The organism is Cellulomonas taurus, assembly GCF_012931845.1.
In the GTDB taxonomy this organism is placed as follows: Bacteria; Actinomycetota; Actinomycetes; order Actinomycetales; family Cellulomonadaceae; genus Cellulomonas; species Cellulomonas taurus.
Window position 1 is genome coordinate 2,971,119 of record NZ_CP051884.1, and the last position, 228,284, is coordinate 3,199,402.

General features: G+C 72.5%; 209 protein-coding genes, 6 tRNA genes and 2 riboswitches (2 of these 217 cut by a window edge). Of the genes, 101 read left to right on the plus strand and 114 right to left on the minus strand.

Annotated features, from left to right (window positions below; translation table 11 throughout):
* Positions 1 to 1,023 carry the 5' portion of an ROK family protein gene (locus HGK68_RS13775; RefSeq protein WP_169166479.1) on the minus strand. The gene continues 195 nt to the left of window position 1, outside the view, so 1,023 of the gene's 1,218 nt are visible here — the first part of the coding sequence; its start codon is at positions 1,021 to 1,023; its stop codon lies off the left edge, out of view.
* A 76-nt stretch (positions 1,024 to 1,099) separates the two neighbouring features.
* Here HGK68_RS13775 and xylA point away from each other — a divergent pair, with 76 nt between their 5' ends.
* Both xylA and xylB read left to right on the plus strand, forming a co-directional pair.
* Complete coding sequence (gene xylA / locus HGK68_RS13780; RefSeq protein WP_169166480.1) at positions 1,100 to 2,287, plus strand: xylose isomerase; 1,188 nt, start codon at positions 1,100 to 1,102, stop codon at positions 2,285 to 2,287.
* 71 nt (positions 2,288 to 2,358) lie between these two features.
* Positions 2,359 to 3,759, plus strand: coding sequence for a xylulokinase (gene xylB / locus HGK68_RS13785; protein ID WP_169166481.1), 1,401 nt, complete (start codon positions 2,359 to 2,361; stop codon positions 3,757 to 3,759).
* A 61-nt stretch (positions 3,760 to 3,820) separates the two neighbouring features.
* Here xylB and HGK68_RS13790 read toward each other — a convergent pair whose 3' ends face one another.
* The 5 genes from HGK68_RS13790 to HGK68_RS13810 form a co-directional block, all read right to left on the minus strand.
* Positions 3,821 to 4,156, minus strand: coding sequence for a histone-like nucleoid-structuring protein Lsr2 (locus tag HGK68_RS13790; RefSeq protein ID WP_169166482.1), 336 nt, complete (start codon positions 4,154 to 4,156; stop codon positions 3,821 to 3,823).
* Positions 4,157 to 4,302: 146 nt separating this feature from the next.
* On the minus strand, positions 4,303 to 4,485 hold the full coding sequence (locus HGK68_RS13795) for a hypothetical protein (RefSeq protein WP_169166483.1): 183 nt from the start codon (positions 4,483 to 4,485) through the stop codon (positions 4,303 to 4,305).
* 1 nt (position 4,486) lies between these two features.
* On the minus strand, positions 4,487 to 5,965 hold the full coding sequence (gene lysS, locus HGK68_RS13800) for a lysine--tRNA ligase (protein ID WP_246260766.1): 1,479 nt from the start codon (positions 5,963 to 5,965) through the stop codon (positions 4,487 to 4,489).
* Between the two features lie 135 nt (positions 5,966 to 6,100).
* Complete coding sequence (locus HGK68_RS13805) at positions 6,101 to 6,388, minus strand: iron-sulfur cluster biosynthesis family protein (RefSeq protein ID WP_169166485.1); 288 nt, start codon at positions 6,386 to 6,388, stop codon at positions 6,101 to 6,103.
* A gap of 167 nt (positions 6,389 to 6,555) precedes the next feature.
* Entirely contained in the window at positions 6,556 to 8,211 is a 1,656-nt protein-coding gene (locus HGK68_RS13810; RefSeq protein ID WP_246260387.1) for a mechanosensitive ion channel family protein, read from the minus strand.
* Positions 8,212 to 8,367: 156 nt separating this feature from the next.
* Here HGK68_RS13810 and HGK68_RS13815 point away from each other — a divergent pair, with 156 nt between their 5' ends.
* Together HGK68_RS13815 and surE are read left to right on the plus strand one after the other, a co-directional pair.
* Positions 8,368 to 9,312 (plus strand): 1-phosphofructokinase family hexose kinase, encoded by a 945-nt coding sequence (locus tag HGK68_RS13815; protein WP_343036914.1) that lies wholly within the window; start codon positions 8,368 to 8,370, stop codon positions 9,310 to 9,312.
* Positions 9,290 to 10,054 carry a 5'/3'-nucleotidase SurE gene (gene surE, locus HGK68_RS13820; RefSeq protein WP_169166487.1) on the plus strand — a complete coding sequence of 255 codons (765 nt, stop codon included), beginning with the start codon at positions 9,290 to 9,292 and terminating at the stop codon, positions 10,052 to 10,054. Before HGK68_RS13815 ends, surE begins: the two co-directional genes overlap by 23 nt.
* A gap of 288 nt (positions 10,055 to 10,342) precedes the next feature.
* Here surE and HGK68_RS13825 read toward each other — a convergent pair whose 3' ends face one another.
* From HGK68_RS13825 to HGK68_RS13850, 6 genes are read right to left on the minus strand one after another with little or no spacing between them, the layout of a single operon-like run.
* Complete coding sequence (locus tag HGK68_RS13825) at positions 10,343 to 11,200, minus strand: prenyltransferase (RefSeq protein WP_169166488.1); 858 nt, start codon at positions 11,198 to 11,200, stop codon at positions 10,343 to 10,345.
* On the minus strand, positions 11,197 to 11,505 hold the full coding sequence (locus HGK68_RS13830; protein ID WP_169166489.1) for a lycopene cyclase domain-containing protein: 309 nt from the start codon (positions 11,503 to 11,505) through the stop codon (positions 11,197 to 11,199). The genes HGK68_RS13825 and HGK68_RS13830 overlap by 4 nt, the downstream gene beginning before the upstream one ends.
* A complete protein-coding gene (locus HGK68_RS13835; RefSeq protein ID WP_246260391.1) occupies positions 11,502 to 11,828 on the minus strand; it encodes a lycopene cyclase domain-containing protein in 327 nt (108 codons plus the stop codon). The genes HGK68_RS13830 and HGK68_RS13835 overlap by 4 nt, the downstream gene beginning before the upstream one ends.
* Positions 11,819 to 13,408 carry a phytoene desaturase family protein gene (gene crtI / locus HGK68_RS13840; protein WP_169166490.1) on the minus strand — a complete coding sequence of 530 codons (1,590 nt, stop codon included), beginning with the start codon at positions 13,406 to 13,408 and terminating at the stop codon, positions 11,819 to 11,821. Before crtI ends, HGK68_RS13835 begins: the two co-directional genes overlap by 10 nt.
* Positions 13,405 to 14,295 (minus strand): phytoene/squalene synthase family protein, encoded by an 891-nt coding sequence (locus tag HGK68_RS13845; protein ID WP_169166491.1) that lies wholly within the window; start codon positions 14,293 to 14,295, stop codon positions 13,405 to 13,407. Before HGK68_RS13845 ends, crtI begins: the two co-directional genes overlap by 4 nt.
* Complete coding sequence (locus HGK68_RS13850; RefSeq protein ID WP_169166492.1) at positions 14,292 to 15,392, minus strand: polyprenyl synthetase family protein; 1,101 nt, start codon at positions 15,390 to 15,392, stop codon at positions 14,292 to 14,294. The genes HGK68_RS13845 and HGK68_RS13850 overlap by 4 nt, the downstream gene beginning before the upstream one ends.
* A gap of 178 nt (positions 15,393 to 15,570) precedes the next feature.
* On the opposite strand from HGK68_RS13850, the gene galE reads away from it, so the two are divergent.
* The gene (gene galE, locus HGK68_RS13855) at positions 15,571 to 16,539 is read left to right on the plus strand and encodes a UDP-glucose 4-epimerase GalE (protein ID WP_169166493.1); all 969 of its coding nucleotides are present in this window, start codon (positions 15,571 to 15,573) and stop codon (positions 16,537 to 16,539) included.
* Positions 16,540 to 16,593: 54 nt separating this feature from the next.
* On the opposite strand, the gene HGK68_RS13860 is transcribed toward galE, so the two are convergent.
* The 3 genes from HGK68_RS13860 to HGK68_RS13870 all read right to left on the minus strand — a co-directional run bounded on the left by HGK68_RS13860 (position 16,594) and on the right by HGK68_RS13870 (position 19,875).
* A complete protein-coding gene (locus HGK68_RS13860; RefSeq protein WP_169166494.1) occupies positions 16,594 to 18,372 on the minus strand; it encodes a hypothetical protein in 1,779 nt (592 codons plus the stop codon).
* Positions 18,373 to 18,641: 269 nt separating this feature from the next.
* On the minus strand, positions 18,642 to 19,520 hold the full coding sequence (locus HGK68_RS13865; protein ID WP_169166495.1) for an LLM class flavin-dependent oxidoreductase: 879 nt from the start codon (positions 19,518 to 19,520) through the stop codon (positions 18,642 to 18,644).
* A gap of 10 nt (positions 19,521 to 19,530) precedes the next feature.
* On the minus strand, positions 19,531 to 19,875 hold the full coding sequence (locus HGK68_RS13870) for a metallopeptidase family protein (protein ID WP_169167139.1): 345 nt from the start codon (positions 19,873 to 19,875) through the stop codon (positions 19,531 to 19,533).
* Positions 19,876 to 19,975: 100 nt separating this feature from the next.
* Here HGK68_RS13870 and HGK68_RS13875 point away from each other — a divergent pair.
* The 4 genes from HGK68_RS13875 (at position 19,976) to HGK68_RS13890 (ending at position 20,839) form a co-directional block, all read left to right on the plus strand.
* Positions 19,976 to 20,048 (plus strand) — tRNA-Glu (locus tag HGK68_RS13875).
* A gap of 50 nt (positions 20,049 to 20,098) precedes the next feature.
* Positions 20,099 to 20,172: transfer RNA gene (locus HGK68_RS13880), tRNA-Asp, on the plus strand.
* Positions 20,173 to 20,219: 47 nt separating this feature from the next.
* Positions 20,220 to 20,295: transfer RNA gene (locus HGK68_RS13885), tRNA-Phe, on the plus strand.
* Positions 20,296 to 20,473: 178 nt separating this feature from the next.
* Complete coding sequence (locus HGK68_RS13890; RefSeq protein WP_169166496.1) at positions 20,474 to 20,839, plus strand: hypothetical protein; 366 nt, start codon at positions 20,474 to 20,476, stop codon at positions 20,837 to 20,839.
* Between the two features lie 47 nt (positions 20,840 to 20,886).
* Here HGK68_RS13890 and HGK68_RS13895 read toward each other — a convergent pair whose 3' ends face one another.
* Positions 20,887 to 21,381 carry a MarR family winged helix-turn-helix transcriptional regulator gene (locus HGK68_RS13895; protein ID WP_169166497.1) on the minus strand — a complete coding sequence of 165 codons (495 nt, stop codon included), beginning with the start codon at positions 21,379 to 21,381 and terminating at the stop codon, positions 20,887 to 20,889.
* A gap of 83 nt (positions 21,382 to 21,464) precedes the next feature.
* Between HGK68_RS13895 and HGK68_RS13900 the strand changes: the two genes are divergently transcribed.
* From HGK68_RS13900 to HGK68_RS13915, 4 genes are all read left to right on the plus strand, one after another.
* Entirely contained in the window at positions 21,465 to 22,358 is an 894-nt protein-coding gene (locus tag HGK68_RS13900; RefSeq protein ID WP_169166498.1) for an LLM class flavin-dependent oxidoreductase, read from the plus strand.
* Positions 22,355 to 24,694, plus strand: a complete 2,340-nt coding sequence (locus HGK68_RS13905; protein WP_246260393.1) for an LLM class flavin-dependent oxidoreductase — start codon at positions 22,355 to 22,357, stop codon at positions 24,692 to 24,694. Before HGK68_RS13900 ends, HGK68_RS13905 begins: the two co-directional genes overlap by 4 nt.
* 51 nt (positions 24,695 to 24,745) lie before the next feature.
* The gene (locus HGK68_RS13910; RefSeq protein WP_169166499.1) at positions 24,746 to 25,144 is read left to right on the plus strand and encodes an ATP-binding protein; all 399 of its coding nucleotides are present in this window, start codon (positions 24,746 to 24,748) and stop codon (positions 25,142 to 25,144) included.
* 79 nt (positions 25,145 to 25,223) lie between these two features.
* Complete coding sequence (locus HGK68_RS13915; RefSeq protein ID WP_246260395.1) at positions 25,224 to 27,545, plus strand: transglycosylase domain-containing protein; 2,322 nt, start codon at positions 25,224 to 25,226, stop codon at positions 27,543 to 27,545.
* A 97-nt stretch (positions 27,546 to 27,642) separates the two neighbouring features.
* Here the strand turns inward: HGK68_RS13915 and HGK68_RS13920 are convergent, their stop codons facing one another.
* Positions 27,643 to 27,798, minus strand: a complete 156-nt coding sequence (locus HGK68_RS13920; RefSeq protein ID WP_169166501.1) for a hypothetical protein — start codon at positions 27,796 to 27,798, stop codon at positions 27,643 to 27,645.
* Positions 27,799 to 27,920: 122 nt separating this feature from the next.
* Between HGK68_RS13920 and HGK68_RS13925 the strand changes: the two genes are divergently transcribed.
* A complete protein-coding gene (locus HGK68_RS13925; protein WP_169166502.1) occupies positions 27,921 to 28,361 on the plus strand; it encodes an ArsR/SmtB family transcription factor in 441 nt (146 codons plus the stop codon).
* A 43-nt stretch (positions 28,362 to 28,404) separates the two neighbouring features.
* Here HGK68_RS13925 and HGK68_RS13930 read toward each other — a convergent pair whose 3' ends face one another.
* The 3 genes from HGK68_RS13930 to HGK68_RS13940 form a co-directional block, all read right to left on the minus strand.
* Positions 28,405 to 29,019, minus strand: coding sequence for a M15 family metallopeptidase (locus tag HGK68_RS13930; protein WP_169166503.1), 615 nt, complete (start codon positions 29,017 to 29,019; stop codon positions 28,405 to 28,407).
* Positions 29,020 to 29,171: 152 nt separating this feature from the next.
* Positions 29,172 to 37,775 (minus strand): beta strand repeat-containing protein, encoded by an 8,604-nt coding sequence (locus HGK68_RS13935; RefSeq protein ID WP_169166504.1) that lies wholly within the window; start codon positions 37,773 to 37,775, stop codon positions 29,172 to 29,174.
* Positions 37,776 to 38,100: 325 nt separating this feature from the next.
* The gene (locus tag HGK68_RS13940) at positions 38,101 to 39,882 is read right to left on the minus strand and encodes a glycosyl hydrolase (RefSeq protein ID WP_169166505.1); all 1,782 of its coding nucleotides are present in this window, start codon (positions 39,880 to 39,882) and stop codon (positions 38,101 to 38,103) included.
* A gap of 176 nt (positions 39,883 to 40,058) precedes the next feature.
* Between HGK68_RS13940 and HGK68_RS13945 the strand changes: the two genes are divergently transcribed.
* From HGK68_RS13945 to HGK68_RS13955, 3 genes are all read left to right on the plus strand, one after another.
* Positions 40,059 to 41,360 (plus strand): APC family permease, encoded by a 1,302-nt coding sequence (locus HGK68_RS13945; RefSeq protein ID WP_206155756.1) that lies wholly within the window; start codon positions 40,059 to 40,061, stop codon positions 41,358 to 41,360.
* A 69-nt stretch (positions 41,361 to 41,429) separates the two neighbouring features.
* On the plus strand, positions 41,430 to 42,605 hold the full coding sequence (locus tag HGK68_RS13950) for an LLM class flavin-dependent oxidoreductase (protein ID WP_169166507.1): 1,176 nt from the start codon (positions 41,430 to 41,432) through the stop codon (positions 42,603 to 42,605).
* 14 nt (positions 42,606 to 42,619) lie between these two features.
* Positions 42,620 to 43,246, plus strand: a complete 627-nt coding sequence (locus HGK68_RS13955) for an FMN reductase (protein WP_169166508.1) — start codon at positions 42,620 to 42,622, stop codon at positions 43,244 to 43,246.
* A gap of 310 nt (positions 43,247 to 43,556) precedes the next feature.
* On the opposite strand, the gene HGK68_RS13960 is transcribed toward HGK68_RS13955, so the two are convergent.
* The 3 genes from HGK68_RS13960 to HGK68_RS13970 form a co-directional block, all read right to left on the minus strand.
* Positions 43,557 to 45,839: a SpoIIE family protein phosphatase gene (locus HGK68_RS13960; protein WP_169166509.1), complete on the minus strand. Its 2,283-nt coding sequence runs from the start codon at positions 45,837 to 45,839 to the stop codon at positions 43,557 to 43,559.
* Positions 45,840 to 46,044: 205 nt separating this feature from the next.
* Positions 46,045 to 46,425 carry a fluoride efflux transporter CrcB gene (crcB, locus tag HGK68_RS13965; RefSeq protein ID WP_169166510.1) on the minus strand — a complete coding sequence of 127 codons (381 nt, stop codon included), beginning with the start codon at positions 46,423 to 46,425 and terminating at the stop codon, positions 46,045 to 46,047.
* A complete protein-coding gene (locus HGK68_RS13970; RefSeq protein WP_169166511.1) occupies positions 46,422 to 46,841 on the minus strand; it encodes a fluoride efflux transporter FluC in 420 nt (139 codons plus the stop codon). Before HGK68_RS13970 ends, crcB begins: the two co-directional genes overlap by 4 nt.
* 104 nt (positions 46,842 to 46,945) lie before the next feature.
* Between HGK68_RS13970 and HGK68_RS13975 the strand changes: the two genes are divergently transcribed.
* Both HGK68_RS13975 and HGK68_RS13980 read left to right on the plus strand, forming a co-directional pair.
* Positions 46,946 to 47,395, plus strand: coding sequence for a phage holin family protein (locus HGK68_RS13975; RefSeq protein WP_169166512.1), 450 nt, complete (start codon positions 46,946 to 46,948; stop codon positions 47,393 to 47,395).
* On the plus strand, positions 47,392 to 47,670 hold the full coding sequence (locus HGK68_RS13980) for a DUF3618 domain-containing protein (protein ID WP_169166513.1): 279 nt from the start codon (positions 47,392 to 47,394) through the stop codon (positions 47,668 to 47,670). Before HGK68_RS13975 ends, HGK68_RS13980 begins: the two co-directional genes overlap by 4 nt.
* Here HGK68_RS13980 and HGK68_RS13985 read toward each other — a convergent pair.
* Together HGK68_RS13985 and HGK68_RS13990 are read right to left on the minus strand one after the other, a co-directional pair.
* On the minus strand, positions 47,657 to 48,178 hold the full coding sequence (locus HGK68_RS13985; protein ID WP_169166514.1) for a methylated-DNA--[protein]-cysteine S-methyltransferase: 522 nt from the start codon (positions 48,176 to 48,178) through the stop codon (positions 47,657 to 47,659). The two genes, HGK68_RS13980 and HGK68_RS13985, sit on opposite strands and share 14 nt — an antisense overlap.
* Before the next feature lie 102 nt (positions 48,179 to 48,280).
* Complete coding sequence (locus HGK68_RS13990; RefSeq protein WP_169166515.1) at positions 48,281 to 48,487, minus strand: BldC family transcriptional regulator; 207 nt, start codon at positions 48,485 to 48,487, stop codon at positions 48,281 to 48,283.
* 506 nt (positions 48,488 to 48,993) lie between these two features.
* Here HGK68_RS13990 and HGK68_RS13995 point away from each other — a divergent pair.
* Entirely contained in the window at positions 48,994 to 49,179 is a 186-nt protein-coding gene (locus HGK68_RS13995; protein WP_169166516.1) for a DUF3073 domain-containing protein, read from the plus strand.
* Between the two features lie 140 nt (positions 49,180 to 49,319).
* On the opposite strand, the gene purM is transcribed toward HGK68_RS13995, so the two are convergent.
* From purM to HGK68_RS14010, 3 genes are read right to left on the minus strand one after another with little or no spacing between them, the layout of a single operon-like run.
* On the minus strand, positions 49,320 to 50,441 hold the full coding sequence (gene purM / locus HGK68_RS14000) for a phosphoribosylformylglycinamidine cyclo-ligase (protein WP_246260397.1): 1,122 nt from the start codon (positions 50,439 to 50,441) through the stop codon (positions 49,320 to 49,322).
* Positions 50,438 to 51,982, minus strand: coding sequence for an amidophosphoribosyltransferase (gene purF / locus HGK68_RS14005; protein ID WP_169166517.1), 1,545 nt, complete (start codon positions 51,980 to 51,982; stop codon positions 50,438 to 50,440). The genes purM and purF overlap by 4 nt, the downstream gene beginning before the upstream one ends.
* 57 nt (positions 51,983 to 52,039) lie before the next feature.
* Positions 52,040 to 52,552 (minus strand): ATP synthase subunit I, encoded by a 513-nt coding sequence (locus HGK68_RS14010; protein WP_169164114.1) that lies wholly within the window; start codon positions 52,550 to 52,552, stop codon positions 52,040 to 52,042.
* Between the two features lie 57 nt (positions 52,553 to 52,609).
* Between HGK68_RS14010 and HGK68_RS14015 the strand changes: the two genes are divergently transcribed.
* Entirely contained in the window at positions 52,610 to 53,254 is a 645-nt protein-coding gene (locus HGK68_RS14015) for an IMPACT family protein (protein WP_169166518.1), read from the plus strand.
* 66 nt (positions 53,255 to 53,320) lie between these two features.
* On the opposite strand, the gene HGK68_RS14020 is transcribed toward HGK68_RS14015, so the two are convergent.
* The 5 genes from HGK68_RS14020 to purL form a co-directional block, all read right to left on the minus strand.
* Entirely contained in the window at positions 53,321 to 53,695 is a 375-nt protein-coding gene (locus tag HGK68_RS14020; protein WP_169166519.1) for a sterol carrier family protein, read from the minus strand.
* Between the two features lie 4 nt (positions 53,696 to 53,699).
* Entirely contained in the window at positions 53,700 to 55,070 is a 1,371-nt protein-coding gene (locus HGK68_RS14025) for a glycoside hydrolase family 6 protein (RefSeq protein WP_169166520.1), read from the minus strand.
* Positions 55,071 to 55,130: 60 nt separating this feature from the next.
* Complete coding sequence (gdhA, locus tag HGK68_RS14030) at positions 55,131 to 56,468, minus strand: NADP-specific glutamate dehydrogenase (protein ID WP_169166521.1); 1,338 nt, start codon at positions 56,466 to 56,468, stop codon at positions 55,131 to 55,133.
* 69 nt (positions 56,469 to 56,537) lie between these two features.
* A complete protein-coding gene (locus HGK68_RS14035) occupies positions 56,538 to 57,404 on the minus strand; it encodes a UbiA prenyltransferase family protein (RefSeq protein ID WP_169166522.1) in 867 nt (288 codons plus the stop codon).
* Positions 57,405 to 57,495: 91 nt separating this feature from the next.
* The gene (purL, locus tag HGK68_RS14040) at positions 57,496 to 59,889 is read right to left on the minus strand and encodes a phosphoribosylformylglycinamidine synthase subunit PurL (RefSeq protein WP_169166523.1); all 2,394 of its coding nucleotides are present in this window, start codon (positions 59,887 to 59,889) and stop codon (positions 57,496 to 57,498) included.
* Between the two features lie 77 nt (positions 59,890 to 59,966).
* Here purL and HGK68_RS14045 point away from each other — a divergent pair, with 77 nt between their 5' ends.
* The 6 genes from HGK68_RS14045 to HGK68_RS14070 all read left to right on the plus strand — a co-directional run bounded on the left by HGK68_RS14045 (position 59,967) and on the right by HGK68_RS14070 (position 65,852).
* Positions 59,967 to 60,644 carry a DUF2599 domain-containing protein gene (locus HGK68_RS14045; RefSeq protein ID WP_169166524.1) on the plus strand — a complete coding sequence of 226 codons (678 nt, stop codon included), beginning with the start codon at positions 59,967 to 59,969 and terminating at the stop codon, positions 60,642 to 60,644.
* A gap of 329 nt (positions 60,645 to 60,973) precedes the next feature.
* The gene (locus HGK68_RS14050) at positions 60,974 to 62,476 is read left to right on the plus strand and encodes an ABC transporter substrate-binding protein (RefSeq protein WP_246260398.1); all 1,503 of its coding nucleotides are present in this window, start codon (positions 60,974 to 60,976) and stop codon (positions 62,474 to 62,476) included.
* 4 nt (positions 62,477 to 62,480) lie between these two features.
* Positions 62,481 to 63,437, plus strand: a complete 957-nt coding sequence (locus HGK68_RS14055; protein WP_169166525.1) for an ABC transporter permease — start codon at positions 62,481 to 62,483, stop codon at positions 63,435 to 63,437.
* Positions 63,434 to 64,309: an ABC transporter permease gene (locus HGK68_RS14060; protein WP_169166526.1), complete on the plus strand. Its 876-nt coding sequence runs from the start codon at positions 63,434 to 63,436 to the stop codon at positions 64,307 to 64,309. The genes HGK68_RS14055 and HGK68_RS14060 overlap by 4 nt, the downstream gene beginning before the upstream one ends.
* Positions 64,309 to 65,103, plus strand: a complete 795-nt coding sequence (locus HGK68_RS14065) for an ATP-binding cassette domain-containing protein (RefSeq protein ID WP_169166527.1) — start codon at positions 64,309 to 64,311, stop codon at positions 65,101 to 65,103. Before HGK68_RS14060 ends, HGK68_RS14065 begins: the two co-directional genes overlap by 1 nt.
* On the plus strand, positions 65,100 to 65,852 hold the full coding sequence (locus HGK68_RS14070) for an ABC transporter ATP-binding protein (protein WP_169166528.1): 753 nt from the start codon (positions 65,100 to 65,102) through the stop codon (positions 65,850 to 65,852). Before HGK68_RS14065 ends, HGK68_RS14070 begins: the two co-directional genes overlap by 4 nt.
* Here the strand turns inward: HGK68_RS14070 and HGK68_RS14075 are convergent, their stop codons facing one another.
* The 3 genes from HGK68_RS14075 to HGK68_RS14085 form a co-directional block, all read right to left on the minus strand.
* Positions 65,853 to 66,665, minus strand: coding sequence for an SDR family NAD(P)-dependent oxidoreductase (locus tag HGK68_RS14075; protein ID WP_169166529.1), 813 nt, complete (start codon positions 66,663 to 66,665; stop codon positions 65,853 to 65,855).
* A gap of 102 nt (positions 66,666 to 66,767) precedes the next feature.
* A complete protein-coding gene (locus HGK68_RS14080) occupies positions 66,768 to 68,855 on the minus strand; it encodes an acyl-CoA dehydrogenase family protein (RefSeq protein WP_169166530.1) in 2,088 nt (695 codons plus the stop codon).
* A gap of 42 nt (positions 68,856 to 68,897) precedes the next feature.
* Positions 68,898 to 69,500 carry a TetR/AcrR family transcriptional regulator gene (locus HGK68_RS14085; RefSeq protein WP_343036918.1) on the minus strand — a complete coding sequence of 201 codons (603 nt, stop codon included), beginning with the start codon at positions 69,498 to 69,500 and terminating at the stop codon, positions 68,898 to 68,900.
* A gap of 96 nt (positions 69,501 to 69,596) precedes the next feature.
* Between HGK68_RS14085 and HGK68_RS14090 the strand changes: the two genes are divergently transcribed.
* The 7 genes from HGK68_RS14090 to HGK68_RS14120 all read left to right on the plus strand — a co-directional run bounded on the left by HGK68_RS14090 (position 69,597) and on the right by HGK68_RS14120 (position 76,954).
* A complete protein-coding gene (locus tag HGK68_RS14090; RefSeq protein ID WP_343036919.1) occupies positions 69,597 to 70,907 on the plus strand; it encodes an acetyl-CoA C-acetyltransferase in 1,311 nt (436 codons plus the stop codon).
* Positions 70,904 to 72,268 carry a 3-oxoacyl-ACP reductase gene (locus HGK68_RS14095; RefSeq protein ID WP_169166532.1) on the plus strand — a complete coding sequence of 455 codons (1,365 nt, stop codon included), beginning with the start codon at positions 70,904 to 70,906 and terminating at the stop codon, positions 72,266 to 72,268. The genes HGK68_RS14090 and HGK68_RS14095 overlap by 4 nt, the downstream gene beginning before the upstream one ends.
* Positions 72,265 to 73,140, plus strand: a complete 876-nt coding sequence (locus HGK68_RS14100; RefSeq protein WP_169166533.1) for a MaoC/PaaZ C-terminal domain-containing protein — start codon at positions 72,265 to 72,267, stop codon at positions 73,138 to 73,140. Before HGK68_RS14095 ends, HGK68_RS14100 begins: the two co-directional genes overlap by 4 nt.
* A gap of 65 nt (positions 73,141 to 73,205) precedes the next feature.
* Positions 73,206 to 73,763, plus strand: coding sequence for a hypothetical protein (locus HGK68_RS15975; protein WP_206155757.1), 558 nt, complete (start codon positions 73,206 to 73,208; stop codon positions 73,761 to 73,763).
* Between the two features lie 34 nt (positions 73,764 to 73,797).
* On the plus strand, positions 73,798 to 74,490 hold the full coding sequence (locus HGK68_RS14110) for a hypothetical protein (RefSeq protein ID WP_169164115.1): 693 nt from the start codon (positions 73,798 to 73,800) through the stop codon (positions 74,488 to 74,490).
* Positions 74,491 to 74,565: 75 nt separating this feature from the next.
* A complete protein-coding gene (locus HGK68_RS15980; RefSeq protein WP_206155758.1) occupies positions 74,566 to 76,185 on the plus strand; it encodes a hypothetical protein in 1,620 nt (539 codons plus the stop codon).
* Positions 76,186 to 76,330: 145 nt separating this feature from the next.
* The gene (locus HGK68_RS14120; RefSeq protein WP_169166534.1) at positions 76,331 to 76,954 is read left to right on the plus strand and encodes a pentapeptide repeat-containing protein; all 624 of its coding nucleotides are present in this window, start codon (positions 76,331 to 76,333) and stop codon (positions 76,952 to 76,954) included.
* A 45-nt stretch (positions 76,955 to 76,999) separates the two neighbouring features.
* Here the strand turns inward: HGK68_RS14120 and HGK68_RS14125 are convergent, their stop codons facing one another.
* The gene (locus tag HGK68_RS14125) at positions 77,000 to 78,361 is read right to left on the minus strand and encodes an aminotransferase class V-fold PLP-dependent enzyme (RefSeq protein WP_169166535.1); all 1,362 of its coding nucleotides are present in this window, start codon (positions 78,359 to 78,361) and stop codon (positions 77,000 to 77,002) included.
* A gap of 44 nt (positions 78,362 to 78,405) precedes the next feature.
* Positions 78,406 to 78,521: riboswitch (SAM riboswitch) on the minus strand.
* 97 nt (positions 78,522 to 78,618) lie between these two features.
* Positions 78,619 to 78,712, plus strand: a riboswitch (SAM riboswitch).
* Positions 78,713 to 78,716: 4 nt separating this feature from the next.
* On the opposite strand from HGK68_RS14125, the gene HGK68_RS14130 reads away from it, so the two are divergent.
* The 3 genes from HGK68_RS14130 to HGK68_RS14140 are packed head-to-tail and all read left to right on the plus strand — an operon-like array spanning position 78,717 to position 80,535.
* Positions 78,717 to 78,914, plus strand: coding sequence for a DUF1737 domain-containing protein (locus HGK68_RS14130; RefSeq protein ID WP_169166536.1), 198 nt, complete (start codon positions 78,717 to 78,719; stop codon positions 78,912 to 78,914).
* Positions 78,911 to 79,318, plus strand: a complete 408-nt coding sequence (locus HGK68_RS14135) for a rhodanese-like domain-containing protein (RefSeq protein ID WP_169166537.1) — start codon at positions 78,911 to 78,913, stop codon at positions 79,316 to 79,318. Before HGK68_RS14130 ends, HGK68_RS14135 begins: the two co-directional genes overlap by 4 nt.
* Complete coding sequence (locus tag HGK68_RS14140; protein WP_246260399.1) at positions 79,315 to 80,535, plus strand: O-succinylhomoserine sulfhydrylase; 1,221 nt, start codon at positions 79,315 to 79,317, stop codon at positions 80,533 to 80,535. The genes HGK68_RS14135 and HGK68_RS14140 overlap by 4 nt, the downstream gene beginning before the upstream one ends.
* A gap of 135 nt (positions 80,536 to 80,670) precedes the next feature.
* Here the strand turns inward: HGK68_RS14140 and HGK68_RS14145 are convergent, their stop codons facing one another.
* From HGK68_RS14145 to HGK68_RS14160, 4 genes are all read right to left on the minus strand, one after another.
* A complete protein-coding gene (locus HGK68_RS14145; protein ID WP_169166538.1) occupies positions 80,671 to 81,207 on the minus strand; it encodes a hypothetical protein in 537 nt (178 codons plus the stop codon).
* A 274-nt stretch (positions 81,208 to 81,481) separates the two neighbouring features.
* Positions 81,482 to 82,153 (minus strand): phosphoribosylformylglycinamidine synthase subunit PurQ, encoded by a 672-nt coding sequence (gene purQ, locus HGK68_RS14150; RefSeq protein WP_169166539.1) that lies wholly within the window; start codon positions 82,151 to 82,153, stop codon positions 81,482 to 81,484.
* Positions 82,153 to 82,440: a phosphoribosylformylglycinamidine synthase subunit PurS gene (gene purS, locus HGK68_RS14155; protein ID WP_169166540.1), complete on the minus strand. Its 288-nt coding sequence runs from the start codon at positions 82,438 to 82,440 to the stop codon at positions 82,153 to 82,155. The genes purQ and purS overlap by 1 nt, the downstream gene beginning before the upstream one ends.
* A gap of 62 nt (positions 82,441 to 82,502) precedes the next feature.
* Positions 82,503 to 82,937: a hypothetical protein gene (locus tag HGK68_RS14160; RefSeq protein WP_169166541.1), complete on the minus strand. Its 435-nt coding sequence runs from the start codon at positions 82,935 to 82,937 to the stop codon at positions 82,503 to 82,505.
* A 439-nt stretch (positions 82,938 to 83,376) separates the two neighbouring features.
* On the opposite strand from HGK68_RS14160, the gene HGK68_RS14165 reads away from it, so the two are divergent.
* The 3 genes from HGK68_RS14165 to HGK68_RS14175 all read left to right on the plus strand — a co-directional run bounded on the left by HGK68_RS14165 (position 83,377) and on the right by HGK68_RS14175 (position 86,162).
* On the plus strand, positions 83,377 to 84,681 hold the full coding sequence (locus HGK68_RS14165) for a hypothetical protein (RefSeq protein WP_169166542.1): 1,305 nt from the start codon (positions 83,377 to 83,379) through the stop codon (positions 84,679 to 84,681).
* A gap of 84 nt (positions 84,682 to 84,765) precedes the next feature.
* Entirely contained in the window at positions 84,766 to 85,329 is a 564-nt protein-coding gene (gene sigK, locus HGK68_RS14170) for an ECF RNA polymerase sigma factor SigK (protein ID WP_169166543.1), read from the plus strand.
* Positions 85,326 to 86,162, plus strand: a complete 837-nt coding sequence (locus HGK68_RS14175) for an anti-sigma factor (protein ID WP_169166544.1) — start codon at positions 85,326 to 85,328, stop codon at positions 86,160 to 86,162. The genes sigK and HGK68_RS14175 overlap by 4 nt, the downstream gene beginning before the upstream one ends.
* A gap of 7 nt (positions 86,163 to 86,169) precedes the next feature.
* On the opposite strand, the gene HGK68_RS14180 is transcribed toward HGK68_RS14175, so the two are convergent.
* Entirely contained in the window at positions 86,170 to 87,093 is a 924-nt protein-coding gene (locus tag HGK68_RS14180) for a phosphoribosylaminoimidazolesuccinocarboxamide synthase (RefSeq protein WP_169166545.1), read from the minus strand.
* Between the two features lie 46 nt (positions 87,094 to 87,139).
* Here HGK68_RS14180 and HGK68_RS14185 point away from each other — a divergent pair, with 46 nt between their 5' ends.
* Positions 87,140 to 87,358, plus strand: a complete 219-nt coding sequence (locus HGK68_RS14185; RefSeq protein ID WP_169166546.1) for an SCO4848 family membrane protein — start codon at positions 87,140 to 87,142, stop codon at positions 87,356 to 87,358.
* Positions 87,359 to 87,389: 31 nt separating this feature from the next.
* On the opposite strand, the gene purD is transcribed toward HGK68_RS14185, so the two are convergent.
* Positions 87,390 to 88,640 carry a phosphoribosylamine--glycine ligase gene (gene purD / locus HGK68_RS14190; protein WP_169166547.1) on the minus strand — a complete coding sequence of 417 codons (1,251 nt, stop codon included), beginning with the start codon at positions 88,638 to 88,640 and terminating at the stop codon, positions 87,390 to 87,392.
* A 127-nt stretch (positions 88,641 to 88,767) separates the two neighbouring features.
* Between purD and HGK68_RS14195 the strand changes: the two genes are divergently transcribed.
* Positions 88,768 to 89,661 (plus strand): glucose 1-dehydrogenase, encoded by an 894-nt coding sequence (locus HGK68_RS14195; RefSeq protein WP_169166548.1) that lies wholly within the window; start codon positions 88,768 to 88,770, stop codon positions 89,659 to 89,661.
* Positions 89,662 to 89,682: 21 nt separating this feature from the next.
* On the opposite strand, the gene HGK68_RS15985 is transcribed toward HGK68_RS14195, so the two are convergent.
* Positions 89,683 to 90,270, minus strand: a complete 588-nt coding sequence (locus HGK68_RS15985; RefSeq protein ID WP_206155759.1) for an ArsR/SmtB family transcription factor — start codon at positions 90,268 to 90,270, stop codon at positions 89,683 to 89,685.
* A gap of 63 nt (positions 90,271 to 90,333) precedes the next feature.
* Between HGK68_RS15985 and HGK68_RS14205 the strand changes: the two genes are divergently transcribed.
* Positions 90,334 to 91,662: an MFS transporter gene (locus tag HGK68_RS14205; protein WP_169166549.1), complete on the plus strand. Its 1,329-nt coding sequence runs from the start codon at positions 90,334 to 90,336 to the stop codon at positions 91,660 to 91,662.
* A 132-nt stretch (positions 91,663 to 91,794) separates the two neighbouring features.
* On the opposite strand, the gene HGK68_RS14210 is transcribed toward HGK68_RS14205, so the two are convergent.
* A complete protein-coding gene (locus tag HGK68_RS14210) occupies positions 91,795 to 93,081 on the minus strand; it encodes an adenylosuccinate synthase (protein ID WP_169166550.1) in 1,287 nt (428 codons plus the stop codon).
* A gap of 119 nt (positions 93,082 to 93,200) precedes the next feature.
* Positions 93,201 to 93,623, minus strand: a complete 423-nt coding sequence (locus HGK68_RS14215) for a DUF3151 domain-containing protein (RefSeq protein WP_169166551.1) — start codon at positions 93,621 to 93,623, stop codon at positions 93,201 to 93,203.
* A 104-nt stretch (positions 93,624 to 93,727) separates the two neighbouring features.
* On the opposite strand from HGK68_RS14215, the gene HGK68_RS14220 reads away from it, so the two are divergent.
* On the plus strand, positions 93,728 to 94,093 hold the full coding sequence (locus HGK68_RS14220; protein WP_169166552.1) for an STAS domain-containing protein: 366 nt from the start codon (positions 93,728 to 93,730) through the stop codon (positions 94,091 to 94,093).
* Positions 94,094 to 94,115: 22 nt separating this feature from the next.
* Here the strand turns inward: HGK68_RS14220 and HGK68_RS14225 are convergent, their stop codons facing one another.
* Positions 94,116 to 96,218, minus strand: a complete 2,103-nt coding sequence (locus tag HGK68_RS14225; RefSeq protein ID WP_246260401.1) for a SpoIIE family protein phosphatase — start codon at positions 96,216 to 96,218, stop codon at positions 94,116 to 94,118.
* Between the two features lie 180 nt (positions 96,219 to 96,398).
* On the opposite strand from HGK68_RS14225, the gene HGK68_RS14230 reads away from it, so the two are divergent.
* Positions 96,399 to 96,806 (plus strand): STAS domain-containing protein, encoded by a 408-nt coding sequence (locus tag HGK68_RS14230; RefSeq protein ID WP_425483652.1) that lies wholly within the window; start codon positions 96,399 to 96,401, stop codon positions 96,804 to 96,806.
* A 185-nt stretch (positions 96,807 to 96,991) separates the two neighbouring features.
* On the opposite strand, the gene fbaA is transcribed toward HGK68_RS14230, so the two are convergent.
* The 5 genes from fbaA to HGK68_RS14255 all read right to left on the minus strand — a co-directional run bounded on the left by fbaA (position 96,992) and on the right by HGK68_RS14255 (position 102,057).
* Complete coding sequence (gene fbaA, locus HGK68_RS14235) at positions 96,992 to 98,014, minus strand: class II fructose-bisphosphate aldolase (RefSeq protein ID WP_169166554.1); 1,023 nt, start codon at positions 98,012 to 98,014, stop codon at positions 96,992 to 96,994.
* Positions 98,015 to 98,104: 90 nt separating this feature from the next.
* Positions 98,105 to 98,302: a hypothetical protein gene (locus tag HGK68_RS14240; RefSeq protein WP_169166555.1), complete on the minus strand. Its 198-nt coding sequence runs from the start codon at positions 98,300 to 98,302 to the stop codon at positions 98,105 to 98,107.
* Between the two features lie 37 nt (positions 98,303 to 98,339).
* A complete protein-coding gene (locus tag HGK68_RS14245) occupies positions 98,340 to 98,849 on the minus strand; it encodes a GNAT family N-acetyltransferase (protein ID WP_169166556.1) in 510 nt (169 codons plus the stop codon).
* A 146-nt stretch (positions 98,850 to 98,995) separates the two neighbouring features.
* Positions 98,996 to 99,790: an IclR family transcriptional regulator gene (locus HGK68_RS14250; protein ID WP_169166557.1), complete on the minus strand. Its 795-nt coding sequence runs from the start codon at positions 99,788 to 99,790 to the stop codon at positions 98,996 to 98,998.
* A gap of 17 nt (positions 99,791 to 99,807) precedes the next feature.
* The gene (locus HGK68_RS14255) at positions 99,808 to 102,057 is read right to left on the minus strand and encodes an FAD-dependent oxidoreductase (RefSeq protein ID WP_169166558.1); all 2,250 of its coding nucleotides are present in this window, start codon (positions 102,055 to 102,057) and stop codon (positions 99,808 to 99,810) included.
* Between the two features lie 115 nt (positions 102,058 to 102,172).
* Between HGK68_RS14255 and HGK68_RS14260 the strand changes: the two genes are divergently transcribed.
* On the plus strand, positions 102,173 to 103,489 hold the full coding sequence (locus HGK68_RS14260) for an MFS transporter (protein ID WP_169166559.1): 1,317 nt from the start codon (positions 102,173 to 102,175) through the stop codon (positions 103,487 to 103,489).
* Between the two features lie 41 nt (positions 103,490 to 103,530).
* Here the strand turns inward: HGK68_RS14260 and HGK68_RS14265 are convergent, their stop codons facing one another.
* Positions 103,531 to 104,151: a TrmH family RNA methyltransferase gene (locus HGK68_RS14265; RefSeq protein WP_246260403.1), complete on the minus strand. Its 621-nt coding sequence runs from the start codon at positions 104,149 to 104,151 to the stop codon at positions 103,531 to 103,533.
* A gap of 62 nt (positions 104,152 to 104,213) precedes the next feature.
* Between HGK68_RS14265 and HGK68_RS14270 the strand changes: the two genes are divergently transcribed.
* Positions 104,214 to 104,900 (plus strand): VTT domain-containing protein, encoded by a 687-nt coding sequence (locus tag HGK68_RS14270; RefSeq protein ID WP_169166561.1) that lies wholly within the window; start codon positions 104,214 to 104,216, stop codon positions 104,898 to 104,900.
* Positions 104,897 to 105,697 carry an HAD-IIA family hydrolase gene (locus HGK68_RS14275; protein ID WP_169166562.1) on the plus strand — a complete coding sequence of 267 codons (801 nt, stop codon included), beginning with the start codon at positions 104,897 to 104,899 and terminating at the stop codon, positions 105,695 to 105,697. The genes HGK68_RS14270 and HGK68_RS14275 overlap by 4 nt, the downstream gene beginning before the upstream one ends.
* 4 nt (positions 105,698 to 105,701) lie before the next feature.
* Here the strand turns inward: HGK68_RS14275 and HGK68_RS14280 are convergent, their stop codons facing one another.
* From HGK68_RS14280 to HGK68_RS14290, 3 genes are read right to left on the minus strand one after another with little or no spacing between them, the layout of a single operon-like run.
* Positions 105,702 to 106,424: a hypothetical protein gene (locus HGK68_RS14280; protein ID WP_169166563.1), complete on the minus strand. Its 723-nt coding sequence runs from the start codon at positions 106,422 to 106,424 to the stop codon at positions 105,702 to 105,704.
* Positions 106,421 to 106,984, minus strand: a complete 564-nt coding sequence (gene pyrE / locus HGK68_RS14285; protein ID WP_169167145.1) for an orotate phosphoribosyltransferase — start codon at positions 106,982 to 106,984, stop codon at positions 106,421 to 106,423. The genes HGK68_RS14280 and pyrE overlap by 4 nt, the downstream gene beginning before the upstream one ends.
* Positions 106,985 to 107,010: 26 nt before the next feature.
* Entirely contained in the window at positions 107,011 to 107,781 is a 771-nt protein-coding gene (locus HGK68_RS14290; RefSeq protein WP_169166564.1) for an SDR family NAD(P)-dependent oxidoreductase, read from the minus strand.
* Between the two features lie 59 nt (positions 107,782 to 107,840).
* Here HGK68_RS14290 and HGK68_RS14295 point away from each other — a divergent pair, with 59 nt between their 5' ends.
* Positions 107,841 to 108,638: an exodeoxyribonuclease III gene (locus tag HGK68_RS14295; protein WP_169166565.1), complete on the plus strand. Its 798-nt coding sequence runs from the start codon at positions 107,841 to 107,843 to the stop codon at positions 108,636 to 108,638.
* Positions 108,638 to 109,321: a DUF4190 domain-containing protein gene (locus HGK68_RS14300; protein WP_169166566.1), complete on the plus strand. Its 684-nt coding sequence runs from the start codon at positions 108,638 to 108,640 to the stop codon at positions 109,319 to 109,321. The genes HGK68_RS14295 and HGK68_RS14300 overlap by 1 nt, the downstream gene beginning before the upstream one ends.
* Positions 109,322 to 109,342: 21 nt before the next feature.
* Here HGK68_RS14300 and HGK68_RS14305 read toward each other — a convergent pair whose 3' ends face one another.
* Positions 109,343 to 109,942: a TetR/AcrR family transcriptional regulator gene (locus HGK68_RS14305; RefSeq protein ID WP_216859260.1), complete on the minus strand. Its 600-nt coding sequence runs from the start codon at positions 109,940 to 109,942 to the stop codon at positions 109,343 to 109,345.
* A gap of 141 nt (positions 109,943 to 110,083) precedes the next feature.
* Between HGK68_RS14305 and HGK68_RS14310 the strand changes: the two genes are divergently transcribed.
* Together HGK68_RS14310 and HGK68_RS14315 are read left to right on the plus strand one after the other, a co-directional pair.
* Positions 110,084 to 112,327 (plus strand): glycoside hydrolase family 3 C-terminal domain-containing protein, encoded by a 2,244-nt coding sequence (locus HGK68_RS14310; RefSeq protein WP_169166568.1) that lies wholly within the window; start codon positions 110,084 to 110,086, stop codon positions 112,325 to 112,327.
* A 325-nt stretch (positions 112,328 to 112,652) separates the two neighbouring features.
* On the plus strand, positions 112,653 to 113,741 hold the full coding sequence (locus HGK68_RS14315) for an FAD-dependent oxidoreductase (protein WP_169166569.1): 1,089 nt from the start codon (positions 112,653 to 112,655) through the stop codon (positions 113,739 to 113,741).
* Positions 113,742 to 113,752: 11 nt separating this feature from the next.
* Here the strand turns inward: HGK68_RS14315 and HGK68_RS14320 are convergent, their stop codons facing one another.
* Positions 113,753 to 114,433: a DedA family protein gene (locus HGK68_RS14320; RefSeq protein ID WP_246260405.1), complete on the minus strand. Its 681-nt coding sequence runs from the start codon at positions 114,431 to 114,433 to the stop codon at positions 113,753 to 113,755.
* A gap of 34 nt (positions 114,434 to 114,467) precedes the next feature.
* Positions 114,468 to 117,080, minus strand: coding sequence for an ATP-dependent chaperone ClpB (clpB, locus tag HGK68_RS14325; RefSeq protein WP_169166571.1), 2,613 nt, complete (start codon positions 117,078 to 117,080; stop codon positions 114,468 to 114,470).
* Positions 117,081 to 117,643: 563 nt separating this feature from the next.
* On the opposite strand from clpB, the gene HGK68_RS14330 reads away from it, so the two are divergent.
* The 8 genes from HGK68_RS14330 (at position 117,644) to HGK68_RS14365 (ending at position 131,442) form a co-directional block, all read left to right on the plus strand.
* Positions 117,644 to 119,218: a glycosyltransferase family 2 protein gene (locus HGK68_RS14330; protein WP_169166572.1), complete on the plus strand. Its 1,575-nt coding sequence runs from the start codon at positions 117,644 to 117,646 to the stop codon at positions 119,216 to 119,218.
* Positions 119,211 to 120,977, plus strand: coding sequence for a glycoside hydrolase family 26 protein (locus tag HGK68_RS14335; RefSeq protein ID WP_246260406.1), 1,767 nt, complete (start codon positions 119,211 to 119,213; stop codon positions 120,975 to 120,977). Before HGK68_RS14330 ends, HGK68_RS14335 begins: the two co-directional genes overlap by 8 nt.
* A gap of 44 nt (positions 120,978 to 121,021) precedes the next feature.
* Entirely contained in the window at positions 121,022 to 122,428 is a 1,407-nt protein-coding gene (locus tag HGK68_RS14340) for a UDP-glucose dehydrogenase family protein (protein WP_169166573.1), read from the plus strand.
* A 98-nt stretch (positions 122,429 to 122,526) separates the two neighbouring features.
* Positions 122,527 to 123,291, plus strand: coding sequence for a VOC family protein (locus HGK68_RS14345; protein ID WP_169166574.1), 765 nt, complete (start codon positions 122,527 to 122,529; stop codon positions 123,289 to 123,291).
* A gap of 23 nt (positions 123,292 to 123,314) precedes the next feature.
* Complete coding sequence (gene trmB / locus HGK68_RS14350; RefSeq protein ID WP_246260407.1) at positions 123,315 to 124,064, plus strand: tRNA (guanosine(46)-N7)-methyltransferase TrmB; 750 nt, start codon at positions 123,315 to 123,317, stop codon at positions 124,062 to 124,064.
* A 192-nt stretch (positions 124,065 to 124,256) separates the two neighbouring features.
* Entirely contained in the window at positions 124,257 to 127,460 is a 3,204-nt protein-coding gene (locus HGK68_RS14355) for an Ig-like domain-containing protein (protein WP_169166575.1), read from the plus strand.
* 149 nt (positions 127,461 to 127,609) lie between these two features.
* Entirely contained in the window at positions 127,610 to 128,872 is a 1,263-nt protein-coding gene (locus HGK68_RS14360) for an MFS transporter (protein ID WP_169166576.1), read from the plus strand.
* Positions 128,869 to 131,442, plus strand: coding sequence for a LuxR C-terminal-related transcriptional regulator (locus HGK68_RS14365; protein ID WP_169166577.1), 2,574 nt, complete (start codon positions 128,869 to 128,871; stop codon positions 131,440 to 131,442). The genes HGK68_RS14360 and HGK68_RS14365 overlap by 4 nt, the downstream gene beginning before the upstream one ends.
* Positions 131,443 to 131,450: 8 nt before the next feature.
* Here HGK68_RS14365 and cydC read toward each other — a convergent pair whose 3' ends face one another.
* The 12 genes from cydC to HGK68_RS14425 all read right to left on the minus strand — a co-directional run bounded on the left by cydC (position 131,451) and on the right by HGK68_RS14425 (position 147,175).
* The gene (cydC, locus tag HGK68_RS14370) at positions 131,451 to 133,160 is read right to left on the minus strand and encodes a thiol reductant ABC exporter subunit CydC (RefSeq protein ID WP_169166578.1); all 1,710 of its coding nucleotides are present in this window, start codon (positions 133,158 to 133,160) and stop codon (positions 131,451 to 131,453) included.
* Positions 133,157 to 134,875, minus strand: coding sequence for an ABC transporter ATP-binding protein/permease (locus HGK68_RS14375; RefSeq protein ID WP_169166579.1), 1,719 nt, complete (start codon positions 134,873 to 134,875; stop codon positions 133,157 to 133,159). The genes cydC and HGK68_RS14375 overlap by 4 nt, the downstream gene beginning before the upstream one ends.
* Positions 134,876 to 135,068: 193 nt before the next feature.
* Positions 135,069 to 136,076 (minus strand): DUF916 domain-containing protein, encoded by a 1,008-nt coding sequence (locus HGK68_RS14380; RefSeq protein WP_169166580.1) that lies wholly within the window; start codon positions 136,074 to 136,076, stop codon positions 135,069 to 135,071.
* A 46-nt stretch (positions 136,077 to 136,122) separates the two neighbouring features.
* A complete protein-coding gene (locus tag HGK68_RS14385; protein WP_169166581.1) occupies positions 136,123 to 137,526 on the minus strand; it encodes a WxL domain-containing protein in 1,404 nt (467 codons plus the stop codon).
* Positions 137,527 to 137,623: 97 nt separating this feature from the next.
* Positions 137,624 to 138,859 (minus strand): hypothetical protein, encoded by a 1,236-nt coding sequence (locus tag HGK68_RS14390; protein ID WP_169166582.1) that lies wholly within the window; start codon positions 138,857 to 138,859, stop codon positions 137,624 to 137,626.
* Positions 138,856 to 139,944, minus strand: coding sequence for a hypothetical protein (locus tag HGK68_RS14395; protein WP_169166583.1), 1,089 nt, complete (start codon positions 139,942 to 139,944; stop codon positions 138,856 to 138,858). The genes HGK68_RS14390 and HGK68_RS14395 overlap by 4 nt, the downstream gene beginning before the upstream one ends.
* Entirely contained in the window at positions 139,941 to 140,738 is a 798-nt protein-coding gene (locus tag HGK68_RS14400; protein WP_169166584.1) for a heme ABC transporter ATP-binding protein, read from the minus strand. Before HGK68_RS14400 ends, HGK68_RS14395 begins: the two co-directional genes overlap by 4 nt.
* Entirely contained in the window at positions 140,735 to 141,778 is a 1,044-nt protein-coding gene (locus tag HGK68_RS14405) for a FecCD family ABC transporter permease (protein ID WP_169166585.1), read from the minus strand. The genes HGK68_RS14400 and HGK68_RS14405 overlap by 4 nt, the downstream gene beginning before the upstream one ends.
* Positions 141,775 to 142,866 carry a heme/hemin ABC transporter substrate-binding protein gene (locus HGK68_RS14410; protein WP_169166586.1) on the minus strand — a complete coding sequence of 364 codons (1,092 nt, stop codon included), beginning with the start codon at positions 142,864 to 142,866 and terminating at the stop codon, positions 141,775 to 141,777. Before HGK68_RS14410 ends, HGK68_RS14405 begins: the two co-directional genes overlap by 4 nt.
* A 132-nt stretch (positions 142,867 to 142,998) precedes the next feature.
* Positions 142,999 to 143,337 carry a DUF5997 family protein gene (locus HGK68_RS14415; RefSeq protein ID WP_169167147.1) on the minus strand — a complete coding sequence of 113 codons (339 nt, stop codon included), beginning with the start codon at positions 143,335 to 143,337 and terminating at the stop codon, positions 142,999 to 143,001.
* A gap of 56 nt (positions 143,338 to 143,393) precedes the next feature.
* Positions 143,394 to 144,659: an NAD(P)-binding domain-containing protein gene (locus HGK68_RS14420; protein WP_246260409.1), complete on the minus strand. Its 1,266-nt coding sequence runs from the start codon at positions 144,657 to 144,659 to the stop codon at positions 143,394 to 143,396.
* A 38-nt stretch (positions 144,660 to 144,697) separates the two neighbouring features.
* Positions 144,698 to 147,175 (minus strand): helix-turn-helix domain-containing protein, encoded by a 2,478-nt coding sequence (locus HGK68_RS14425; RefSeq protein WP_169166587.1) that lies wholly within the window; start codon positions 147,173 to 147,175, stop codon positions 144,698 to 144,700.
* A gap of 206 nt (positions 147,176 to 147,381) precedes the next feature.
* Here HGK68_RS14425 and mshD point away from each other — a divergent pair, with 206 nt between their 5' ends.
* The 4 genes from mshD to HGK68_RS14445 all read left to right on the plus strand — a co-directional run bounded on the left by mshD (position 147,382) and on the right by HGK68_RS14445 (position 152,317).
* A complete protein-coding gene (gene mshD / locus HGK68_RS14430) occupies positions 147,382 to 148,272 on the plus strand; it encodes a mycothiol synthase (RefSeq protein WP_169166588.1) in 891 nt (296 codons plus the stop codon).
* A gap of 93 nt (positions 148,273 to 148,365) precedes the next feature.
* Positions 148,366 to 150,924, plus strand: coding sequence for an RNA degradosome polyphosphate kinase (locus HGK68_RS14435; protein ID WP_246260411.1), 2,559 nt, complete (start codon positions 148,366 to 148,368; stop codon positions 150,922 to 150,924).
* Entirely contained in the window at positions 150,921 to 151,955 is a 1,035-nt protein-coding gene (locus HGK68_RS14440; protein WP_169166589.1) for an NUDIX hydrolase, read from the plus strand. Before HGK68_RS14435 ends, HGK68_RS14440 begins: the two co-directional genes overlap by 4 nt.
* A gap of 122 nt (positions 151,956 to 152,077) precedes the next feature.
* Positions 152,078 to 152,317, plus strand: coding sequence for a hypothetical protein (locus HGK68_RS14445; RefSeq protein WP_169166590.1), 240 nt, complete (start codon positions 152,078 to 152,080; stop codon positions 152,315 to 152,317).
* Positions 152,318 to 152,378: 61 nt separating this feature from the next.
* Here HGK68_RS14445 and HGK68_RS14450 read toward each other — a convergent pair whose 3' ends face one another.
* The 4 genes from HGK68_RS14450 to HGK68_RS14465 form a co-directional block, all read right to left on the minus strand.
* On the minus strand, positions 152,379 to 152,870 hold the full coding sequence (locus tag HGK68_RS14450) for a septum formation family protein (RefSeq protein WP_169166591.1): 492 nt from the start codon (positions 152,868 to 152,870) through the stop codon (positions 152,379 to 152,381).
* A gap of 77 nt (positions 152,871 to 152,947) precedes the next feature.
* Positions 152,948 to 153,949 (minus strand): inorganic phosphate transporter, encoded by a 1,002-nt coding sequence (locus HGK68_RS14455; protein ID WP_169166592.1) that lies wholly within the window; start codon positions 153,947 to 153,949, stop codon positions 152,948 to 152,950.
* A 6-nt stretch (positions 153,950 to 153,955) separates the two neighbouring features.
* Complete coding sequence (locus HGK68_RS14460; protein ID WP_169166593.1) at positions 153,956 to 154,576, minus strand: DUF47 domain-containing protein; 621 nt, start codon at positions 154,574 to 154,576, stop codon at positions 153,956 to 153,958.
* Between the two features lie 392 nt (positions 154,577 to 154,968).
* Complete coding sequence (locus HGK68_RS14465) at positions 154,969 to 155,574, minus strand: hypothetical protein (protein ID WP_169167150.1); 606 nt, start codon at positions 155,572 to 155,574, stop codon at positions 154,969 to 154,971.
* Between the two features lie 239 nt (positions 155,575 to 155,813).
* On the opposite strand from HGK68_RS14465, the gene HGK68_RS14470 reads away from it, so the two are divergent.
* Together HGK68_RS14470 and HGK68_RS14475 are read left to right on the plus strand one after the other, a co-directional pair.
* Positions 155,814 to 157,253, plus strand: a complete 1,440-nt coding sequence (locus tag HGK68_RS14470) for a sugar porter family MFS transporter (RefSeq protein ID WP_169166594.1) — start codon at positions 155,814 to 155,816, stop codon at positions 157,251 to 157,253.
* 156 nt (positions 157,254 to 157,409) lie between these two features.
* Positions 157,410 to 158,174: an ABC transporter ATP-binding protein gene (locus HGK68_RS14475; protein ID WP_425483653.1), complete on the plus strand. Its 765-nt coding sequence runs from the start codon at positions 157,410 to 157,412 to the stop codon at positions 158,172 to 158,174.
* Positions 158,175 to 158,214: 40 nt separating this feature from the next.
* On the opposite strand, the gene HGK68_RS14480 is transcribed toward HGK68_RS14475, so the two are convergent.
* The 3 genes from HGK68_RS14480 to HGK68_RS14490 form a co-directional block, all read right to left on the minus strand.
* Complete coding sequence (locus HGK68_RS14480) at positions 158,215 to 159,249, minus strand: LacI family DNA-binding transcriptional regulator (protein WP_169166596.1); 1,035 nt, start codon at positions 159,247 to 159,249, stop codon at positions 158,215 to 158,217.
* A gap of 159 nt (positions 159,250 to 159,408) precedes the next feature.
* Positions 159,409 to 161,991 carry an ATP-dependent Clp protease ATP-binding subunit gene (locus tag HGK68_RS14485; RefSeq protein WP_169166597.1) on the minus strand — a complete coding sequence of 861 codons (2,583 nt, stop codon included), beginning with the start codon at positions 161,989 to 161,991 and terminating at the stop codon, positions 159,409 to 159,411.
* Positions 161,992 to 162,126: 135 nt separating this feature from the next.
* Positions 162,127 to 162,396: an HPr family phosphocarrier protein gene (locus HGK68_RS14490; protein WP_169166598.1), complete on the minus strand. Its 270-nt coding sequence runs from the start codon at positions 162,394 to 162,396 to the stop codon at positions 162,127 to 162,129.
* A gap of 181 nt (positions 162,397 to 162,577) precedes the next feature.
* Between HGK68_RS14490 and nrdD the strand changes: the two genes are divergently transcribed.
* From nrdD to HGK68_RS14505, 3 genes are all read left to right on the plus strand, one after another.
* Positions 162,578 to 164,770 (plus strand): anaerobic ribonucleoside-triphosphate reductase, encoded by a 2,193-nt coding sequence (gene nrdD, locus HGK68_RS14495; protein WP_169166599.1) that lies wholly within the window; start codon positions 162,578 to 162,580, stop codon positions 164,768 to 164,770.
* Entirely contained in the window at positions 164,767 to 165,369 is a 603-nt protein-coding gene (gene nrdG, locus HGK68_RS14500) for an anaerobic ribonucleoside-triphosphate reductase activating protein (RefSeq protein ID WP_169166600.1), read from the plus strand. The genes nrdD and nrdG overlap by 4 nt, the downstream gene beginning before the upstream one ends.
* Positions 165,370 to 165,461: 92 nt before the next feature.
* Entirely contained in the window at positions 165,462 to 165,824 is a 363-nt protein-coding gene (locus HGK68_RS14505; RefSeq protein ID WP_246260413.1) for a PGPGW domain-containing protein, read from the plus strand.
* On the opposite strand, the gene HGK68_RS14510 is transcribed toward HGK68_RS14505, so the two are convergent.
* The 6 genes from HGK68_RS14510 to HGK68_RS14535 form a co-directional block, all read right to left on the minus strand.
* Positions 165,804 to 166,814: a hypothetical protein gene (locus tag HGK68_RS14510; protein ID WP_169166601.1), complete on the minus strand. Its 1,011-nt coding sequence runs from the start codon at positions 166,812 to 166,814 to the stop codon at positions 165,804 to 165,806. The genes HGK68_RS14505 and HGK68_RS14510 overlap by 21 nt on opposite strands.
* A 172-nt stretch (positions 166,815 to 166,986) precedes the next feature.
* Positions 166,987 to 168,486: a PTS fructose transporter subunit IIC gene (locus tag HGK68_RS14515; RefSeq protein WP_169166602.1), complete on the minus strand. Its 1,500-nt coding sequence runs from the start codon at positions 168,484 to 168,486 to the stop codon at positions 166,987 to 166,989.
* Positions 168,483 to 168,938, minus strand: a complete 456-nt coding sequence (locus HGK68_RS14520) for a PTS sugar transporter subunit IIA (RefSeq protein ID WP_169166603.1) — start codon at positions 168,936 to 168,938, stop codon at positions 168,483 to 168,485. Before HGK68_RS14520 ends, HGK68_RS14515 begins: the two co-directional genes overlap by 4 nt.
* 1 nt (position 168,939) lies before the next feature.
* Complete coding sequence (locus HGK68_RS14525; RefSeq protein ID WP_169166604.1) at positions 168,940 to 169,890, minus strand: 1-phosphofructokinase family hexose kinase; 951 nt, start codon at positions 169,888 to 169,890, stop codon at positions 168,940 to 168,942.
* Complete coding sequence (locus HGK68_RS14530) at positions 169,887 to 170,648, minus strand: DeoR/GlpR family DNA-binding transcription regulator (RefSeq protein WP_169166605.1); 762 nt, start codon at positions 170,646 to 170,648, stop codon at positions 169,887 to 169,889. Before HGK68_RS14530 ends, HGK68_RS14525 begins: the two co-directional genes overlap by 4 nt.
* A gap of 113 nt (positions 170,649 to 170,761) precedes the next feature.
* Positions 170,762 to 171,004, minus strand: a complete 243-nt coding sequence (locus tag HGK68_RS14535) for a helix-turn-helix domain-containing protein (RefSeq protein ID WP_169166606.1) — start codon at positions 171,002 to 171,004, stop codon at positions 170,762 to 170,764.
* 171 nt (positions 171,005 to 171,175) lie between these two features.
* On the opposite strand from HGK68_RS14535, the gene HGK68_RS14540 reads away from it, so the two are divergent.
* Positions 171,176 to 172,222: an NAD(P)-dependent alcohol dehydrogenase gene (locus tag HGK68_RS14540; protein ID WP_169166607.1), complete on the plus strand. Its 1,047-nt coding sequence runs from the start codon at positions 171,176 to 171,178 to the stop codon at positions 172,220 to 172,222.
* Positions 172,223 to 172,276: 54 nt separating this feature from the next.
* Here the strand turns inward: HGK68_RS14540 and HGK68_RS14545 are convergent, their stop codons facing one another.
* A complete protein-coding gene (locus HGK68_RS14545) occupies positions 172,277 to 172,831 on the minus strand; it encodes a hypothetical protein (protein WP_169166608.1) in 555 nt (184 codons plus the stop codon).
* 75 nt (positions 172,832 to 172,906) lie between these two features.
* Between HGK68_RS14545 and HGK68_RS14550 the strand changes: the two genes are divergently transcribed.
* The 11 genes from HGK68_RS14550 (at position 172,907) to HGK68_RS14600 (ending at position 182,862) form a co-directional block, all read left to right on the plus strand.
* The gene (locus HGK68_RS14550) at positions 172,907 to 173,077 is read left to right on the plus strand and encodes a hypothetical protein (RefSeq protein WP_169166609.1); all 171 of its coding nucleotides are present in this window, start codon (positions 172,907 to 172,909) and stop codon (positions 173,075 to 173,077) included.
* 154 nt (positions 173,078 to 173,231) lie between these two features.
* The gene (locus HGK68_RS14555; RefSeq protein ID WP_169166610.1) at positions 173,232 to 173,504 is read left to right on the plus strand and encodes a hypothetical protein; all 273 of its coding nucleotides are present in this window, start codon (positions 173,232 to 173,234) and stop codon (positions 173,502 to 173,504) included.
* Positions 173,501 to 174,604, plus strand: a complete 1,104-nt coding sequence (locus HGK68_RS14560) for a putative T7SS-secreted protein (protein ID WP_169166611.1) — start codon at positions 173,501 to 173,503, stop codon at positions 174,602 to 174,604. The genes HGK68_RS14555 and HGK68_RS14560 overlap by 4 nt, the downstream gene beginning before the upstream one ends.
* 12 nt (positions 174,605 to 174,616) lie before the next feature.
* Positions 174,617 to 175,054 (plus strand): hypothetical protein, encoded by a 438-nt coding sequence (locus HGK68_RS14565; RefSeq protein WP_169166612.1) that lies wholly within the window; start codon positions 174,617 to 174,619, stop codon positions 175,052 to 175,054.
* Positions 175,055 to 175,138: 84 nt separating this feature from the next.
* Positions 175,139 to 176,314, plus strand: coding sequence for an ROK family transcriptional regulator (locus tag HGK68_RS14570; RefSeq protein WP_169166613.1), 1,176 nt, complete (start codon positions 175,139 to 175,141; stop codon positions 176,312 to 176,314).
* Positions 176,315 to 176,342: 28 nt separating this feature from the next.
* A complete protein-coding gene (locus HGK68_RS14575; protein WP_169167152.1) occupies positions 176,343 to 177,125 on the plus strand; it encodes an ATP-binding cassette domain-containing protein in 783 nt (260 codons plus the stop codon).
* A gap of 157 nt (positions 177,126 to 177,282) precedes the next feature.
* Complete coding sequence (gene mmsA, locus HGK68_RS14580; RefSeq protein WP_169166614.1) at positions 177,283 to 178,830, plus strand: multiple monosaccharide ABC transporter ATP-binding protein; 1,548 nt, start codon at positions 177,283 to 177,285, stop codon at positions 178,828 to 178,830.
* A 10-nt stretch (positions 178,831 to 178,840) separates the two neighbouring features.
* Entirely contained in the window at positions 178,841 to 180,133 is a 1,293-nt protein-coding gene (gene mmsB, locus HGK68_RS14585) for a multiple monosaccharide ABC transporter permease (protein WP_169166615.1), read from the plus strand.
* An 80-nt stretch (positions 180,134 to 180,213) separates the two neighbouring features.
* On the plus strand, positions 180,214 to 181,320 hold the full coding sequence (locus HGK68_RS14590; protein WP_169166616.1) for a substrate-binding domain-containing protein: 1,107 nt from the start codon (positions 180,214 to 180,216) through the stop codon (positions 181,318 to 181,320).
* A gap of 73 nt (positions 181,321 to 181,393) precedes the next feature.
* The gene (locus tag HGK68_RS14595; RefSeq protein ID WP_169166617.1) at positions 181,394 to 182,317 is read left to right on the plus strand and encodes an LLM class flavin-dependent oxidoreductase; all 924 of its coding nucleotides are present in this window, start codon (positions 181,394 to 181,396) and stop codon (positions 182,315 to 182,317) included.
* Complete coding sequence (locus tag HGK68_RS14600) at positions 182,314 to 182,862, plus strand: TetR/AcrR family transcriptional regulator (protein ID WP_169166618.1); 549 nt, start codon at positions 182,314 to 182,316, stop codon at positions 182,860 to 182,862. Before HGK68_RS14595 ends, HGK68_RS14600 begins: the two co-directional genes overlap by 4 nt.
* A gap of 22 nt (positions 182,863 to 182,884) precedes the next feature.
* On the opposite strand, the gene HGK68_RS14605 is transcribed toward HGK68_RS14600, so the two are convergent.
* The gene (locus tag HGK68_RS14605) at positions 182,885 to 183,586 is read right to left on the minus strand and encodes a GntR family transcriptional regulator (protein WP_206155760.1); all 702 of its coding nucleotides are present in this window, start codon (positions 183,584 to 183,586) and stop codon (positions 182,885 to 182,887) included.
* A gap of 155 nt (positions 183,587 to 183,741) precedes the next feature.
* Here HGK68_RS14605 and HGK68_RS14610 point away from each other — a divergent pair, with 155 nt between their 5' ends.
* Both HGK68_RS14610 and HGK68_RS14615 read left to right on the plus strand, forming a co-directional pair.
* Positions 183,742 to 185,121 carry an MFS transporter gene (locus HGK68_RS14610; RefSeq protein WP_169166619.1) on the plus strand — a complete coding sequence of 460 codons (1,380 nt, stop codon included), beginning with the start codon at positions 183,742 to 183,744 and terminating at the stop codon, positions 185,119 to 185,121.
* The gene (locus tag HGK68_RS14615; protein ID WP_169166620.1) at positions 185,118 to 186,143 is read left to right on the plus strand and encodes an L-idonate 5-dehydrogenase; all 1,026 of its coding nucleotides are present in this window, start codon (positions 185,118 to 185,120) and stop codon (positions 186,141 to 186,143) included. Before HGK68_RS14610 ends, HGK68_RS14615 begins: the two co-directional genes overlap by 4 nt.
* A 42-nt stretch (positions 186,144 to 186,185) precedes the next feature.
* Here HGK68_RS14615 and HGK68_RS14620 read toward each other — a convergent pair whose 3' ends face one another.
* From HGK68_RS14620 to HGK68_RS14630, 3 genes are all read right to left on the minus strand, one after another.
* Entirely contained in the window at positions 186,186 to 187,256 is a 1,071-nt protein-coding gene (locus HGK68_RS14620) for a YihY/virulence factor BrkB family protein (protein WP_169166621.1), read from the minus strand.
* Positions 187,257 to 187,307: 51 nt separating this feature from the next.
* Positions 187,308 to 189,473, minus strand: coding sequence for a S1 family peptidase (locus HGK68_RS14625; protein WP_169166622.1), 2,166 nt, complete (start codon positions 189,471 to 189,473; stop codon positions 187,308 to 187,310).
* 166 nt (positions 189,474 to 189,639) lie between these two features.
* Positions 189,640 to 190,647 (minus strand): alpha/beta fold hydrolase, encoded by a 1,008-nt coding sequence (locus HGK68_RS14630; protein WP_169166623.1) that lies wholly within the window; start codon positions 190,645 to 190,647, stop codon positions 189,640 to 189,642.
* 35 nt (positions 190,648 to 190,682) lie between these two features.
* On the opposite strand from HGK68_RS14630, the gene HGK68_RS14635 reads away from it, so the two are divergent.
* Genes HGK68_RS14635 through HGK68_RS14645 form a run of 3 tightly spaced genes read left to right on the plus strand, consistent with a single transcriptional unit; the run spans position 190,683 to position 192,659 of the window.
* On the plus strand, positions 190,683 to 191,252 hold the full coding sequence (locus HGK68_RS14635; protein WP_169166624.1) for a TetR/AcrR family transcriptional regulator: 570 nt from the start codon (positions 190,683 to 190,685) through the stop codon (positions 191,250 to 191,252).
* Positions 191,253 to 191,310: 58 nt separating this feature from the next.
* Positions 191,311 to 192,261 (plus strand): aldo/keto reductase, encoded by a 951-nt coding sequence (locus HGK68_RS14640; protein ID WP_169166625.1) that lies wholly within the window; start codon positions 191,311 to 191,313, stop codon positions 192,259 to 192,261.
* The gene (locus tag HGK68_RS14645; RefSeq protein ID WP_169166626.1) at positions 192,258 to 192,659 is read left to right on the plus strand and encodes a MerR family transcriptional regulator; all 402 of its coding nucleotides are present in this window, start codon (positions 192,258 to 192,260) and stop codon (positions 192,657 to 192,659) included. Before HGK68_RS14640 ends, HGK68_RS14645 begins: the two co-directional genes overlap by 4 nt.
* A 63-nt stretch (positions 192,660 to 192,722) precedes the next feature.
* On the opposite strand, the gene HGK68_RS14650 is transcribed toward HGK68_RS14645, so the two are convergent.
* The 6 genes from HGK68_RS14650 to HGK68_RS14675 all read right to left on the minus strand — a co-directional run bounded on the left by HGK68_RS14650 (position 192,723) and on the right by HGK68_RS14675 (position 196,373).
* Positions 192,723 to 192,795: transfer RNA gene (locus HGK68_RS14650), tRNA-Arg, on the minus strand.
* An 83-nt stretch (positions 192,796 to 192,878) separates the two neighbouring features.
* Positions 192,879 to 193,286 (minus strand): hypothetical protein, encoded by a 408-nt coding sequence (locus tag HGK68_RS14655; protein WP_169166627.1) that lies wholly within the window; start codon positions 193,284 to 193,286, stop codon positions 192,879 to 192,881.
* A gap of 182 nt (positions 193,287 to 193,468) precedes the next feature.
* Positions 193,469 to 193,777 carry a hypothetical protein gene (locus HGK68_RS14660; RefSeq protein ID WP_169166628.1) on the minus strand — a complete coding sequence of 103 codons (309 nt, stop codon included), beginning with the start codon at positions 193,775 to 193,777 and terminating at the stop codon, positions 193,469 to 193,471.
* Positions 193,778 to 193,971: 194 nt separating this feature from the next.
* A complete protein-coding gene (locus tag HGK68_RS14665) occupies positions 193,972 to 194,886 on the minus strand; it encodes a hypothetical protein (protein WP_169166629.1) in 915 nt (304 codons plus the stop codon).
* A gap of 78 nt (positions 194,887 to 194,964) precedes the next feature.
* Positions 194,965 to 195,053: transfer RNA gene (locus tag HGK68_RS14670), tRNA-Ser, on the minus strand.
* A 51-nt stretch (positions 195,054 to 195,104) separates the two neighbouring features.
* Complete coding sequence (locus HGK68_RS14675) at positions 195,105 to 196,373, minus strand: threonine/serine exporter family protein (RefSeq protein ID WP_169166630.1); 1,269 nt, start codon at positions 196,371 to 196,373, stop codon at positions 195,105 to 195,107.
* Between the two features lie 76 nt (positions 196,374 to 196,449).
* Here HGK68_RS14675 and HGK68_RS14680 point away from each other — a divergent pair, with 76 nt between their 5' ends.
* Positions 196,450 to 196,833 (plus strand): YchJ family protein, encoded by a 384-nt coding sequence (locus HGK68_RS14680; protein ID WP_169166631.1) that lies wholly within the window; start codon positions 196,450 to 196,452, stop codon positions 196,831 to 196,833.
* Here the strand turns inward: HGK68_RS14680 and dtd are convergent, their stop codons facing one another.
* From dtd to HGK68_RS14715, 7 genes are all read right to left on the minus strand, one after another.
* Complete coding sequence (gene dtd, locus HGK68_RS14685) at positions 196,834 to 197,268, minus strand: D-aminoacyl-tRNA deacylase (protein WP_169166632.1); 435 nt, start codon at positions 197,266 to 197,268, stop codon at positions 196,834 to 196,836.
* A complete protein-coding gene (locus tag HGK68_RS14690) occupies positions 197,268 to 198,362 on the minus strand; it encodes an asparaginase (RefSeq protein WP_169166633.1) in 1,095 nt (364 codons plus the stop codon). Before HGK68_RS14690 ends, dtd begins: the two co-directional genes overlap by 1 nt.
* A 2-nt stretch (positions 198,363 to 198,364) precedes the next feature.
* Positions 198,365 to 198,682: a DUF2516 family protein gene (locus HGK68_RS14695; protein WP_246260415.1), complete on the minus strand. Its 318-nt coding sequence runs from the start codon at positions 198,680 to 198,682 to the stop codon at positions 198,365 to 198,367.
* A 16-nt stretch (positions 198,683 to 198,698) separates the two neighbouring features.
* Positions 198,699 to 199,802, minus strand: coding sequence for an FUSC family protein (locus HGK68_RS14700; RefSeq protein WP_246260416.1), 1,104 nt, complete (start codon positions 199,800 to 199,802; stop codon positions 198,699 to 198,701).
* Positions 199,799 to 200,932: a CAF17-like 4Fe-4S cluster assembly/insertion protein YgfZ gene (gene ygfZ / locus HGK68_RS14705; RefSeq protein WP_169166634.1), complete on the minus strand. Its 1,134-nt coding sequence runs from the start codon at positions 200,930 to 200,932 to the stop codon at positions 199,799 to 199,801. The genes HGK68_RS14700 and ygfZ overlap by 4 nt, the downstream gene beginning before the upstream one ends.
* Entirely contained in the window at positions 200,929 to 201,480 is a 552-nt protein-coding gene (locus HGK68_RS14710) for a heme-binding beta-barrel domain-containing protein (RefSeq protein ID WP_169166635.1), read from the minus strand. The genes ygfZ and HGK68_RS14710 overlap by 4 nt, the downstream gene beginning before the upstream one ends.
* A 136-nt stretch (positions 201,481 to 201,616) precedes the next feature.
* Positions 201,617 to 202,363 (minus strand): hypothetical protein, encoded by a 747-nt coding sequence (locus HGK68_RS14715; RefSeq protein WP_246260418.1) that lies wholly within the window; start codon positions 202,361 to 202,363, stop codon positions 201,617 to 201,619.
* 167 nt (positions 202,364 to 202,530) lie between these two features.
* Here HGK68_RS14715 and HGK68_RS14720 point away from each other — a divergent pair, with 167 nt between their 5' ends.
* From HGK68_RS14720 to HGK68_RS14730, 3 genes are all read left to right on the plus strand, one after another.
* A complete protein-coding gene (locus HGK68_RS14720; RefSeq protein WP_169166637.1) occupies positions 202,531 to 203,250 on the plus strand; it encodes a winged helix-turn-helix transcriptional regulator in 720 nt (239 codons plus the stop codon).
* A gap of 66 nt (positions 203,251 to 203,316) precedes the next feature.
* Positions 203,317 to 204,615, plus strand: a complete 1,299-nt coding sequence (locus HGK68_RS14725; protein ID WP_206155761.1) for a Na+/H+ antiporter NhaA — start codon at positions 203,317 to 203,319, stop codon at positions 204,613 to 204,615.
* A 12-nt stretch (positions 204,616 to 204,627) separates the two neighbouring features.
* Positions 204,628 to 205,551, plus strand: a complete 924-nt coding sequence (locus HGK68_RS14730; protein ID WP_169166638.1) for an alpha/beta fold hydrolase — start codon at positions 204,628 to 204,630, stop codon at positions 205,549 to 205,551.
* 60 nt (positions 205,552 to 205,611) lie between these two features.
* Here the strand turns inward: HGK68_RS14730 and nth are convergent, their stop codons facing one another.
* Positions 205,612 to 206,271, minus strand: coding sequence for an endonuclease III (gene nth / locus HGK68_RS14735; RefSeq protein WP_169166639.1), 660 nt, complete (start codon positions 206,269 to 206,271; stop codon positions 205,612 to 205,614).
* Positions 206,272 to 206,384: 113 nt separating this feature from the next.
* On the opposite strand from nth, the gene HGK68_RS14740 reads away from it, so the two are divergent.
* The 5 genes from HGK68_RS14740 (at position 206,385) to HGK68_RS14760 (ending at position 209,532) form a co-directional block, all read left to right on the plus strand.
* Positions 206,385 to 206,753, plus strand: a complete 369-nt coding sequence (locus tag HGK68_RS14740; RefSeq protein ID WP_169166640.1) for a hypothetical protein — start codon at positions 206,385 to 206,387, stop codon at positions 206,751 to 206,753.
* Between the two features lie 67 nt (positions 206,754 to 206,820).
* Positions 206,821 to 207,180: a GntR family transcriptional regulator gene (locus tag HGK68_RS14745; RefSeq protein ID WP_169167157.1), complete on the plus strand. Its 360-nt coding sequence runs from the start codon at positions 206,821 to 206,823 to the stop codon at positions 207,178 to 207,180.
* Positions 207,177 to 208,061: an ABC transporter ATP-binding protein gene (locus HGK68_RS14750; RefSeq protein ID WP_169166641.1), complete on the plus strand. Its 885-nt coding sequence runs from the start codon at positions 207,177 to 207,179 to the stop codon at positions 208,059 to 208,061. The genes HGK68_RS14745 and HGK68_RS14750 overlap by 4 nt, the downstream gene beginning before the upstream one ends.
* Positions 208,058 to 208,768 (plus strand): hypothetical protein, encoded by a 711-nt coding sequence (locus HGK68_RS14755; RefSeq protein WP_169166642.1) that lies wholly within the window; start codon positions 208,058 to 208,060, stop codon positions 208,766 to 208,768. The genes HGK68_RS14750 and HGK68_RS14755 overlap by 4 nt, the downstream gene beginning before the upstream one ends.
* Positions 208,769 to 208,854: 86 nt before the next feature.
* Complete coding sequence (locus tag HGK68_RS14760) at positions 208,855 to 209,532, plus strand: Crp/Fnr family transcriptional regulator (RefSeq protein WP_169166643.1); 678 nt, start codon at positions 208,855 to 208,857, stop codon at positions 209,530 to 209,532.
* Positions 209,533 to 209,595: 63 nt separating this feature from the next.
* Here HGK68_RS14760 and HGK68_RS14765 read toward each other — a convergent pair whose 3' ends face one another.
* The 3 genes from HGK68_RS14765 to HGK68_RS14775 are packed head-to-tail and all read right to left on the minus strand — an operon-like array spanning position 209,596 to position 210,538.
* Positions 209,596 to 210,066: a RidA family protein gene (locus tag HGK68_RS14765; RefSeq protein ID WP_169166644.1), complete on the minus strand. Its 471-nt coding sequence runs from the start codon at positions 210,064 to 210,066 to the stop codon at positions 209,596 to 209,598.
* Positions 210,063 to 210,224 (minus strand): Sp36 family protein, encoded by a 162-nt coding sequence (sp36, locus tag HGK68_RS14770; RefSeq protein ID WP_169166645.1) that lies wholly within the window; start codon positions 210,222 to 210,224, stop codon positions 210,063 to 210,065. The genes HGK68_RS14765 and sp36 overlap by 4 nt, the downstream gene beginning before the upstream one ends.
* A 5-nt stretch (positions 210,225 to 210,229) precedes the next feature.
* Positions 210,230 to 210,538, minus strand: a complete 309-nt coding sequence (locus HGK68_RS14775) for a WhiB family transcriptional regulator (RefSeq protein ID WP_169166646.1) — start codon at positions 210,536 to 210,538, stop codon at positions 210,230 to 210,232.
* A gap of 228 nt (positions 210,539 to 210,766) precedes the next feature.
* Here HGK68_RS14775 and HGK68_RS14780 point away from each other — a divergent pair, with 228 nt between their 5' ends.
* From HGK68_RS14780 to HGK68_RS14790, 3 genes are all read left to right on the plus strand, one after another.
* A complete protein-coding gene (locus HGK68_RS14780) occupies positions 210,767 to 213,163 on the plus strand; it encodes a penicillin-binding protein (RefSeq protein ID WP_169166647.1) in 2,397 nt (798 codons plus the stop codon).
* Positions 213,163 to 214,137, plus strand: a complete 975-nt coding sequence (locus HGK68_RS14785) for a metallophosphoesterase (RefSeq protein ID WP_169166648.1) — start codon at positions 213,163 to 213,165, stop codon at positions 214,135 to 214,137. The genes HGK68_RS14780 and HGK68_RS14785 overlap by 1 nt, the downstream gene beginning before the upstream one ends.
* 67 nt (positions 214,138 to 214,204) lie before the next feature.
* Positions 214,205 to 214,278, plus strand: a tRNA-Pro gene (locus HGK68_RS14790).
* A 190-nt stretch (positions 214,279 to 214,468) separates the two neighbouring features.
* On the opposite strand, the gene HGK68_RS14795 is transcribed toward HGK68_RS14790, so the two are convergent.
* The 4 genes from HGK68_RS14795 to HGK68_RS14810 all read right to left on the minus strand — a co-directional run bounded on the left by HGK68_RS14795 (position 214,469) and on the right by HGK68_RS14810 (position 218,887).
* Positions 214,469 to 215,470 carry a GGDEF domain-containing protein gene (locus HGK68_RS14795; protein ID WP_169166649.1) on the minus strand — a complete coding sequence of 334 codons (1,002 nt, stop codon included), beginning with the start codon at positions 215,468 to 215,470 and terminating at the stop codon, positions 214,469 to 214,471.
* Between the two features lie 216 nt (positions 215,471 to 215,686).
* Entirely contained in the window at positions 215,687 to 216,736 is a 1,050-nt protein-coding gene (locus HGK68_RS14800) for an aspartate-semialdehyde dehydrogenase (protein ID WP_169166650.1), read from the minus strand.
* A complete protein-coding gene (locus HGK68_RS14805; RefSeq protein ID WP_169166651.1) occupies positions 216,733 to 218,010 on the minus strand; it encodes an aspartate kinase in 1,278 nt (425 codons plus the stop codon). Before HGK68_RS14805 ends, HGK68_RS14800 begins: the two co-directional genes overlap by 4 nt.
* A 97-nt stretch (positions 218,011 to 218,107) precedes the next feature.
* Positions 218,108 to 218,887, minus strand: a complete 780-nt coding sequence (locus tag HGK68_RS14810) for a sulfite exporter TauE/SafE family protein (RefSeq protein WP_169166652.1) — start codon at positions 218,885 to 218,887, stop codon at positions 218,108 to 218,110.
* 71 nt (positions 218,888 to 218,958) lie between these two features.
* On the opposite strand from HGK68_RS14810, the gene HGK68_RS14815 reads away from it, so the two are divergent.
* Positions 218,959 to 222,198 carry a hypothetical protein gene (locus tag HGK68_RS14815; protein ID WP_169166653.1) on the plus strand — a complete coding sequence of 1,080 codons (3,240 nt, stop codon included), beginning with the start codon at positions 218,959 to 218,961 and terminating at the stop codon, positions 222,196 to 222,198.
* A gap of 62 nt (positions 222,199 to 222,260) precedes the next feature.
* Here the strand turns inward: HGK68_RS14815 and HGK68_RS14820 are convergent, their stop codons facing one another.
* Positions 222,261 to 222,953: a TetR/AcrR family transcriptional regulator gene (locus HGK68_RS14820; protein WP_169166654.1), complete on the minus strand. Its 693-nt coding sequence runs from the start codon at positions 222,951 to 222,953 to the stop codon at positions 222,261 to 222,263.
* Between the two features lie 107 nt (positions 222,954 to 223,060).
* Between HGK68_RS14820 and HGK68_RS14825 the strand changes: the two genes are divergently transcribed.
* Together HGK68_RS14825 and HGK68_RS14830 are read left to right on the plus strand one after the other, a co-directional pair.
* A complete protein-coding gene (locus HGK68_RS14825; RefSeq protein WP_169166655.1) occupies positions 223,061 to 223,486 on the plus strand; it encodes an organic hydroperoxide resistance protein in 426 nt (141 codons plus the stop codon).
* A 64-nt stretch (positions 223,487 to 223,550) separates the two neighbouring features.
* Positions 223,551 to 224,873: an SWIM zinc finger family protein gene (locus HGK68_RS14830; RefSeq protein ID WP_169166656.1), complete on the plus strand. Its 1,323-nt coding sequence runs from the start codon at positions 223,551 to 223,553 to the stop codon at positions 224,871 to 224,873.
* A 61-nt stretch (positions 224,874 to 224,934) separates the two neighbouring features.
* Here HGK68_RS14830 and HGK68_RS14835 read toward each other — a convergent pair whose 3' ends face one another.
* From HGK68_RS14835 to HGK68_RS14845, 3 genes are all read right to left on the minus strand, one after another.
* Entirely contained in the window at positions 224,935 to 225,540 is a 606-nt protein-coding gene (locus HGK68_RS14835; protein ID WP_169166657.1) for a DUF5063 domain-containing protein, read from the minus strand.
* A 172-nt stretch (positions 225,541 to 225,712) separates the two neighbouring features.
* Positions 225,713 to 226,312 (minus strand): recombination mediator RecR, encoded by a 600-nt coding sequence (recR, locus tag HGK68_RS14840; protein ID WP_169166658.1) that lies wholly within the window; start codon positions 226,310 to 226,312, stop codon positions 225,713 to 225,715.
* A 44-nt stretch (positions 226,313 to 226,356) separates the two neighbouring features.
* Positions 226,357 to 228,284, minus strand: the 3' portion of a protein-coding gene (locus tag HGK68_RS14845) for a DNA polymerase III subunit gamma and tau (protein WP_169166659.1). It continues 1,471 nt past the right edge of the window; the window shows 1,928 of its 3,399 coding nt (coding positions 1,472-3,399); its start codon lies off the right edge, out of view; its stop codon occupies positions 226,357 to 226,359.

Below are 228,284 nucleotides of genomic sequence, written 5' to 3' on the forward strand. Positions count from 1 at the left end.
GGCGTAGATCCCGCCGAGCACCACCCGCTCGACGTCCACCAGGTTCACGAAGTTCGCCAGGGCCACGCCCAGGGCATCACCACCCCGACGCAGCGCGGTCGCGGCAGCCGCATCCCCCGCGGTCGCAGCGGCGACCAGGTCCTCGGCGCTGTCGGTCAACGGTCGTCCGGCCGCCCGCAGCAGGGCGTCCTTCCCGGCGTACTGCTCGAGACAGCCCCGGGCGCCACAGGTGCACGGCGGCCCCTCGGGTTCGACGGCGGTGTGCCCGATCTCGCCCGCCCACCCGTGCCGACCCGCGAACACCTCCCCGCCCAGCACCACGGCGGCACCGATGCCGACCTCACCAGAGACGTAGAGGAAGGAGTCCCCCGCCTGCCCGGCCCACGATTCGGCGCGCGCGGCGAGGTTCGCCTCGTTGGCGAGCCGGATCGGCAACCCGTCGAGCACCGGGTGGGTGGCCAGCAGGGCAGCGACGTCGACGTCCCGCCACCCGAGGTTCGGCGCCTGGCGGAGCGGTCCGGTGATCCGATCGACCAGACCCGGCAGCGCCAGGCAGATCCCGGCCGGGCGCAGGTCGGTCGGCAGCTCGGCCAGCAGCTCCCCCACCAGCTCGGCGAGTCGCGCGAGGACGGCGGCGGGGTCGGAATCGCGGAAGTCGCCGGTCACCACCCGGTGCCCGACCACCCGTCCGGCCAGGTCGAGGGCGCGCACGCCCAGGTAGTCGACGTTCACCTCGGCGCCGATCCCGGCGACGGTCCCGGCGGCCGGGACCAGGGGGACGGCCGGACGCCCGGCCCGGGCGGTGGACACCGGCGCCAGCTCGGCGACCAGGCGGGCGGAGATCAGCAGGTCGACCAGCGCGGAGACCGATCCGCGGGTGAGGCCGGTGGCCGTGGCGACATCGGCACGGGACGGCGGGGTCGGGTCGGCACCGGCCGCGGCGTCCAGGATGTGGCCGAGCACCAGGCGCAGGTTGTGCTCGCGCAGGGTGCCCTGCCGCGCCGGGGCACTGGTGGCTCTCATGCGCTTGACCCTACAGCCCGAAGCCTATTAAGTTCGGCGGCACAACAAATCGTGTGTTCTCAATGAGGAGGAAGCCATGGCGGCCACGCCGACCCCCGCAGACAAGTTCTCCTTCGGTCTCTGGACCGTGGGCTGGAACGCACAGGACCAGTTCGGCAGCGCGAGCCGCCCGTGGCTCGACCCGGTGGAGTCGGTGTACAAGCTCGCCGAGCTGGGCGCCGCGCACGTGACCTTCCACGACGACGACGTGGTGCCCTTCGGCTCCGACGACGCCGAGCGCACCCGGATCCTGGACCGCTTCAAGAAGGCGCTCAGCGACACCGGCATCACGGTCGAGATGGTCACGACCAACACCTTCAGCCACCCGATCTTCAAGGACGGCGCGTTCACCTCGAACGACCGGCGGGTGCGCCGCTACGGCCTGCGCAAGGTCATCCGCAACGTCGACCTGGCCGCCGAACTGGGCGCAGACACCTTCGTGATGTGGGGTGGCCGCGAGGGCGCCGAGTACGACTCGGCCAAGGACCTCAACGCCGCCCACGACCGCTACGCCGAGGGCATCGACACGGTCGCGGCGTACATCAAGGAGAAGGGCTACGGCCTGCGCATCGCGATCGAGCCGAAGCCGAACGAGCCGCGCGGCGACATCCTGCTGCCGACCATCGGTCACGCCCTCGCCCTGATCGCCAAGCTGGAGCACGGCGACATCGTCGGCCTGAACCCGGAGACCGGCCACGAGCAGATGGCGGGCCTGAACTACACCCAGGGCATCGCCGAGGCGCTGTGGGCCGGCAAGCTGTTCCACATCGACCTGAACGGTCAGCGCTCGATCAAGTACGACCAGGACCTGGTCTTCGGCCACGGCGACCTGTTCAGCGCCTTCGCCACCGTCGACCTGATCGAGAATGGCTTCCCCTCCGGCGGCCCGCGCTACGACGGTCCCCGGCACTTCGACTACAAGCCCTCCCGCACCGAGGACTTCGACGGCGTGTGGGAGTCGGCCAAGGCCAACATGGCGACCTACCTGCTGCTCAAGGAGCGCGCGCAGGCGTTCCGCGCCGACCCGGAGGTGCAGGAGGCGCTGGAGGCCTCCGGCGTGCTCGAGCTGTCGCAGCCGACCATCGGCGAGGGCGAGACCCTGGCCGACCTGCTGGCCGACCGCTCCGCGTACGAGGACTTCGACGTGGACGGCGTCGCCGCCCGCGGCTTCGGCTTCGTGCGGCTGAACCAGCTCGCGCTGGAGCACGCGCTCGGCGCTCGCTGAGCCACCCCCTCGACGCCGACCCGACAACCTCCGCGCTGTCGGGTCGGCGTTCCGTCCTCGAAGGAGAGTTGATGGCACTGGTCGCCGGGGTGGACTCCTCCACCCAGTCCTGCAAGATCGTGATCCGGGACGCCGACACCGGCGCCCTGGTCCGCACCGGCCGGGCAGCCCACCCGGACGGCACCGAGGTCGACCCGGAGCGCTGGTGGGAGGCGCTGCGGGCAGCGATCGACGACGCCGGTGGGCTGGACGACGTCGAGGCCATCGCGGTCGGCGGCCAACAGCACGGCATGGTCGCGCTGGACGCCGACGGCCGGGTCGTCCGGGACGCCCTGCTGTGGAACGACACCCGCTCCGCCACCAGCGCCCTGGACCTGATTGACGAGCTCGGCGGCGGACAGGCCTGGGCGGACGCGATCGGCTCGGTGCCGGTCGCCTCGCTCACCGTGACCAAGCTGCGCTGGCTGCGCGACCACGAGCCGGCCAACGCCGCGCGGGTCGCCGCCGTCGCCCTGCCGCACGACTGGTTGACCTGGAGGCTCAGCGGATCCACCGACCTCGCGACACTGACCACCGACCGCTCGGACGCCTCCGGCACCGGCTACTGGTCGCCGTTCGCCGACGACTACCGCCGCGACCTGCTCGAGCTGGCCCTCGGGCACGACGCGGTGCTGCCCACGGTGGTCGCCCCGCACGCGGTCGCCGCCCGCACCCCGTCCGGCGCATTGCTGGGCGCCGGGGCCGGGGACAACGCCGCGGCCGCGCTCGGCCTGGGGCTGACCACCGGGGACGTCGCGATCTCGATCGGCACCTCGGGTGTGGTCAGCGCGATCTCCGCGCAGCCCACCGCCGACGGCAGCGGGATGGTGACCGGCTTCGCGGACGCGTCCGGCGCGTTCCTGCCGCTGGCCTGCACCCTGAACGCCTCGCGGGTGCTGGACGCCGCGGCCCGGATGCTCGGTGTGGATCACGCGGGGCTGTCGGCGCTCGCCCTGTCGGTCCCCGCCGGTGCCGACGGCCTGGTGCACATCCCCTACCTGGAGGGCGAGCGGACCCCGAACCGGCCGGACGCCACCGGTGCGCTGCACGGGATGCGCCTGGCGAACACCACCCCGGCACACCTGGCCCGCGCCGCGGTGGAGGGCATGCTCTGCGCCCTGGCCGACGGTCTGGACGCGCTGCGCGATCTCGGGGTGCCGGTGGAACGGGTGTTCCTGATCGGCGGCGGCGCGCAGTCCGAGGCGGTGCGCCGGATCGCGCCGGCGGTGCTCGGCCTGGACGTCACCGTGCCCACCCCCGGCGAGTACGTGGCCGACGGTGCCGCACGCCAGGCAGCGTGGGTGCTCAGCGGCCGCGACACTCCCCCGGCCTGGTCGGCCGCGGGCGAGTCGGAGGTCTACACCGCCGAGTCGACGCCGCAGGTCCGGGCGCAGTACGCGGCGGTGCGCGAACTCACCGCTGCTCGACCCTGACCTCAGCCGAACGACGAACGGCCCGGCCCCCGACGGGGACCGGGCCGTTCGTGTGTCGCGATCAGTGCGCGGCGGCGTAGGCCTCGCGGATCTCGGCGGAGATACGACCCCGCTCGGAGACCTCGTAGCCCTGCTCCTTCGCCCAGGCGCGGACGTCACCGGCGTCGCTGCTGCGACGCGGGCGGGAGGTGCCACCGGTCGAGGCGGCACGGGTGCCGCGGCTGCTCACCTTGCGGGCGTGCCCGACCCAGCTGCCGAAGGCGTCGCGCAGTTCCTTGGCGTGCGCGTCGGACAGGTCGATCTCGTAGGAGACCCCGTCCAGACCGAAAGTCACCGTCTCGTCAGCGGTGCCGCCGTCGATGTCGTCAACGAGCAGAACCTGAACCTTCTGTGCCATGTCGCCCTCCGAGGGTCGTTCGCTACGGCCGCTGAACCCCTGCCCTAGAGCGGCGTGTAATCAAGCTGTCCCGGAAAGGATGCATCCGATATCGCGGCGCGTCAAAGCGAACCGCCATAACCGTGTCCGATTGCGGTGGTTTACAGTCAATCAGCGGGTCGTGACTCGTCGTCAGTCGGCTGGTTGACAGAACGCTCCTCGGCATCCATCCGCGCCAATGCGGCGCGCTCGGAACGGTCCGCGTTCATCAACGCGCGGATCGCGACCCAGAAGATGATCCCCACTCCGACGGAGGGGATGATCGCGGCGAGGGCGGGCAGGAGATTCATGTCACACCTGCGGCTTGACCAGCGGGAACAAGATGGTCTCGCGAATACCGGCGCCGGTGATCGCCATCAGTAGGCGGTCCAGGCCCATTCCCATGCCACCGGTCGGCGGGAGCGCGTACTCCATCGCCGCCAGGAAGTCCTCGTCCAGGTGCATGGCCTCCTCGTCACCGGCGGCCGCCAGCAGGGCCTGCGCCTCGAAGCGCTGCCGCTGGATCACCGGGTCGACCAGCTCGGAGTAGGCGGTGGCCAGCTCGAACCCGCGCACGTACAGATCCCACTTCTCCACCACGCCGGGAATGCTGCGGTGGTCGCGGGTGAGCGGACTGGTCTCCACCGGGAAGTCCCGCACGAAGGTCGGCGCGTGCAGGTGGTCGCCGACCAGGTGCTCGAACAGGCTCTCGACCAGCTTGCCGTGGTTGGTCTTCTTCGGGTCCAGGGCGATCTCGAACCGGTCGGCGAAGCTCTGCAGCCGCTCGACGGAGGTCTCCGGCGTGATCTCCTCGCCGAGCGCCTCGGAGACGGCCGGGTACATGCTCACCTGCGCCCAGTCGCCGCCGAGGTCGTACTCGGTGCCGTCCGTCAGGGTGACCAGCGTGGTGCCCAGCGCGTCCTGCGCGGCAGTCTGCACCAGGTTCTGGGTCAGCGCGGCCATCGTGTCGTAGGTGCCGTAGGCCTCGTACGCCTCCAGCATCGCGAACTCGGGTGAATGCGAGGAATCGGCACCCTCGTTGCGGAAGTTGCGGTTGATCTCGAACACCCGCTCCAGACCGCCGACCGCCGCCTCCTTGAGGAACAGCTCCGGCGCGATCCGCAGGTACAGCTCGATGTCGAAGGCGTTCATGTGCGTGATGAACGGCCGCGCACTCGCGCCACCGGCCTGGGTCTGCAACATCGGGGTCTCGACCTCGATGAAGTCCCGGCGGTGGAAGTTCTCCCGCAGCGACCGCACGACATTCGCGCGCAACCGCACCATGTCCCTGGCGGCGGGCCGCACGATGAGGTCGACATAACGCTGGCGGACCCGCACCTCCTCGGAGAGCTCAGGCCCTTCCTCACCCTTGGTGTAGAGGTTCGGCAGCGGGCGCAGCGACTTCGCGGCCAGCTGCCACGAGTCGGCCATCACCGACAATTCCCCGCGCCGGGAGGAGATCACCGTGCCGTGCACGAACAGGTGGTCGCCCAGGTCGATGTCGGTCTTGAACGCCGCCAGCCGCTCCTCACCCACGTTGGCGAGGCTGAGCATGGCCTGCAACCGGTTGCCCTCGCCGTCCTGCAACGTGGCGAAGCACAGCTTGCCGGTGTTGCGCAGGAACACCACCCGCCCGGCGACCCCCACCACGTCCTCGGTCTCCTGACCGGCCTCCAGGTCGGGGTGCTCGGCGCGGACCTGGGCGATGGTGTGCGTGCGCGGCACACCCACCGGGTAGGGCTCCTGCCCCTCGGCCAGCAGGCGGTCGCGCTTGGACCGCCGGACCAGCATCTGCTCGGGAACGTCGGTGGCAGCGGGGGCGGGAGTCTCGGTCACGCGGTCGATTCTATTCATCCGCACACGGCGGAACGGACGAGCGGCCCGGCACCTGAGGGACAGGTGCCGGGCCGCTCGGAGTGCGGAGGTTCAGACCGCCTGCGGGGTGAGCGTGAAGCCCGGACCGCCGGAGACGCTGGGGTCGGCGTCCAACTGCAGGTCGGACAGCGCGGGTGAGGTCGCGGACGACACGAACACGGTCGCCCCGTTCTGGTCGATCACGTCGTCGCCCGGTGCCGCCTCCGGCACCAGTGCCAGCTCGAAGCTGCCCGCCTGCTGCTCGGACTCGGCGATCCGCAGACCCCCGGAGTCGGGGAGACCAGCACGCTCGGTGAGGTCACGGACGGCGGTGCTGGCGTTCTCGGTCAAGGTGAGCACGGGTGCTCCTTCCGTTGCCGGTTCGGGCCGATCCCCGAGGGGTCGACCTTCGGACCACTCCACCGTCCGGGGACGGTGGAGCGGGTGCAAGCCGGTGTCCGCTGGGCAAGACGATCGACGTCCGCCCAGCGTCGTCCGGTCGACACGCGGTGCCCGATCGGGGACCCTCAGAGCGGGTCGATCGGCGTGGACCGGATCGACCGACGCCGCGGCGGGGTCGCCGACGGGTCTTCGCGCTGGTCAGTCGGGATGGCGGCGGTGTCGTCGGTGATCGGCGACAGGATCGCGGTGCCCGCGTCCCGGGTGTCCGGGGTGGCCGAATCGTCCGATGACTTCTTTTCCTGTGCATCGACGTCCGAGCGGCGCAGCGTCGGCCCCGTGCCGGTCGGCGCGTCACCGCGGGCGGCGTCCGAGGCCGGGACCGGATCGGTGCGCGGCGCGTCGGAGGCCCGGCGCGTCGAGATCTGATCGGTGCGCGGCACATCGGAGCCTCCGGGCACCGGTTCCTGATCGGGGGCCGCCGCGTCGCCGCCGCGCTCCGGACCCGTCGCGACGTCCTCCCGGCCGTCGTCGGGACGCTCCGCCTCCTGGACCTCGGCAGCGTGCTCCTCGCGCTCGTCGATCACGTCCTGCCCCGGGCCCGCGAAGGACCGCGAACGCTGCTCCGCGGCGATGCTGCCGGTGAAGAACCGGGCGTCCTGGGCCATCCCCGCGGTGATCGGGGCCGGCTCGGCCACCGGCTCCGGGACGGCCGGGCGGGCTGCCCTCGCCATCGTCTCCAGCCGGGTGCGCGGCAGACCCTCCGGTGCGTGGGACTGCAGCCACGCGACCAGCCCCTCGCGCAGGTAGCAACGCAGGTCGAACAGGGTCGGGGCGTCCACCGCGGAGGCCAGGGCGCGCAGCCGCACCACCCCGCCCACCGCATCGGTCACCTGCAGGATGCCGACCCGCTGGTCCCACAGGTCGGTGTCGGCCAGCAACCGGTTCAGTTCGGCGCGCATCCCGTCCACCGGCACCTGCCAGTCGACGTCCAGCTCCACGGTCCCCAGCAGCTCGGCGGCGCGGCGGGTCCAGTTCTCGAACGGGGTCTGGGTGAAGTAGGTCGACGGCAGGATCAGGCGCCGGTCGTCCCACACGTGCACCACCACATAGGTCAGGGTGATCTCCTCGATCCGACCCCACTGGGTCTCGACGATCACCACGTCGTCCACCCGGATCGCGTCGGTGAAGGCCAACTGCAACCCGGCGAAGACGTTCGCCAGCGAGCTCTGCGCCGCGAGACCGGCCACGATGGACAGCACACCGGCCGACGCCAGCAGGCTGGCACCGAAGGCGCTCACCCCGGGGAAGGTCAACAGCACGGCGGACAGCGCGACCACGACCAGCAGGGCCACCGTGATTCGGCGCAGCAGCTGGATCTGGGTCCGCACCCGCCGCGCATGCCGGTTGTCCCGCACATCGACCCGGTAACGGCTCAGCGCCGCGTCCTCGATCACGAAGGCGAGCGAGCCGATCAGCCAGGTCCCGGTGCCGATCAGCGCGATCAGCAACAGGTGTTGCACGGTGCCCAGCCAGTCCGACTCGCGCCAGGTCGATGCCGGGACGGCCAGGCGCAGGGCGATCCACACCGCGATCACCACCAGCACCGCGCGCAACGGGTGCCGGGCGCGGCGGGCCAGGTCACCGGCGATCACGGACTTCTTGGCGAGGGTCCGCACCAGCAGCTTGACCAGCCAGGCGGCGAGCAGGGCGAGGACGATGGCACCGGCCACCGCGAGCAGCGGCATGAGCACCTGTCCGACGTCGTTGGTCTCTTCAGTCACGCGGGCCATCGTGAGCATGCTCCGGCCGCCGGTTCCACCGCTGGCGCGGACCTTCGCCGCATCCCCACATGCGCTGTGCCGCAGGTCACGCCACGATGGCAGCTCCCACGACCACGGAGGTGCCGGTTGGCCGTCAGTCGTTCCCCGCGCGTGTGTGTGTTGGCTCCCACCCCGATCCTCACCCTGACCATCGAGTCCGGCTCCCAGGACCACGACACCGAACTGCACGTCCATCCCGGCGGTCAGGGGCTGTGGGTGGCGCGGATGGCCTACTCCCTCGGCGCGGACGTGGTGCTCTGCGGCCCGTTCGGCGGCGAGACCGGCACCGTGCTGGCCCACCTGGCGGAGAAGGAGAACCTCCGGGTGCGCGCGGTGGGCACCGCCGGGTCCAACGGTGCCTACCTGCACGACCGGCGGGGCGGGCAGCGGGAGGAGCTGGCGTTCATGGCGCCCTCCCGGCTGGACCGGCACGAGGTGGACGACCTGTACGGCACCGTCCTGGTCGAGGCCTTGGACGCCGACGTGTGCGTCATCACCGGGACGTATCCGGCCAGCGTGCTGCCCGGGTCGTTCTTCGGTCGGCTGGTCGGCGATCTGCGCGCCGCCGGGATCAAGACGGTCGCCGACCTGTCGGGCGACGCGGCCAGACAGGCGGCGCGGTCCGGCGTCGACGTGCTCAAGATGTCCCACACCGAGTTGGTCGAGGCCGAACTCGCCACCGATGACAGCCTGCCCGAGCTGGAACTGGGTGCCCGGAAGCTGATCGACGCCGGAGTGCGGGTGGTCATGGTCTCCCGTGCCGCCGACCCCGCCCTGCTGGTCACCGCCGCCCATGTCCGCGAGGTGGTTGCCCCGTCGGTCACCACCGTCGACCACCGGGGCGCGGGCGATTCGATGACGGCGGGGATCGCGGTCGCGGTCGGCCGGGGCCTCGGCATCGCGGAGGCGGCGCGCCTCGGTGCCGCCGCCGGGGCACTGAACGTGACCCGGCGCGGACTGGGCACCGGGCACCGCGAGCAGATCGAGCGCTTCGCGGAGCAGATCAGTGTCCATGACGTCGACGACAGGGAGGATCCCGGTGCGCATCCTGGTGACGAATGACGACGGCATCGAGGCCGAGGGGCTGGCGGTGCTGGCCCGGGTCGGTCTGGCGGTCGGCGCGGAGGTGATGGTGGCGGCCCCGGCGCGGGACTCCTCCGGTGCCGCGGCAGCGCTGCTCGGCGCCGAGCTGGACGGCCGGTTGGTGGTGGACCGCAGGGACGCACCGGGGCTGCCGGAGGGGGTGCCGTCCTTCGCCGTCCGAGCCGCCCCGGCGATGATCGCCTTCGTGGCCGCACACGGTGGGTTCGGACCCAAGCCGGACTTCGTGCTCTCCGGGGTGAACCGGGGCGCGAACACCGGTCACGCCGTGCTGCACTCCGGCACGGTCGGCGCGGCCCTGTCCGCCAACACCCACGGCATCCGCGGACTGGCGGTGTCGATCGCCGACGCGCGTCCCCAGCACTGGGCCACCGCCGAGCTCTACACCGAGCACGTGCTGCGCTGGCTGCTGAGCCGGGAGCGCAAGCCGGACCACGTGGTGAACCTCAACGTCCCCGACCTGCCCGCGGACCGGGTGCGCGGACTGCGCAAGGCACCGCTGGCGTCCTTCGGCGCTGTCCAGGCGCGGATCCGCGAGGTCGAACACGGGAATCTGATGCTGACCTACCAGGAGAACTCCGCCACCCAGGAGCCGGACACCGACGCCGGGCTGCTCGCCCGGGGCTGGGCGACCGTGACCCTGCTGCACGCACCCGCCTTCGACCCGGCCGCCGACCTGCCCGAGCTGGACGACCCGCTCTGACCCGGCCCCGCACCCTCGCCCGCGCTCGCCCGCTCGCCCGCTCTCGCCCTCGCGCACCCTCGCCCGCACGCGCACGCCCGCTCGGGTCGTCGAGACTACGGAAATCGACGCAAAACCGGCCGCGCAGCGACGATTTCCGTCATCTCGACGCCGGGGTGGCCGGGCGCGGGCGAGGCGCGGGCCGGGCTCAGGCGCGGGTCGGGCGCGGGCCGGGGTCAGGCGCGGGTCAGGCGCAGGTCAGGCTCAGGCGCGGGCCGGGGTCAGGCGCGGGCCAGGCTCAGGCGAGGGTCAGGTCAGGGCGAGGGCGATCAGGAGCATGGTGACCAGGAAGCCGGTGACCAGGTTGAGCCAGAGGAAGGTCTTCCAGCCCGCGTTCGCCCGTTCGCAGTCGTCGTCGGTGACCCGCCAGAACCGGGCGGTGCTGAGCGCATAGGGCAGCGGCAGCAGGGCGGCGAGCCAGCCGGGCCATGGCAGCACGGCCAGCGTCGCGGCGGACAGGACGTACCCGACGGTGGCGGCGACCACGGTCGGGTGCGCGCCGAGCACGGTGGCGACGGAACCGATGCCTCCGGCCCGGTCGGCGCGCACGTCCTGCACCGCACCGAAGGCGTGCGAGCTCATCCCCCACAGCACGAAGGCCACCAGCACCGGCCAGGTGGTCCGGGCGGTCAGCGGGGCGTCGACCAGGACCAGGGCGTAGAGCAGCGGTCCGACGAAGTGCATCGCGGAGGTCGCCGAGTCCAGGATCGGCCGCTCCTTGAACCGGAGCACCGGGGCGGAGTAGGCGACCACCAGGAAGACCACCAGTGCGAGCACCAGCCCGGCGGCGACCGAGCCGAGCAGCAGCAGCGCGATCACGAAGGGCAGGGTGCTCACCCCCGCGGCCCGGAGGATCCGGGGGTGCGATCGCTGGTCGGCCAGCGCCCCCTCGATGCCGCCCTTGCGCGGGTTCGCCAGGTCGGAGGCGTAGTCGAAGACGTCGTTCACGCCGTACATCAGCAGGTTGTACGGGATCAGGAAGAACAGGGTGCCCACGATCAGGGCGGCGTCGATCCGGCCCCCGGTGGCCATCAGGTACCCGGCGGCGAAGGGGTAGGCGGTGTTGATCCAGGAGAACGGTCGCGACGCGGCGAGCACATCCCTCATCGTGTGCTCTCCTTCCGGCGGTCGCGGGATTCCAGCAGAGTCCACAGGGTCGGCATCGCCAGGCAGGCGGCGACGGCGTAGGCGAAGTCCTCCAGCGGGGCGCCCCAGAGGTACACGCCCAGGATCTTGTCGGGATCGAAGACGTACAGGTCGGCGGCGATCATCAGGGTGTCGAAGACCATGGTCAGCACGCACAGGATCGCCGTGGTGCTGACCAGCGGGCCGGGCCGCAGCCGGCGCAGCACCCGCCAGCACACCGCCGCCAGCACGGCCAGCACGATCAGGTTCAGCACGATATTGGTCATCGACGTGCCGCCTGCCACCGGTCCAGGCCACGCCAGGCGAGCAGCGCGACGTAGCAGAGCAGGGTCAAGAAGACGGCTTCCTCGACCGGGAGGTCGGGGGCGAGCAGCAGCCCGGTCATGTGCGGGCTCTCCCCCCGGGTGAAGATGCCGAGCAGCAGACCGGCCACGTCCCAGAGCAGGAAGCCGACCACGCCGATCACCAGGCACAGCGCGGCCCGCTTCGGGGCGGCCCAGAACGCCAGCCGCCACCGCCGGTCGATGATCGCCAGCCCGGTCAGGGACAGCGCGAGCGCGCCGAGGTACGCCAGTCCGGTCAGGTCCACGACCACGCACCCCGCGGGCGGGCGGCGTCCAGGTATCCGGGGCGCAGCGGCGTCGGCAGCGGGGAGGCGGAGGTCTCGCCGAGCATCCGCTTGGCGATGAGTTCGGCGCTGATCAGGCACATGGGCAGCCCGACACCGGGGATGGTGCCGGCGCCGGTGTAGAGCAGGTTCGGCACCGTGGCCGACAGGTTGCCGGGCCGGAACATCGCGCTCTGCGCCAGGGTGTGCTCCATGCCGAGCGCGGTGCCCCGCCAGGCGGAGAAGTCCCGGGCGAAGTCGGCCGGTCCGACCACGCGCCGGGTGACCACCCGCGAGCGCAGGCCGTCGATCCCGGCCCAGTCGCCGATCTGGTCGAGGAACCGGTCGGCGTACCCGTCCAGGTCGGTGAGGGTGGGGTCGGCCGGGAAGGGCACCAGGACGAACAGGTTCTCGTGACCGGCCGGGGCGGCGGTCGGGTCGGTGGCGGTGACCCGGGAGACGTACAGCGAGGCAGGTTCCGGCACCTGCAGCTGGTCGCCGAGGATCGCGTCGAAGTTGCCCGGCCAGTCCTGGGTGAAGAACAGCGAGTGGTGGGCGAGTTCAGGCAGTGGTCCGCGCACCCCGGCCATGATCAGCAGGGCGGAGATGCCCGGTCCTCGGTCCTCCCACCACGGTTCGGGGCGGCTGCGGTGCTCGGCGGGGAGCAGCTCGGTCTCGGTGTGGAAGACGTCGGCGCCGGAGACCACCAGGTCGGCGGACAGCACCTCGCCCGATGCCAGCCGCACCCCGGTGGCGACCCCGCTGCGGCGGGGGTGGCGCAGCGAGCGGGACGCAGGGTCGACGTCGATCCCGACCACGTCGGCGCCGGTGCGGATCTCCACCCCCTGGGACCGGGCGATCCGCTCGATCGCCTCGATGAGGCGGTACATCCCGCCGCGCGGGTAAAGCACGCCGTCGGTGAGGTCCAGGTGGCTCATCAGCGAGTACAACGCGGGCACCCGGTACGGCGAGCTGCCCAGGAAGACCGCGTGGTACCCGAGCATCTGCCGGATCACCGGGTGGTCGGTGGTGTGCGCGATCTTCTGCGCCAGGCTCTGGGTGAGCAGGGTCGCCAGAGTGCCGGAGCGGCGGAGCACGTCGGCGGACAGCGCACGGTCCGGGCGGGCGAAGGTGGTGTAGAGGAAGTGGTCCAGCGCCGTCCGGTAGGCGTCCGACGACTCGGCGGCGTACGCGCGCACCTTCGCCCCGGCACCCGGCTCCAAGGACTCGAAGACCGCCCAGACCTCCTCCGGGTCGGCGGGCAGCTCCACCGGCGGTCGTCCCTCGGGGAACAGCCGGTAGGCGGGGTCCAGGCGCACCAGATCGAGGTGATCGGCGGTCGACTCACCGAAGAGCGCGAAGAAGTGGTCGAAGACCTCCGGCATGAAGTACCAGGACGGCCCGGTGTCGAAGCGGAAGCCGTGCAGCTCCAGCGTCCCGGCGCGACCTCCGACCCGGTCGTGCCGCTCCAGCAACGTCACCTCGGCACCACCGCGGGCCAGCAGAGCGGCCGTGGCCAGTCCACCGATCCCGCCGCCGACCACGATCACCCGCCCGCTCACCGGACACCTCCCCGCAGTTCGTCGGCCAGAGTGCGGCCGAGCACGATCAGTTTGCGCGGGGTGCTCACACGCACCCGGCGTTCCAGCACCCGTTCCGGCGGCAGCTGCGCCAGTTGGGTCAACAGTTGGTCGTACAGGCCCAGGGTCACCGCCACCGCTGCCCGGGCGCGGGCGGGCAACGCGGGCAGCGACTGACGCGCCCGGTCCACGTCGGCACCGATCTCGGCCAGGATCGCCGCGTACTGCCGGTCGTCCGGCCCGCGCTCCCCCACCCCGGGGAAGTAGCGGCGGCCCAGCTCACCGGTGTCGGCGGCCAGGTCGCGCAGGAAGTTCACCTTCTGGAACGCGGCCCCCAGCGCCTGGGCACCCTCGACCGTGGCGGGGTCCGCCTGCCGGATCGGGTCGCCGGGTCGTCGGTCGGCATTGAGGAAGACCGCCAGGCACATCAGCCCGACCACCTCGGCCGAGCCGTAGATGTAGCGCCGGTAGGACTCCTCGTCGTGCACGGTCACCGTCAGGTCGGCGCGCATCGAGGCGAAGAACGGGTCGATCTCCGCCGCTCCGATCCCGACCCTGCGCGCGGTGCGGACGAAGGCGTGCACCACCAGGTTCGTCGACCATCCGGTGACCAACGCACGGGCGACCTGGGCTTCCAGCTCGTCCAGCGCCTCGGCGGCGTCGGTGCCCCCACGGGTGTCGACCACCTCGTCGGCGATCCGGACCAGGGCGTACACCGCCTCGATGTCGCGCCGCTGCCGGATCGGGAGCACCCGGGTGCCGAGCCCGAAGGAGGTGGAGTACCCGGCGAGGACGTCGTGGCAGGTCCGGGCGGCCGTGCGGTGGTAGAGCGCCAGCGCGTGCGCTCGGGCCGAGTCGTCAGCGCTCACGCGGCCAGCATCCGGGTCAGACCGGTCAGATAGTCGGCCAGCTCGCCGGGCAGACCGTCCCGGACCGCGGCCCGGGCACGCTCGACGGCGGCGATCCGCACGTCGCGTGCCTGGTCCAGCGCACCGCTGTCCCGGATCACCGTGCGCAGCTCGGCGGCACCCGCCTCGTCCAGGTCCGCCCGGCCCAGGTGCCGGTCCAGCACCCGACGACCGGCGGCGTCGGCCCGGAGGCAGGTGAGGCGCATCAGCTCGGTCCGCTTGCCCTCGCGCAGGTCGCTCAGCGCCGACTTGCCGGTCAGCGCCGGGTCACCGAAGACACCGAGCTCGTCGTCCAGCAGCTGGAAGGCCACTCCGAAGGCGGTGCCGTAGAGGTCGAGCACCCCGAGCACACCGTCGTCGGCCCCGGCGAGCTGGGCACCGACGGTGAGCGGAGCGCAGCAGGAGTAGACGGCGGTCTTCAGCTCCGCCACCCGCAGCGCGTCGACCTCGGCCGGACCGGACAGCGCGCCGGTGACGTCCAGCAGCTCGCCGGCGACGGTGGTGTCCACCGACTCGGTCATGGTGCGCAGCACCCGCAGGGCGATCTCCGGCGCGACCGGCGCGGCGGCGACCAGCCCGAAGGCGGCGGCGAGCGCGACATCCCCGCCGAGCACCCCGGCGGCGAGCACCTGGTCGTCGGCGGCGCGGCCGGTGATCCCGGCACTGGTCAGGCGGTGCCGGGCGGTGCCGGTGACATTCGGTCGGCCGCGGCGGGTCTCATCGTGGTCCAGCAGGTCGTCGTGCACCAGCATCGCGGTGTGCAGCAGCTCCTGGGCGGCGGCGACCGGGGCGACGGCCGCGTCCTGGGTGCCGCCGAGGCCGAGGTAGGCGGCGACGGTCAGCCGGGGCCGCATCAGTCGGCCACCGATCTGGTCACCGACGGCACGCCACAGGGCCGCGTGCACCGGGGCGAGCTCACGCGCGCGGGCGCGCCGGTCGTCGATCTCTGCGTCGAGGGCGATCCGGACCTGGTCCAGTCCTGCCTCGACCCGGTCGTCGAAGCCGACCGCCGGGGCCGCGACGCGCAGACCCACCGGCGGCGTCTCGGTGCGGTGCATGGTGGCCCTCCTGCGATTCGCGGCTGATGGTCAGCGTACTGAGCACCAGCCGTCCCGCCAGTTCAACCGGGTGCAGGCACTGTCCCTCACCGGCGGGCATTTCCGAAGCCGAATCGCCATCGAACAAAAAGTCACACATCCACACACAATCGACCATGCGGCGCGCTAGGCTGCCGCTATGACGTGGATGGTGACAGGCGGAGCCGGGTACATCGGATCACATGTGGTGCGGGCCTTCCAGGAGGTGGGGATCCCGGTCGTGGTGCTGGACGACCTGTCATCCGGCCACGCCGAGTTCGTGCCGCAGGGCGTGCCCTTCGTCCGCGGCTCGATCCTGGACACGGCGCTGGTCACCGACGCCCTGCGCGAGCACCGGGTCACCGGGGTCGTCCACCTGGCCGGGTTCAAGTACGCCGGGGTCAGCGTGCAGCGGCCGCTGCACACCTACGAACAGAACGTCACCGGCACCGCCCACCTGCTGGCGGCGATGGCGGAGGCCGAGGTCTCCCGGATCGTCTTCTCCTCTTCCGCGGCGGTGTACGGCACCCCCGACGTCGATCTGGTCACCGAGGACACCGCCACCGCCCCCGAGTCGCCCTACGGTGAGTCCAAGCTGATCGGCGAATGGCTGCTGCGCGACCAGGCCAAGGCCACCGAGCCGACAGCGCTGCACCACACCTCGCTGCGGTACTTCAACGTGGTCGGCTCCGGCAGCCCCGACCTCGCCGACACCAGCCCGCACAACCTGTTCCCGCTGGTGCTGGACGCGTTGGCCGAGGGTCGCACCCCGCGGATCAACGGCGACGACTACGCCACCCCGGACGGCACCTGCGTCCGGGACTACGTGCACGTGGCCGATCTCGCGACCTCGCACGTGGCCGCCGCCCAGGCCCTCACCGAGGGCCGTGAGCTGCTGCCGGTCTACAACCTGGGCTCCGGGGACGGGGTGTCGGTGCGGGAGATCATGACCGCGATGGCCGAGGGCACCGGGATCGACTTCACCCCGGAGGTCGCCCCTCGTCGGCCGGGCGACCCGGCACGGATCGTGGCCTCTGGCGAGGCGGCCGCCCGCGACCTGGACTGGCGGATGCGGCACAGCCTGACCGAGATGGTCACCAGCGCCTGGCGGGCACGCCAGGCGCGCTGAGACACCGCGAAGGCCCGCCCCGGCCGTGCCGGGACGGGCCTTCGCGCTGCTCGGTCAGTGCTCGGTCGACCGCCGACGCCGCAGCGCGGTCAGGATCGCGCCGCCCCCGATCAGGGCCGCCGCGAGCGCCGCCACGCTGCCGACGACCACACCGGTGCGAGCGAGGATGCCGGTGTAAGACGGGGCAGGGAGGGTACCGCTGATCGCCACCGGGTCGGTCACCGTCGGGATGGTGCCGTCACTCGGTGCGGCCGGAGCAGCAGGGGCGGCAGGAGTGGTCGGGTCGCTCGGCGCCACCGGCTCCCGTGCCACATACGGGGTCACCGAGGCCACCTGGCTCTCCACCGTGCCGAGGCAGTTGCTGAACGCCGCCCGGAAGTCGGTGTCGGCCGCGACCGTGGTGGTCAGCGTCCCGGAGGTGGCCCCGTCGATGTCGGCCCACTCGCCACCGCCGGCCCGCTGCTGCCACTGCACGGTCGGTGCCTCGTCACCGGAGGCGGCAGCCGTCAGGGTCACCGTGCTCTCCCCCTCGGCCAGCGCGACGGAGGTGGGCTGCTGGGTGACCGCCGGTGCCGACCCGAAGGTGAAGCCGTCGGTCGTCACGTCGGTGCTGGTCCGACCGAGCTGGGTGTACACCACGCTCACATCCACCGCCCCGCAGGCGTGCGCCGGAGTGATCGCGTTCCACTCGTCCCCGGTGACCGCCAGATCGGTGCCCGTCGCCGCACCGAAGGAAACCGAGTCCACGGTCAGATCGGCGATCGTGACCCGGGTCGGGACGGTCTGGAACATCTCCGTGCCGCCCACCCCCAACTGGTGCCAGGCATCCATGCCCCAGGCGTAGGTGGCACCGTCCGAACCGACGGCCATGAAGTGGTAGTTCGCCGGGGTGATCGAGGTGAAGCTCACCCCGGCGGGCTGCGTCACCCGAACCGGCGACAGCACCCGGTTCTCCTCCGAACCGTTGCCCGCCTGCCCGTACATCGAGGTGCCCCAGGCGTAGGTGGCACCGTCGGAGCCAGTCGCCACCACCGACATCCCGCTGGCATGCACCGCGGTGTAGCGCACCCCGGCTGGGGGCGTGACGACCTGAGGGTCGAACGCGGAGGAGGTGAGTCCGTCACCGAGCTGACCGTAGTTGCCGTGGCCCCCCGCGTAGGTCACCCCGTCCGAGCCGATGGCGATCACGAAGTCGGCGCCGACCGAGTAGTCCGCGACCGTGACCCCGGCGGGCAGCGGCACCTCGACCGGCACCAGGGAGAACATGATCGGGTCCTCGAAGTTCTCACCGATGCCGAGCTGTCCGTCGTCGCCGTTGCCCCAGGGGTAGAGCCGACCGTCCGAGCCGAGGCCCGCACCGGAGTACTCCCCGAGCTGGACCTGGCTGAACGTGATGCCGTCCGGAGCCTGGAGCAGGACCGGCAGCGCGGACGACGCGGTGTCGCCGTTGCCGAGCATCCCGTCGTCCCCGCGTCCGGTCAGGTAGACCGATCCGTCCGCGGTACGCACACCGAAGTTCGCCGACCCGGCCACCAGGTCGGTGACGGTCACCCCGGCGGGGAGTTGCATCCGGACCGGGGCGGCGGCAGGGCTCGTGGTCCCGTCGCCCAGCTGGCCGTAGTCGTTGTTGCCCCAGGCGTAGACGTTGCCGTCCGAGCCCATCGCCACGCTGAACGCGGCACCGCCGGAGACGTTCGACAGCGTGACACCGGCCGGGATGGTATCGGTGACGGTGGTGCCGCCGGCGGTCGGACCGGAGCTCGGGGTGGGCACGGCCCAGGCGGGCAGTGTCATCCCGACCACCATCGCACCGCCGACCACCGCGGCGGTCACGGTACAGAAGGTGGAACGAGGGTTGAGGTGAGTGCGCACGGGGTGCCTACCTATCGTCGGAGGGACGACGACGCTGCGGCGCGCCATCGCAGGCGACGCTAGGGAGCGACCCTGCGGCCGGGCGCCGGGCAGCGGCAGAAGCCCCGAGCGGCCACCGTGCTTCCACGCAGGGACGAGTGCCGGCGGGCAGAGCACGGCCGACCTGTGGCGCGACTCGGCGAGCGCGGGACCACCGAGTCCCGGAGGCGGTCCTCGGGCTGCCCGGACACCTAAGCCAGGCGGCTCAACGCCTCCGCCATCACGTCCTCCGACCCGGCGTAGATGCCGGACTCCCGCGGCCAGTGGATCACCACGTCGCTGAAACCGAGGCCCGCCGCCCGTTCGACCCCCTCCACCAGCAGGTCGGCCGACTCCAGGGAGTAGCGCGGGGCGCCATCCATGTTCAGGTACATCGGGGGCACCGGACCGATCGGCTCGGCGACCTCGCGCATCCGCTCGACCAACGCCGCCAGGCCGGTCCACCACGCCTCCTGGTCACCCGGCTCCCCCGGCGCGAAGGACGGACCGTAGGTGGCCCACCCCTGGCCGTGGCGCGCTGCCACCGCCATCGCCCGCGGGCCGTTGGCGGCCACGATGAACGGGGTCCGGGGATCGGCCAGGGTGCCGGGGATCATCCGGGCCTGGTGCGCGGTGTAGAACTCGCCCTCGTGGTCGGTGACCGGCTGGGTGAGCAGCGCGTCGAGCAGCGGCACGAACTCCTCGAACCGGCGGGTGCGCTCACCCCGGGTCGGCGCCGGGCCCAGGACGGAGGCGTCGTAGCCCTCACCCCCGGCCCCCAGCCCGAGCAGGAACCGCCCGCCGGAGATGTCGTCCAGGCCCATCACGTCCTTGGCGAACGGCACCGGGTGCCGGAAGTTCGGCGAGGCGACCCAGGTACCGAGCTGGATCCGCTCGGTCACCGCGGCGGCCGCGGCCAGCAGGGGCACCGTGGCGAACCAGGGCTGGTCGGCCAGTGACCGCCAGGCCAGGTGGTCGTAGGTCCAGGCGTGGTCGAAGCCGTACTCCTCGGCGCGCAGCCACTGGGCGCGGGACTCCGACCAGCGTTGCTGGGGCAGGATGACGACGCCGAGGCGGGTGCGAGCTGTCATGGCACCGAGGCTACGACCAGCCGAGCTCGTGCAGGCGCTGGTCGTCGATCCCGAAGTGGTGCGCGATCTCGTGCACGACGGTGATGGCGACTTCCGCCACCACCTCCTCGCGGGTGTCGCAGATCGCCAGGGTCGGGTTGCGGAAGATCGTGATCCGGTCGGGCAGCGAGCCGGCGGCCCAGAACCCGTCGCGCTCGGTCAGCGGGGTGCCCTCGTACAGCCCGAGCAGCTCCGGCTCGTCGGCGGGCGCGTCGTCCTCGACCAGGACCACCACGTTGTCCATCTGGGCAGCGAGCTGCTCTGGAACCAGGTCCAGGCCGTCGCCGACCGCCTGTTCGAACTCCTCGCGCGACATGTCCACCACCCGCCCAGTGTGGCCGATTTTGGAGTTCGGGCTCCGACCCCGTAAGGTTCATCTCGGTCTGAAGACGCCTCGACGTCAGGGGCGGACTCCCGCCCCCATCGTCTAGCGGCCTAGGACCCCGCCCTTTCACGGCGGTAGCACGGGTTCGAATCCCGTTGGGGGTACGGCGTGTGCATGTGGAATACTGTTGGTCAGCAAGAAGGTCTCACCACGAGGCCCCGTAGCGCAGTTGGTTAGCGCGCCGCCCTGTCACGGCGGAGGTCGCGGGTTCAAGTCCCGTCGGGGTCGCTCGGCACTCGCCGGTCGTTCTAGTAACGACCGGCGTCGTCGTTCAAGGCTCTGTAGCTCAGTTGGTAGAGCGTTCGACTGAAAATCGAAAGGTCACCGGATCGACGCCGGTCGGAGCCACCATCGAAGCCCCGGATCACTCAGTGGTCCGGGGCTTCGTCGTTCTCCACCACTCAGTTCCGGACCCGCCGCCACTCAACTCGACCTGGGAATACCCCGGGATGTCACTCCCCGGGCATAGCCTCGTGCCACCGCCGCGCGCCGCGTGGATCGGACCCGGCGATCTCGATCAGGGGAAGAGATGTCGCAGCAGTCGTCCCGTCCGCAGCACCACGTGCCCGCCCAGCACACGCCCGACCGTCGACGCGCCGTCGGCGGGCTGCGGGCGACCGACACTCCGACCGGGCCGATCCCGATCGTGTTTCCGGTGACCGCCAAGCAGGCGGCCGCGGTGCGCGACTCGCTGACCGAACGGCACCGGGTCGCCCGCGCGGCGGCGGAGGCGGGGCAGTCCGAGGCGGCGCTGCTCGCCGGGCAGACCGAGGAGGCGCTGCGCGAGGTGGAGCGCTACGTGGATCACGGCGGCGGGCTCTCCGACGGCCTGGTGGAGCTGCTGGCCGACCTGGACATCGTGCTGGTGCCGCTGCGCGCGACCCGTACCGCGTAACACGCACCGGACCGGCTCGCGGCCGCCGGACGCCTCCGCCCCTCGCGTCAGCCGAGGCTCGCGATCGCCTCGTCCACGACCCGGCACGCATCCCGGTCGGTCCCCAGGTCACGGGCACCCTGAGCAGCCCGACGCAGCAGGCCGCACAGCTGGGCGCGCTCCTGCGGGTCCAGTCCGGCCAGCGCGTGGTCCTCGGCGCCGCCGACCACCGCCTCGCACTCGGCCAGGCGTCGCGCACCCGCGTCGGTGAGCACCACCAGCCGCTGCCGACGGTCCTGCGGGTTGAAGCGCCGTTCCACCAGGCCGTGCTCGACCAGATCGTCGATCAGGTAGGTCATCACGGTGCGGTCGATGCCGAGGTCGGCGGCCAGCGCCAGCTGACTCGGGTGCTGTCCGGTGGAGACGGCGTGCAACACCTGGAAGCCACGGAACCCGTGCGGGAGGCTGTCCAGGGCCGAACCCAGTGCCACCTGGTACCCGCGCAGCAGCACCCCGAGGGACCAGCCGAGATCGGTGCGCCGGTCGGAGGTCTGCGGGTCCATCCCGGAATCGTAGGCAGTATGCCGCGGTTGAGCCAATCATCTGTACTGCATATGATCTGCCGAACCGCCTACCTGGGGAGACCATGACCGACTACGGACACGACCTGCTGTTCGGCACCTTCCTGACGCCGACCGCTTCCGCACCCGAGCGGGTGGTCGCCCTGGCGCAGCAGGCCGAACAGGCGGGACTGGACCTGGTCACCTTCCAGGACCACCCGTACCAGCCCACGTTCCTGGACACCTGGACCCTGCTCAGCTGGGTCGGCGCGGTGACCTCCCGGATCCGGATCGCACCGAATGTCGCGAACCTGCCGCTGCGCCCGCCCGCCGTGCTGGCCCGGTCGGCGGCGAGCCTGGACCGGCTCACCGGTGGCCGGGTGGATCTCGGCATCGGAGCCGGAGGCTTCTGGGACGCCATCGCGGCGATGGGCGGCCCGCGTCGCACCCCGGGACAGGGCGTGGACGCCCTGGCCGAGGCGATCACCGTGATCCGGGCGCTGTGGGACGTCGAGGCGACCGGTCGACTCGATCTGCCCGGCGAGCACTACCCGATCAGCGGCGCGAAGCGCGGCCCGGCGCCCGCGCACCCGATCCCGCTCTGGATCGGCGCCTACAAGCCACGCATGCTGCGACTCACCGGCACGATGGGTGACGGGTGGCTGCCCTCGATGGGTTACCTCACCAGCCTGGCCGATCTCACCGAGGGCAACCGACGGATCGACGACGCCGCGCAGGCCGCCGGTCGCCCGGTGACCGCGGTGCGCCGATTGCTGAACCTGAGCGGGCAGCTCACCGGGCAGGTGAGCGACCGGCTGTTGGTCGGACCGCCGGAGCAGTGGGTGGAGCAGCTCGCCGTGCTGGCGCTGCAGTACGGGATCAGCGGATTCGTGGTCGCGACCGATGATCCGACGCTGATCGACGTCGTCGGGCAGGACATCGCCCCCGCCGTGCGCGAGCTGGTCGAGGCGGAGCGGTGAGCGACCTCGGGCTGCCGCTGCGGCTGGGCGTGCTGCTGTCGGCCGATGTGGCGACCGACCCGGGTGCGCGGGCACTCGCCGCCGAACGGGACCGACTCGACCTGGTCGCCATCCGCGCCGAGGTCGCCACCCCGCACGAACCCCGCCCGTGCGAACCCGGTGCGGCGGCCGACCGAGGTCGGCACTCCGCGCCCGAGGTCGGCACTCCGCCGGGCTCCCCGCGGCGGGAACTGCCGACTTCGGCGGCGGCCGGGGCTGCCGGGGCGGCCGGGGCGGGTGAGGACGCTGCGGCGGGGGGCGACGACCCGTGGACCGTGGGGGCCTGGGTGGCGGCGGTGACGTCGGACATCCGGCTGATGGTGGCGGTGGACGGGATCGATCGACCGGCGACCGTGACCGCCCGTGCGGTGGCGAGCCTGGATCACCTGGCCGGTGGTCGGGTGGACCTGGTGCTGACCGGGGACGACCCGACGGTGCTGGGCGAGGCGGTGGCAGCGGTGCGCGGGATGTGGGCCACCGCTGACCGGACCCCGCTGTACCTGGACGGGACGCGGCACCGGGCCGAGGGGGCACAGCGCGGACCGGCACCGGCGCACACCCCGGTGCTGGGCATCCTGGCCACGGGACCCACGACCGGGACCGGGACCCGGTCGGCGACGGTGGCCGAGACTGCCGCCGGGTCCGGGGCCGCCACGCTGGCCCTGGCGGCGCGTGAAGCCGACCTGTGGTGGGCGCTGGGCGACGACGACGCCGACGCCCTGGCGGCAGCTGCCACGGAGGCCGGGCGCTCCCCCGCCGAGATCGGGATCCTGCGCACGGTGTCGCCGGAGCAGTCGGCCGAGGACTTGGCAGCGCTCGTGCTCACCGGCCGGGCGTCGACCCTCCTGCTGGACGGCGACGACCCGGACTGGGCGACCACCGTGGCGCCCCGGGTGCGCGAGCTGGTCGCGGCGGGCCGGGAGCGCGCCGGGACCCGGGTCCACCACCCGCGCAGCGCCGCGGTCCGGGCCGCCCGGCGGCCGGGGATCGACTACGACGGTCTGCCCGCCGACCTGGCGGCCGATGCCGTCGAGCCGGGCGACGCCGCGTATGCGACCGTCCGCTCCGGATACATGCGGGGCGGTAGCCCGGGGCTGGTGCTGCGGCCCGCCGACACCGCCGGAGTCGTCGCCGCGCTGGCCTGGGCCCGGACGCAGGACGTGCCGTTGGCGATCCGTTCCGGCGGGCACGGGATCAGCGGCCGGTCGACCAACGACGGCGGCATCGTGCTGGACCTGGGGCGGCTGAACCGGATCGAGGTGCTGGACACCGACCAGCGACTGGTACGGGTCGGGCCGGGCGCCCGCTGGGGCGAGGTCGCCCGGGCGCTGGCACCGCACGGCTGGGCGATTACCTCCGGGGACTCGGGCGGGGTCGGGGTCGGCGGCCTGGCGACCGCGGGCGGGATCGGCTTCCTGGTGCGCGAGCACGGGCTGACGCTGGACCACCTGCGCGCGGCGGAGGTCGTGCTGGCCGACGGCACGGTGCTGCGGGCCTCGGCGGAGGAGAACCCCGACCTGTTCTGGGGCGTCCGGGGCGCGGGAGCGAACCTCGGCATCGTGACCTCCTTCGAGTTCGTCGCCGACCCGGTGACCGACGTGGGCTTCGCCCAGCTGGTCTTCGACGCCACCGACCTGGAGACCTTCCTGGTGGACTACGGCGCCCTGGTCGAGGCGTCGCCCCGGGACGTCACCCCGTTCGTGCTGATGGGCCGGCCGCAGGGTGGCCGGATCTACGCGCAGGTGATGGCGATGGTCGACAGCACCGACCCGGACGTGGTGATCGACCGTCTGCAACCCTTCGCCCAGCTGGCACCACTCGTGCAGCAGCAGGTCCAGCTCCTGCCGTACAGCGCGGTGGTGGTCGCTCCGGACGAACTGCACCAGGGCGAGGGCGAGCCGGTCACCCGGTCCGGGATGGTCGACCACCTCACCCCCGACTTCGCGCGGGACGCGGCGGCGCTGGTGCGCAGCGGCCACACCTACTTCTTCCAGATCCGAGCGGCCGGCGGAGCGGTGGCGGATGTGCCGGAGGACGCGACCGCCTACGCCCACCGGTCGGCGAACTTCTCGGTCGTCGCCTTCGGCCCGAGTCGGCACCGACTGGACGCGATCTGGGACGCGATGGCCGGACACTTCTCCGGGATCTACTCCAGCTTCGAGACCGACCGGCGACCGGAACGGCTGGTCGAGGTGTTCCCGGAGCCGACCCTGACCCGGTTGCGCGCGCTGAAGCGCCGTTACGACCCGAGCGACGTGTTCCGGCACAACTTCTCCGTGGCTGCGACCTCCGACTGACCCGGCTAGCCTGTCCGGGCGCATCCGGGCGGAGGGGACGACGGAGGGGTCATGGAGCACACCGGGGCCGAGCGGTGGACGGTGCCGTCCCGCCTGTCGGCGGTGCCCACCGCGCGCCGGTGGGCCGCCCGGTTCCTGGTCGACCGGGGAGCACCCGACGATCTGGTCGCCACGGTGGAGCTACTGGTCAGCGAGCTGGTCACCAATGCTGTGCGCCATGCCGAGACCGGTGCGGTGAGCATCGCGATCAGGATCGAGGCGGACCGGGTCGTGGTCGAGGTGCAGGACGACGATCCCCTGCCGCCGAGTCTGGTCGTCGCGGGCCCCGGGGACGTCGGCGGGCGCGGGATCGGCATGCTCGACCGCTTCGGCGCCGACTGGGGAGTCACTGACCGCGGACCCAGCGGCAAGGTGGTCTGGTTCGCGCTGGGGATGTCCACGGAATCGTGATCTGAGCGTCCGGCTGCCGGGTGAGGTCCTCGCCTACGGTGGTCCCATGGTCAGACCGCCGCGACAGTCCCGACGACGGATGTCCGTCTTCACCGCGTTCGGGCTCGTGATCGCCCTGCTGGTCACGTCGGCGGTGGGCGGGGTGCTGGCGGCCGGGCTGGTGGCTCCGGCGGTCGCGATGGCCGACGGCACCACCGACATGGCGGTCCAGGCGTTCGAGGACCTGCCGACCGAGCTGGAGCGCCAACCGCTGTCGGAGAAGTCGGTGATGCTCGCCTCGGACGGCACCACCGAGCTGGCCGAGTTCTGGGCGGAGAACCGGATCGTCGTCCCGCTAGCGGCGGTGAGCGAGCCGATGCAGAACGCGGTGATCGCCACCGAGGACAAGCGGTTCTACCAGCACGGCGGCATCGACCCGACCGGCATGCTGCGCGCCGCCGTGCGGAACCTGACCAACCCGGGCCGCACCGAGGGCGCCTCGACCCTGACCCAGCAGTACATCAAGAACGTGCTGATCGAGGCGGCGGTGCGGGACGGCGACCTGGCGGCGGTGGACCAGGCACGCGAGGCCGACGGCCCGGAGGGCTACCTGCGCAAACTCCGGGAGGCGAAGCTCGCCATCGCCCTGGAGAAGGAGATGACCAAGGACGAGATCCTGGAGTCGTACCTGAACATCGCGCAGTTCGGCCTGAACACCTACGGCGTGGAGGCGGCCGCCCAGCGGTACTTCAGCATCTCCGCCGCCGAGCTGAACTACGTGCAGGCCGCCACGATCGCCGGGATCACCCAGAGCCCCAGCGCCTTCGACCCCACGCGGAACCCGGAGGCCGGCCAGGAGCGCCGTAACCGGGTGCTGCGCCTGATGTACGCCCAGGGCTACATCACCCGGCAGGAGCTGCACATGGGCCTGGCGGCTCCGCTGCCGGAGACCCTGGTGCTCAGCGAACCGCGGGTCGGCTGCATGGCCGCCGAGCAGACGGTGCGCGGATCGGGCTACTTCTGCGACTACGTGACCAAGGTGATCCGCAACGACCAGACCTTCGGTGCGACGCCGGAGGAGCGGATCGACCGGCTGTACCGCGGTGGTCTGACCATCACCACCACCCTGGACGTGCGTGAGCAGACCATCGCCGACGAGGAGGTGAAGAACGGGGTCCCGGTCGACGACGCGTCCGGGGTCGCCTCCGCCCTGGTCACCGTGGAACCCGGCACCGGGAAGATCACCTCGATGGCCCAGAACCGGGTCTACAACAACACCGAGGAACACGGCGACCGCGAGACCGCGGTCAACTACAACACCGACTTCGCCTACGGCGGTGGGAGCGGGTTCCCGCCCGGATCGACCTTCAAGCCCTTCACCCTGACCCAGTGGCTGAAGGAGGGGCACAACCTGAGCCAGACCGTGGACGGCACGCGGTTCTCCTACCGGTTCAGCGAGTTCACCGCGCCCTGCACCGGGTTGAACGGGTCGACCGAGTACCGGTTCTCCAACGCCGAGGGCCCCCGGTCGGGCGGGGTGATGACCGTTCAGCAGGCCACCTCCGGTTCGGTGAACTCCGGGTACCTGGCGATGGCCTCGCAGATCAACCTGTGCGGGATCATCGACACCGCCACCTCCCTCGGCATCCACCGGGCGGGCGGCTCCTCCGGCGACGGGCCGTTCCAGGTGCTGCCGGCCAACGTCCTCGGCTCCGACTCGGTGGCGCCGTTGACCATGGCCGCTGCCTTTGCCGCCTTCGCCTCGGGTGGCACGTACTGCACCCCGGTGGCGATCCTCGCGGTCTCCGACGCGAACGGTCAGCCGCTGCCGGTCCCGGACGCCGGTTGCCACCCGGCCCTGGACCCGGCGATCGCCAATGCCGTCGCCTTCGCGCTCAGCGGGGTGTGGAACGGCACCGCGAGCACCACGGCGCCCCCGTTCACCGCGGCGGGCAAGACCGGCACCACCTCGCGGAACGAGCACACCTGGTTCGTCGGGTTCACCCCGGTGCGGTCCACCGCGGTCTGGGTGGGGCACGCGGAGGGCATGGTGCCGATGCAGCGGGTCACCATCAACGGAGCGACCTACCGGAACGTCTTCGGATCGTCGGTGGCGGTGCCGACCTGGAAGCGGTTCATGGAACGCACCCTCACCGGGGTGGGCGTGCCGCCGTTCGGTGCGCCGAACCCGGATCAGGTGGTCGGACAGCAGGTCGGGGTGCCGTCGGTGGTGGGGCAGAACCAGACCGCCGCGATCACCGCACTCGCCGGGGCCGGGTTCCCGGCGCGGATCGCCGGGGCGTCCCCCGATGCGGCGCCCGCCGGCACCGTGATCCAGCAGTCCCCCTCCGGGGCGGCTCCGCCGGGGACCACGATCAGCCTGGTGCTGTCGACCGGGACCCCGGCACCGCCCGCGGGGTAGCACCGCGCCCGGTCACCGTCCTGCGCGCGACGCGGCCTGCTGGGTCGGCGGCGCGGGGCCGCTCAACCGCAAGGCCCCCGCGCCGAGGACGTGCGGGTCAGGCGGACTTGCTCAGCGCCGGGGCGTCCTCGTCCAGGACCACCAGCTCGGTCTCGCCGTCGGTCATCCGGATCAGCACGGCGCGGGTGCCACAGACGCAGACCAGCTCGATGCCGTCCCCGTCGTCGAAGTAGGTGCAGACGTGTGCGCTCATGCCCTCGACGGTAGAACCGACCACCGACACGGTGGCCCACACCGGCCCGCGTGTCGCCGATCCGACCGGTTGCTCAACCCTCCGGTTGCCCAACTGTCACCGCGAATGATCTGATCGGGGCCGTGGACGCCCTGACACCCGTGTTCTCAGCCCTCGCCGACCCCACCCGGCGGGACATCGTCGCGCGCCTGGCCCACGGCGATGCCACGGCGGGCGAGCTGGCGGCACCCTATGGGATCAGCCCGCAGGCGGTGTCCAAGCATCTGCGCGTGCTGGAGGACGCGGGGCTGGTCAGCCGTCGCCGGGAGGCGCAGCGGCGGCCGGTGCACCTGGAGGTGGACCAGCTGGACCTGCTGACCATGTGGATCGAGCGGCAGCGACGCACCGCACTGCTGCACGCGGCGGAGCTGGCGGCGGCGGAGGCAGCCGAACGGGAGGCAGCCGAACGGGCTGCCGCTGGGGCCGGGGAACGCCCAGCGGAACCGGCTGGACCGGCGTTGCACGGCGGCACGGACCGGGTGTTCCAGCCGTGGGACCTGGGCTCGCGCCGGATCGACGGCTGAGCGCCGGGCAGCACCGCCCCGGGTCGTCGGGGGAACCCGTGGGTCAGTTCGTGAACGCCCAGTGCCAGGGCTCGCGCGGCGTGTCCTCGACGAAGCCGTAGCGTCCGCCGTTCTCCCGCATCCAGGCCTGGGCGGTCGCGTCGAGCTTGAGGTCGGCGGCCATGCCCCAGCCGTGGTGGCTGGTGCCGGGCACCGCTGCCAGACCGCCCTCCGAGTACAGCCCCTTGCGGGCGGCGACGTCGACCTGGGCCTCGTAGGACCGGTAGGAGTCGGTGATCCCGATGGTGACGCCCTGCGCCTTCGCGTCGGCGATCAGGCTGGTGAGGGCCGTGGCGGCGGGGGCCCACAGCCGGTGGCCGGTGTCGCCGACCTGTTGCAGGGCCGAGGCCGGGATCTTGCCGTTGCCGTAGGCGGCCAGGGCGGCGGGGACGCCGTCGGCGTTCCGGGTGGTGTCGACAGCCCCCAGTCCCGCGCTCGGGGCGGCCACCGCGGCGGCATCCGTGCTGGTGGCCAGGGACCCGGTCTGGGCCGCGAGCGCCTGGGCGAAGGACACCCCGCTGCTGCTGGTCGCGGTGGACCCGAATCGGGTGCCCAAGGACGACAGATCGGCCTGGATGGCGGCGATCCTGGACGTGATGGCGGTGATGCCCTCGGTCATGCGGTGTGGTCCTCCCCGGTCACCCCACCCATCGGCGGAGGAGCGCGGGGACTGAGGGCAAGCCGCCGCCCCGTTCCCGGGTGCGGTCGGAAACGGGGCGGCGGCGGTCGAGGAGGGCCCCACCGGGTGGTGGCGGGGTGGGGCCCGGTGGGTCAGCGGCGCGGCACCACCGACCGACGGCGGCGCACCAGCGCCTGGCGGGTCACCAGGAGTCCGGCACCGACCATCACCAGGAGCAGCGCGGCCCAGGGTGCCTGGCCGGAGTCGGCGCCGGTGATCGCCAGTCGCCACGGGTTGAGCCCGTTCATGGTCTGCGCCGCGGTGTAGACGGCGTCGGCGACGTAGAACAGGGTCACCGCCGTGGTGCCGCCCGGCGTGATCACGATGGCGGTCTGGGCACCGGGTGCACAGGCCGGGGCGACGAAGGTCAGCGAGCTGCCGTCGGGCGCCACGGTCACCTGGTCGGCCGGGATCAGCTGACCGCAGATCTGCACCGAGGTCTGGCCCGGCACGAATCCGGAGCCACCGATCGTCACCGGGACGCCGCCGCCGGCCGGGACGGTGCCCGGGTCGACCCCCGACGCGACCGGCGGACCCGGCAGGGTGACATCGGCGCGGTACTCGTAGGTCAGCGCGGGCGACTGCTGCGCACCCACGGTGACCACCAGCGGGACCACCCCGACCGGGTGCGGCGGGGTCACGGCCAGCAGGGTGTCCGCGTCCAGCACCGTCACGGCCGCGCCGATCCCGTCGAAGGTGACCACGGTCTGGCCCTCGACGAACCCGGTGCCGGTGATCGTGACCGTCTGACCGCCGGAGGTCGGACCGACCCGCGGCGTGTAACCGGTCACCGTCAGCGGGTCCTCACCACCACCGGGGCTGGTCTCCTCGAGGTAGGTGAACGCCCCCGGCAGCGCCGTGGTGCCGTCGGTGTTGGTGAAGGCGACGTCCACCGGGCCGGGGTCGTGGGCCGGGGTGGAGACCACCGCGGTCGCCGGGGCCGCGGACAGGATCGTCGCCGCCAGCCCGTCGAAGGTGACCGAGGTGAGCGAGTCCAGACCGGTTCCGGTCAGGGTGACCTCGGTGCCACCGATCGCCGGGCCGACGGCCGGGGTGATCGAGTCGATGGTCGGCCCGTCGTCCGCCAGGTAGCCGTACCCGTCGGCGAGGGTCGCGTCCTGGCCGGGCAGCACCACGGTCACGTCGACCAGCCCGGGGTCCTGCTCCGGTGCGGTCACGGCGAGGGTGGAGGCCACGGCGAACAGGACCGGACCCTCCGGCTCGACGACCTGGAGATCCGTGCCCGGGACCCCATCGAAGAGCACCTCGGTGGCCCGGGCCAGGTTCCCGCCGACGATGGTCACCCGGGTACCTCCCTCGTCCGGTCCCTGGGGCGGGGTGAGGGACGTGATCGACGGCGGCTCGTAGGCGAGCTGACCGGCGGTCATCGTCCCGGCCGGGAAGACCAGCTCCACCGGCACGGGGCCATCGAGTTCGGAGGGCGGCACGGTCGCGGTGACCCAGCTGCCGTCCTGCGCCACGACCAGGTCGTCGGCGTCGATGCCGTTGATCCGCACACCGGTCACGTTCTGCAGACCGGTGCCGGTGATCAGCAGCTCGTCGCCGCCGTGGGTGGGCACGATCGCCGGGGAGATCGCCCCGGCGCTCGCCTCGGTGCCGTCGTCCTCGTAGGTGAGATCACCGGCCGGCACCTCACCGGCCGGGAAGACGATCACCACGGGTGCCGCGCCCGGCGTGCTGCCCGCCGGGACGGTGAAGGTGATCGTGGCGCCGTCGGGTGCGACGACCACGTCCTGGGCGGCGACCCCGCCGACCGTGACGCCGGTGGCGTTCTGCAGCCCGGTGCCACTGATGGTGACCGTGGTCCCGCCGGACAGCGGGGCGGTCTCCGGGTCGATGCCGGTGACCGTGGCCCCGGCCCCGTCGTCGGCGTAGGTCAGGTCACCGGCCGGGAGCTCGCCCGCCGGGAACTGGACCACGACCGGCTGGTCGCCGGGCACCGTGCCCGGGGGCGCGGTGAAGGTGATCGTGCTGCCGTCCGGTGCGACCACCACGTCCGCTGCGGGGACCCCGCCGACCGTGACGCCGGTCGCGTTGCCCAGTCCGGTGCCGGTGATCGTGACCGTGGTGCCGCCGTCCAGCGGGACCGTCGGCGGTTGCAGATCGCCGACGGTGGCCTGCGAGCCGTCGTCGGCGTAGGTCAGGTCACCGGCGGGCAGCTCACCCGCGGGGAAGACGACCTCGACCGTGGCGGTGCTCGGCGTGCTGCCGGGCGGGGCGGTGAAGGTGATCGTGCTGCCGTCCGGTGCGACCACCACGTCCGCCGCGGGGACACCGTCCACCGTGACGCCGGTCGCCGCGCCGAGGCCGGTGCCGGTCAGGGTGACCGTGGTGCCGCCCGCGAGCGGGACGGTATCCGGGCTCAGACCGGTGACGGCGGCGCCCGACCCGTCGTCCAGGTAGGTGAAGGCGTCGGTCAGGGTCAGGTCCAGCCCCGGCTGGATCAGCACCACGGTGGCGGTGCCGACCGGGTGCGCCGGGGTGGTGAAGGTGACCGTGGTGGCGGCGGCGACCACTCCGGTGGCCGGAAGACCGTCCACCTCGACCGCGGTCACGGCGCCCAGATCGGTGCCGGTGACGGTGACGTCGGTGCCGCCGGAGATCGGCCCCTGGGTCGGGGTCAGATCGGTGGCGGTGGACCCGATGTAGGTCAGCCCACCGGCGAGCACGTCACCGGCCGGGGTGGTCAGCACCACCGGCAGCTGACCGACGACCTCGCTGGCCGGGATGGTCAGCGTCAGCTCGGTGCCGTCACCGTTCACGGTGATCCCGTCGACGGCCACGTCGCCGATGGTCACGCCGGTCACGGCGTCCAGTCCGGTGCCGGTGATCGTCAGGGTGCCGCCACCGGCGACCGGGGAGTCGCCCGGGGTGATGCCCGCGACCACGACCCCGGTGCCGTCGGCCAGGTACTCGTACCCGTCGGGCAGGGTCGCATCCGCGCCGGGGAACGCGATCACCACGTCCACCACCCCCGCCGCGTGCGCCGGAGCGCGCACGGTGAGCTCGGTGTCGGAGACCACCGTGAGGTCGAGACCGGCCGAGCCGCCGAAGCTGACCCCGGTGGCGCCGGTGAGCCCGGTGCCGGTCAGCGTGACCAGGGTGTCACCGCCGGTCGGCCCCTGGGCCGGATCGATGCCGGTCACCTCGGGGGCGACGTACGTCAGCGTGCCCGCGTCCACCTGCCCGGCCGGGAAGGTGATCAGCACGGCTACCGGGTCGGCGACCTCGGTGGCCGGGATGGTGACCGTGATGCTGGTGCCGTCGCCGTTCACCGTGAAGTCGTCGGCGTCGATGCCACCGATCGTGACGCCGGTGGCGCCGCCGAGCCCGGTGCCGGTGATGGTCAGGGTGCCGCCGCCGACCGTGCTGCTGGTGGTCGGGGTGATCCCGGTGATGTCGGCGATCGAACCGTCGTCGATGTAGGTCAGGGTGCCGGCGGGGAGCGTCCCCGCCGGGAAGACCAGCGTGATCGGGACGTCACCGGCGGTGGCACCGGCCGGGATGGTGAGCGTGACCGTGGTGCCACTCACCGTGACGTCGGTGACGGTGGTCCCGCCCACGGTGACGGCGGTGACGCCTTCCAGGTTGGTGCCGGTGATGGTCAGCGTGCCGCCCCCGGCGATCGGGCTGGTGCCCGGATCGGTGCCGGTGACCGTCGACAGCGTCCCGTCGTCGGCGTAGGTGAGGTCACCGGCGGGTAGCTCACCACCCGGATAGCCGATCACGACCGGGACGGTGCCCGGTGCGGTGCCCGGCGGGGCGGTGAAGGTGATCGAGCTGCCGTCGTCGGCGACCACCACGTCCGCCGCCGCCACGCCACCCACGGTGACCCCGGTGGCGCCGGTCAGCCCGGTGCCGGCGATCGTCACGGTGTCACCGCCGCCCAGCGGCACGGTGTCCGGGGTGATCCCGGTGACCACGGCCTCGGAGCCGTCGGTGAGGTAGGTGAAGGCGTCGGTCAGGGTGAGGTCGAGTCCGGGCTGGATCAGCACGATGCTCACCGGTCCGGCCGGGTGCGCCGGGGTGGTGAAGCCGACCGTCGTGTCCGTGGCGACCAGGTCGGTGGCGGCGACGCCGTCGACCTGCACCTCGGTCACCGCGCCCAGTCCGGTGCCGGTGACGGTCACCGGGGTGCCTCCGGCCACCGGGCCCTGGTCCGGGGTGACGGTGGTGGCGGTCGGCGCGAGGTAGGTCAGCGTGCCTGCCGCCTCGGTGCCCGCCGGGAGGACGAGCACGATCGGCGCACCGCCCGCGGTCTCGCTGGCGGGGATGGTGACGGTGAGGACGGTGCCCGCCCCGTTGATCTCCAGACCGTCCGCCGCGACACCGCCGATGGTGACGCCGGTGACGGCACCGAGTCCGGTGCCGGTGACGGTCAGCGTGCCGCCGCCCACGGTGGAGCTGGTGGTCGGGGTGACGTCGGTGACCTCGACCCCGGAGCCGTCCTCCAGGTAGGTGAAGCCCTCGACGGCCGTCGCGTCGGCGCCGGGCAGCACCACGGTCACGTCCACCGTCCCCGCGATGTGCGCCGGGGTGGTGAGGGTGATCGTGGTGTCGGTGCTGTCCAGGATCGTCGCGGCGGTGCCGCCGATCAGGACGTCGGTGAGCCCGGTGAGACCGGAACCGGTGATCGTGACCTCGGTGCCGCCGGAGGTGGGGCCCTCGGCCGGGGTGACCGCGGTGACGGCCGGGGCGACGTAGGCGATCTGACCGGCGACCTGCGCCCCCGCCGGGAACCAGACGCTCACGGTGGCAGGTCCGGCGACCTCGGTGGCGGGGACCACGAAGGTCACCGACGTCCCGTCCGGAGCGACCACCGGGTTCTCGGCCAGCACACCGGCCACGGTGACCCCGAAGGCGTTCTGCAGCCCGGTGCCGGTCACGGTGACGGTGACGCCACCGGCGGTGGGCACCTCGGTCGGGGCGATGGCGGTGAAGGTGGCCCCGGTGCCGTCGTCCAGGTAGGTGTACGACAGCGGCAGCGTGGCGTCGGCACCGGGGAACTCGACCACGATGTCCACCACGCCGGGCGCGTGCGCCGGGGCGGTGACGGTGAGCTCGGTGTCGGTGGCGGTCAGGATCGCGGCCGGTTCGCCGCCGACCAGGACCGTCTCGGCGCCGGACAGACCGGTGCCGGACAGGGTGAGCGTGTTGCCGCCGGAGCTGACCCCGAAGGTCGGCGCGACGGTGGTGAGCTCCGGGGCGACGAGCGTGATCGTCCCCGCGTCCACGGTGCCCGCCGGGAAGGCGATGACCACCGGCTGCGCACCGGCCGTCTCGCTCGCCGGGAGGGTGCCGCTGACGGCGGTGTCCGAGACCGTCAGGCCGGTGAGCGCGATGCCGCCGACCGTGACCTCGGTGGCCCCGGTCAGGCCGGTGCCGGTGATCGTCACCGTGCCACCGGCGGTGGGCAGGGTGTCCGGGTCGACGTCCGCGACGTCCGCGTCCGACCCGTCGACCAGGTAGGTGAAGCCGTCGGTGAGGGTGGCGTCCGCGCCGGGCAGCTCGACCACCACGTCCACCGCGCCCGCTGCACCCGCAGGGGTGGTCACGCTGATCACGCCCGGGCCGACGACTGTCAGGTCGGTGGCGGCCGCCCCGGCGAAGGTGACCCCGGTGGCCCGCTCCAGTCCGGTGCCGGTGAGGGTGACCGTGGTGCCACCGGAGACGGGGCCCTCGGCGGGGTCGATCGTGTCCACGCTCGGCGCGACGTAGGTGAGCTCGCCTGCCGGTGCGTCGCCGAGCGGGAACTGGATCACCACGGGCGCCGCGCCGGCCGTCTCGGTGGCCGGGACGGTGAAGGTGATGCTGGTGCCGTCGGCCGCGACCACCACGTCGGTGGCGGGCTGGCCGCCGACCGTGATGCCGGTGGCGCCGGTGAAGCCGGTGCCGTCCAGCGTGACGGTGACGTTCCCGGCGGTCGGGACCTCGGCCGGGGTCAGCGAGCCGACGGTCACGCCGGTGCCGTCGGCCAGGTAGGTGAAGCCGCCGGGAAGCAGCGAGTCACCGCTCTCGTTGGTGATCGTCAGGGTGACTGGGCCGGGGGCCGGGTGGGCCGGGCTGGTCACGGTGACGCTGCCGGCGGTGGGAGTGCCGACGATGGTCGCCGGGATGCCGTCGAAGGCGACGGCGGTCACCGACTCCAGCGCGGTGCCGGTGATCGTGACAGTGGTGCCGCCGGAGGTGGGGCCCTCGTCCGGGGTCACCGCGTCCACCGTCGCCACCCCGTCCAGCAGGAAGGCGAAGCTGTCGGGAGCGGTGGCGTCCAGGCCGGGCAGGGTGACGCTGATGTCCACCAGGCCGGCCGGGTGCGCCGGGGTGGTGAAGGTGATCTCGGTGTCGGAGACCACGGTGAACGGGAGCGAGTCGCCGCCCAGCACCAGGTCGGTGGCGCCGGTGAAGCCGGTGCCGGTCAGGGTGACGGCGGTGCCGCCCTCGTTGGGCCCCTGGGACGGCGAGACGGCGGTGATGGCGGGGGCGACGTAGATCAGCGCACCGGCGTCCACCGTCCCGGCCGGGAAGGTGAGCTCGACCGCGGCGCTGCCCGCGGTGTCGGAGGCCGGGATGGTGCCGGTGACGGTGGTGCCGTCCGGCGCGACGTCCAGGTCGGCGACCGCGACGCCGCCGATGGTCAGGTCGGTCACCGCGCCCAGCCCGGAGCCGCTGATGGTCAGCGTGCCGCCACCGGAGGTCGGGCTGGTCGCCGGAACGACGGCGGTGACGACCGCGCCGGTGCCGTCGTCCAGGTAGGTGAAGGCGTCGGTCGCGGTGGCGTCGGCCCCGGGGAGCACGGCGACCACGTCGACGGCACCGGGCGCGTGGGCCGGTGCGGTGACGGTGATCGCTGTGTCGGACGGGGTGCCGACGATGGTGGCCGGGGTGCCGCCCACGGTGACCTCGGTGACCGTGGCCAGGCCGGTTCCGGTCAGGGTGAGAGTGGTGCCGCCGGAAGACGGGCCGGTGCCGGGGCTGACGGCGGTCAGGGCGGGTGCGACGTAGTCGACCGTCCCGGCGGCACGCTCACCGGCCGGGAACTGGACCCGCACCTCGGCGGGCCCGGCGGTCTCGGACACCGGGGCGGTGGCGACCACGCCGTCCGCGGCGACCGACACGACGGTGGCGGGGACGCCGTTCACGGTGACCCCGGTCGCCCCGGTGAGCCCGGTGCCGGTGATCGTGAGGTTCGTCCCGCCCGCGGTCGGCACGGTGGCCGGGGTGATCCCGGTCAGGGTGGCCTGCGATCCGTCGTCCAGGTAGGTGTACTGGCCCGGCGCGGTGGTGGTGCCGCCGGTGCCGGAGAGCACGACGTCCACCGGGCCGACTGCGTGCGCCGGGGTGGTCACCGTCAGCGACGTGGCGGTGGGCGTGCCGACGATGGTGCCCGGGGTGCCGCCGAAGGTCACGGCGTTCACCGCAGCCAGGTTGCTGCCGGTGACGGTGACGGTGGTGCCACCGGCCGCCACCCCCTGGGTCGGGGTGAAACCGGTGATGATCGGGGCGGTGGGCACCACGTAGGTGAAGCCGTCCGCGAGGGTGCCGTCCAGACCGGGCAGGACGGCGGTGACGGCGACCGGTCCGGCGGCGTGCGCCGGGGTGGCCACCGTGATCGAGGTGTCGGTCGGGGTGCCGACCAGGGTCCCGGCGGTGCCGCCGAAGGTGACACCGGTGGCACCGAGCAGTCCGGTGCCGGTGACGGTGACCTGGGTGCCGCCGGCGGTCGAGCCCTGCGGTGGCGAGACGGCGGTGACGGTCGGGGCCACGTAGGTGAAGTTCCCGGGGGTCAGGTTGCCGGTCGGGCGGACCAGGGTGACCGGCACGGCGCCGGCGGTCTCGGAGGCCGGGGCGACGGCGGTGACGGTGGTGCCGTCCGCGGCGACGGTGAAGGACGCCGCCGGGGTGCCGCCGAAGGTGACGCCGGTGGTGTTCTGCAGTCCGGCGCCGGTCACGGTCACCGAGGTGCCGCCACGGGTCGGGCCGCTGGTCGGGGCGAGGCTGCTCGCCGCCGCGGCGGGCGAGGTGCAGGTGGCGCTGGCGAGCTGGATGGTGCCCAGGTTGATGGTGCTCGGGACGCCGATGGTGTTGGTCTGCAGGGTGAGGCTGACCAGGACGGCGGTGGCGGTGGCACCGGTCGCGCTGGTGGTGGTGACCTGCTGTGCGGTCGCGGCGAGGCGGGCACCGACCAGTCCGGCGACATTGACGGCGGCGGTGGTGCTGACGGTCGGCGTGGTGGCGTTCAGGGTGACCGCCTGGCCGAGCAGCACCAGGTTCGCCACCGAGGCGGTGGCGGTCGGCGTGCCACCGGCGGTGCAGACCGCCTGGGCCTGGACCGCGCCGGTCTGCACGGCGTTGATGCCCAGGACGCCGATGTTCACCCCGGCGATCTGGGCGGTGGCCGACGACTGGCTCGCCGACCGGGTCGCGGAGATGGTGGTGACGGTGCCACCCGCTGTCACCCCGAGGCCCGCACCCAGCCCGGCGCCGACGTCCAGGACGCCCGTGTTGCTGGTGCCGCCGCCGGGCGGGGCGACGGCGCTGCCCACCGTTCCGGAGAGGTTGACCAGCGGGACACCGAGCAGGTTGGCGTTCAACCCGATCGTCACGCCGCTCGCGCTGGCGTCACCCGGCGCGGCCTGCGCGGACTGGGGTGCGATCACCACCACCGCGAAGGCCACCACCATTGCTACCGCCGCGGAAAGCGCCTTCCAGGCGCGCGACGACGTCACACCCACCATGTCCGTACCCCCTGCGAAGCGACATCGATCGCTACGGATTGATCAGTGCCCGCATTTGATCCATGGCGGCGGGGTGTACGCCAGCCTTGTCAGCCCGGTGCCTGGCTCGGCAAACCCCTCAATTCCGACAAGTTGGACTTGTACGATTCTCCAATTCGGACCTGTCCCTCCTGGTCATGTGCACGAGTCGCCGCGAGGTCACAATTCCGTCACGGATCGCCTGACATGTCCGGTGTGGGCGGTTTCACCTAGCCCAGACGGGTGATCAGGGCAGCGTTTTCAGGCTCTGCGGCGGCCCGACGGCAGTGCCCGCAGCATTGGCGGCGACCACCCGGAACGGGTACTCGGTGCCCGCCGCGAGGCCGACCAGCTGCTCGGTCCCCGCCCGCTCCCAACTCGCCGCGGGGAAGCTCTGCGCGGCGGTCCGCCGACCGAAGCCCGGCCCCCATTCGACCCAGACCTGGGTGTCCAGACCGTGCGGATGCACCCGCAACGGCACCGTCGCCGCCGTCCGCCCCACCCCGGTCGCCGGGAGCGCCCGCACCACCGGCGGGCCGGGGGTGTCCAGCACCCGGGTCACCGTGCTGCTGCCCGCCGAGGTGGTGGCGGTGGCGGTCCAGACGTACCGGGTGCCGGGCAGCAGACCGGTCAGGTTCTGCGCGAACGCCTGGGCATAGCCGGTGGCCGCGAGCGCGTACTGCACCCGGCCGATCGGGGCGGAACCCTCCGGCCCCCACGCCAGGGTGATCGTGCCGGCCAGGCCGTGCGGATCGGCCCAGGCGCGCAGGGTCGCGGTGGTACCGGCCACGGTCTCCGATCCGGTGACCGTCGCCGCCTGGCTGGACACCACCCGCTGCCGGTCGACCGCCGTCAGCCCGGTGGTGTCGGTCACGGTGAGGGTGAGGGTCCAGTCCCCCGCCGGGTAGCTGTGCCGCAGGCCGGTCGGCTGCCCGGTCCCGACACTGGGCGCCGAGCCGTCGCCCCAGTCCACCTGCCAGGCGGCGATCCCGGTCCCCGCCGCCGACCCGTCGCCGGTGCTGCGGGTGGGATCGAGACCCACCGACAGGGGTGCCGGGCCGATCGTGCTGGTCAGTCGGGCCCAGGCGCTGGGCGCAGCCCGCACGCCGGGCTGCCGGACCGCCTCGGCGAAGGCGGCACGGGCGGGCGCGTCAGCACCGATCCGCCAGTCGCAGGTGCCGACTCCCTCGAAGAGCGACGCCGCCTCCAGTTCCGGCCACGCGGCCAGCCAGTCCACCGCATCGCGCAGCCAGGTGGGCCGACGACTCGGGTCGGCGGGATCCGGCACCGACCCGAACTCCGCCAGCAGCGGCGTCTTCCCCCGGGCGGTGGCCCAGCTGCGGAACGGACCGACCACCGCCGCCAACGACCGCCAGGTCGGCGGCTTCGCCGGTGCGCAGCCGTACCAGTTGTAGGCGTCCAGGCCGACCCGGTCCACCACGTCGTCACCCGGATAGAACGCGTCCGCCCCGGCGGTGGTCTGCGCACTGCCGAAGCTGCCCGGTGTCATGATCCAGGTCCAGCGCACCTCCCCCACCCCGGCCGCCCGGAACACCTCGACGTAATGCCGCCAGGCGGTACGGAACTCGGCCGGCGACCCCCAGCCCCGGGCGATGTCGGCCTCGTGGTGCAGGGCCAGATGGACCGGGACGCCGAGGCTCGCCACCCCCGCGGCCTGCGCCCGGATCTGGTCGTCGACGGCGCCGGAGGCGATGGTCGCCCAGGACACCCGGCTGCCGTCCCGGCGCATCGGCCAGATCGACAGCAGCGGGGTACGACCCCGGGCGACGGAGGCGCTGACCGGGCCGGGCGGCTGCGGGTCGTCCCAGCGGGAGTACCACCGCACCAGGTCCAGGCGACGGTCGAGGGTGTCCTCGAAGGCGTCCACCGCCGCGGCGGCGCCGTTCGCGCCGCCCTGGTCGACATGTGCCCCCAGGAGGAAGCCGGAGCTCGGCGGCGGCGCGGCCGGGGCGGGGGCTGGGGTCAGCGCCAGGGCGCAGGCGAGGAGCAGGGTGGTCCAGCGGAGCATGCGGGGCACTCCCGGGGTGCGGGGTGGCCGCACCCACCCCTCAGCTGTGCGACGCGCCGGTGCCGGACGCGTGATCGGCCGCCGCGGCGGTCGGGTTCTCAGGTGCCGACACCAGGATGACCCGATCCCGCCGCCCTCGCCGTGCGAGGGACCGGTGCGACTCGAATACTGCCGGGATGACCACGGAGACCTCCACCGGGCTGCGCCGCGCCGTCACGGGCCCCCTGTTGTTCCTGTTCATCCTCGGCGACGTGCTCGGGGCCGGGGTGTACGCCCTGGTCGGCGAGCTGTCAGCCGAGGCCGGCGGGGCGGTGTGGCTGCCGCTGATCGTGGCGCTGCTGATGGCGCTGCTCACCGCGGCGTCCTATGCCGAGCTGGTGACCAAGTACCCGAAGGCCGGTGGCTCGGCGGTGTTCGCGCAGCGGGCCTTCGGCAGTCCGCTGGTGTCGTTCCTGGTCGGCTTCTGCATGCTCGCGGCCGGGGTCACCTCCGCCGCCGGACTGTCCCTGGCCTTCGCCGGCGACTACCTCGGCACATTCTGGGACGTTCCGCCGGTGCCCGCCGCACTGGTGTTCCTGGCGCTGATCGCCGCCCTGAACGCACGCGGGATCAAGGAGTCGCTGCGGGCCAACGTGGTGATGACCGTCGTCGAGGTGAGCGGGCTGGTGCTGGTGGTGGTGCTGGGTGCGATCGTGCTGGGCCGCGGTGAGGGCGACCTGTCCCGGCTGACCGACCTGCCCGCCGACACCTCCTGGGGGATGGCAGCCCTGGGCGGGGCACTGATCGCGTTCTACTCCTTCGTCGGCTTCGAGACCTCGGCGAATCTGGCAGAGGAGGTCACCGACGTGCGTCGGCTGTATCCCCGCGCGCTGTTCGGCGCGCTGATCGCCGCCGGGGTGGTCTACCTGGCGGTGGGGGTGGTGGCACCGGCCGTGGTGGCCCCGGAGACGCTGTCCGGCTCCAGCGGTCCGCTGCTGGAGGTGGTGAAGGCCGCCGGTGGGGTGCCGCTCGGGCTGTTCTCCGTCGTGGCGCTGATCGCGGTAGCCAACGGCGCGCTGCTGACCATGATCATGGCCAGTCGCCTCGCCTACGGGATGGCGCAGGAAGGGTTGCTGCCCCGTGCGCTGGGCCGGGTGCTGCCCGGTCGGCAGACCCCGTGGGTGGCGATCGTGGTGACCACCGGGGTGGCGATGGTCCTGGCGGCGACCGGGTCGCTGGTGGACCTGGCGTCCACCGTGGTGCTGCTGCTGCTGTTCGTCTTCCTGAGCACGAACGTCGCGGTGCTGGTGCTGCGCCGGGATCGGGTGGAGCGCGGTCACTTCCGGGTGTGGACGCCGATCCCGGTGCTGGCGGCCGCGACCTGTGTCGGACTTCTCACGCAGCAGGAAGCTCGACACTGGGCGCTGGCCGGGGTTCTCATGGCGGTGGGGCTAGTGCTGTACCTCGTGACGCGACGGTTCTCCACTCGCTCGGAATAGATCCCCGGACCGCACGGTTGGGGCGCAAGTACATGCAAACGCATCGACTTTGATCCCCAGGAGCACGCCATGCAGTTCGGAGTCTTCACGGTCAGCGACATCACGCCTGACCCCCACACCGGCCGGGTGCCCGACGACACCGAGCGGGTCCGCAACATCCTGGCGATCGCCGAGCACGCCGACGAGGTGGGGCTGGACGTCTTCGCCACCGGTGAGCACCACAACCCGCCGTTCGTCGCCTCCTCCCCGACCACGATGCTCGGGTACCTCGCGGCCCGGACCAAGCAGATCCAGCTGTCGACCGCCACCACCCTGATCACCACCAACGACCCGGTCCGCCTGGCCGAGGAGTACGCGATGCTCCAGGTGATCAGCGACGGCCGGATGGACCTGATGATGGGCCGCGGCAACACCGGCCCGGTCTACCCCTGGTTCGGCCAGGACATCCGCCAGGGCATCCCGCTCGCGATCGAGAACTACGCGCTGCTGCGGCGGCTGTGGACCGAGGACGTCGTGAACTGGGAGGGCAAGTTCCGCACCCCGCTGCAGGGCTTCACCAGCACCCCGCGCCCGCTCGACGGCGTCCCGCCGTTCGTCTGGCACGGCTCGATCCGCTCCCCCGAGATCGCCGAGCAGGCGGCCTTCTACGGGGACGGCTTCTTCCACAACAACATCTTCTGGCCGATCAGCCACACCAAGCAGATGGTCAACTTCTACCGCCAGCGCTTCGAGCACTACGGCCACGGCCAGGCGGACCAGGCGATCGTCGGCCTCGGCGGCCAGGTGTTCATGCGGAAGAACTCCCAGGACGCGGTGAACGAGTTCCGCCCCTACTTCGACGTCGCGCCGGTCTACGGTCACGGGCCCTCCCTGGAGGAGTTCGCCGACCAGACCCCGCTGACCGTCGGATCGCCGCAGCAGGTGATCGACCGCTACGCCGCCCTGCGGCACGAGGTCGGCCACTACCAGCGCCAGCTGTTCCTGATCGACCACGCCGGACTGCCGCTCAAGACGGTCTTCGAGCAGATGGACATCCTGGCCGGCGAGGTCGTTCCCGTGCTCCGCAAGGAGATGGAGTCCGACCGTCCTGCCCACGTCCCCTCCGACCCGCCGAGCCACGCGCAGCGCGTCGCCGCCGCCCGTGCCGCCGGACAGGTGCACGAGCAGCAGCAGGCCGCCGCCGACCACTGGACCGGCAAGACCGCCGAAGACGACCTGGCCGCCGCTGACGCGGTGACCCGCTGAGGAGCATCACCACCATGACCACCCGTCGCATCGTCGCCATCTCGGCCGGTCTGTCCCAGCCGTCCTCCACCCGACTGCTGGCCGACCGACTGGCCGAGGCCACCCGCACCGAGCTGGGCGCCCAGGGCGTCCCGGCCGAGGTGCAGGTGATCGAACTGCGGGACGTGGCGCACGACATCATCAACGCCATGCTCACCGGCGGTGTCGCCAGCCAGGCGCTCACCGAGGTGATCGAGGCGGTGACCGGCGCCGACGGCCTGATCGCCGTCACCCCGCTGTTCACCACGACCTATTCCGGGCTGTTCAAGAGCTTCATCGACATCCTGGACAAGGACTCGATCACCGGACTGCCGGTGTTGATCGGCGCGACGGGTGGCACCCCGCGGCACTCGCTCGCCCTCGAGTACTCGATCCGCCCGCTGTTCACGTATCTGCGGGCGGATGTGGCGACCACCACCGTGTTCGCCGCCACCGACGACTGGGCGGCGGGCAGCACCGCCGGTGAGCCCAGCCCGCTGCCGACCCGGATCGCCCGGGCCGGGACGGAGTTCGCCCGGACCATCGCGGCCCGCGACCCGCGCACGGCACCCGAGGACCCGTTCGCGGGCACCCCGGACTTCGCCAGCCTGCTGGGCGGCTGATCCGACCGCCGATCGCCCCGGGACTCCCGCGCGTCCCGGGGCGACCGTCGTCTGCGCCGCACACCAGCCGCCCCCGGGTGCAGCGCCAACGCCCCGCGCAGCCGCCGACGCGCCGTACGCCTGCGGGCGTTGAGCCCCCGCGGGCGAGGTCGGCAGTCGACGCCACAACCGGCCTGGCGAAGTGCCGACCTCGGGGGCCAACTGCCGACCTCAGGCGCGAAGTGCCGACCTCGGGGGCCAACTGCCGACCTCGGCACGGCCGGGAGACGGCCGACCTCGGGGTGGCGGGCTGGGAGCGGGCGGGGAGCGGTCAGTCCCGGGCGATCAGCACCAGGGTCGCGTCGTCGTCCGAGTCGGGGTCGCGCAGCCCGTGCACGAGGGCGTCCAGGTGCCCCGGGCGCGCCTGCGGGATGCCCGCCACCGCCCGGTCCATCGCCACCCGCAGCGACTCCCCCCGGCGTTCGATCACCCCGTCCGACAGCAGCACCAGCCGCTCACCCGGTTCCAGGGTGCCGGACTCCTCGGCGGGCGGACCGTCCAGCAGACCGATCAGCGGCGACCCGAGCACCCGCAGCCAGGATGCCGCGGAGTCCGTGACCAGCAGCGGCGGCAGATGTCCGGCGGAGGAGTACTCGTAGCGCCCGGTCGCCGGGTCGATCACCACCAGCACCAGGGTCGCCATCTGTCCCGGCAGGGTCCAGCGTGCCAGCGTCGCCAGCCGGTGCAGCACGCGCGCCGGCGAGGCCGAGTCGACCATGTAGGCCCGGACGGCGTTTCGCAGCTGACCCATCGCGCCGACCGCCGCCAGTCCGTGACCGGTCACGTCGCCGACCGCGACCGCGATCCGGCCGTCCTGCAATCGCAGCACGTCGAACCAGTCGCCGCCCACCCGGCCACCGTCCGCCGGACGGTAGTGCGCGTCCACCTGCCAGCCGTCGACCGCGGGCATCCGGGCCGGGAGCAGGGCGCGCTGCACCGCCTGCGCGGCACGGATCTCGCGTTGTCCGCGTCGGAACAGCGCCTCGACCAGATGCCCGCGCAGGTCGTCGGCGGCGGTCACCTGGACCTCCTCCCAGGGTGCCGAACGGCCACGGACCAGCTCGCGCCACAGGTCGAAGGACCGCCGCGGGCTGAGCCGGAATCGGTCGCCGTCCTGGACGACCTCCTTGCCGGTCGGGTCGCCGCCCCAGTCGACGGTCCGGATCACCTCGTCCCGGAGCCAGATCACGGTTCCGCCGTCCGGCAGCGCGAGGGCCAGGATCCCGGCCACCCCCGGGACGGTGGGCGCGTCCTCCGGCAGCCCGTCCAGGACCAGCACCCCGGCGCGGTCACCGGTCGCGGCGACCGGACCACCGGGCACCAGGCTGCCGCCACCCGTCGACAGCTCGCCGGAGGTCACCCAGTCGAGCAATGGCTGCGGGTCGTCCGGCACCCGGCCCCGCGAGGCGAGGTCGCCGTCGGCGCAGACCAGCACCCCGTCGGCGGGTACCAGTTCCAGCAGCGCGTCGTCACCGGTCAGGGCCTGGGCCAACGACCGCTCCTCGTCGCGGGAGGCGGCCACCAGGCGGGCGAGGATCGCCGAGGACGCCCGGGTCGCGTCCAGCACGTCCTGGTCGACCTGGGCGATCAGCCGCAGCGACAGGGCCACGGCCAGGAACTCCGCCGCCGCCCGCACCCCGTAGGAGGGCGCGTGGGGCCCGGCGTAGTGGTGGCAGGCGATCATCCCCCAGAGCTTCCCGTCCCGGAGCAGGGAGATCGACATCGAGGCGCGGACGCCCATGTTGCGCAGGTACTCGCAGTGGATCGGCGACACCGACCGCAGGCTGGCGTAGGTCAGGTCCAGCGGGGTGGGCAGTGCGGGCACCACCGGCACCGGGACGTAGTCCACGTCGGAGATCAACCGGATCCAGGACTTCTCGTACAGCGCGCGTGCCTGCGGCGGGATGTCGGAGGCCGGGTAGTGCAGCCCGAGGAAGGGTTCCAGCTCGTCCCGCTTGGCCTCGGCGACGACCTCGCCGTTGTAGTCGGCGTCGAAGCGGTAGATCATCACGCGGTCGAAGCCGGTCAGCCGTCGCACGTGCCGCGCTGCCAGGTCGTACAGCTCGGGCAGCGTGGTGCCGCGGTTCAGCTCGGCGATCGCGTCCCGGACACCCTCGTAGGTGGTGCCGTAGGTGAGCGGCCGGATGCCGTCGGCCGGTTCGAGCTCGAGCACGAACACCGAGGCGTCGCTCGGCGGACGGTGCACGACCACGTCCAGGTCGACCACGGCACCGCCGACCACGACCTGCACCAGCCCGGGATTGCGCACCCGGGTGTCCGGCACGTCGTCCAGCTGATCGCGGACGGTGCCGTCGGCGACCGCGCCGAGCACCTCGACCAGCGTCCGACCCACCACCTCGTCCACCGGCTTCCCGAGGAGCTCGTGGACGTTCTCCGATGCCTGGCGGATGATCCCGTCCGCCAGCTGCACCACCATCAGCAGCCCGCGCGGCTGCACGGACCCGGGGATGTGGATCGGCTCGCGCGCGCAGTTGTCGAGGTCGATGGTGACCTCGGGCGACACGAACCAGGTGTGGTCGAGAGCGTCGGTCATGTGGCGGTGACACCGCCTTCCGTCCTGAGGGTCGTCGGGACCTGGGGGAGCTCCCGCCGGTGGGCGGACGCACCGGGCGGCCACGGTCACGAGCAACCCGGCCCGCAGCTTCTCAGGCGTTCAGTCCTGCGTCCAGCGGTGGCGTGGGTGACCCGAGCGGCGGTTCCCCGCCACCGCCGGCCCCGTGCCCGTCACACCGTGCCCGTCACACCGTCCAGGCGATCAGCGCGATCCCGAGCGCCGCGGCGGCCACGGTCAGCAGCACGGTGCCGAGGGCGTTGGCCACTGCCCGCGGCAGCTCGTCGTCCTGCACCAACCGCACCGTCTCGACCGCCGCAGTGGAGAAGGTGGTGTAGCCGCCGCAGAAGCCGGTGGCCAGCACCGTCTGCCACCCCGTCGGCAGCCCGGCGTACAGGTGTGCCCCGGCGATCAGCCCGATCAGCAGCGACCCGGTCACGTTGATCGCGATGGTCGCCACCGGCAGCACCGTGCGCCATCGCAGCCGGATCTCCCCGTCCAGCCAGAACCGGCACGCGGCGCCGATCCCGCCCGCCAGCGCCAGCAGGACCGCCAGTCCCCCGGTCATCGGTCCGCCCCGAGCGGCAGCAGCCTGCCCAGTCGGATCCCGACCCAGCCCAGCAGCACCCCGCCGACCATGGTGCCCAGCACGTAGCCGATCGCCTGCGCCGCGGCACCGTCGGCCAGCAGCCGCTCGGTCTCCAGGGCCAGGGCACTGAAGGTGGTGTACCCGCCCAGGAATCCGGTGCCGATCGCCAGCCGTGCCCGCAGCGCCCCGGGGTGCTGCGGCCCGAAGCGCGCGCACACCTCAAGCACGACCCCCAGCGCCAGCGCGCCGGTGAGGTTGGCCGTCAGTGTCCCGACCGGCCAGCCGTGCACCGGCGGCCACCCGGCACCGATCAGCGCCCGGCTCAGGGCACCGGCCGCACCGGTCACGGCGACCAGCAGCACGAGCAGCGGTCGCCGGTGCGCGGGTGGGGTCACCGGCTCATCGTCGCACTCTCGCTAGGCTGATCAGTGCCCTGACCTGCGCCGAGCGCCGGTTCGGGACAGACTGGGATCCGGCACACGGACGAAGGAGCACAGGCATGACGTTCGCATCGGGCCCGTCCGGACCCTCCCCCGTCACCGATCCGCCCAAGGCACAGCCGTCACTCGGCCATCTGATCAGCCAGATGTCGGAGCAGACCGCCCGACTGGTGCGCGCCGAGATCGACCTGGCCAAGGCGGAGCTGACCGAGAAGGCGAAGGCCGCCGGCATCGGCATCGGCCTGTTGGCAGCGGCCGGGTTCCTCGGCTTCTTCGCCTTCGCGGTCCTGCTCACCGTGGTGATCCTGGCGCTGGCCGAGGCGTTCCCGGCCTGGCTCGCGGCGCTGATCGTGCTGGTGGTGCTGCTGGTCGTCGTCGGGGTGCTCGCGATGGTCGGGATCAAGAAGCTCAAGCAGGGCGTCCCGCCCACCCCGGAGAAGGCGATCGACGGCGTGAAGCAGGACGCCGACGCCGTCACCACCGCCGTGAAGGAAGGTCTGCAGCGATGAGCGACGACACCCCGAAGCTGACCGTCTCCGACTACGAGGCCGAGGTACTCCGCTCGCGTGCCGACCTGGCGGCGACCGCGGACGCCCTCGCGGCGAAGCTGGACCCGCGTACCCAGGTCGCCGAGGCGAAGGAGTCGGCGTCCCGGCTGGTCCGGGACGCGGTGGGCAGCGACCCCGCCGCCGACCCGAGCAACCGCACCCGGGCGCGGACGATCCTCGCGGGCGGCGTCGCGGCCGTGGCCGGACTCGTCGTGCTGGCGATCAAGCGACGCTGAGCAGCCCCGCCTCGTGGGCCAACAGCGCCCGCTTCACGTCGAGGCCGTAGTAGTACCCACCCATCGCCCCTCCGGTGCGCAGCACCCGGTGACAGGGGACGAAGGGTGCGATCAGATTGCGTGCGCAGGCGGACCCGGCAGCCCGGACGGCGGCCGGGTTCCCTGCTGCCTGGGCGAGTTCGGCGTAGGTGAGCGTGCTGCCGGGCGCGATCGTTCGCATGACCTGCCACGCCCGCTGGGTGAACGGGCCGCCCGGTTGCTCCACCGCTACCGCGTCCAGCGCGTCCAGGTCACCGTCGGCGTACCGCCGCACCGCGTCGGCCACCGGACCGTTGCCCGGTTCGCTGCGGATGCCCCGTGCCCGCAGCACGGCACCCAGTCGGGCGGCCAGGACGTCCACCGGGGTGAATCCGGCGGCGCGGACCACGTCGTCCTCGGGGGACGAGATCACGGTGAGCGGGCCGGCCGGGGTCGCCAGCACCTGCACGGACAGCGGGGTGGTCGTCATGCCCCCATCCTGCGCCGCGCGCGGGCCGGGTGCTGGCGGAATTCGGACACCGCGGGTGTCGTCGTCGTCGCCCGCGGTGCCGATCGGGTGGATCAGGGTGGATCAGGAGTCGTCGCGCTGGTCCGGGATGCCGACCAGCAGCTCGCGGACCTCGGTCTCGCGGTACCGCCGGTGACCGCCGAGGGTCCGGATCGAGGAGAGCTTCCCCGCCTTGGCCCAACGCGTCACGGTCTTCGGGTCGACCCGGAACAGCGAGGCGACCTCCGAGGGCGTCAGGAGCACCTCGTTCTCGGTGTGGGGAGCGGACATGGGTACCTCCGAGGCCGGAGAGGGCACCACCGTCGCGGTGACGCCCCCGTTGTCTGGTCGCTTCACGGCCCCTGCTGGACCGATCGTCATGGCATGCGTGTTCCTCATGCGTTGCCCCCCGGAACACAGGTCACCCTGCCACGCGGAGAGCCACCCAAGAGGGACCAACATCCCATCCCGGACAACCATCACTAATCAGGACAGGATAGGTCGTAACGCCCACGCTGGCGCGTCAAGTCCCCGACCAGGGCGAAAACGCCGCGAACCCGGGTGATCCGGACACCCGTTCGGCGGCCGCCCCTCACCCGTACGTGAGCAAGCTCACAAGGCCGGAACACCCCTCACCTGCCGAATGAGGGCCGTCCGAGTGGATCCGGCGGTCCCCGCGAGTGGCCGGATCGCGGACCAGGCATGTACCGTTGCCAATCGAACAGATATTCCAGCATCCCGGGGCCGCACGTCTTTGCACGGAGCCGCCCCGCTTCCACGTTGAGGGGGTCGGTGCCATGGGGCGCGGCCGTCAGAAGGCTAAGCAGACCAAGGTGGCTCGGGAGCTGAAGTACTTCAGCCCCGAACCGGATTACCGGGTCCTCGAGCGAGAGCTCACGGAACCCAGGAGCAACCTGGTCACGGACAGCCGACAGGACTCCGACGACGAGGACGACTACTCCCGCTGGGCGGACGAGCGCTGACCTCGTCGGACTGACAGACATCGCCCGCGGTGCGGTCATTCCCACCGCGGGCGATGCATGTCCGAACCGTCAGCGCTCGGATCGCAGCGTGCGCCGTCCGAGCGCCGCCGTGCGGCTCCGACCCGCCGCTGGGATCGCGCTCAGGCGACCCGGTAGCTGTTCACCAGCCGCACGGCACCGCCCTGCACACCCTTGGTCCCCGCGACCAGGTCCGGACCCGGGGTGTCCAGCTCGCCGTCCAGCGCGCGCACCTCGCCCAGCGTCCAGGCGGGCAGGCCGAGTCGTCCGGCCTCCCGGGTCAGCGCCTCGGCGCGGTCCGCCGCGACGATCGCCACCATGCCCACCCCGAGGTTCAGGGTGCGCTCCAGGTCGTGCCACGGCACCTGGCCGAGGTGCTGGGCGACCTGGAACACGGCCGGCAGCTCCCAGGACGCGCGATCGATGTCGGCGACCAGCCCGGCCGGCAGCACCCGAGCGACGTTCGCCGCCAGCCCGCCGCCGGTCACGTGGCTGAAGGCGTGCACCCCGCCCGTCGCGGCCAGCGCCAGGCAGTCGGCGGCGTACACCCGGGTCGGCTCCAACAGCTCGGCCCCCAGCGTGCGGCCGAACTCGGGCACCTCCCGATCCAGCGACCAACCGGCCACGTCGATCACGCGGCGCACCAGCGAGTACCCGTTCGAGTGCAGCCCGGAGGACCCGAGGGCGAGCAGCACGTCACCGGTCCGCACCCGCTCCGGGCCGAGCAGGTCGTCCGCCTCGACCACGCCGGTGGCGGCCCCGGCCACGTCGTACTCGTCCGGTGCGAGCAGACCCGGGTGCTCGGCGGTCTCGCCGCCGACCAACGCGGTCCCGGCGACCTCGCAGGCGGCGGCGATCCCGCGCACCACGGCGGCGATCCGCTCCGGCACCACCTTCCCGCAGGCGATGTAGTCGGTCATGAACAGCGGCCGGGCGCCCACCACGACGATGTCGTCCACCACCATGCCGACCAGGTCGAAGCCGATGGTGTCGTGCACGTCCATCGCCTGGGCGATGGCGACCTTGGTGCCCACCCCGTCGGTGGAGCTCGCCAGCAGTGGGCGGCGGTATCCGGTCAGGGCAGAGGCGTCGAACAAACCGGCGAAGCCCCCGACGCCGCCGAGCACCTCGGGCCCGTGGGTGGCCCGCACGGCGTCCTTCATCAGCTCGACCGCGCGGTCACCGGCCTCGGTGTCGACACCGGCGGCGGCGTAGGTCACGGGCTGGGACACACTGCTGGTCACGGTTGCTCCAGGGCGGAGGATCCGCCGGTCGAGGGGACGATGGTCGTCAGGCCGTCCGGGCCCAACGGCAGTTCGTTCTGCTCCAGCAGGTGCTTGCCCAGCCGGTCGGCCGGCGGCAGCTCGATCGGGTACTGGCCGGAGAAGCACGCGGTGCACAGCTGGTTCGCCGGCTGCTCGGTGGCGGCGATCATGCTGTCCATCGAGATGTAGCCCAGCGAGTCGGCACCGAGCGAGGCCCCGATGTCGTCCACCGACAGGCCGTTGGCGATCAGCTCCGCACGCGAGGCGAAGTCGATGCCGTAGAAGCACGGCCACTTCACCGGCGGCGAGCTGATCCGGACGTGGACCTCGGCGGCGCCCGCCTCGCGGAGCATCCGGATCAGGGCGCGCTGGGTGTTGCCGCGCACGATCGAGTCGTCGACCACCACCAGCCGCTTGCCACGGATCACCTCGCGCAGCGGGTTCAGCTTCAGTCGGATGCCGAGCTGGCGCAGCGTCTGGGACGGTTGGATGAAGGTGCGGCCGACGTAGGCGTTCTTGGTCAGGCCCTGGCCGAACGGGATGCCGGACGCCTGGGCGTACCCGACCGCCGCGGGGGTGCCGGACTCGGGCACCGGGATGACCAGATCGGCCTCCACCGGGTGCTCCTGGGCGAGGCGGCGACCCATCTCGACCCGGGCGGCGTGCACCGAGCGTCCGCTGATCGTGGTGTCCGGTCGGGCGAGGTACACGTACTCGAAGACGCACCCGGCGGGCTGCTGGCGCTCGGTGAAGCGGCGGGTGCGCAGGCCGTCGGCGTCGATCGCGATCAACTCGCCCGGCTCGACCTCGCGGACGAACGAGGCGCCCACGATGTCCAGCGCCGGGGTCTCGGAGGCGACCACCCAGCCGCGCTCCAGGCGACCCAGCACCAGCGGCCGGACCCCCTGCGGGTCGCGGGCCGCGTACAGCGTGTGCTCGTCCATCCAGACCAGGCTGAACGCGCCGCACAGCCGGGGCAGCACCTCCATCGCGGTGGCTTCCAGCGTCCGGTCCGGGTCCCCGGCGAACAGCGCCGTCACCAGGGCGGTGTCGGTGGTGTTCCCGCGGGCGAGCTCGCCACGCCGCTGACTGCCGTAGCGCTCGGCGACCAGCTCCACCAGCTCCGCGGTGTTGGTCAGGTTGCCGTTGTGCGCCAGCGCGACGGTGCCGCCCGCGGTGGGGCCGAGGGTCGGCTGGGCGTTCTCCCAGGTGGAGCCGCCGGTGGTCGAGTACCGGGCGTGCCCGACGGCGATGTGCCCGTGCAGTGCGTTCAGCGCTGTCTCGTCGAAGACCTGCGAAACCAGGCCCATGTCCTTGTAGACCAGCAGCTGCTCACCGTTGGAGGTGGCGATGCCCGCGGACTCCTGTCCGCGGTGCTGGAGGGCGTAGAGCCCGAAGTAGGCGAGTTTGGCGACCTCTTCACCGGGTGCCCAGACCCCGAAGACGCCACAAGCGTCCTGAGGTCCCTTCTCACCCGGCATCAGGTCGTGGTTGAGGAGTCCGTCTCCGCGGGGGGCCACAGGTCCTATGGTGACACACCCCACTGTGCCGGTCGGACGATCTGCGGCTTTTGTCGGTCAGCCTCGACGACTGCGCCGGTCAGCCCACACGGCGGCACCGGCCCCGACCAGCGCACCCAGGCAGCCACCGGCCACGGCGCTGATGAACCGGATCGCGCCCTCCCCCTCGAAGGCGCTGATGAACGCCTGGCCCTGCTCCGCGGCCAGCGCACCCGGGTCGGCGTTCGCGAAGATCAGGGCCAGCACGAAGCCCAGCACGATGCCGAGCAACGCACCGGCGGTGATGAACGCACCGATCTTGGGGGCGCGGCGCACCGTGGCGTCCTCGGCGATCTGCGCCAGGTGCTGCTCGGTGGGCAGGTCCGGCGCGTCCGACGGCTCGGTCCCCGTCGCGTCGGTGGGCTGCGTCGCGTCGGTGGGCTGCGTCGCGTCGGTGGGCTGCGTCGCGTCGGTGGGCTGCGTCGCGTCGGTGGGCTGCGTCGCGTCGGTGGGCTGCGTCGCGTCGGTGGGCTGCGCCGCCGCATCGGGTCCGGGGGCGTCCGGGCGGGGTCGCTGCTGTCCATCGGCCATGCGGCGATCCTAGGTGCCGCACCCGGGTGACACGTCCCGCCACCTAGGCTCGTCCCTGTGATCTCCGCCTATCCGTCGACCATCGCCGCACCGGTGGAGCACGAGCTGGTGGAGAAGAAGTCCCGGTTCCTCACCCTGGTCGCCCCGGTGCGCACAGTCGCGGAGGCGGACGCGCTGATCGCCGCCCGCCGCAAGCAGTTCTGGGACGCCCGGCACCACTGCGTCGCCCTGATCGTCGGCACTGGGGCCGACCAGCAGCGGTCGAACGACGACGGCGAACCCTCCGGCACCGCGGGCATCCCGATGCTGGAGGTGCTCCGCCGCCGGGAGCTGACCGACCTGGTCGCGGTCGTCACCCGGTACTTCGGTGGGGTGAAGCTCGGTGCCGGTGGCCTGGTGCGCGCCTACTCCACGGCGGTGTCCGAGACGCTGGACCGGGCGGTGCTGCTGCGCCGGCTCGCCGCCACCGTGGTCACGCTCCGGGTGGGACACCAGGACGCGGGGCGGCTGCACGGGGTGCTGGCCGCCTGGTGCGAGGCTCACGACGCCGAGGTGCGCGGGGTGGACTACGGCGAACGGGCGGTGATCACGCTGGTGGTCGCCCCTGCCGGGCTGGACGACCTGGACGCGGTGGTCGCGGCGGCCACCAGCGGTGCGGTGTCGGTCGAGCGCGGGGAGACGGTAATCCTGGACCGTCGCTGACCCCCGGCCCCTCCGGGTCGGGCGGCATCAAGCCGAGGTGGTCCTGCGACGGCCGGATGCGGCCGGTCAGTCCCGGCGCCGCACCGCCTGCAACGGCAGCAGCATCGAGATGTCCGCCCGCTCCCCCGAGGCCGACACCCGGCCGTCGGCGACGGCGTCGTCCCAGTGCACCGCGCCGGTGACCAGCTGCATCCAGGTCTCCGGGTCGGTCTCCACCACGTTCGGCGGGGTGCCACGGGTGTGCCGCGGACCGTCGATCGCCTGCACCGCGCCGTCCGGCGGGACCCGGACCTCGACGGTGTGACCGGGGGCGACGTCCGCCAGTTCCTCCAAGGTGAAGCGGACGGCGGTGCGTCGCGCCCTCAGATCGTCGGGGTGGTCGCGCCACGTGGTGACGGCGGCGCGGCCGACGGCGGGGTCGGTGCGGCGACGGGGAGGCATGGCGTCATTCTGCCCCGGCGCCGCCGACCAGCTCGCGGGCGATCTCCGGCCACCACTGCCCGGCCTCGGGTCCACCGTTGCAGGTGCCGTCCGACTCACCCGGGTGCTTGATCCACAGCACGGCGTCCAGCGCCGTGTCGTCGTCGATCAGCCGGGGGTCCTCGCCCAGCGAGCGGCCGCGCACGTTGCACCACTCGTCGCTGTCACTGCCACTGCCGTTGCGGGAGGTGTCGACGACGTACCCGAGGTCGCCGGTCGCCTGGGACACCGCCTCGCCGTAGCGCACCGTCTCCTCGGTGCCGACGTAGTTCGAGACGTTGAGCGCGAAGCCGGTCAGGTGCTCCGTGCCGACCTCGGTGATCCGGGCGGCCGCCTCCTCGGCGGACAGCCACCGCGCGTGCCCGGCGTCGAGGTAGACCCGGGCACCGGCGGCGTCCAGCTGCGCGGCGGCGTCCCGGAGCATCCCCACCCGGTCGCCCTGCCCGTCGCAGTCGCCGACCTGGGCGAGGGCATCCGGTTCCAGCACCACCCAGGGGGCACCGGTGATCGCGTCGGCGACCGCGGCGATCCAGCTCCGGTAGCCGTCCTCGGTGCTGCCACCGGCCGAGTGCGCGCCGCAATCCCGGCCGGGGATCGCGTAGATCACCAGCACGCCGGTCTTCCCGGCAGCCACGGCGGCACCGGTGTAGGCGGCGACATCCTGCGCGGCGGCCGTCGGGTCGGGGTCCAGCACCCAGTGCGCCTGCGGGGTGTCGGCGATCCGCTCGAACACAGCACGGTCAGCACCGCTGGCCGCCTGCGCCGCCTGTCCGGCCACCGTGTCAGGGTCGACGTAGAAGCCGGTGGCGCTCGACGGGGTCGTCGTCGGGTCAGCCGTGCGGAGCTGTCCGCCGCAGGCGGCGCCGTTCAGCGTGGCACCGACCAGGGTCGGGGTCGCGTCACCGGTCCGCTCACCGTTGAAGCCCACGGTGGCGGACTGCCCGGCCGACAGGTCCGTGGCCCAGTCGGGCGCGGTCACCTGCACCGGCACGCCGTCCACGCCGCCGGAGACCAGGGTGGCGCCCCAGGCCTCGGTCACCGTCGACCCGTCGGAGAGCGTCCAGCTCAGCCGCCAGTCCGGGGCAGCCGTCGCGGTGGTCACCACCAGCTCGGCGCCGAACCCGCCCGGCCAGGTGCCGGTCACGGTGAGCCGCGCCGCGCAGCTGTCGTCGGTGGCGACCGGGCTGGGCGCGGGGGCGGACGTGGTGCTGGCGGCGACCGGACGCACCGGATCGCCGTCCCCCGTGCCCCGACCGAGCAGGGCGATCACCAGGACCACCACCAGCACCGCGCCGACCAACGTCCCGCCCAGCAGCACCGTCGCTCGCCGCGTCATCGCCTGTCCCCTCCGCCGGACGATCCGGACCCGCGAGCACAGGCTAGGGCCGGTCGGTGTTCAGATCACCCCGAGGGCGAGCATGGCGTCGGCCACCCGGGTGAACCCGGCGATGTTCGCGCCCACCACGTAGTCACCGGGTGCGCCGAACTCCTCGGCGGTGGCGGCGCACCGGTCGTGGATGCCGCGCATGATGTCGGCCAGCCGCTCCTCGGTGTACTCGAAGCTCCAGGCGTCCCGGCTGGCGTTCTGCTGCATCTCCAGCGCGGAGGTGGCCACCCCACCGGCGTTGGCGGCCTTGCCCGGCGCGAACAGCACCCCCTCCCGCTGGAAGACCTCCATCGCCTCCGGGGTGGTCGGCATGTTCGCGCCCTCCGCGACCGCCAGAACGCCGTTCGCGACCAGCCGGGTGGCGTCGGCACCGTCCAGCTCGTTCTGGGTGGCGCACGGCAGGGCGACCTCGGCAGGCACGTCCCAGACCCGGGCACCGGCGGCGTAGCGGGCGTTCGGCCGCCGCTCGGCGTAGGCCCCCACCGGCAGGCGTTCGGCCAACCGGACCTGCTTCAACAGCGCCAGGTCCAACCCGCCCTCGTCGACCACCACCCCCTGCGAGTCCGAGCAGGCGACCACGACGGCACCGAGCTGCTGGGCCTTCTCCACCGCGTGCAGCGCCACATTGCCGGAGCCGGAGACCACCACCCGCAGCCCGGCCATCGACCGGCCCCGGGTGCGCAGCATCTCCTGGGCGAACATGACCGTGCCGTAGCCGGTCGCCTCGGTGCGGACCAGCGATCCGCCCCACTCGACGCCCTTGCCGGTCAGGGCGCCGGACTCGTAGCGGTTGGTGATCCGCTTGTACTGCCCGAACAGGTAGCCGATCTCCCGGGTGCCGACCCCGATGTCACCGGCCGGGACGTCGGTGTACTCCCCGATGTGCCGGGCCAGCTCGGTCATGAACGACTGACAGAACCGCATCACCTCCGCGTCCGAGCGGCCACGCGGGTCGAAGTCGGACCCACCCTTGCCGCCACCCAGCGGCATGCCGGTCAGCGCGTTCTTGAACACCTGCTCGAAGCCGAGGAACTTCACGATCCCCAGGTACACCGACGGGTGGAACCGCAGCCCGCCCTTGAACGGCCCGAGCACCGACGAGTACTCGACCCGGAAACCCCGGTTGACCCGGATCTGCCCGGCGTCGTCCACCCACGGCACCCGGAAGATGATCTGCCGCTCCGGCTCGCACAGCCGCTCCAGCACCGCGGCGTCGGCGTACTCCGGCCGGGCGTCGATCACCGGGCCGAGGCTGCCGCACACCTCCCTGACCGCCTGGTGGAACTCCGTCTCGCCGGGATTGCGGCGCAGGACTTCCTCGAACACGGGGGTGAGGCGGGGGTGCATGGAATGGCTCCTGACGTGCGGCTGAACCGCCATGGTCCCCCCGAACCGGGGGAAACCGGCACACCCGTCTCAGTTCGCGAACAGCGCGAGGCACCAGAGCACGGTGATCGCCTGCAGTCCGCGGTTCCGGATCAGGAACCGGGACGGGTCGGCGATCCCGCCGTGCACCGCCGCCAGTTGCAGGCAGCGCAGCACGCCGATGCTGGCGATCACCACCAGCACGGGTCCCGCCGGCCCGGGGTCCCGGGGGAACGACTGGGCGTAGGCCATGACCGCGAGCGCGGCGGCCAGGACCGCCGCCTGGTCCAGGAAGGTCACCGGGTAGCCGGTCAGCACCGGCCGATGGTCGAGCCGGTCGCCCGCCACAGTGCGCTCGTGCCGTCGTTTGCCGAGCACCAGCATCAGACACAGCGCGAAGGCCGAGCAGTACACCCACGGGCTCGGCGAGACACCGGCGGCGAGCGCCCCGGCCCAGGCGCGCAGCACGAACCCGGCCGCCACCAGGCTCAGGTCCAGCAGCGCCACCCGCTTCAGCCCGAGGCTGTAGAGCAGGTTGATCCCGAGGAAGCCGAGCACCGGGACGACGACCTGCGGCAGCTCGACCAGGACCGCCACCAGCACCGCGAGCAGGGCCGCCGCCAGCCAGCCCGCCGTCGGCACCGGCACGTCCCCGCAGGCGATCGGCCGGTGGCACTTCTGCGGGTGCAGGCGGTCCCGGTGCCGGTCGGCGACGTCGTTCAGCAGATAGACCAGGCAGGACATCACGATCAGCGCGAGCACGGCGGCGGCCACTCGCGCCCACCCCGCTAGCGACATCGTGCCCTGCGACACCAGCGCCGGACCGACAGCGATCAGGTTCTTGTGCCACTGGTACGGCCGGAGCAGGTCCAGGCACCGCCCAGCCCTGGCCCGTCCCGCCACTGTCTGCACAGCCATGCGACCCCCTCAGTCGGGATCAGCCGAACACGGCTGAGGGGGTCGAACGCTGCGTTTTGAGTGGTCGGGCGGTGAAGTTGAGTGGCGCTACTCAGCCGAAGTACCGGGGCAGCGTCCCCTCAAACGCCTCCCGCGCCTCGGCCAGCGGGAGGGTGAACAGGCCCTGCACCTCGACCGCGGCCGCGTGCACGTGATCGGCGGGCAGTTCGTCCACCGGAGCCCCGGCACCCGGGGTGCAGGCCTCGGCGGTCTCACCGATCTTCAGCACCGGCACCCCCTGCGCGGTGCACAGGTCCTCCAGCCGGACGCCCTCGCTCCGGGGCACGGCGACCAGGGCGCGGGCCGTGGACTCGGAGAACAGCAGCTCGAACGGGGTCAGGCCGCTGCGCTCAGCCAGCGGCGCCAGGTCGACCTGCACGCCGACGCCGTAGCGCAGGCTGGACTCGACCAGTGCCTGGGCCAGACCACCCTCGGACAGGTCGTGGGCGGCGTCGGCCACCCCGTCCCGTGCAGCGCGGATCAGCACCTCGGCCAGGCGGCGCTCGGCCTCCAGGTCGACCTGCGGCGGCAGACCACCCAGGTGGGAGTGCGCCACCTCGGCCCAGGCCGAGCCGTCCAGCTCGGAGCGGGTGGTGCCCAGCAGGTACACCGACTGGCCCGGCTCGGACCACCCGGAGCGGACGGCCTTGGCGACGTCGTCCAGGACACCCAGGACGCCGACCACCGGGGTCGGGTGGATCGCGGAATCGATCTTCCCGGGCTCGCCGGTGCCGTTGTAGAGCGAGACGTTGCCGCCGGTGACCGGCACCGACAGCGTCTGGCACGCCTCGGCCAGCCCCTCGATCGCCTGCACCAGCTGCCACATCGACGCCGGGTCCTCCGGGCTGCCGAAGTTCAGGCAGTCGGTGACCGCCAGCGGCCGCGCACCGGAGGCGGCGACATTGCGGTACGCCTCCGCGAGCGCCAGCTGCGCACCGGTGAACGGGTCGAGCTTGGCGTAGCGGCCGTTGGCATCGGTGGCCAGCGCGACCCCGAGACCGGTGGACTCGTCGACCCGGATCACCCCGGCGTCATCCGGCTGCGCGGCGGCGGTGTTGCCCTGCACGAACCGGTCGTACTGGTCGGTGACCCAGGCCTTGGACGCCAGGTTCGGCGAGGCCAGCAGGTCCAGCACGCATCGCCGGAGCTCGGCGCCGGTCTCCGGCCGCGGCAGCACCGCCACGGTGTCGGCGTTGAGCTCGGCCTGCCAGGTCGGCATCGAGTACGGCCGGTCGTACACCGGTCCCTCGTGCGCGACGGTCTTGGGGTCCACGTCCACGATCCGGCGGCCGTGATGGTCGATGGTCAGGCGACCGGTGCCGGTCACCTCGCCGATCACGGCGGTCTCGACGTCCCACTTGGCGGTGATCGCCAGGAACGCGTCCAGCTGCTCCGGCCGGACCACGGCCATCATCCGTTCCTGCGACTCGGACATCAGGATCTCGCCCGCGGTCAGGGTCGGGTCGCGCAGCAGCACGTTCTCCAGGTCGACGTGCATGCCGCCGTCACCGTTGGACGCCAGCTCGCTGGTCGCGCAGGAGATGCCCGCCGCGCCCAGGTCCTGGATGCCCTCCACCACGTGGGCGGCGAACAGCTCCAGGCAGCACTCGATCAGCACCTTCTCCATGAAGGGGTCGCCGACCTGGACGCTCGGCCGCTTGGACGGCTTCGCGTCGTCGAAGGTCTCCGAGGCCAGGATCGAGGCGCCGCCGATGCCGTCGCCACCGGTGCGCGCCCCGAAGAGCACCACCTTGTTGCCGACCCCGGAGGCGTTCGCCAGGTGGATGTCCTCGTGCCGCAGCACGCCGAGGCAGAGCGCGTTCACCAGCGGGTTGCCCTGGTAGGAGGCGTCGAACACCAGCTCACCGCCGATGTTCGGCAGGCCGAGGCTGTTCCCGTAGCCACCGACGCCGGAGACCACCCCGTGCACCACGCGTGCGGTGTCCGGGTGGTCGATCGCCCCGAACCGCAGCTGGTCCATCACCGCCACCGGGCGGGCACCCATCGAGATGATGTCCCGCACGATGCCGCCGACCCCGGTCGCCGCACCCTGGTACGGCTCGACGTAGGACGGGTGGTTGTGCGACTCGACCTTGAAGGTCACCGCCCACCCGTCGCCGATGTCGACCACGCCGGCGTTCTCCCCGATCCCGACCAGCAGGTGCTCGCGCATCGCGTCGGTGGTCTTCTTGCCGAAGGTGCTCAGGTGCTTCTTGCTCGACTTGTACGAGCAGTGCTCCGACCACATCACCGAGTACATCGCCAGCTCGGCGGCGGTGGGGCGGCGACCCAGGATGTCCCGGATCTGCTGGTACTCCTCCGGCTTGAGACCCAGCTCCGCGAAGGGCTGCTCCTGATCCGGGGTGGCGACGGCGTTCTCGACTGTGTCGGTGGCGTCGGTGGCGTCCGTGATGGCCGCGCTCTGATTGCGGGTGGACGTGCTCATCGGATCCCTTGCGACTGGGGTGCCCGGGAGACCCGGGGCGCTGACGGCGTCGGGGCACAGGCTACCGTCGCCTCACCATGAGTCGTCTCCTGATCGTCGTGCTGGTGCTGCTGGCCGGATGCACCGCGGGGCCCGAGCGCCCGGAACCGACGCCGACGCCTCCCCCGGTCACCAGCGCATCGGTCGGCACCCCGCTCACCGTCGGTGACGTCACCGTCTCGCTCGACCCTGCCCCCACCGACCCCACCGTCGATCAGGACGGCGCGACCACGGTCAGCACGTCGGGCACCCTGCAGATCACCCTGCCCGCCGACACCGCCGCCGAGCCCCTCGCCGACGGCAGCGTCCTGCTGCGCGACACCGCCGGCACAGCCGTCGCCGCCCTGGACGTCGACGGCGCCACCAGCACCCTGGACGGCGACACCCTGACCCTCACCCCGCTCACCGGGTCGGCCACCGTCACCCTGGCCACGGTCGCCGTCCGCTCGGCCACCTGGGCCGACCGGGACGACGAGGGCGGTCGGTCGCTGGCCGTGGTGCCGAGCGACTGGGCCCGGGGCGGTGGCCTGGCGGTGGACGCCCTGCTCTGGGCCCAGGTGATCGCGGCCGCACCCGACGCCGACAGCCAGGGCATGCACGACCAGCTGACCTGCCACCAGATCGGGGCACCGGACAAGGAGAGCTGGAACCTGGAGCCGTGGCGGCCCGAGGTGGGGCTGGTGCAGACCATGCTGGAGCGGTGCAATCCGGAGTGATCCGAGTCTCACCGGGGAACAATCCGCCCGCTGCTACTGTCTGGACCACCATGCGCCACCTCACCGACACCCCTCGCACCCGCAGCTGTCGACCCCTGTCGACCGCCGCGTGCTGTTGTCGCTGACCTGACGCACCGCGTGCCCCCGGCGCCGAACACTGAGCACTGAGCACTGAGGCGCCAAGGCACTGAGCACGCCCGACCGGTCGACGGTCCCCGCGGGTTACCCCGCCCCCTCCCCTGCGCGCCGATTCCGGCCCACCCGTACGCTCGAACGCGGCGCACCCCTCCTGCCCAGCCGTCCTGGGCTCTCCGCAAAGGAACCACCTCGTGCGAATTCCTCGCGCCGGTCTCGGCGTCTCCCTCACTCTGGTCGCGGCCCTCGCCCTGGCCGCCTGCGGTTCCGGCGGTTCCGGCGGTGACGCCACCGCGGCCGACGACGCCGAGATCGTGATCGGCTCCACCAACGAGCCCACCGGCCTGGTGCGGAACGTCGGCGGGTCCTCGGGCGTGTCCCAGACCATGACCAGGAACGTCTTCGAGGGGCTGACCAGCGTCGACGTGGACGGCACGGTCATCCCGACCCTGGCCGAGTCCTGGGACGTGTCCGACGACGGCCTGACCTACACCTTCCACCTGCAGACCGAGGCCGCCTTCCACGACGGCACCGACCTGACCGCCGACGACGTGGTGTGGTCGATCACCGAGGCGATCGGCCCGGACTCCAAGGCCGCCCGCAAGAGCGACCTGGAGACGATCCAGAACGTCGCCGCGGTGGACGACGACACGGTGGAGCTGGACCTGTCCCGCCCGTCGCAGGGCCTGACCTTCTACCTCGCGTCGATCACCATCGTGAAGAACGGTGACACCGAGCTGGACTCGGACAACGGCACCGGCCCCTACCGGTTCGTCGAGTGGGTGCAGGGCGACCACCTCACCATCGAGCGCAATGACGACTACTGGGGTGAGCCGGCCAAGAACTCCGGTGTCACGTTCCGGTTCTTCCAGGACACCACCGCGCTGAACAACGCGCTGCTGACCGGCGACCTCGATCTGGTGATCGCGGAGGACTCCCCGGACCAGCTGGTCCAGTTCCAGGACAACCCGGACTTCACCATCACCGAGGGCACCAGCACCACCAAGCAGATCTGGGCCTTCAACGACCGGCAGGCGCCCTTCGACGACGTCCGGGTCCGGCAGGCGCTGTACCGCGCGATCGACCGCGAGGCCATCCTGGCGGCGGTGTGGGACGGCTACGGCCAGGTGATCGGGTCGATGGTGCCGCCCACCGACCCCTGGTACGTCGACCTGTCCGAGCAGAACGCCTACGACCCGGCGGGCGCGCAGGCACTCCTGGCCGAGGCAGGCGTCACGGATCTGTCCATCTCGGTGGACTACATCCCGGACGACACCACCGAGGCGATCCTGGCGCTGCTGACCAAGAACCTCGCGGCGGTGGGCGTCACCCTCACCCCGAACCCGATCGACGACGCGACCTGGTACCAGAAGGTCTACACCGACCACGACTTCGACACCACGCTGATGGGCCACGTGAACCCGCGCGACGTGCTCTGGTACGCCAACCCCGACTTCTACTGGGGCTACGACAACCCGCAGGTCCAGGAGTGGGTCGACCAGGCCGACGAGGCACCCAGCGAGGACGAGCAGGTCGCACTCCTGACCCAGGTGAACGAGACCATCGGTGCGGAGGCGGCCTCCGCCTGGCTGTACCTGGAGCCGCAGATCCGGGTCGCCCGGTCCGAGATCACCGGCTTCCCGACCGACCAGGTGACCGAGTCGTTCTACGTCGCCGACATCGTCCGGGAGTCATGAGTCGATGAAGGCGGTGCTGCTCCGGATCGGCGCTCTGCTGATCTCCCTGGTGCTGGCCAGCGTGGTGGTGTTCGCGGTGCTCCGGCTGCTGCCGGGCGACGCTGCGGGCGCCTCCCTCGGCGTCGGTTCCACCACGGATCAGCTGGAGTCGTTGCGCAGCGAGCTGGGCACCGACCAGCCGGTGCCGGTGCAGTACGCCCACTGGGTGGGCGACCTGGTCCGCGGCGATCTGGGGGACTCCTTCACCTCCCGCCAGCCCGTCGCGGACCTGATCGCCGCCAAGCTCCCGATCACGGTGCCGCTCAGCCTGTCCGCCTTCGTGCTGGCGGTGCTGATCTCGGTCCCGCTCGGGGTGATCGCCGCGGTGTACCGCCGCGGGCCGGTGGGGGTGATCGTGTCCGCGATCAGCCAGCTCGGGGTGGCGGTGCCGGTGTTCTGGGTCGGAGTGCTGCTGGCCCTGGTCTTCGCGCTGAAGCTCGGCTGGCTGCCCTCCGGTGGCTTCCCGCGCCAGGGCTGGGACGACCCGGCCGGGGCGATCCGGTCGCTGACCCTGCCGGTGATCACGGTGGCGATCGCGATGTCGGCGGTGATGGTGCGCTACGTCCGGTCGGCGACCCTCGATGTCCTGGACCAGGACTACCTGCGGACCGCCCGGTCGTTGGGCTTCTCCCGGTGGCAGGCGCTGCGTCGACACGGGCTGCGGAACGCCGCGGTGCCGGTGGTGTCGATCCTCGGCATCGAACTGGCGACCTCGCTGCTGGGGGCGGTGGTGATCGAGAACGTCTTTGCGCTGCCCGGCCTGGGCACCCTGCTGCTCACCTCGGTCACCGGTCGGGACCTGCCGGTGGTGCAGGCCCTGGTCCTGGCGTTGACCGCCGTGGTGCTGCTGATGAACACCCTGGTGGACGTGGTGCAGCGGATGATCGATCCCCGGCTGCGACGGGCGGGGGTGTCGGCATGAGCGTGGACGTCACCGCCCCGGTGGGTGCCGTCGCGGCGGCTCCGGTCGCGCGTCCGCGTCGGTGGTCACCGTCGTTGATCGCCGGGATCGTGCTGGTCGGTCTGGTCGCCGTGGTCGGCCTGGTCTCCCGGTTCTGGACCCCGTACGCGCTGGACGACACCAGCAGCGGCACCCGGCTCGGCGGACCGACGGCGAGTCACTGGGCCGGCACCGACCGGCTCGGCCGCGACCTGTTCAGCCAGATCATGGTCGGCGCCGGGAACGCTCTGGTGGTGGCGGTCGCCTCGATGCTGATCGCCGGAGTGCTCGGGGTGCTGGTCGGCGTGCTGGCCGGTGCCACCCGCAGGTGGGTGGACGTCGCGCTGCTGTCCGTCGTCGACCTGCTGATCGCCTTCCCGACCCTGCTGTTGGCCATGCTGATCGTCACGGTGCGCGGCGCCTCGCTGTCGTCGGCGATCTGGGCCATCGGCATCGCGGGCTCGGCGGTGATCGCGCGGGTGACCCGGGTGAATGTCGCCCGGGTGTTGCGCGAGGACTACATCACCGCCGCACACGCCGCCGGCACCGGTTGGTGGGGCACGGTCACCCGGCACGTGGTGCCGAACATCGCCCCGACCTTGCTGGTGCAGCTGATGCTGCTCGGCGGTTCCGCGGTGCTGGCCGAGGCGTCGCTGTCCTACCTCGGCCTCGGTGCGCCGCCGCCGAACGCCTCTTGGGGCCGCCTGCTGCACGAGGCCCAGTCCACGATGACGGTCCAGCCGTGGGGGGCGATCCTGCCCGGCCTGGCGATCGTGATCGCGGTGCTCGGCCTGAACCTGCTCGGTGACGGCATCCGGGAACGCACCGACCCGAGCCTGCGAGGTGATCGGTGATGGACCTGCTGGACCTGCACGACCTGACGGTGACCACCTCCACCGGACGCACCCTGCTGGACCGGGTGTCCTGGTCGCTGCCCACCGGTGGCCGCCTGGGCGTGGTCGGCGAGTCCGGCTCCGGGAAGTCGCTCACCGCCGCCGCGATCCTGGGCCTGTTGCCCGACGGGATGACCGCCACCGGACAGGTGCTGCTCGACGGCACCGACCTGCTCGCCCTGCCCGAACGTCGGCTGCGCCCGATCCGGGGCGGGCAGATCGCGATGGTCTTCCAGGAGCCGCTGACCGCACTCGACCCGCTGATGACCGTGGGCCGACAGATCGCCGGACCGCTGCGACTGCACCGCGGCCTGCGCGGGTCGGCCGCCGCCGCCGAGACCGTGCGGCTCGCCCGGTTGGTGCGCCTGGACGACACCGACCGGATCCTCGACTCCTACCCGTGGCAGCTCTCCGGCGGGCAACGACAGCGGGTCGCCCTCGCGATGGCCCTGGCCTGCGAGCCCCGGATCCTGATCGCCGACGAGCCGACCACGGCGCTGGACGTGACCGCGCAGGCCGAGGTGCTGGACCTGCTGGACGACCTGGTGGACCGCACCGGGGTCAGCCTGGTGTTCGTCTCGCACGACCTGCCGGTGGTGGCCCGGGTGGCCCGCGATCTGGTGGTGATGCGCGACGGCCGGGTGGTCGAGCACGCCCCGGTCGCCACCGCGCTGACCCACGCCGACCACCCGTACACCCGGGAACTGGTCGCCGCCGCGCGCGCCGGACAGCTGCCCCGTCAGGAGACCCGATGACCACCCCCGTGCTCGCGACCGACCAGGTCACCCGCAGCTTCGGTGCCACCCGAGCCCTGGACGGGGTCACCCTGCGCGTCGAGTCGGGCCGTTCGGTCGGGATCGTCGGCGAGTCCGGCTCCGGCAAGTCGACCCTGCTGCGGCTGCTCCTCGGCCTGGACTCCCCGACCTCCGGCACCGTCACCTTCCGCGGCGAGCAGCTCGACCGCCGCGACCGCGGGCTGCTGCGGCGGCTGCGCCGGGACGTGCAGGTGGTCTTCCAGGACCCGCGCTCGTCGCTGGACCCGCGGATGTCGGTCGGCGCCGCGGTGGCCGAGCCGCTGCGGTCGCTGAAGATCCCCGGCGATCACCGCGCCCGGGTGGTCGAGGTGCTGGCGGCGGTCGGCCTGGACCCGGAGGTCGCCGGCCGGTACCCGGCACAGTTCTCCGGCGGCCAGCGCCAACGGATCGCCATCGCCCGGGCACTGGCCCCCTCCCCCAGCGTGCTGATCGCCGACGAACCCGTCAGCGCCCTGGACTTGTCGGTGCGGGCCCAGGTGGTGAGCCTGCTCGACCGGCTGCGAGCCGAGCAGGGACTCACCCTGGTGCTGGTCAGCCACGACATCGGCATCGTCGGGCGACTGTGCGAGGAGACGGTGGTGCTGCACCACGGCCGGGTCGTCGAGCAGGGTCCGACCGCCCAGGTGCTGGCCGACCCCGCCGAGGCGTACACCCGGCGGCTGCTGGACGCGGTGCCCCGGCTGGACTGACTACTCGTCGGACCCGGTCGGCTTGGTGAACGCGGCATGCATCGCCGCCTTCGCCTTGTCCGGCAGCACCGCCGCGGCCGCCGACTGCATCCGGGTCTTCAGCGACCGGGTGGTGACCTCCGCGTCCCCGGCCATCAACCCGTCGAACGCCTGGTCCGCCACCGACCGGGGGTCGTCCTTCGGCCCCTGGCCCACCGGGGTGTCGGTCATGTCCGCCCGCTGGAAGAACTCGGTGTCGGTCGGCCCGGGCAACAGCGAGGTGACCGTGACGCCGGTGTCCTTCAGCTCGTGCCGCAGCGCCTGGGCGAAGGACTGCACGAAGGACTTCGACGCCGCATAGGTGGCGTAGTACGGGCCGGGCATCAGCGCCGCGGTGGAGGCGGTGAACAACACGCGACCCGCACCCCGGTCCGCCATCGCGGGCAGCAGTGCCTTCGCGAGCCGCACGGTGCCGGTCACGTCCAGGTCGATCACCGCCAGGTCGCCGTCCAGCGGTGTCTCGATGAACGGACCGCCCTGACCGGTGCCCGCGTTCAGCGCCAGGGCGTCGACCGGCCGTCCCGTTCCGGCGATCTCCTGCACCAGTCCGTCGACACCCTCGGCGGTGGCCAGGTCCGCGCGGACCGCCCGCACCGCGGTGCCCTCGGCCGACAGGGCGTCCCCTGCCACGGCGATATCGGCGCCGTCGGCGCAGATCAGCAGATCGAAGCCCTCCCTGGCGAAGCGGTGCGCCAGCTCCAGCCCGATGCCGGAGGACGCGCCGGTGACGACGGCGAGCGGGCGCAGGGCGGTCTGGTCGGACGGTGCGGACATCGCGGTGGCCTCTCGGTGCAGCGGCGGGCGCGGGTCTCGACCCAGTTCGACGCTAGGCGCGGGGTGGCGGGCCTGCCACTGGGGCAGTGCCACCCCGTCGCGTCATCCCCGCTTCGGCTTCGGCTCCGGGATCGGCGCCTCCCCCGATGCCCGCTGGGCCCGCTGCCACGCCCGCGCCTCGTCCTGGCGGGCCGCCTCCGCGCCGGAGGCGATCTCTGCGCGGACGTGCTCGGGTCGGTACCCGAAGGCGTCCACCAGGTCCTGGGCGTGCGGCCGGAGCCGGAGCAGCAGCCGCTCGATGTAGGAGGTGACGGTCCGGGCACGACCGGCGGAGAGTCGGCCGTTCAGCAGGTACCAGGCCAGGTGCCGTTCGATCACGGTGAGGCCGTAGAGGTCGCGCAGCCAGGTCAGCACCTGCCGGGTGTCGGCGTCGGTGACCTGGTCCAGACCGCGGGTGAACGCCTCCCAGTAGAGGAGTTCGGCGTGCGCCCGGGCCGCTTCGATCATCTCGTGCTGGTGGGCGTCGAACAGGGCGGCGGCGACCTCGGGGGCGGCGCGGCGGGCCGGGCGGAGCGCCTGGGCGAGTTCGGCGATCATGGTGTGCGCCCGGTCGGCCAGCAGGGCGCGCTGGGTGTGCGGGTCGCGGAGCTGACCGGCGGAGCGGCGCGCGTCCCCGGCGTCGACCAGGGTCTGCACGGCCCGGGCCAGGGGCATCCGGTGCAGGGCGGCGTCGGTGACCTTCTCGGCCATCAGGCGGGCGATCACCGCGGGGTCACCGCCGACCGTGCGCGCGTAGTTGGTCAGCAGCCGCTTGCCCACCAGCTGGTAGAGCACGGTGTTGTCGCCCTCGAAGGTGACGTACACGTCCAGGTCGGCGCGCAGCGAGGTGAGCCGGTTCTGGGTCAGGAACCCGGAGCCACCACAGGCCTCGCGGCATGCCTGCAGGGTGTCCAGGGCGAACCAGGTCGAGGTCGGCTTGAGCGCGGCGGCCAGCGTCTCCAGCTCCTCCCGGCCGTCGTCGGTGTCGTTGCGCCCGGAGAACACGTCGTCGAAGGCCGCCAACAGGTGCTCGTGCGCGAACCCGGCGGCGTAGGTCTCGGCGATCAGCGGCAGCAGTCGACGGCGGTGCTGGCCGTAGTCGAGCAGCACCACCTCGTCGGTGGCCTTCGCCCCGGGGAACTGACGGCGCTGGTTGCCGTAGGTGACGGCGATCTGCAGGCCGATCCGGGCCGCGTTCACCGCCGCACCGTCCAGCGACACCCGGCCCTGGACCAGGGTGCCGAGCATGGTGAAGAACCGGCGGCCGGGGCTGGCGATCGGCGAGGTGTAGGTCCCATCGGCGGCGACCTGGCCGTAACGGTCGAGCAGGTCACGGCGCGGCACCCGCACGTGGTCGAACCAGAGGCGGCCGTTGTCGATGCCGTTCAGGCCGCCCTTGAGGCCGTCGTCCTCGCCGCCGATCCCGGGCAGGAACTCACCGGTCGCGGCGTCCCGGATCGGCAGGTGGAAGGCGTGCACCCCGTGGTTGATCCCGTCCGTGATCAACTGCGCGAAGACCACCGCCGCGGTGCCGTGCTGGCCGGCGTTGCCCAGGTAGTCCTTCCACGCGGCCCGGAACGGGGTGTGGATGACGAATTCCTCGGTGGCCGGGTCGTAGGTCGCGGTGGTGGCGACGCTGGCGACATCCGACCCGTGGCCGGTCTCGGTCATCGCGAACGCGCCGGGCACGTCGACGCTGAGCGCGTCCGGCAGCAGGCGGTCGTGGTGCTCGGTGGTGCCCAGGTGCAGGATCGCCGAGGCGTACAGGCCCCACTGCACCCCGGCCTTGATCTGCAACGACGGGTCGGCGGTGACCAGTTCCTCGAACCGGGCCAGCGACCCGCCGTGGTCCTCCGCACCCCCGAAGCGCTCCGGGAACGCCCGGTGCACATTGCCCTCCCGGGCCAGCGTCCGCAGCTGGTCCAGCACCCGGGCGCGGTGCTCGGGGACCGACTGGCCCTCGATCCGCCAGAACCGCTCCTGGGTGAGCAGGTCGCGGGCGTCCCGGCGCAGGTCCGCGTACCGGCCGAGCAGCACGTCGGTCAGTGCGGCGACGTCGATGCGCGGCTCTGCGGCCTCGGTGTGCTGGCCGGTGCCGGTGGGACGCAGTGTGCGGGTCGGGTCGGTCGACACCGGTGCGGTGGTGGTCATGCGTGCTCCCCTGGGTGGGCGTCGTCGTTGACGCGTGGTGGGTTACTGCGGGGTAGTGGGCTGAGGATGGCTCTCCCGACCGAGCTGCGCGACCGGGCCGGTCCACAGCCAGCGGGTGATCTGGTCGGCGAGCTGGTCCGGGTCCTCGCGGGGCTCGGTGCGCAGCCAGAGTTCGGCGGTCCCGCGCACGAATCCGACCGCTCCGGCCGCCCACAGCCGGTTGCCGCCCCCGGCCGCGGTGATCAGGTCGGTGATCGAGTCGACCACATGCTCCGACGACCCGTCCCGGGTGACGAAGGTGTAGACGCTCGGCGAGGACTCGATCATCGCCAGGTAGGTGCCAACCATCGCCCGGAGCGCGGCGCGCGGACCGTCGGCGGTCTGCGCGGCGTCGACCAGCGCGGCCCGGATGTCGGCGACGACCTCCTCGGCCACGGCCAGCTGCACACCGGTCTTGTCGACGAAGTAGCGGTAGACGATCGACTTGGAGGTCCCGGCGGCGGCGGCGATGTCGTCCATCGAGACGTCCGGACCGTGGTGGTGCACCACCTTGCGGGCGGCGCGGGCCAGCTCGGTGCGGCGCGCCTCGCGGTGGTCGTCCCACCGGGTGGAGCGACCGTCGGCGGTCTGGCTGATCGAACTCACGGAACGCACGGTATCAGGTACTCTGAGTTTCGGACATCGGTTCAAGGGGCTAACGTCCCGGTTCCAGGCACATCGACGACGATGCGGAGCAGTTCCATGCCAGAGAAGTCGCAGACCACCCGGGCAGTGATCCTGGGCGGCAACCGGATTCCGTTCGCCCGGGCCGGTGGCGCCTACGCCCGGTCCAGCAATCAGGACATGTTCACCGCAGCCCTCAATGGCCTGGTCGCCCGCTTCGGGTTGCAGGGCGAGCGCCTCGGCGAGGTGGTCGGCGGCGCGGTGATCAAGCACAGCCGCGACTTCAACCTGATCCGGGAGTCGGTGCTCGGCTCACCGCTGTCCGCCCAGACCCCGGCCTACGACCTGCAACAGGCCTGCGCCACCGGGTTGGAGGCCGTGATCGCGGTGTCCAACAAGATCCGGCTCGGCCAGATCGAGTCGGCCGTCGCCGGTGGGGTCGATTCCTCCTCCGACGTGCCGGTCACCGTCAGCGAAGGACTACGGCACACCCTGCTCGCGCTGAACCGGGCCAAGACCCTCCAACAACGACTCAAGGCCGCGAGCGCCTTCCGGCCCGGCGACCTCACCCCGTCCTTCCCCGGCGTCGCCGAACCGCGCACCGGCCTGTCCATGGGCGAGCACCAGGCGTTGACCACCGCGCAGTGGGGCATCACCCGTGAGCAGCAGGACGAGATCGCCCTGGCCAGCCACCAGCGACTCGCCGCCGCCTGGGAGGCCGGGTTCTTCGACGACCTGGTCACCGGCTACCGAGGACTGACCCGGGACCAGAACCTGCGCCCCGACACGTCGATGGAGAAGCTCGGCAAGCTCAAGCCGGTGTTCGGCACCCGGCTCGACACCCCCGCCACGATGACCGCCGGGAACTCCACGCCGTTGACCGACGGCGCCTCCACCGTCCTGCTCGGCAGCGACGACTGGGCGGCGCGGCACGGACTCACGCCGCTGGCGGTGGTGGTCGACGCCGAGACCGCCGCGGTCGACTTCGTGCACGGCGAGGACGGGCTGCTGATGGCCCCCGCCTATGCGGTGCCACGCCTGCTCGCGCGGCAGGGACTCACCCTGGACGACCTGGACCTGATCGAGATCCACGAGGCCTTCGCCGCCACCGTCGCCAGCACCCTGGCCGCCTGGTCGGACAAGGAGTTCTGCGTGAACCGGCTCGGTCTGGACGACGTGCTCGGCACCGTCGACCGGTCGAAGCTCAACGTGCACGGGTCGTCCCTCGCCGCCGGGCACCCGTTCGCCGCCACCGGTGGCCGGATCGTCGCCACCGTCGCCAAGGAGCTGGCCCGCCGCAAGGCCGAGACCGGCCGCACGGCGCGGGCGCTCATCTCGGTCTGCGCAGCCGGCGGACTGGGCGTCGCAGCGATCCTGGAGTCGGCATGAGCACTGACACGTACCTGAGCCTGGTGAACGAGGGCATCACCGGCACGCTCGCCACGAAGCTCGGGCTGCCCCGGCCCACCCCGCTGCGCCGGTTCCGACCGGGGGACGCACTGCTCGACGGACCGGTGCTGGTGCTCGGCGCGGGCGAGGACGCCGACGAACTGGCGCGCTACCTCTCCGGCACCTCCACCGAGCGCGCGGGCTGGGACCTGGACGTGCGCCGCCACCCGGACGACGGCACCCGGTTCGCCGCAGCCGTCCTGGTACTCACCGAGGTCGAGCACCCCCAGGACCTGGCGGGCCCGCTGCTCACCCTGGCGCCGGTGCTGAGGACCCTGGCCCGACACGGCCGGGTCGTCACCGTCTCTCGACCCGCCACGGACGACCAGGCACCCGCCCTCGCCGCCGCCCGCCAGGGCATCGACGGCGTGCTGCGCTCGCTCGCCAAGGAACTGCGCGGCGGTGCCACCGGCAACGGCCTCGTGGTTGCCGACGGGGTGCCGGTCACCGCACCCGCGGTGCTCGGCGGGCTGCGCTTCCTGCTGTCCAGCCGCTCGGCCTACGTCGACGGCCAGCTGCTCGCCATCGACTCCGAGGCCGGATCGCTGCCCGACGACTGGGACCGCCCGCTCGCCGGACGGGTCGCCGTGGTGACCGGTGCCGCCCGCGGGATCGGCGAGTCGATCACCCGGACCCTGGCCCGGGACGGCGCCACCGTCATCGCGGTCGACGTCCCGGCCGCGGGCGAGGCGCTGACCACGGTGGCGAACCGGGTGCGGGGCACCGCCCTGCAGCTGGACGTCACCGCCGACGACGCGGGTGACCGCATCCTTCGGCACGCCCTGGAACGGCACGGCCGCCTCGACATCGTGGTGCACAACGCCGGGATCACCCGGGACAAGCTGCTCGCCAACATGACCCCCGACCGCTGGGAGTCGGTGCTGGCGGTGAACATCGCCGCGCAGCTGCGGATCAACGAGGCCCTGCTGACCAGCGGCGACCTCACCGACGCGCCCCGGATCGTCTCCCTGGCCTCCACCTCCGGCATCGCCGGTAACCGGGGCCAGACCAACTACGCGGCCTCCAAGGGCGGGGTGATCGGCATGGTGCGGGCCACCGCTCCGTTGCTCGCCCCGTTCGGTGGCACGGCAAATGCCGTCGCCCCCGGGTTCATCGAGACCGAGATGACCGCGAAGATGCCGCCGCTGACCCGGCAGATCGCCCGGCGCCTGTCGTCGTTGCAGCAGGGCGGGCAGCCGGTGGATGTCGCCGAGGCGGTCGCGTTCCTCGCCTCCCCGGCCGCCGGTGGTGTGGTCGGCCAGGTGCTGCGGGTCTGCGGTCAGGCGATGGTCGGCCGATGACCGTCGTCACCCTGCCTGCCGTGCCGGGCCTGGCCGGGCTCTATGCCCGGGGTGCCACCCGGCGTGCTGGTGGCACGGCGCTGCCCGACGTCGAGTACCGGGTCACCGGGGTCCTGGCCGACCCGGACCGACTCACCGCCTACCAGCACCTGCTCGGCGAGCCGGCCGCCGACCAGCTGCCCGCCGGGTTCGTGCACGTGCTGGCCTTTCCGGTCGCCACCGCCCTGATGGCCCGGCCGGACTTCCCGCTGCGACTGCTCGGCATGGTGCACCTCGCCAACCGGGTGACCCAGCGGCGGGCGGTGCAGCTCGGCGAGACGCTGGAGGTGCGGGCGCGGGCGGTGGACCTGCGCGCGCACCACCGGGGGACCCAGGTCGACCTGGTGACGACGGTGCACAGCGTGACCGACCCGGGCGCCGCGGACCCGGCCTGGCGAGGGGTGTCGACCTACCTGGCACCGGGCGTCCACCTACCGGATGCCGACGTGCCCCCGCGCCCCGATCGCGCCGACTTCCATCCCCCGACCCCGACAGCCCGCTGGCGGTACCCGGCCGACCGTGGCCGCCGGTACGCCGCCGTCTCCGGTGACGCCAACCCGATCCACCTCTCCGCACTGAGCGCCAAGGCCTTCGGCTTCCCCCGCGCCATCGCCCACGGGATGGACACCGCCGCCCGCGCCCTCGCCACCGTCGGGTCGGCCCGGGGTGAGGCGTTCAGCTGGACCGTCGAGTTCGCCGCACCCGTCCTGCTGCCGAGCAACCCCACGGTGGCGATCCACCGGGACCAGACCGGTTACGGCTACACCGTGTGGGACGCCAACCGGGGGAAGCTGCACCTGCACGGACGGGTGGACGCTCTGCCATCCGAGTGAGTCGAGTTGCGAGCCTGTGAGGTGCGGCACACCGTGAGGTAGCTGACTTCATGCAGGGGGCATCGATGAGAGCGACACGAGCGACCGGGTACCACCCGTGGTTGCGCCGTGCGCTGCTCACCCTGATCGGCGCGGCCGGGATCATGATCGGCGCGCTGGTGTTCGGCCCCGGCTCCGCCCGGGCCGACGAGCCGGAACCGCCCGCCGGCGGCGTGCTGTCCACGGTGCTGACGCCGGTCGGCGACGCGCTGGGCTCGGTGGTGGGGACGGTGACCGGGGCGCAAGCGCCGGCGGCACCGGCTCCCGCCCCGCCCGCTCCCGTGTCCCCCGCCCCGGCAGCCCCGGCTCCCGCCCCGGGCAGCCCCCGCAGCTCCGGTCCCGGCCAGCCCGGCTCCGGCCACCCCGGCTCCCATTCCGGCCCCGGCCACTCCGGCTCCGGCCAGCCCGGCTCCCGCACCAGCGGCACCAGTTCCTCCCGCGGCACCCAGCCCGGCGGCACCCCCGGTCGGCGGTACGGCCGCGATGCCCGCCGCGGACACCGCTGCCCCGCAGCAGGGAGCGGTGCCGGAGACGACTCCCGGGGCGCCGGACCCGACCTCCCCGCTCGACCCGATCGCGGATGACCTCCTGCACCCGGTCGCCGACGCTCTCGCTCCGGTGACCACACCGATCCTCACCCCGGTGGCGGACGCGCTGGCCCCGCTCACCGAGTCGCTCGCCCCGCCGCTGACCACGATCCTCGGCCCGGTGCTCGACCCGCTGACGCCCGTCCTGCGCCCGGTGACCGCCACCCTGGACCCGGTGCTGGGCGCCCTCGATCCGGTGCTGGGCGCTCTGGATCCGGTGGTGACTCCGCTCGATCCGGTGCTCACCCCGCTGGAACCGGTGCTCCCGCCCCTCGACCCGGTGCTCCCCCCGCGTGAGCACCCCGTGGCCCCATCCCCGGCCCCGCCGACCACGACGCCTGACCCGCACAGCACCGGTCCCGCCGCACAGCCCACCGTCGCGTCGATGCTGCCGCCGAGTGAGCCCGCAACCTTCGCCGACCACGCCCCCGCACGCACCGCGCCCGCGGTCGGTCCGCGCACGGCGGTGACGCCCGTGGTCGAGCCCCGGACCGCGCCGCCCGCCGCCGTCAGCACCGACGACTCCGGTGCCCCGACCGTCCCGGCCGCCCCGGAGGGCACCGCGTCCACCGGCTCCGGCTCCACCAGCACCCAGCGTGGCACCGACTCCGCCGAGCTCACCTCGGCGTCGAGCAGCATCCCGCTGGGCCGTCCCGTCCTCACCGAGGCGCACCGCAGCCTGGCTGCCGCGCCGTTCCTCGACATCCCGAACTCCCCCGCCTGAGTCCGGCGGCCGCCGCAGCGCGGCATCCGCCACCCGCCCGTCCTCGGGCATCCGACTCAGACGAAGGGCACGACCATGCACACCATCATCCGGCGAGCGCTGCACACGGCGCTCCTGACCGGCGGCCTGATCGCCGTCGGCACGGCAGTCGCTCAGGCAGACCCCGGCGACACCGACCCGACCACCGGCATCTCCGTCGACCTCGCCGTCGGCATCGGCGACACCCCGATCCTGGACGTCCCGGTCGACGTGCCGATCACCGTCACCGACGTCGCGGTCGGCATCGGCGGGGACGGCGCCACCACGGCTCCGGCAGCCCCCGCCACTCCGGCTCCGGCACCGGCAGCACCGGCTCCCGCACCCGCGGCCGAGCCCGCACCCCTGGTGCAGGTCCCGGTGAGCGTCCCGGTCACCGTCTCCGATGTCGCGGTCGGGGTCCTCGGCGACAGCACGGTCACCGCGCCCGCCGACCCAGCACCAGCAGCACCGGCAGCACCGGCAGCACCGGCAGCACCGGCCGAGCCGACCGGCAGCGACGAGACCCTGGTCTCCGCACCGGTCACGGTGCCGGTGAACGTCTCGGGCATCGCCGCGGGGGTGCTCGGCGAGGGCACCATCACCGCGACCGAAGGCTCCACGCCGGAGGTCGCCACCGATCCCGCCGGCGACACCAACGCGGACGGCACCCTGGTCGCCGCACCGATCACCGCGCCGGTGACCGTCTCCGGCGTGGCCGCGGGAGTCCTGGGCGACGGCACGATCACCTCGACTGACGCCGGACAGGGCGCACCCGCGACGCCCACCGGTGAGGGAGTGGTGTCGGCACCCGTGACTGCCCCGGTGCAGGTCTCCGGGATCGCCGCCGGAGTCCTCGGCAGCGGGACCATCACCGGCCCGGAGGCATCCGCACCGACCACTCCTGCGGCCAGCCCCACCGACAACTCCGACAACCCCGCGGTCGCCGCGCCGATCACCGCTCCGGTGAACCTCAGCACGGTGGCGGTCGGCATCCTCGGTGACGGCACCATCACCTCCACCGGGACCTCCCAGCCCGCCACCAGCACCCCCGCGCCGTCCTCGGACGACGCGGCGGTGAGCGCCCCGATCACCGCACCGGTCACCGTCGGCACCCTCGCCGTCGGTGTCCTCGGCGACGGGACGATCACCTCGACCGGCGGGCAGCAGCAGGGCGCCCCGGCGCCCACCACCGGCACCGGTGTGATCGACCTGCCGGTGACCGTGCCGGTGGAGCTGGGCACGATCGCGGTCGGCGTCCTCGGGGACGGCACGATCACCGAGGTCGGTTCGTCGCCGACCCCCGGTGGTGGCACCCCGACGACCCCCGGTGACGGCGGCACCCCGGGCGAGGACGACCCGACCGCCCCCGGCGGCGAGCCGGGCACCGACCCGACCACTCCGGGCACCGACCCCACCGTCGTCACCGGCGGCGGCGTCGACGGTGCGGTCGACCCCACCGTCAGCACCGTCAGCACTGTCAGCACCGTCAGCACTGGCGGGCTGACCTCGACCCTGGGTGCCGACGCGATCAGCTCGGCGCTGCTGGCTTCGGAGGCGATGCGACCCGCCGCCCTCGCCACCACCGGCGGGCACGACGTGCCGATGGCGCTGCTCGCCCTGGCACTGCTGGCGTCCGGCGTGCTGCTGCGTCGGACGGGCAGCGCCTCCCTCCGGTGACCGTGGTCGGCCGACCGACACCCTCGGTCGGCCGACCACCCACGACTCCCGTGGCCAGGACCGCGGGACGCATGCCCCACCCGGTGGCGCTCGTCAGGGGGTCGAGCACCACCGGGTGTGGGCGCGCCGTGCCACAGTGAGCGGCATGGCCACTCCGACGGATGCACTCGACCCCTGGTTCGGCTCCCTGGAGCCGGAGGCCGACCTGGATCGGATGCTGCTGGACGGTGCTGACCTGGTCGGCGCCGACGGCGAAGGCGCCCGGCTGGTCGAGTGTCTGCTGCGGGGCTGCGACCTCGACGGGGCGATCCTGGACCACGCCCACCTGATCGACACCACCCTGACCGAGTGCCGGGCCGGGACGGTCCGTGCACGCTCGGCCACCTGGCGGGACGTGACGGTCGAGGGGTGCCGGTTCGGCGCGCTGGAGGTCTTCGGATCGGCGTGGGACCGGGTGACGATCCGCGGCGGCAAGATCGACTACCTCAATCTCCGGGACGCCACGGTGCGCGAGCTGCGGTTGGTCGACTGCACGATCGGCGACCTCGACCTGGCCGGGGCGACCGTGCGCGCGCTGCGCACCGAGGGATGTCAGGTCCGTCGGCTGGACGTCACCCGGGCACAGCTGCGGGACGCCGACCTGCGCGGCGCGGAGCTGCAGGCGCTCGACGGCACCGCCGGACTGCGGGGGGCGACGATCAGCCCCGAGCAGTTGTACGACCTGGCCGGAGCGCTGGCCGACCACCTCGGAGTCGTGGTGGATCGCTAGGCCCACCCGAGCCCGCCGGTCCGACCACCAGCAGCGCGTCGTGCGCTAGTCCTCCACCACCGGCCCGCACCCCGCGGCGGCGGTGGCCGCGAGCGCGTCGATCCCGTGCACCCCGGGTCGCGGGTCGTCCTCCACCGCCCAGCAGCCGTCCACCACGGCGTACCTGGCCCGCGGTCCCTCGGTGGTCCAGGCGTGCAGGGCGTCGATCAGCCGGTCCACCGCCTCCACCGGGGTGCCGACCCCGACGGATGCCCGCAGCGCACCGCCGGTGACGCCGAGCCGAGCCAGCAGGGGGTGTGCGCAGAACCGGCCGTCCCGCACGCCGATTCCCCACTCGGCGGACAGGTAGGCCGCCACCAGTCCCGGATCGTCCTCCCCGACAGTGAAGGAGACGACCCCCACCGGGTCAACGGAGTCGGGCCACAGCCGCAGCACCCGGACCCCCGCGATCCCCGACAGCCCGTCGGTCAGCCGCTCGCGCAGCGCGTGCTCGTGGGCGACCAGCGCCCCGGCCGGCAGCGCGGCCAGTTCCTCGCAGGCGGCGGCCAGCGCCACCGCACCGAGCACATTCGGCGACCCCGCCTCGTGCCGCGCCGGGGCGGGCTGCCACAGTGTGCGGTCGGTGCGCACGTCCCGGACGGCGCCGCCCCCGGCCAGGTACGGCCTGCCCTGGTCCAGCCAGTCCCGGCGACCGACCAGCGCACCGGCGCCGAAGGGGGCGTAGGTCTTGTGACCGGAGAACGCCACGTAGTCGACGCCGGAGTCGACGAGGGAGAACGGACGGTGCGGGACGAGCTGCGCGCCGTCGATCAGCAGACGCGCCCCGGCCTCATGGGTGAGCGCGACCAGCTCGGCCAGCGGCAGGCTCTCCCCGGTGACGTTCGACGCACCCGTGACGGTGACCAGCGCGTAGGGGGTGCGGGCCAGTTCCTCCCGCAGCAGCTCGAGCGTGGCGGCGGCGGTCGGGCCGCTGGTCAGCACCGTCGCGCGCCGGTCGTCGCCGCCGGTCGTCTGCACCCAGGGCAGCAGGTTGGCGTGGTGCTCGCAGTCCAGGACCAGCACCGCGCCCGGCACGCACCCGGCCAGCAGGTTGAGCGCGTCGGTGGTGTTCCGCACGATCACCGCCACGTCCTCGTCCCGGGCGCCGACGAACCGGGCGATCGTCTGCCGCGACGTCTCGTACAGCGCGGTGGACACCTGGGACAGGTACCCGGCACCGCGGTGCACCGAGGCGTACAGCGGCAGCACCTCGGTCACCCGGGCGGCCACCGACTCCAGAGCGGGGGCGGACGCCGCGTAGTCGAGGTTGGCGTACGGCACGGTGCGGCCGTCGACCAGCGGGACCGGGGTGTCACCCCCGACCACCGGCAGCAGGACGTCGACCCGGTTCAGGGTGGGTGTGGACATGGTGGACCTCCGACAGGTGGAGGGTCGCCGACATGACCCGGCGGACCCCGCGCTTGCTCAGCACCGGACGGTGCTGGGCCAGGTCGTCACCCGGGGCACCCCGCCGCGGAGGGAGGGTTGCCGGCCAGCAAGCCGGGGCTACGCGCTGGCACTCATGACCTGCGCCCACGATGAACCGGCGGTTCGGGATCCGTCAAGAGCTGCTCACAGTGCGGTCGGTCCTGGCATCGACGGCCCCGGCTGACTATGGTCGCCGCACACCATCCAGAGCGGCCGAGAGATCTGGCTCGACGACGCCGCAGCAACCCAGGCCACACCGGCCCAGGGTGCTACCGCCAGGACCGATGGAGGAGCGATGACCGAAGCACCCCTGCCCTACCGCCTGCTCACCGGACCGGACGACCGGTCGTTCTGCGAGCGGGTCAGCGCCGCGCTGGCCGAGGGCTATCAGCTGTACGGCAGCCCGACCGCGACCTACGACGGCGACCGGGTGATCGTCGCGCAGGCAGTGATCCTGCCGACCGCCCCCGAGCCGACGGTGCGTCCGCTGTGAGCGCCGGATACGCGGGTGATCTGACCCCCCAGCAGACCTGGGAGCTGCTCGCCGACGACCCGACAGCCCTGCTGGTCGACGTCCGCACCGAGGGCGAGTGGCGCAGCATCGGCGTGCCCGACCTGGACGGTCGGGTGGGCTTCGTGGAGTGGGTCGACGGACAGGGTCGACCGAACCCCGACTTCCTGGCGCAGCTGGCGGAGCTGGGTGTCACCGACGGCCGTCCGGTGGTCTTCCTCTGCCGATCCGGCGTGCGCTCCGTCGCCGCGGCGACCACCGCCACCGCCGCCGGGATCGGTCCGTCGTACAACGTGCTGACCGGCTTCGAGGGCGATGTCGGGCCGGACGGGGCCCGCGGACACTGGGGCTGGCGGGCCGAAGGCCTGCCCTGGCGGTCGCTGTGACGGCGGCGGGGCCCGGCGACTGGCAGGACGGCACCCTCCCCCGGGACACCCTGCGGCCGGACACCCTGGCGGTGCGGGGCGGCACGGTGCGGAGCGGCTTCCACGAGACCTCCGAGGCGCTGTTCCTGACCCAGGGCTACGTCTACGACCGCGCCGCCGATGCCGAGGCGGCCTTCGCCGGGGAGTCGGATCGCTTCCTGTACTCCCGCTACGGCAACCCGACGGTGAGCACCTTCGAGGAACGTCTGCGCCTGATCGAGGGTGCCGAGGCCTGCTACGCCACCGCCTCCGGGATGAGCGCGGTGTTCACGGCGCTCGCGGCCCTGGTCGGCAGCGGTTCCCGGATCGTGGCCGCCCGGGCGCTGTTCGGGTCGTCGGTGGTGATCTTCGACGAGATCCTCGCGAAGTGGGGCGTGCGCACCGACTACGTCGACGGCCACGTGCCGGAGCAGTGGGAACAGGCGCTCGCCACCCCGGCTGACGTGGTGTTCTTCGAGACGCCGTCCAATCCGATGCAGGACCTGGTGGACATCGCCCGGGTCAGTGCGCTGGCCCACGCCGCCGGTGCGGTCGTGGTGGTCGACAACGTGTTCGCCACCCCGGTGCTGTCCCGGCCGCTGCTGTTCGGCGCGGATGTGGTCGTCTACTCGGCGACCAAGCACATCGACGGGCAAGGCCGGGTGCTCGGCGGCGCGATCCTGGGCAGCGACGACTTCGTGCACGGGCCGGTGCAGACCCTGATCCGCAACACCGGGCCGTCGCTCAGCCCGTTCAACGCCTGGGTGCTGCTCAAGGGCCTGGAGACGCTGTCCCTGCGGGTGCGGCACCAGACCGCCTCCGCGCTGACCGTCGCCACCTGGCTGGAACAGCACCCGGCGGTGGCCCAGGTCCGCTACCCCTATCTGCCCTCGCACCCGCAGCACGCCCTGGCGCTGACCCAGCAGGACGGCGGCGGCACCGTGGCGACCTTCACCCTGCACCAGGAATCGAAGGAGTCGACGTTCCGGGTGCTGGACCGGCTCCGGGTGATCGACATCTCGAACAACCTCGGTGACGCGAAGTCGATGGTCACGCATCCGGCGACCACCACCCATCGCAAGCTCGGCGCCGCCGGACGAGCGGCGGTCGGGATCGGGGAGTCCACCATCCGACTGTCGGTCGGGTTGGAGGACCCGCAGGACCTGATCGACGACCTGGCCCAGGCGCTCGACGACTGACCGGCCGGGGACCTGGGTGCGCAGGGCACCTACCGACCGGCCGGGGACCTGGGTGCGCCCTCGACCCGCGGCCCGGAAGCCGCATGCCCCTGCGTCGGCCTGGTCGACCCCGGCTCGACTCTGCGACCGCGCAGATCACGCGACCAGTCGGCGCAGCTCCGTCTCCACCCAGGCACCCTCGGTCAGCGGGTGCAGCACCAGGCCGTCCACCCCCGTCCGCTCCGCCAGCTCGCGCAGCTCGGCCAGCAGCAGATCGGCGGTGGTGACGACGCGGGTCGCGGCCGGTGACCAGGTCAGGCCGGTGAGCGCGTCCAGGTACTCCAGGTCGGCACGCTTGCGCCGGGCTGCCCGCTCGTCCACGGCCAGCACCACGTCCAGGTCGAGCAGCAGGGTCACCTGGTGCCGCTGCCGACCGGCCGCGGCGATGCCCTGAGCTGCCAGGTCGACCCAGGAGGTCAGCTCGGCGACAGTGGACAGGTCGGCGGAGAACGCCAACCGGATCACGTCGGCCCGAGCGGCGGCGATCAGCAGCTCGGCGCTGTCGCCCGGTCGGTGTTCGATCCCGGCGCCGGCCGGTGCGTGCAGGGCGATCGTCGGGGTCGGGGTGGGCACGACCGAGAGCGCCGGGCGGGACGGGGCGAGCGCGATGTGGTCAAGAACGGGCTGAGCCATGGGAGGTGTCCTCGGGTGAGGCGGGTGCGCACGGGGCCGTCCGGCCGCACGCGCGCAGGGGTCATCGCGTCAGCGACAACACACCCGGCTCAGGAACACCCCCGCACCGTACCCACGGCCCGGACCACCGCACCACTACCCGTCCACATCCCGGACCTGCCCTGCTCTTCCGCATCGAGATGACAGAAGACGCCGCAGGGCCGGCCGTCAAGCGTCGACGACTGTCATCTCGATGACGGGGCTTCGCGGTCGCGAGCGGGTGGCTCGGGGCGGGTCAGGAGACCAGCGCGCGCAGCACCGAGGTGAAGAAGCGGAGACCGTCGACGCCCGGACCGAAGCCCGGCTCGACCGCGTGCTCGGGGTGCGGCATCAGACCGACCACGTTCCCGGCGGCGTTCGTGATCCCGGCGATCCCGCGGCGCGAGCCGTTCGGGTTGTGGTCGGCGTAGCGGAACACCACGCGGCCCTCGCCCTCCAGCTCGTCCAGGGTGCGCTCGTCGGCGACGTACTGGCCGTCCTGGTTCTTGAGCGGGATGGTGATCCGCTCCCCCGCGGTGTACTCCCGGGTCCAGGCGGTGTCGGCGTTCTCCACCGTCAGCACTTGCTCCCGGCAGACGAAGTGCAGGTGGTCGTTCTTGATCATCGACCCGGGCAGCAGGTGCGCCTCGGTCAGCACCTGGAAGCCATTGCAGATGCCGAGCACCGGCAGGCCCCGGCCGGCGGCCTCGACGACCTCGCCCATCACCGGCGCGAACCGGCTGATCGCCCCGGCCCGCAGGTAGTCCCCGTAGGAGAAGCCACCCGGCAGCACGACCGCGTCCACGCCGTGCAGGTCCGCGTCGGCGTGCCAGAGCGACACCGGCTCGGCACCGGCCAGCCGGACGGCGCGCGCGGCGTCCCGGTCGTCCAGGGTGCCGGGGAAGGTGACGACACCGATGGTCGCCATCAGGCGAGGCCCTCGGAGACGATCGTTCCGGCAGCATCTGCCTCGTAGTCGGCGACCCGGACCACGTCCTCGATCACCGGGTTGGACAGCACCTGCTCGGCGGCCTCGGCGGCGGCGGCGAGCACCTCGGGGGTGACCGGGCCCTCGACCTCCAGCTCGAACCGCTTGCCCTGTCGGACGGCGGTGAACTGGCCGAATCCCAGCCGGGGCAGTGCACCTGCCACCGCCTTGCCCTGCGGGTCGAGGATCTCCGGCTTGGGCATCACATCGACGACGACTCGTCCCACAGGTACTCCCTGGTTCGCGGCGGTGGAGCGTTGCGGTGCCAGGATACCGATCGCCAGGACCCCTAGGGGAGCCGCACGATGCCGAGGCCCGCCGGTGCGTCGCCGGACAGGTAGCGGTGCAGCACGTCGTTGCCCGGTGCCCGCAGGTCCAGCGACCACCCGGCGACCACCAGCAGCCACCCACGGTCGAGGACCGCGTCCAGCCAGAGCTCGTCGTGCGGGGCGACCGCCAAGGCGTCCTCGCCGGTCCACAGCGTCGCCCAGTGGTCGGCGGCGGTGACGTCGGCGCGCTCCGGATCCAGGGTGGGCAGCGCGCCCGACTCGTCCAGTCCGAGGTCGGCGATCGCCCGGGACAGCTCCGCGACCGCCCGTGGCTCCTGACTGGTCGGGTGCAGCACCCAGACCGCGACGGGTCGTCCGTCACGGGGATGGAATCCGACCGCCGTCCGTCCCGCGATCAGGCGGGCGGTGGGCCGGTCATGGCGATGGCGCAGCACAGTGCTCTCGACGCTAGGCAGTCCGACGTCCGCGCGTGGCGGGTCGATGGGTGGCAGCACCCAGCCTGGACCGGGTGAAACGGCTCGCCGCGGACGAACGTCCCGCGGGAGGGGTCGGTGCGCCGTCCCTGGCACCGTGATGCCACGGATTCACCCGCGGGAGCCCGCAGCGGTCCCGATCGGCCGACCGATGGGAATGCCATGGTCACCGGTATGTCCACCACCGCACCCCTGAGGGGCGTCCCCTCCCCGTGCGTCGCGCACCCGCACGCGGGGCTGGTGCATCGCGACGGCCAGTGCCGCTGCTTCGTCGGCGGCCCGGCCCCCGAGCACGAACCGGAACGGGTCCTGACCTTCGCGTCCTGAGCCACCCATCCGCTCTCCGGACCGCTCCGAACCCTCCTCGACCGACATCCGAGGAACGATTCGAGGAGCGACGATGCGACTTCGCAGCAAGGGCACCGGCTACGCCGTGGCCGTCATGGCCACCGGCCTCACCCTGACCCTCGGCGCCTGCTCCGGCGGCGACGACGGCATGAACTCCAGCGCGAGCAGCCCCTCCAGCTCGTCCACCATGGACCACAACAGCATGGACATGGCCACCGACCCCGGCGTCGACCCGGTCAGCACCGGCGACCCGTTCGCCGACGCCCGGACCGCGGCGGCCCACATGCCGGAGACCGCGCTGACCCTGGCGACCGGACTGGCCAAGGCCACCGACACCGCGGGCGAGGTCGACTCCGACGCCGCCACCCTGCGCGCCAACCTGACCGCCATGCTCCAGGAGCACGTCTACCTGACCGGCATCGGGGTGGCCACCGCCTACACCGCCGGTCCGGACTCGGCCGAGTTCGCGGCCGCCAAGACCGCCCTGGACGGCAACACCCAGGACCTGACCGACGCGATCGGCACCCTGGCCGGTGACGACGCGGCCCAGCAGTTCGACCAGGTCTGGACCGATCACGTCGGCTACTTCGTCGACTACGCGGTGGCCAAGAAGTCCGGTGACCAGGCGGCCGCCGACGCCGCCCAGGCCAACTTGACCCAGTACACCCAGGACGCCGGCGCGTTCTTCGAGCAGATCAGCAACGGTGAACTCCCCGCCGCTGCCGTGACCGAGGCGCTGGGGATGCACGTGTCCACCATGTCCGCGGCGATCGACGCCCTGGCCGCCGGTGACCCGACCGCCTCCGACACCCTGCGCGCTGCCGCCGAGCACGTCGGGATGGACGCCGGCACCATCGCCACCGGACTCGCGAAGGCCACCGACCTGGCCGGCGACCCGATGGACGATGCCTCCACCCTGCGGTCGAACCTGACCGCGCTGCTGCAGGAGCACGTCTACCTGGCAGCCTTCGCGGTGTTCAACGCCTACACCGCCGACGGCGGGGTCGAGTCCCCGGCGTTCACCGCGGCCGCGGCCACCCTGGACGCCAACTCGGTCGCCCTCTCCGACGCCGTGACCTCGCTGGCCGGCGCCGACAACGGCGCGGCCTTCCTGGAGCTGTGGCGTCAGCACATCGGGTTCTTCGTCGACTACGCGGTGGCGGACGCCACCATGGACGAGGACGCCCGCCAGCAGGCGCTGCTGGACCTGGACGGCTACCGCCCGCAGGCCGGTGCGTTCTTCGAGAAGGTCAGCGGTGGCGAGCTGCCGGCCGACGAGATCGCCGCTGGACTGGGCATGCACGTGTCGACCCTGGCCGGAGCGATCGACTCGCTCGCGAAGGCCCTGGTCGGCTGACGAGCTGTGGCGCCGGTCCTCTCCCACGCGCTGGCCGGCGCCACACCCCGGGGTCCGGGTGCGGGTGTCTGCGACACTGTCGCGGTGCCCGTACCCGGACCTCACACCCTCGCCGACGACACCCTCGACCGGGTCGCCGCCGGTGACCAGGACGCCTTCACCGCGCTGTACGACGCGCTGGCCCCGGCAGTCCACGGAACCGCCCTCGCCGTGCTCCGCGATCCGGACCACGCCGCCGAGGTGACCCAGGAGGTCATGGTGGAGATCTGGCGCACCGCCGACCGCTACGACCGACGTCTCGGCTCGCCCCGCACCTGGGCCACCACCATGGCGCACCGCCGGGCGATCGACCGGGTCCGTTCCGTCCAGTCCCAGCGCACCCGCGATCAGGCCGCACTGGACCGGGATCGACCGATCGACTACGACCACGTCAGCGAGCAGGTCGAGGGCCGGCTGGAGGCCGAACGTCTCCGGCACTGCATGGACGGCCTCACCGACACCCAGCGCGAATCCGTGACGCTCGCCTACTACGGCGGACTCAGCTACCGCGAGGTGGCCGAGGACCTGGGTGCCGCACTCCCCACCATCAAGAGCCGCATCCGCGACGGACTGATCCGCCTGCGTGACTGCCTGGGCGTGACCCGATGACCGAGGACAGCATGAGCCACCACGACCCGCACGATCTGCTCGCCGCCTGGGCGATCGACGCCGTCGACCCCGACGAGCGTGCCGCGGTCGAGCGTGCCATCGCCGAGGACCCCGCGCTCGCCGAGGAGGCCGCCGGGTTCCTGGCCACCGCCGCCGTGCTCGGTGCAGCCCGAGCCGTCACGCCGCCGACCCAGGTCCGCGACCGCGTGCTCGCCGCGATCCGCACTGACGCGACGACCACTCAGGCAGCTGCCACCCACCTGCCCGCCGCCTCCCCTGGCACCCGCTCCCCCCGTGGCCGCGACGGCGCGACCCGGCCCGGCAGCACCCGGCCCGGCACCGCACGCTCCGACGCCACCGGCCCCGGGTCGCGGCGCGGTCTCAGCCGCCGTCTGCGCACGGTCCTGGTCGCCGCGGTGCTCGCGGTGGCGATTGCCCTGCCCTCGGTGTCCGCCTGGCAGCAGCACCAGCGCGCGGTCCAGGCCGAGGCGCGCGCCGACCGGATCACCGCCCTGCTGGCCAGCCCCGACGCGCAGCTGCTCTCCGGCGACCTCAGCTCCGGCGGCACCGCCACCGCGGTGGTCACCGCCGACGCCGCCCTGGTCACCGCCGAGGGGGTGTCCGACCCGGGCGACGGCAAGGTCTACCAGCTCTGGGTGATGCGCGACGGGGTGCCGGTGCCGGATGCGACCACCGGGGTCAGCGGCGACGCCTTCCAGATCGACACCACCGCCTACCGGGCCGGTGATGGGCTGGCGCTGACCGTGGAGCCGACCGGTGGGTCGCAGGCACCGACCACCGATCCGCTGCTCGTGCTGGCGCCCACCGTCTGAGCCGACCTCAGAACGTGAGGTCGTGGCCGGTCAGGCGCCGGTAGGCCTCCCGGTACCGGTCACGGGTGCGCTCGACCACCGCGGCCGGCAGCTCCGGCGGCACGCCATCGCCGCCCCGGTCCCAGCCGGACTCGGCCGAGGTGAGCCAGTCCCGGACGAACTGCTTGTCGAAGCTCGGCTGGGCCTGCCCCGGCTGCCACTGGTCGGCGGGCCAGAACCGGGAGGAGTCCGGGGTCAGCACCTCGTCGCCCAGCGCGACCGCACCGGTGGTCGGGTCGATGCCGAACTCCAGCTTGGTGTCGGCCAGGATCACCCCGCGGTCGCGGGCGATCGACTCGGCCCGGGCGTACACCGCCAGGGTCAGGTCGCGCAGTTCAGCGGCCCGCGGTGCGCCGATCAGTTCGGCGACCTGGCCCAGCGTGACGTTCTCGTCGTGCTCACCGAGCTCCGCCTTGGTCGCCGGGGTGAAGATCGGCTCGGGCAGCCGGGACCCGTCGACCAGTCCGGGCGGCAGTGCGATCCCGGTGACCACGCCGGATGCCTGGTACTCGGCCAGCCCGGATCCGGTGAGGTAGCCCCGGGCGACGCACTCCACCGGGAACATCTCCAGTCGTCGACAGACCATCGCCCGGCCCAGCACCTCCGCCGGGACGTCCGGCGCCTCGGCACTCACCACGTGGTGCGGCACCAGATCGGCGAGCTGGTCGAACCACCACAGGCTCAGCTGGGTCAGCACGACCCCCTTGCCCGGGATGCCGGGGCTGAGCACGTGGTCGTAGGCGCTCACCCGGTCCGAGGCGACCACCAGCACCACGTCGCCGTGTGCCGCGGTGACCGCCGCTCCCGCCTCCTGGGTGGTGTCCGGCACATACAGGTCGCGGACCTTGCCGGAGTAGGTGTGGGTCCAACCGGGCAGCAGGGGAGCCGTCATACGACCATCCTGCCGGAGAACGTCGCCGCCGTGCGATGCTCGGTGGATGGAGCTCTCCGTCCCCTGGTCGTTGCTGGTGCTGGTCGCCGGGCTGTGGAACCTGCTGGTCTGGCCCCGGTTCGGGCAGCGGATCGCCAAGGACCCGCGCTCGCGGGACGCCGACGGTCGGCCGACCCGGTTCCTCACCGTGCACCTGGTGCTGATCGGCGTCTCGCTGCTGTTCGGCGTCGCCCTGGTGGTACTGGGCGTGCTCGGCCTGGTCTAGCCCGGCCCGCGCCGCCGGACCCGCCCGTTCGTCACACCCGCGCCGCGATGTCCGTCCGGTGGTGCGAGCCGGCCAGGGCGATCCGGTCCACCCCGGCGTAGGCGGCGGTCCGGGCGTCCGCCAGGTCCGCCCCGACACCCACCACCGACAGCACCCGCCCTCCGGCGGAGACCACCGCGTCGCCGTCCTGCCGCGTCCCGGCGTGCAGCACGTGCACCCCGGGCAGCGCCTCCGCCTCGGCCAGCCCGGTGATCGGGTCGCCGGTGCGCGGCGCAGCCGGGTAGTCGTGGGCGGCGACCACCACGGTCACCGCCGCCTCGTCCCGCCACCGCAGCGGCGGCACGGTGTCCAGCGCACCGGTCGCCGCGGCGTGCAGCACCCCGGCCAGCGGGGTCGCGAGCCGGGCCAGCACGACCTGGGTCTCCGGGTCGCCGAACCGGGCGTTGAACTCCACCACCCGGGTGCCCGAGCTGGTCAGCGCGAGGCCGCAGTAGAGCACGCCGACGAACGGGGTGCCGCGCCGGGCCATCTCGTCCACCGTCGGCTGCGCCACCTGCGCGACCACCTCGGCCACCAGTTCCTCAGGGGCCCACGGCAGCGGCGAGTACGCGCCCATCCCCCCGGTGTTCGGCCCGGTGTCCCCGTCGCCCACCCGCTTGAAGTCCTGTGCCGGGACCAGCGGCAGGACCCGGCTGCCGTCGCAGAGCACGAACAACGACACCTCGGGACCGTCCAGGTAGTCCTCGACCACGACCCGGCCGCCGGGCTTGGCCAGGCACTCGGCGGCGTGGGCGTGCGCGGCGTCCCGGTCGTCGGTGACCACGACCCCCTTGCCCGCCGCGAGTCCGTCGTCCTTCACCACGTAGGGCGCCCCGAAGGCATCCAGCGCCGCATCGATCTGCCCGGGCTCGGTCACGACCCGCGGCTCCGCGGTCGGCACCCCGGCGGCGGACATCACGTCCTTGGCGAAGGCCTTCGACCCCTCCAGCTGCGCGGCCGCGGCGCTCGGGCCGAACACCGGGATCCCGGCGGCGCGCACGGCGTCGGAGACCCCGGCCACCAGCGGTGCCTCCGGGCCGACGACGACCAGGTCCGCCCCCAACCGGGTCGCGAGCGCCGCCACCGCCTCGCCGTCCAGCTGGTCGACCGGGTGCAGGGTGGCGACAGCGGCGATGCCCGGGTTCCCGGGTGCCGCGTGCAGCTCGGTGACAGCAGGGTCCTGGGACAGCGAGCGGGCCAGCGCGTGCTCCCGCGCCCCCGTGCCGACGATGAGGATCTTCACGCCGCAGACCCTACCCAGTCCGGTTGCGGCCCCGGCGGCGCGGTCTGAGGATCGAACCAGCGCGGCGCTCACCGTCCTGTGACGGTGGGCGTCGTTTGCTTTCACCCCATCGCGCGGAGGAGTCATCATGGCCGACCAGTACACCTTCCAGGACCCGATCGCCCAGTACCCGATGCCGCAGCCGCCGGAGCAGAGCCAGGACGGTCCGGGACTCGACGCCGACCTCACCCCGCGGGCCGATCACGGCGAGGAGACCTACCGCGGCGCGGAACGCCTGGCCGGGCGCAAGGCCCTCATCACCGGCGGCGACTCCGGGATCGGCGCGGCGGTGGCGATCGCCTTCGCCCGCGAGGGCGCCGACGTGGTGCTGTCCTACCTGCCCGAGGAGCAGGAGGACGCCGAGCGGATCGCGCAGCTGGTGCGGGACGCCGGTCGCACCGCGGTGCTCGCCCCCGGGGACGTCGCCGACGAGACCTACGCCCGCTCCCTGGTGCACACCGCGGTCGACGAGCTGGGCGGTCTGGACATCATCGCGAACATCGCCGGACGGCAGCAGTTCGTCGAGGACCTGGCCGACCTCAGCTCGGCGTCCTTCGACGAGACCTTCAAGACCAATGTCTACGCGCTGTACTGGATCGTGCAGGAGGCGCTGCCGCACCTGCCCAAGGGCGCCAGCATCATCAACACCTCGTCGATCCAGGCCTACGAGCCGGCGCCGATCCTGGTCGACTACGCCACCACCAAGGCGGCGATCAACACCATCTCCAAGGCGCTGGCCCAGCAGCTGGCCCCGAAGGGGATCCGGGTGAACGTGGTCGCGCCCGGCCCGATCTGGACGCCGTTGCAGACCGCTGGCGGTCAGCCGCCGGAGAAGCTGCCGGAGTTCGGCGAGCAGACGCCGTTCGGCCGCGCCGGTCAGCCCGCCGAGCTCGCCCCGGCGTACGTCTTCCTGGCGTCCCAGGAGTCCAGCTACGTCTCCGGCGAGACCCTGAACGTCAACGGCGGCATGCCGACCCCCTGACCACCGCTGACCACCGCCCCGTCAGTCGACGACGGGGATGACGTCCACATAGACGCGGATGCGGCGCCGAGCCGCATCCGCGTCGTCGTGTCCGGCCCCGGGCTGACCGGCCTCCCGCTGTTCGGCTTCGCGGGCGCGCTCCAGATGGGTGCGGACCACGTCCTCCAGCGCCGCGCTGAGCTCTTCGGCCTCCTCGACGGTGAGGCGGCCGCCGGTGGTCAGCATCGTGGCCGGTTCGGACCAGATGCTGTCGTCGAACGCCTGCGCACCCCACCGGCTGAGCACCTGGACCCGGTCCGCGAGCGCCCACTGCCGGGCACTGTCCAACCCGGCCCTGCCCTGCGGGTCATCGCGGAGCTCGGCCACCTGCGCCCGGAACTCGACCGGCCGCCACCAGCGTTCCCGTCCGCCCGCGTGCTCGGGATCGTCCTCGACCAGACCGTGCCGTTCCAGCTGGCGCAGGTGGTACGAGGTCTGGCCGGTGCTCTCGCCCAGTTCCTTGGCCAGCTGGGTCGCGGTCGCCGATCCGTGGTCCATCAGACGGCTGAGCATGGCGGTGCGCAGCGGGTGGGCGAGCGCCTTGAGCGCGGAGGCATTGACCTCGGGCATGTGCAGAGATACCTTTGCAGAGACTTCTTTGCAGAAACTTCTCTCCCAGCCTAGCGAGGACCGATGACGACCGACACCGCCACCGTCGAGGCACCGACCGAGCCCCTGGGCCGCCGGTTCTCCGCCCTGCTCGGCAGCACCACCGCCGCCAACCTCGCCGACGGCGTGGTCCAGGCCGCCGCACCGCTCTACGCGCTGACGCTGACCCGCTCCCCCGGCCAGATCGCCCTGCTCACCGCCGCCGCCTGGCTGCCCTGGCTGGTGCTCGGCGCAGGGGCGGGCGTGCTGGTCGACCGCACCGACCGCCGCCGGATGCAGGCGATCGCGCTCGGCGCCCGCGTCGCCCTGTTGACGGTCGCGGCCGTCCTGGCTGCGACCGGTTCGATGTCGATGACCGCGCTGGTCGTGCTGTTGCTGCTCTACGGCGTCACCGACGTGCTGGTCGACCTCGCCGAAGCGGCGCTGGTGCCCGACCTGGTCCCGCGCAGTCGACTCGCCGCCGCGAACGGCCGGATCATCGCCGCCCAGCAGGTCGCCGCCGCCTTCGTCGGCGCACCCCTGGCCGGGCTTCTCCTCGCTCTCGGTGCCGTCTGGGCCTTCGGCGCCCCCGCCCTGATCGCCGCCGTCGCCGCTCTGATCCTGCTGCTCGCCCTCCGCGGCCCCTACCGCCCCGCGCCCGCCGACCCGGCCGACCCCGATCCCGCCGCCACCGCCACCGCCACCGCCACCGCCACCGCCACCGCCACCGCCACCGCCACCGAGGAGCGTGCGATGGAGCGCGCGTGGCGGGAGCTGCGCGAGGGACTGGGGGCACTGTTCGGTCACCGGGTGCTGCGCCCGCTGCTGGTGAGCGGCTCCATCTCGAACATGTGCTTCACCGCGTACAGCACGATGCTGGTGCTCTGGGTGGTCGGGCCCGGGTCGCGGGTCGGACTGGACGCCGGCCTGTACCCGCTGCTCACCACCGTGACCGCGATCGGCGCCGTCGCCGGATCGGTGCTGGTCGAGCCGCTGACCCGACGGCTCGGGGAGATCCGCACCCTGCTCGGCGGCTGGCTGGTGCTGCCGCTGCTGCTCCTGGTACCGGTGCTGCTGCCGAACCCGTGGGTGATCGGCGCCGCCCTCGGTCTGATCGGCCTGGCCAGCACCGCGTCCAACGTGCTCAGCCAGGCGCTGCGCCAGCGACTGATCCCCGGGCGACTGCTCGGCCGGGTGGGCGGGGCGTCCCGGGCAATCGGCTACGGCCTCATGCCGCTGGGTGCGCTGCTGGGCGGCGTGGTCGCCGAGACCGCCGGGCTGGCCACCGCACTGGTCGGCTCCGCGGTGGTCGCGCTGCTGATCCTGGCCTACCCCCTCGCCACCGTCCGGCAACGGGACATCGAGTCCGCCTGAACAGAGGACGAGCCCGCGACCCAGAGCTGAGTCCGGGTCGCGGGCTCGTCCCGTAGGCCGTGAGCGCCCGCGCGCGTCACCCTCGGCCTGGTCCTGGCGTGAACCCGACCTCAGTTCAGGCCCGAACCAGGCTCAGGCCAGCAGGTCGTGCCGGGTGACGGTGGCCTCGCGGCCCGGGCCGACGCCGATCGCGGAGATCCGGCAGCCGGACAGCTGCTCCAGGTGCTCCAGGTAGCGACGGGCGTTCAGCGGCAGGTCGTCGAACTCCCGCGCACCGGAGATGTCCTCGGTCCAGCCGTCCAGATACTCGTAGATCGGCTTGGCGTGGTGGAAGTCGCTCTGGTCGTCCGGCATCTCGTCCACCCGCCGACCGTCGACGTCGTAGGCCACCGCCACCGGGATCGTGTCCCGGCCGGTCAGCACGTCGAGCTTGGTCAGCACGATGTCGGTCAGCCCGTTCACCCGCGACGAGTAGCGGGCCACCACCGAGTCGTACCAGCCGGTGCGCCGCGGACGACCGGTGGTGGTGCCGAACTCGCCGCCGGTCTGCCGCAGCCACTCACCGTCGGCGTCGAACAGCTCGGTCGGGTACGGCCCTTCGCCGACCCGGGTGGTGTACGCCTTCGCTACGCCGACGACCCGGTCGATCCGGGTCGGTCCCACCCCGGAACCGGTGCAGGCGCCCCCGGCGGTCGCCGAGGAGGAGGTGACGAACGGGTACGTGCCGTGGTCGATGTCGAGCATGGTCGCCTGACCCGCCTCGAACACCAGGGTCTTGCCCTCGTCCAACGCCCGGTTCAGGACCAGCGGGGTGTCCGCCACGTAGGGCCGCAGTCGCTCGGCGAACCGCAGCAGGTCCTCGACCGTCTCGTCCACCGTGATCGCGCGCCGGTTGTAGACCTTGAGCAGCAGGTGGTTCTTCTGGTCGAGGGAGCCCTCGACCTTCTGCCGCAGGATCTTCTCGTCGAAGAGGTCCTGGATCCGGATGCCGACCCGGTTGATCTTGTCGGCGTAGGCCGGGCCGATGCCACGGCCGGTGGTGCCGATCTTCCGCTTGCCGAGGAAGCGCTCGGTCACCTTGTCCAACGTGCGGTGGTAGGGCGCGATCACGTGCGCCGCCGAGGAGACCAGCAGCCGCTCGGCGCTGACCCCACGGGCCTCCAGAGCGTCGATCTCCTCGAAGAGCACCTCGATGTCGACCACGACGCCGTTGCCGATCACCGGCACCACACCGGGCGACAGGATGCCGCTCGGCAGCAGGTGCAGCGCGTACTTCTCACCACCGACCACCACGGTGTGCCCGGCGTTGTTGCCGCCGTTGAACTTCACCACGTAGTCGATCCGCGACCCGAGCTGGTCGGTGGCCTTGCCCTTGCCCTCGTCGCCCCACTGGGTCCCGAGCACCACGACTGCCGGCATGTCCTCACCACTCCCGCCCGCTCCAGCGTCGGACCCCGCGATGACATCAACCAGCGGACGGTCCGGGCGCAGGGCAGCAGGCAGCCGCGCACCATCGGTAGATGCTAGCGAACCCGCGCTCAGCGCAGCTCGGCGACCTCAGCCGCCGAGGTGCCGGAGTCGAGCAGGAACTGGGCGCACCGGTCCGCCTCCTCGTCCTCCTCGATCGCCTCCGCCGCCTCGGCCAGCGCGAGCAGCGCCCGAAGGAAGCCCTGGTTCGGCCGGTGGTCGGCCGGGATCGGACCCTGCCCGCGCCACCCGGCGCGCCGCAGCGCGTCCAGGCCACGGTGATAGCCGGTGCGGGCGTACGCATAGGCGGCGACCGGGTCGCCCTCGTCGGCCAGCGCCCGCTCGGCGAGCAGCGCCCAGGCCAGCGACGACGCCGGGACCTGCCGCGCGGCCTCCCGCGGGTCACCGCCGGAGCTCAGCACCACGCGGGCGTCGCCGTCGGCGCCCTCCGGCAGCAGGGTCGGGTCGGGCTGCAACAGGTTGGCTCCGCTCATCCCACCAGTCTGACACCGGCGTGCGGACTGGACGAGCGCTGATTAGGCTCACTGCGCGCGTGGATCGGACCCCTGCCCCTGACCCGCCCCGCGCCGGAGGATCGATGATCGAGATCGCCACCTCGGCCGCCACCACCACGATCGCCATCAGCGGCGATCTGGACCTGGCCGAGCGGGACCAGTTCCCGGAGATCACCGCGCGCGTGGTCGGCCTGCGCCGACAACTGCTGGTGATCGACATGTGCGGGGTCACGTTCATGGACTCCACCGGGGCCGCGTTCCTGATCTCGCTCGCCGACTCCTCGCGCAAGCGCGGCGGGGCGACCGTGCTGCGGGGCGCCGACCCGCGCGACCTCTTCGTGCTGGAGGTCTGCGGCGCCCTGGAGTTGTTCCGGCTGGACAACGACCACGAGTGTCCCGAGCGGGACGACGAACACGCGGCGGCCTCGGAGGCCGGCACCACCGTCTGAGGCCCCCGGTCCGACCCGACGGTCACCGCGCGGCGAGCGGCTCCACCTCGGGACGCACCCGCGCCCACACGACCTTCCCGGCACGGGACGGCCGCCACCCCCAGTCGGCCAGCCGTTCCACGATCCGCATCCCGAAGCCGCCGATCCGGCCCGGATGGCCCTCGGTGGCGACCGGCGGCACCGGATTGGAGTCCTCGACCTCGATCCGCAGGCCCTCACCGGTGTCGTGCAGCCGCAGCGTGACCCGGCCCCAGCCGTGCAGCACCGCGTTCGCCACCAGCTCCGAGACCACCAGCTCCGCGTTGGCCGGATCGCCGAGCTCCCAGGCCGCACAGGTGCGGACCACCGCGTGCCGGGCACGGGCGATCGACGCCGCCTCGCTCGGCAGCTGCCAGCGCCGACTGCGCACGTTCCCGGCAACCCCGCTGCCGTCGGAGAGGTCCGGCACCCGGACCACCACCACCGCGACGTCGTCCTCCGGGCCGTCCGCCAGCCGGGACAACAGCTCCTCGCCGATCCCGGCCGCGTCCACCGCCGTCGCTCCGCCCGCCACCTGCTGCAGCGCGGTCAGCCCGTCCCGCAGCGAGCGGGCACGACGCTCGATCAGACCGTCGGTGTAGAAGATCAGCACATCGCCCGGTTCCAGATCGACCTCGGCCGTCCGGCGTGGGCCGTTCCCGAACCCGACCAGCGCGCCGCCGGCGCCGTCCAGGGTGGTCACGCTCCCGGCGCGCACCAGCAGCGCGGGCAGGTGCCCGGCCCGGGAGTACGCCAGGCGCCACGACGGACATCCCGACTCCGACCGGGTGCGGGTCAGGGTGGTGAGCACCAGACCCGCCGAGCGCGGGATCCGCATCCCGGCGACCAGGGTGTCCACCCGTTCCAGCACCCGACCGGGCTCGGCGACCTCAAAGGCGTAGGCCCGGACGATCGACCGCAGCTGACCCATCGCCGCAGCGGCCTCCACGTCGTGCCCGACCACGTCGCCGATCACCACGCCGACCACGTCCGGCTCGATCTGCACCACGTCGTACCAGTCGCCGCCGACCTGGGCGTAGACCACATTCGGCGCGTAGTACGACCACACGTCCAGCCCGTCGACCTCGGCCTGCTCGGGCAGCATCGCGCGCTGCAGGGTCTCGGCCACCCGGTGTTCGCGGGCGTACAGCCGCACGTTCTCCACCGCCAGGCCCACCCGGCGCGCGGTCAGCGTCAGCACGGTCCGGGTGTCTGGATCGCCGATGCCCTCCACCGGTCGCAGCACCACCACCATCACGCCGAGCACCCGGTGTCGGCCGGGGACCGGCAGCACCAGGACCTGCTCGGCGCCCTCCGCCACCGTCCCGGCCATCCGGGTCCGCAGATCCGCCGCCAGCCACCCGGAGGCCGTACCCGGCTCGGTCGCCTCCAACTCCAGCACCACCGGTTCGCGCGGTTCGTCCAGCAGCCGCTGCACCGGGTCGAGGCTCCCGCCGTCGAACCGGCGCGGGTGACCGCTGGACGGGCCGGGCGCCACCGCTCGGCGCGCGGGGCGGTCCTGTGCCACCCCGTCCGCGTGGTGCAGACCGGAGTCGTCCAGGTAGAACGCCGCCCACCGCACCACGCTCGCACCGAGCAGCTCCGCGATGTCCCGCAGACCGCCCGGGTCCTCCAGGTCCATGATGAGATCCGACACCCGGGCGACCAGCCCGAGGGCGGCACTCTCCCGTCGAGCACCTTCCACCTCGGCCGACAGCACCGCATCGCGCTCGACCTCGGCCGAGACGTCCACCATCACCGCGAGCCAGTGCGAGATCACCCCCGGGGTGTCCGACACCGGCGTGATCACCGCCCGGGCCCACAGCCGACCGCCGTCGGCGCTGGGCAACCGGAGCAGCATGCTCGACGACTGCCCGGCGGTCATCGCCGCGCGGATCTCGTCCAATGCCGAGGAGTCACCGATCGCCTCGGCCACCGGTCCGGTCGCGTCCGCGAAGTCGGCCAGCGTGAGCCCGGTGAGCTCGGTGAACGCGGGGTTCGCGAACACCACCGGCCAGACCGGCGGCTCGGCAGCCGCGACCAGCACCGGCAGCCCGGCCAACCGCGAGGTGCCGTCCAGGATCGCCTCGACCGTCGGGGTCGACACCGCGGCCACTGTCGGGTCCGGCGTCGACCCCGGAGTCGGGTTCACGGTCGCGTCGGCTGCGGCAGGGTCCAGAGAATTGACCACCACCACCTCCGATCGTCTAGCGTTCCCGCGAGGCAGTACCCCAGGGCAGAATGACGGGTCAGTCATCCGGTCCGTGAACCGGACGAGAGGAGCACCGTGCGCGACGGTAACAGCACCCCGCCGAACGATCCCAGCACGGGTCACCGGGCGGATGATCCCTCCCCGGACACCATCACGGCGCAGGACGCCGGCGAGCCGGGCTCGGTCCACGTGATCAGCACGGCCGACCGCACCCGCATCGTGCTGTCCGGCGAGGTGGACGCCGACCTGGGTGCTGATCTGGCGCAGGCGGGTGACGACGCGGAGGCGGCCGGGCTGCCGATCGACATCGACGCGCATCACGTCACGTTCATGGACTCCTCGGGCGTGGCCTTCCTCGCCCGCCTGGCGCAGCGCACCGAGCACCGGATCCGGCTGATCAACGTGCCGCCGACCGTGCAGTTCCTGCTGGAGATCACCCGGATCGGCGAGCTGCTGGACGTGGTGGAGGACCGCCAGCCCTGAGCCGCGCCCGGCGCGCCCCGGCGCGCCCCGGTGCGACCCAGTGCGACCGGGTGCGACCGGGTAGCGGAACCGCGTCCGGTCCGGAACGACGACGAGGCCCCGCCCACCAGATCGGTGGACGGGGCCTCGTGCTGTCAGCCGGTGATCAGGTGATCACCCGTGCTCGGCGCGGACGCCGGGCAGGCTCAGCGCATGCGCTGGCCGGCCGAACGCAGCTGCTGGCTGGCCTCGACGATGCGGGCGGCCATGCCGGCCTCGGCCAGCTTGCCCCAGGCGCGCGGGTCGTAGGCCTTCTTGTTGCCGACCTCGCCGTCGATCTTCAGCACGCCGTCGTAGTTGGAGAACATGTGGCCGACGACCGGGCGGGTGAAGGCGTACTGGGTGTCGGTGTCGATGTTCATCTTGATGACACCGTTGTCCACGGCCTCGGCGATCTCCTCGGCGGTCGAGCCGGACCCACCGTGGAACACCAGGTCGAACGGCGACTCCTTGCCGATCTCCGCGCCGACGGCCTTCTGGATGTCCGCGAGGATCGACGGACGCAGCTTGACCGCGCCCGGCTTGTACACGCCGTGCACGTTGCCGAAGGTCAGGGCGGTCAGGTAGCGGCCCTTCTCCCCGGCACCCAGCGCACGCACGGTGGCCAGGCCGTCCTCGGCGGTGGTGTAGAGCTTCTCGTTGATCTCGGCCTCGTGGCCGTCCTCCTCGCCACCGACCACGCCGACCTCGATCTCGAGGATGGTGCGAGCGGCCTGCGAGAGCTCGAGCAGCTCAGCGGCGATGACCAGGTTCTCGTCCAGCGGGATGTCCGAACCGTCGAACATGTGCGACTGGAAGGTCGGGTTCTCACCGCGCTTGACCTGCTCGGCCTCCAGGGCCAGCAGCGGACGGACCCAGGAGTCCAGGTTCTTCTTCACGCAGTGGTCGGTGTGCAGGGCAACGGTGATCCCGTAGCCCTTCGCGACCTCCTGGGCGTAGGCGGCCAGCGCGAGGGAGCCGGAGACCCGGTCCTTGACGGTGGACCCGGAGGCGTACTCCGCGCCACCGACCGACACCTGCAGGATGCCGTCGGACTCGGCCTCGGCGAAGCCCTGCAGCGCCGCGGTGACAGTCTGGGAGGAGGTGATGTTCACGGCCGGGTAGGCGAACTTGCCCGCCTTGGCCCGGCTGATCATCTCGGCGTACACCTCGGGGGTTGCGATGGGCATCGCGGCAGCTCCTGTCGGAAGGGTTCGCTATCGGTCAAAGTCTGGCACGTTCTCGGCGATGCGTGGACGGGACCCTGTGCCCAGGGGGTGTCAGGGCTTACGCATGTACGGACCGTCGGGCCCGTCACCCCATTCCCACCCGGCGTCGCGCATCTTCTGCATCGTGCGTTCCAGGGCGAGGTTCCGGCGCGGCGGCCCCTCGTTGCCCGCACGGATGTCGGCGATGGCCTTGGCCGACAACCTGATCCGGCCCGTCTCGTAGTAGCCCCTGCGTCGTCTCAGTCTCATGGGATGCCCTCTCGATCACTGCGTGTGCTCAAGCACGCTAGGCCCGCTGCCAGCGGTCGCGTCCAGCACCAGGGAGGTCCTTCACGCGCAAATAGAGCAGTGGATCGTGCTCATGTGAGGGCTGAAAACCGAAGCGTGAGTAGTAGGGGACGAGACCCGGGTCCTTCGCGGTAACGGTGGTCGCCTCGAAGCCGAGGTCTCCGGCGACGACGTCCAGACGGCGGAACGTGTCGAGCAGCAGCGCCGTGCCGACACCTGATCCCTGGCGAGGTGACGCCACCGCGAGCCGGGCGATGATCACGACCGGCACCGGCGCGGGCCGCTTGCGCCAGCGGCCGCCGAGGGCGCCCGGGTCGTGCGCACCGACCGTCACCGCGCAGAACCCCGCTACCCGTCCGTCGATCACCGCCAGCCGAATCCGCACGCTGCCACGCCGCTCCGCCTGGCCCGCCTGTTCGCGCCACCACCGATCGAGGGCCGGTTCGCCGCAACTGAACGGTCCTGTCCGTGCCAGCGGCCGGTCCCATGCCGCGATCTGGATCGTCATGCCCCGACCGTCGCCCCCGCGATCACCTCAGCGCGAGGGCCGTCGTGCCGTTCTGGGGACCACGCCCCGACCGGCCGCCCGGTGGACAGGCGGACGTCCCCTGCCGCGGTCCGCGCCCCGTCGGCCCCGCGCGTGCGAGCCGCCCGTCACCCCCGCCCGGCCGATGTCCGCACCGCCCCCAGCATGCCCAGCCCGACGCTGATCCGGTCCCCCACCTCGATCAGGTCCTCGGTGATCGCGGCCAGGTCCCGGTCGCGCAGCACCGTCATCCCGCCGGAGATCGACAGCGCGGCGACCACCGCACCGGCGGCGTTCCGGATCGGCACCGCGACGCAGAACCTGCCCAGCGCCAGCTCCTGGTCCTCGAAGCACCACCCCCGGGCGGCGGAGGTGCACAGGTCGGCGGTCAGCGCGTCGTGGTCGGTGAGGGTCCGGTCGGTGTAGCGCTCCAGGTCGCCGAGCAGTTCCTCGCGTTCGGCCTGGGTGAGGTCGAGCAGGAGGGCCTTGCCGAGGGCGGAGGCGTGCAGCGGTTGGCCCATGCCGATCATGGTGTGCGACTTGCGGGTGAGCGAGCCCTCGAAGTGGCACAGGTAGACGGCGTGGTCACGGTCGCGGACGGCGACGTTCGCGGTGAGCCCGGTGCGGTGCGCCAGCTCCTGGGCGGCGGCGCGCGACTCGCGGTGCACCGGGTCGTGGTTCAGGCCCTGGCTGGCGAGCAGGAGCACCGCGGTGCCGATCCGGTACTCCTGGCTGACCGGGTCGCGCCGGACATAGTCCAGGCCCTCCAGCGTGGCGAGCAGCCGACTGGTGGTGGACGGCCCGAGTCCGATCGCCCGCCCGATGTCCGACGCGCGCAGGGCACCGGTCTCCGCCGACCCGAGGGCGCGCAGCACCAGGGCTGCCCGCTCGATGCTCTGATTCGGCGGCGTGTTCGGCGGCATGGCAGTCAGTGTGGCAGTCAGTGCACCTTGACGGCGCACACCGTGACGGCGGGTGATCCGTTGGTCGCCGTCACCACCAGCCGCACCGCGGTGGTGACCGTCGGCGCCACCGCGTGCACCCGGTGGCGGTGCCGGTTGTCGGTGACCTCGGCGAGCACCGCCCACTCCCCGTCGACCAGGGCCTCGATCCGGTAGTCGCGGACCAGATCGGGCACCGCGTCCCAGTGGGTGCGGTGGTGGTGCAGGTTGATCAGGTCGGCGTCCACGTCGTCGTTGAGCACCAGGTCGACCTCGGTGATGGTGACCGGCTCGGGCCACGTGAGGTCCAGGGTCGCCGGGCTGTGGTCCAGCGCCCCCGGTGCGGTCGACCACAGGTGCGGGCCGCCGAAGGGTCGCTGGTAGCCATCGACCACCCGGCTCGCGCGCCAGGCGTCGGAGGCGGCGTCCACGCTGAACGCGAACGAGCGCCCGCGCAGCGTCCGGGCGTCCCAGTCGGTGACCGGCTGGTCCTGCTCGTCCGGGATGTGGTCGTCGAAGGCGGCGTCGCCGGCGTGCTTGGCCCGCATGATCTGCACCCCGTACGGGTGGCCGGTGGTCAGCGGCAGCCGGACCCCGGGGGTGGCCCGCAGCACCAGGATCACGTTCTCGGTGCCGTGGTGATCCAGCTCGAGCACCGTCTCCCCGGCACCGGCGGGCACCTGCCCGGTCAGCGAGCGCAGGTGCCGCACCGGGACGTAGTTCTGCGGCTTCACGGTGGACCAGAGCTCGGCGCGCAGGGTGGTCGCCGCGTCGGCGTCGGTGCGCAGACGCAGGATGTCCACCGCGGGGTCGACCGGCAGGACGATCGCGGCGTCCCGGTCGAGGTCGAAGCCGCCGTCCACCGGGTAGGGCAGGGTGCTCAGGACGGTGAGCTCGCTGCTCGCGGTGACCGTCGCCCGGGGTGCCAGGTCGCTGGGGTCGTCGGCCCGGACCCCGATCAGCGGGGCGTCGGCGCGGATCAGGGTCTGCTGGAGCAACCGGGTGTGCTCCGGTTCGGTGCCGAGCTGCCGGGGGGTGAGTCCCTGGGAGCTGATCAGGTGTGCGGCGGTGCCGGCTGCCTGGCCCTGGGTGCAGCAGGTCGCCATCACCCGCGTCGACCCGAAGGCGATGTGCGAGGCGGAGATGTCCCGCCCGGCGAACAGCAGGTTGCCGACGTTCGCCGAGTACAGGCTGCGGAACGGGATGTCGTAGGTGCCGTTGGTGTAGCGCTGCTGCGCCCCGGCCTTCTCCGCGTAGACGCCTTCGACCGGGTGCAGGTCGATGGACCAGCCGCCGTAGGCCACCGCATCGGGGAAGCTGCGCTGTTCCAGCAGGTCGTGCTGGGTCAGGGTGTGGTCGCCGACGAACCGGCGGTACTCGCGCTTGCCGGGGATCGCCCCCACCCAGTCCAGGGTCAGGCTGTCGGCGTCGAAGCTGCCGGAGTTCTTGATGTGGTCCCAGATGCCGTAGACCACGCTCCACAGCTCGTCCCGGATCCGCTCGTTGTCGGCGACCGTGTCGAGCTCACCGCCCCACTCGATCCACCAGTAGTTGCAGCCGTTGTCGCCGGTGCGGATCGCGCGGTTCGCCAGGATCGGGGTGCTGGCGATGTCCCGGGCGATGCTCGGCGGCACGAACTTCTCCGGCTTCCCGGTGTCGTGGGTCGAGAAGAAGATCGAGGAGCCGAGCAGCTCGTCGTCGTCGGTCTCGGGCGCCCACGGCTCGTCGTACCGGCCGCGGCCCTCGCGCCCGATCCGGTGCTCGGCCCCGGCCAGCGCGCCGATCAGCCCGTCACCCGTGCAGTCGAGGAACACCGGCGCGGTGAAGGTGGTCTCGATCTCCGACCCCATCGTCCAGCCGGTGACCGAGGCGATCCGGGTCGGGTCGTCGGGGTCCATCGTCACGGTGCGCACGTCGGTGTTCAGGTGCAGGGAGACGTTCGGCTCCGCCCGCACCAGGTCGAGCACCACCTGGTCCCAGTAGATGGCGTTGCCCTGGGGGTTGCGGAACTGGTTCTCCAGGAACAGCTCGCCCATGATCCCGGTCTCCCGGGCGAAGCGCTGGGTGCCGTGCGCCGTGGCACCGACCACCCAGACCCGGATCTCGCTGGAGGAGTTCCCGCCCAGCACCGGGCGGTTGGTCAGCAGGGCGACCCGGGAGCCCAGGCGGGCGGCGGCGACGGCGGCGGCGGTGCCGGCCAGCCCCCCACCGATGACGACGACATCGAACGCTGCGTTGCGTGACTGCATGGCGACGAGGCTATACCCGTTCAGCGGAACATGATTGCCATTCAGTGGTACTGCCATGCCGAGCAGTGCTACGTTGCCGCCAGCGCCAGCCACTCCACAACGAAGTGAGGATCCGATGACGACCGATGTCAGCAGCGCACCGCCCCTGAGCGATCAGGACCGCCAGAGCCGGATGCGGAAGGTGATCCTCACCGCCGGTGCCGGGCACTTCGTCGAGTGGTTCGACTTCGGGCTCTACGGCACCCTCGCCACCGTCATCTCGATGCACTTCTTCCGTGAGGGCGACCCGCAGGCGGCGATGCTGTCCACCTTCGCGATCTTCGGCGCCGGGTTCATCATGCGACCGCTCGGGGGTCTGTTCTGGGGGTCGATGGGCGACCGGATCGGCCGGAAGACCACCCTGGCCTCGGTGATCCTGCTGACCAGCGGCGCGACCTTCGTGATGGGCCTGCTGCCCACCTATCAGTCGGTCGGGCTGCTCGCACCGATCCTGCTGGTGGTGGTGCGACTGGTGCAGGGCTTCGCGGCCGGTGGCGAGAGCTCCGGAGCGACCGCCCTGCTCGCCGAGTACGCCCCGAGCAACCGGCGCGGCTTCGTCACCAGCTTCATCGACGTCTTCGGCTTCGCTGCCTTCATCGTCGGTGGCGGCCTGGTCTTCCTGGTCACCGCCCTGGCCGGTGAGGACGTGCTGAACGGCTGGGCGTGGCGGGTGCTGTTCATGCTCGCGCTGCCGCTGGGCCTGATCGGCCTCTACCTGCGGTCCAAGCTGGAGGACACCCCGGAGTTCCAGGCCGCTAAGGCCTCCGGCGACACGGTGAAGAACCCGCTGCGCCAGTCGATCACCAAGGGCTGGAAGGCGCTGCTGTTCTGCGTCGGCTTCGTGGTGATCAAGGCCGTCGGGCACTGGATCCTGCAGACCTTCATGCCGAGCTACCTCAAGCAGGACCTCGGGTACAGCGCCACCGTGGCCTACGGCGCCACCGTGATCGGCTTCATCGTGATCGCCGCCCTGGTGCCGGTGTTCGGCCTGCTCTCCGACCGGATCGGCCGCCGTCCGGTGATGATCTTCGGCTGCGCCGGCTTCGTGCTGTTCAGCTACCCGACCCTGATGCTGATGGGCTCCGGGCACTTCTGGGCCGCCACCCTGGCGATGGCTCTGCTCGGCGTCTTCATGGCCGCCTACGACGGGGCGATGAACGCGGCGATGGCCGAACTGTTCCCGACCAACATCCGCTACGGCGGCATGTCCATCGCCTACAACATCTCGGTGGCGGTCTTCGGTGGGATCACCCCGGCCTTCGCGACCTTCCTGATCACCCGGACCGGCAACAACCTCGCCCCGGCGTTCTACGTGATGGCCGCCGCCGCGATCACCCTGGTCGTCGTGCTCCGCGCCCGGGAGACCGCCCGGGAGCCGCTGACCCGCAGCTGACCCCAGTTCGATCACGCCTGACGGTCCGGACGTCCGGACCGTCAGGCGTGCCGCACGATCCAGGTGTGCATGGCGATCGCCGCCGCCGCGCCCGCGTTGATCGACCGGGTCGACCCGTACTGCTGGATGTGCAGCACGGCCTCGGCCCGCTGCTGCGCCGCCTCGGTCAGACCGACCGACTCCTGGCCGAACAGCAGCACGCACGCCCGCGGCATCGGGTAGTCCGCCAGCGGCACCGATCCGGGGGTGTTGTCGATGCCCAGCACGGGCAGCCCGGCGTCGTCGGCCCAGGCGAGCAGGTCGTCCACGCTCGGGTGGTGATGCACGTGCAGGTAGCGGTCGGTGACCATCGCGCCCCGGCGGTTCCATCGACGACGGCCGACGATGTGCACCCCCGCCGCGTTGAAGGCGTTCGCGGTCCGGACCACGGAGCCGATGTTGAGGTCGTGCGCCCAGTTCTCGATCGCGATGTGGAACGGGTGCCGCCGGGTGTCCAGGTCGGCGACGATCGCCTCGACCGTCCAGTACCGGTACTGATCGGCGACGTTGCGCCGGTCCCCCGCGGCCAGCAGCTCCGGGTCGTAGCGCGGGTCGTCCGGCAGCGGCCCGATCCACGGGCCCACGCCCACCTCGCGGGGCTGCTGCTCGTCGTCCTCGGTCACCGGCACATCCTGGCAGCCCGGCGGGCACAGATCGGACACACGATCGCCGTACGCTGAGGGTCATGTCCTTGACGACCGCCCTGGCCGCCCTCCCGATGGTGGGACCGCAGCCCATGCTCGGACCCGACTGGCTGAACGCCGACCACCTGATCGCCTCCTTCGGCACCTACGCGCTGATCGGCATCGTGATCGTGGTCTTCATCGAGACCGGACTGCTGTTCCCGCTGCTGCCGGGCGACTCGCTGCTGTTCACCGCCGGGGCGCTGGTCGCGCAGCAACAGCTCGACTTCCCGCTGTGGCTGCTCTGCCTGCTGATCTTCGTGGCGGCGTTCGCCGGTGACCAGGTGGCGTACTTCATCGGCGCCAAGGGCGGTCGCAAGCTCTTCTCCCGCCCCGACTCGCGGATCTTCAAGCAGAAGTACATCGACGAGACCTACAAGTACTTCGACAAGTACGGCGGCCGGACGATCATCATCGCCCGCTTCGTGCCGATCGTGCGGACCTACGCCCCGGTCGCGGCGGGCGTCGGCAAGATGTCCTACAAGCACTTCGTGTCCTTCAACGTGCTCGGCGCGCTGTTCTGGGGTGTGGGCGTCACCCTGCTCGGGTACGCGCTGGGCAACATCCAGTTCGTCAAGGACAACATCGAGGCGCTGATCGTCCTGATCGTGCTGGTGTCGGTGATCCCGATGGGCATCGAGATCCTGCGCGCACGCCGGGACGCCAAGCGGGAACGGAACGCGGCATGACGACCACCCGGCCGATCAGCTCCTGGCTGTCCGACATGGACGGGGTGCTGGTGCACGAGGGCGTCGCGCTGCCGGGGGCACCGGAGTTCGTGCGCAGCCTGCGGGACGCGGGACTGCCGTTCCTGGTGCTGACCAACAACTCGATCTTCACCCCGCGTGACCTGCGGGCCCGGCTGGCGGGCTCCGGGATCGACATCGACGAGTCGTCGTTGTGGACCTCCGCCCTGGCGACCGCGCAGTTCCTCACCGACCAGATGCCGAACGGCTCCGCGTACGTGATCGGCGAGGCGGGGCTGACCACCGCGCTCTACGAGGCCGGGTACACCCTGACCTCGGCGGACCCGGACTTCGTGGTGCTGGGCGAGACCCGGACCTACTCCTTCGAGGCGATCACCCGCGCGATCCGGTTGATCCAGGGCGGCGCGCGCTTCATCGCGACCAACCCGGACGTGACCGGCCCGAGCCAGGAGGGCGACCTGCCCGCGACCGGAGCCGTCGCGGCGATGATCACCGCCGCCACCGGTCGCCAGCCGTACTTCGTCGGCAAGCCGAACCCGATGATGATCCGCTCCGCCCTGAACCGGATCGACGCGCACTCCGAGACCACCGCGATGATCGGCGACCGGATGGACACCGACGTGGTCGCCGGGATCGAGGCGGGTCTGCGCACCTTCCTGGTGCTCACCGGGTCCACCCGCCCGGAGGACGTCGCCCGGTATCCGTTCCGACCGACCCAGGTCTTCGACTCGATCGCCGACCTGGTGCCCCGGGTGCCGGAGTGGGCGTCCCAGGGCTGAGCGGTCAGGCCGTCCGGCCCAGCAGGTCGGCGAGCGCCCACAGCGTGGCCACCCGCGGCAGGATCCGCTCGACGTCGGTCTCCCCCACCGTCCAGGACAGTGCGCTGCCGCCCTCGAACCGCAGCACCTGCAGCTGGGCGTCCTCGCGCAGCAACCGGTTGCGCAGCTGCTCGTCCAGCGCCACGGCCCCGGGCTGCGCCGACCCGACGTGCCAGACCGCGTCGAAGCGCTGATCGCCCGTCGGCGACTCGGGCATCAACTCGAGGGTCGACGCGAGAATGCGCGGCGTCAGCTGCACCACCGGTCCGTCACCCGGCAGCTCGAGCACGATGACGTGTCGCTGGTGCTGCGGCGTGGTCCTGGTGCCGGGGCGACGACGACCGTTCCAGGTCCAGGTGAACGAGCTCACCGGGAAACCGCGGTACGACCTGCCCAGCTCCTCGCTGGCCCGGCCGGTCGGCTCGGAGAACGGCGGCGACCCGCGCCACGGCCCGTCCGGGGCGGCCACCGCGGACCAGCCGTTGCGGGTCGCCCAGTCCGTGACGGTGGCGCGACGCTGCCGGAGGCGGGTCCGGAGCATGGAGACGCCGATGATCGCGATCATCGGGATCAGGACGAGCAGTGCCCATCCCCGGTCCGCACCGTCCAGCGCGGCGGCCCCGGCCCCACCCACCACCGCCAGGACCAGCAGGGTCAGCGGGACTGGGTCGAGCTTGCGTGGGGTCACGCCAGGCCGAGGTCCGACAGGCTGAACAGGTAGTGGTACGGCACGCCGTAGGCCTCGATCTTCTGCTGCGCACCCGTGTTCCGGTCCACGATCACCGCGACGCCGCGCACATCGGCACCGGCCTCCCGGGCGGCCTCCAGCGCGGCGATCGGCGAACCGCCGGTGGTCGAGGTGTCCTCCAGGATCACCACCGGGCGACCGGCGATGTCCGGACCCTCGATCCGGCGCTGCATGCCGTGCGCCTTGGCCTCCTTGCGCACCACGAAGGCGTCCAGGTCCTGGCCACGCGACGCGGCGGCGTGCAGCAGGGCGGTCGCCACCGGGTCGGCGCCCAGGGTCAGGCCACCGACCGCCTCGATGTCGGCGGTGCCCAGCCCGACCTCCTCCAGGTGGTCCAGCAGCACGTGCCCGACCAGCGGCGCTGCCCGGTGGTGCAGGGTGATCCGGCGCAGGTCGACGTAGTAGTCGGCCTCCTTGCCGGAGGAGAGCGTGACCTTGCCGCGTACGACGGCCAGCTCGGTGATCAGGTCGCGCAGCTGCTCGCGCGGGGTGGGAGACATGGCGGTGTTCACGTCCGCCAGGGTAGTCACTGGTCGAAACCGAGCACCCGACGCGGCTGGTTGAACCGGCGCACGACCGAGCGCGGCAGCACCCGCAGCAGCGCCGATCCCGCGCGGTACCGCAGGCTCGGGGTGGAGATGACGGCACCGCGGCGCACGTCGGCGAGCCCGGTGGCGACCACCCGCTCGGCGCTCAGCCACGCGAGCTCGGGGACGTGCTGGTCGATACCCGCGCGCTCGTGGAACTCGGTGTGGGTCAGCCCGGGGCAGAGCGCGGTCGCGGTGACACCGGTGCCGTGCAGCTCGGCGGCCAGGCCCTCGGTGAAGGTGCGCACCCATGCCTTGTGCGCCGAGTAGGTGCCGTTGGTGGTCAGCGCCGCCACCGAGGCCACGTTCAGGATCGCGCCGCGTCCCCGGCGGACCATCGACTCGGCGGCCGCCCGGGACAGCACCAGCACCGCACGCACCATCAGGTCGAGCGCCGCCTCCTCCCGGGCCAGGTCACCGGTGACGAATCGTTGGTGCAGGCCGAGCCCGGCGTTGTTAACCAGCAGACCGACCGGCCGCTCCGTGGCCCGCAGCCGCTCGGCGACCCGCTCCACGTCGGCCCGGTCGGTGAGGTCGGCCGGCAGCACCTCGACGTGGATGCCGGCGGCGGCGCGCAGCTGGGCCGCCAACCGCTCCAGGCGCTCGGTGTCCCGGGCGACCAGGACGACGTCGTGACGGGCGGTGGCGAGCTGCCAGGCGAACTCCAGGCCCAGCCCGGCGGACGCCCCGGTGACGAGTGCGGTTCCCATGCGCGTCAGCCTACGGGGACGGCCCCATCGTGTCGGGCGTTCCGGGTAGCGTGCCGGTCATGCGCCTCGCCACCTGGAACGTGAACTCGATCCGCACCCGCGTCGACCGGGTGCTCGCCTTCCTGGACCGCACCGGCACCGACGTGCTGGCGATGCAGGAGACCAAGTGCAAGGACGAGCAGTTCCCGCGCGAGGCGTTCGAGGCAGCCGGGTACCAGGTGGTGACCAGTGGCTTCAGCCAGTGGAACGGGGTGGCGATCGCCTCCCGGGTCGAGATCGACGACGTGCAGCACGCCTTCGACGGCCAGCCCGGCTGGGGCGAGGACCCGGTCACCGAGGCGCGGGCGCTCGGCGCGTCCTGCGGCGGTGTGCGGGTATGGAGCCTCTACATCCCGAACGGCCGTGAGCTGGGAGACCCGCACTTCGACTACAAGCTGCGCTGGCTGGAGGCGCTGCGCACCGAGTCGGCGCGCTGGCTGACCGAGGACCCGGCGCTGCCGGTGGCGCTGGTCGGCGACTGGAACGTGGCACCGCTGGACACCGACGTCTGGGACATCGACGTCTTCGCCGGACGCACCCACGTCACCCCGGCCGAGCGGGAGGCATTCGCCGCCTTCGCCGCCGCCGGGTACACCGAGGTCTCCCGCGAGCACCTCCCGGCCGAGCACACCTACACCTACTGGGACTACCAGCAGCTGCGGTTCCCCAAGAACCAGGGCATGCGGATCGACTTCACCTGGGCCTCGCCGACCCTGGCGGCGCGGGTGACCGACGTGAGCATCGAGCGGAACGAGCGCAAGGGCAAGGGGCCCTCGGATCACGTGCCGGTGGTCCTGGACATCGCGGACGCCGCCTGATGGACGACGACGGCATGGGCGGGCACGGCTCGGGCGGCAGTGACGGCTCGGGCGCCGGCTCGGCCCCGGATCCGGGCGGCCACGCCACCGACATGCCCGGCTACCAACCGCCCCCGCCGGCGAGCTTCCCGCAGTCGCCCTACCACCAGTCGCCGCACCCGGGCTTCACCCCGCCCGGGGCCGTCCCGCCCCCGCCCGGCATGCAGCAGCCGGTCATGCAGCCCGGAGCGGCAGCGTCGGGGTACGCCCCGCCCGGGTACGCCCCGCCCGGTTATGCCCCGCCCGGGTACGCAGTACCGGCCCACCCGCAGCTCGGCGCCGGTCAGCCCCCCGCCCCGCAACCGGGATGGCAGCCTCAGCCTCCGACCTATCCCCAGCCCTACGCCCCGCAGGCGTACTACGCGCAGCCCTACGCCGCCCCCTACGACGGGCTGGCCATCGCCTCGATCTCGACCGGCGGTGGCGCGATCCTGGCCGCGTTCATCTTCCCGCTGTTCCTGCTCGCCTCACCGGCCGCGGTCGGCCTGGGCATCTGGTCGCTGGTCCGAGTGCGCGCCTCGGGCGCGCAGGGCCGGGCGCTGGCGATCGTCGGCATCGTGCTGGGGGCGGTCGGCACCCTGGCAGTGGTCGCCTTCGTGGCCTTCTTCGGCTGGCTGATCTGGGGTCTGTCCCAGATGCACTGACCGGGGCTCAGTGGCGTCCGGTCAGAGCTGCACGGTCAGGTTCGCCTGGACCTGCGCGTGCACCGGCTCGACCATGTCGATCGCCCCGTCGGACAGCAGCCACTGCACCTGCATGCCGTCCATCACCGCGATCAGCTGCCGCGCGGCGGTCATCGGGTCCACCCCCTCGCGCAGGTGCCCGTCCTCGGCGGCCTCCCGGTAGGCACGGGCGATGACCTCCGCGCTGTCGTCGTAGCGCTGGACGAAGTAGCCGTGTGCCGGGTGATCGCTCGCGGTCGCCTCGGCGGAGACCACGGCGAACAGCTCGACGATGCCGCGGCGCTCGGTGTTGACCCGCACCAGGTCGACGGTCCGGCGCAGGGCCGCGACCCCGCGGACGCCCGGGTCCGACATCCGCTCCCGGTCGGCGATGTCCCGCTGTTCCAGCACCGCGAGCAGCAGCGCCTCCTTGGTCGGGAAGTGGTGCAGCAGGCCCGGGTGGGAGATGCCGCACCGCGCCGCGATGTCCCGCAGGCTGGCACCCCGGTAGCCGGACTCTCCGAAGATCGCCACCGCCTGAGCCAGGATCTCCGCCTTCTTGGCCCGGCCCTTGGCATAGCCCGGCAGTGTCTCGGTGCTCACTCGGGTCCCTCTCCTCGACGGTCGCGTGGCGATTGTGTCACCTGGGTGCCGACGGCGGCTGGTCACAATACCGACCGGACGGTAGGTTAATGCCATCGCCCGGCGGAGGACCCCCGGGCCTGTCGCACGCGGAGGTGCCCCATGACCGACGTCTTCGACGTCGAGCGCGTTCTGGCCGAGCTCACCCTGGAGGAGAAGGCGGCGCTGACCTCCGGCTCCGACTTCTGGCACACCGACGCCGTCGAGCGCCTGGGCGTGCCGAAGGTGATGGTGACCGACGGCCCGCACGGACTGCGCAAGCAGGCGACCTCGGCGGACCACCTGGGGCTGGGCGAATCGGTCCCGGCGACCTGCTTCCCGCCGGCCGCCGCCCTCGGCTCCACCTGGAACCCCGACCTGCTGCGCCGGGTGGGCGTCGCCCTCGGCCGGGAGACCCGTGGCAACGACGTCGCGGTGCTGCTCGGCCCGGGGATCAACATGAAGCGGTCGCCGTTGTGCGGGCGGAACTTCGAGTACCTGGCCGAGGACCCGCTGCTCGCCGGTGACCTCGGCGCCGCCCTGGTGACCGGCGTGCAGAGCGAGGGCGTGGGCACCTCGCTCAAGCACTTCGCGGTGAACAACCAGGAGTCGGACCGGATGCGGGTCTCCGCCGAGGTCGACGAGCGCACCCTGCGGGAGATCTACCTGCCCGCCTTCGAACGGGTGGTGAAGCAGGCACAGCCGTGGACGGTGATGTGCTCGTACAACAAGATCAACGGCACCTACGCCTCGCAGAACCACTGGCTGCTGACCGAGGTGCTCCGCGACGAGTGGGGCTTCGAGGGCCTGGTCGTCTCCGACTGGGGCGCCGTGTACCAGCGGGTGCCGGGTCTGGTCGCCGGGATGGACCTGGAGATGCCGTCCAGCGGGGGGCGCACCGACGCCGAGATCGTCGCGGCCGTGCAGGACGGGACGCTGGACCCGGAGGTGCTGGACGTCGCCGCCCGCCGGGTGCTCACCCTGATCGCCCGCGCGCTGCCCGCCCTCGCCGACCCCGGCACGATCGACCACGACGCCCACCACGAGCTGGCCCGTGAGGCGGCCGCCGCCGGATCGGTGCTGCTGAAGAACGACGGCGTGCTGCCGCTGGCGACCGACGACGCGCGCTCCGCGGTGGTGATCGGCGAGTTCGCCCGCACCCCGCGCTACCAGGGCGCCGGATCCTCCCAGGTCCACCCGACCCGACTGGACGACGCCCTCACCGCCCTGCGTGCCGCCACCGGCACCGAGCTGCCCTTCGCCGCCGGGTTCTCGGTGGCCGGTGTCGCCGGGTCGCAGGACGCCGACGACGACGCGCTGCTGGCCGAGGCGGTCGACGCCGCGAAGGACGCCGGGACCGTGCTGCTGTTCCTGGGCCTGCCCGCGCCGGACGAGTCCGAGGGGTACGACCGCACCCACCTGAGCCTGCCCGCGAACCAGCTGGCCGTGCTGCGCGCGGTGGCGGAGGTCAACGCGCGGGTGGTCGTGGTGCTGGCCAACGGCTCCGCCGTCACGGTGGAGTGGCAGGACCACGCCGCCGCGGTGCTGGAATGCTGGCTCGGCGGGCAGGCCGGTGGCTCGGCCGCTGCCGACCTGCTGCTCGGCGTCCGCAACCCCTCCGGTCGCCTGGCGGAGACCATCCCGCACCGCCTGGAGGACACCCCGGCCTTCGGCAACTTCCCCGGGGACAACGGGGTGGTCCGCTACGGCGAGGGCGTGCTCATCGGCTACCGCTGGTACGACACCCGGAAGATCGACGTCGCCTACCCCTTCGGCCACGGTCTGTCCTACACCAGCTTCGGCTATGACGACCTGGCCGCCGAGGTGACCGGCGCCGGCGCCGACAGCGCAGTGCGGGTGGCGGTCACGGTGACCAACACCGGTGAGCGTGCGGGCACCGAGGTCGTGCAGGTCTACGTCGGGGACCCGGAGGCGGCGGTGCTGCGCCCGGTGCGCGAGCTGAAGGGCTTCGCCGCCGTCGAGCTGGCAGCCGGCGCCTCCCAGCGGGTGGAGATCGAGCTGGACGGGCGCGACCTGTCCTACTGGCACCCCGGGCTGCGACGCTGGGTGGTCGGCGGCGGTCGCACGGTGATCGAGGTCGGCGCCTCGTCGCGGGACATCCGCGCCACCACCGAGGTCGCGGTCACCGGTGAGGAGATCGTGCTGCCGCTGGACGCGGAGTCCAGCTTCGCCGAGTGGCTGGCCCACCCCGCCGGCGCGCGGGTGCTCACCCCGCTGCTGCCGGAGGGCATGGCCGAGTCGGAGATGGGCACCATGCTCAGTGACGCCCCGCTCCGGTCGCTGATCGGCTTCGGGATGGTCGACCCCGGCGCCGACGGCCTGGAAGGGCTGCTCGCCCGGGTCTGACCCGACCTCGGCACTCCCGGCCCGAGATCGGCACTCCCGGCCCGAGATCGGCACTTCGAGCCCGAGGTCGGCACTTCCCCGCACGACGAACGGCGGGAAGTGCCGACCTCGGCGCCGCACCGAGCGGCTCGCCTGCGCCCGTCGCGGCCGTCACCTGCGCGGTGCCAGGGGCCGCCCTTGACGTGCGCGGCGCCCCGGCACCGGGCCGGGTGGTGAGGGTCACCCCGGAACCCGGGACCACTGCCCCTGGGAGCACCCCGCGCGCCGTGACAGGGTGAGCCTGGCGGGCGCGACCGGTGCCCGACGGAACGAGGGGCGACGAGTGATGACGCAGGTCGTGGTGGTCGGTGGCGGCTACGGAGGGGCGCGGGTGGCGTCGCTGCTGGACGACGTGGCCGACGTGACGCTGATCGAGCCCAAGGACGCCTTCGTGCACGCCTCCGCCGCCCTGCGCGGTGCCGTCGACCCGGCGTGGGAGGAGCGGGTGTTCGTCCCCTACGACCGGCTGTTGACCCGCGGCACGGTCGTGCAGCAGCGGGTGGAGCGCGCTCTGCCGGGCCGGGTGCAGCTCGCCGACGGCCGCACCGTCGAGGCCGATTACCTGGTGCTGGCCACCGGCGCCGCCTACCCGTTCCCGGCGAAGTTCCTGGAGTCGGAGACGACGGTGGCCCGCGCCCGGCTGGCCCGGATGCGCGAGGGCCTCGCGGCCGCCGACCGGGTGCTGATCGTCGGCGCCGGACCGGTCGGACTCGAGCTGGTCGGAGAGCTGCGGGAGCAGTTCCCGGCGGTGAAGATCACCGTGGTGGACCAGGCCGAGGACGCGCTGAGCACCGGTGAGTACCTGCCGGAGCTGCGGTCGGCGGTGCACGAACAGCTCGACGGGGTGGACTTCGTGTTCGGCACCCGACTGGGGTACCTGCCGCCGGTCGACGTCGGCGTCCACGAGCCCTTCGCGGTGGACACCGAGGACGGGCGCAAGATCGAGGCCCAGATGTGGTTCCGCTGCTACGGCAACCGCGCGGAGTCCGACTACCTGGCCGGACCGCTGGCCGCCGAGCGCACCGGGTTGGGTCAGCTCCGGGTCGAGCCGACGTTGCAGGTGCACGGCCAGCCCACGGTCTTCGCGGTCGGCGACCTCACCGACGTTCCGGAGTCGAAGCGGGCATCCGCCGCCCGGGCGCACGCCGACGTGGTGGCGGCCAACCTGCGGGCGATGATCGCCGGGGAGCGGCCGACCGCCACCTACGCGCCCGCGCCGGAGATGATCGTGCTCCCCCTGGGCAGCACCGGTGGGGCGTCGCAGGTCGTCGACCAGGCGGGTCAGCGGCGGATCCTGGGCGCCGAGGAGACCAGCCGGATCAAGGGCCAGGACCTGTTCAGCACCGACATCGCGGAGCTGTTCGGCCAGGTCTGATCGGGTGTATCTCAGGCGGCGCGGCGCTTGCGCAGCCGCCCGATCACGAACTTGGCCAGCAGGATCACGATCACCGCGTACACGGTGTAGTTGATGTAGTCGGAATAGTGCCCGACGTTCTCCCACTGGGCGCCGAGCACGTAGCCGGCCGTGACCAGGGCACTGTTCCACACCGCGGAACCGATCGTGGTGTAGAGCAGGAACTTGCCGAGCGGCATCTTCTCCAGCCCGGCCGGGATCGACACCAGCGAGCGGACCACCGGCACGCAGCGACCGATCAGCACTGCCGCTCCGCCGTGCCGGGTGAACCAGGCCTCCGCCTTATCCAGGTCCTCGACCTCCATCAGCGGCATCCGGTCCAGCCAGCGTCGCAGCCGGTCCCGGCCGAACCAGGCGCCGAGCGCGTACAGCGCCCAGGCTCCGAGCACCGCACCGGCGGTGGCGCCGATGATCGCCCAGGCCAGCGACATGTGGCCCTGGGAGGCGACGTACCCGGCGACCGGGAGCACCACCTCGGAGGGGATTGGCGGGAACAGGTTCTCCAGCGCGACCAGTAGGCCGACGCCGATCGGGCCGAGCGTCTCGACCACGCTCACCACCCAGCCGGCCAGGCCGGTGAGTTCGGCGCCGCCCGTCGCGGCAGTGGTCACGGACAGGGCGGGGCCACCGGCCAGCGCGAGGGTCGGATTCATCTCCGGCATCCTCACACGGCCGGTGGCCGTCCGCTCAGTCGTTCACCGGCTCCACACGGGTCAGCTCCAGCCCGGTCACCTCGCCGATCGGCCGGTCGACCCGGACGGTGTCGCCGTCGTGCACCTGCCCGGCGAGCAGCAGTCGGGCCAGTCGGTCGCCGATCTCGCGCTGCACCAGGCGCCGCAGCGGCCGGGCGCCGTAGGCCGGGTCGAAGCCCTCGATCGCCAGCCATTCGCGGGCGGCCGGGGTGACCTCGAGGTGCAGTCGACGGTCGCGCAGTCGGGCCGCGAGCGCCGCCACCTGCAGGTCGACGATCTCGGTGATCTCGGCCAGGGTGAGCGGCTGGAACATCACGACGTCGTCCAACCGGTTCAGGAACTCCGGCTTGAACTGCTGCCGGACCACGCCCATCACCGCGTCCTCCTTCGCCGACTGCTCCAGCATCGGGTCCGCCAGGAACTGCGAGCCGAGGTTGGAGGTCAGGATCAGGATGACGTTCCGGAAGTCGACCGTGCGGCCCTGACCGTCGGTCAGCCGACCGTCGTCCAGCACCTGCAGCAGGATGTCGAAGACCTCCGGGTGTGCCTTCTCCACCTCGTCCAGCAGCAGCACCGAGTAGGGCCGGCGCCGCACCGCCTCGGTGAGCTGGCCGCCCTCCTCGTAGCCGACGTACCCGGGCGGGGCCCCGATCAGCCGGGCGACCGCGTGCCGCTCGGCGTATTCGGACATGTCGATCCGGACCATGGCGCGCTCGTCGTCGAACAGGAAGTCGGCCAGCGCCTTGGCCAGCTCGGTCTTGCCGACACCGGTGGGGCCGAGGAACAGGAACGATCCGGTCGGACGATCCGGGTCGGAGATGCCGGCCCGGGCGCGACGCACCGCGTCGGAGACCGCGGCGACCGCCTGCTGCTGGCCGATGAGTCGCTCGCCGAGCACCTCCTCCATCCGGAGCAGCTTGGCGGTCTCGCCTTCCAGCAGCCGCCCGGCGGGGATGCCGGTCCAGGCGGCGACCACCTCGGCGATCTCGTCCGGTCCGACCTTCTCCGCGATCATCGGCACCGTCGACGCCGTGGGCTGCTCGGCCTCGGCGGACTCGGCGGCGGCGATCTGCTTCTCCACCTCCGGGATCTCGCCGTAGAGCAGTCGACCGGCGGCGGCGAGGTCACCCTCGCGCTGCGCCCGGTCGGCGGCGGATCGCAGCTCGTCCAGCTTCGCCTTCAGGTCGCCGACCAGGTTGTGCCCGGCCTTCTCCTGCTCCCAGCGTGCGGTCAGTCCGGCCAGTTCCTCGCGGCGGTCGGCCAGATCGGCGCGCAGCTTCTCCAGACGCTCCTGGCTGGCCGGGTCGTCGGACTCGGAGAGGACCAGTTCCTCCATCTCCAGTCGGGTGACGGCACGCTGCAGCTCGTCCACCTCGACCGGCGAGGAGTCCAGCTCCATCCGCAGCCGGGATGCCGCCTCGTCGACCAGGTCGATCGCCTTGTCGGGCAGCTGACGACCGGTGATGTAGCGGTCGGACAGCCCGGCGGCGGCGACCAGGGCGGCGTCCGAGATGGTCACCTTGTGGTGCGCCTCGTACCGCTCCTTCAGACCGCGCAGGATCGCCACGGTGTCCTCGACGCTCGGCTCGCCCACGAAGACCTGCTGGAACCGGCGTTCCAGGGCGGGGTCCTTCTCGATCCGCTCCCGGTACTCGTCCAGCGTGGTGGCGCCGACCAGGCGCAGCTCACCGCGGGCCAGCATCGGCTTGAGCATGTTCCCGGCGTCCATCGCACCTTCGCCACCGGCTCCGGCGCCGACGACGGTGTGCAGCTCGTCGATGAAGGTGACGATCTCGCCGTCGGAGGAGGTGATCTCCTCCAGCACGGCCTTGAGCCGTTCCTCGAACTCGCCGCGGTACTTGGCGCCGGCCACCATCGCCGCCAGGTCCAGCGAGATCAGCCGCTTGCCGCGCAGGGACTCGGGCACGTCACCGGCGACGATCCGCTGCGCCAGGCCCTCGACCACGGCGGTCTTGCCGACACCGGGCTCACCGATCAGCACCGGGTTGTTCTTGGTCCGGCGGGACAGCACCTGGATCACCCGGCGGATCTCCGAGTCCCGGCCGATCACCGGGTCGAGCTTGCCCTCGTCGGCGCGCCGGGTCAGGTCGACACCGTACTGCTCCAGTGCCTTGTAGGTGCCCTCCGGGTTGGGGCTGCTCACCTTCGCGTTGCCCCGCACGGACGGCAGGGCGGCGAGCAGGGCGTCCCGCGAGGCACCCTGGGCGCGGAGCGCGTCGGCGACCCCGGTCTGTCCGGCGGCCAGCCCGATGAGCAGGTGCTCCGTGGAGACGTAGTCATCACCGAGGCTGCGGGCCTCGTCCGAGGCGGCGGTCAGCACGGTGGCCATCGCCCGGGAGGCGGTGGGCGGCGTGGCGGTGGAGCCGGTGGCGCTGGGCAGACCGACCAGCACGGCACGCACCGAGCGGCCGAGTGCCTGACGGTCGACGCCGACCGCGTCCAGCAGTCCGTTGGCGACACCACCCTCCTGCTGCAGCAGTGCGTTCAGCAGATGAGCGGGCTCGATCTGCGGGTTTCCTGCGGCGGTCGCCTGCTGCACGGCGTCGCCGACGGCTTCCTGCGATTTGGTGGTGAACTTCGCGTCCAACGGGGGTCCCTCCATGCGTGAGTAGCTGCTGCCGGTCACAACCTGGACGAAGTTGAGTCTATTCCGCTCAACCCTGGCCGTCGAACGGAAAGCGACCTGGGTCGACGGGCGGGAAACCGCAAGCCGGCGCCCGGTCATCCAGGTGGGCCGACCGCCCCGGAGTTGACACGTGTCATCGACGCGTATGACAGGTGTCGAGTGTGATCGCACCTCCGGCCGCGCCCCGGCGCTATGCCCGATTCCGGCGTCTTCAGGGGCGACATTTCCGGACAAACCGGGTTGTGCTTCTGTGATACATCTCACAAACGGCCGCCTTCGATTGCCTTGGCGCACAGGCTCGGCACAGTCTTGCCACCTCGCCCCCGAGCGAAGAAGCCGCTCCTCCCGATCTCGCACCGTTCACCTGAACGGGTGACAGTCAGCCGGACCCAGTCACAGAGCAGCTCCCCCGGAACGACGTCGGCAGCCAGCCGACATCCCCGGGCAGCGCATCCCGCGCCGCGTCAACGTCGCCGACGGCATCCTCCGAGCCCATCGCTCCGACAGCCGACGAGGTGACGTCCATGTTCATCTTCATCCTGCAGATCCGGCACATGCTGGACGCTCAGGCCGAGCTGTACCTGTTCACCGTGTTCTCCGCCCTGGTCTGGGTGTTGTGGCTGGTGAAGGTCGCACTCTCCCGCCGCTACCGCCCGTACATCGAGGACCACCACGAGACGACCAGCGTCGTCGTGCCGGTGGTCGACGAACCGCTCGACCTGTTCCGCGACGTCCTCACCCGGGTGACCGAACAGCACCCGGACGAGGTCATCGTCGTCATCAACGGCAAGCCCAACCCCGGGCTGGAGGCGGTCTGCGACGAGTTCGCGCCGCTGGTCCGCTGGGTGCACACCCCGATCCCGGGCAAGCGCAACGCCGTGAAGATCGGCACCGAGCTGTCCCGCTTCGACATCACCGTGCTGCTCGACTCGGACACCGTGTGGACGCCGGGCACCCTGCGCGAGCTGATCAAGCCCTTCGCCGACCCGAAGATCGGCGGCGTCACCACCCGGCAGCGCATCCTCGAACCCACCCGGTCCTGGATCACCCGCTGGGCGGACTGGCTGGAGAACTCCCGGTCGCTGTACTCGATGCCCGCGCAGTCGGTGCTCGGCCAGGTCGGCTGCCTGCCCGGCCGGACCATCGCGTTCCGCCGCACGATCCTGACCCAGGTGATGCACGACTTCATGACCCAGCGGTTCATGGGCGTGTTCCTGGAGGTCAGCGACGACCGCACCCTGACGAACCTCACCCTGAAGGCGGGCTACCGCACCGTCTACCAGCACACCTCGCTGGTCTACACCGATGCCCCGCTGGAGGTGCGCAAGCTGTTCAAGCAGCAGCTGCGCTGGGCGCGGGGCAGCCAGTACAACACCCTGCGGATGCTCCCGTGGATGCTCGGGCACGCCCCGATCCTGGCGGTGTTCTTCCTGACCGACATCCTGTTGCCGTTCCTGCTGGTCGGCACCATCGCGGGCTGGATCTACCGGGCGGTCAGCGGCACCGGGGTCAACCTCTACCAGGCGGTGCTGGAGGCCTACGGGGCGCAGGCCGGGTGGTTCTGGGTGATCGCGCTGATGGTGACCTCCTCGGTGCTGTCCATGGCGATCCGGCAGATCCGCCACCTGCAGGAGGTGCCCGGCGACTTCTTCCGGCTGCCGGTGTTTATCATCGTGTCGACCTTCTTCCTGATGCCGGTGCGCCTGCTCGGGTTCCTGCGGATGGCGCACGCCTCCGGCTGGGGCACCCGGGCCGGTGCCTACGCCGGTGGTGACCCGGCCACCGACGACCTCACCCCCGAGCGGGACGAGGAGCTGCTCGCCGAGCTGGAGCTGATGAGCCGCCCGGCGCCGGTCGACGTGGTCGACCGCTCCGGCAGCCAGCACAGTTCGGGTCCGGCGGGCGGCACCCATGCGTCCCACGCCGCCGGGCCGGCGGGTGTCCTCGCGACCGAGACCCGGACCGCCCCGACCCGACGCGCCACCCGGACCCCGGCCCCCGCGCCGGCCCCGCAGCGCTGTCGACTCAATCCGCTCGCCGCCATCCCCTACGGCATCGCCGTGGTGATCTTCGCGCTGGAGGCCACCCTCTATGTCTGATTCCCCGATCAAGCTCACCGGCACCGGTGGCTCCCCCGGGCATGCCTGGTGGACGCCGTCGATGGGCCGGATGACCACCAAGGCCCGGATCGCCACCGCCTCGATCGTCGCCGCACTGCTGGCGATCACCCTGGTGGTCTGGAACCTGCCGACCGTCTCCCAGATCGTCACCGGCGAACCGGCCGACCCGCAGCTCACCGCCCGGGAGCAGGAGCTGTTGGCCGAGAACCAGCGGTTGCAGGACGAGCTGGACACCTCGCGCTCCCAATCCGAGTCGCTGCGCGGCGTGGTCGCCGCCGAGCAGGCCGCCCGGCAGAAGGGCGAACAGGACCGCGCGGCGCGGGAGGCGGCCGGATCCTCCGACACGCCCGCTGCCTCCGGCTCGTCAGGGTCGTCCGGGTCGTCGGCACGTCAGGGGTCGAGCGCCCCGCGACGTGGCGGCACCACCACCACCCCGCCCGCCACCACGGCGCCCGCCCCCGCGCCGGGCAGTGCCGCGGGCGCCGCCAACCCGCAGGCGCCCCAGCCGACCGAGCCGAACGCCCCGCCGCCGGAGACCACGCCCTCGGCCCCCAGCAAGAGCGAACTGCTGAACCCGAGCACCCGGTACTTCGGGATGTACACCACCCAGGCACCCTTCAACTGGGCCACCTTCGACGACGCCGCGAGCGCCGTGGGGCGCAGCCAGAACCTGGTCGGCTACTTCGGCGGCTGGGATCAGGACTACCGGGCGAATGCCGTCACCCGGGCCTGGGATCGCGGGCTGCTGCCGATGCTGACCTGGGAGTCGCGGCCGATCGCCGCCAAGAACGACGTGGTCGTCGAGCCCGACTACACCCTGCCGAAGATCATCGGCGGGGAGTTCGACGCCTACCTGACCCGGTACGCCCAGGACATCGTGGCCACCGGCCTGCCCCTGGCGATCCGGCTGGACCACGAGATGAACGGCGTCTGGTACCCGTGGGCGGAGACCACCGGTTCCGGTGCCTCCATCAACGGCAACTCCCCCGGGGACTTCGTGGCCATGTGGCAGCACGTGCACGACATCTTCGAGGCGAACGGCGCGAACGACTACGTGATCTGGGTCTGGGCGCCGAACATCGTGAACAACCTGCCCGCGGCGAAGCAGGGGCTGGACACCCTGCGGGGCCTGTACCCCGGGGACGACTACGTCGACTGGGTCGGGGTGTCCGGCTACCAGCGCCCGCCGTACAAGGCCGACAACAACGCCACCTTCGGCTACACCTACGACCGCACCCTCGATCAGCTCCGCGAGCTGACCGACAAGAAGATCATCCTGGCCGAGGTCGGGGCGTCCGAGACCGGGGGCACCAAACCCGCCTGGGTCCGGTCGTTCTTCCAGGGCTTCGACCCGGGTGCGAACGACGACGTGATCGGCTTCGCCTGGTTCAACCTCGCCGTGACCACCTATGTCGAGGGTCAGCTGTCGACCAACGACTGGCGGGTCGACTCCCGGGCGAACTCGCTCGCGGCGTTCGCGGAGGGGGTGGCGGACCCGGCGCGGAACTTCGGGGGCGCCGTGGTGGACGCACCTGCTGCGACCACCCCCGCACAGGCGCTCCTCACCGCCCCGGCACCCGCGACCACCGCCGAGCCGTCCCCGACCCCCGCAGCACCCGAGCCCACGCCCACTGCCACGCCGGAGGCGACGCCCGCACCCACGGTCGCCCCCGAGCCGACCCCGAGCCCAGCACCCAGTGCCACCGGAGCCACCGGAGCCACCGGAGCCACCGAGTGAACCGCCGCAGCCGCCGCAATCCCCGCCATCCTGAGGAGTCCGTCATGAACGACCAGTTCCTGAGCGCCGCCGAACTCTCCGTCACCGAGCCCGCCGCCGACCCGGCCCCCACCCCGACCGGCACCAGGATCGCGGTGTTCGGCACCGGGTACCTCGGCGCCACCCACGCCGTCGCGATGGCCGAGCTCGGCTTCGAGGTGCTGGGTGCCGACACCGACCAGGGGAAGGTCGACGCCCTGGCCGCGGGCAAGGTCCCGTTCTACGAGCCGGGACTCGACCCCCTGCTCACCAAGCACCTGGACACCGGCCGGATCCGGTTCACCACCGACCTGGCCGCGGCTGCCGCCTGGGGCGATGTGCATTTCATCTGCGTGGGCACCCCGCAGCAGAAGACCTCGCACGCCGCGAACCTGTCCTACGTCGAATCCGCCGCGACCACCATCGCCCGGAATCTGACCAAGGACGCGCTGATCGTGGGCAAGTCCACCGTCCCGGTCGGCACCGCCGCCCGGCTGCGGGAGCTGATCGCCGCCGAGGTGCCCCGGGGGCTGCGGGCCGAACTGGTCTGGAACCCGGAGTTCCTGCGCGAGGGAAAAGCGGTGCAGGACACCCTGCACCCGGACCGGATCGTGCTCGGCGGCACCAGCCCCGCCGCGGAGGCGACCCTGCGTGAGGTCTACGCCGGACCGATCAGCGAGGGCACCCCGGTCGTGGTGACCGACCTGCCCACCGCCGAGCTGGTCAAGGTCTCCGCCAATGCCTTCCTGGCCACCAAGATCAGCTTCATCAACGCGATCTCCGGGGTGTGCGAGGCGGCCGGGGCCGATGTCACGGTGCTCGCCGACGCCCTCGGTCACGACGTGCGGATCGGCCGGCAGTTCCTGGACGCCGGGCTGGGCTTCGGCGGTGGCTGCCTGCCCAAGGACATCCGCGCCCTGATGCACCGGGCCAACGAGCTCGGCGCCTACCGGGCGTCGGCGCTGCTGCAGCAGGTGGACGAGATCAACATGGGCCAGCGCGAGCGGGTGCTCGACCTGGCGGTGCAGGCCTGCGGCGGATCGGTGCTCAACCGGCGGATCGGAGTGCTGGGCGCCGCCTTCAAGCCGCACACCGACGATGTGCGGGACTCCCCCGCGCTCAATGTCGCCGCCGCCCTGCACCTGCGCGGTGCCCAGGTCACCGTCTTCGACCCGGAGGCCGGTGACACCGCGCGACGGTCGTTCCCGACCCTGTCCTACGCCACCAGCGTGGAGGAGGCGGTGGAGGGCACCGACGTCGTGCTGGTGCTCACCGAGTGGGACCAGTTCACCACCGCCGACCCCTCCGTCCTCGCCCCGCTCACCAGCGCCCCGCGGGTGATCGACGCCCGCGGCAAGCTGGACCCGCGGACCTGGCAGTCCGCGGGCTGGGAGTTCGCCGGGCTGGGCAGGAACGTCGGCGCCGCGGCCTGAGCCGCAGGTGGGGGTCGGGTCGCCCGGATCGGGAGGCGACCCGACCCCCACGGTGCTGTGATGGGCGGCGTCACCGTCCACCGCTGGAGGAGAGCGTCATGTCCGTGCGCGACCTGCCCTGGCCCGAAGGCACGCCGTCCTTCGCCGAGCTGAATGCCCCCGATCTGGATGCCGCGGAGGCGTTCTACGGTCCGCTGTTCGGCTGGACCTTCGACCGCGGCCCGGCAGAGATGAACCACTACACCACCGCACTGCTGCACGGTCGGCCCGCCGCGGCCTTCAACCCACCGATGGCCGACGCACCGGCCTCGCCGCCGCACTGGCTCACCCACATCAGCACGGACGACGCCACCGCCGCCGCCAGCCGCGCCGCCGCCGCCGGGGCCCAGGTGCTGCTGGCACCCATGTCGGTGATGGAGTTCGGTGTGCTCGCGGTGATCGCCGACCCGTTCGGCGCGGTCTTCGCGCTGTGGCAGCCGCACTCGGACATCGGCGCGCAGGTGGTGAACGAGCCCGGGGCGATGATCTGGAACGAGCACATGTCACCCGAGCTCTCGGCGGCTCAGGACTTCTACCGGACGCTGTTCGGCTACCAGTACGACGACATGAGCGCCGAGGGCTTCGCGTACGCCACCTTCAGCCTCGGCGACGATCCGATCGGCGGGATGGGCGGCGGCTCCGAGATCGCCCGCTGGGTGGTCACCTTCGCCGTCGCCGACACCGATGGGGCGATCGCGCAGGCCCAGCAGCTGGGCGGATCGGTGCACCACGAGCCGCAGGACACCGACTACGGCCGGATCGCCGGGATCGTGGGTCCGTTCGGCGAGCGGTTCTACGTGATGTCGACCGCACCGGAGGGCTGAGTCGCCGGGCTACCCTCGACCCCGTGCAGAACGTTCCTGGGTCGGACTTCCATCCGGCGCCGCAGCTGCGGGACGCACCCCTGCGGACGTTCCACCCGCGACGCGCGCCGATGGGGGTGCGGCGGACCGGGGCGCTGGAGCGCCTGTGGCCCCGCTACGGGGTGTCCGTCCATGACCCCGAACTCGGCCTGCCGCCGCTCACCGCCGACGGCACCCTGGACACGGTGACCCTCTTCGGTCGCCAAGCGCCCCTGGTGGTCGAGATCGGCTCGGGGATGGGTGACGCCACCGCTGCGATGGCCGCCGCCGACCGGGACCGCGACTACCTCGCGGTCGAGGTGCACCTGCCCGGCATCGCCCACCTGCTGGGGTTGATCGAGGACGCCGACCTGGGCAACGTCCGCCTCGCCCACGGCGACGCCCTGGACCTGCTGCGCACCCGCATCGCCCCGGACAGCCTGGACGCGGTGCACGTCTTCTTCCCCGACCCGTGGCCGAAGTCCCGCCACCACAAGCGCCGGATCATCGCCCCGGACCACGTCGCGCTGATCCGCTCCCGACTGCGGCCCGGCGGCACCCTGCACTGCGCCACCGACTGGGAGCCGTACGCCGAGCAGATGCTCGAGGTGCTCAGCGCCGACCCGGGGCTGGACCTCCCGCACGGCGGGTACGCGCCCCGGATGGCCGCCCGGCCGGTGACCCGGTTCGAGCAGCGCGGGGTGGAGGCGGGACGGGTGATCCGGGATCTGCTGGCGGTGCGTCGGGCGGACTGACCCGCGACCGGGCGCGACACCGGCAGAGGGTGAGACCCGGTGTGAAATCCCCACCGACCGCCCGAATCGTCACCAATCGTCCCGCAGGCTCCCAGGGATGCGAGGGCGGGTGCCCTCCGCGAGGCCACGGCCACCGTGCGACACGGCCGGCCCGCTCGACTCTCTGGGAGGACATTCGTGCTGGACAGAACCATGCCCCTCGCCGGCCGGGGTGACGTGCCCCGACCGCAGCGCCGCGGGGCGTCACGACGGGCCGCGCTCGCCGGCATCACCACGCTGGCGGTGCTGACCGCGGGGCTGGCCCCGGTCGCGCTCGCCCCGGTGGCCCTCGCCGACCCGGCGCCCGCCGCATCGACCACCAGCTTCGGGGTCGGTCCGGTCTCGGGTGTCGTCCCGGACGGGGTCTGCGCTGTGCGGGCCACGGTGATCGGCGGGGCGGGCGGCCGGTCCGCCGCGGGTGCCGACGGCCGGGGTGCGAACGGTGGCGGCGCCAGCATCGTGGCGACCTTCGACGTCGTGCCGGGCATGTCCGTCGGCGGCGCTGTCGGTGGCGGCGGGCGGCAGAACTCCGCGAAGTCGGGTGGCGCCGGTGGCGCCAACGGCGGTGGCGCGGGCGGTTCGGCCCAGGAGGATCACGGCGGCGCCGGTGGTGGCGGGTACAGCGAGCTGCTGATCGACGGGGACCTGGTGGTGCTCGCCGGCGGCGGCGGTGGATCCGGCGGCGGTCACTCGACCTCCAGCGACGGATTCGGCGGCGACGCGGGGCTTCCCACCGCGGCCGGACAGACCGCGGCCGGCGCGCCCGGCACCGACGGCTACGAGGGCCTGACGGCCGCCCAGCAGCCCATCATCGTGGGTGGCGGCGCCGGAGGCACCCAGACCGGCGGCGCGGGTGGTGTGCACAGCACCGACGCCAGCCTCAACGGGCTGCCGGGCGTTGACCGGACCGGCGGCGCCGGCGCGCCCGACCCGAACTACGACGCGGGCGGCGGTGGCGGTGGCGGCTTCGCCGGCGGTGGCGGTGGCGCCTCGACGGTGATCAAGAACACCGAGCCGGACGGCAGCGGCACGGTCAGGAACACGGTGGCCGGTGGTGGCGGCGGTGGCGGGTCCAGCTTCGTGGCCGACTCCGCGACCGACATCTCCGCCACGGCCGTCGGCCGGGTCACCGGGACCGGCACCGGCGCGGCGGGCTCGATCGTGCTCGACTGGGTGGAGTGCGACTACGACCTGGCCGTGACCAAGACGGTGGCGGTCGAGGACGGCGCAGCCGCCACCACCGGAACCGCGATCTCGGGCGACCTGCTCACCTGGACCGTCACCGTCACCAACAACGGCCCCCAGGCCATGACCCGCGGTGACGTCGTGACCCTGCGGGACACCCTGCCGGGCGCGGCACCGGCGACCCTCACCTCCCTCACCACGGCCGGTGGCAGCAACGACGCCTTCGAGCGCGGCGCCCTCACCTGCAACGCCGCCGTCGGTGAGGCGGTGCCGGCCGCCCTGGAGTGCGCGCGTCCGTTCGCCCTGCTGGGCGGGGACGCCTCGGGCAGCCGGGGGTTGGACGTCGGCGAGTCCCTGACCGTGGTCTACACCCAGTCCGTGACCGAAGCACCGGGCGCCGTCCTGGCGAACACCGGATCCGTCGTGGACCGGGGGGAGCCGGGCGACAACACCGCGACCTCCACCGTCACCGTGATCGGCCCGCCGACTGCGACCGACGACACCGACACCGGCAACACGATCGGTACCGCCGTCACGGTGGATCTGCTCGCCAACGACGCCGGCACCAGCGCCGACCTCGATCCGAGCTCCGTGGTGCTGCGCGACCCGGCCGGCGACTGGGTCACCTCCCTGGTCGTCCCGGGCGAGGGCACCTGGACCGTGGACACCACCACCGGCCACGTGACCTTCACCCCGGAGCCCGGGTTCCTGGTCGACCCGACGCCGGTCGACTATCGGGTGAGCGACACCAACGGCCTGACCGCCACGGCCACCGTCACGGTCGACTACGTGCCGGCCGCGGCCGACGACAGCGACCTCGGCAACGCGATCGGCGAGGTCGTCGTCCTGGACGTGCTCGGCAACGACACCGGTGACCTGGACCCGACCAGCGTCCGCCTGCTCACCGCCGACGGTGCACCGGTCACCCGGCTCGACGTCCCCGGCGAGGGCACCTGGACCGTGGACACCACCACCGGCCACGTGACCTTCACCCCGGAGGCCGGATTCCTGGTCGACCCGACGCCGGTCGGCTACCAGGTGACCGACACCACCGGGGACACCGTCGGCGCCGTCATCACGGTCGGCTACCTGCCCGACGCCGCGGACGACGCCTCGCGCGGCAACACGGTGGGGCAGCCCGTCCCGGTCGACGTGCTGGCCAACGACACCGGGGACATGGACCCGACCACAGTGCGGCTGCTGGACGGTTCGGGTCAGCCCGTCACCGACCTCACCGTGCCGGGCGAGGGCGTGTGGACCGTCGACGTCCAGACCGGTGTGGTGACATTCATCCCGCAGGACGGGTTCGTGCTGAACCCGACGCCGGTCCGCTACCAGGTCACCGACAGCACCGGTGACACGGTCACCGCGCAGGTGCTGGTGACCTACCTCCCGCTGGCCACCGACGACGTGCGCACCGGGCTGACGATCGGCGACCCGGTCACGGTGCCGGTCATGGGCAACGACACCGGGGACCTCGACCCCACCAGCGTGCGGCTGATCTCGCCCTCCGGTGAGCGGGTCACCCACCTGCGGGTGCCCGGCGAGGGCACCTGGACCGTCGACCCGGTCACCGGTGCGATCACCTTCACCCCGGAGGACGGCTACGCCGGTCACCCCACCCCGGTGACCTACGAGATCGCGACCACCGCGGGTGACACGGCATCGGCGCTGGTCGTGGTCACCTACCTGCCGCAGGCCGCGGACGACGCGGATCGGGACAACGCACGCGGCACCGCCGTGACCGTGGACGTGCTGGGCAACGACCGGGGGGCGCTCGATCCCACCAGCGTCCGGCTGATCGGCCCGAACGGTGAGCTCGTGACCGAGCTGGCCGTCGCGGGCCAGGGTGTCTGGACGGTCGACCCGCGGACCGGTGCCATCACCTTCACCCCGGCGGCCGGTTTCACCGGTGACCCGGACCCGATCGGCTACCAGGTGCTCGATGTGGCCGGGAACCCGACCACCGCCCGGGTCGTCATCACCTACCAGGCGCCGCAGGTGGCCCCGCCGGCACCCACGGCACCGACGGCACCGGCGGCCCCAGCGGCCGGCCCGGTCGGCCTGGCGGTGACCGGTGGCGAGGCGGCCGGTCTTGCCGGAGCGGCGGCGGTACTGCTGCTCCTCGGCGCAGGCCTGATCGCATGGCGCCGTCGGAGCGCGCGGAGCTGATCCGCGCCCCTCGACCCAGGAGGCCCCGGTGCATGCGGCGCACCGGGGCCTCCTGGCTGTCCCCTTCCGGGCCGTCGCGGGTCGACCGCCCGGTCAGGACGCCGGTCGTGGGCCCGACCGGCTCGATGCCGCTCGGTATGCTCGAGGTCGTGCCGCTGAGTCCCGAGCGCCCGATGTCGAGCGCCGTCTCCTCCGACCGCCGGTCGGGCGCGTCCCCGATGGTGGCGACCACCGCACTGGCCACGGTGATGGCCGTCTCGGTGGTCCAGGTGGCGACCGCCGCGGTGCTGCCCGCGTTGTCCCGCACCCTGGGGCTGGCCGACTGGCAGGCGGGTGCGGTGACCTCGCTGTCGGCCGTGGTGGTCGTGCTGACCAGCCGGTCCTGGGGGCGGGCCGCCGACCGGCGCGGGCCGCTGCCGGTCGTGCTGACCGGTGCCGCCGCTGGAGTGGCGAGCACGCTGATGCTCGCGGCCGTCGTCGCCGCCGAGGCCCTGCCACCGGGGATCGCGTGGGCGGTGCTGCTGGTCGCCCGCGGCGTGATCTTCGGTGTCGCGGCGGCGGCCGTCGGACCCGCGGTCCAGGCGTTCCTGGTCGCCGGGGCCGATGACGTGCGCCGGGTGGCGTGGATCGCCCGAGGCGGTGCCGCCCGCGGGGTGGGCACCGCCGTCGGTGCCGGGCTGGCGGCGGGCCTCGGTGCCGTCGCCGTCGCCCTGCCGGTGCTGGCGGCGGCTGCGGTGTTGGCCGCCGCCGCTGTCGGGTTCGGCGGGGCAGTCCGCCGTCGCGGCATCCCGGGCCCCGAGGCCGGGTGGACCGATCCCCCACCCGACCGCGCACCCGAGCTCCCGCCCGCGCGTGGCGTCAGCCTGCGTGGCCCGGCGATCCGCGGCGCGCTGGTGTCCTCCGCCGCCGTCTTCCTCGCCCTGTCGCTGGTGCAGAGCACGGTGGGCTTCCTGGTGCAGGACCGGTACGCGCTCGCCGCGGAACGCGCCACCGCCCTCACCGGCACGCTGCTGCTGATGGCCGGGCTCGGATCGGTGCTCGCCCAGGGGGTGCTGGTCCCCCGGTTGGCCTGGCCACCGCGGCGGTGGATGCTCGTCGGTGGCATCGTGATCGTCCCGGTGCTGGTGGTCTACGCCCTGCCGGTCCCGGCACCCGTGCTGATGGCCGTCGCGCTGCTCTTCGGTGCCGGGGTCGGGGCCGCCGCCGCCGGGTGCACCGCGGCGGCGGCAGCGGCGGTCGGACCGGAGACCCAGGGCGACGTCGCGGGTGTGGTCAACGCGGTGAACGCCGGGACCTTCATGCTGGGGCCGCTGGTGGGCACCACCGCCTACGGCCTGCACCCGACGCTTCCGGCCCTCGGCGCCGTGGCGGCCGGTCTCACCCTGTTCGTCGCCAGGAGGTTCGTGCCGTGACCGCCCTTCCCACCGCCTCGGTGCGCCACGGCGTGCCCCGGCTGCCGTCGTGGCACGTCGCCAGCGCCGCGGAGTCGACCGGCGACGCGGCGCTGCTGGTGGTGCACGGCCCGGCGGGCGCGGGCAAGTCGCAGTTCCTGGCCTGGTGGGCACGCACCGTGCTCCCGGCCGACCGACCGGTGATCTGGCTGGACACCGCCTCCGCACCATCCGGCGAGGGGTTGTGGTGGCGGGTGCAGCAGGCCCTGCTCACCACCGGGCTGCTGCCTGAGGACGCCGCGGCACCGACCGACCGGCGTGGCCACGCCGACGACGCGATCCTGGACGACCTGCACCGGCTGACGGCACCGGTGGTCCTGGTGATCGACGGCTACGACCGCCTCTCCTCGCCCACGGTCGACAACCGCCTGGTGCGGATGCTGCGCCGGATCGACCGCCTGCACGTCGCGGTCGCGACCCGCCGCAATCCTGCCCACCTGATCGGTGCCGCCGCGCTGTCCCTGGATGTCACCGAGGTCGGCCCCACCGACCTGACGCTGGACACGGCCGCCACCGCCGCGATGCTGCGGGCCGCCGGCGTCGATCCCCTGATCGACTCCGGTGTCGCCGACCGGGTGCGCACCGCCACCCACGGGCTGGCGCTCGCCGTGCGCGCGGTGGCCATCGGGGCGGCCCGGGGCGGCACCGACCTGCGCACCGCCGGCGCGGACGATCTGGCCCGGCTCGCGGCCCGCGGAGTGGTCCCGGCGCTGGTGGACCACCAGGACGACGCCTACCTCCAGGCGGCCCGACGGCTGTCCGTCACCGAGGCGGTCACCCCACGCCTGGCCGTCACCCTGGCCGGCCCGGGCGGAGCCGACGTGCTCACGGCACTGGAGGCCGACGGACTCGGCACCTGGTACGACGACGCCTTCGTGCTCACCCCGGTCGTCCGCGCCGCGCTGCGCGCCGATCTGGACCGGGCCGAGCCACGATCCGTGGACGCGCTGCTGCGCGCGGTGACCGCCTGGGGGCTGTCCACTCACACGTTGTACCCGGCGCTGCACGCGGCGGCGGAGCTTCGGGACGTGGAGCTGCTGCAGACCACGGTGCTGCGGATCTGGGGCACCGGGCAGGTCCGGGACGCGGCGGAGACCATCCGGGTCCTGGAGTCGCTGCCGATCACCGCGCTCAGCCGCAGCCCGCAGCTGACCCTGCTGTTGGCCCTGCTCTACAACACCCGCCCGGAGCATCGGGTGAAGGCGCTGGAGTGGTTCGGCATCGCCGCGGTCGCCACCGTCTACCACCTGCCCCGTGCGACGCCGGCGGAGCGGGCGGTGCTGCGCACCGGGGAGAGCCTCGCGGCACGGCTGCTCGGCCGAGGCGGCCGCGCCCGCACCGCCGCGCTCTCCGCGCTCGACCACCTGGCGCAGGTCCCGCCGGGCAGCGACGGCACCGTCGACGTCCTGCGCGGGCTGATGCACCGCCAGCTCGGGATCAGTCTGATCAGCGGCGGGGACATCGACCACGGACTGCGGACGATCGAGGCGGCGCTGCCGCACTCCGCCACCGGTTCGCTGGCCGAGTTCAGCACCTACAGCCTGTTGGCAGGTCTGAGCGCCGCTCACGGTGACCTGGTCGCCGCCCGGCACCACCTGCGGGTCGCCGAGCCGATCGAGCCACCCGCCCGACCGGAGACCGCCTACCGGCGTTCCACCCTGGACCTGGCGCGCCTGCACCTCGCGGTCGAGGACGGCGACCTCGACCGGGCCGATGCTCTGCTGCGCGGGATGGCGACCGAGCTGCGCACCAACGAGTTCTGGCCGGCCTTCGCCGAGGTGCAGGCCACGGTCGATCTGCTCCGGGGTCGGCTGGTGTCCGGCACCGAGGCCCTCGACCAGCGGATGCGGCGCGGCCGCCGCTCGCCGATGACCTCGGCCTGGCGGGCACGCCTGATCGCCGCGCGCTCGCTGCTCGCCCTGGCCGGTGGGCAGGCCGAGGGCGGCCTGGCGATGCTGCAACCGGTCCCGTCCACCCAGCCCAGCGCGCGGGTGGCCCGGGCGCGGCTGCTGCTGTCGACCGGGCGGCCCGAGGACGCCCTGGCCCTGGTGGCGGCGCCCGACCTGCCGGACGAGGGGCCGCGCCTGCAGGTCGCTCGACGACTGCTCCTGGCCGCCGCGTCGGTTCGGCACGGGGCGCGGGCACCAGCCGCGCGAGCGCTCCAGGAGGCTGCGGCGGTCGTCGCGCACGGCGGCTCCGCGACCGGCTGGATCCTGCTGTCGACCGAGGAGCGGACGGCGGTGCGCGAGCTCGCCGCCGGGCTCGCCGACCCCGACGTCGACGCCTTCCTGGCCCGGACCGGGTCGGTGCCGGCGGTGATCCCCGATGCCCGGGACGCCGTCGACCTCACCGAGCGCGAACTCGTCGTGCTGGGCGCGCTGGCGGACGACACCAACCTCGCGGAGGTGGCAGCCCGGCTGCACGTCTCCCTCAACACGGTCAAGTCCCAGGTGCGCTCGACCTACCGCAAACTCGGCGTGCGCCGCCGGGTGGACGCGCTGGCCCGGGCCCGCGAGCTCGGGCTGCTCTGACCAGGTTCTCAGCCGTGCAGGTCGCCGATCCCCACCACCCGGTCGGCGGTCCGCACCGCGCCAGGACGGTGCGCGATCACCAGCACCGTCCGACCCGTGCACACCTCGACCAGGGCGTCCTGGATCGCCGCCTCGGTCGCCACGTCCAGCTGACTGGTCGCCTCGTCCAGGATCAGCACCGGGGCGTCGAGCAGCAGCGCACGGGCGATCGCCAGCCGCTGCCGCTGGCCACCGGAGAGCCGCTCCCCCATCTCCCCGACCCGGGTGTCGTACCCGTCGGGCATGGCGACGATGGCGTCGTGCAGAGCGGCGCGTCGGCACGCCTGTTCCAGGTCGGCGTCGGAGGCGTCCGGTGCCGCCAGGCGCAGGTTGGCGGCCAGCGTGTCGTTGAACAGGTACGTGCTCTGACCGACCACGGCGACGTGCCGCCGCAGCTCGTCCAGGGCCACGTCCCGGATGTCGACGCCGCCGAGCAGCACCCGGCCCGCCTGCGGATCCCAGGCACGGGTGAGCAGGTTGACCAGCGTCGACTTGCCGGAGCCCGACGGTCCGACCACCGCGGTGGTGGTGCCGGCCGGGATCTCCAGGGTGACACCGTCCAGCACCGGCCCGGCGGCCCGCGCCCGGGTGGGCAGCGCGTCGTCGGGGTCGAGCTCCGGCACCGGGTAGCCGAAGGTCACGTTCTCGAACCGGATGTCCAGCCCGCCGTCGGGCAGGCGGACCGGTGCGGCGGGGCTGGTGGTGGCAGGGGCGGAGTCGGTGATCCGCCAGATCCGCCGCGCGGCGGCGAATGCCTGTTCCAGGTCGGGGACGACGCCCTCGACCGCCAGGACCGGGGTGAACACCGCCAGCGAGACCACGACGGTGACCACCAAGTCGTCCCAGGCCAGGTCACCGGCGCGCATCCGCGCGGCCCCGATCAGGGCGACGGTGGCGACGGCCGCGACCATCAGCACCGCGTTCGCGGCACGACGGCGTGCGGTCCAGACCGCGAGCACATCCAGTCCGGCGCTGATCCGACCGTCGACTTGTGCGGCCGCTGCGCGGCGGCGGCCGGCGGCACCGAAGGCCAGCACCTCCCGCACCCCCTGCAGGGACTCGGTGATCAACTGGGCCAGCCGGCCGCGTTCGCCCCGCACGGTCGCGGCGGCCGCGGCACTCGGCTCCCGGCCCCAGGCGGGCACGATCGCACCGACCAGCACCAGGAACGGCACCAGCACCAGCGGCAGCACCGGGTCGGTGGTGGTCGCCAGCGCGATCAGGGTGATCACCGGGACCAGCACGGCGCTGATCGCCGGGACCAGGGTGTGCGCGAAGAACACCTCGACCCGGTCGACGTCCTTGGTGGCACGGTTGACCAGGTCACCGGTGCGCCGGGACAGCACCCCGGCGGGCGACTGCGGTGCGAGCCGGTCGTAGAAGTCGACCCGGAGCATCGCCAGCGCCCGGAACGCGACCGCGTGGCCGGAGAACTGCTCCAGGTAGCGCAGCACCCCCTTGACCAGCGACAGGACGATGAGGGTCCAGACGATCGGCGCGATCCGCGGCTCGGGGTCGGTGACCATCCGGGCGACCCCGGCGGCGGCGACCGCGAGCAGCCCGATCCCGAGCAGCTGGCCCAGCACCCGGCAGACCAGGGACAGGCCGAGCGGTGCCAGCACCGGGCGACCGAAGCGGATCAGGCGCCGGGAGATCTGCGCCCGGGTCAGCTCACTCATCGGATGTCCCCCATCCCCGACAGGTCCAACGCACGGGCGTAGTACGAGTCGATGCTGCCCAACTGGTCGGGCGGTCCCTGTTCGACGATCTGCCCCTCGGCGAGCACCAGCACCTGGTCGGCACCGCGCACCGTGCTCAACCGGTGCGCGACCAGCAGCACGGTGCGCCCCGCCCCCGCCCGGTCCAGCGCCTCGACCAGCGCCGACTCCGAGGCCGCGTCCACCTGGCTGGTCGGCTCGTCCAGCACCAGGATCGGCGCGTCCTTGAGCAGTGCCCGGGCGACGGCCAGCCGCTGCGCCTGCCCGCCGGACAGCGACAGTCCCCGTTCGCCGACCCGGGTGGCCAGGCCGTCCGGGAAGCCGCGCACGTCATCGGCGAGATTCGCCTCGCTCAGCACGTGCCAGAGGGTGTCGTCGTCGGCGGTCGGGTCGGCGAGCCGCAGGTTGTCGGCCAGGGTGCCGGTGAACAGGTACGTGGTCTGGGCGACCACCGCGATCTGCTCGCGCACCCAGTCGGTCGGCACCGTGGTCACGTCCTGTCCACCGACCCGGATCGACCCGGCGGTGGGTCGCAGGTGGGCCTGGACCAGGGTGGCGACCGTGCTCTTGCCGGAGCCCGACGGTCCGATCAGCGCGACCCGCCCGCCGACCGGCACCGTGAAGGACACGTCCCGCAGCACCGGCCCACCGCCGGGGTAGGCGAAGTCCACGTGCTCCAGGGCCAGCGCCTCGGTGCTGTCGGTCGTCGCGGGGACCCGCACGCCCGGCGCGTCCTCGACCACCGCGTGCTGGGCCAGCACGGTGTCGATCTCCCGCACGGCGGCGCGGCCGCCCATCCCGACGTAGAAGAACTGGCCGACCCGGTCCAGCGGTTCGAGCAGCACGGTGGAGATCAGCACCACGGAGATCGCCTGCCCCGGCGTGATCGCACCGTCCCGCAGCCGGTTCATGGCCAGCCCGGCGGCCGCGGCGATCATCGCCAGTGAGAACGAGGAGTCGATCACCAGCAGCACGACCTGGTTCCCGGCCAGCAGCCGCATCACCTGCCGCCGCAGGTCCTCGGCGGACCGGGCGAGTTCGGCGCCCTTGGCGCGCGCCCGGCTGAAGGCGGTGGCGGTCGGCAGGCCCTGGATCGCGTCCAGGTACTGCGCGGCGAACCGGCGCGAGGTCATCCGGTACCGGCCGGACACCCCGCGGAACGCCTTCTGGAAGCCGCCGACCAGCAGCGGGATCGCGGGCAGAGCCACGGCGAGCCACAGCGCGATCACCGGGTCGACCACCACCCCCAGGCCGACCAGCGCGATCACCGGCACGGTCATCGACGCCAGGATCGGCCAGCGGAAGGTCGCCTCGTAGTTCGCCGCGCGCTCCACCCCGTCGGTGGCGGTGCTGACGAAGCGGCCCGACCGTTCCTGGGTCCGGAATGCCACGCCGAGGCGGAACATCTGGTCCAGCAGCACGTCGCGGCGCTGACCCTCGCGCGGGCCGACCGCGCCCAGGCTGATCCGCGGACCGACGAAGGCGGCGACCGCCAGACCGAGCACCGCGACCACCAGGACCACGATCGGCGCCAGCGGCATGCCCGCGCCGATCCGGCTCGGCTCCAGCACGGAACCGAGCGCGAGGTAGGCGGCTGTGGTGCAGGCGGCGACCGCCCAGGTCAGGACCGCGGGCAGCACCAGCACCCGGCGCGGCAGCGGCGGGGTCGGCACCACGGGCGGACCCACCGGGCCGCTGGGTCGGCCGGGGTGTCCGCCCGGGTGACCACCGGGGTGCCCACCCGGGTGACCGCTCGGTCGCCCACCGGGATGCCCTCCGGGGCGACCCCCCGGATGAGCGGGACGATCACCGGGGTGACCGCTGCCGGGGCGGTGTGCGGGGTGCTGCGGGGAGGTCATGCGAAGGTCCTCAACGACGGATGCCGACCGGGGCGGAGCGGCCAGTGGACGACACCCTGCCACGCGCCGCGGCGGAACGGCGGCGCAGCAGCACGACAGTGACCACCACCACGCTCAGCAGCAGGAGGACGGCGAGCGCGGCCCACGGCGGTGCCAGCACCGAGCGCGTGGTGGAGGCGGTGATCACCGCGCCGTGACCGGCACCGACGGCACTGCCCTGTGCCCGGACGGTGACCTCGGCCCGACCCCAGGTGTGCACTCCGGTGACGGTGAGCTCGCGTTCCACCGACGACCCGGCCAGCACCTCGACCTGTTCCGCGCCGGACACGTCGACCACTCGCCCGGCACCGACCAACCCGGCGACCGCCACCGCGTCGGTGGGCACCAGCCGCGTGTTCCCGGAATTGGTCAGCCGGTACCGGATCAGCAGGGTGTCCCCGGCGATCGGGTTCAGCGCCGCCCGCCGGTCGATCGTCAGGTCGCTGACCGTCAGACCGGGTGTCAGCTCGCCGGACACCCGGACGTGCATCCGCAGGGCGAGCCGACGGTCCAGCCGGACCGTGCCGTCGTCCCCGGTCGCCGCCGACAGCGCGGTGAGGATGCCGCCGGAGTGGTCGCCCGGGGTGGCATCGGCCGGGACGGTGACGGTGAACGGCACCGAGACCGTGGTGCCGGCCGGGACGTCGATGGCACCGACCTCCGGCACGATCCACCGTCCCACGTCCGTCGACTCCTGGTCGGCGGGCAGCAGATCGAGCTGACCGGAGGTGGTGGTCAGTCCGTCCGCCCCGTAGACGGCCAGGTGCAGGTCGGCGCTGCCGCGGTTCGTCACGTCCAGCACGTCGTGCAGCACGGTCCCGGGGTCGAGGGTGTAGGCGTAGTTCGCCCGGTCGATGCCGTGCTCGGTGTCACCGGGGGCCACCCCCCAGGTCACCGAGGAGGGGTCGGCGTCGGTCGGGGTGGCCGACGCCTGCGCCGCGGCGGGCGACACCAGCGCGAGCAGCAGCCCGACCAGCACGATCGCACCACCACGACGGCGAGCGGGGGGAACGGGGGCGTCGATGTCAACCCACCACGGTCAGGGTCAGCACACCGGTGTAGTTCCCGGCTGCCGTGTTCCGCGGGACCGACAACTGGAGAGCGGCGTCCACCGAGACGCTCCCCGCACTGTGCCCGGCCGGGGCGGACACCAGGGTGCTCGCGGCCGACAGTCCGGATCCGGACCCGGCGGCGACCGTCGGGCCGGCCACCGCGCCCACCGTGTTGTCGACCAGCGACGGCGTCCAGCCGAGGGCGGAGCCGGGGAAGCTGGCGGCGCCGGAGCTGAACGCGGTCGCCGAGCCGTTCACCGTCCAGGCACCAGCGGCGGCCCGGGTGTCGGAGACGGTGACCCGGTTCAGGGCACCGGAGGCGACGAAGGCGCTCGCCGTCGCCTGCGCGGTCCCCAGGTTCACCCGGGTGTCGGGGTTCTGCACGGTCCAGGTGAGTTCGCCGTCGCCCGGGGTGCCCGGATCGGTGTCCTCCGGGATCGTCACGCCCAGGTCGATGTCCTCACCGGTTCCGGGGGTGGTGCCCGGGTCGGTGCCGGTCCCCCCATCCACGGTCCATGCCACGCTCAGCGGGGCCGCGACCTTGCGCGGGTCGGCGGAGCCACCCGAGGAGTACCAGTACGACGACTGCCCGGTCTTGGCCTGGAAGTCGACGAACGCCTGCGGGAACGATCCCCAGGACGTGCCGGTGCGCGCCTGGGTGCCGGACGCGGGAGTGACCTCGACCCCCAGGTAGTCCGGGGTGACCACGAAGCCGTCGGCGTCCACCGTGACCGCACTCAGGTTCGCCAGGACGACCTGCTCCGGTGGCAGGGCGACCCACTGCGACTGGTCGTCCATCGAGGTGCCGTACCCGGAGACGGTGCCGGTGAGCTGCCCCGTCCCGTCGGCCACGGTCAGCACCGGATCGGACAGCGTCCAGTAGCTCATGCCGCCGTAGAAGGCCACCGTCAGGTCGCCGTCCCAGGCGATGCTGGCAGTGCCCGCCGCGGTGTCCACCGTGCCGGAACCGGCGGCGAACACCCCGGTGGAACCGGTCGACGCGCCGGGAGCCGCGGCGGCACCGGCGGCGGTCTGGCACTTGGTCGCCCAGGTCGCGACGGCGCTGCCGGACGGGGTGTCCTTCTGCACGGACACGTTGCCGACCTGACCGGAGTAGAAGCCGTCCGCCTCGGTCCACGCGCGGGAGGACCCGGAGTTCCCGGCCGCGCCCGCGGACAGGAAGTTGCAGCCACCGAAGTAGGCACCGGAGGTCGCCTCGGCGCTGAGCGCCCAGCGCAGTTCCACGTCGTCCACCGGGGTGGGGCCGGTGGCGGCGGAGGCCGTCAGGGTGCCCGCGACCCCCATCCCGCACCCGAGCGCCACCGTCGCGAGCACCGCGGACCAGCGGTGTCGGGCGCGATTCTCCCGTTGAGCCATCGTCAGTTCCTCTCCTCTGCCGACCACGGAGGTCGGCCCCGACCGTGCGCCCCACAGCGCACGGGTGTTCCGATCGGGCGCCGTGGCCCCGACCGGATTACCGCCCGGGCAGCACCAGCCAGCCCTTGCGGAAGCCGACGATCGTTCCCGAGCCCGCGAGCAGCAGACCGGCGGCACCCCAGGCCGCCGTCTGGGCCGCGACCGGGACGCTCGCCGGAATCAGCGCACCGCGCGCCTGGGTGACCGTCTGGGTCGCCACCGCTGGCACGCTCAACGGATCGGATGCCGGTGCGACGGCTGCCGCGGCCGCGGCAGGACCTCCCGCGGCGGTCCGTGCGGCGCGGTCGTCGACCCCCGCGCTCTGCGCCGCACCGCCCCCGGGACGTTCCGCCACCGGGACCAGCGCCGCCGCGGCGTCGTAGCTCGCGTACAGGGTGCCGGCCGGCTTCCGCTCGTCCGCCGCTGACCCGGAGGAGTACCAGTACGCGGCCTGGCCGGTCAGTCCCTGGAAGTCCACGAAGTCCTGCGGGAACGACCCCCAGTCGGCGCCGGTACGCACCTGGGCGGCGGCACCGGCAGGGGTGGCGACCGCGACGCCCCGGTAGGCGGGGAGAGCCGAGAACCCCTGATCGGTGAGCCGGACCCCGGACAGCTCGGCCAGGGTCACGGTGGTGTCCGCCAGCCGCGACCATTGCGCGGTGTCGGTCATCGACGTGCTGTACCCACCGGCGGTCGCGGTCAGACGGGCCGTGCCGTCGGCGGACACCGTGAGCATCGGATCGCTGGCCCACCAGTAGGTCATCCCGCCGTAGAACACCACGGTGAACGTCCCCGACCAGCGGATCTGCGCGGTACCGGCCTGCGGGTCCGCCGTGCCCACGCCACCGTCCAGGACCACGTGCTGCTCGGTGACCCGGTTGTTGCCCGCCGTCACGGTGACCCCGTCCCGGTCGCTGCACCGGCTGGCCCAGTCGGCGGTCACCCGACTGCCGTCGCTGGTCGGTCGGTCGATCCGCACCGCGCCGTCGGTCGCCCGGTACAGGCCGTCCTGCTCGGTCCAGACCTTGGCGCTCCCGGCATCACCGGTGGCACCCGGCACCCCGGCCATCAGGAAGTTGCAGCCCCCGAAGAACGCGCCGGCACCGGATTCGGCGTTCACCGACCACCGGAGTTGACCGTTGGTGATGTCGAGCTGTTGATCGCCGAGGTCGGGGATGGTCACGCCGACCTCGATCGCGCCGTCGTCCGATCCCTCGCCCGCCGCGAGCGCCGCCGGGGCACCGAGGAGCAGCAGCGCGCCGACCAGTGCCGCGCCGCCGAGCAGCCGCCTCATCGGACCGCCTCCGTCGCCGCCGTGGCCCGGGCACGTCGCCGTCGTCGCTGCGCGGTGACGAAGGAGACCACCACCGTGCTGAGCAGCACGCCACCGGCCGCCGCGAGCGCGATCTCCGCCGCTGTCCACCCGTGTCCGGTCCCGGAGTCGGTCTCGGCCGCCAACAGTTCGGCGGCCGTCGCCGCCGCCGGGTCGGCGGTGACGGTGAACTCCAGCTCCGAGGTCAGCCCGGACCCGGCCGCCGCCACCCGCAGCAGATGGGTGCCCACGCGGGTGTCGGCGGGCAGCCCCAACGCGCCGGCGATCTCCCCCTGGGCACCGGCGGTCAACGGGCCGAGCGACACGACGCCGTCGTCCAGCGTGACGGTCAGTTGCTCCCCCGGGTCGAATCCCTGCCCGGCGAAGGTCAGGGCGCGGCCGACCACCGCGGTCGCCTGGTCCACGCCGACGGTCGGCGCCGAGCGCTCGCCCTCCGCGCTCGGCGACGCGGCGGCGCCGTCGGGGGTGGGCTCGGCCGCACCGGCGGGTGCGAAGGTCACCGGTGTGAAGCTCTCGTTGCTCGGGTTCACCACGCCGTGCGCGCCGATCGTGATCACCCCGCACTGCACCTGGGTGCAGTCGATGCTCGTGGCCGCACCGTCCCTGCCCTGGGCGGTGAAGGTGGGGCCGGGGACGGTCAGGGTGGTGGACCAGGTGCCGTCGGCCGCCACGGTGCCGCCGTTCGCCGCCGCCTCGGTGTCCGCGCCGGGGAAGGCCACGAAGCGGAGGTAGCCCTGGTTGTCGGCGGTCTCGGAGTCGGGGATGTAGTCGTAGTCGATGCCGGTGCGGCCACCCTGGCTCGGTCGCCAGGTGCCACCGGCGGCGTCGTCCACCCACCCGAAGGACACGTAGATCCCGCCGAAGCCGCTCGGGACGGACTGGAACCCGGTGCCGGACAGCCGGAGGGTGGTCGGCCCGTCCAGGGACGCCTGGGCCCGGCCGTCGACGCCGACCACGTCCACGGCCCCGGCGGCCGTCGCCGTCTGGCCCACGGCCACGACCAGCCCGACGGCGACCGCGCCCACGGCCACTGCGCGTCCGATCACTGCTCTGCTCCTCGCTGTCGACGGTCATGGCTGCGCTCCGGCAGCACGATCAGCTCCGCCCCGTGCCGGATCACCCGCACCGGGTACTGGTAGAGCGCGCTGAGGGAATCGGCCCGGAGCACCGCGTCGGGCGCACCGACCGCATGCACCCGTCCACCACCGAGCAGCAGCACCCGATCGGCGTAGGCGGCCGCCAGCGACAGGTCGTGCACCACCGCGAGCACCGCGTCCCCAGCGCGCGCCCGGTGCCGGGCGTGCCCGAGGACCAGCTCCTGATGCCGGATGTCCAGCGCCGCGGTCGGCTCGTCCAGCAGCAGCACGGCGGTGCCCTGCGCCCGGCTGCGCGCGTAGGAGGTTCGGGCCTTCTCGCCGCCGGACAACGTCGGGAACCGGCGTGTCGTGAGGTGTCGCACGTCTGCGGCGTCCAGCGCGTCGGCCACCGCACGGTCGTCCTCGGTCTCCTCCGGCCGCCCCCGCCACGGCGCGCGCCCCATCCGCACCACGTCCAGCACGCTGAACGGGAAGCTCAACCGGTTCTCCTGCAACAGCACCGCCCGACGACGGGCCAGTTCGGCCGCCGGGGTGCTGTGCGCGTCCCGCCCGGTGTAGCGCACGCTGCCGGTGGTCGGCCGCAGGTCGCCCGCGAGCAGGCCCAGCAGGGTCGACTTGCCCGCGCCGTTGGGTCCGACCACCGCGAGCAGTTCGCCGGACAGCAGGTCCAGGTCGACCCCGGTGAGCAGCTCCTGCTCCTCGACGGCGTAGCCCAACCCCCTGGCCTGCACCACGGCGCTCATGCCCAGCCCCCGGCCGAGCGGCGGGTACGGCGGATCAGCCAGAAGAAGAACGGGCCGCCGACCAGCGCGGTGAGCATCCCGATCGGCAGGTCCGCGTACGGCACCGCGGTGCGCGCGACCAGGTCCGCCCCGGTCAGCAGCACGGCTCCACCGAGCGCGGAGAGCGGGATCAGCACCCGGTGCCCCGGGCCGAGCAGCATCCGGATCAGGTGCGGCACCACCAGTCCGACGAAGGCGATGATCCCGCAGAAGGCGACGGCGGCGGCGGTGAGCAGCGCCACGACCACGATGCACACCAGCCGCAGACGTTCGACATCCACCCCGACGTGCCGGGCGGCACGTTCGCCGAGCGCGAGCAGGTCCAGTCGACGGGCCAGCACCAGCGCCGCCACCAACCCGACGGCGACCAGCGGCGCGACCACGCCGACGTACGCCCACCGGGTGCCGTTCAGCGAACCCAGCTGCCAGAACACGATCTGCTCCCGGGACTGGGTATCACCGAGGAAGGTCAGGAAGGCCAGACCGGCGCCGCCCACCGCGTTCACCGCGACGCCAGTCAGCACCAGGGTCACCACCTCGGTCCGACCCTCCGACCGGGCGACCACGTACACCAGGACGGTCGCCACCAGCCCGCCGACGAAGGCCAGCACCGCCGTGGTGTACGCCCCGGCGAAGCTCAGGCCGAACACGATCCCGGTGCAGGCGGCCAGCGCGGCGCCCGATGACACGCCCACCACGCCGGGATCGGCGAGCGGGTTGCCGAACACCCCCTGCATCACCGCACCGGCGGTCGCCAGGGCGGCGCCGACCAGCACCGCCATCGCCACCCGAGGGAACCGGATGCTCCACAGCGCGGCATCGCCGTTCGGGTGCGTCGGCGACGGCAACCAGTCGAGCCCGATCCGGTGCAGCACCGAGCCGAGCACCTGCTGGGGTGGCACGTCCAGCTGTCCGCGCCCGGCGCTGAGCCCGGCCAGCACCACCAGGCAGCACACCAGCGCGACGGTCACCGGGAGCACCCGCGAGCGCCGGCCGGTCATGCCGCGTCCGGTGCGTAGAACGCCCGGGCCAGCGCGTCCAGGGTCTGCGCGGTGGTGGGCCCGAAGCCGAGCAGCTGACTGTCGGCCATGTCGACCACCCGGCGGTGCTCCCCCGCGGGGGTCTGGGCCACCGCGGGCAGCTGCTCCAGCAGACCGTCCACCCCGCCCACCGACGCCAGACCCTCGGTCATCACCAGGATCAGATCCGGCTGTGCCGCGATCAGTCCCTCGTCGGTGATCGGCCGCATCCCCTGCCAGCCGATCTCGGTGGCGACGTCCACCCCGCCGAGGGTGCTGATCAACGAATCGGCTCCCGAACCGGTGCCGAACAGGTAGTAGACCCCGGCGCTGCCCCGCAGGTAGAGGAAGACCACCCGCAGCTTCTCCGCGGGATCGGCGGGCGCCAGCCGGGCGATCTGGGTGCTCACCCGGTCGATCTCCGCCTGGGTGCGCTCGCTCAGCGCAGCACCGGCCTCCGGCAGTCCGACGGCGGCCGCGACCTGGGTGATCAGGGTGGCCACCGTGTCCAGACCGCGATGCGCGTCCATCACGACCACCGGGATCCCGGCGTCCCGCATCTGCAACACCACATCCCAGGGGCCGAGGGTGGTGTCCGTGATGATGAGCGTCGGCGCGAGGTTCAGGATCGCCTCGCCGGTGAGCTCGTGGCCGTTCGTGGTGACCAGCGGCTTGTCGATGATCTCGGTGAAGTCCGAGGAGGTGTCCCGGCCGACGACGCTGTCGCCCAGTCCCAGCTCGTAGACGATCCGTGAGGTGGAGCCGTACAGGTCGAGCGCCAGGATCCGGCTGGTGTCCGTGACGGTCACGGTGGTGCCCTGCGCGTCGGTGACCGTGGCGGGCAGCGCGGGCCGCGGATCGTCGACCACCGGAGCCACCGGCGCGGCGGACGACACCGCGGTGCTCGGCCCGGCGTACTCCCGGGGGTGGTCCAGCGGGGTCAGCGAGTCCAGCGCCGGACGGTCGGCGGCGGCGACCGGACCGGCGTCGCCCGCGGGGCCGTTCAGCGAACACCCGGCCAGGACGGCGAGCGCGACGAACGACATGAGGGCACGACGGAACAACGACATGACGGGATGGACTCCTGCTCAGCGAAGGCTCGCCTAACCTAAGTTAGGTCGTCCTCACTAGGCAAGAGTCCGCAGGTCACGACACGACAACGGCCCGCCGGGATGACTCCCGACGGGCCGTGTCGACTCCGATCAGCGCTCCTTGAGCCGCTGCTCCTCACGCTTGACCTCGGCGAAGCTGGCCCGCTCCCGGTGCAGCCACTCGGGCGCCTCGGCGATCACTGCCTCGATCTGCTCGGTGGTCAACGGGTCGGTCAGCCCGGCCCGGGCCAACCCCGACATCGACACCCGCAGCCGGGCCGCCACCACCTGGCGGGGGTGCGGTCCGTTGCGGCGCAGCTCGGTCAGCCACTCCGGCGGGTTCTGCTGCCACTCGTCCAGCTGGTCGCGGGACACCGGCCCGGCCTGGAACTCCGCCGGGGTCGCCGGCAGGTACACGCCGAGCTTGGCCGCGGCGGTGGCGGGCTTCATGGTCTGGGTCGCGCGGGCACGACGGGGCTGCGAGGTCACCCACCCAGGATACGGACTCAGGCGTCGAGCAGCCGTCGCACCTCGCGCGCGGCCGCCCGACCGGCCCGATTCGCCCCGATGGTGCTGGCACTGGGCCCGTAACCGACCAGCTGCACCCGAGAGTCGACCACCGCCCGGGTGCCGTTCAGCTCGATGCCGCCGTTGCGGTGCCGCAGCTTCAGACCCGCCAGGTGCTCCACCGCCGGCCGGAACCCGGTCGCCCACAGCACCACGTCCGCCGCCACGTGCTCCGGCCCGTCCACCCAGCCCTCCGCGACCGGCCCGGGCACCCAGCGGGCACCGTCCGGGACCAGACGGTCGAACATCGGCCGGGCCAGCAGCACGCCCGACGCGATGCCCGCCCGGTACTCCGGGGTCAGGGACAGCCCGGTCGCCGACACGATGCTGGCCGGTGGCAGCCCCTCCCGGGTGCGCTGCTCCACCCGGGCCACCGCCTCCCGACCCAGCTCCGGGGAGAAGTCGGCGTCCACCCACTCCGGCGGCCGACGAGTGACCCAGGTGGTCGAGGCGGCCACCCCGGCGATCGCCAGCAGGTGCTGGGCCGCCGAGCTCCCGCCGCCGACCACGATCACCCGGCGACCGGCGAACTCCTCCGGTCCGCGGTAGTCGTGGGTGTGCAGCTGGGTCCCGGCGAAGTCGCGCTGCCCGGGGTACACCGGCCAGAACGGTCGGGTCCAGGTGCCGGTGGCGTTGATCAGCGCCCGGGCGAGCCAGGTCCGGCGCACCCGGCGGGGTGCCTGCGGGACGGTCGGCACCGCGTGCGGCTCCGGCCGGAGCGCCCCGGCCCCGCAGCCGAGCAGGTCGACGGGCTGTTCGGTCGACCGCGCCTGCGGCCCCGGGTCGCCGACCGGCAGCCCGGAGCGGTCCACCGACTCCACCGCCAGCAGCCCGTCGGGCGCGTCGGTCACCGCCCGCACCTGGACCGGGCGTCGCACCCGCAGCCCCTCGTCCGCCTCGAACGCGCCGAAGTAACCGGGCAGCGCCACCGCAGCCGACAGTTCGGGGTCGAAGCTCGGCATCGGCCGGTTCGGCAGTTCGTACACGCTGTGCACGGTCCGCATGGTCAGCGACGGCCAGCGTTCGCGCCAGGCACCGCCCGGACCGTCGGCGGCGTCCAGCACCACGAAGGTCGGTGCACCCGGCTCGGGGGCGTCGACCGGGGCGAATCCGGAACGTCGCAGGTGCGCGGCGGCCGACAGTCCGGCCTGTCCGGCGCCGATCACCACCACATCCACCGGCTGCAGGTCGTCATCAGGGGCCACGCCCGGACAACGTCGCGCGGACCGGGGACGTTCCCCGGTCAGGGCAGCTCGGCCCGGATCAGAGCCTCCCGGTCGGGGAGACCGAGCGTCGACAGCGCACGGTCGAGGTGCATGCGCGCGCTGGTCACACTCATGAACAGCCCCGCTGCCACCGCCTCGTCGTCGGCACCGGCCCGCACCAGTTCCACCACGTCGCGCTGGCGCTCGCTCAGCTGGGTGACGGCGTCCGGCACCGACTCGGTGAGGCCGAGGACGCCGCGCACCACGACGGCGAGTTCGGCCGCGGGCGGCACCTCGGCGAGCGCCGCGTGCATTCCCGGGCGGTCGTCGTCGGCGAAGGCCCGGTGCAGGCGGAACCAGGGCGCGAGCATCGGCATCGACACCCGGTCCAGGTGCTGCTCGATCACCGTCAGCTGCTCCGCCGTGTAGCGGGCGGGTCGGCGCAGCCAACACTCCAGCGCCACCCCGACCTGGCCGCGTTCGGCCCGGCGCAGCCCCTCCGCCCACAGCTCGTCGTCCACCGCCGCGGCGTCGACGTCGGTGGCGCCGTGGGCGACCAGGGCTTCGGCCAGCGGCAGCAGCGGGTCCAGCAGCGGGTGGAACCTGACCGGGGCCGCACGGAGTTCGGCGAGCAGGTTCTCGGCCGTGGACTGGTCGCCGAGCTGGACCTGCAGGCTCGCCGCCAGTGCCAGCGCGCGCAGGAAGAACGGTTGCTCGGCCGGCCCCGCCGTGCCGCAGCGCAGCGCGAGGCTCACCGCGACCCAGGCGACGTCGGGTCGACCGGTCAGGGACAGCACCTCGGCGAGCAGGCAGGCGTGCACCCGGACCCCGTCGGCGTCCAGCTCCTCGGCGGCTGCCTCCAATCGCGCCCGGGACTGTCGCTCGACCTCGTCCCAGTCCCCGAGCAGCAGCAGGGCGGTGGCACGCAGACCGGACAGGAAATGGCCGAGGACACCCGGGGGGCCGGTGAGCTCCCCGCGCTCGGCCAGCGGCAGCGCGAGGTCGGGGCGACCGACGTCGATCAGGGCACCGGCCAGCACCGCCGTCAGCACCGCGATCCGCGAGTCGGTGCCGTCCACGGGGAGGGACTCCACCAGCGGGTCCACCGGTCGTCCCGCCCGCGCCAGCTCGAACACGCGGTGTCGGTACTCCTCGGCCTCGATCAGCGGTGCCAGATCCTCCCGGTGCTCGGCGGTCAGGCGGTCGACCTCGGCCCGGCCCCCGCCGCTCCACCGGGTGTGGATCAGGAAGCGCAGCCGGTAGAGCGCGCGGTCGATCGGATCGTCCTGGGGCGAGACGGCCGTGGTTCGGTAGACCTCGGCGAACTCCCCGGCCACCGGGCGGCGGCTCAGCACGGCGAGGTAGGCGTTCGCCGTGTGCACGCCGGGCGCTGCCGACCAGGCGGCGCGCAGCGCGGCTTCCTGCGCCACCTCGTGCTCCTCGATCTGGGCCGCCAGCTGGGCGACCCAGATCGCACCCGAGCCCGGGTCCGCGGCGGAGGGGGTGAGCAGGTCATCGAGCGTCGACCGCTCGCCGGCCCGGGTCCGGCCGTACCGCGGATCGACGGCCTGGGCGCGTTCGGCGAACTCGATGCGTCGGCGACCGGTCAGCCCGGCACGGAGCGCGGCGGCCAACGCCGGCGGCGAGACGGCGAGCTGCCCCGCGCCGAGCCGGAGCGGTGACCCGATCACTCTGCCGCGCTCGGTCAGCTCGCTCAGCAGGAGGGGGTCGACGACGTGCTCGGCGAGCCGATCCGGCACCGGTCCGAGCCAGGACAGGAACTCGAGCGCGTCGGCCTCCTCCCGGGTCAGGCGCGGCAGGAACGCGTTGGCCACCCCGTCGGTCGGCAGGCTGGTGACGCTGGTGACCGCCTGCCACCGACCGTCACGGAGTTCGATCGCCCCGGCGTGCAGCGCGGCGTCGATCAACACGTCGATCACCCGGGGGTTGCCGGCGGACCGCGCCGCGATCGACGCCAGCAGCGGCGCGGCGGGCGGGGCGCCGAGGTGTTCGGTCACCTGCTGCAGCACCGAGCTGTAGCTCATCGGTCGCAGCCACACGTCGGCGGGTGCACGGTCGGCCAGCAGCGCCGCGATCATCGGGAGGCCGTGCGGATCCCGGCGACGCCCACCCGCCGTCGACACCACGCGGCACCCCACCTCGGTGAGCACCTGGTGCACCGTCTGCATGGTCCCCGCGTCCAGTGCGGCGGCGTCGTCGAGCAGCAGGGTCGCGCCGTCGGCGGACAGTTCGTCGGTCAACCACCGGGACGGGTCGCCGCCGGAACCACCTCGCACCGGGGTGGGCCAGGACGGGTGCGTCAGCAGCGCCGCCCGGTCAGCGGGGCCGGCCGCGCGGATCAGCACCGGGTGTGCGTCCCGGCCGGAGAGTCGCTCGGCCAGCCCGCGCAGCACTGTGCTGCGGCCAGAGCCGTCGTCGCCGCGGATCACGACGTCCCGGCCGAGTTCCAGCCAGGAATCGACGGCATCGAGGGTGAGTTCGAGATCGCGGAGCACGGAGGCACCTCTCAGCTGGGTACGGCGTGTCCGCGACCCTAGGAACTCGGTGCCACACGGAGTACCCGAATCCGCCCGAATAGGGGGTAAGCCCGGCCCTGTGAGGTAGTGGATCGAAGCAATGTGAGTAGCGAATGCCCACGACCAGAGTGCCGACCGCTCATGGATGAGTACTCAGACCACGAACAGACTGATAGGGATGACGCATGAGCCACACCGTGCGCCGCACGACCGGGTCCCTCCCCGACGCCACCGCCGGATCCGTCCGTGCGCTCGCCCGGGCCGCCGCCGATATCGACGGCGTGCCGCCGCTGTCCGAGCAGCCGTTGCTGTGGCTGACCGGCGGCGGACCCGCCGTCCACCACTTGCTGGTCGGCCCGGACGAGGCACCGACCGGCTACGCGCAGCTGGACCTGCGCGATCCGGCGCGGGCCACCGCCGAGCTGGTGGTGCACCCGGAGCACCGTCGGACCGGCCGGGGCACCGCTCTGCTGGACGCGTTGACCACCACCGCCGAGCAGGTGGACGTCTGGGCGCACGGCGACCTCCCCGCCGCCCGCTCGCTCGCCGCCCGCCGCGGCCTGCCGGTGGTCCGCGAGCTCTGGCAGATGCGGCTCGATCCCCTGACCACCCCCGCCGCACCGATGCCCACACCGCCGGACGTGCTGGTTCGTCCCTTCGTGCCCGGGCGGGACGAGGGCCCCTGGCTGGCGCTGAACGCCGCGGCCTTCGCGCACCACCCCGAGCAGGGCCGGCTCGACCGCGCCGACCTGACGGCGCGGCAGAACGAACCGTGGTTCGACCCGGCCGGATTCCTGCTCGCCGAGTCCCGGGCCGACGGGCGGCTGCTCGCGGCGGGTTGGACCAAGGTGCCGCCGGGTGAGGACGAAGGCGAGATCTACGTGCTGGGGGTGCATCCCGGGGCGCAGGGCCGCGGACTGGGGCGCCTGCTGACCGACCGGATGCTGAGCCATCTGGCCGACCGGGGTCTGCGCGCCGTCGTCCTCTACACCGAGGGCGACAACACCCCGGCCGTCCGCACCTATCAGCGCGCGGGCTTCGTCCGCAGCGCGGTGGACGTGGTGTTCCGGCTCTGACCGGCTGTCCACAGCCGCTGCCGGAGGCCGGTGGTCCCCAGGGCGCGGGAACTCGGTCACCCACTGGACACCTTCCGGTGTCATATTGGGGCGATGAGCGACAACCCGGACCAGCCGCCCCGCGGTCGCACCCGGCGGACCACCGCCACCAGCAGCACCGCCGCCCCGACCAGCAGCTCCTCGACCAGTAGCCGCAGGACGGCGAGCAGCCGAGGTGCGAACGGTGCGGGCAGCAACGGCCGCGCCTCGGGCACCAGAACGCAGGACGGGCGCTCGACCCGCTCCCGGTCGACGACCGGAACCGCTGCCGAACCCGGCACGGGCGGTTCCCCGACCACCGGCGCCTCCACGGCGGCGGCGCAGCTGGCGGAGGACGCACGCACCCGGACCGGTCGCCCGCTGGCACCGGAGCTCGCCGCGCACATCGCCGAGCACATCGCCCCGGTGTCCGAACCCGGCTCCGCGGAGGGGCTGGACGCCGCTCCCCTGCCCGACGACCGCTTCCTCGACCGCGAGTTGTCCTGGCTGGCGTTCAACCAGCGGGTGCTCGAACTCGGCGAGGACGACACCCAGCCGCTGCTGGAACGGGTGCGCTACCTGGCGATCTTCGCCTCGAACCTGGACGAGTTCTTCATGGTCCGGGTCGCCGGCCTGAAGCGCCGGATCGCGGCCGGGCTGGCCGTCACCGCCGCCTCCGGGCTCAGCCCGCGCCAGGTCCTGGAGTCGATCAGCGAGCGCGCCCACGACCTGATGAAGCGGCATGCCAAGGTCTTCGCCGAGCAGGTGCAGCCCGCCCTCGCCGCCGAGGGCATCACGCTGGTCCGCTGGGAGGAACTGGGCGACACCGAGCAGGACCGGCTGCGCAAGTTCTTCCGCAAGCAGATCTTCCCGGTGCTCACCCCGCTGGCCGTCGACCCGGCCCACCCGTTCCCCTACATCTCCGGGCTGTCGTTGAACCTGGCCGTGGTGGTGGCGAACCCGACCACCGGCAAGGAGCACTTCGCGCGGGTGAAGGTCCCGCCGCTGCTCCCCCGGTACATCGCGGTGGACGCCAAGGGCCGCCCGGCCGCCGTCGCCGCCCAGGCACCGGTGGACAAGCGCCCGATGTCCTTCGTGCCGATCGAGGACGTGATCGCCCAGCACCTGGACTACCTGTTCCCCGGGATGGAGATCCGCGAGCACCACACCTTCCGGGTCACCCGCAACGAGGACGTGGAGGTCGAGGAGGACGACGCCGAGAACCTGTTGCAGGCGCTGGAGAAGGAGCTGCTGCGCCGCCGGTTCGGCCCCCCGGTCCGGCTCGAGGTCGCCGACAGCATCAGCCCGCGCATCCGGCAGCTGCTGATCCGCGAGCTCGGCGTGGTCGAGGAGGAGGTGTACGAGCTCCCCGCACCCCTGGACCACACCGGCCTCAACCTGATCGCCGACCTGGACCGGCCGGATCTGCAGTACCCGAAGTTCGTGCCCACCACGCACCGCTTCCTGGCCGAGGTCGAGTCCGCCACGCCGACCGACGTGTTCGCGGCCATCAGGGCCCGGGACATCCTGCTGCACCACCCCTACGACTCGTTCAGCACCTCGGTCCAGACCTTCCTGGAGCAGGCGGCCGCCGACCCCAAGGTGCTCGCGATCAAGCAGACGCTGTACCGGACCTCCGGTGACTCGCCGATCGTGGATGCGCTGATCGACGCCGCCGAGGCCGGCAAGCAGGTGCTGGCCCTGGTCGAGATCAAGGCCCGGTTCGACGAGCAGGCCAACATCGGCTGGGCGCGCAAGCTGGAGCAGGCCGGGGTGCACGTCGTGTACGGCATCGTCGGGCTGAAGACGCACGCCAAGCTCTCCCTGGTCGTGCGCCAGGAGTCCGACGGCCTGCGCCGCTACTGCCACGTCGGCACCGGCAACTACAACCCGAAGACCGCCCGGATCTACACCGACCTCGGCCTGCTCACCTGCGATCCGGACGTCGGCCAGGACCTCACCCGGCTGTTCAACCAGCTGTCCGGTTACGCGCCCAAGTCCCGGTTCCACCGCCTGCTGGTCGCACCCCGATCCGTCCGGGCCGGTCTGATCGAACGGATCGACCGGGAGGCGCAGGCAGCCCGCGAGGGCCGTCCGAGCTGGATCAAGATCAAGGTGAACTCGATGGTCGATGAGGAGACCATCGACGCCCTGTACCGGGCCTCCAGCGCCGGGGTACCGGTGGACCTGGTGGTCCGGGGGATCTGCGCGATGCGACCCGGGGTGCCCGGCCTGTCCGAGACCGTGCGGGTGCGCTCCATCCTGGGCCGGTTCCTGGAGCACTCCCGGGTGTTCGCGTTCTGCGCCGACGGCGGGATGCGCAAGGACCTGGTCGATGGCGGCAAGGAGTCCGACGTGCTGATCCCCGGCCCGGAGGTCTTCATCGGCTCGGCCGACCTGATGCACCGCAACCTGGACCGCCGGGTCGAGGCGCTGGTGCGGATCTCCGACCCGGAGCAGATCGCCGACCTGGTCGACCTGATGGACGCGTCCATGGCCGATGCCACCGTCTCCTGGCACCTCGCGGCGGACGGGACCTGGACCCGGCACGACACCGGTGAGGAGGGACGGCTGCGCGACCTGCAGTCGAGTCTGATCTACCGGCAGCGCCGCCGACTGGGCGCGGGCCGATGAGCGCTGGCACCTCGGTCGCCGACGCCGCACGCGCCGCCCGCACCGCCCGGGAGGCCCGGCGACCGCAGGTGGTCGAAGCGGCCGGCGCCCTGGTGTGGCGGGTGCGACAGGGCCGGTTGCAGGTCGCCCTGGTGCACCGGCCCCGCTACCGGGACTGGTCCTGGCCCAAGGGCAAGGTCGAACCGGAGGAACACGTCACCGTCGCTGCCATCCGGGAGGTCGAGGAGGAGACCGGGCTGCCGATCGTGCTGGGTCGCCCGCTGCCCGGCCTGCAGTACGCGATGTCCGACGGCCGGCACAAGCGGGTGCACTATTGGGCCGCGCAGGTCGCCGGACGGCCGGAGGGCGCCGCCTTGCAGGCCCGGCCCCCGGTGCATCACGCCGACGCCTCGGAGATCGACCGGGTCGCCTGGATGGACACCGACGTCGCCCGGCGCAAGCTCACCCGGCGCGCCGACGTCGAACCGTTGGACGCCCTGGTCAAGGCCCATCACAAGGGCAGGTTGGACACCCGTGCGCTCGTGGTGGTCCGGCACGGCCGTGCCCGCAGCCGCGCCGCCCACGGTGCCGAGGAAGCGACGAGACCGCTCACCCCGGTCGGCCGCCGCCAAGCCGAGGACCTGGTGCCGCTGCTGTCGGCCTTCGGCGTCGCGGAGCTGATCAGCAGCCCGTGGACCCGCTGCCGCGCCACCGTCGAGCCCTATGCCGCCGCCGCCGGGCTGCGGCTCACCGAACTGCCCGCCCTGACGGAACATGCGAACGCCGGCGACCCGGCCGCCACCACCAACGCCGCCGAGGCGCTGCTCGCCGCCCGGGGCGGATCGGTCGATCTCGCGGTGTGCACCCATCGCCCGGTGCTCCCGACCGTCCTCGGGGTGATCGCGGCCCACGCCCGGACCAAGGCGCGGGCGGCACTGCCGGAGTCCGACCCGTGGCTGCGGCCCGGGGAGATGCTGGTCGCGCACGTGTCCACCACGCCGGAGAAGGACGGGCAGCCGCGGGTGCTGGCGGTGGAGCGGCACCTGCCCTGACGGAAAATGTGGGACTCCCGCAAGATTTTTCCGCTCCTGCATTCACACAAAGCTGTGCGCTCGATAGAGTAATTCGCGCAAGGGGCACTCGCCCTGATTGTCGCGCGAAGGGTGCGTTTCATATGGGATTGAGGAAGACTGCGGGCATCGCGCTCGCCACGGTGGCGCTGTTCGGAGCAACCACTCTGGCCGCTCCAGCGGCCCAAGCTCTGTTGCCGATCAAATGGGGACCCTATCCGACCTACGCCGCGTGTAAGGACCGGATGGAGCGGGCGAAACCCTATGTCACCCGGGTGAGCGCGTGCAGCGGGGAAAAGCAGGGCAACGGAACCGTGCTGTGGTACTTCCGCTCTACCCAGTGACGGCTCCACATACGAACGGCGCGCCCCCGTGCGGGGACGCGCCGTTCGTCGTGCGGTCAGCTCAGAGAGCGGAGCCCTTCAGGGTGCCGGTCACCCGCTCCGGGCTCATCACGATGCACTGGATGACCCGGTCGTCCGCCTGCTCCCAGCCGTCCTGCAGCGGGGTCATCGGCTGGACGTCCAGCGTGGACTCCTCGTAGGAGAGGCCGACGAACGGGGCGAACTCGTCGTAGCAGAACTGGGACGCCTGCTCCTGGATGTCGGTCGGGTAGTCACCCTTCGGCAGCTCGGTCTCGGCGTAGATCTCCGAGTCGTGCTCGTCGGCGCACGGCACGGTCGGCAGCGACGACACCTCCTCGGCGAGCTGGCTGGAGGCGAGGTCGAGGCAGTCGCCCACGGCGATGGTGAACACGTTCGCGTCGGCGGATGCGGTGATCTCACCCGAGGACTCGTCGCGCTGGGCGTCCGGCGCGGAGGAGCAGCCGGAGAGGGCGAGGGAGGCCACAGCGAGGCCCCCGAGGACATAGGTGAGGTTCAGCTTCCGCACAGACATGTCACGCAGTGAACCGGATGACCAGCCGATTCGTCCAGTTGAACCGAATTGTCCCAGGTGCTCCGAACGAGTGACGGTCAGCCCAGGATCGCGTGCAGCACGACGTAGACCACCGCTGCCACCGCGGCCGCTGCCGGGATCGTCAGGATCCAGGCGGCGCCGATGCTCTTGGCCACACCCCAGCGCACCGCCGACAGCCGCTTGGTCGCGCCCACACCCATGATCGCCGAGGTGATCGTGTGCGTGGTCGAGACCGGCGCGTGCAGCCAGTAGGCGTTCAGGTACAGGACCACGGCCGACACCGACTCGGCGACGAAGCCGCGCGCCGGGTCCAGCTCGATGATCTTGCGACCGAGGGTCCGCATGATCCGCCAGCCACCCGAATAGGTGCCCAAGGAGATCGCGGTGGCCGCCGCCAGCTTGACCCACAGCGGGATCGAGTCGCCGTCGTGGAAGCCACCGGCCACCAGCGCCAGCACGATCACACCCATGGTCTTCTGCGCGTCCTGCAGACCGTGCCCCAGTGCCATCGCCGCTGCGGACGCGGTCTGCGCGAGCCGGAACCGACGCTGCGCCGGAGCCGGGGACGCCCGGCGCACCAGCCACAGCACACCGACCATGACCCCGAACGCGGCGGCGAAGCCGAGCAGCGGGGAGATGACCATCGGCAGGACGACCTTGTCCAGGATCGCCGACCAGTGCACGGTGATCCCGGAGGCGACACCGACCCCGGCCAGGCCGCCGATCAGCGCGTGCGTCGAGGACGACGGCAGACCGAGCCACCAGGTGATCAGGTTCCAGGTGATCGCACCGACCAGTGCGGACAGCACGATCACCAGACCGGAGTGGGGTGCGACGTCGTCGATGCTGACGATGTCGTGGGCGATGGTGGTCGCGACATGGGTGCCCAGCAGCGCACCCAGCAGGTTGAACACCGCCGCCATCAGCAGCGCCGCCCGCGGGGTCAGTGCCCGGGTGGACACCGAGGTCGCGATGGCGTTCGCCGCGTCGTGGAAGCCGTTGGTGTAGTCGAAGCCGAGCGCGAACGCGACGACCACGACGACGAGCGCGATCTCCACGGGAGCTCAGGACTCCTTGAGCGCGATGGTCTCGACCATGTTCGCGACCTTCTCGAAGGCGTCGGCCGCGTCCTCCAGCTTCTCGACGACCTCCTTGAGCTTCATCAGCAGGATCGGGTCGGCGATCTCGTCGAACATCTGGGCGAGCAGCTTGCGGTGCGACTTGTCCGCCTGGTTCTCCAGCCGGTTCACCTCGACCCAGTAGTCGCCGAGGGAGTCCATCGAACGCAGCTTCGGCATCGCCTCGGCGGTCAGCTCGGCGCAGCGCTGCAGCACCTGCACCTGGTCCGACACCCGCTTGGGCAGCTCGTTGAGCTTGTAGAGGACGATCAGGTCGGCCGCTTCCTCCATGAAGTCCATGCAGTCGTCGAGGGAGGAGGCCAGACCGTAGATGTCGTCCCGGTCGAACGGGGTGACGAAGGTCTGGTTCAACCGACGCATGATCGAGTGGGTCGCCTCATCGGCGAGGTGCTCGACCTCGTTGATCTGCTTGGCGATCGCCTTGCGGGCCTGGCGGTCGGCACCGAGCAGCTCGGCGAGCAGATTCGCGCCGGTCACGAGGTGGGCCGCGGAGGCAGCGAGGAGGTCGAAGAACGAGGTGTCGCGCGGGGTGAGGCGCAGGCGCACGGGAGACTCCCGATCGGAGGGCTCTAGGTCAGGCTCAGGCTAGGGCAGCCAACGGGTGAACATACAACCCCGAAGCTGAACTCCAGGTGAACGCATGGCGACAGCCAGGCGTCCTGGGCGCGCAATGTGACGGAGGTCCCGTCCTCGCTGTGAGCTACATCGCTCCCCGACGGGCGGGTCCGGGGGAAGTCCTAGAGCCGTGCGGGAGAAGGAGGCGACGCCGGACCGGGAAGCGCCTCTCGGCGCGTGGCCGCTCGAAGCGGCTGAAATTGGAGCCCGGGGCTTACCGCGGCCCGACGTCTGACTCCATTTTACTCGCCGGGCCCGATCCGTCACCCAGGGTGCCCGCCTGGACAGGGTGCGATCGATCACGCCGGCGCCGGCCGTCCGGGCTACTCCAGCAGCCCCGACCGCCACAGCCCCGCCGAGTGCTCCAGCTCCTCCGCGGTCCTCAGCAGCCCGTCGGCACCCCGGGTCAACCGGTCCGCGGCCTCCGCGTCGGCGAAGTCCAGGTGATCGGCGTCGAAGGCGGCGCCGGTGGCCAAGACCCGGCAGAACGCTCCGCCCCGCTCCAACGCCACGGCCAGGTCACCGGTGTAGACCCCGGACAGCACCGCGTCCAGCACCGTGCGCAGCTCGTCCGGTCCCGGCGGGCTGACCACCCCGGCCACCGCGTGCGGCACCTCGGCGGCGACCAGACCCAGCCGGTACCGCTCGGCGAGGGTCTGCGGGTCACGACGCACCCACTCGCGCAGCACGTACAGCCGCCACAGCGTGCCCGGCAGGGTGGTCGCCGGGCAGTCCGCCCACAACGCCGCGAGGGTGTCCAGACCCTCGGACTCCACCAGATGCACCAGCCGGTCCAACAGCGCCGGGTCGTCCTCGGCCTCGGCCCGACCGCCGTGCACCAGTGCGACGGCCGTGGTGTGCGCCACGCGCGAGCGCAGCGCGGGGTCCAGGCCGCCGGGGATCTGATCGGCCTCCTGGGGGTCGAGCATGGCCGGGCGACGGAAACGGGGGCGGGGCTGGTCGTTGCTCATCGCCGTCGATTGTCCGCCCGGTCGACACGCCTGGCGAGCCCGCCCGACGGGCGACCGTCCCGTCCCGGCACTACCCTCCCGGAGGCGCGTTCCAGGTGCGGAACACGTCGACCTGGTCAAAGGTGGGTCTCGCCCTCGACCGGCGCCCAATGACGTGCACCGGCCGCGGGAGGCCCGCGTATCGGAAGGACGTCGTCATGGCTGGCAGTACACCGACGCAGGGCAGACACCCCGCGCACAACAAGGCGATCGGACTCGCCGTCGCCGCCGCGGTCGGCGGATTCCTGTTCGGCTTCGACAGCTCCGTGATCAACGGCGCCGTGGATGCCATCCAGGGGCAGTTCGACCTCGGCGCCACGCTGACCGGCTTCGCGGTCGCCGTCGCCCTGCTGGGCTGTGCCGTCGGCGCCTGGGCCGGTGGCCGGCTCGCCGACCACTGGGGCCGCACCAAGGTGATGGTGCTGGGCTCGGTGCTGTTCTTCGTCTCCTCGATCCTGTCCGCGATCGCGTTCAGCGTCTGGGACCTGATCATCTGGCGGATCCTGGCCGGTGTCGGCATCGGTATCGCCTCGGTGATCGCCCCCGCCTACATCGCCGAGATCGCCCCGGCCGCCCTGCGCGGTCGCCTCGGTTCGCTGCAGCAGCTCGCGATCACGCTCGGTATCTTCGCCGCGCTGCTCTCCGACCAGCTGCTGGCCGAGTCCGCCGGTGGCGCCTCCGAGGTGCTGTGGCTGGGCTGGGAGGCATGGCGGTGGATGTTCCTGGTCGCCGTGGTCCCGGCCGCGATCTACGGCATCCTGGCGTTGCGCATCCCGGAATCGCCGCGCTACCTGGTCGCCAAGGGCCGCCACGACGAGGCGGTGGCCGTCCTGGAGCGCGTGCTCGGTGCCGACGAGGACCCGCGCGAGCGGGTCGCCTCCATCGAGCGGTCGATCCAGAAGGACAAGGAGAACGCCCAGAAGGCCACGCTGCGTGGTCCGCGCTTCGGGCTGCTCCCGGTGGTGTGGACCGGCATCCTGCTGTCGGTCTTCCAGCAGTTCGTCGGGATCAACGTGATCTTCTACTACTCCACCACGCTGTGGCAGGCGGTGGGCTTCGACGAGAGCCAGTCGTTCCTGGTCTCCACCATCACCTCGGTGACCAACGTCGCGGTGACCTTCATCGCCATCGCCCTGATCGACAAGGTCGGCCGGCGGCCGATCCTGCTCACCGGTTCGGCCGGGATGACGATCTCCCTGGCGGTGATGGCCCTGGCCTTCACCCAGTCCTCCGGCTCCGGTGAGGACGTGTCCCTGCCCGGCGCCTGGGGCCCGATCGCCCTGGTCGCCGCGAACGCCTTCGTGGTCTTCTTCGGGGCCTCGTGGGGTCCGCTGGTGTGGGTCCTGCTCGGGGAGATGTTCCCGAACCGGATCCGCGCCGCCGCCCTGGGTGTGGCGGCCGCCGCGCAGTGGATCGCGAACTTCCTGATCACGGTCACGTTCCCGCCGCTGCTCGACCAGTTCGGCGCGACCGGCCCGTACCTGATGTACGCGATCTTCGCCGGGCTGTCCTTCGTCTTCGTGCTCGGCAAGGTGCCGGAGACCAAGGGCGTCGAGCTGGAGGACATGGAAGACCTCCCCCCGGCCCGCCGGCGCTGACCCCTGGCTCCGCTCGACCCGCGAGGTCGGCACTGCGGCCCGATGCCACGGCGAGTCCGCCGGTGCGTCGGGGCGCGAGTGCCGACCTCGCGGCGTGCCTGGGTGTGGAACGCTGAGGGCCGCCCGGTCGTTCGACCCGGCGACGAAAGGATGACTGTGTCGCACTCCAGCGTGGTTGCCCAGGAGGTGTGGGCCGGATACGGCGGCGCCTCGGTCCTGACCGGCGTCGACCTGAGCATCTCCCCCGGGGAGACGGTCGGGCTGATCGGTCGCTCCGGTGCCGGGAAGTCGACCCTGGTGCAGGTGCTGCTGGGCCTGAACAAGCCGACGCACGGCCGCGCCACCTACGGCGGACGCCCGGTGTCACGGCTCTCCCGCAAGGAGAAGAAGGCGTTCCGGGCCACGGTCCGGGTGGTGCACCAGGAAGGGCTGTCCGGTGCCGACCCGCGGACCACCGTGGAGCGGCTGCTGCTGAACACCCTGAACGACGCGCGCAAGGCGGGTCTGGCGACCGGCCAGGAGCCGACCGACGTCCTGGCCACGGTCGGGATGGAGCCCCGCTTCCTCTCCCGCACCCTGTCCTCGCTGTCCGGCGGCGAGCGGCAGCGGGTGGTGCTGGCGAACGCCCTGGCGACCCGGCCGGAGATCCTGATCCTGGACGAACCCGCCACCGCGCTGGACCCGGGGCTGCGGGACACCGTGACCGACCGGATCGCCGAGCTGACCGCCGCCGGGGTCGGGCTCCTGGTGGTGTCGCACGACCTGCGGATGGTGGACCGGCTGACCTCGGTGACCCATGTGCTCGCCGAGGGGAAGATCGTCGAGAGCGGCCCGGTGCGTCAGCTGATGTCGCACCCGCAGCACGAGGAGACCCGCGCACTGGCCGAGGCGCTGCCGGAGGCCATCGGCGGCCTGCGCTAGGCGGATCCGGCCGACCACGGGGACCGCGGTCGGCCGACCGTCAGCCGGTGACCGGCGGGGTCGACTCCCGGAGCACGACCTCGCCGTCCAGGACGACGGTGCGACCTGCCTCCCCGGCCAGCGCCAGGGTCACCGCCTCGGTGCCCGCCTCGTACAGCGGCAGGCGGACGCTGGTCAGGCTCGGCGTCACGTCGACGGCGCCCGGCAGATCGTCGAAGCCCGCCAGCGCGACGTCGTCCGGCACCGAGAGCCCGGCCGCCCGCAACGCCGCCAGGGCCCCGAAGGCCAGCTGGTCGGTCACCGCGAACACCAGCGGGCGCCCGGGTGCCCCGGTCAGGAGCCCGGAGTCGATCAGCTCCGCCATCGCCGTCTGCCCGGCCTCGCGGCTCACCTCCGGCAGGTGCGGGGCCGCGAGCACCTCGCCGCCCAGCATCGTCACCGCCTCGGAGAACCCGGCCAGCCGCTCGGCACCACGGCCCGGCCGGTCCGGACCGCCCAGCACCACGTACCGGCGGTAGCCCAGCGCGTGCATCTCCATGCCGAGCCGCAAGGCCGTGCGCCGGTCGGCGACGTCCACCCCACTGGTGCCCGGCATCATCGACCCGATCAGCGCCACCGAGCCGCCCGCGACCAGATACGACTCGATCGCGTGCATCGCCGCCAGATCCGCGTCCACCCGCCCGGTCGCTCCCCCGACCATCACCATGGCGCGCACCCGCTGCCGCGCCAGCGCCTCGATGACGCTCGCCTCTCGGCCCGGCACCTCCCGGGTGCTGGCCAGCGTGACGCTCAGGCCCGCCTGGTCGGCGGCGGCACTCACCCCGGAGGTGATCGCGCCGAGCAGCGGGTCGGACACGTCCGGGACCACCAGTCCGATGGCGCTCGTGCGCCCCCGCGCCATCGCCTGGGCCACCCCGTCGGGTGCGTACCGCAGCTTCTCTGCCGCCGCCCGGACCCGACGGGCCAGTTCTGGACCCACCGTCCGAGTAGCGCTGCCGTTCAGCGCACGGGAAGCGGTCGCCAGTGAGACACCGGCTTCCTGCGCCACATCGCTCAGGGTCACGGGGCGGGCCATTCTGAGACGGTAGGCGGTTTCCCGCGCGAGAGACAGCCGAACTCGGGGTGTCAGCACCCGGATGAGTCGCCAGTCACATCGGTAGCAGCCGCCCGCAGCGGACAGGACAGAGGCCCGGCACACCGTCGTGTACCGGGCCTCTGGTCGTGCGCTGGTGCCTCAGGCGGGCATCAGACCGGTGCCACCGTCACCCGAGGAGGCGATCGGCGGGGCCGGCGGCACGTCGGTGCCGGAGGCCGGGTTGCTGCTCGAGCTCGCGCCCACCGCGACCGGCTCCTTGGCCCGCGGGCCACGGTCCTCACCGCGGAAGGTGAACTCGCCGAGCAGGCCCTCGCCCTCGGCGTCCACGACCACCTGCTGACCGGAGTGCAGCTCGCCGAACAGGATCTTCTCGGACAGGACGTCCTCGATCTCCCGCTGCAGGGCGCGACGCAACGGCCGGGCGCCGAGCACCGGGTCGTAGCCCTTCTCGCTCAGCAGGGTCTTGGCGGCCTCGGTGAGCTCGATACCCATGTCCTTGTCGCGCAGACGGGCGTCCAGCTTCGCGACCATCAGGTCCACGATCTGGAAGATCTCCGGCTGCGAGAGCTGCGGGAAGACCACCACATCGTCGACGCGGTTCAGGAACTCCGGGCGGAAGTGGGTCTTCAGCTCGTCGTTCACCTTCGCCTTCATCCGCTCGTAGGAGGTCGACAGGTCGCCACCGGCCTGGAAACCGGTCTGCACGCCCTTGGCGATGTCCCGGGTACCCAGGTTCGTGGTCATGATGATCACGGTGTTCTTGAAGTCGACCACCCGGCCCTGGGAGTCGGTCAGGCGACCGTCCTCCAGGATCTGCAGCAGCGAGTTGAAGATGTCCGGGTGCGCCTTCTCGACCTCGTCGAACAGGACCACCGAGAACGGCCGACGACGGACCTTCTCCGTCAGCTGGCCACCCTCGTCGTAGCCCACGTATCCGGGCGGGGAACCGAACAGCCGCGACACGGTGTGCTTCTCGGAGAACTCCGACATGTCGAGCTGGATCAGCGCCTCCTCGTCCCCGAACAGGAACTCGGCGAGCGCCTTGGCCAGCTCGGTCTTCCCGACACCGGTGGGGCCGGCGAAGATGAACGAACCACCCGGCCGCTTCGGGTCCTTCAGACCCGCACGAGTCCGGCGGATCGCCTGCGACAGCGCCTTGATCGCGGCGTTCTGCCCGACCACGCGCTTGTGCAGCTCGTCCTCCATCTTGAGCAGACGGCTGGACTCCTCCTCGGTCAGCTTGAACACCGGGATACCGGTGGCCAGCGCCAGGACCTCGGCGATCAGCTCCTCGTCGACCTCAGCCACGGCGTCCAGGTCACCGGACTTCCAGGCCTTCTCCTTCTCCTGGCGCTTGAGGCCGAGCTGCTTCTCCTCGTCGCGCAGGCGAGCTGCCTTCTCGAAGTCCTGCTCGTCGATCGCCGACTCCTTGTCCCGACGGGTCTCGGCGATCTGCTCGTCCAGCTCGCGCAGCTCCGGCGGCGCGGTCATCCGGCGGATCCGCAGACGGGCGCCCGCCTCGTCCACCAAGTCGATCGCCTTGTCCGGCAGGAACCGGTCGTTGACGTAGCGGTCGGCCAGGGTGGCGGCCGCGACCAGGGCACCGTCGGTGATGGACACCCGGTGGTGCGCCTCGTAGCGGTCACGCAGACCCTTGAGGATCTCGATCGCGTGCGCCAGCGACGGCTCGGCGACCTGGATCGGCTGGAACCGGCGCTCCAGGGCGGCGTCCTTCTCGATGTACTTGCGGTACTCGTCGAGGGTGGTCGCCCCGATGGTCTGCAGCTCACCGCGGGCCAGCATCGGCTTGAGGATGCTGGCGGCGTCGATCGCGCCCTCGGCGGCACCCGCACCCACCAGGGTGTGGATCTCGTCGATGAACAGGATGATGTCGCCGCGGGTGCGGATCTCCTTGAGCACCTTCTTCAGGCGCTCCTCGAAGTCACCGCGGTACCGGGACCCGGCCACCAGGGCGCCCAGGTCCAGCGTGTACAGCTGCTTGTCCTTCAGCGTCTCCGGCACGTCGCCGCGCACGATGTCCTGGGCCAGGCCCTCGACCACCGCGGTCTTGCCCACGCCGGGCTCACCGATCAGCACCGGGTTGTTCTTGGTGCGGCGGGACAGCACCTGCATGACCCGCTCGATCTCCTTCTCGCGCCCGATCACCGGGTCGAGCTTGCCCTCGCGGGCCGCCTGGGTCAGGTTGCGACCGAACTGGTCCAGCACCGCGGAACCGGAGGGCTGACCCTCCTGCGGGCCGCCGGCCGAGACCGGCTCCTTGCCCTGGTAACCGGACAGCAGCTGGATGACCTGCTGGCGCACCCGGTTCAGGTCGGCGCCGAGCTTGGTCAGCACCTGGGCGGCGACACCCTCACCCTCGCGGATCAGGCCGAGCAGGATGTGCTCGGTGCCGATGTAGTTGTGGCCGAGCTGAAGGGCCTCGCGCAGCGACAGCTCCAGCACCTTCTTGGCGCGCGGGGTGAACGGGATGTGCCCGCTCGGCGCCTGCTGGCCCTCGCCGATGATCTCCTGCACCTGCGCCCGGACGGCGTCCAGCGAGATGTTCAGGGACTCCAGCGCCTTGGCTGCGACGCCCTCCCCCTCGTGGATCAGGCCCAGGAGGATGTGCTCGGTCCCGATGTAGTTGTGGTTGAGCATCCGCGCCTCTTCCTGGGCGAGGACGACCACCCGACGGGCACGGTCGGTGAATCTCTCGAACATGTGCACTCCTCACGAGCGGCGTCCCCGCTATGTCGGACAGGTGCCCGGACACGGCGGGGGCTGGCGTTGTTCGATGCTAACGGCGGGGGTGGCCCGAGGCGTCCCGTGTTCGCCGCTGGCGTGATGAACCCCGCCTCACTCCGCGTCGAGGTCCCGCGCCAGCATCGCCACCAGCTCGTCCAGCACCGCGTCCGCCCCCTCGGCCTCCGAGCTCAGCTCGACCGTCTCACCGTGCTGCACCCCCAGGCCCATCACCATCAGCAGGCTGGCGGCGTCCACCGGGGTGCCGCCTTGCTTGGCGATCGTGACCGGGACCGCGTGCGCCTGGACCGCCCGGGCGAACAGCGAGGCGGGACGGGCATGCAGCCCCACGGCGGAGGCAACGGTGACCTGACGGGTCGGCACGATGGTGGTCCTTCCGGGTTGTCGACACTGACTGGTCGGAGTCTGCCCGATCCGACACGCCGCCGCCCGGAACGACCTTGCCGCACCGTGATCGGTCACCGGGACCAAGGTCCCCGCGTGTCCCCCATGTTGTGCCGCCAGTCTTACCCGGCCACAACATCTAGTAGTAGGGATCACCGCCATGCTCTCCGACCGCCTCGGCACCGACACACTCATGGTGCGGAAGCGCGACGGTCGCACCCTGCCGTACGACAGCACCCGGATCGCCGCGGCGCTGCGCAAGGCCTTCGTCGAGGTCTACGGCGAGGTCTCTCCGCTGCACGAGCTGATGCTGACCGACCTGGTCGAGCAGGCGCACGCGGAACTCGCCGCCCGGTTCAGCGGCGAGGTGAAGATCTACGAGATCCAGAACGTCGTCGAGCACATCCTGTTGGAGTCGCACGAGTACGCGGTGGCCCAGGCGTACATCGACTACCGGGTGCAGCGGGACGTGGCCCGCAGCCGGGCGCTGGACGTCAATCACTCGGTGGGCCAGTTGATCGGCAAGGACCAGTCGGTCGTCAACGAGAACGCCAACAAGGACAGCGACGTCTTCAACACCCAGCGCGATCTGACCGCGGGGGCGGTGGGCAAGGCGATCGGGCTGCGGATGCTCCCGGACCACGTCGCCAACGCCCACGCGAAGGGCGACATCCACTATCACGACCTGGATTACCACCCCTATGCGCCGATGACGAACTGCTGTCTGATCGACTTCCGGACGATGCTGGCGGAGGGCTTCCGGATCGGGAACGCGCAGGTCGACCCGCCGCGGTCGATCCAGACCGCGACCGCGCAGATCTCGCAGATCATCGCGAACGTCTCCTCCAGCCAGTACGGCGGCTGCTCGGTGAACCGGATCGACGAGCTGCTGGCCCCCTACGCCGAGCGGAACTTCGCCAAGCACCTGGCGGACGCCGAGCGCTGGATCGACGGCGAGGAGCGCCGCGAGGAGTACGCCCGGGAGAAGACCAGCAAGGACATCTACGACGCGATGCAGTCGCTGGAGTACGAGATCAACACCCTGTTCACCTCGAACGGGCAGACACCGTTCACGTCGGTGGGCTTCGGGCTGGGCACCGGGTGGTTCGAACGGGAGATCCAGCGGGCGATCCTGGACATCCGCATCCTGGGTCTGGGCAAGGAGCGCCGGACCGCGATCTTCCCGAAGCTGATCTTCACCCTGCGCCGTGGCACCAATCTGGACGTCGAGGACCCGAACTACGACATCAAGCAGCTCGCGGTGGAATGCGCCACCAAGCGGATGTACCCGGACATCCTCAGCTACGACAAGATCGTCGAGATCACCGGGTCGTTCAAGGTGCCGATGGGCTGCCGGTCGTTCCTGCAGGGGTGGACGAACGCCGCGGGCGAGGACGTGGTCGAGGGCCGGATGAACCTGGGCGTGGTCACGTTGAACATCCCCCGGATCGCGCTGGAGACCCGCGGTGACCGGGACGCGTTCTGGACGCTGCTGGAGCAGCGGCTGGAGACGGTGCACGACGCGCTGCTGTACCGGGTCGAGCGGTGCACGGAGGCGGTGCCGGAGAACGCACCGATCCTGTACGTGCACGGCGCCTTCGGTGAGCGGCTCTCCCCCGGCGACGACGTGGACACCCTGTTCCGGGACGGTCGGGCGACGGTGTCGCTCGGCTACATCGGGCTTTACGAGGCGGCGGCGGCGTTCTTCGGCGGGGCGTGGGAGTCCGACCCGGAGGCCAAGGAGTTCACGCTGGACATCCTGCGGACGCTGCACCGGCACGCGAAGGACTGGACCGCGCGGCACGGCTACCAGTTCAGCGTGTACTCCACGCCGTCGGAGTCGCTGACCGACCGGTTCTGCCGGCTGGACACCAAGAAGTTCGGGTCGGTGCCGGACATCACCGATAAGGACTACTACACCAACTCCTTCCACTACGACGTGCGCAAGTCGCCCACCCCGTTCGAGAAGCTCGACTTCGAGGCCGACTACCCGCAGTACGCCTCCGGCGGGTTCATCCACTACTGCGAGTACCCGGTGCTGCAGCAGAACCCGAAGGCGCTGGAAGCCGTGTGGGACTACGCCTACGACCGGGTCGGCTACCTGGGCACGAACACCCCGATCGACCACTGCCTGGCCTGCGACTTCTCCGGCGACTTCACCCCGACCGAGCGTGGATTCGCCTGCCCGTCCTGCGGCAACACCGACCCGCGCACCTGTGACGTGGTCAAGCGCACCTGCGGCTACCTCGGCAACCCGCAACAGCGTCCGATGGTGCACGGCCGGCACGTGGAGATCTCCTCCCGGGTGAAGCACATGACCGGCAGCACCGGGTCGGTCCCCGCCGAGGCATGACCCGCGACCCGCGCCCCGACTGGACCGCCGACCGGCTCAGTCAGTGCCGAGTGGCCGACTACAAGCCCTTCGTGATGGTCGACGGCGAGGGGGTGCGCTGCTCGCTGTACGTGAGCGGCTGCCCCTTCGCCTGCGACGGCTGTTTCAACCGGGCCGCGTGGAGCTTCCGTTACGGCACGCCCTACGACGACGACCTCGCCGACCGGATCGCCGCCGACCTCCGCCACCCGGCGGTCCAGGGCCTGTCCCTGCTCGGTGGCGAGCCCTTCCTCAACACCCAGGTCTGCCTGGACGTGGTGCAGCGACTGCGTGCCGAGCACGGCCACCGCAAGGACGTGTGGTGCTGGACCGGGTACACCCTGGAGGAACTGCTCGCCGACGACGCCGACAAGCGTGCGTTGCTGGCCGAGATCGACGTGCTGGTGGACGGGCGGTTCGAGTTGGCGCAGAGGGACCTGACCCTGGCGTTCCGGGGCAGCCGGAACCAGCGGGTGCTGGACGTGCCCGCGTCGTTGGCGGCCGGACGGGCGGTGGAGTGGCGCGGCGCCCTGCGGACGGCCGGTGCGGCGGAACAGGTGGATCGCCGGATGCTGATCTGAGCCCGGCGTCCACTCAGCCGGGTGCAGCCGGGTTCGACCGCGTTCACCCAGAGCGGGCGGAACCCGCACCCACCCCCGCGCGTTGACCGCGCATGACCCACCCCGCCCCCGACGGACCGCACAGCGCCGACGGCCTGGCCGCCGAGCTGGCCGCCGCCGAGCGCTCCCCGGTGCTGCGCCGGATGCACGCCCTGCGCGAGCGACTGCACCGGCGGCGCAGCACCCGGATCGTCTACCGGGCACTGGTGACCACGGTCGGGGTGAGCATCGTGGCGACCGGCGTGGTGCTGCTGGTGCTGCCCGGCCCGGGGTGGTTGCTGATCTTCCTGGGGCTCGGGGTGCTGGGCACCGAGTTCCCGTCGATCCGGCGGCGCACCGACCGGTTCAAGGCGTGGGTGCTGCGGCTGTGGCACCGGTGGCGGGACCGGCGCGGGTCACCCGGCCAGCAGCGCTGATCCGTCCACGGTGCGCAGCACCCGGTCCAGCTGTTCCGGGGTGCCGGTGAGCTGCCGGGCCTCGACGCAGCCGCCCCGGGCGATCGCGGTGCGCAGATCACCGACGACCGGGCGCACCTCGATTCGCCCGCCCCACCGGGTGCGCGCGGTCACCGCGTCGAGCAGCCCGGTGCGGAAGGCGCGGTTGCGGGCGGCGTGTCCGGCCAGCAGCAGGGTGCCCGGGTCGACCAGACGGCAGAACGCGGCGGCCGCCTGACCGAGGTGCCGTCCGGCGGCGAGCTGCACCCGGGGGTCGTCGGGGCTACGACGGGCGACGGCGAGCACCTCGTCCAGGCTTCGGCGGCAGGCGATCCCGAGCGCGAACTCCTGGCTGGGCAGCACCAGGGAACCGACCGACCCGGCCAGTCCGCCGGCCCCGGAGACCACGCGACCGTCCAGCAGGGTCGCGGCCCGGACGGTGCACTCCACGTCCAGGCAGAGCACGGTGCCGGACACGGCCTCCGCCACCAGGGCCAGCTCGGCCCAGGGCCGGACGTGGACCGCCGCGTGCAGATCGTGCGCCAGGGCGTCGGGGTCCAGGTCGTCGATCCCGGAGTCGGCGAGCAGGACGGTCAGCACCGGCGCACCGGGCAGGAAGGTCTCCGCCGCCCGGGCCAGCCCGCGCGCCAGCAGGTCGGGCTGCACGCTGCACCGGCCGCGCACCCGCCCGGCCAGATCGGCCAGCGTCAGCCGCGCGCGGTCCCCGTCGAGCTGCACCACCGCGAGCGCCCCGGCCCCGGCGTTCAGCTGGAACCGGTCGCTGGGCCGACCCGTGGCGGCCGGGTCCTTGCCGGCGTTCGCGATCAGGTGGTGCCGACTGAGCAGGTCGAGGTGCTTGGTGACGGTGTTCCGGGCCCGGCCGGTGCGCTGCTGCAGATCGGCGCGGGTGTGCGGCCGACCGTCCCAGAACACCGCAAGGGTCTCGGTGGCGTCGGCGTAGAAGGGTGTCATCGGGCGTGTGCTGACCTTCCACTCGTGGTGGCCGGTTCGCACGCCCGTGGGCGAGTCGGCTGCTTGCCTGCAGCAGTCAAGACCCGTCACGACCTGCGGGAACGGGACCTAGGGCCCCGGAACGCACCGCACCCCCCGACCCGACGGGCCGAGGGGTGCGCGAACGTGCGGCTCAGGCGGCGACGGCCACCGGTGCCGGGGTCACGGTCGGCTGCTTGCGCAGGCTCTTCAGCAGCACCACCACGGCGGCGGAGACCGCGGTGCCGATCGCGACGGCGGCGATGAAACCACCGAAGTTGGAGATCAGCGGCAGCACCCAGATGCCCCCGTGCGGTGCCTGCAGCCCGGAGCCGAAGGCCATCACCAGGCCACCGGTGATGCTGGACCCGACCATCGAGGAGACGATCACCCGCCACGGGTCGGCGGCGGCAAACGGGATCGCACCCTCGGAGATGAAGCTCAGGCCGAGCAGCACCGCCGCCTTGCCGTTCTCCTGTTCCGCCTCGGTGAACAGCTGCTTGCGGACGAAGGTCGCCACCGCCAGGGCCAGCGGCGCCACCATGCCGGCGGCCATCACCGCGGCCATGATCCGGTACTGCACGGCGTCGGCGCCCAGACCGGTGGTGGCCAGGCCGGTCACCGCGAAGGTGTACGCCACCTTGTTCACCGGGCCACCGAGGTCGAAGCCCATCATCGCGCCGAGCAGCACCCCCATCAGGATCAGGTTCGACCCGGACAGACCGTTCAGCCAGGAGGTCAGCCCGTCCATCAGCGCGGCGATCGGGCGACCGATCAGCACGAACATCAGGAAGCCGGTGATCAGCGACGACAGCAGCGGGGTGACCACCACCGGCATCACACCGCGCACGCCCTTGGGTACCCGCCAGTTGCTGATCCACAGCGCGAGGAATCCGGCGACGAAGCCGGTGACCAGGCCACCGAGGAAGCCGGCGCCGATGGCGACCGAGATCGACCCGCCGACGAATCCGGGCACCAGACCCGGGCGGTTCGCGATGCCGTAGGCGATGAAGCCGGACAGCACCGGCACCAGGAACGCGAAGGCGGCGGAGCCGGTCTGGAACAGCAGGGCCGCCCAGTCCTGGCCGGAGGCGACCGAGAAGTTCTGGATCAGGTCCTGCACGGTGACCTTGGTGACCTCGACCGCGCCGGTCTCACCCCAGGCGGCCTGGGCCACCATGAAGCCGAGCGCGATCAGGATCCCGCCCGCGGCGACGAACGGGATCATGTAGCTGACCCCGGTCATCAGCCACTGCCGGATCCGCGCGCCGACCGAGGCGTTCGGGTCGACCTTCGTGGTCGGGGTGGCGGGCGCGGCGGCCGGGGCAGCTGCGTCGGCGACCGGGCCGGACTCGACGGCGGCGATGGCCTGGTTCAGCACGCCGGTGGCGTCGTGGACGGCCTTCTTGACGCCGACGTCGACGGTCGGCTTGCCCGCGAACCGGTCCCGGTTCTGGACCTCCAGGTCGGCGGCGAAGATCACGCCGTCGGCGGCGGCGATCACCGCGGGGTCGAGGGGCGTCGAACCGGCGGCACCCTGGGTCTCCACGACGACCTCGTGCCCGGCTGCCTTACCCGCCTGCTCGAGGGCCTCCGCGGCCATGTAGGTGTGCGCGATCCCGGTCGGGCACGAGGTGACGGCGACGAACTTCACGACGGGACGACCTCTCGGGTGATGATGTCGGCCACGGTGGCGGCATCGGGGGCGTCGAGCAGGGACTCACGGAACGAGGCGTGCACCAGGCGACGGGCCAGTGCGGCCAGGATCTGCAGGTGGTCGGCGTCGCCACCGGCCGGGGCGGCGATCAGGAAGACCAGCCGGGCCGGGCCGTCCTCGGCGCCCCAGTCCACGCCGTCGCGCAGCTTGCCGATGGCCAGGCTGGGCGCGGTGACGTGCTCGGAGCGGGCGTGCGGCAGGCCGACACCGCCGGGCATGCCGGTGGGCATCTGGGCCTCACGGGCGCGGACGTCGGCACCGAAGCCCTCGGGGTCGGTGACCCGCCCGGCGGCGTGCAGCACGGCGATCAGCTGGGCGGTCGCGTCCTCGCGGTCGCCGGCGACCAGGTCGGTGAGGACCAGGTCCGGGGTGGTGAGCGGCTGGCTCATGTCACAGCTCCTTGAGGGTGGTGGAGGCATCGGGGTCGACCACGACGGCGACCTCGGCGGGGTGGATGTCGGCGGGGCCGGGCACCGCACTGCCCGGCAGGAGGACCGCGGCGCGGCCCCAGGCGACGGACCGGATCAACCGGACCGCGGGATCGGGATCGTCGGCGGCCAGGAAGCCGGCCAGCGTGCAGTCGCCGGCGCCGACGGTGGACAGCGGGACCAGCGCGGGGCCGCCCGCCCACCAGCTGCGGTCGGCGTGCACCAGCAGCGCGCCGTGGCTGCCGAGCGAGACCAGCACCGCGCCGATGCCGTCGGCGATCAGCTGCCGGGCCGCCCTCTGGACGTCACCGACCGTGGTCAGCTCGGCGCCGACCAGCTCGGCGAGCTCCTCGTCGTTCGGCTTCACCAGCGCCAGCCCGCCGTGGGCGACGGCGGCGGCGAGCGGGGCGCCAGAGCTGTCCAGGACGACCGGCACCCCCGCACGCACGCCGATCTCGATCGCCCGGGCGATCAGCTCCGGCGCCTGCCCGGTGGGCAGCGATCCGGCGATCACCAGGGCGCGGGCGTCCGGCAGCAGCTCGGCTTCGACCGCCGCGAGCAGCGCGTCGACCTCGGCGGCGGACAGGGCCACCCCCGGGCTGTTCACCTTGGTGGTCCGGCCGGTCGACTCGGCGAGGGTCAGGTTCGACCGGGTGTCTCCGGCGACCCGCACCGGGTGGGCCGCCACGCCCTGCGCCGCCAGCAGGTCGACGATCCGCATCCCGTCCGGGCCGCCCACCGGCAGCACGGCGCGCGAGTCGACCCGGTGCGCGGCGAGCGCGCGGGTGACGTTCAGTCCCTTGCCGCCGGGGTGCAGGTGCTCGGCGGTGGCCCGGTTCACCTCGCCCGGGTCGAGCCGGGGCAGGTCCAGCGCACGGTCCAGGCTGGGGTTCGGGGTCAGGGTGACGATCATGCCCGCACCACCCGGGTACCGGCGGACTCGATCTCCTCGGCCAGCTCCGGCGACACCCCGGAATCGGTGACCAGCGCGTCGATCGCCGACAGCGGCGCGACGTGGGCGAAGTCCTCGCGGCCGAGCTTGGTGTGGTCGGCCAGCACCACGGTGCGTCGACCGGCGGCGACCAGGGCGGCCTTCACCGCCGCCTCCGCCAGGTCGGGGGTGGTCAGGCCGTGTTCGACGCTCAGGCCGTTGGTGCCGAGGAAGGTGACGTCCACCCGGATCTCGGCCAACTCGCGCAGCGCCCAGCTGCCCACCGCCGCCAGCGTGCGGCCGCGGACGGTGCCGCCCACCAGGTGCAGTGTGATGTGGGAACGTGTGGCCAACACCGTGGCCACCGGCAGTGCGTGGGTGACCACGGTCAGCTCACGGTCGGTCGGCAGCAGCTCGGCGAGGCGCACCGTGGTCGTCCCGGCGTCCAGCAGCACCGAACCGCCGTCCGGCAACTCGTCCAGAGCGGCCTTGGCGATCCGCTCCTTCTCCGCCGACAGCAGGCCCTCGCGCTGGGCCAGGCCCGGCTCGAATCCGAGGCGTTCGACCGGGATCGCGCCGCCGTGCACCCGGCGCACCAGGCCGTGCCGTTCCAGCACCGTCAGATCGCGGCGGACGGTCTCGGTGGTGACATCGAGGTCAGCAGCCAGCGAGGTGACATCCACCCGACCGTCCCGCCGGGCCACGGCGAGGATCTGTTGCTGGCGCTCCGTTGCGTACACGTCGACTCCATCGTGAGGTGCTGCCGGTCCGTCCCGACCGGACGAGTGTGCGGCGCACGCTCACGCGAAGTCAACCCAAAACAACAAACTCGGGGGTGAAGCCACATCGCGGCTCAGCGGATGCCCGCCGCCCGCGCCCAGGCGACCGCCTCCGCCCGGCTCGACGCGCCGATCTTGCGGTAGATCGAGCGCACCTGGGTCTTGACCGTGTTGCGGCTGACGAACAGGCGGCGGGCGATGTCCTCCAACGTGACGCCCTCACCCATCTCGGCCAGCACGATCCGCTCCCGGACGCTCAGCGGGTCGCCGTACACCGCGGTGCGGCGCTCGGTCTCGGCATCAAGGGTGGTGCTCATCGGGTTCCTCCATCTGGGTGCGGGGTGCGATCGCGGCGTCGTGCCACGTCAGAGGTTCGGACCACCCCGTGCGGTGGATGGGTGCGTCACCCGAACGGCGCACCACGGGGGTCATGGCAGTGCCCCCATCCCGCCTGGCGTCCGCGCCGCGGCGGACGCACCATCGATCCCATGCCCACGACTGTGAACGCGTACGCCGCCACCGCACCCGACCAGCCCCTGGTCCGCACCACCATCGAACGCCGCGACGTCGGCCCCCGCGACATCCGGATCGACATCAAGTTCGCCGGGATCTGCCACTCCGACATCCACACCGCCCGCGGCGAGTGGGGCCAGGTGCCCTACCCACTGGTCGTTGGCCACGAGATCGCCGGGATCGTCGCCGAGGTCGGCTCGGAGGTCACCCGCTTCGCCGTGGGCGACCGGGTCGGCGTCGGCTGCATGGTCAACTCCTGCGGCGAGTGCGAGCAGTGCCGCCAGGGCCAGGAGCAGTACTGCCTGCACGGCAACACCCAGACCTACGCCGGGAAGGACCGCGACGGGTCGATCACCCAGGGCGGCTACTCCCAGCAGGTCGTCGTCACCGAGGACTTCGTGCTGCGCATCCCGGACGGCATCGACCTGGACGTCGCCGCGCCGCTGCTCTGCGCGGGCGTGACCACCTACTCCCCGCTGCGGCACTGGAACGCCGGCCCCGGCACCCGGGTCGCCGTCATCGGCATGGGCGGACTCGGCCACATGGCCGTCAAGCACGCCCACGCCCTCGGCGCCGAGGTCACCGTGCTCTCCCAGTCGCTCAAGAAGCAGGAGGACGGCCTGCGCCTCGGCGCCGACCACTACTACGCCACCAGCGACCCCGACACCTTCGAGCAGCTGCGCGGGTCCTTCGACCTGATCGTCAACACCGTCAGCGCCGAGCTCGACCTCACCGCCTACCTCTCCCTGCTCGCCGTCGACGGCACCCTGGTCAACGTCGGCGCCCCGCCGCAGCCGCTGCCGGTACGGGTGTTCTCCCTGATCGGCGCCCGGCGCTCCTTCGCCGGATCGGCCATCGGCTCCATCGCCGAGACCCAGGAGATGCTCGACTTCTGCGCCGAGCACGGGTACGGCGCCGAGATCGAGGTGATCTCCGCCGACCAGGTCAACGAGGCGTGGGAGCGGGTGCTCGCCTCGGACGTGCGGTACCGGTTCGTGATCGACGTCGCGACGCTGGACTGAGTGGACTACGGCGGCCCGGTGCCCCTGCGCGGGGTGCCGGGCCGCTCCCTGCTGTCACCCGGCAACGACGCCAGCAGCACCTTCGCCGTAGACCACGATCCCGTCCCACGTTTCGTAGACCTGGGCGATCAGCTCGCCGTCGGCGATCACCGCGACCTCGACGGGATGATCGAACAAGGAGTCCAGGAAGGTGCGCATCGACTGAGGCTCGAGATCGGGAAACACGAGCCAGCCATGCGCACGCCCCCGGGCCGCCGCGGCCCAGGTGAGCTGCTGCGTGCGATCGGCCATCACGTCCTGGACGAGGACCCGGTCCGCCCCCTGTTCGAGCGCCCAGCTGACCGTGGACCGCCAGGTGAGGCGCAATCGGGCGTCCCGCTGGTCATCGGAGAGGCCGAGCCATTCCGATGACATGCCCGATTCCGTCAGCGGCGGAAGCATCTGGTCGTCGATCACCCGTGGTGCGCCGAGGTCGGGGTGCAGCAGGAAGCCACCGCCGCGCGGCTCCGGAACCGGGGGCACCGTGCCGCGACGCCACCACCGGCACCGATGACGCCACGCCCGGCCGCTGTCCCGCCGGGCACCCGCGGCCCACTCGGTGTCGTCCATCGCGCAGGACGGTACTCGCCGGGAAGCTCTGCGCCGATCGATCTGTTCTCACTGGACCCGACCGAGAGGCATCCCATGTCCACCGACACCTGGTCCGACCCCCGCGAACACACCGAGGTCGTCGTCATGCTCCCCACCGGCCGCCTCGCCGGTCGCACCTTCGCGTCCATCGCGGAGGCCGAGGCGTGGGCGCAACCGGGTGAGCAGGTGCTGGAGATGAACGACGTCTGCGGCTGCGACCGCTGAGTGGACCACCACGACCCGGCACCCCTGAGTAGGGGCGTCGGTCCAGTTCAGGCCTGAGTGGCCCACTCAATTCGGCGCGGATGCTACTCATCAGAGTTCCCTGCGCCGTTGACCAGCCTTAACGTCCCTGCTGCCGAGAGGAAGCAGGGACGCAGTGGCGAGGTTGACCGTGGATGTGGACGCCCTGGCCGGGCTGGCCGAGGGCATCCGGGACGTCCAGACCGACCTGACCCGGGCACCCGAGACCGGTTGCGCCCGACTCGGACAACCAGCGCTGGACCAGGCACTGACCCGGATGCAGGACCGATGGACGGTCGCCGACCGTCGCACGGCAGATGACGTGGGCGAACTGGCCGATCGCCTCGACCTGGCAGCGCGGGCCTACCGGGCAGCCGACGATCACCTCGCCCGGCAGGTACCCCGGTGAGCGACCTGGCCACCTGCGACGACCCCCGGGTGCTCATCGACGGTGACGCGGAGACCGCCCGCGACCTCGCGGACCAGGAACGCCGACGAGCGGCGATCCTCGATCACGCCTGCGCCGCCCTGCTCTCGATCGACCCGACCCGGATCTGGCAAGGCAACGCGGGCGACCGGCTCACCACCACCACCCGCACCATCGCCCGACGCCTCGACACCGCAGCGACCGCACACCACCGAGCGGCCTGCGTCCTGGACGGCTACGCCGACGACGTGTCCACCGCCCGCCGCCGAGCAGCCACGGCGGTCGACCTGTGGCAGGACGGTCAGCGGATGAGCCGGGCGGTGCGCGATGCCGCACTGCCCCCCACGTTCGACCCCGGCGAGGTTCTGCGGGAGGAGGCCGTCACCGCCCTGGCAGCCGCCCGCCGGTACGACACCGAGTCAGTTGAGCAGGCCGCCGCGACCATCCGCGCCATCGCCGACGAGGCACCCGACGACGGCGGCTTCTGGAATGGCGTGGGTGGAACCTGGTCGGACTTCTGGCACGGGGCGGGCGATGTCGGTGCCGCCCTTGGTAACGGGGTGATGTCCTTCGGCAACGCCCTCACCCAGCACCCCGACCTGCTGCTCGAGATCATCGGCGGCCTCGGCATGATGGGCGTCGGTGGCGGGATCGAGGTCGGCGGCGTCCTGCTCGACGCCACCGGGATCGGGGCGGTGCTCGGCGTCCCGGCCAATGTCGCCGGGGCCGGGATGGTCGCGGCGGGCGGCGGGCTGGCGATCCAGGGCACCGCCCGCGCCGGGTTGGCGGCGATGGGCGACAGCGCCGTCCAACCGTTCCAGGGACCGAGCCGCGGCGGTGGCAATGGCTACCGTAGCCCGGACGCGGTACCCGAGGACTTCCCGCACCACGTCATCGGATACAAGGACCACGCGCTCGACCGTATGACCGACCGCTCGGTCGCGAGACAACGGATCGAGGAACTCGTCGACAGCCCGCCCAGACGACCCATCTGGCAGCCGGAGAACGGGACGTGGAGGTTCAGGTCTGACGATTTGACCGTCGTCGTCAACGAGTTCGGTGAAGTCGTCACCGCCTACTGAGAGGCAGCCGTTATGAGCCCACTCTTCGACGAGTTACCCCCCGAATCTCTGGCGGACCTCTATGAAGCACTCGATCGCTACGAACCGAAGATCCTCGACATCATCCGGTCTGGCGGCGAACTCACTGCAGCCGAGCGCACGCGCGTGGACGACGCGATCATCGACGCGAGCGTCTCGGCAATGGGACCCGACTTCGAACCGACGCCGAAGTCCGAGCGATTGGGCGACCTGGTCTATGCGTCGCGCGACCTTGTTCCCCTCCGCAACGACGAACTCCCGCCCAGCACCTGGAAGAAGGGCGACCCGCTCGTCGGTGATCCCTACGGCGACGGCGGTGCGGCCAACGGCTACGGCCCACGCCCCGACCTGGTGACCCCCGAGACCGCGCCGTCCGCCGACGAGCGACCGGACGCCCAGCCCGACGCCGCCGCACCAGGCGCCGACGACTGACCATCCCGACACCCCCGCTGACACCCGCCCGGAGTACCCTCCTCCCGGCAGGGGCATCGGCGCGAGGACGGGAGGTCGCCCGCGATGGCTGGTTCCCAGACCGCCCTGCGTGAGGCCAATCGTGCGACCGTCGTGGACACGATCCGGCGGTACGGCGGCCTGACCCAGGTGGAGTTGGCGTCGGCGACCGGGTTGTCGGCGGCGACGGTCTCGAACATCGTGCGCGAGTTGCAGGGCGCGGGTGAGGTCGAGGTCAAGGCGACGGTCTACAACGGCCGTCGGGCGGCGCTGGTGACGATGGTGCACCGGACCGGGATCGCGGCGGGCATCCACATCGGGACCCGGCACATGGCGATCTCTTTGGCGGACACCGCGCAGCAGACGTTGGTGGAGCAGTCGTTGCCGTTGCCGCACGAGCATCGCGCGGACACGAGTCTGGACCGGGCGGCGCTGTTGATCGTGGAGTTGCTGGAGCGGGTGGGTTCGTCGCTGGACGAGCTGCTGGGCATCGGGATCGGGGTGCCGGCGCCGGTGGATGCGGCGACCGGGACGGTGTCGGTGCCGGGGATCCTGCGCGGGTGGGACGACGCACCGGTGGCGCAGGTGATGTCGAAGCGGCTGGGTGTGCCGGTGTTCGTGGACAACGACGCGAATCTGGGGGCGCTGGCGGAGAGCCGACTGGGTGCGGCGCGGCAGTTCCAGGACTCGGTGTACGTGCGGGTGTCGCACGGCACGGGTGCGGGGGTGTCGTTGGCGGGCCGGTTGCACCGGGGGTTCGCCGGGACCGCGGGCGAGATCGGGCACGTCCAGGTGGATGCGGGTGGGGTGGTCTGCCTGTGCGGCAGCCGCGGGTGCCTGAACACGGTGGCGGGTGCGCCGGCGCTGATCGAGGTGCTGCGGGCGAGCCGGGGGTCGTTGACGCTGCGGGACATCGTGGCGTTGGCGAATGACGGCGACCCGGGGTGTCGGCAGGTGGTGGCGGATGCCGGGGCGACCATCGGCGCGGTGGTGGCCGGGCTGGCGATCGCGGTGAACCCGCAGTGTGTGGTGGTCGGTGGGGAGCTGGCCGAGACCGGTGAGCTGCTGATCGGTCCGATGCGGGAGGCGATCCGGCGTCGGGTGCCGCTGAACCATCTGGCGCCGTTGGAGGTGGTCGGGGCCGAGCTGGGCTCCCGGGCCGAGGTCGCGGGCGCGGTGCTGCTCGCTCTGGAGGACACCAGCGCGATGACGCGCTGGACGGTGCGACCGGACGGAGACTGACGTCGTGGCACTCAGTGTGGAGGCGACGATGACCGGGACGGGTGGGGCGGCCGACCGCGCACCCGCCCTGGCGCTGCGCCGGGTGACCAAACGGTTCGGCGCGGTGGAGGCGCTGATCGAGGTCGACCTTCAGGTCCGCCCGCACGAGGTGGTGGCGCTGGTCGGGGACAACGGCGCCGGGAAGTCGACCCTGGCGAAGATCGTCTCCGGGGTGGTGCAGCCGGACTCCGGGGTGCTGGAGGTCGGCGGCGATCCGGTGGCGATCCCGAATCCGGCCGCCGGGCACGCGCTGGGCATCTCGACCGTGTTCCAGGACCTGGCGCTGTGCGAGAACCTGAGTGTGGCGGCGAACGTCTTCCTGGGCCGGGAGCTGCGGGCTTCCAAGCACCGTCCGATGGACATCGACGGGATGGAGCTGGCGGCGGCGGAGATCCTGCGCGATCTGACGATCACGGTGCCGTCGGTGCGGGTGCCGGTGCGCGAGCTGTCCGGTGGCCAGCGGCAGGCGGTGGCGATCGCCCGGACCCTGACCACCCGGCCTCGGATCCTGGTGCTGGACGAGCCGACCGCCGCGCTGTCGGTGGTGCAGACCGCCGAGGTGCTGACCCTGATCGAGCGGCTGCGGGCGATGGGCCTGGCGGTGCTGATCATCAGCCACAACCTGGCGGACCTGCGGGCGGTGGCGGATCGGATCGAGGTGCTGCGGCACGGCCGGAACAACGGGTCCTTCGACGCGGGGACCTCGGCGCCGGAGGAGATCATCGGGGCGATCGCCGGTGCCACGGTGCCGACCCGACCGCGCTGGGCATGACGCTTTGCCTTCACAGGTTGTCGGCAAATCCCCTCCCTGCCGCATTGCAGAACGATAACGGCGGGTGGATTTTGCGTTCAACTGTTGACGCGTAGCTCGCGGCGTCCCTACTGTCCTGCCGTTCAACGACGAACGATCGGCACAGAGAGCAGGCGCGATGCCGGACAGCCCCGTCGTCCTCGACATGAGGGCGATCACCAAGACGTTCCCCGGCGTGCGCGCCCTGGACCAGGTACGGATGACGGTCCGCGCCGGCGAGATCCACGCCATCTGCGGGGAGAACGGCGCCGGCAAGTCGACGCTGATGAAGATCCTCTCCGGCGTCTACCCCTACGGCAGCTACGACGGGCAGATCGTCTACCAGGGCGAGGAGGTCCGGTTCAAGGACATCAAGTCCAGCGAGCGCGCCGGGATCGTGATCATCCACCAGGAGCTCGCGCTGATCGGCGAGCTGTCCATCGCGGAGAACATCTTCCTCGGCAACGAGAACTCCGGCCCGTTCGGCATCGACTGGGACACCACCCGCGAGCGCGCCGCCGAACTGCTCGCCCGGGTCGGCCTGGACACCTCACCCGACGAGCTGGTGAAGAACATCGGCGTCGGTCAGGCCCAGCTGGTGGAGATCGCCCGGGCGCTGTCCAAGGACGTGAAGCTGCTGATCCTGGACGAGCCGACCTCGGCGCTGAACGAGGAGGACTCCGAGCACCTGCTCGACCTGCTGCGCGGGCTGCGGGCCAAGGGCCTGACCAGCATCATGATCAGCCACAAGTTGAACGAGATCGCCGCCATCGCCGACTCGATCACCATCATCCGGGACGGCCGCACGGTGGAGACGCTGGACGCGAGCGCCGGTGAGGTCGACGAGGACCGGATCATCCGCGGCATGGTCGGCCGGTCGCTGGACCACCGGTTCCCGGACCACACGCCGCAGATCGGCGAGGTCTTCTTCGAGGTGAAGGACTGGACGGTCGAACACCCGCAGGTCGCCGACCGGTTGGTGTGCAAGGGATCGACCTTCCACGTCCGGCGCGGGGAGATCGTCGGCTTCGCCGGGATCATGGGCGCCGGTCGCACCGAGCTGGCCCGGTCGATCTTCGGCCGGTCGTACGGGCGCTGGCGGGGCGGGCAGCTGCTGATCGACGGCAAGCCGGTCGAGCTGACCACGGTGCAGCAGGCCATCGACCACGGCATCGCGTACGTGCCCGAGGACCGCAAGATCCAGGGCCTGAACCTGCTGGACAGCATCCTCGACACCATCGTGTCGGCGGATCTGAAGCGGATCACGAAGCACCGGGTGCTGGACACCGACACCGCGTTCATCGCCTCCGAGCACTACCGGAAGTCGTTGAACATCAAGACCCCCTCGGTGCGCGAGGGCGTCGTCAAACTGTCCGGCGGCAACCAGCAGAAGGTGCTGCTCGGCAAGTGGATGTTCCCCGAGCCGGGCCTGCTGATCCTGGACGAGCCGACCCGGGGCGTGGACGTCGGCGCCAAGTACGAGATCTACGGCCTGGTGCAGCGGCTGGCCGACGCCGGCAAGGGCGTGGTGGTCATCTCCAGCGAGCTGCCCGAGCTGCTCGGTCTGTGCGACCGGATCTACACCATCTTCGAGGGCCGGATCACCGGTGTCCTCGACCGGGAGCAGGCGAACCAGGAGGACCTGATGCGCCTGATGACCGGTTCCAGCCCCGCAGTCACCCACTGAAGGACAGACGATGACGTCACTCAAGCAGTTGTTCGGCGGCGGCGCCCGGCAGTTCGGCATGGTGTTCGCGCTGATCGCACTGGTGCTGATCTTCCAGTTCGCCACCGGCGGCAAGGTGCTCACCCCGACCAATGCGCAGAACATCATCAACGGGAACTCCTACGTGCTGATCCTGGCGATCGGCATGGTGCTGGTGATCATCGCCGGGCACATCGACCTGTCGGTGGGGTCGGTGGCGGCGGTGGTCGGCATCATCGTGGCGCTGGCGATCCGGGACTGGGGCATCCCGTGGTGGCTGGGCATCGTGCTCGGCCTGGCGGTGGGCGCGGTGATCGGTGCCTGGCAGGGATTCTGGGTGGCCTACGTCGGCATCCCGGGCTTCATCACCACCCTGGCCGGGATGATGTTCTTCCGCGGAGCCAACCAGTACATCGGCAAGTCGAACACCGTGCCGGTGCCGAAGGAGATCCAGTTCCTGGGTGCCGGATACCTGCCGGAGTGGGGGCCGAACACCGGGTTGAACAACTCGACCCTGCTGCTGGGCATCCTGGCCATCGCCGCGCTGGTCTACGGCGAGACCCGGCGTCGTCGCTCGGCCCGTCGACTCGGCGGTGCCCCGATCCCGACCTGGGCGTCGGTGGTGCGGGTGGTGCTGCTCGCCGCGGTGATCGCCGGGGCCACCTGGCTGTTCGGCTCCGGGCGGTACGGCACCTCCTTCCCGATCTCCGGCGTGATCCTGGTCGTGCTGGTGCTGGTGTACGCGTTCATCTCCAACCGGACGATCACCGGTCGGCACGTCTACGCGGTGGGCGGCAACCGGATCGCCGCGTCGCTGTCCGGCGTGAACATCCGGCGGACCAACTTCTTCGTGATGATGAACATGTCGATCCTCGCCGCGCTGGCCGGGATCATCTTCATCGGCCGGTCCACCGCCTCCGGACCGTTCGACGGCACCAACTGGGAGCTGGACGCGATCGCCGCGGTGTTCATCGGTGGCGCGGCGGTCTCCGGCGGTGTCGGCACCGTGGTCGGGTCGCTGATCGGTGGCCTGGTGATGGCGGTGCTGAACAACGGCCTGCAGCTGATGGGCGTCGGGTCGGACAGCACCCAGATGATCAAGGGCCTGGTGCTGCTCGCCGCCGTCGCCTTCGACGTCTACAACAAGATCCAGGGCCGGCCGTCGATCGTCGGACTCCTGCTCAAGGGCGTGCGCCGCGGCCCGGTGAACCCCGAGGGCGACGACAGCGGCCAGGGCACCGGCGCCAATCCGGTCTCCCCCGCGGAGACGCTCGCCCGCAACTGATTCGCCGTGCCGGAGCATCCGGCACGGCGCTCGACCGCATCCAACGACGGGTGCTCAACCGAGGAAGAGTGACATCACCCATGAAGAAGCTGACTGCGGCGCTGGTCGCCGCCGGAGCCGCCGGAGCGCTCCTGTTGTCCGGTTGTTCCTCCTCCGAACGCGGTGGCTCCGACGACGAGTCGTCCGGCGGCGCCACCGAGTCCAGCGGCTTCGCCGCCGACGCCACGATCGGGGTAGCGCTGCCGCAGAAGACCTCCGAGAACTGGGTGCTCGCCGAGCAGCTGTTCAAGGACGGCCTGACCGAGGCCGGGTTCGACCCGATCGTCCAGTTCGCCAACTCCGGTGTCACCGAGCAGCAGAACCAGATCCAGGCGATGACCGAGCAGGGCGCGAGCGTGATCGTGGTCGGCGCCATCGACGGTTCCCAGCTCGGTTCCCAGCTGGAGGCCGCCAAGGAGAACGGCGCCCACGTCATCGCCTACGACCGGCTGGTGAAGAACACCGATGCGGTGGACATGTACGTGGCCTTCGACAACTACCAGGTCGGTGTCCTGCAGGGGAAGTCGCTGCTGGAGGGGCTGGCCGCCCGCAAGGGTGACGGGCCGTACAACATCGAGCTGATCGCCGGGTCGCCGGACGACGCCAACGCCACCCCGTTCTTCGAGGGTGCGATGAGCGTGCTGCAGCCGAAGATCGACGACGGCACCCTGGTCGTGGTCTCCGGGCAGACGTCCTTCGAGCAGATCGCCACCCAGGGGTGGAAGGCCGAGAACGCGCAGAAGCGGATGGACACGATCCTGTCCGGCTCCTACGCCGACACCGAGCTGGACGGCATCCTGTCGCCGAACGACACCCTGGCCCGTGCCGCCCTCACCTCGGTGGCCCAGGCCGGCAAGGAGACCCCGGTGATCACCGGACAGGACTCCGAGGTCGAGTCGGTGAAGTCGATCATGGCCGGGGAGCAGTACTCGACCATCTACAAGGACACCCGCGAGCTGGTCGCCCAGACCATCAAGGAGATCCAGGCCCTGCAGAAGGGCGAGGAGCCGGAGATCAATGACACGAAGTCGTACGACAACGGGGTCAAGGTGGTCCCGAGCTACCTGCTCACCCCGGTGATCGTCACCAAGGAGAACGCCGCCGAGGTCTACGCCAAGGACGACACCCTGGCGCCGCTGACCAAGTGAGAGCGGACGAGGCCCCCACCCGCATCGGTGGGGGCCTCGTCGTCTATCCGGGTGTTCTGATAGAACTCTGGGCATGACCAGGATCGGCGTGATGCTGCCCCGTGACCTGCCCGCCGCGCAGTTCACCACCTTCGCCCGCGAGGCCGACGCGCTGGGCTACGACGAGCTGTGGCTGGTCGAGGACCTCAGCTACCGCGGTGGCTTCGCGCAAGCCGCCGCCGCCCTGGCCGCCACCGAGCGGATCCGGGTCGGGATCGGCATCCTGCCCGCCGCCGTGCGGAACGTCGCCTATGCCGCGATGGAGATCGCCACCCTCGAGCAGCTGTTCCCCGGCCGGGTGGACGTCGGGATCGGGCACGGCATGCCGGGCTGGATGCGGCAGGCCGGTTGCTGGCCGGAGAAGCCGTTGAGCTTCCTGAGCGACTATGTGCGCACGCTGCGCGCCCTGCTGTCCGGCGGGTCGGCCGCCGATCTGGCCCTGGATCCCGCCGTGGTGCCGGACCGGGTGCCGCCGCTGCTGTTCGGGGTGCGCGGACCGAAGTCGCTGGCCGCGTCGGGACGGCTGGCGGACGGCACCGTGCTGGCCGAGCCGACCACCCCGGAATACACCCGCGCCGCGCTCGGGTCGATCGCCCCGGCGGGCGACCATGCGGTGGTCGCCTACAACGTCGGCGTGGTGCGCGAGGACGAGTCGGCGGCGCTGGCCGCCGCGCGCCCCGGCCTGGAGTGGATCGGCGAGCCGGACTGGGCGCCGCACCTGGCGCCCCTGCCCTTCGCCGACGCACTGGCCGAGCTGCGCCGCACCGCCGTCGACCGCGCGTCGTTCGCCCGGGACCTGCCGGATGCCTGGGTGCGGCAGCTGGCACTGGCCGGGACCGTCGACCAGGTGCGCGCCCGGATCGCCGAGCTCGGCGCATCGGGGGTCACCTCCAGCGTCTTCATCCCGGTCGGCGCCGACCCGATGGCCGCCCTGCGCGAGCTGGCAGCCGTGTTGTGAGGGCGCGCCGCACCGACCCGGGCCGCCGCGAGCGCCTGGTGGAGACGGTGCTGGACCTGATCGCCCGCGACGGCACGGCCGGTGCCACCTACCGGGCGGTGGCCGAGGCGGCCGACGTGCCGATGGGGTCGATGACCTACCACTTCCCCACCCGGGACGACATGCTGTTCGCCGCGTTCAGCCATCTCGCGGACACCCAGCACGCCCGGTTCGACCGGATGATGGCCGAGCTCCCGGCGGGCGAGGACCCGCGCGAGGCGGTCGTCCGGATCATCGTCACCCACGGCACCGACTACGGCCGCGATCTGGTGCTGTCGGCGGAGCTGTACGCCCTGGCGGCCCGCGACCCGCGCTACCGCGCGCTGACCCAGGACTGGATGGAACGCTCCCGGGCGTCGTTGGCCCGGCACTTCCCGAGCGAGCTGGCACCGATGGTCGACGCCCTGATCGAGGGGCTGGTGCTGCACGGTCAGCTGGGCACCGAGCCCTTCGACGAGGACCGGGTGCGCACCGCCGTGTACCGGCTGGTCGGCGACCTGCGCTGACCAGCCGGTACACGGCGGCCGATCAGCCCCACACCGCGACGGTCCGCCGCACCGGGACGCCGGGGTCACCGGTGGCGAACAGCTCGGGATGCGACGCCCGCACCGCCTCGATGTCGGCCAGCACCGCGCGCAGGTGGCCGCGCAGGAGGTCGACCGCCTGATCGGCGTGCCCAGCGACCACGGCATCGAGGATCGCCGCATGCTGCGCGTGGAACGGTGCGGCGGTCGCCTCGCGCAGACCGAGTCGGCGGGCGCGGTCCAGGTGCCCCTTGGCCGAGACGACCGTGGGCCACACCCGGTCGTGACCGGCCAGCCGCATCAGGCCGCGATGGAACTCCTCGTCGAGGCGGAAGAACGCCTCCAGGTCGTTCAGCACCGCTCGCTGGTCGTCCAGGTTCGCCCGGAGCTCGGCCACCACGGCGGGGTCGGGTGCACGCGGCACGTCCCGCAACGAGCCGAGCTCGACCGACTCCCGCAGGAACTGCGCGTCCCGCACGCGCTCGATCTCCACCCGGGCGACGAAGGACCCCACCTTCGGGAAGACGTGCACCAGTCCCTCGCGGGCCAGCAGGATCAGCCCCTCCCGGATCGGCGTGCGCGAGACCCCGAGCTCAGCGGCGAGTTCGTTCTCGGACAGCGGTGCGCCCGGTGCCAGATCCAGGGTCAGGACGCGGGACCGGATCGACTCGTACACCACGTCCCGGCTGCTCCTGACGGCTTCCACCGCTGCATCGTACTGGGATTTCGTTGACAGGAACCGGCGGGCGATGCTTGCATACAAGAGCTGTGCACAAGCGCGGTAGACAATGTTGTCGGCCGATGACGGAGCCGGTGATCCGGGCGGGCGGGGCTCCGTGGTCGGCACACAGAGGAGCCCTGATGACCACCCGTGACACCCTCACCGAACCCGGTCCCGCCCAACGATCGACCTCCGACCTGACCCGCGCCGCCGTCTCCGGTTGGCTCGGCACCGCCCTGGAGTTCCTGGACTTCCAGCTCTACTCCCTGGCAGCGGCCCTGGTCTTCACCCCGCTGTTCTTCCCGGACACCGCACCGGGCATCGCGATCATCCTGGCGATGGCGACCTACGGCGTCGGCTACGGCGCACGACTGCTCGGCGCCTTCGTCTTCGGTCGGATGGGCGACCGGGTGGGCCGCAAGGGCGTGCTGTTCTTCACCATCGCCCTCATGGGCATCGCCACCACCCTGATCGGCGCCCTGCCCACCTACGCCCAGGTCGGCGTGCTGGCCCCGATCCTGCTGGTCACGCTCCGGCTGATCCAGGGCTTCGGAGCCGGCGCGGAGATCGCCGGCGCGACCACGATGCTCACCGAGTACGCGCCGCGGGACAAGCGCGGCCTGATCGGGTCGCTGGTGGCGCTCGGCACCAACTCCGCGACCCTGGTCGCCACCGGATTGTGGGCACTGTTGGTCGCCCTGCTCAGTGAGGACCAACTCCTGAGCTGGGGCTGGCGCATCCCGTTCCTGGGGTCGTTCCTGGTGCTGTTCCTCGCGATGTGGATCCGGATGCACCTCAAGGAATCGCCGGTGTTCGAGGACCGGCCGGACGTCGTGGACGGCAAGGCGCTCAGCTCCCAGGAACTGCGGGAGCGCGCCGCGCAGGACGACGACGCCGCCCGGGCCGTCGTCAGCCAGCGCAAGGGCCGGGCGTTCTTCGTGGCCCTGATGCTCCGGTTCGGCCAGGCCGGGAACTCGGGCCTGATCCAGACCTTCCTGGTCGCCTACCTGGTGACCGAACTGGGCCGGGCCAAGACGCTGCCGACCAACGCGATCCTGATCTCCTCCGCGGTCGGGTTCGTCACGGTCCCGCTGGTCGGCTGGCTGTCCGACAAGTACGGGCGCCGACCGCTGTACCTGGCGTTCCTGGGCGCCTCAGCGCTGCTGGCGATCCCCGGCATGGCCCTGATCGGTGCCCCGGCATCGGTCGGGATCATCCTGGGCATCATCGTGCTGCACAACGTCAGCGTGCTCGCGCTGTTCTCCCTGGAGTCGGTGACGATGGCCGAGCTCTTCGGCGCCCGGACCCGGTTCACCCAGCTCGCGGTGGCGAAGGAGGTCGGCGGCATCCTGTCGACCGCCATCGGCCCGATCATCGCCGCCTCGCTCACCGCGCTGTTCCACTCCTGGTGGCCACTCGCGCTCATGCTGCTGGCGTACTCCGCCATCGGCCTGATCGGCGCCCTGATGATGCCGGAGGTCCGTGGGCGCGACCTCACCCGACTGGAGGATGCGCTGTGAGAGCCGTCGTCGTACACGGAGCCGGTGACCTGCGGGTCGACGAGCTGCCCGATCCCACCGCCGGACCCGGTGAGGTGCTGGTCGCGATGGAATGGGGGGGCATCTGCGGCTCCGACCTCGCGTACTGGCGGCACGGGCGATCCGGCACCGCGGTGCTCCGGCACCCGATGGTGCTCGGCCACGAGGTCGCCGGGCGCATCCGGGCGGTCGGCGCCGGGGTGCGCGGGCTGGAGGTCGGCACCGCCGTCACCTTCCAACCGGCGCAACTGATCGGGGACGGACTGCTTCCCGACCGGCTCGCCGGGCGCACCAATCTCTACCCCCAGGTGCGGTACTTCGGATCGGCCGCCTTCGACCCGCACACCGACGGCGGGTTCAGCGAACTGCGGGCCGTCCGCGCCGACCAGGTACGGGTGCTCCCGCCAGGCGTCGACACCCAGCGCGCGGCGCTGGCCGAACCCCTCGCGGTGGCGATCCACGCCGTCGGACGGGTGCCGGACCTGCGCGGTCGCACCGTCCTGGTGAACGGCGCCGGACCCATCGGGTCGCTGGTGGTCGCGGCGGCCCGCCGGGCGGGTGCCGCCGAGGTGATCGCGGCCGATGTCTCCGCCGACTCGCTGGCGGTGGCCCGGGCGATGGGCGCCGACGGCACGGTGGACGTCCGCACCGCATCGTTGCCCACCGACGTCACGGTGGTGTTCGAGGCGTCCGGGGTGCCGGCCGCCCTGGGCGGTGTGCTGCGAGCGACGGCGAAGGGCGGCACCGTGGTCCAGGTCGGGAACCTGCCCGGCACCGAGATCACCGCGGTGCTGGGCGACCTGATCACCCGGGAGCTGACCTGGGTCGGGTCGTACCGGTTCGCCGAGGAAGTCGACGAGGCGATCACGGCCCTGGCCGAGGGGCTGGAGGTCGACCCGTTGATGACCCACGTCTTCGACCTCGAGGACGCCCGCGCGGCGATGGAGACCGCCGCCGACCGATCGACCGGGAGCAGCAAGGTGATGCTGCGCCTCGGGCGGTGAGCCGCAGCGGGGGCCCGGCATCAGGGGGTGCCGGGCCCCCGCTCACTCGTCTCGGTGCGCCGACTCCCGCAGTGCCCGTCCCCGGCGCACGTCCTCCCGGCGCTTGGCGGCCTTCTTGTCGCTGGCCCGGGTGTCCCGCGGCGGCAGCTGGATGGACTCCTCCGCCGCGATGCCGCCCTGCAGCTCCCGACCGCGTTCGATCTCGGCGTCCAGCTCGGCGCCGAAGAGCAGCGCCAGGTTCGTGATCCACAGCCAGAGCAGCAGGATGATCACCCCGGCCAACGAGCCGTAGGTGCTGCCGTAGCTGCCGAAGTTCGCGACGTAGAACCCGAAGCCCACCGAGGCGACGATCCAGACCAGCACCGCGACCAGGGCACCGACGCTCATCCAGCGGAACTTGGGCTGCCGGACGTTCGGGGTGAAGTAGTAGAGGATCGCCACGGCGGTCACCACCAGGGCCAGCACCACCGGCCACTTGGCGATGTCCCACACCGTGACCGCCACCGAGCTGAGCCCGATCGCGTCACCGACCTGCTCGGCGACACCGCCGGAGAGCACCACCGCGACCACGATCAGCACCGCGATGACCACCAGCACCAGGGTGACGACCAGCAGCACCGGGCGCAGCTTCCAGATCGGGCGGCCCTCGTCGATCTCGTAGACCCGGTTGATCCCGCGGCTGAACGCCGTGACGTACCCGGAGGCCGACCACAGGGCGACCAGCAGCGAGATCACGAAGGTGATCCCGGCGCCCGGGGAGTTCGAGATGTTCTCCAGGATCGGCTTGAGCGTGTCCTGAGCCGTGTCCTGGCCGACGATGCCGGACGCGGTGGACACCAGGTCCTCGACCAACTGCTGCCCGTCGCCGACCAGTCCCAGGATCGACACCACGGCCAGCAGGCCCGGCGCGATGGCCAGCACCGCGTAATACGTCAGCGCCGCCGCCAGGTCGGTGCACTGGTCGTGGCCGAATTCCCGGAGCGTGGTGCGGAGCACGTAGGTCCAGGACCGTCGGGTCAGGTCGTCGGGCGAGTCCGGCTTGCGCGGGTCGTCCGGCGCCGGAGCGGTGGCGTCGCGTGCGGTGCTGGGCTGCTCGTCGTCGGCGTGGGACATGCCGCCAGGTTCACCCCAGCTGATCCGCCCCGCCACACGAGGGTCCCGGGCTCAGCTGGTCCGGCAGCCCAGCAGCGGGTTCGCACCGCCCGCGGAGTCGATGGCGTACACGCACACCCGGTGCGACCCCGGAGCGACGGTGGCCGAGGCGACGAAGCCGTGCGCGGCCCCCTTGCCGTACGCCCGGTCGACATCCGGCCGGGCGCGGTTGGCGGCCAGCGCGAGCACCGCCTTGCCGTCGACGTAGACGTGCACCGGGATCGAGTCCGCGGTGTCCGGATCCAGCGCCCAGCCGGACACGGTCAGCCGCGAGCCGGAGGTGGACACCGCGTCCACGTTCCCGATCGGCGCGGCGTTGGTCACGGACACCGTCCGGCAGCCGAGGGACGGATTGGGTCCACCGGCGGAGTCGATGGCGTAGACGCACACCTGGTGCGAGCCATAGGCCACGGTCGACGACCAGTTGAACCCGTGGGCGGCCCCCTTGCCGTAGGCCCGCTCGACGTCGGGGCGGGTACCGGTCGCGGTCACCGCACCGCCGAACGTGCCGTCGATGTAGACGTGCACCGGGATCGAGTCCGAGGTGTCCGGATCCAACGCCCACCCGGACACCCGCAGCGCGTTGCCCGAGGCCGACACCGCATCCACGTTCCCGATCGGCGCCGCATTGCTCACCGACACCGTCCGGCAGCCGAGGGACGGGTTCGGTCCACCGGCGGAGTCGATGGCGTAGACGCACACCTGGTGCGAGCCATAGGCCACCGTCGACGACCAGCTGAACCCGTGCGCGGCCCCCTTGCCGTACGCCCGCTCCACGTCGGGACGCGAACCGCTCGCGGTCACCGAACCGGCGAACGTCCCGTCCACGTAGACGTGCACCGGGATCGAGTCCGAGGTGTCCGGGTCGAGCGTCCACCCGGAGACGGTCAGCTGCCGCCCGCTCGCCGTCGCCGCGTCGATCTGCCCGATCGGCCGCGCGTTCGGCGTCACCACCGTGTACCCGACCACCAACGGCGCGGAGGCGGAGTAGCCGGACCGCACCGTCAGCGTGTAGCTCACCGACCCGGTGGTCGTGGTCGCGGGGAAGGACCAGGTCCCGGCCGCGGTCACGGGCACCTGGAAGGACTCCCCGACCGACGACTGCACCGCCAGCGTGGTGTTCGCGGGCGCGGTGCCGCTCACCAGTGCGCCCGCCTCGATCGTGGCATTCGCCGCCGGGCCGACCAGCACCGGCGCGGCCAGACTCACCGCCACCGTGTACCCGCCGGTGCGGGCCAGCGCCGTCGGCAGGTCGGCCGCCCACATCAGCGGCGCTCCCCCGGAGGTCGTCCCACCCGACACCACACCGACCGCCGTGCCGCCCTGCAGCACCGCTCCCCCGGAGTCACCGTGGTCGGAACGCACATTCGTCTCGAACCCGTAGACCAGCCGGCCGTCCACCCGGGCCCAGCCGAAGGCTCCGACGGTGCCCTCGGTCAGCCCGGTAGTACGACCCGACTTCACCACCTGGCCGCCGACCTCGGCGGTGCCCACGGCGGTGACCGGGCGGGCCGACTGGGACAGGTCGGCAGGGGTCGCCCAGTTGGTCACCCAGGGCCGCAGGGTCAGGCTGGTGTTCGTCACGTCGATCACCGAGACGTCCGTGGCGTTCCGGTCCGTGTCGCCCGCGGTATTGCCCGGACCGCCGAACTGCGAGTACCCGAAGGTGCCCAACTCGGCCTGCGTCCGCACCGAGCCGCCACCACCGGCGGGGTCGCCGCTCGGAACCGTGAGCAGGGTTCGGCTCACCAGACCGTCGCCGGTGCAATGGCCGGCCGAGATCACCGCCGGACGGCCACTGGGCGAGAATCCGGTGAATCCGATCGAGCACAGGAATCCGGATCCGTCGTCCAACAGCCCGACATATCCGGCGCCGGCCACGACATCGGTGCTGGCCAATGCGCTGAATGGCGCATCGATCACCTGGACGTCCACATTGCTGTGCTCCGTGACGAACTCCTCCGCCGGCGGGGCTAGGTCGTCCTCCGGCGTGGTCACCGCCAGGACCACATTGCCCTCGCCGTCCGTGGTGACCGACTCCACCCCGTCCACCCCGAGGAGTGCCACCGCCTGCTCGTCGAAGGCGGCGCCCGCCGTCGGGGCGACGGCATCGTCGGCGCTGGCCGTCGGCGCGGTGATGCCGCCCGCCAGCCCGATCACCAGGGCGGCAGTCGCCACCGTCGCCACCCGGCGTCGAGTCGCGGCGCTGCTGCGTGCACGGAGCAGGACAGGAATCATGGCTGGCACCACCCGGAATCGTCGGTTGCTGAGACTCCCGAGCGGGCGGTTCAGCGAGCCGCATCATGCCATCTCGAACGGCACAGCGGGAGGGGCGCATGCTATTTCAGGGCAATTGCCCGATATCGGCGAACAACGCGCGTACTTCCGATACGACGATCTCGGGCTGTTCGGCGGGGATCAGGTGTCCGCTGCGCTCGGCCACCACCAGGCTGCTGTCGGTCGAGAGCGCGAGCATCCGTCGCTGCCCGTCCTGCCAGATCCGTTCGAGCTCGGCCCCGGTCTCGGCGTCCACCCCGGCAGCGGCATAGTCCTGGGGCAGCCCCCGCGCGATGATCCGCACCGGGAGGTCGCCCAGGTCCTGTCCCCGCAGCGCGTCCTCGGTGGTCGAGATCCGGTCGGCCTCGTCTCGCTGAGTACTGAAGTAGGTCGGCGAGGCCGTCACGTTCAGGAACTCCTGCCGTTGATCCGCCGGGACCAACCCCTCCAGCAGCGACCCGCCGTCGAAGCGCAGCACTCCGGTGGCCTTCAGTAGGCTCGGGATCCAGGTGGGCAACGCCGAGGTGCCCGCCCCGTCCGGCAGCAGAGCGGCCGTGCGACGGGCATCGTCCTCGGGTCGGGCGTCCACCAGGACCAGCCCCGCGACCTCCTCCGGGTACCGACGGGCGAACTCCCTGACGTACAGGCCGCCCAGACTGTGACCGACCAGCACGTACGGCTCGGGTGCGTCGATCTCCCGGAGAGCGGTCCGCAGGTCGGCGATCACGGCCTCGGCGGTGCGCGGCTCCTCGGCGGGCTCGCTCCACGCGGTGCCCGCGCGGTCGTACCGCACCACGGTGGTCAGGTCGTCCAGGCCGGCCGCCACGTCCGCCCAGCCCGACGCGACCTCGCCGCTGCCCGCCTCCAGCACCACGGTCGGGCCACCGGTCCCCTGCTGGACCACGTGCACGCGGTGACCACCGACATCGACCAGCTGCCCCGGCATCGGATGCGCATCCCGACCGGCGGCCGTCCGCGCGTTCTCCACCAGCACGGCCACACCGAGCAGCCCGGCCAGCACGACCGGGACCGCGGCGAGGACCAGCCATCTCTTTTTGAACACACTCGTACTCATAAATGGATGCTAACACGACTGTGTACAATCGCCGGATGCCGAGGTTGATCGATCACGCCGAACGCGACCGGGTCATCGCCGAAGCCGCCTGGACGGTGCTGACCAGGGATGGCGTGCTCGCGTTCTCCGTCCGCAACGTCGCCGACGAGGCAGGGCTCGCCACCGCCTCGCTGCGGCGGCGGTTCCCCACCCAAGACGCCCTGCGGGTGTACTGCCTGCGGCTGGTCTCGGAGCGCGTCACCGCCCGGATCGCGGCGCTGGACCCCGCCACCGACCCGGCCACCCTCGCCCTCAGCTGCCTCGAACAGCTGCTGCCGCTGGACGCCGAGCGCCGGGTGGAGATGGAGGTGTTCCTCGCCCTGGCGTCGCTGGCCCCCACCAATCCCGCCGTCCGGGTCGCGTACGGCGAGGCCCATGACGCCATCGCGCGGGTGTGCCGCTCGGTGGTGGAGCTGGTCGCGGGCACCCCCGACGACACGGCGGCCCGGCGCGTGCACGCCCTGGTCGACGGCCTCGCGCTCCACCTGGTGCACCAGGACCCGGCGGAGGACACGGACTGGGCGGTCGGCATCCTCGCCGACGCGGTGTGGCCGCTGCGGACGTAGCGGCCGACGCCCGCCCACGCTTGACCTGGTGCGCGCTCCAGGTGGTGCGATCCCTGCCATGACCACCACCGACACCCGCACCCTCGCACTCGGCACCATGTCCTACGGCACCCGCGTGGAGGCGCCGACCGCCTTCGCCCTGCTCGACCGCTACGTCGAGCGAGGTGGACGCTGGCTCGACACGGCCGACAACTACGCGTGCTGGCTCTCGCCCTCCGGTCGCGGTGGGACGAGCGAGGCCACACTCGGCGCGTGGTTCCGCGCCCACCCCGGCGTGCGCGACCAGGTCCGGATCTCCACCAAACTGGGCGCCGACCCGGTCACGCCCGGCGTCTGGCCCGCATCCTGGGAGGGCCTCAGCCCCACGGCGATCGACCGGGCGATCGGGCACTCGCTCGACCGGTTGGGCACCGACCACGTCGATCTGCTCTGGGCCCACGTCGAGGACCGCGCGGTGGACCTCGCGGCCCAGGTGAGCGCCCTCGGCGCGCTGGTCAGCTCGGGACGGGCCGGCCGGATCGGGGCGTCCAACCACGCCACCTGGCGGGTCGAGCGGGCGCGCACACTCGCCCGAACCGCCGCGGTGCCGTCGTTCACCGCACTCCAGCTGCGGCACACCTACCTGCAGCCGATCCCGTTCGCCCCGCTGCCGGACACCGGTCATGTCGTCGCCTCCCCCGAGGCGCTGGACTACGCGGCCACCGAAGGACTCGACCTGTGGTCGTACACCACCCTGCTCGGCGGGGCGTTCACCCACCCGGATCGGCTGCAGGACGCCTACCGCCACCCCGACACCGAGCGGCGGCTCGCCACCCTCGCACGGGTCGCCCAGCGGTACGGTGCCACCAGCAACCAGGTGGTGCTCGCATGGCTGCTGGACGGTTCGCCGCGGGTCACCCCGATCATCGGCCCCTCGACCCTCGCGCAGCTCGACGAAGCGATGGACGCCCGCGACCTGCACCTGGACGAGGACGCACGCGCGGAGCTCGACGACGGAGGCACGGCATGACGACCACACCGGTCACGATCGGCGAGGCGAGCACCCGGACCGGACTGTCGGTCGACGCGCTGCGCTACTACGAGGACGAGGGGCTGATCGGGCCGCTCGACCGCGACGGCGCCAACCACCGCGTGTTCTCCGAGAACGACCTCGCCTGGATCGCGGTCATCACCTGCATGCGCGACGCCGGACTCGGCATCGCCGACCTGCGCACGTTCTGCGATCTGCTGCACCGCCGCCGCGCCACCGCCGACCCGGTGGCATTCCTGCGGGACCGCCGGGCGGCGCTGGCCGCCCGGGCCGCGGTGCTGGACCGGGCGATCGCGGTGCTGGACGACAAGATCGCGCACTTCAGCCGGGTCGACGCTGCATCGACGGTGCCGGGCGCCGATCCGACCGACACCTGAACGGGTGCCGTCCCGAACGCGAAGAACCCCCGCCCGGTGTCCCGGACGGGGGTTCTTCGTCTGTGCGCCTGGAGGGACTCGAACCCCCAACCTTCTGATCCGTAGTCAGATGCTCTATCCATTGAGCTACAGGCGCGCCACCCCGGAGGGCCGCAGATGAGACTACAGGTTCAGGCCCTCCAACCCAAACTCGCTGTCACGTCACGCGGATCACAGTGGTCACATGCCCACCCGGCACCACACCCGCCGGCCGCCGGTGGGGGGCCATTCGATGCCCCACTCACCGCCGAGTCGCGCAGCCAGTTCGGTGCGGTGGCTGACCTGTTGCATCCGACTGGGATCGCGGACCCCGACCAGCGCGCCCTCCGCGCGCAGGTCGAGCTCCAGCAGCAACCGGTCGTCCGGGTGGGTGCAGGTGACCGCCTCCCGGAGCAGTTCGGTCGCCACCAGCCGGATCCGTGGACGCTGCGCTGCCGGGACGCCCTCCAACGCCAGGCAACGATCGATCCACTGACGACCCGCCGCGGCGGCACGCGGCCCGGCGGCGAGTTCGATCGCACGACGGGGGTGGTGGCCGGTCGCCACGGGGGCGGACAGCAGCGGGATGACGACGGCGGTGGCGGACACGATGCTCGGATCCGATCAGGCGGCGGCCTGGTGGTCGCGCCACAGCTTGCGGGCCACGACGGCGACGATTCCGGTCACCGCGACGGCGGCCACGAGCTTGCCCATGGTGTGCTCCGATCCCCTCCGGACGCCTGGGTGGCGTCGATGGGATCGAGTCTTCCTCGGGACGGGGTACGCGCGGATCAGCCTGGAGGATCGTTCTCGGGTCGTCCCTGGGGCGGACCCGGCGGCCGCTGACCTGCATCGGACGGACGACCCCACCACCCCAGGGCGAGTCCAGCCAGCGCGACGATCAGCACGTGCGTGGCCGTCGAATCGGCGCCGCGGACGGCCCAGCCGAGCAGGTTCGGTTGGGCGTCGACGAACGGGTTGAGCTGGCCGGATGGTCCGGTGGCCAGCAGCACGACGACCAGCACCAGAGCGGTGACCGCGACGACGCCCGGGAGCACCCATCGTCGCCCGGCCAGCACCAGGACGATCCCGGCGACCACGGCGACCAGCAGGTAGGGCAGCCAGGGAACGGCCGACCCGACGATGTGCGACGGCGCATTGCCGAGGTCGAGGGCCAGACCCGCTCGACCGGACGAGGCCCGGATGGTGGAGTAGCCGATCGCGACCAGGGTGGCAGCGGCGACGACGATGGACAGCAGGACACGCGAGACGGTGCGGATGACTCCCCCTGAGGTCAGTTGCCGTACGGACTGCCTACCGTCGATCGGGCGGTCGCGTCCAGCACCCGGTGTGCCCCGGATCCTTCCGGGACGATGATCTCGACCTCCGAGGCGCCCACCCGGAACCCGCCGATCACCGCACTGGCGAATCGCGGATGCCCGGCGACCCGGACGTCCTCGATCGCCTCGAAGGGCACGATCAGCCGCCCGGAGGAGTGCACCGGCTGGCGACCGCCGAGCAGCCACTCGTGTCGCCCGAGGATCTCCAGCACCCCCTCGTCCTCCGCCAGCACCGCCGCCTGCACGGTGACCGGGGACAGCCCGCCGCGCACCCGTCGTCGACCGTGACCCACCCACGGCCGGAACCAGGGCCGGTGCCGCACCAGGTCCCGCAGGTCGCCGACCAGCCCCTGGTCTTCACGTCCGAGGTCGAAGGCCGCCACCGGGTCGGCGTGCTCGCGTCCGACGTCGATCAGCGTGGCACCGGTCCGACTCGGCCCCGCACCGGCGGCGTCTGCCAGCAGGGCGTCGATCAGCCGCTGCACCCGCTCCCGGCTCGACCCGTTGTAGGGCACGGTCACGGTCGCGCCGTCCCGCGCCGCCACGGTCAGGGTCCCCGCCAGCAGGTTGACGGTGTCCCGGACCCACGCGATGCCGGACAGCGGCACCTGCTCGACGGTGAAACCCGTGGCAGCGTCCTCGCGCCGGGTCAGAGCCAGCAGGCGGTGGTCGTCCAGCACCAGCAGGTGGTCGTAGAGGTCCATGTCCGGCGTCGCGTCCCGCCGGGTGATGTTCCGGGGCACCTTGAGCACCAGCCGGGCGGTCGCCAGGTCGAGCGGGTAGCCGCTGAACAGGCGGGGCACCTGGTCGGCGGAGCGGACCTCGTCGATCCACGGGCCGAAGCTGTCGAACTCGGACGTCGTCGTCACGCGGTCAGCGTACGTGCAGAAAACCCCGCCCCGGAGCGATCCGGAGCGGGGTTTCACGAGGCTCTTCGACCTCGGAAGCGGAGACGGTGGGATTTGAACCCACGGAAGGGTTGCCCCTTCACGACCTTAGCAGGGTCGCGCACTAGACCTGACTATGCGACGTCTCCAAGCTGAGCCAGCGTACCTGGCCTGCGCGCCCAGCGGCAAAGCGCGGCCGATCAACGCTCGAACGCCCACTCGCGGTCGCTCACCATCCGGGCCACCGCCAGCCCGATGCACAGCGCGATCACCACCAGTCCTGCCTGCACCCCGTAGGCCAGGGCCTGGGTGGTGTCGCCGTTGGAGAGGTGGAAGATCGCCCGGTAGGCGGCGGCACCCGGCACCATGATGACCACCGCCGGCACCGACACGGTGATGCGCGGGATCCGCATCCGCGGGGCGATCACGGCGGCCAGCACGCCGACCAGCAGCGCGGCGCAGGCGGCCGCCGCCTGCGCCGGCATGTCGGCGTCCACCAGCAGCAGCCGCACCGTGTTGGCGACCATCCCGACGGTCGCGGCGGCGACCGCCATCCGCCACGGGCTGTTGAACATCAGGGCGAAGCCGAGCACGCCGACGAAGCTGGCGATCAGCCGCAGCACGGTCAGCAGCACCGGGTCGAAGGCCGGGGGCACCGCGGGATCGGGTGACAGCCCGGCGATGGTCGACACGCCCCACACCGCGAGCGCCGCCGAGGTGAGCACCACCAGCGCGTAGGACAGTCGCGCCACCCCGGCGGAGAAGTCGAGTTTGGCCAGGTCGAGTCCACCGGTGACCAGCGGGAAACCGGGGATCAGGAACAGCACCGCGGAGATGTACCCGGCCGCGTGCCGGGTCTCGGTCGCCCCGAGCTGGTGCACGACCGAGACGACCCCGAGGTAGGTCAGGCAGGCGAGCGCCGCGGCGACCATCGTCACGCCGAACTGGTTCAGCCCGCGGTGCAGCAGGAGTCGTCGCACCAGCTGTCCCAGCCACGCGCCGACGAACACCGCCGCCATCTCCACCGGGCCGCCGTTGTTCAGGAACGCGAAGGCGGCGCAGGCGATCGCCGCCCACAGCGCGTTGACCGCCGGGCGGTAGAGCAGCGGCTTGGACTCGATCCGGTCCAGGTCGGCGGAGATCTCCTCGACCGTCACCCGGCGGTCGTTCGCCGCCAGCGACCCGGCCAGGCGTTCCAGCTCCGACAGCCGGTCGGCGTTGATCCCGACGCTGCGGACCTCGGTCACCTCGGTGCGGAACGAGTGGCCCCGGTGCGAGGTGGTGGTGATCTCGGTCAGGGTGACATGGGCCTGGTGCCGGTCGATGCCCAGGGCCGTGGCGACCCGCGCCATCGACGACTTCACCCGGTAGGAGCCGGTGCCCGCGGACAGGCTGAGTCGCCCCACCCGCAGGGCGACACCGGACTGCCGGATCAGTTCCAGCTCGTCATCTGTGGGTTGGGTCGGCACCGGACCATGATGCCGGGCGCGGCGGCGACGCAGCAGGGACTGTCCGAACCGGGCCCGCGACGGGCATGATGCGCCGGTGAGTGAGACCCGGTGCCCGTGCCTGAGCGGCCTGCGCTACGACGACTGCTGCGGGCGGTTCCATCGCGGCCACGCCCTGGCCCCGACCGCCGAACAGCTGATGCGCTCCCGGTTCAGCGCCTTCGCCGTCGGCGACCCGGCGTACCTGCTGGCGACCTGGCACCCGCGCACCCGGCCGGAGTCGCTGGAGCTGGACCCGGAGGACCGCTGGTACCGGCTGGACATCCACGCCACCGAGCGCGGCGGGCCCTTCGACGACGCCGGGCTGGTGACCTTCACCGCGTATCACCGCGGACCGCAGGGTGCCGGGACGATGCATGAGGTCAGCCGGTTCGTGCGCGAGGACGGGCGTTGGCTGTACCTGGACGGCCAGGTGTCCTGACTACGACGCCTCGGACTCGATCAGCAGGGTGGTCGGACCGTCGTTGACCAGCGACACCGCCATGTCGGCACCGAACACCCCGGTCGCCACCGTCAGCCCGCGTCCCCGCAGATCGGCGACCACGGCGTCCACCAGCGGCTCCGCCACTGGACCGGGCGCCGCCGCGTTCCAGGTCGGTCGCCGACCCTTGCGGGCGTCGCCGTAGAGGGTGAACTGGCTGATCACCAGGACCGGCGCCCCGGCCTCGGTCACCGAGCGCTCACCGCGCAGCAGTCGCAGGTCGGCGATCTTGCGGGCGATGTGCTCGGCCTGGGCGGGTCCGTCGCCGTGGGTCACCCCGACCAGCACCACCAGGCCCTCCCCCTCGAAGGCCCCGACCACCGTGCCGTCCACCCGGACCGAGGCGCCGTGCGCGCGCTGGATCACCGCCCGCATCAGAACGCCGCCACCACCGCGCCCACCGGCTCGCCGTGCCCGAGCACCGGGACCTCGCCCAGGTCCTCGACCAGCGCGGGATCGACGCCGGCGACCTTCAGCGCCGCGGCCAGCACCACCGGCCGGGGCCGGGCACCGCCGTCGACGATCTTGAACGCCAGCGACGACCCGTCGGGCAGCCCGGCCGCGTACACGCCGTCGGCGCCGTCCTTGGCGACCAGTCCGGGGACAGCCCGCATCGCCCGTGTGACGTCCCGGCCGGTGCCGCCGACCAGCTCCGGGTGCTCGCTCATCGCCAACGCCACCTGGGCCTCGGGCAGCGCCGCCACTTCGATCCCGGACCGCGCCGAACCACCGAAGGAGGCCCCGGCGCGGGCGATCCGGCCGAAGGCCTTGGCCAGTCCGGTCAGCGAGGTGGAGAACAGCGGCGCGCCGCAGCCGTCGATGGTGGTGTGCTCCACCGGCACGCCGGTGAGCTCCTCCACCGCAGCCTGGACGGCGATCTGCACCGGGTGCTCGGGCTCCCAGTAGGAGTCGGTGTCCCAGCCGAACTCGCCGGAGTGGGCGGCGCAGGTCATCAGCATCGCCGCGTGCTTGCCGGAGCAGTTCTGGGTCAGCGGGGCCGGTCCGTGCCCCTCGGTGCGCCAGGCGAAGGCCGCCTCCGGGTCCAGCGGCATGTCCGGCGTGTTCGCCAGGTCGTCCTCGGTCAGGTCGGCGGCGGCCAGCATCGCGCGCACCACCCGCAGGTGGTCCGGCTCCCCGTTGTGCGAGGCGCAGGCCAGCGCGAGCTGCTCCGGGGTCGGGTGCACGCTGCTCAGTCCGGCGCGCAGCATCCCCACCGCCTGCAACGGCTTGAGGGACGAGCGCGCCAGCACCGTCACCCCGGGGTCGCCCAGGGCCAGCCGCACGTCGCCGTCCGGCCCGAGCACCACCAGGTGCCCGGCGTGCACGGACTCGACCAGATCACCGCGGACCACCCGGGCCAGCGGCACCGCGTCGGTCGCGATGTCCCGTGCCCCGGCTGCCGTGACCACGGCGGCGGCAGCGTGCAGGTGCTCGGCGAACAACGGTCCGCCCGGTCGGATGCCCGGCATGCTCACCACCCGCCCCGGGACGAGCGCCCGCCGCCGGAGTACCCGCTGATCGCGGGCTTCACGTCGACCAGGTACACCACAGCGGCGACCGCGGCGAGCAGGGCGAGGAAGCGCAGCGCACCCAGCGGCGGCAGGGCGATGAAGGACACCGCCGTCGCCACCCCGAGCACGATCAGCCACAGCTGCTTGGTCCGCTTCCCGGCGGCGACATAGGCACCGGCCGGACGGCGGGCGGCATCGATCAGCGCCCAGACGCACAGCACGAAGACGGCGAAGTAGAACAGCGAGAACAGGATGAACTGCACGTTGCCGAAGATCACGGGCCGAGCCTACGGGTCAGATCTCCGGCAGCGCCTCGTGAGCCTGCGCCGAGTCGACGCCGCTGGCCTCCAACAGGTCGACCACCAGGGACCGGATCAACAGCACCAGGGACTGCACCTGCCAGTCGTCAGGGGCCAGGGTGAACGGGTCCAGTTCCTCCGCCAGCACCAGCAGCGTGGTGGAGGCCCGCAGGGGTTCCGACCCCGATCCGAGCGCGGCCGCCAGGTCCTCGGCGGCCAGGGCGGTGCGCTGCACGATGTCGGCGAGCGTGGACAGGTCGTGCCCGTGCTCCGGGGTGCCGAGGGTCGCCTTGGTGCGCCGGGCCAGCACACGCGCGTTGCGCACTGCCCGGTCGGTGCGCACGGCGGACCGGTTCAGCCACTGCAGCTCGGTGCGGTGCCGCCGGGCCGCCGGTGACACCCGGGCCAGGTCACGGGCGGCGGCACAGGCGTCCTGCCATTCGGCGAGCGCCGGTTCGGTGGCACGGCCCCGCATCAGCGCGTCCTCGATGTCCGACGGCTGGTGGGTGCGCATCCCCTTGGCCAGCACGCCGAGCATCGCCGCCAGTTCCTCGACCGCCGTCCTGCCCTGCGCCCGGGGTCGACGACGGACGTCGCGCGGGATCAGCGCGGCCACCGCCAACGCGACCAGGCCACCGACCACCGCATCGGTCCAGCGCCCGACCGGCCCACCGGAGGCGGCGACGGTCGGCAGCCCGACGATCACGATCGACTGCACCCCGGCCTGGGTGGTCAGCATCGGACCGCGGTCGATGAACCGGGCGATGAACGCCGACACCACCAGCACCGCGGCGACCTGCCAGGCGCCGGTGCCGATCACGTGCACCACCACGTCGCCCAGCGCGACCCCGAGGGCCACCCCGACCGCCAGCTCGGCCACCCGGCGCAGGTCGCGGTCGGCGCTGAAGCCCAGCGACACCCAAGCCCCCACCGCCGCGAAGAACGGCGCCTGGTGCCCCAGCAGCTCGTGCGCCAACCAGAACGCGACCCCGGCCGCCATCGCCGCCTGCATCACCGGCCAGAACGCGGTGCGGACCCGGGACCAGCCCTGCCGGACCCGGGCCTCGACGGCGATCCGGGGCCAGTGCGAGGTGTTCACAGCATCGGGTGGCCGCCCAGACCGCGGGTCAGCGGTCCGTGCGCCGCCGGGCGGTCGACCGACACGCCCTCACCCGGCACGATCTCCTCCTGCCCGGCGGAGACAACCCCGCCGTCGCAGTCCACGACCAGTTCGACGTCCACCGGAGTCGAGCGCTTGACCACGGCCAGCGCCACCGGGCCGAGCTCGTGGTGCCGGACCAGGCTGGTGACCCGGCCGACCTCGCGGCCCGCCTCGCCCCCGGTGCGCAGGTCGCCGACCAGCCGCACCGTGGCGCCGTCCTCCGGCAGCAGATGCCCGGAACCGTCCAGGTGCAGCAGCACGATCCGGCGCGGCGGACGCCCCAGGTTGTGCACCCGCGCGATGGTCTCCTGCCCGCGGTAGCAGCCCTTGTGCATGTGCACCGCGGTGCGCAGCCAGTCCAGCTCGTGCGGGATCGTGCGGTGGTCGACCTCCCGGCCGAACCGCGGTCGCAGCGCCTCGACCCGCACCGCCTCGGCCGCCCAGGTGCCGACCAACGGCCAGCCGGCCGCCTCCCGGGCCGCGACCTCCTCGACCAGACGCTCCCGTGGCACCAGCACCAGCCGCCAGCGCCGGTCGTTGCCGGGGTGCACGTCGTCGGCCGGGCCGTAGCGGGTGCCCCCGGGTGCGGTGGTCGGCCACGGGTCGCGCCAGGTGATCGACTCCCCCGCCGCACCCTCGGCGTCCACCGGCTCGGCCAGCGCCGCCCAGTCGGCCGTGACGTCGGCGACCTCGACCCGGAGCATGAACCTCATCCGGTCGAGCCAGGCGGCCAGCTCCGGCGCGGTCTCCGAGATCAGCCAGGTCGCCTCGCCGTCGTCCACCACCCCGGCCGCGTGCTCGATGTGACCCTGCGGGCTGAGCACCAGCAGTTCGGTGCTGGTCCGCGGCGGTAGGTCGTCCAGCTGCTGCGAGGTGATCGAGTGCAGCCAGCTCAGCCGATCCGGACCGACGACCCGGACCACGCCGAGGTGCGACTGGTCCACCACCGCGCCGCCGCGGGTCAGCGCACGCTGCTCGGCGGTCGGGTCGCCGTAGTGCCAGGCGACCCCGGCGTCCGGCCCGGTGGCCGGGACAGCGCCGTGCCGGGCGAGCAGCGGACTGTTCACGCCTCGACCCGGGTCAGGCGCGCCGAGGCGTAGGACTGCATCGGCTGACCGAAGGCCGCCATGTCGTGCGCCCACATCAGGTCGCCGTTCACCAGGCCGAGCAGCCGCTTGCCCGCTGTCACCTCGGCACCGGTCTCGGTGCGGGCGATCAGGTCGCTCACCAGGTCGATCCGGCCGTTGCCGGTCGCGCCGACATACACGTCGACGTGCCCCGACGGGTCCGCGAGCAGCAGTTCCACGGGAAACAGCTCCGAGCCCATGCCCTCCGGCCGCGCCGGCGGGATGCGCCAGTAGCCCGACTCGGTCGACCACACCGGTGCGTCCTGCTCGCCGTCGAGCGCGGAGACGTCATCCGGGGCGACCACGAGCCGGATCACCGAGCGGTAGGACAGGTACAGCCCGCCGTCGTGGTCGATCTCGATCTCCTGGGTGAAGGAGGTCTCCTCCACGCCGGGGTAACCGAGCACGCCCTCGCCCGACCAGCGGCCGACCAGCCAGGCCAGCGGGTACAGCTCGGGCGCGAGGCCCTCAGGGATGGTGAAGGCCATCAGCGCTGACCGGTGAACAGGCGGTACACGACGTACCCGGCGAACCAGGCGATCGCGACGGCCGAGACGACCAGCAGGCCGATGAAGACGAGTTCCAGAGGCTCCATGTGCCGATCCTAACGACGGCACTCAAGCCTCACCCGATCAGGACCCGCCCGGCCAGGTAGACCAGGATGCCGGTGACCGCCACCGGCAGGGTCGCGACGGACAGCAGCGCCGCCCGCTCCCACTGCTCGCCCTCGTGGTCCAGGCGCCGGAACAGCTCGGTGGCGGCGGCGACCAGGATGCCCACCGCCAGCCCGAGCAGGGTGCCGGACAACAGCCCGATCACCGGCAGCGCCACCCCGACCACGGCACCGGCGGCTGTCGAACCGCCGACCACGATCCCGACCCGGAGCCACCCGTCGAAGGGCAGCGCGCTGATCGCCGACCCGACGGCGAGCGCCACCGCACCGGTCACCACCACCGCATCCCCGGCGACCGTCCGCTCGGCGGCGAGCCAGCCCACCGAACACACCGGCACCAACGCACCGGCCACCGTCCCGGCCACCGACTCGACCAGCCGTTCCCGACCGTCCCGCCGGACCAGCTGCATGACGAAGGCCGCCAGCACCACACCGGCGAACACCGCGGGCACCGGGTTCAACATCGCCTGCTCGGTGGACAGCCAGACCGCCAGCACCGCGGCGACACCACCCAGGGCGATCACCACGGCCGAGTGCCAGCGCGCGGGCAGCCCGGCGACCAGGGGCCAGCCGACCGCGAACAGCACACCCAGAGCGATCAACAGCCCGCCCAGCACCGGACCGCTGTGTCCGGCCAGCGTGAGGTCGCCGACCACACCGGCGACCGCCACCAGGGTCGCCAGCACTGCCGAGGTCACGGCCCGATTCGACGCCTGCACGCCCGCCATCCTGACAGACTCGGACCGCAGGCCCGCGCACCGGGCGGATCGACGGTCCGTGTCCGGCGCGTGACATCCCGGTCACATCCGGGAAAAACGCGGGGGCTATCGTGTCCCCCACTTCGCCACAGGGAGGGGAGCCGCCAGTGGCCGATCTGCTTCTGCTCACACCCGCATCCGGCGGGTCGTCCCAGGTTCTCCCTGCGCTCGGCCTGCTGTCCCACCGCGTCCGGGTGCTGCCCGTGGAACCGTCCGCGCTGGTGGACGCCCCGGACGCCGACATCGTGGTGCTGGACGCACGCCGCGACCTGGTGACCGCCCGCACCACCTGCCGGCTGCTGCGCGCCACCGGCCTGACGGTCCCGCTGGTGCTCGTGCTCACCGAGGGCGGCCTGACGGTGGTCACCGCCGAGTGGGGCGCCGACGACATCGTGCTGGAGAACGCCACCCCGGCGGAGGTCGAGACCCGGTTCCGTCTGGTCATCGAGCGCGCGGCGAACTCCTCCCAGGACGACGGGCCGCAGGAGATCGCCTCCGGCGACCTGATGATCGACGCCGGGGGCTACACCGCCCGGTTGCGTGGCCGTCCGCTCGACCTCACCTACAAGGAGTTCGAGCTCCTGAAGTACCTGGTGCAGCACCCCGGGCGGGTGTTCACCCGGGCCCAGCTGCTCCAGGAGGTCTGGGGTTACGACTACTACGGGGGCACCCGGACGGTCGACGTGCACGTGCGGCGGCTGCGCGCCAAGCTCGGACCGGAGCACGAGCAGCTGATCGGCACCGTGCGCAACGTGGGCTACCGGTTCGACCCGCCCAAGGACCGCCGGGCCACCGAAGCGCAGGCGGAGGTCGGCGCGGACGCCTAGAATCGTCCGCGGTGTGCCGGGAAGTCTGGTCGGCGGTCCAGCCGTCGACCCCTGGGAGATCCCGTCGTGTCCACTCTGTTCAGCAGTCTCACCCCCGGCGGTGAGCGCAATCTGCTCGACACCCTCCGCGCCGAGCGCACCGGCGGCGTCCTGCTGCTGATCGGGGCGGTCGCCGCCCTGGTCTGGGCCAACTCGCCCTGGGCTGCCGCCTACACCGCCGTCTCCGAGACCGTGATCGGCCCGGCCGCGCTCCATCTGGACCTCAGCCTCGCCGACTGGGCGAAGGACGGCTTGCTGGCGATCTTCTTCTTCGTGGTCGGGGTCGAGCTCAAGCGCGAGATCGTCGACGGCGAGCTGCGCCGGGTGCGGACCGCCATGGTGCCGGTGGTCGCGGCGGTGGGCGGCATGGCGGTGCCCGCGCTGCTGTACCTGCTGGTGAACCGGGGCGGTGCCACCGAGGGCTGGGCGGTGCCGACCGCCACCGACATCGCGTTCGCGGTCGCGGTGCTCTCCGTGGTCGGCCGCAGCCTGCCGACCTCGCTGCGCGCCTTCCTGCTCACGCTGGCCGTGGTGGACGACCTGCTCGGCATCATCGTCATCGCCACCGTGTACACCGAGTCCCTGCACCTCGAGTTCCTCACCCTCTCCGCCCTCACCATCGCCTGCTTCGCCCTCCTCATCCGCGTCCGCACCGCCCCCGCCGAGATGACAGAAACCGGCGGATGGGCGGCCGGGATGCGTCGCTTGCTGTCATCTCGGGCGCGGGGTCCGCTGCTGGTCGTGCTGGGGGTGACGGCGTGGGCGTTGATGCACGCCTCGGGGGTGCACGCGACGATCGCGGGGGTGGCACTCGGGATGACGGCCCCCGGGCTGGCACGCACCGGCGAGTCGGTGAGTGTCGCCGAACGGCTCGAACACCACTGGCGCCCCATCTCCGCGGGAGTCGCCGTGCCGGTGTTCGCGCTGTTCGCCGCCGGGGTGACGTTGAACGCTCAGGTGATCGGCGATGCGCTCAGCGACCCGGTGGCGCAGGGTGTCGCCCTGGGCCTGGTCGTCGGCAAGCCGCTGGGCATCCTGGGTGCCACCTGGCTGGTCGCGACCTTCACCCGGGCGCAGCTGGCACCGGATCTGCACTGGCGGGACGTCGCCTCGGTGGGGGCGCTGGCCGGGATGGGCTTCACCGTCTCGCTGCTGATCGGGGCGCTCGCCTTCGGCGCCGACAGCGAGCACGACCAGCACCTGACGGTGGCGATCCTGTTCGCCTCGCTGCTGGCCGCCGTCATCGGTGGGATCGCCCTGGCGCTGCGGGACCGGCAGCACCGCCGACTGGCAGGTCCCGCCCCGGAGGTCGTCGCGAAGGGGTAGGTTCAGCTGTCGATGACCGTCGACTCCTCCGCCCTGCTGCTGGACGGCCCGTGGCGGCACCAGTTCGTCCCGGCCAACGGCGGGCGTTTCCATGTCGCCACCGCCGGACCCGAGGACCGGGACGCCCCGCTGGTGGTGCTGCTGCACGGGCTGCCGCAACTGTGGTGGGCGTGGCGGCACCAGATCCCGGCCCTGGCGGAGGCCGGTTACCGGGTGGCCGCGATGGACCTGCGCGGGATCGGCGGCTCGGACAAGCCGCCGATCGGCTACGACATGCCCACCCTGACCCAGGACGTCGCCGGTGTGGTCCGGTCGCTGGGCTGCGAGCGCGCGGTGTTCGTCGGCCAGGGCGTCGGCGGCGGTGACGTCGCCTGGGCGATGCCCGCGTACCACCCGGAGGTCACCACCGCCCTCGGCGTGCTGTCGTCCCCGCACCCGCTGCACCGGCTCGGCGACCCCCGACGCGGCCTGCGGGCCAAGGCCCTGCGGCACATGGTGGAGTTCCAGGTGCCGCTGCTGCCCGAACGCTCGCTGACGCACGGCGACCGGGTGGCCAAGCTGCTCCGGGAGTGGGGCGGCGCCCGGTGGCCGGACCCGGCGGCGCTGGCCGTGTACCGCCGAGCCGCCCAGATCCCGTTCGCCGCCCACTCGGCGATGGAGCAGGTGCGCTGGCTGTACCGGTCGTGGTTCCGTGCCGACGGTCGACGGCACGCCCAGGCCCTGCGTGAGGCGCCCACCGTGCCCACGCTGCAGCTGCACGGCGGGTCGGACGGCTGCTACGCCGTGTCCCGGTCGGTGGCGACCGGGCGCGTCGCCGGGCGGCTGGGGGCCGGGTACCGGTTCGAGATGCTCGGCGGCACCGGGCACTTCCTGGCCGAGGAGCAGCCGGAGCGGGTCACCTCGCTGCTGGTCGAGTGGCTCGACGGGCTGCGCTGACCCCGTCCCGCCGGGTGGCGGTGACGACACCGGTCGGGGTGCCGTGACCGGCGTGCCGGCTCAGACCAGCGAGGACGGGCAGTCCCGGGTCACCGGGCAGTTCGCGCAGTCGGGCCGGCGGGCGAGGCAGCACCGGCGGCCGTGGAAGATCAGGCGGTGGCTGACCAGCGTCCACTCGGCGCGCGGGATCAGTGCGGCGATCTCCCGCTCCGCCCGCACCGGGTCCTCCTCGGTGGTCCAGCCGAGGCGTCGGGCCAACCGCCCGACGTGGGTGTCCACGGTGATCCCGGGAATGCCGAAGGCGTCGCCGAGCACCACGTTCGCCGTCTTGCGGCCGACCCCCGGGAGCCGCACCAGATCCGCCAGCCGGGGCGGGACCTGCCCGCCATGGCGTTCGACCAGCGCCTGGCCGAGGCCGATCAGCGACCGCGCCTTGGCCCGGAAGAAGCCGAGCGGGCGCAGGATCTCCTCCAGCTCGTCCGGTGCCGCACCGGCATAGGCGGCAGCGTCCGGGTAGCGCGCGAACAGCTCCGGGGTGACCGCATTGACCCGGACGTCCGTGGTCTGCGCCGAGAGCACGGTGGCGACCAGCAGCTCCAGCGGGGTGCTGAAATCCAGCTCACACCGCGCATCGGGGTACCGCTCGGCCAGCGCCCGGTTGACCCGTCGGGCGCGTCTGACCAGGGCGAGGGGTGGCCGGTCGGCGTCCGTGGTGGTCATTCGGTCAGCCTAGAGCCGCTCGCCCCCACGGGTGATGCCGCCGTTCCGGCTCAAGTCGGGCACCCGCGGGGTCGAGAAAGTCGCCAGCACCCCGACGACTCCCCGAGGACGAGATGCCCGCAGCACTGGCCGATCTGCGCCGCCGTCGTCGTGCGCTGCGGCTGGAGCACCAGCACGTCCGGCGGTGGCGGCTGCTGCTCCGGGACCGGATCGAGTTGGCGGTGGCCGCGGCCGCCCCGCCCCGGATGCCCGGCGAGGACCCGGAGCTGCGTGACCTCTTCCTCGACCGCGCCCGCCCGCTGCCCGGCGCCGCCGAGCTGGCCGGTGCGGTGCGCGGCGCCCTGCCGCTGGCCGAGATCGAGCAGCTGCCCCGGCTCCGCGCGCTGGATCACCGGCTCGCCGAATACCAGGAGCAACTCGGCGAAGCCCTGGACGACCTGACCGAGCTCTACATCGAGGAGCTCGCCCGCTCGGTGTCGTGATTGCGTGCCGGGCCGTCGGTCTGTAGGTTACCTAGTGCACTAGATGACCTACCGACCGGAGGTGCGCATGCTCGATGGCAAAGGTCCGATCTTCGCCCAGATCGCCGACCGGATCGCCGACGACATCGTCGCCGGGGTCTACCCCGAGGACGGCGCGATCCCGAGCATCAACGACTTCTCGGTCTTCTTCCGCACCGCCCCGATGACCGTCGGCAAGGCGATCACCCAGCTCGTCGACCAGGGCGTGCTCTACAAGAAGCGCGGCATCGGCATGTTCGTGGCCGAGGGCGCTCCCGCCCTGCTGCGCAGCCGACGCGCCGAGAACCTGCGCACCGAGTACATCGCCCCGCTGCTGCGCGAAGCCGCGCTGATCGGGGTCGACCTGCCCACCCTCCACCAACTCCTCGACCAGGAGGCCAGCTCATGACCACCGCCATCGACGTCCGGTCAGTCAGCCGGACCTTCGGCCGCACCCCGGTGCTGCACGCGCTCGACTTCCAGGTGCCCCAGCACGCGATCCTCGGCCTGCTCGGCCGCAACGGCGCCGGGAAGACCACCATCATGTCGATCATCGCCGGGCAGGACCGGCCCACCAGCGGCGAGGTGCTGGTCGGCGGCCACCATCCCTTCGAGCACGCGCCGACCCTGAACACCATCCGGTACATCCGGGACAGCCAGCGCTACCCGGACGACTACTACCTGCGGCACGTGCTGCGGATCGGACCGGCGTTCGCCCCGCACTGGGACGCCGAGCTCGCCGCCTCCCTGGTGGACAGCTTCGCGTTGCCGGCCAAGGTGGCGGTGAAGAAGTACTCGCGTGGCCAGCTGTCTGCGCTCGGCATCGTGCTCGGCCTGGCCTCCCGCACACCGATCACGCTGCTGGACGAGCCCTACCTGGGCCTGGACGTCACCGCCCGGCGGGTGTTCTACGACGCGCTGCTGCGGGACTACGCCGAGCACCCCCGCACCGTGGTGCTGTCCACCCACCTGGTGCAGGAGTCGGAATCGCTCTTCGACCAGGTCGTGATCCTGGACCGGGGCCGGGTGGTGGCCGCCGGCGATCGGGACGACGTGGTCGGCGGCCTGGTCCAGCTGTCCGGCACCACCGGAGCCGTCAGCCAGCTCACCGCGGGCTTCGACGTGCTGCGCCGGGACGTGGTCGGCGGACTGTGCTCGGCGCTGGTGCGCACCGACAACGACCTGAGCGACGCCGCCCATCGCCTGGGCGTCCAGCTCAGCGGCGGATCCCTGCAGGACCTGGTCGCCTCCTACGGCGCCGGGCACGACACCACGGAGGTCGCGGCATGACCGACACCCTGGCGGCCACCCGGCTGCATCTGAACAAGCGCGAGATGACCTTCGTCGTGCCGCTCGGGATCACCGGGCTGGTGGCGCTGATCTCGGTCCTGATCATGGTGCTGCTGATCCGGGCGGGTCAGACACCCGGCACCGACGCCTGGGTTGAGGGCGCGCGGTCGAACGGCGGGATGCTCTGGGGCCTGTGCGGCTTCATCGGCTACATGGGCGTGCAGTCGGTGGCCACCACCTTCCCCTTCGCCCTCACCCTCGGCGCCACCAGGCGACATTTCGTCTTCGGCACGGTGCTCTGGTGGGCGATCACCTCCGCCTACCTGGCAGCGATCTTCACGGTCCTGCTGGCGATCGAGCTGGCGACCGGGCACTGGTTCGCCGACTTCTACATCTTCGACGTGTTCCTGCTCGGCTCCGGCTCGCTGGCGAAGATCGCGGTGATCGTCTTCCTCGGCAGCATGAGCATCTACAGCCTGGGCGGGGTGTTCGCGGCGTCCTGGGTCCGGTTCCGCAACCGTGGCCCGATCGTCCTCGGCACCGCCCTGGTGCTCGCCGTCCTGGTGGTGCTGATCCTCGCGGTGCCGTCCTTCAGGTCCATCGTCGAGGCATTCCGCGCCTGGTGGCTGATCGTGGCCGCGGTGGCGGTCATCGCCGGCTCGTCCATCGGCACCTGGGCCTTCCTGCGCGGCTCGTCGGTGCGCTGACCGGTGGTTTCGTCCTCCGGTCACCCCGACCCGGCCGGATGGGGCAGACTGACCCCATCGATTTCCCGGTGAGAAAGGTTCCACAGGTGGAGGACGACGTCGTACTCTCGGCGCCCCTGTTCGTGGGGATGGACCCGGAGGCGTCCCGCGCGCTGATCGCTTCCATGCAGCCCGTGCACGTCGCCCGCGGTGAGGTCCTCTTCCACGAGGGCGAACCCGGCGACCGGTTGTACGTGATCCGGACGGGCAAGATCAAGCTCGGCCGACGCTCCAGCGACGGCCGGGAGAACCTGCTCGCCGTGCTCGGCCCCGGGGAGATGTTCGGCGAGCTGTCGCTCTTCGACCTCGGCCCCCGCACCGCCACCGCCACCGGGGTCGCCGACGCCGTGGTGATGGAGCTGGGTCACGAGGAACTGGTCGGCTGGCTGGAGCAGAACCCCGGCGTGGCCAAGCACCTGCTCGCCGCCCTGGGCCGTCGCCTGCGCCGGACCAACGAGGCACTGGCCGACCTGGTGTTCGCCGACGTGCCCGGCCGGGTCGCCAAGGCCCTGCTGGACCTGTCCACCCGCTTCGGTCAGCAGACCGACGAGGGCGTCCGGGTCGCCCACGACCTCACGCAGGAGGAGCTGGCCCAGCTGGTCGGTGCGTCGCGGGAGACCGTGAACAAGGCGCTCGCCGACTTCGCCGCCCGCAAGTGGGTCCGCCGCGAGGGCCGCGCGATCGTGCTGCTCGACCTGGACCGGCTGGAACGCCGCGCCCGCTGAACGACGACGAAGGCCCCCGACGCGATCACCGCATCGGGGGCCTTCGTGTGTGTCCGCGACGCGTCAGTCGACGACCTCGGCGACGATCTCCACCTCGACCGCCGAGTCCAGCGGCAGCACCGCGACCCCGACCGCCGAGCGGGCGTGCACCCCGGCGTCGCCGAAGATCTCGCCCAGCAGGGTGCTCGCGCCGTTGATCACCCCGGGCTGTCCGGTGAACGACGGATCGCTCGCCACGAAGCCGACCACCTTGACGATCCGGACCACCCGGTCCAGGTCGCCGTCCAGCAGCGAGGCGACGGCCGCGACGGCGTTCAGCGCACAGGTGGCGGCAAGCTCCTGCGCCAGCTCCGGCGAGACCGTGTCGCCGACCTTGCCGGTGACCGCCAGCTCGCCGCCGACGAACGGCAGCTGGCCGGAGGTGTGGATCAGGTTCCCGGTGCGCACCGCCGGGACGTAGGCCGCGACCGGCGCGGCGACCTGCGGGAGCTCCAGCCCCAGCTCGGCCAGCCGGTCGGCGATGCGGCCGGTCACTTCTCGCCCGTCGGACGCTTCAGGTAGGCGACGAGACCGGTCTCGGTCTGCAACACGGTGACCAGTTCCCAGCCGTCCGATCCCCACTGGTCGAGGATCGCCTTGGTGGCGTGGACGATGAGCGGGACGGTCGCGTACTCCCAGGTGGTGGTGGCCATGCGCGTCACCCTAGTCGGGCGGCGTCCCGCACGTCGTCCAGCCCGAGCAGTTCGTCCTTCCAGGACTCGACGTCCGGGCGCTTGCGCAACAACGCGCGACGCTCCCGTTCGGTCATCCCACCCCAGACGCCGAAGTTCATCCTGCAGTCCAACGCGTCGGCCAGGCACTCCAGGCGCACCAGGCACGACTGACACACGGCTCGCGCATCGCGTTGCGCCTTGCCCTCGACGAACAGGTCGTCGGGCTCCACCCGCTCCGACCCCGCCGATCCACAGGCCGCGAACGCCGTCCAATGACTGTCCGTGACGGACATGCCATCCCCCTTGATCCAGACCATTCCCCACGAGGACGCCCGACCGGGTGCGGCAAAGACCGGCAGTGTCCCCCTGCTGCCCGCGACCGTACCGCGCAAGTCGTCCCACGTCACCACCCACCTGGGTCCCAGCGCCCGTTCAGCTCCGTGTGCAGGTCCCGTGCACAAAGCCCAGATGCCGATGATCACCGTGGAGGGTGACCCACCTGCTCCCGTACCCTGGCGGGCATGCCCTCTCCCTCGTCGCCCCGCGGTCGACAGATGACCGCCGGTCAGGCGGTGGCGCTCTTCATGGCGTTCCTGCTGGCCTCCGGGATCGGTGGTCTGCTGACCGCCGGACTCGCCCTGCCCACGGTCGCCATCGCGAACAGCGCCACGAACCTCTCGGTGCAGGCCTTCGAGGACCTGCCCAGCGAGCTGGAGCAGAAGCCGCTCTCGGAGAAGTCGACCCTGCTGGCCGCCGACGGCACGACGGTGCTCGCCGAGTTCTGGGCCGAGAACCGCGAGGTCGTCACGCAGGACCGGATCGCCGAGCAGATGCAGAACGCGGTGATCGCGACCGAGGACAAGCGGTTCTACCAGCACGGTGGCATCGACCCCACCGGCACGCTGCGCGCGGCGATGGCCAACCTGACCGGCAGCTCGACCCAGGGTGGCTCCACCCTGACCCAGCAGTACGTGAAGAACGTGCTGATCGAGTCGGCGATCCGGGACGGCGACTACGCCAAGGCGGAGCAGGCACGGGAGGCCGAGGGCGCCGAGGGCTACGCCCGCAAGCTGCGCGAGGCGAAGCTGGCCATCGCCCTCGAGAAGACGATGACCAAGGACGAGATCCTCACCGCGTACCTGAACATCGCGCAGTTCGGCGTCTCGACCTACGGCGTCGAGGCGGCCGCCCAGCGGTTCTTCAGCAAGTCGGCCGCCGACCTGAACTACCTCGAGGCCGCCACCATCGCCGGGGTGACCAACAGCCCGACCCTCTACGACCCGATCAAGAACCCGGAGAAGTCCGAGGGTCGCCGCAACACGGTGCTGTTCCTGATGCACGACCAGGGGTACATCACCGACGAGGAGTACGAGGCGGGCAAGACCACCCCGCTCGCGGCGACGCTGATCCCCTCCGACCCGAAGTCCGGCTGCATGGCCGCCGAGACCTCCGTGCCGGGTTCCGGCTACTTCTGCGACTACGTCACCCACGTGATCAAGAACGACCCGGCCTTCGGTGAGACGCCGGAGGAGCGGGAGAACCGGCTGTACCGCGGTGGCCTGACCATCGTCACCACCCTGGACACCCGGGTGCAGACCATCGCGAACGACTCGGTGAAGAACAGCGTGCCGGTCAACGACCCGTCCGGTGTCGGTGAGGCGATGAGCGTGGTCGAGCCGGGCACCGGCCAGATCAAGGCCATGGCCCAGAACCGCGAGTTCAACAACACCTCCGAGGCCGGTGACCGTCAGACCTCGGTGAACTACAACACCAGCTACGCCTACGGCGGCTCGACCGGCTTCCCGCCAGGTTCGACCTTCAAGGCGTTCACCCTGCTGCAGTGGCTCAAGGACGGGCACTCGCTGAGCGAGCGGGTCAACGGCACCGCCCGGACCCTGAACACCAACCAGTTCACCGCCTGCGGCGCGAAGCTCGGCAACAGCACCTACAAGGTCGGCAACTCCGAGGGCGGCGCGGGCAACATGTCCGTCCTGCAGGCCACCCAGAACTCGGTCAACCTCGCCTTCCTGACGATGGCGATGCAGCTCGACCTGTGCGACATCATGAACGGCGCCGCCGAGCTGGGTGTGGTCCAGGCCGGGAACGGCGAGACCTTCCAGGCGTTCCCGGCGAACGTGCTCGGCTCGGACTCGACCACCCCGCTGGCGATCGCCTCCGCCTACGCGACCTTCGCCTCCGGTGGCACCTACTGCTCCCCGATCGCGATCCTGTCGGTCAAGGACGCCGACGGCGCCGACGTGACCGTGCCGGACGCCGGGTGCAAGCAGGCCATCTCCACCGAGATCGCCAACGCGATGGCGTACGCGATGAGCAACGTGTGGAGCGGCACCGGAAAGGGCATCGGCACCCCGTCCTACACCGCCTCCGGCAAGACCGGTACCACCAGCAAGAACGAGCACACCTGGTTCGCCGGGTACACGCCGCGACTGGCCACCGCCGTGTGGGTCGGTCACCCGGACTCGATGACCCCGATGCAGCGGGTCACGATCAACGGCAAGTACTACTCCAACGTCTTCGGTGCGACCATCGCCGGGAAGGCATGGAAGACCGCGATGGACGCCGTGCTACTGGACGGCACCCCGAACCCGGACTTCGGCGCGGCCAGCTCGGACGACATCTACGGCGCGCCGGTCGGCGTCCCGTCGGTGGTCGGCCTGGACGTCAACGCCGCCACCCAGCAGCTCTCCGGTGCGGGCTTCGGCGTGCAGGCGGGCGAGGCAGAGTTCTCCGAGCTCGCCCCGAACACCGTGATCCGCCAGGACCCCAGCGGGTCGGCCGTTCCCGGAGCGACGATCACGCTGATCCTGTCCAAGGGCCCCGACCCCGCGGGACAGCAGCCGGCCGACCCGAACCAGGGTCAGCCGAATCCCGGCGCCAATCCCCCGGGCCAGGGCTAGTGACCTCGCGTCTGCTGCGCGGCCTGGGCGCCGCGGCGCTCGCCGGTGCCGGGGCCGTCGCCTGGGGGACGGTCGAGGCGCGCTGGTACACCCTGCGCGAGTTCACCGTCCCGGTGCTGCCGCCGGGTGCCGACCCGCTCACCGTGCTGCACCTGTCCGACCTGCACCTGACCCCCGGCCAGCATCGCAAGATCGACTGGGTGCGGGACCTCGCGTCCATCCAGCCCGACCTGGTGATCGACACCGGGGACAACTGGGCGCACCTGGACGCGATGCCCGCGCTCCTGCACGCGCTCGAACCGCACCTGGACACCCCGGGGGCCTTCGTGTGGGGCTCCAACGACTTCTTCGCCCCTTCCCCGAAGAACCCGGCGCGCTACCTGCTGCCGGACGCCCGGGTGCAGCGCGACGAGCCGCCCACCGAGCTGCCCTGGCGTGAGCTCGGTCGCCGCCTCACCTCCGCCGGGTGGATCGACCTGGACAACCGCCGCGACGCCGTCGAGGTCGCCGGACAGCGGATCAGCCTGGTCGGCACGAACGACGCGCACCTCGACCTGGACCGGTTCCCCGGACCCGAGGGCGACATCCGCCCGGTCGCGCACCGCGCGGGTCCGGCCGACCCGGCCCGGGTCACCGGTGACCTGCCCGCCCTGCACCTCGGGGTCACGCACGCTCCCTACCGGAGGGTCCTGGACGCCATGCACGCCGACGGTGCCGACCTGATCCTGGCCGGGCACACCCACGGCGGACAGCTCGCCGTCCCTGGTTATGGCGCCTTGGTCACCAACTGCGACCTGGACCGTGGCCGCGCGAAGGGGCTGCACGGCTGGCCCGGTGCCCGGCCCGATGCGCCGCACGGCGCGGACTCCACCTGGCTGCACGTCTGCGGCGGCCTGGGCACCTCCCCCTACGCGCCGGTGCGTTTCGCCTGCCGGCCCGAGGCGGCGGTGCTCACGCTGGTCGCGGCGAGCTGACCGGCGGTCGTCGACCGGCATCGGTTACCGGGCATCCCCCAACGTCCGGTATGCTGAGTCAGCACCACGGGGTGTGGCGCAGCTTGGTAGCGCGCCTCGTTCGGGACGAGGAGGTCGTGGGTTCGAATCCCGCCACCCCGACCGTGATGCAGAAGGGCCGGTACCGCGAGGTACCGGCCCTTCTCGCGTGCCCGGCCCGGGCGTGCTCTGGCGGCACGCCTCAGACCTATCGGCGCAGCCTGACCCGGCTCGGCCCAACCCGGCTCGGCTTGGCCCGGTCCGCGAACGTGAGGCGTGCGGGGGTCCGGGGTACGGCAGCGCACCCGGGGATTCAGCGGCTCGCGTCCAGGGGTTCGCGGTTCGGCCCGCGGTGGTCGGTCGCGATCCGGAACCGGTCCCGACCCGCGGCCTTGGCCCGGTACAGCGCGACATCCGCGGCGGCCAGGGCGGTCCCCGGCGGCACACCCGGGCAGATGGTCGCGATCCCCGCGGAGAAGGTGACGCCGGTGCTGACCTCGGCCCACTCGGTGCGCAGCGCGCGGAGCATGTTCATCGCCTGCACCGCCTCGGTCCGGGGCAGCACCAGGACGAATTCCTCCCCGCCGTAGCGCGCGGCGTAGTCCCGGCGGCGCAGATGCTGGTCCAGCAGGTGCCCGAACCCGGTGAGGACGGCATCCCCGGCCGAGTGGCCCAGGGTGTCGTTCACGGTCTTGAAGTGGTCGAGGTCGATCACGACCAGGGTGTCACCGGCCTGCACCGCCGACAGCTGCTCCTCCAGGTCCCGGCGGTTGCCCAGCGCGGTGAGCGCGTCGGTGCGGGCGTCCCGGCGCAACCTGCTGTGCACGTCGCGCTGATAGGCGGTGGTCAGGGCGAGCACCTGCGCGATCCCCCACCAGATGAGGCCGTAGATCACCATCCGCACCCAGGCACGCGGGTCGAACAGCGGCACCATCGCCGTATAGGCGACCAGGGCGACCGGCACCAGGCCGAGCGCGATCCGACCGGGGTGGAACAGCCCGAGGTAGACGAAGCACAACGGGATCAGACCGACGTACGCACCGGCGGCGTGTTCGGTGCCCAGGCCCATCGCGGCGAGCGACACCAGCACCAGCAGCGGGAAGACCATGCTGACCAGCGAACGGTGCCGCCATCGGATCAGGAAGCTGGCGGCAGCGCCGAGCAGCAGCGTGCCGACGACCGCGGCGAGGACCAGCAGCATGCGCGGGGGGAGCCCGAGGAAGGGCATGGTGAGCAGGATGACGACGGCGCAGAACACCAGCAGCATCCGGCCGCAGGCAGCGGCGTGCCCACCGATCTGCAGCCAGGCGGGCATCCGGTCCATGATCCGGATCACCAAGGGCGTGGCCTCGACGGGCGACGGGGCCCGCGGGCCCGTATCGCGCGCGAAGGTCATGCCGTAGTCATCGGCTCGACCGGTGCCGCGCTGAAGGTTCCCGGTGCCGACCTGCACCGAATCCGTCCCGGATCTTGAGCTTCCCCCGCTGAGCTGCGGGGTCGGTGGCCGCGAGGACGTCGCGGCCACCGGGCCTCAGCGGGCCGCGATCAGCTCGGCGATCTGGACCGCGTTCAGGGCCGCACCCTTGCGCAGGTTGTCGTTGGAGATGAACAGCACCAGTCCGCGACCCTCGGGGGCCGACCGGTCCTGCCGGATCCGACCGACCAGCGACGGGTCGGCGCCGGCCGCCTGCTGCGGGGTCGGCACGTCGACCAGTCGCACGCCCGGGGCGTCGGCCAGCAGCTCCTCGGCCCGCTCCGGGGTGATCGGCCGGGTGAACTCGGCGTTGATCGACAGCGAGTGCCCGGTGTAGACCGGCACCCGGACGCAGGACCCGGCGACCAGCAGCTCGGGCAGGTGCAGGATCTTGCGCGACTCATTGCGGAGCTTCTGCTCTTCGTCGGTCTCACGGGAGCCGTCGTCGACCAGGTTCCCGGCCATCGGCAGCACGTTGAACGCGATCGGCGCGACGTACTTCACCGGCGCGGGGAAGGTCACCGCCGACCCGTCGTGCACCAGCGCCAGGGTGTCCTGGGACAGTGCGGCGCGGGCCTGGTCGTCCAGCTCCTGCGCACCGGCCAGTCCGGAGCCGGAGACCGCCTGGTAGGTGGACACGATGAGGCGGCTCAGCCCGGCCTCGGCGTCCAGCACCTTGAGCACCGGCATCGCGGCCATCGTGGTGCAGTTCGGGTTGGCGATGATGCCCTTGACCGCGGCGTCGATGTCCTCCGAGTTGACCTCGGAGACCACCAGCGGCACCTCGGGGTCCATCCGCCAGGCCGAGGAGTTGTCGATCACGGTGACCCCGGCGGCGGCGAACCGCGGCGCCTGGGCCTTGCTGGTGGCACCTCCGGCGGAGAACAGCGCGATGTCCAGGCCGGTCGGGTCCGCGGTGGCCGCGTCCTCGACGACGATCTCCTCGCCGCGCCAGGGCAGCGTGGTCCCGGCGGAACGGGCCGAGGCGAAGAACCGGATGCCGGCGACCGGGAAGTCCCGCTCCGCCAGCAGTCGGCGCATCACGGCGCCGACCTGTCCGGTGGCGCCGACCACCCCGACGTTCAGTCCAGCGCGTGCCGCGTTCATCGTCCGGTCCCTCCGTACACCACTGCCTGCTCGTCGGTGCTGTCCAGCTCGAAGGCGGTGTGCACCACCCGGACCGCCTCGTCCAGCTGATCGGCGCGGGTGACCACCGAGATCCGGATCTCCGAGGTGGAGATCATCTCGATGTTGATCCCGGCCTCGGACAGCGCGGCGAACAGCCGGGCCGACACCCCGGGGTGCGACTTCATCCCGGCGCCGATCAGCGACAGCTTGCCGATGGTGTCGTCGTACTGCAGCGAGGTGTAGCCGATCTCCGGCTGGTGTGCGGTGAGCGCGGCGATGGCGATCGACCCGTCGTCGGCGGGCAGCGTGAAGGAGATGTCCGTGCGACCGGTGGACGCGGCGGACACGTTCTGCACGATCATGTCCAGGTTGGCACCGGAGGCGGCCACCACCTCGAAGATCTTGGCGGCCTTGCCGGGCACGTCCGGGACGTCGACGATCGTGATCTTCGCCTCGCTCCGGTCGTGCGCGACGCCGGAGATGATCGGCTGCTCCATCGGTGCTGCTCCTTCGGGGTCGGTGGGATCGCAGACCAGGGTGCCGTCGTGGCCGGAGAACGAGGACCGGACGTGCACGGGGACCCCGTACCGCCGGGCGTACTCGACGCAGCGCAGCATGAGCACCTTGGCCCCACTGGCCGCCATCTCCAGCATCTCGTCGTAGCTGATCCGCTCGATCTTGCGGGCGGAGGGGACGATGCGCGGGTCGGCGGTGAACACGCCGTCCACATCGGTGTAGATCTCGCAGACGTCGGCGCCGAGGGCTGCCGCCAGGGCGACGGCGGTGGTGTCCGACCCGCCGCGGCCGAGGGTGGTGACGTCGTTGGTGTGCTGGGTGACACCCTGGAACCCGGCGACGATGGCGACCGCGCCCTCGTCCAGCGCGGTGCGGATCCGGGACGGGCTGACGTCGATGATCCGCGCCTTGCCGTGCACCTCGTCGGTGATCACTCCGGCCTGCTGTCCGGTGAAGGACTGCGCCTCGACGCCCAGGTTGCTGATCGCCATCGCCAGCAGCGACATCGAGATCCGCTCACCGGCGGTCAGCAGGATGTCCATCTCCCGCGACGGCGGAAGCGGCGTGACCTGCTGCGCGAGATCGATCAACTCATCGGTGGTGTCGCCCATCGCGGAGACCACCACGACCACGTCGTCGCCGGCCCGCTTGGCCTCGGCGATCCGCTTCGCGACGCGCTTGATGCTCTCGGCGTCGGCAACCGAGGAACCGCCGTACTTCTGCACGATGAGGGCCACGTCAGGACTTTCAGGGTCGGACGGATCGGCGCGGCTCGCGCCTCCGGCGAGTGTAGGGCGGACGCTCGCGGCGTGGGACGCCCGTCTCACGACAGCCCTAGAGCAGGTCCGAACCCAGCTTCACGATCAGCACCGCGACCACGACCAGGAACACCACCCGGACGAATCCGCTGCCCCGGGCCACCGCCGTCCGCGCGCCGAGGTACGCCCCGGCGATGTTGGCGGCGCCGACCATCAGCCCGAGCAGCCACAGCGGTGCCCCCTGGATCGTGAACACGATCAGCGCACCGAGATTGGTCGCCGCATTCACGATCTTCGACTGGGCCGAGGCCTCCAGGAACGCGTACCCGAGCACGCCGACCAGCGCGATCACCAGGAAGGACCCGGTGCCCGGACCCAGCAGCCCGTCGTAGGCGCCGATCCCGCAGCCCAGGCCGAGGGCGACCAGCAGATGGGTCCGGCCCTGCCACCGCAGCTCGGTCGCCCGGCCGATCGTCGGCCGCGCCACGGTGTACGCGGCCACCGCGACCAGGGCGACCAGGATCACCGGGATGAACACGCCCTCCGGCAACGACGACGCGAGCAACGCGCCGCCTCCGGCACCGACCAGGGCCGCGAGCGCCATCGGACCCGCGGTGCGCAGATCGGGATGCACCCGCCGGTAGAACGTCGCCGCGCTGACCGAGGTGCCCATGATCCCGGCGAGCTTGTTGGTCGCCAGCGCCTGGACCGGGGAGATCCCCGGGACCAGCAGCAGCGCCGGCAGCTGGATCAACCCGCCGCCACCGACCACGGCATCCACCCAGCCCGCGGCGAAACCGGCCAGGACCAGCAGGACGACGGTGGTGACCGAGAGGTCGAGGCCGGAGACGGTCATGCCCGCCATCCAACCCGGTCACCCGGCGGCGGACCACCGTGGACCGACGGGTGGCTCCTAGGATCGGCCCCATGAGCGCCTCCGAGCCGCTGCTGGCCGCCCTCCGTGTCTTCCGTGACCTGGGCTGGGACGGGGCATCGCTCGCCGACGCGCCGCACCTGCCGCTGGGCACGCCGGAGCAGCGCGCGGTGGCCAAGCGGGGGCTCGCCTCCGGCGACTGGTCGGCGATGGGCCAGACCGGACCGAACAGCTGGGGCGAGGTCTGGTCGGTGGACGTCGACCGCGCGATGCTCGGACTGTTCGCGGTCCGGGTCGGGGTGGACGCCCGCCGGGCGGCCACGGTGATGCCGAGTGCGCGGACGGTGGACGACACGCTGGCCACCGAGGTCCTGGCCCAGCGCGGACCGGCCTTCGCCGAGCAGTTCATCGCGCGGGCCTGCGTCCCGGCCCGGCGGCTCTGGACCCACGACAGCACGGCCCTGGCCGGTGCCGCCGTCCGCCTGGTGATCCGGCACGCGTTGCCGGTGCCGGCGAATCTGGACTACCTGAAGGACTGGGCCAGCTACGCCGCGGGCGCGCTTACCGACGGCGAGGCGGGCGAGCTGATGCCGGCGGCTCGCGGGTGGATCCCGGCTGATGATCTGGCGCCGCGCTACGCGGAGCACGCGGTGGCGGCGGTGCTCGCCGGAGTGCCCGCCACCGGACCGTTCGCCGCCACCTTCGGCCCCGCGGTGGCACGGGGCTGGATCGACCGGCAGGCCGCACTGGACCTCGCGTTCACCGGGCTGGACACCGCGCAGCGACCGGGCGACCGCAAGGCGTGGACGCAGGTGATCACCGGACCGCTGGCGGCGACCGCCGAGGAGATCGCCGCGCGGGCCACCGCGCTGCTGCCGATCCTGGCGCACGGTGACGCGCCGGTGATCGAGGCGCTGGCCCCCGCGCTGATCCAGCACGCGACCCAGGACCAGGTGCTGGAGCTGCTGGGCGCCACCCTCTTCGTGTCCAGCGCCAAGGCGCGGCGGCTGCTGCTGACCACCGCCGCCCGCCGCCCCGCGATCACCGTCGACCCCGACCACCCGGTGGCGGAGCTGCTGACCACCCTCGCCGACGACGCCAGTCCGGCCGTGGCGAAGGCCGCCGCGGCACTGATCGCAGCCTGGTCGGTGCCGGTGACGCCGACGGCACCCGAGCCGATGGTCGCCCGCGGGCTGTGGCAGCCGACCCCGCCGCTGTGGACGGTGCAGCGTTTCACACCGGGGACGGCGACGCCGGAGCGGGTGACCGACGCGCTCAGCCGAGCGGCGGTGCCGGACGGTCCCGCCGACCCGCTGGACCAGGAACTGCTGCTCACTCTGACCGTCGAGTTGGCAGCTCAGGACCGGGACGCCGCGCGGCAGGCGCTGGCCGGGATCGGGGACCGCGTGGAGCGCGCGCTCGCGGGGCTGTCGTCCTGGGTCACCGGGCGCCCCTCCCCCTCTCTGGAACACGCGGGTCGACGGCTGGTCGCCGGGCCCGAGGCGGCCCGGAACACCGGGGTGCCCGACCGTCTCGGCGTCATCCCGGTATTGCTGTCCACCCCGAGCTGGGTGGACCTGCGGATCGATCCCGCCGACCTGGTGGACCGGTTGCGCCGCTACCGGAGCCTGCGCCAGGTGCCGGTGGTCGAGGCCGATCTGCTGCTCGCGATGCTGCGCACCGACGCCGAGCTGCTCACCCCCGCGCTGCGGGCGGAGCTGACCGACCTGACCGTGCCGATCGGCCGTCAGGACGGCAGCACCCTGCCGATCACCGCCGGGCCCGCCGTGCTGGCCTACCTGGACGACCCGCTGCCCGAGCCGCGGCTGGTCGCCGCCCCGGACCGGCCCTGGTGGCAGGTCGAGCAGGAACGGGTGCCGGAGTCGTTGGCGGCGTTCCCGGACCGGTTCGGCACCCGGCTGGACTCGCTCGCGGTCCCGGTGCGCCCCGACCCGGACCGTGGTCACGGCGGGCTCGACGTCCCGGCGGTCCAGCGGATCCGACGACGCACCCCGTTCAGCCCGGCGAGCGCGATCCAGCTGATCGGCGCTGCCCGGGACCCCGGCTCCGATGCGGTGGACGCGGCACAGGAGGCGTGGCGGCGCGGGCTGCTGCGGCCGGGGGCCGCCGACATCCGCTACCTGGACTGGTGGACGGGCGCCCCGTCGAACCTGGCAGCCCTCGCCACCGCCTGCCGGGATCTGGCCGAGGTCGGGCTGCTGTCGGTGGTCTGGCCGGTGCTGGACGACCTGGTCGCCGATGGACTGACCCGCACTCGGATGCCCGCCGGGACCGCCGAGGTGGTCGCGGTGATCCAGGAGCTGCTGCCCGAGGTCACCGACGCCGACGCACTCGCCCTGCCCGGGGTGCGTGCCCTGGCAGCGAAGGGCGGGTCCTCGCGGGCGGTGACCCTCGCCCGAGCGGTGGTGGCGCAGCTGCCGGCGCCGATGACCCCCGCGCCCGCGCCCAGCTCCACCCCGACGGTGACCGCCGAACAGCAGGCTCGCTGGCCGGTCACCGCGGGGGCCGCGCCGCTGATCGACGACGGCACGAGCTTCACCGCCAGCTGGGACGACCCGGATGGTCCCGGCAAGATGGTGGTCCTCGATGTGACGGTGCCGGACGGTGGGCGCTACCGGGTGGTCAAGGGCTGGTTCTACGACCTGACCGTGGAGGGGCAATGCGCCGCCGGACGGTGGACGGACGACACGCCGCCGCCCCGGAACAGGGGCCGGGACAGCTGGCTGCGTTGGGCCGACGGGCGCTTGGTGGTGGGCGAGCACCGCAACTGGGTCCGCGGCAGCGACGGCCCGCTGGCCGGGGACGGCGCACGCGGCCCGCTCACCACGTCGATGACGGCGGTGGTGCTCGCCTCGCTCTGCCACGACAGCGCCGACGCGCTGTCCTCGGTGGTGACGATCCTCCGGGAGGGGCTGATCGGCGCCGCGGGCGTGCGTGCGGTGCTGCCGTCCCTGCTCGCCCAGCCGGTGATCAGCCCGGCCCGCATGGTGCGGCCGCTGACCGACGACGCGACGTCCCTGCCGATCCTGTGGCCGGTGCTGACCGAGTCGGTGCGGCACGCCGCGGCGGTCGACGGCGGTCTGCCCCGGTGGCTGAACACGGTGCTGGACGTGGCGCTGAGCCATGCCCCTCTGCTGCGGTGGGCGGCGTCCGAGGGCCGGATCCCGGCGGTGGACGCGGCGTGGCCGGGGCTGGCGGCGATCGCCGACCGGCGGGGATCGGCGGCGGCGCTGCGGAAGGCGCGGGAGCTGCGGGACGCCCTCGGGGTGTAGCCGGGGTTGACGGGGTCATCGGCCCAACGCTCGGCCATTCGCCTCGGGGGGGTGGTGCCCCGTCACTCGGGCAGGGCGACCCCGTGGGCGTCCAGCACCGCACGCCCGGCCCGGCGCAGCGCGGCACCCGCCTGCGCGGAGCCCGCGTACCCGGCGACCATCGCCCCGTCCCGCAGCAGCACCAGTTCCAGTGCCGCCTGCTCCGGGTCGCGGGCTCCGGCCTGGTCGAGCAGGGCGCGGGCGGTGTCGGTGAGCCAGGCCCGGTGCTCGGCGACGACGGCCCGCACCGGGTGTGCGGCATCCGCGTACTCGGCGGCGGCGTTGATGAAGGCGCAGCCCCGGAAGCCGGGTCGGCACGACTGGTCGTCCAGCGAGTCGGCGTAGTGGCGCAGCACGGCGACCGGATCGTCGGGGTGCGCGGCGCGGACCTGGTCGACGGCCGCGCGCTCACCGGTGGCGATGGCCCGCAGGTAGGCGACGACCAAGTCGTCCTTGGTGCCGAAGTGGCGGTAGAAGGTGACCTTGCTGACGGTGGCGGCCGCGATCACGCGGTCGGCGGAGACCGCCCGGATGCCCTCGGCGTAGAACAGCCGACTGGCGGCGGCCAGGATCTTCGCGGCCACCGGGGAGGTCGGGAGCGCCTCGCCGGCCAGGGAGGCGCCACGGGCCGGGTCGCCTTGATCGACGGCGCCGACCGCACCGACCGGAAGACCGGTGGCCGGCTGCGGGTCGATGCCCGTGCTGGTCGTGCGCATGACGCTCCTCCGCTCGGTCGGGTCCTCGGGTGCAGCGGGAAGTCTTGCACGCCCGCCACCCCCCATGGTCTAGTAGACGTACTAGTTCGTCTACCTGAGGAGTCGCCATGAGCGCCATCTACACCGCCACCGCCACCTCCACGGGTGAGGGCCGTCGCGGCGGCCAGGTCGTCAGCAGCGACGGCACCCTCGACCTCACCCTCGCCGTGCCGACCGAGATGGGCGGCGCCGGAGGCGGCACCAACCCCGAGCAGCTGTTCGCCGCCGGGTGGTCCGCCTGCTTCCACTCCGCGATGAAGTCGGTCGCCGCCGCGCAGAAGGTGCAGCTGCAGGACTCCGCCGTGACCGCGGACATCACCCTGGTCCCGAACGGCGACAACGGCTACACCATCGCCGCCGCCCTGCACGTGGAGATCGGTGGCCTGGACCAGGCGGCCGCCGAGGACCTGGTCGCCAAGGCCCACCAGGTCTGCCCGTACTCCAACGCCACCCGCGGCAACATCGAGGTCACCCTGGAGACCACCGTCGCCTGACCGCAGCCGGGGCGGGCCGACACCAGCGGCCCGCCCCGTTGGCGTGAGGACCTAGGGTCGGACCATGCGCAGCTTCACGGGAGCCTCGTCCCTGATCGACGACGCCCTGGGCCTGGCGCTCGCGCCCGCGCTCACACCACACGGCCTGGACCCACGCCCGAGCTTCTTCCACGGCTTCGCCACCCGTCCGCAGGTGCTGGCCCGCGGGCTGGTCACCCTGGCCGACATCACCGCCACCCGGTACTTCCAGTACACGCCGACCACGCAACGTGACCCGGTGCTCACCGCCCAGGGCGACCGGCTGCGCGCCGAGTGCTTCTCCGCCTGCAACAGCGTCTACGCGCGGCTCGACCTGCTCGGCGCCGGATTCGACGGTGGCGACATCGCCCACGGCACCACCAACGTCGACCTCGGCGCCGCCATGCGCGCCGCTCTGGTCGCCGTGCACGCCGACCAGCTGCTGCACCTGGACGTCGGCGAGGCCGGACTGACCGTCGCCAGCCCGGAGCGGACCGCCGTCGAACGCCCGGTCGCCATGCCCGACCGCTGGGTGCGCGCCCTCGGCAACGCCGCCGAGCTGCACCGCGGCCTGCCCGCCGCCTTCACGCTCACCGGCACCGCCGCCCGTCAGTTCGTCGCCGGACTCCCCGCCGCCACCGCCACCGGCCGCGACGGCTGGCTCACCCCGACCCGCACCGGCGTCCGCCTGAGTCCCCGCGCCCAGCCCGGCGGGGTGCACATCGCCGGACTGCATCGACTCAGCGCGGTCAAGCGGCTGCTGAGCCACCTGCGCGAGGTCCGGTGCTACGGCACCGGCGCACCCGGGCCCACCGTGATCGAGTTCGGCCTCCCCGACGCCCGGCTCACCCTCGGCCTGACCGAGGAGCCCTGGCGCGGCCACTCGGGCGAGGGAGCCCTGCTCACCGCCCTGGCCGCGCCGGAGGTGATCGCCGATGCCGACCTGCTCAGCGCACTGCTCGCCTTCGATCCGGTGATCGACCTGCCGCGGCTCGCCCGGGAGGCGGCACTGCCCCCCGACGCCGTACAGCGGGCGCTGGCCGTGCTGGCGGTCTCCGGCCGGGTCGGCTGGGACGCGCACGACCAGGCCTGGTTCCACCGTCAGCTCCCCGACGACCCGGACCGGGTGGAGAAGGACAACCCCCGCCTGGTCACCGCCCGACGCCTGCTCGGCGACGGACGGGTCCGTGCCGCCGAGGACGGCACCTGGCTGGTCGGCAGCGCCCGCGGTGACCTGGAGTACCGGGTGCGCCTGGACCCGGAGTTCCGGTGCACCTGCCCCTGGTGGCTCCGGCACGGCACCCGGCGTGGACCGTGCGCGCACGTCCTCGCGGTGCAGATGTCGCAGGGGCGCACAGTCTCAGGCTGAACGCCGCAGCGCTGCACGTCGCGCAGGCCGACGCCACCAGGCTGATCGTCGCGGGCCGACCTCAGCGCTGAAGCGCGTCGTACTCGGCCTCGGCCGCCACGTCGTCGTCCACGTCCAGCCGCAGGTGACCGAGCAGGCTCATCAGGGTCCGCAGCGCGCTGGACGCCCGGTCGCCCCACACCGACAGGTAGCTGAACTGCCACCACCACAGCGCTTCCAGGGTCCCGCCGGCCTCGGCGTGCCGCAGGCCCTGGGCCAACGACTGTGCCACCGCGACCAGATCACCGGACACGGTTGAGGTGGTGAGCTCCGCACCCATCAGCGGGTCCACCACCTCCGCGTACTCGTCGATGCCCTCCAGCGCGTTCGCCAGCGCGGCCCGCAGCGGCTCGACATCGGGGTCCGGGCCGACATCCGGCTCGAAGCGCTCCGCCGGGACCACGTCCACGATCGCCCCCAGTCGGGCACCCACCGCGAGCAGATCGGAGACCGCGAGCAGCAGCAGCGGGATGGCGGAGTCCGGGTTCGACCCCGCGCCGACCTCGGTCACCGTGCTGAGGAACCGGCGCGCCACCGTGTCGGTCGCCGCCGCGAGCTCCAGCAGGTCGGCGGCGTCGTCACCAGCGTCGGCGGGGTCGATCTGCGGCTGCGGCTCACCGGGGGTCATGCGGCCATCGTCCACCCCGCGCGCGGGCGCCGCAGCGCGAGCGCGCACGACACCGACCGACGACGACCACCCGTCAGGACATCCCCCGCGCGGGCGCCGCAACGCGAGTCCGCACGACGCCGAGGGGCCGCCCGTCGGCACACCCCGTGCGCAAGGCGCCTCGGGTGCGCGGTCAGGCGGAGATGCGACGGCGACCCTCGAACGCGCGGCCCAGGGTCACCTCGTCCGCGTACTCCAGGTCACCACCCACCGGCAGTCCGGAGGCCAGGCGGCTGATCGTCAGCCCCATCGGCACCAGCAGCCGGGCCAGGTAGGTGGCGGTCGCCTCACCCTCGACGTTCGGGTCGGTCGCCAGGATCACCTCGGTGACGGTGCCATCGGCCAGCCGGGTCATCAGGTCCTTGATCCGCAGATCGTCCGGTCCCACCCCCGCGATCGGATTGATCGCGCCGCCGAGCACGTGGTACTTCCCGCGGAACTCCCGGGTGCGCTCGATCGCGACGACGTCCTTCGGCTCCTCCACCACGCAGATCACTGCGGGCGACCGGCGCGGATCCTGGCAGATCCGGCACAGGTCCGACTCGGCGACGTTGCCGCAGACCGTGCAGAACTTGACCCGGGCCTTGACCTCGGTGAGCGCGTCGACCAGACGCTTCACGTCCTCGCCGTCCGCCGCCAGGATGTGGAACGCGATCCGCTGCGCGCTCTTCGGCCCGACGCCGGGCAGGCGGCCGAGCTCGTCGATCAAGTCCTGGACGGCACCCTCATACACGCGGACAGCCTACGGCCCGGGACCCACACCCGCGGTCCCGCCGACTACTGGTCGTCGATCTGCTCCTCGATGATGACCCCGCCGAGCGCCTGGGCGACCAGCTGGATCCCGGCCATGCCCGAGGCGGAGATGTCCGGGTCGTCCATCGAGGGCTCGTCATCCGCCCAGTTCGGGGTCCGGGTCGGGGTGACGGTGACCGGCTCGCGCATCATCGCCGCCCGGACCCGGTCGGCTCCGCTCAACGGCGCGCCCGGGGTCGGGGGGCGACCCGCGCCGGACCCGCTCGGAGCAGTGCCGGTCGGAGCAGTGCCGGTCGGGGCAGTGCCGGTCGGGGCGGCGGCGCTCGGAGCGGTGCCGGTCGGGGCGGTGGCGGCCCGCGGCGCGGTGGACGGCGCGGCCCACGGGTCCTCTGGCGGCTCCGGCATCCCGGGGTCCTCCGGGTCGTCCCACGGCGGGGGCGGCTCGTCGGCGAGGGGCGGCTCCTGGTCGAGCTCCCGCGCCGAGTCGCGGGTGGCCGCGGCCACTCGGTCGTCCCCCGCGGATCCGGCGTCGGTCCGCACGCCGGGGCGCGGTTCACCGGCGTCGGTCCGCACACCCGGGCGCGATTCGACGGCGTCGGTCCGCACGCCCGGGCGCGGTTCGACGGCTGCGGCAGGCGACGCGTCGACGGTCGGCTCCGGGGTTGCGGCGGCCCGGAGGGCCGCATCGGCGGGGCCGTCGTGCCCGGTGGCCGTGGGCTGCCCCGCGTCGGCGTCGTCGACCGCTGCCGTGGCGGGTCGAGCACCGGGAGCGGAGTCGGCATCCGCCTCGGACCACGCCGCGTCACCGGGGATCGGCGCCACAGCGGGCCAGTCGGTGTCGCTCGACGAGCCTGCCGCCGCGGCACCGTCCGCCGTGGGCATCGACCCGTCCACGGTGCTCGGGCTGGCGGTGGCCGATCCGCCGCTGCTCCCGGGGATGGGGGCGACCTCCGGCCACGCACCGGCAGCCTCCTGCGTCCCACCGTCGCGCGCGGTCGCGTCCGACGGCTCAGCCGGAGTCGCCTGCGCCCACGGGTCCGCCGGTGCGTCGTCGTCGCCACCGTCGACCGGGGTCGCCGTCGGCGCGCTGTCGTGTTCCCGCGCGGTCCCGGTGGCACGTGCCGCCGTCGCCTCGGGGGCCGGAGCCGACGGCACTGCCGCTGCGGGTCGGTCAGCCTCCGGGCGCGCGGCCGGGCCGTCGCCGGCGAGGACGCCCTCGACCCGGACGTCGAAGCCCAGCGTCTCGCGCACCGCCTGGTGCACCAGCTCGGCGTGCGGGCCGTTCCGGAACGCGGTGGCCAGGCCGGGCGCGGTGAAACCGAGCTTCAGGGTGGTGGCATCCAGCTCGATGACCTGCGCGTTCTGACTGATCAGCACCCAGGTGGTCTTCTTCAGACCGGCGAGGGTCTCCAGCACCTCCGGCCACCGGCGGCGCAGCATCTCGGTGTCCTGACCGGCACCGGTGCGGGCGGTCGGCGCCGGGCCCGGGTCGGCGGGGGCGCCCCCGGCGGGCACCGAGGCGGTGGCCGCCACCGGGTCGGACTCGACCTCGGTCAGCGGCGCGGTCGGCTGGGGGGTGACGACCGCGACCGGCTGGGCGGCGGGCACGTCCTCCCAGCCTGCCGGTTCCCGGCGGGGGGCATCCTGTCGCCCGGCGGGGGCCGAGTCGGCGGGGGCGACGGCCGTGGCCGCGGCCGACTCGTCCATCGCGCCCGCGGCGTCCTGGGTTCGTCCGTCAGCAATGTCGGCGTCGTCCGCCTCCCCCGTCGTCACTGGCGCCTCGGGTGACCGGTCGCCCGCGTCCTCGGGCGTTGCTGCGGGGAGGGGAGCATCGTTGGCCGGGGCCGAGGTTGGGCCCGCGCCCTGGGGTGCCGTGGCGGGGAAAGGCCCGTCGGCAGGGCTCGCGGCACGCCCTGCGCTGGGAGGTGCCGTGGCGGGGACAGGCCCGTCGG

Coding starts and splice junctions, on each gene's coding strand:
- mshD (WP_169166588.1), top strand. CDS start 147,382: ATGAGCCACACCGTGCGCCGCACGACCGGGTCCCTCCCCGACGCCACC.
- HGK68_RS14830 (WP_169166656.1), top strand. CDS start 223,551: ATGCGCAGCTTCACGGGAGCCTCGTCCCTGATCGACGACGCCCTGGGC.
- HGK68_RS14800 (WP_169166650.1), bottom strand. CDS start 216,736: ATGAACGCGGCACGCGCTGGACTGAACGTCGGGGTGGTCGGCGCCACC.
- HGK68_RS14080 (WP_169166530.1), bottom strand. CDS start 68,855: ATGACCACCACCGCACCGGTGTCGACCGACCCGACCCGCACACTGCGT.
- HGK68_RS14070 (WP_169166528.1), top strand. CDS start 65,100: ATGACCACCCCCGTGCTCGCGACCGACCAGGTCACCCGCAGCTTCGGT.
- pyrE (WP_169167145.1), bottom strand. CDS start 106,984: ATGTCTCCCACCCCGCGCGAGCAGCTGCGCGACCTGATCACCGAGCTG.
- dtd (WP_169166632.1), bottom strand. CDS start 197,268: ATGCGGGCGGTGATCCAGCGCGCGCACGGCGCCTCGGTCCGGGTGGAC.
- crcB (WP_169166510.1), bottom strand. CDS start 46,425: ATGACCGGGGGACTGGCGGTCCTGCTGGCGCTGGCGGGCGGGATCGGC.
- HGK68_RS14025 (WP_169166520.1), bottom strand. CDS start 55,070: ATGACGCGGCGAGCGACGGTGCTGCTGGGCGGGACGTTGGTCGGCGCG.
- HGK68_RS14385 (WP_169166581.1), bottom strand. CDS start 137,526: ATGGCTCAACGGGAGAATCGCGCCCGACACCGCTGGTCCGCGGTGCTC.
- HGK68_RS14740 (WP_169166640.1), top strand. CDS start 206,385: ATGCCCGCAGCACTGGCCGATCTGCGCCGCCGTCGTCGTGCGCTGCGG.
- HGK68_RS14810 (WP_169166652.1), bottom strand. CDS start 218,887: ATGACCGTCTCCGGCCTCGACCTCTCGGTCACCACCGTCGTCCTGCTG.
- HGK68_RS13990 (WP_169166515.1), bottom strand. CDS start 48,487: ATGTCCGCTCCCCACACCGAGAACGAGGTGCTCCTGACGCCCTCGGAG.
- nrdD (WP_169166599.1), top strand. CDS start 162,578: ATGCTCTCCGACCGCCTCGGCACCGACACACTCATGGTGCGGAAGCGC.
- HGK68_RS15980 (WP_206155758.1), top strand. CDS start 74,566: ATGCACACCATCATCCGGCGAGCGCTGCACACGGCGCTCCTGACCGGC.
- HGK68_RS14590 (WP_169166616.1), top strand. CDS start 180,214: ATGAAGAAGCTGACTGCGGCGCTGGTCGCCGCCGGAGCCGCCGGAGCG.
- HGK68_RS14505 (WP_246260413.1), top strand. CDS start 165,462: ATGACCCACCCCGCCCCCGACGGACCGCACAGCGCCGACGGCCTGGCC.
- HGK68_RS14335 (WP_246260406.1), top strand. CDS start 119,211: ATGTCTGATTCCCCGATCAAGCTCACCGGCACCGGTGGCTCCCCCGGG.
- purL (WP_169166523.1), bottom strand. CDS start 59,889: ATGAGCACGTCCACCCGCAATCAGAGCGCGGCCATCACGGACGCCACC.
- HGK68_RS14355 (WP_169166575.1), top strand. CDS start 124,257: ATGCCCCTCGCCGGCCGGGGTGACGTGCCCCGACCGCAGCGCCGCGGG.
- HGK68_RS14820 (WP_169166654.1), bottom strand. CDS start 222,953: ATGCGCACGACCAGCACGGGCATCGACCCGCAGCCGGCCACCGGTCTT.
- HGK68_RS13930 (WP_169166503.1), bottom strand. CDS start 29,019: ATGACCGAGGGCATCACCGCCATCACGTCCAGGATCGCCGCCATCCAG.
- HGK68_RS13960 (WP_169166509.1), bottom strand. CDS start 45,839: ATGACCGACGCTCTCGACCACACCTGGTTCGTGTCGCCCGAGGTCACC.
- HGK68_RS14330 (WP_169166572.1), top strand. CDS start 117,644: ATGTTCATCTTCATCCTGCAGATCCGGCACATGCTGGACGCTCAGGCC.
- HGK68_RS13830 (WP_169166489.1), bottom strand. CDS start 11,505: ATGACCAATATCGTGCTGAACCTGATCGTGCTGGCCGTGCTGGCGGCG.
- HGK68_RS14415 (WP_169167147.1), bottom strand. CDS start 143,337: ATGAAGCCCGCCACCGCCGCGGCCAAGCTCGGCGTGTACCTGCCGGCG.
- HGK68_RS14275 (WP_169166562.1), top strand. CDS start 104,897: ATGACGACCACCCGGCCGATCAGCTCCTGGCTGTCCGACATGGACGGG.
- HGK68_RS14470 (WP_169166594.1), top strand. CDS start 155,814: ATGGCTGGCAGTACACCGACGCAGGGCAGACACCCCGCGCACAACAAG.
- HGK68_RS14240 (WP_169166555.1), bottom strand. CDS start 98,302: ATGAGACTGAGACGACGCAGGGGCTACTACGAGACGGGCCGGATCAGG.
- HGK68_RS14205 (WP_169166549.1), top strand. CDS start 90,334: ATGACGACCGACACCGCCACCGTCGAGGCACCGACCGAGCCCCTGGGC.
- HGK68_RS14750 (WP_169166641.1), top strand. CDS start 207,177: ATGACCACCGCCATCGACGTCCGGTCAGTCAGCCGGACCTTCGGCCGC.
- sp36 (WP_169166645.1), bottom strand. CDS start 210,224: ATGGCCACCACCACCTGGGAGTACGCGACCGTCCCGCTCATCGTCCAC.
- HGK68_RS14595 (WP_169166617.1), top strand. CDS start 181,394: ATGACCAGGATCGGCGTGATGCTGCCCCGTGACCTGCCCGCCGCGCAG.
- HGK68_RS14435 (WP_246260411.1), top strand. CDS start 148,366: ATGAGCGACAACCCGGACCAGCCGCCCCGCGGTCGCACCCGGCGGACC.
- HGK68_RS14065 (WP_169166527.1), top strand. CDS start 64,309: ATGGACCTGCTGGACCTGCACGACCTGACGGTGACCACCTCCACCGGA.
- HGK68_RS14145 (WP_169166538.1), bottom strand. CDS start 81,207: ATGGCTCAGCCCGTTCTTGACCACATCGCGCTCGCCCCGTCCCGCCCG.
- HGK68_RS14570 (WP_169166613.1), top strand. CDS start 175,139: ATGGCTGGTTCCCAGACCGCCCTGCGTGAGGCCAATCGTGCGACCGTC.
- HGK68_RS14545 (WP_169166608.1), bottom strand. CDS start 172,831: ATGGACGACACCGAGTGGGCCGCGGGTGCCCGGCGGGACAGCGGCCGG.
- HGK68_RS14730 (WP_169166638.1), top strand. CDS start 204,628: ATGACCGTCGACTCCTCCGCCCTGCTGCTGGACGGCCCGTGGCGGCAC.
- HGK68_RS13870 (WP_169167139.1), bottom strand. CDS start 19,875: ATGTCGCGCGAGGAGTTCGAACAGGCGGTCGGCGACGGCCTGGACCTG.
- HGK68_RS14020 (WP_169166519.1), bottom strand. CDS start 53,695: ATGCCTCCCCGTCGCCGCACCGACCCCGCCGTCGGCCGCGCCGCCGTC.
- nth (WP_169166639.1), bottom strand. CDS start 206,271: ATGACCACCACGGACGCCGACCGGCCACCCCTCGCCCTGGTCAGACGC.
- HGK68_RS14610 (WP_169166619.1), top strand. CDS start 183,742: ATGACCACCCGTGACACCCTCACCGAACCCGGTCCCGCCCAACGATCG.
- HGK68_RS13975 (WP_169166512.1), top strand. CDS start 46,946: ATGACGTTCGCATCGGGCCCGTCCGGACCCTCCCCCGTCACCGATCCG.
- HGK68_RS14255 (WP_169166558.1), bottom strand. CDS start 102,057: ATGCAGTCACGCAACGCAGCGTTCGATGTCGTCGTCATCGGTGGGGGG.
- HGK68_RS14645 (WP_169166626.1), top strand. CDS start 192,258: ATGACGACCACACCGGTCACGATCGGCGAGGCGAGCACCCGGACCGGA.
- HGK68_RS13790 (WP_169166482.1), bottom strand. CDS start 4,156: ATGGCACAGAAGGTTCAGGTTCTGCTCGTTGACGACATCGACGGCGGC.
- HGK68_RS14035 (WP_169166522.1), bottom strand. CDS start 57,404: ATGGCTGTGCAGACAGTGGCGGGACGGGCCAGGGCTGGGCGGTGCCTG.
- HGK68_RS14775 (WP_169166646.1), bottom strand. CDS start 210,538: ATGTCCGTCACGGACAGTCATTGGACGGCGTTCGCGGCCTGTGGATCG.
- purQ (WP_169166539.1), bottom strand. CDS start 82,153: ATGGCGACCATCGGTGTCGTCACCTTCCCCGGCACCCTGGACGACCGG.
- gdhA (WP_169166521.1), bottom strand. CDS start 56,468: ATGCACCCCCGCCTCACCCCCGTGTTCGAGGAAGTCCTGCGCCGCAAT.
- HGK68_RS14445 (WP_169166590.1), top strand. CDS start 152,078: ATGGGATTGAGGAAGACTGCGGGCATCGCGCTCGCCACGGTGGCGCTG.
- HGK68_RS14405 (WP_169166585.1), bottom strand. CDS start 141,778: ATGACCGGCCGGCGCTCGCGGGTGCTCCCGGTGACCGTCGCGCTGGTG.
- HGK68_RS14745 (WP_169167157.1), top strand. CDS start 206,821: ATGCTCGATGGCAAAGGTCCGATCTTCGCCCAGATCGCCGACCGGATC.
- HGK68_RS13955 (WP_169166508.1), top strand. CDS start 42,620: ATGACCACCCGTCGCATCGTCGCCATCTCGGCCGGTCTGTCCCAGCCG.
- HGK68_RS14815 (WP_169166653.1), top strand. CDS start 218,959: ATGAGCGCCTCCGAGCCGCTGCTGGCCGCCCTCCGTGTCTTCCGTGAC.
- lysS (WP_246260766.1), bottom strand. CDS start 5,965: ATGCTGGTCCGGCGGTCCAAGCGCGACCGCCTGCTGGCCGAGGGGCAG.
- HGK68_RS14835 (WP_169166657.1), bottom strand. CDS start 225,540: ATGACCCCCGGTGAGCCGCAGCCGCAGATCGACCCCGCCGACGCTGGT.
- HGK68_RS14440 (WP_169166589.1), top strand. CDS start 150,921: ATGAGCGCTGGCACCTCGGTCGCCGACGCCGCACGCGCCGCCCGCACC.
- HGK68_RS13920 (WP_169166501.1), bottom strand. CDS start 27,798: ATGAGCGCACACGTCTGCACCTACTTCGACGACGGGGACGGCATCGAG.
- HGK68_RS14755 (WP_169166642.1), top strand. CDS start 208,058: ATGACCGACACCCTGGCGGCCACCCGGCTGCATCTGAACAAGCGCGAG.
- xylA (WP_169166480.1), top strand. CDS start 1,100: ATGGCGGCCACGCCGACCCCCGCAGACAAGTTCTCCTTCGGTCTCTGG.
- HGK68_RS13945 (WP_206155756.1), top strand. CDS start 40,059: ATGACCACGGAGACCTCCACCGGGCTGCGCCGCGCCGTCACGGGCCCC.
- HGK68_RS14180 (WP_169166545.1), bottom strand. CDS start 87,093: ATGACGGCTCCCCTGCTGCCCGGTTGGACCCACACCTACTCCGGCAAG.
- HGK68_RS14165 (WP_169166542.1), top strand. CDS start 83,377: ATGCGACTTCGCAGCAAGGGCACCGGCTACGCCGTGGCCGTCATGGCC.
- HGK68_RS13890 (WP_169166496.1), top strand. CDS start 20,474: ATGTCGCAGCAGTCGTCCCGTCCGCAGCACCACGTGCCCGCCCAGCAC.
- HGK68_RS14010 (WP_169164114.1), bottom strand. CDS start 52,552: ATGGCCGATGGACAGCAGCGACCCCGCCCGGACGCCCCCGGACCCGAT.
- HGK68_RS14340 (WP_169166573.1), top strand. CDS start 121,022: ATGAACGACCAGTTCCTGAGCGCCGCCGAACTCTCCGTCACCGAGCCC.
- HGK68_RS13795 (WP_169166483.1), bottom strand. CDS start 4,485: ATGAATCTCCTGCCCGCCCTCGCCGCGATCATCCCCTCCGTCGGAGTG.
- HGK68_RS14630 (WP_169166623.1), bottom strand. CDS start 190,647: ATGAGTACGAGTGTGTTCAAAAAGAGATGGCTGGTCCTCGCCGCGGTC.
- HGK68_RS13900 (WP_169166498.1), top strand. CDS start 21,465: ATGACCGACTACGGACACGACCTGCTGTTCGGCACCTTCCTGACGCCG.
- HGK68_RS14185 (WP_169166546.1), top strand. CDS start 87,140: ATGGAGCTCTCCGTCCCCTGGTCGTTGCTGGTGCTGGTCGCCGGGCTG.
- HGK68_RS14220 (WP_169166552.1), top strand. CDS start 93,728: ATGATCGAGATCGCCACCTCGGCCGCCACCACCACGATCGCCATCAGC.
- HGK68_RS13985 (WP_169166514.1), bottom strand. CDS start 48,178: ATGACGACCACCCCGCTGTCCGTGCAGGTGCTGGCGACCCCGGCCGGC.
- HGK68_RS14410 (WP_169166586.1), bottom strand. CDS start 142,866: ATGTCGTTGTTCCGTCGTGCCCTCATGTCGTTCGTCGCGCTCGCCGTC.
- HGK68_RS14260 (WP_169166559.1), top strand. CDS start 102,173: ATGACGACCGATGTCAGCAGCGCACCGCCCCTGAGCGATCAGGACCGC.
- mmsA (WP_169166614.1), top strand. CDS start 177,283: ATGCCGGACAGCCCCGTCGTCCTCGACATGAGGGCGATCACCAAGACG.
- galE (WP_169166493.1), top strand. CDS start 15,571: ATGACGTGGATGGTGACAGGCGGAGCCGGGTACATCGGATCACATGTG.
- HGK68_RS14710 (WP_169166635.1), bottom strand. CDS start 201,480: ATGGCCTTCACCATCCCTGAGGGCCTCGCGCCCGAGCTGTACCCGCTG.
- HGK68_RS14090 (WP_343036919.1), top strand. CDS start 69,597: ATGCCAGAGAAGTCGCAGACCACCCGGGCAGTGATCCTGGGCGGCAAC.
- HGK68_RS13850 (WP_169166492.1), bottom strand. CDS start 15,392: ATGCACCGCACCGAGACGCCGCCGGTGGGTCTGCGCGTCGCGGCCCCG.
- HGK68_RS14215 (WP_169166551.1), bottom strand. CDS start 93,623: ATGAGCGGAGCCAACCTGTTGCAGCCCGACCCGACCCTGCTGCCGGAG.
- nrdG (WP_169166600.1), top strand. CDS start 164,767: ATGACCCGCGACCCGCGCCCCGACTGGACCGCCGACCGGCTCAGTCAG.
- HGK68_RS13995 (WP_169166516.1), top strand. CDS start 48,994: ATGGGGCGCGGCCGTCAGAAGGCTAAGCAGACCAAGGTGGCTCGGGAG.
- HGK68_RS14195 (WP_169166548.1), top strand. CDS start 88,768: ATGGCCGACCAGTACACCTTCCAGGACCCGATCGCCCAGTACCCGATG.
- HGK68_RS14780 (WP_169166647.1), top strand. CDS start 210,767: ATGCCCTCTCCCTCGTCGCCCCGCGGTCGACAGATGACCGCCGGTCAG.
- HGK68_RS13825 (WP_169166488.1), bottom strand. CDS start 11,200: ATGAGGGATGTGCTCGCCGCGTCGCGACCGTTCTCCTGGATCAACACC.
- HGK68_RS14310 (WP_169166568.1), top strand. CDS start 110,084: ATGACCGACGTCTTCGACGTCGAGCGCGTTCTGGCCGAGCTCACCCTG.
- HGK68_RS14250 (WP_169166557.1), bottom strand. CDS start 99,790: ATGCCGCCGAACACGCCGCCGAATCAGAGCATCGAGCGGGCAGCCCTG.
- HGK68_RS13980 (WP_169166513.1), top strand. CDS start 47,392: ATGAGCGACGACACCCCGAAGCTGACCGTCTCCGACTACGAGGCCGAG.
- HGK68_RS15985 (WP_206155759.1), bottom strand. CDS start 90,270: ATGCCCGAGGTCAATGCCTCCGCGCTCAAGGCGCTCGCCCACCCGCTG.
- HGK68_RS14525 (WP_169166604.1), bottom strand. CDS start 169,890: ATGATCGTCACCCTGACCCCGAACCCCAGCCTGGACCGTGCGCTGGAC.
- HGK68_RS14270 (WP_169166561.1), top strand. CDS start 104,214: ATGTCCTTGACGACCGCCCTGGCCGCCCTCCCGATGGTGGGACCGCAG.
- HGK68_RS14075 (WP_169166529.1), bottom strand. CDS start 66,665: ATGTCCGCACCGTCCGACCAGACCGCCCTGCGCCCGCTCGCCGTCGTC.
- HGK68_RS14520 (WP_169166603.1), bottom strand. CDS start 168,938: ATGAGCCAGCCGCTCACCACCCCGGACCTGGTCCTCACCGACCTGGTC.
- HGK68_RS14295 (WP_169166565.1), top strand. CDS start 107,841: ATGCGCCTCGCCACCTGGAACGTGAACTCGATCCGCACCCGCGTCGAC.
- HGK68_RS14575 (WP_169167152.1), top strand. CDS start 176,343: ATGACCGGGACGGGTGGGGCGGCCGACCGCGCACCCGCCCTGGCGCTG.
- HGK68_RS14450 (WP_169166591.1), bottom strand. CDS start 152,870: ATGTCTGTGCGGAAGCTGAACCTCACCTATGTCCTCGGGGGCCTCGCT.
- HGK68_RS14565 (WP_169166612.1), top strand. CDS start 174,617: ATGAGCCCACTCTTCGACGAGTTACCCCCCGAATCTCTGGCGGACCTC.
- HGK68_RS14465 (WP_169167150.1), bottom strand. CDS start 155,574: ATGCTCGACCCCCAGGAGGCCGATCAGATCCCCGGCGGCCTGGACCCC.
- HGK68_RS13915 (WP_246260395.1), top strand. CDS start 25,224: ATGTCCGTCTTCACCGCGTTCGGGCTCGTGATCGCCCTGCTGGTCACG.
- xylB (WP_169166481.1), top strand. CDS start 2,359: ATGGCACTGGTCGCCGGGGTGGACTCCTCCACCCAGTCCTGCAAGATC.
- HGK68_RS14060 (WP_169166526.1), top strand. CDS start 63,434: ATGAGCGTGGACGTCACCGCCCCGGTGGGTGCCGTCGCGGCGGCTCCG.
- HGK68_RS14055 (WP_169166525.1), top strand. CDS start 62,481: ATGAAGGCGGTGCTGCTCCGGATCGGCGCTCTGCTGATCTCCCTGGTG.
- mmsB (WP_169166615.1), top strand. CDS start 178,841: ATGACGTCACTCAAGCAGTTGTTCGGCGGCGGCGCCCGGCAGTTCGGC.
- fbaA (WP_169166554.1), bottom strand. CDS start 98,014: ATGCCCATCGCAACCCCCGAGGTGTACGCCGAGATGATCAGCCGGGCC.
- HGK68_RS14535 (WP_169166606.1), bottom strand. CDS start 171,004: ATGAGCACCACCCTTGATGCCGAGACCGAGCGCCGCACCGCGGTGTAC.
- HGK68_RS14400 (WP_169166584.1), bottom strand. CDS start 140,738: ATGAGCGCCGTGGTGCAGGCCAGGGGGTTGGGCTACGCCGTCGAGGAG.
- HGK68_RS13940 (WP_169166505.1), bottom strand. CDS start 39,882: ATGCTCCGCTGGACCACCCTGCTCCTCGCCTGCGCCCTGGCGCTGACC.
- HGK68_RS14480 (WP_169166596.1), bottom strand. CDS start 159,249: ATGGCCCGCCCCGTGACCCTGAGCGATGTGGCGCAGGAAGCCGGTGTC.
- HGK68_RS14795 (WP_169166649.1), bottom strand. CDS start 215,470: ATGCCCGCCTGGCTGCAGATCGGTGGGCACGCCGCTGCCTGCGGCCGG.
- cydC (WP_169166578.1), bottom strand. CDS start 133,160: ATGAGTGAGCTGACCCGGGCGCAGATCTCCCGGCGCCTGATCCGCTTC.
- HGK68_RS14690 (WP_169166633.1), bottom strand. CDS start 198,362: ATGCCGGGCATCCGACCGGGCGGACCGTTGTTCGCCGAGCACCTGCAC.
- HGK68_RS14510 (WP_169166601.1), bottom strand. CDS start 166,814: ATGACACCCTTCTACGCCGACGCCACCGAGACCCTTGCGGTGTTCTGG.
- HGK68_RS14210 (WP_169166550.1), bottom strand. CDS start 93,081: ATGCCGGCAGTCGTGGTGCTCGGGACCCAGTGGGGCGACGAGGGCAAG.
- HGK68_RS14130 (WP_169166536.1), top strand. CDS start 78,717: ATGACCGAAGCACCCCTGCCCTACCGCCTGCTCACCGGACCGGACGAC.
- HGK68_RS14540 (WP_169166607.1), top strand. CDS start 171,176: ATGCCCACGACTGTGAACGCGTACGCCGCCACCGCACCCGACCAGCCC.
- HGK68_RS14640 (WP_169166625.1), top strand. CDS start 191,311: ATGACCACCACCGACACCCGCACCCTCGCACTCGGCACCATGTCCTAC.
- HGK68_RS13865 (WP_169166495.1), bottom strand. CDS start 19,520: ATGACAGCTCGCACCCGCCTCGGCGTCGTCATCCTGCCCCAGCAACGC.
- HGK68_RS14125 (WP_169166535.1), bottom strand. CDS start 78,361: ATGTCCACACCCACCCTGAACCGGGTCGACGTCCTGCTGCCGGTGGTC.
- HGK68_RS14175 (WP_169166544.1), top strand. CDS start 85,326: ATGACCGAGGACAGCATGAGCCACCACGACCCGCACGATCTGCTCGCC.
- HGK68_RS14245 (WP_169166556.1), bottom strand. CDS start 98,849: ATGACGATCCAGATCGCGGCATGGGACCGGCCGCTGGCACGGACAGGA.
- HGK68_RS15975 (WP_206155757.1), top strand. CDS start 73,206: ATGAGAGCGACACGAGCGACCGGGTACCACCCGTGGTTGCGCCGTGCG.
- HGK68_RS14320 (WP_246260405.1), bottom strand. CDS start 114,433: ATGAATCCGACCCTCGCGCTGGCCGGTGGCCCCGCCCTGTCCGTGACC.
- HGK68_RS14825 (WP_169166655.1), top strand. CDS start 223,061: ATGAGCGCCATCTACACCGCCACCGCCACCTCCACGGGTGAGGGCCGT.
- HGK68_RS14300 (WP_169166566.1), top strand. CDS start 108,638: ATGGACGACGACGGCATGGGCGGGCACGGCTCGGGCGGCAGTGACGGC.
- HGK68_RS14045 (WP_169166524.1), top strand. CDS start 59,967: ATGAGTCGTCTCCTGATCGTCGTGCTGGTGCTGCTGGCCGGATGCACC.
- HGK68_RS14620 (WP_169166621.1), bottom strand. CDS start 187,256: ATGTCCCACGCCGACGACGAGCAGCCCAGCACCGCACGCGACGCCACC.
- HGK68_RS13910 (WP_169166499.1), top strand. CDS start 24,746: ATGGAGCACACCGGGGCCGAGCGGTGGACGGTGCCGTCCCGCCTGTCG.
- HGK68_RS14485 (WP_169166597.1), bottom strand. CDS start 161,991: ATGTTCGAGAGATTCACCGACCGTGCCCGTCGGGTGGTCGTCCTCGCC.
- HGK68_RS13950 (WP_169166507.1), top strand. CDS start 41,430: ATGCAGTTCGGAGTCTTCACGGTCAGCGACATCACGCCTGACCCCCAC.
- HGK68_RS14120 (WP_169166534.1), top strand. CDS start 76,331: ATGGCCACTCCGACGGATGCACTCGACCCCTGGTTCGGCTCCCTGGAG.
- HGK68_RS14290 (WP_169166564.1), bottom strand. CDS start 107,781: ATGGGAACCGCACTCGTCACCGGGGCGTCCGCCGGGCTGGGCCTGGAG.
- HGK68_RS13895 (WP_169166497.1), bottom strand. CDS start 21,381: ATGGACCCGCAGACCTCCGACCGGCGCACCGATCTCGGCTGGTCCCTC.
- HGK68_RS14550 (WP_169166609.1), top strand. CDS start 172,907: ATGTCCACCGACACCTGGTCCGACCCCCGCGAACACACCGAGGTCGTC.
- HGK68_RS14390 (WP_169166582.1), bottom strand. CDS start 138,859: ATGAGGCGGCTGCTCGGCGGCGCGGCACTGGTCGGCGCGCTGCTGCTC.
- HGK68_RS14635 (WP_169166624.1), top strand. CDS start 190,683: ATGCCGAGGTTGATCGATCACGCCGAACGCGACCGGGTCATCGCCGAA.
- HGK68_RS14345 (WP_169166574.1), top strand. CDS start 122,527: ATGTCCGTGCGCGACCTGCCCTGGCCCGAAGGCACGCCGTCCTTCGCC.
- HGK68_RS14095 (WP_169166532.1), top strand. CDS start 70,904: ATGAGCACTGACACGTACCTGAGCCTGGTGAACGAGGGCATCACCGGC.
- HGK68_RS14100 (WP_169166533.1), top strand. CDS start 72,265: ATGACCGTCGTCACCCTGCCTGCCGTGCCGGGCCTGGCCGGGCTCTAT.
- HGK68_RS14315 (WP_169166569.1), top strand. CDS start 112,653: ATGACGCAGGTCGTGGTGGTCGGTGGCGGCTACGGAGGGGCGCGGGTG.